Annotated in this window: 205 protein-coding genes, 2 tRNA genes, 2 other RNA genes, 2 pseudogenes and 1 riboswitch (2 of these 212 cut by a window edge); of the genes and pseudogenes, 89 read left to right on the top strand and 122 right to left on the bottom strand. The window is 55.6% G+C overall.

Annotated features, from left to right (window positions below):
* The 4 genes from prfB to xerD form a co-directional block, all read right to left on the bottom strand.
* Positions 1 to 293, bottom strand: a protein-coding gene (gene prfB, locus NR201_RS13625; RefSeq protein ID WP_099257461.1) for a peptide chain release factor 2 whose coding sequence is annotated in 2 segments (ribosomal slippage) — positions 1 to 217 and positions 219 to 293 — 1,098 coding nt in all (it extends 806 nt beyond the left edge of the window). Because the reading frame shifts where the segments join, the coding sequence is not laid out codon by codon here.
* Positions 294 to 524: 231 nt separating this feature from the next.
* Entirely contained in the window at positions 525 to 2,258 is a 1,734-nt protein-coding gene (gene recJ, locus NR201_RS13620) for a single-stranded-DNA-specific exonuclease RecJ (RefSeq protein WP_256849854.1), read from the bottom strand.
* A 3-nt stretch (positions 2,259 to 2,261) separates the two neighbouring features.
* Entirely contained in the window at positions 2,262 to 2,975 is a 714-nt protein-coding gene (dsbC, locus tag NR201_RS13615) for a bifunctional protein-disulfide isomerase/oxidoreductase DsbC (protein WP_010671049.1), read from the bottom strand.
* Positions 2,976 to 2,996: 21 nt separating this feature from the next.
* Positions 2,997 to 3,890, bottom strand: coding sequence for a site-specific tyrosine recombinase XerD (gene xerD / locus NR201_RS13610; RefSeq protein WP_010248689.1), 894 nt, complete (start codon positions 3,888 to 3,890; stop codon positions 2,997 to 2,999).
* A gap of 102 nt (positions 3,891 to 3,992) precedes the next feature.
* Between xerD and fldB the strand changes: the two genes are divergently transcribed.
* On the top strand, positions 3,993 to 4,511 hold the full coding sequence (gene fldB, locus NR201_RS13605) for a flavodoxin FldB (RefSeq protein ID WP_010248777.1): 519 nt from the start codon (positions 3,993 to 3,995) through the stop codon (positions 4,509 to 4,511).
* A gap of 128 nt (positions 4,512 to 4,639) precedes the next feature.
* Here the strand turns inward: fldB and NR201_RS13600 are convergent, their stop codons facing one another.
* Positions 4,640 to 5,050, bottom strand: coding sequence for a protein YgfX (locus NR201_RS13600; RefSeq protein ID WP_256849853.1), 411 nt, complete (start codon positions 5,048 to 5,050; stop codon positions 4,640 to 4,642).
* Positions 5,025 to 5,291, bottom strand: a complete 267-nt coding sequence (sdhE, locus tag NR201_RS13595) for an FAD assembly factor SdhE (protein WP_010248781.1) — start codon at positions 5,289 to 5,291, stop codon at positions 5,025 to 5,027. The genes NR201_RS13600 and sdhE overlap by 26 nt, the downstream gene beginning before the upstream one ends.
* Before the next feature lie 226 nt (positions 5,292 to 5,517).
* Here sdhE and ygfZ point away from each other — a divergent pair, with 226 nt between their 5' ends.
* Positions 5,518 to 6,504, top strand: a complete 987-nt coding sequence (gene ygfZ / locus NR201_RS13590; protein ID WP_033758720.1) for a tRNA-modifying protein YgfZ — start codon at positions 5,518 to 5,520, stop codon at positions 6,502 to 6,504.
* 61 nt (positions 6,505 to 6,565) lie between these two features.
* On the opposite strand, the gene NR201_RS13585 is transcribed toward ygfZ, so the two are convergent.
* Entirely contained in the window at positions 6,566 to 7,231 is a 666-nt protein-coding gene (locus NR201_RS13585; protein ID WP_132499420.1) for a hemolysin III family protein, read from the bottom strand.
* 169 nt (positions 7,232 to 7,400) lie between these two features.
* On the opposite strand from NR201_RS13585, the gene NR201_RS13580 reads away from it, so the two are divergent.
* Together NR201_RS13580 and NR201_RS13575 are read left to right on the top strand one after the other, a co-directional pair.
* Positions 7,401 to 8,120, top strand: coding sequence for a MurR/RpiR family transcriptional regulator (locus tag NR201_RS13580; RefSeq protein WP_122889646.1), 720 nt, complete (start codon positions 7,401 to 7,403; stop codon positions 8,118 to 8,120).
* Positions 8,121 to 8,235: 115 nt separating this feature from the next.
* The gene (locus tag NR201_RS13575) at positions 8,236 to 9,675 is read left to right on the top strand and encodes a 6-phospho-beta-glucosidase (RefSeq protein WP_029519408.1); all 1,440 of its coding nucleotides are present in this window, start codon (positions 8,236 to 8,238) and stop codon (positions 9,673 to 9,675) included.
* Between the two features lie 30 nt (positions 9,676 to 9,705).
* Here the strand turns inward: NR201_RS13575 and NR201_RS13570 are convergent, their stop codons facing one another.
* From NR201_RS13570 to NR201_RS13535, 8 genes are all read right to left on the bottom strand, one after another.
* The gene (locus NR201_RS13570) at positions 9,706 to 10,449 is read right to left on the bottom strand and encodes an SDR family oxidoreductase (protein ID WP_061902050.1); all 744 of its coding nucleotides are present in this window, start codon (positions 10,447 to 10,449) and stop codon (positions 9,706 to 9,708) included.
* A gap of 66 nt (positions 10,450 to 10,515) precedes the next feature.
* Positions 10,516 to 13,389 (bottom strand): aminomethyl-transferring glycine dehydrogenase, encoded by a 2,874-nt coding sequence (gene gcvP / locus NR201_RS13565; protein ID WP_256849852.1) that lies wholly within the window; start codon positions 13,387 to 13,389, stop codon positions 10,516 to 10,518.
* Positions 13,390 to 13,469: 80 nt separating this feature from the next.
* Positions 13,470 to 13,856: a glycine cleavage system protein GcvH gene (gene gcvH / locus NR201_RS13560; RefSeq protein ID WP_010248802.1), complete on the bottom strand. Its 387-nt coding sequence runs from the start codon at positions 13,854 to 13,856 to the stop codon at positions 13,470 to 13,472.
* A 23-nt stretch (positions 13,857 to 13,879) separates the two neighbouring features.
* A complete protein-coding gene (gene gcvT / locus NR201_RS13555; protein ID WP_010248804.1) occupies positions 13,880 to 14,977 on the bottom strand; it encodes a glycine cleavage system aminomethyltransferase GcvT in 1,098 nt (365 codons plus the stop codon).
* 433 nt (positions 14,978 to 15,410) lie between these two features.
* On the bottom strand, positions 15,411 to 16,613 hold the full coding sequence (gene ubiI, locus NR201_RS13550) for an FAD-dependent 2-octaprenylphenol hydroxylase (RefSeq protein ID WP_010671056.1): 1,203 nt from the start codon (positions 16,611 to 16,613) through the stop codon (positions 15,411 to 15,413).
* Positions 16,614 to 16,626: 13 nt separating this feature from the next.
* On the bottom strand, positions 16,627 to 17,805 hold the full coding sequence (gene ubiH / locus NR201_RS13545) for a 2-octaprenyl-6-methoxyphenyl hydroxylase (RefSeq protein ID WP_256849851.1): 1,179 nt from the start codon (positions 17,803 to 17,805) through the stop codon (positions 16,627 to 16,629).
* Positions 17,802 to 19,124: a Xaa-Pro aminopeptidase gene (gene pepP / locus NR201_RS13540; RefSeq protein WP_256849850.1), complete on the bottom strand. Its 1,323-nt coding sequence runs from the start codon at positions 19,122 to 19,124 to the stop codon at positions 17,802 to 17,804. Before pepP ends, ubiH begins: the two co-directional genes overlap by 4 nt.
* A 46-nt stretch (positions 19,125 to 19,170) precedes the next feature.
* On the bottom strand, positions 19,171 to 19,749 hold the full coding sequence (locus NR201_RS13535) for a YecA family protein (RefSeq protein WP_022623836.1): 579 nt from the start codon (positions 19,747 to 19,749) through the stop codon (positions 19,171 to 19,173).
* Between the two features lie 170 nt (positions 19,750 to 19,919).
* Between NR201_RS13535 and zapA the strand changes: the two genes are divergently transcribed.
* The 3 genes from zapA (at position 19,920) to NR201_RS13520 (ending at position 21,157) form a co-directional block, all read left to right on the top strand.
* Entirely contained in the window at positions 19,920 to 20,249 is a 330-nt protein-coding gene (zapA, locus tag NR201_RS13530; protein ID WP_008925677.1) for a cell division protein ZapA, read from the top strand.
* Between the two features lie 39 nt (positions 20,250 to 20,288).
* Positions 20,289 to 20,471, top strand: a non-coding RNA gene (gene ssrS / locus NR201_RS13525) — 6S RNA.
* Between the two features lie 92 nt (positions 20,472 to 20,563).
* Complete coding sequence (locus tag NR201_RS13520; RefSeq protein ID WP_010671060.1) at positions 20,564 to 21,157, top strand: 5-formyltetrahydrofolate cyclo-ligase; 594 nt, start codon at positions 20,564 to 20,566, stop codon at positions 21,155 to 21,157.
* Between the two features lie 344 nt (positions 21,158 to 21,501).
* Here the strand turns inward: NR201_RS13520 and serA are convergent, their stop codons facing one another.
* Both serA and rpiA read right to left on the bottom strand, forming a co-directional pair.
* Positions 21,502 to 22,740 (bottom strand): phosphoglycerate dehydrogenase, encoded by a 1,239-nt coding sequence (gene serA, locus NR201_RS13515; protein WP_033780721.1) that lies wholly within the window; start codon positions 22,738 to 22,740, stop codon positions 21,502 to 21,504.
* A gap of 279 nt (positions 22,741 to 23,019) precedes the next feature.
* The gene (rpiA, locus tag NR201_RS13510) at positions 23,020 to 23,679 is read right to left on the bottom strand and encodes a ribose-5-phosphate isomerase RpiA (protein WP_010248819.1); all 660 of its coding nucleotides are present in this window, start codon (positions 23,677 to 23,679) and stop codon (positions 23,020 to 23,022) included.
* 182 nt (positions 23,680 to 23,861) lie between these two features.
* On the opposite strand from rpiA, the gene NR201_RS13505 reads away from it, so the two are divergent.
* Positions 23,862 to 24,767 carry a LysR family transcriptional regulator ArgP gene (locus NR201_RS13505; protein WP_010248822.1) on the top strand — a complete coding sequence of 302 codons (906 nt, stop codon included), beginning with the start codon at positions 23,862 to 23,864 and terminating at the stop codon, positions 24,765 to 24,767.
* Between the two features lie 256 nt (positions 24,768 to 25,023).
* Here the strand turns inward: NR201_RS13505 and NR201_RS13500 are convergent, their stop codons facing one another.
* The 7 genes from NR201_RS13500 to tkt all read right to left on the bottom strand — a co-directional run bounded on the left by NR201_RS13500 (position 25,024) and on the right by tkt (position 33,438).
* Positions 25,024 to 25,746: an oxidative stress defense protein gene (locus tag NR201_RS13500; protein WP_010248826.1), complete on the bottom strand. Its 723-nt coding sequence runs from the start codon at positions 25,744 to 25,746 to the stop codon at positions 25,024 to 25,026.
* A 143-nt stretch (positions 25,747 to 25,889) separates the two neighbouring features.
* Positions 25,890 to 26,513: an arginine exporter ArgO gene (gene argO, locus NR201_RS13495; protein WP_010671062.1), complete on the bottom strand. Its 624-nt coding sequence runs from the start codon at positions 26,511 to 26,513 to the stop codon at positions 25,890 to 25,892.
* 124 nt (positions 26,514 to 26,637) lie between these two features.
* Complete coding sequence (gene mscS / locus NR201_RS13490; RefSeq protein WP_167430399.1) at positions 26,638 to 27,519, bottom strand: small-conductance mechanosensitive channel MscS; 882 nt, start codon at positions 27,517 to 27,519, stop codon at positions 26,638 to 26,640.
* A gap of 190 nt (positions 27,520 to 27,709) precedes the next feature.
* A complete protein-coding gene (gene fbaA / locus NR201_RS13485; protein WP_010248835.1) occupies positions 27,710 to 28,789 on the bottom strand; it encodes a class II fructose-bisphosphate aldolase in 1,080 nt (359 codons plus the stop codon).
* Between the two features lie 105 nt (positions 28,790 to 28,894).
* Positions 28,895 to 30,058: a phosphoglycerate kinase gene (gene pgk / locus NR201_RS13480; RefSeq protein WP_010248837.1), complete on the bottom strand. Its 1,164-nt coding sequence runs from the start codon at positions 30,056 to 30,058 to the stop codon at positions 28,895 to 28,897.
* Between the two features lie 51 nt (positions 30,059 to 30,109).
* The gene (epd, locus tag NR201_RS13475; protein ID WP_256849849.1) at positions 30,110 to 31,129 is read right to left on the bottom strand and encodes an erythrose-4-phosphate dehydrogenase; all 1,020 of its coding nucleotides are present in this window, start codon (positions 31,127 to 31,129) and stop codon (positions 30,110 to 30,112) included.
* A 314-nt stretch (positions 31,130 to 31,443) separates the two neighbouring features.
* Positions 31,444 to 33,438: a transketolase gene (gene tkt, locus NR201_RS13470; protein WP_010248841.1), complete on the bottom strand. Its 1,995-nt coding sequence runs from the start codon at positions 33,436 to 33,438 to the stop codon at positions 31,444 to 31,446.
* Between the two features lie 271 nt (positions 33,439 to 33,709).
* Here tkt and NR201_RS13465 point away from each other — a divergent pair, with 271 nt between their 5' ends.
* Positions 33,710 to 34,465: a M48 family metallopeptidase gene (locus NR201_RS13465; protein ID WP_010671064.1), complete on the top strand. Its 756-nt coding sequence runs from the start codon at positions 33,710 to 33,712 to the stop codon at positions 34,463 to 34,465.
* 55 nt (positions 34,466 to 34,520) lie between these two features.
* On the opposite strand, the gene NR201_RS13460 is transcribed toward NR201_RS13465, so the two are convergent.
* From NR201_RS13460 to speA, 3 genes are all read right to left on the bottom strand, one after another.
* Complete coding sequence (locus tag NR201_RS13460; protein WP_256849848.1) at positions 34,521 to 34,931, bottom strand: YidB family protein; 411 nt, start codon at positions 34,929 to 34,931, stop codon at positions 34,521 to 34,523.
* A 197-nt stretch (positions 34,932 to 35,128) separates the two neighbouring features.
* Positions 35,129 to 36,049 (bottom strand): agmatinase, encoded by a 921-nt coding sequence (gene speB / locus NR201_RS13455; protein ID WP_010248847.1) that lies wholly within the window; start codon positions 36,047 to 36,049, stop codon positions 35,129 to 35,131.
* 169 nt (positions 36,050 to 36,218) lie between these two features.
* Positions 36,219 to 38,195, bottom strand: a complete 1,977-nt coding sequence (gene speA, locus NR201_RS13450; RefSeq protein ID WP_010248849.1) for a biosynthetic arginine decarboxylase — start codon at positions 38,193 to 38,195, stop codon at positions 36,219 to 36,221.
* Positions 38,196 to 39,038: 843 nt separating this feature from the next.
* Here speA and metK point away from each other — a divergent pair.
* Positions 39,039 to 40,190 (top strand): methionine adenosyltransferase, encoded by a 1,152-nt coding sequence (metK, locus tag NR201_RS13445; protein ID WP_010248851.1) that lies wholly within the window; start codon positions 39,039 to 39,041, stop codon positions 40,188 to 40,190.
* A 534-nt stretch (positions 40,191 to 40,724) separates the two neighbouring features.
* The gene (locus NR201_RS13440; protein WP_010248855.1) at positions 40,725 to 42,122 is read left to right on the top strand and encodes a sugar porter family MFS transporter; all 1,398 of its coding nucleotides are present in this window, start codon (positions 40,725 to 40,727) and stop codon (positions 42,120 to 42,122) included.
* An 81-nt stretch (positions 42,123 to 42,203) separates the two neighbouring features.
* Here NR201_RS13440 and NR201_RS13435 read toward each other — a convergent pair whose 3' ends face one another.
* Together NR201_RS13435 and NR201_RS13430 are read right to left on the bottom strand one after the other, a co-directional pair.
* The gene (locus NR201_RS13435; protein ID WP_256849847.1) at positions 42,204 to 43,436 is read right to left on the bottom strand and encodes an O-antigen ligase; all 1,233 of its coding nucleotides are present in this window, start codon (positions 43,434 to 43,436) and stop codon (positions 42,204 to 42,206) included.
* A gap of 25 nt (positions 43,437 to 43,461) precedes the next feature.
* Positions 43,462 to 44,610: a glycosyltransferase gene (locus NR201_RS13430; protein WP_256849862.1), complete on the bottom strand. Its 1,149-nt coding sequence runs from the start codon at positions 44,608 to 44,610 to the stop codon at positions 43,462 to 43,464.
* Positions 44,611 to 44,750: 140 nt separating this feature from the next.
* Between NR201_RS13430 and NR201_RS13425 the strand changes: the two genes are divergently transcribed.
* The 6 genes from NR201_RS13425 (at position 44,751) to ruvX (ending at position 48,967) form a co-directional block, all read left to right on the top strand.
* Positions 44,751 to 45,263 (top strand): SprT family zinc-dependent metalloprotease, encoded by a 513-nt coding sequence (locus NR201_RS13425; RefSeq protein ID WP_010671067.1) that lies wholly within the window; start codon positions 44,751 to 44,753, stop codon positions 45,261 to 45,263.
* 76 nt (positions 45,264 to 45,339) lie between these two features.
* Complete coding sequence (endA, locus tag NR201_RS13420) at positions 45,340 to 46,044, top strand: deoxyribonuclease I (RefSeq protein ID WP_010671068.1); 705 nt, start codon at positions 45,340 to 45,342, stop codon at positions 46,042 to 46,044.
* A gap of 70 nt (positions 46,045 to 46,114) precedes the next feature.
* Positions 46,115 to 46,846, top strand: a complete 732-nt coding sequence (gene rsmE / locus NR201_RS13415) for a 16S rRNA (uracil(1498)-N(3))-methyltransferase (protein ID WP_010248866.1) — start codon at positions 46,115 to 46,117, stop codon at positions 46,844 to 46,846.
* Positions 46,847 to 46,952: 106 nt separating this feature from the next.
* Complete coding sequence (gene gshB / locus NR201_RS13410; RefSeq protein ID WP_010248868.1) at positions 46,953 to 47,897, top strand: glutathione synthase; 945 nt, start codon at positions 46,953 to 46,955, stop codon at positions 47,895 to 47,897.
* Between the two features lie 87 nt (positions 47,898 to 47,984).
* A complete protein-coding gene (locus NR201_RS13405; RefSeq protein ID WP_010248870.1) occupies positions 47,985 to 48,548 on the top strand; it encodes a YqgE/AlgH family protein in 564 nt (187 codons plus the stop codon).
* Positions 48,548 to 48,967 (top strand): Holliday junction resolvase RuvX, encoded by a 420-nt coding sequence (gene ruvX, locus NR201_RS13400; protein ID WP_003853387.1) that lies wholly within the window; start codon positions 48,548 to 48,550, stop codon positions 48,965 to 48,967. Before NR201_RS13405 ends, ruvX begins: the two co-directional genes overlap by 1 nt.
* A gap of 5 nt (positions 48,968 to 48,972) precedes the next feature.
* Here ruvX and NR201_RS13395 read toward each other — a convergent pair whose 3' ends face one another.
* On the bottom strand, positions 48,973 to 49,968 hold the full coding sequence (locus NR201_RS13395) for a type IV pilus twitching motility protein PilT (protein WP_191918858.1): 996 nt from the start codon (positions 49,966 to 49,968) through the stop codon (positions 48,973 to 48,975).
* Between the two features lie 14 nt (positions 49,969 to 49,982).
* On the opposite strand from NR201_RS13395, the gene NR201_RS13390 reads away from it, so the two are divergent.
* From NR201_RS13390 to hemW, 4 genes are read left to right on the top strand one after another with little or no spacing between them, the layout of a single operon-like run.
* On the top strand, positions 49,983 to 50,690 hold the full coding sequence (locus NR201_RS13390) for a YggS family pyridoxal phosphate-dependent enzyme (RefSeq protein ID WP_256849846.1): 708 nt from the start codon (positions 49,983 to 49,985) through the stop codon (positions 50,688 to 50,690).
* 12 nt (positions 50,691 to 50,702) lie between these two features.
* A complete protein-coding gene (locus NR201_RS13385; RefSeq protein ID WP_010248879.1) occupies positions 50,703 to 51,257 on the top strand; it encodes a YggT family protein in 555 nt (184 codons plus the stop codon).
* A gap of 21 nt (positions 51,258 to 51,278) precedes the next feature.
* Positions 51,279 to 51,872: an XTP/dITP diphosphatase gene (locus NR201_RS13380; RefSeq protein ID WP_010671072.1), complete on the top strand. Its 594-nt coding sequence runs from the start codon at positions 51,279 to 51,281 to the stop codon at positions 51,870 to 51,872.
* A complete protein-coding gene (hemW, locus tag NR201_RS13375) occupies positions 51,865 to 53,004 on the top strand; it encodes a radical SAM family heme chaperone HemW (protein WP_010248883.1) in 1,140 nt (379 codons plus the stop codon). The genes NR201_RS13380 and hemW overlap by 8 nt, the downstream gene beginning before the upstream one ends.
* Before the next feature lie 36 nt (positions 53,005 to 53,040).
* Here the strand turns inward: hemW and NR201_RS13370 are convergent, their stop codons facing one another.
* The 3 genes from NR201_RS13370 to trmB form a co-directional block, all read right to left on the bottom strand.
* A complete protein-coding gene (locus tag NR201_RS13370) occupies positions 53,041 to 53,757 on the bottom strand; it encodes a DUF2884 domain-containing protein (RefSeq protein ID WP_010248885.1) in 717 nt (238 codons plus the stop codon).
* A gap of 65 nt (positions 53,758 to 53,822) precedes the next feature.
* Positions 53,823 to 54,149: a YggL family protein gene (locus tag NR201_RS13365; protein WP_003853403.1), complete on the bottom strand. Its 327-nt coding sequence runs from the start codon at positions 54,147 to 54,149 to the stop codon at positions 53,823 to 53,825.
* Positions 54,149 to 54,868: a tRNA (guanosine(46)-N7)-methyltransferase TrmB gene (trmB, locus tag NR201_RS13360; RefSeq protein WP_010248887.1), complete on the bottom strand. Its 720-nt coding sequence runs from the start codon at positions 54,866 to 54,868 to the stop codon at positions 54,149 to 54,151. Before trmB ends, NR201_RS13365 begins: the two co-directional genes overlap by 1 nt.
* Positions 54,869 to 55,022: 154 nt before the next feature.
* Here trmB and mutY point away from each other — a divergent pair, with 154 nt between their 5' ends.
* From mutY to mltC, 3 genes are read left to right on the top strand one after another with little or no spacing between them, the layout of a single operon-like run.
* Positions 55,023 to 56,108 (top strand): A/G-specific adenine glycosylase, encoded by a 1,086-nt coding sequence (gene mutY / locus NR201_RS13355; protein WP_033780716.1) that lies wholly within the window; start codon positions 55,023 to 55,025, stop codon positions 56,106 to 56,108.
* Positions 56,108 to 56,380, top strand: a complete 273-nt coding sequence (locus tag NR201_RS13350) for an oxidative damage protection protein (protein WP_003853409.1) — start codon at positions 56,108 to 56,110, stop codon at positions 56,378 to 56,380. The genes mutY and NR201_RS13350 overlap by 1 nt, the downstream gene beginning before the upstream one ends.
* 54 nt (positions 56,381 to 56,434) lie before the next feature.
* A complete protein-coding gene (mltC, locus tag NR201_RS13345) occupies positions 56,435 to 57,514 on the top strand; it encodes a membrane-bound lytic murein transglycosylase MltC (protein ID WP_010248892.1) in 1,080 nt (359 codons plus the stop codon).
* A gap of 1,056 nt (positions 57,515 to 58,570) precedes the next feature.
* On the opposite strand, the gene NR201_RS13340 is transcribed toward mltC, so the two are convergent.
* Positions 58,571 to 60,724, bottom strand: coding sequence for an ornithine decarboxylase (locus NR201_RS13340; RefSeq protein WP_022623848.1), 2,154 nt, complete (start codon positions 60,722 to 60,724; stop codon positions 58,571 to 58,573).
* A 565-nt stretch (positions 60,725 to 61,289) separates the two neighbouring features.
* Here NR201_RS13340 and NR201_RS13335 point away from each other — a divergent pair.
* Positions 61,290 to 62,273 (top strand): MDR family oxidoreductase, encoded by a 984-nt coding sequence (locus NR201_RS13335; protein ID WP_256849845.1) that lies wholly within the window; start codon positions 61,290 to 61,292, stop codon positions 62,271 to 62,273.
* Between the two features lie 27 nt (positions 62,274 to 62,300).
* Here NR201_RS13335 and NR201_RS13330 read toward each other — a convergent pair whose 3' ends face one another.
* The 6 genes from NR201_RS13330 to NR201_RS13305 all read right to left on the bottom strand — a co-directional run bounded on the left by NR201_RS13330 (position 62,301) and on the right by NR201_RS13305 (position 68,928).
* A complete protein-coding gene (locus tag NR201_RS13330) occupies positions 62,301 to 62,798 on the bottom strand; it encodes a CinA family protein (RefSeq protein WP_010671076.1) in 498 nt (165 codons plus the stop codon).
* Between the two features lie 91 nt (positions 62,799 to 62,889).
* Positions 62,890 to 63,666, bottom strand: a complete 777-nt coding sequence (locus tag NR201_RS13325) for a heme ABC transporter ATP-binding protein (RefSeq protein ID WP_081113819.1) — start codon at positions 63,664 to 63,666, stop codon at positions 62,890 to 62,892.
* Positions 63,666 to 64,664 carry an iron ABC transporter permease gene (locus NR201_RS13320; RefSeq protein ID WP_039388212.1) on the bottom strand — a complete coding sequence of 333 codons (999 nt, stop codon included), beginning with the start codon at positions 64,662 to 64,664 and terminating at the stop codon, positions 63,666 to 63,668. The genes NR201_RS13325 and NR201_RS13320 overlap by 1 nt, the downstream gene beginning before the upstream one ends.
* Positions 64,657 to 65,478: a hemin ABC transporter substrate-binding protein gene (locus tag NR201_RS13315; RefSeq protein ID WP_111534617.1), complete on the bottom strand. Its 822-nt coding sequence runs from the start codon at positions 65,476 to 65,478 to the stop codon at positions 64,657 to 64,659. Before NR201_RS13315 ends, NR201_RS13320 begins: the two co-directional genes overlap by 8 nt.
* A complete protein-coding gene (locus tag NR201_RS13310) occupies positions 65,475 to 66,506 on the bottom strand; it encodes a hemin-degrading factor (RefSeq protein ID WP_256849844.1) in 1,032 nt (343 codons plus the stop codon). Before NR201_RS13310 ends, NR201_RS13315 begins: the two co-directional genes overlap by 4 nt.
* Before the next feature lie 49 nt (positions 66,507 to 66,555).
* Positions 66,556 to 68,928, bottom strand: a complete 2,373-nt coding sequence (locus NR201_RS13305; protein WP_256849843.1) for a TonB-dependent receptor domain-containing protein — start codon at positions 68,926 to 68,928, stop codon at positions 66,556 to 66,558.
* Positions 68,929 to 69,167: 239 nt separating this feature from the next.
* Between NR201_RS13305 and NR201_RS13300 the strand changes: the two genes are divergently transcribed.
* Positions 69,168 to 69,464, top strand: coding sequence for a SelT/SelW/SelH family protein (locus tag NR201_RS13300; protein ID WP_010248912.1), 297 nt, complete (start codon positions 69,168 to 69,170; stop codon positions 69,462 to 69,464).
* An 8-nt stretch (positions 69,465 to 69,472) separates the two neighbouring features.
* Here the strand turns inward: NR201_RS13300 and NR201_RS13295 are convergent, their stop codons facing one another.
* The 8 genes from NR201_RS13295 to NR201_RS13260 all read right to left on the bottom strand — a co-directional run bounded on the left by NR201_RS13295 (position 69,473) and on the right by NR201_RS13260 (position 76,457).
* Positions 69,473 to 70,012 carry a PadR family transcriptional regulator gene (locus tag NR201_RS13295; RefSeq protein ID WP_256849842.1) on the bottom strand — a complete coding sequence of 180 codons (540 nt, stop codon included), beginning with the start codon at positions 70,010 to 70,012 and terminating at the stop codon, positions 69,473 to 69,475.
* A gap of 73 nt (positions 70,013 to 70,085) precedes the next feature.
* Positions 70,086 to 70,868 carry a siderophore-interacting protein gene (locus tag NR201_RS13290; protein ID WP_306281384.1) on the bottom strand — a complete coding sequence of 261 codons (783 nt, stop codon included), beginning with the start codon at positions 70,866 to 70,868 and terminating at the stop codon, positions 70,086 to 70,088.
* Positions 70,869 to 71,199: 331 nt separating this feature from the next.
* Positions 71,200 to 71,394, bottom strand: coding sequence for a hypothetical protein (locus NR201_RS13285; protein WP_010671084.1), 195 nt, complete (start codon positions 71,392 to 71,394; stop codon positions 71,200 to 71,202).
* A gap of 218 nt (positions 71,395 to 71,612) precedes the next feature.
* On the bottom strand, positions 71,613 to 72,482 hold the full coding sequence (locus NR201_RS13280; protein WP_172608891.1) for a helix-turn-helix domain-containing protein: 870 nt from the start codon (positions 72,480 to 72,482) through the stop codon (positions 71,613 to 71,615).
* A 218-nt stretch (positions 72,483 to 72,700) separates the two neighbouring features.
* Positions 72,701 to 72,874, bottom strand: coding sequence for a DUF2474 domain-containing protein (locus NR201_RS13275; protein ID WP_010671086.1), 174 nt, complete (start codon positions 72,872 to 72,874; stop codon positions 72,701 to 72,703).
* 1 nt (position 72,875) lies between these two features.
* Positions 72,876 to 73,880, bottom strand: coding sequence for a cytochrome d ubiquinol oxidase subunit II (gene cydB, locus NR201_RS13270; protein WP_010248926.1), 1,005 nt, complete (start codon positions 73,878 to 73,880; stop codon positions 72,876 to 72,878).
* 1 nt (position 73,881) lies between these two features.
* Positions 73,882 to 75,294 (bottom strand): cytochrome ubiquinol oxidase subunit I, encoded by a 1,413-nt coding sequence (locus tag NR201_RS13265; protein ID WP_010671087.1) that lies wholly within the window; start codon positions 75,292 to 75,294, stop codon positions 73,882 to 73,884.
* A 782-nt stretch (positions 75,295 to 76,076) separates the two neighbouring features.
* On the bottom strand, positions 76,077 to 76,457 hold the full coding sequence (locus tag NR201_RS13260) for a helix-turn-helix domain-containing protein (protein WP_010248931.1): 381 nt from the start codon (positions 76,455 to 76,457) through the stop codon (positions 76,077 to 76,079).
* A gap of 98 nt (positions 76,458 to 76,555) precedes the next feature.
* Between NR201_RS13260 and NR201_RS13255 the strand changes: the two genes are divergently transcribed.
* Positions 76,556 to 77,413 (top strand): SDR family oxidoreductase, encoded by an 858-nt coding sequence (locus tag NR201_RS13255; RefSeq protein WP_010671088.1) that lies wholly within the window; start codon positions 76,556 to 76,558, stop codon positions 77,411 to 77,413.
* A gap of 351 nt (positions 77,414 to 77,764) precedes the next feature.
* Positions 77,765 to 79,423, top strand: coding sequence for an alpha,alpha-trehalase TreF (gene treF, locus NR201_RS13250; protein WP_045139632.1), 1,659 nt, complete (start codon positions 77,765 to 77,767; stop codon positions 79,421 to 79,423).
* 80 nt (positions 79,424 to 79,503) lie between these two features.
* On the opposite strand, the gene NR201_RS13245 is transcribed toward treF, so the two are convergent.
* The 5 genes from NR201_RS13245 to NR201_RS13225 form a co-directional block, all read right to left on the bottom strand.
* Positions 79,504 to 80,010, bottom strand: a complete 507-nt coding sequence (locus NR201_RS13245; protein WP_010248938.1) for a ferritin-like domain-containing protein — start codon at positions 80,008 to 80,010, stop codon at positions 79,504 to 79,506.
* A 10-nt stretch (positions 80,011 to 80,020) separates the two neighbouring features.
* Positions 80,021 to 80,503, bottom strand: coding sequence for a ferritin-like domain-containing protein (locus NR201_RS13240; protein ID WP_010248940.1), 483 nt, complete (start codon positions 80,501 to 80,503; stop codon positions 80,021 to 80,023).
* Between the two features lie 503 nt (positions 80,504 to 81,006).
* On the bottom strand, positions 81,007 to 81,171 hold the full coding sequence (locus tag NR201_RS13235; RefSeq protein WP_004571242.1) for a general stress protein: 165 nt from the start codon (positions 81,169 to 81,171) through the stop codon (positions 81,007 to 81,009).
* Between the two features lie 745 nt (positions 81,172 to 81,916).
* Positions 81,917 to 82,882: a sensor domain-containing diguanylate cyclase gene (locus tag NR201_RS13230; protein ID WP_033780705.1), complete on the bottom strand. Its 966-nt coding sequence runs from the start codon at positions 82,880 to 82,882 to the stop codon at positions 81,917 to 81,919.
* Between the two features lie 476 nt (positions 82,883 to 83,358).
* Positions 83,359 to 83,434: transfer RNA gene (locus NR201_RS13225), tRNA-Phe, on the bottom strand.
* A 223-nt stretch (positions 83,435 to 83,657) separates the two neighbouring features.
* Here NR201_RS13225 and NR201_RS13220 point away from each other — a divergent pair.
* The gene (locus tag NR201_RS13220) at positions 83,658 to 84,977 is read left to right on the top strand and encodes a PAS domain-containing methyl-accepting chemotaxis protein (protein ID WP_111534624.1); all 1,320 of its coding nucleotides are present in this window, start codon (positions 83,658 to 83,660) and stop codon (positions 84,975 to 84,977) included.
* A gap of 26 nt (positions 84,978 to 85,003) precedes the next feature.
* Here the strand turns inward: NR201_RS13220 and mrdA are convergent, their stop codons facing one another.
* The 13 genes from mrdA to NR201_RS13155 form a co-directional block, all read right to left on the bottom strand.
* On the bottom strand, positions 85,004 to 86,875 hold the full coding sequence (gene mrdA / locus NR201_RS13215; protein ID WP_172608893.1) for a penicillin-binding protein 2: 1,872 nt from the start codon (positions 86,873 to 86,875) through the stop codon (positions 85,004 to 85,006).
* A gap of 219 nt (positions 86,876 to 87,094) precedes the next feature.
* A complete protein-coding gene (deoD, locus tag NR201_RS13210; protein WP_010248951.1) occupies positions 87,095 to 87,808 on the bottom strand; it encodes a purine-nucleoside phosphorylase in 714 nt (237 codons plus the stop codon).
* Positions 87,809 to 87,834: 26 nt separating this feature from the next.
* Positions 87,835 to 89,058, bottom strand: a complete 1,224-nt coding sequence (deoB, locus tag NR201_RS13205; protein ID WP_010671093.1) for a phosphopentomutase — start codon at positions 89,056 to 89,058, stop codon at positions 87,835 to 87,837.
* Between the two features lie 95 nt (positions 89,059 to 89,153).
* Positions 89,154 to 90,482, bottom strand: a complete 1,329-nt coding sequence (gene deoA, locus NR201_RS13200; protein WP_060681058.1) for a thymidine phosphorylase — start codon at positions 90,480 to 90,482, stop codon at positions 89,154 to 89,156.
* A 62-nt stretch (positions 90,483 to 90,544) separates the two neighbouring features.
* On the bottom strand, positions 90,545 to 91,324 hold the full coding sequence (deoC, locus tag NR201_RS13195; protein WP_010248957.1) for a deoxyribose-phosphate aldolase: 780 nt from the start codon (positions 91,322 to 91,324) through the stop codon (positions 90,545 to 90,547).
* 248 nt (positions 91,325 to 91,572) lie between these two features.
* Positions 91,573 to 92,370: a TatD family hydrolase gene (locus NR201_RS13190; protein WP_010671095.1), complete on the bottom strand. Its 798-nt coding sequence runs from the start codon at positions 92,368 to 92,370 to the stop codon at positions 91,573 to 91,575.
* On the bottom strand, positions 92,367 to 93,419 hold the full coding sequence (locus NR201_RS13185) for a patatin family protein (RefSeq protein WP_010248962.1): 1,053 nt from the start codon (positions 93,417 to 93,419) through the stop codon (positions 92,367 to 92,369). Before NR201_RS13185 ends, NR201_RS13190 begins: the two co-directional genes overlap by 4 nt.
* A 220-nt stretch (positions 93,420 to 93,639) precedes the next feature.
* On the bottom strand, positions 93,640 to 93,801 hold the full coding sequence (locus NR201_RS13180) for a DUF1328 domain-containing protein (RefSeq protein ID WP_003848537.1): 162 nt from the start codon (positions 93,799 to 93,801) through the stop codon (positions 93,640 to 93,642).
* Positions 93,802 to 93,913: 112 nt separating this feature from the next.
* Complete coding sequence (gene osmY / locus NR201_RS13175) at positions 93,914 to 94,528, bottom strand: molecular chaperone OsmY (protein WP_010671097.1); 615 nt, start codon at positions 94,526 to 94,528, stop codon at positions 93,914 to 93,916.
* A gap of 258 nt (positions 94,529 to 94,786) precedes the next feature.
* On the bottom strand, positions 94,787 to 96,373 hold the full coding sequence (gene prfC / locus NR201_RS13170) for a peptide chain release factor 3 (protein WP_010671098.1): 1,587 nt from the start codon (positions 96,371 to 96,373) through the stop codon (positions 94,787 to 94,789).
* A 293-nt stretch (positions 96,374 to 96,666) separates the two neighbouring features.
* The gene (locus NR201_RS13165) at positions 96,667 to 97,770 is read right to left on the bottom strand and encodes a M20 peptidase aminoacylase family protein (RefSeq protein WP_010248978.1); all 1,104 of its coding nucleotides are present in this window, start codon (positions 97,768 to 97,770) and stop codon (positions 96,667 to 96,669) included.
* A gap of 4 nt (positions 97,771 to 97,774) precedes the next feature.
* On the bottom strand, positions 97,775 to 98,248 hold the full coding sequence (locus NR201_RS13160) for a YjiG family protein (RefSeq protein ID WP_010248980.1): 474 nt from the start codon (positions 98,246 to 98,248) through the stop codon (positions 97,775 to 97,777).
* The gene (locus NR201_RS13155; protein WP_010671100.1) at positions 98,238 to 98,906 is read right to left on the bottom strand and encodes a nucleoside recognition domain-containing protein; all 669 of its coding nucleotides are present in this window, start codon (positions 98,904 to 98,906) and stop codon (positions 98,238 to 98,240) included. The genes NR201_RS13160 and NR201_RS13155 overlap by 11 nt, the downstream gene beginning before the upstream one ends.
* A gap of 489 nt (positions 98,907 to 99,395) precedes the next feature.
* Between NR201_RS13155 and ftnA the strand changes: the two genes are divergently transcribed.
* Positions 99,396 to 99,902: a non-heme ferritin gene (gene ftnA, locus NR201_RS13150; protein WP_010248984.1), complete on the top strand. Its 507-nt coding sequence runs from the start codon at positions 99,396 to 99,398 to the stop codon at positions 99,900 to 99,902.
* Between the two features lie 60 nt (positions 99,903 to 99,962).
* Here the strand turns inward: ftnA and NR201_RS13145 are convergent, their stop codons facing one another.
* Both NR201_RS13145 and NR201_RS13140 read right to left on the bottom strand, forming a co-directional pair.
* The gene (locus NR201_RS13145) at positions 99,963 to 102,326 is read right to left on the bottom strand and encodes a TIM-barrel domain-containing protein (RefSeq protein WP_192033509.1); all 2,364 of its coding nucleotides are present in this window, start codon (positions 102,324 to 102,326) and stop codon (positions 99,963 to 99,965) included.
* 10 nt (positions 102,327 to 102,336) lie between these two features.
* Positions 102,337 to 103,647: an MFS transporter gene (locus NR201_RS13140; protein WP_010248988.1), complete on the bottom strand. Its 1,311-nt coding sequence runs from the start codon at positions 103,645 to 103,647 to the stop codon at positions 102,337 to 102,339.
* On the opposite strand from NR201_RS13140, the gene NR201_RS13135 reads away from it, so the two are divergent.
* Complete coding sequence (locus NR201_RS13135; RefSeq protein WP_132499402.1) at positions 103,619 to 103,873, top strand: hypothetical protein; 255 nt, start codon at positions 103,619 to 103,621, stop codon at positions 103,871 to 103,873. The genes NR201_RS13140 and NR201_RS13135 overlap by 29 nt on opposite strands.
* The gene (locus NR201_RS13130; protein ID WP_010248992.1) at positions 103,870 to 104,934 is read left to right on the top strand and encodes a LacI family DNA-binding transcriptional regulator; all 1,065 of its coding nucleotides are present in this window, start codon (positions 103,870 to 103,872) and stop codon (positions 104,932 to 104,934) included. The genes NR201_RS13135 and NR201_RS13130 overlap by 4 nt, the downstream gene beginning before the upstream one ends.
* A gap of 41 nt (positions 104,935 to 104,975) precedes the next feature.
* On the opposite strand, the gene NR201_RS13125 is transcribed toward NR201_RS13130, so the two are convergent.
* From NR201_RS13125 to NR201_RS13100, 6 genes are all read right to left on the bottom strand, one after another.
* Positions 104,976 to 107,825: a bifunctional diguanylate cyclase/phosphodiesterase gene (locus tag NR201_RS13125; RefSeq protein ID WP_033772588.1), complete on the bottom strand. Its 2,850-nt coding sequence runs from the start codon at positions 107,823 to 107,825 to the stop codon at positions 104,976 to 104,978.
* 178 nt (positions 107,826 to 108,003) lie between these two features.
* Entirely contained in the window at positions 108,004 to 109,092 is a 1,089-nt protein-coding gene (locus tag NR201_RS13120) for an MBL fold metallo-hydrolase (protein ID WP_172608895.1), read from the bottom strand.
* On the bottom strand, positions 109,080 to 110,819 hold the full coding sequence (locus NR201_RS13115) for an iron ABC transporter permease (protein WP_132499399.1): 1,740 nt from the start codon (positions 110,817 to 110,819) through the stop codon (positions 109,080 to 109,082). Before NR201_RS13115 ends, NR201_RS13120 begins: the two co-directional genes overlap by 13 nt.
* A 2-nt stretch (positions 110,820 to 110,821) precedes the next feature.
* Entirely contained in the window at positions 110,822 to 111,823 is a 1,002-nt protein-coding gene (locus NR201_RS13110; protein ID WP_061703100.1) for an ABC transporter substrate-binding protein, read from the bottom strand.
* A gap of 15 nt (positions 111,824 to 111,838) precedes the next feature.
* Positions 111,839 to 112,906, bottom strand: a complete 1,068-nt coding sequence (locus NR201_RS13105; protein WP_256849840.1) for an ABC transporter ATP-binding protein — start codon at positions 112,904 to 112,906, stop codon at positions 111,839 to 111,841.
* A 133-nt stretch (positions 112,907 to 113,039) separates the two neighbouring features.
* Positions 113,040 to 113,639 (bottom strand): cupin domain-containing protein, encoded by a 600-nt coding sequence (locus tag NR201_RS13100; protein WP_010671108.1) that lies wholly within the window; start codon positions 113,637 to 113,639, stop codon positions 113,040 to 113,042.
* 330 nt (positions 113,640 to 113,969) lie between these two features.
* Between NR201_RS13100 and NR201_RS13095 the strand changes: the two genes are divergently transcribed.
* Positions 113,970 to 114,452, top strand: coding sequence for a YlaC family protein (locus NR201_RS13095; RefSeq protein ID WP_010249002.1), 483 nt, complete (start codon positions 113,970 to 113,972; stop codon positions 114,450 to 114,452).
* Here the strand turns inward: NR201_RS13095 and NR201_RS13090 are convergent.
* The 3 genes from NR201_RS13090 to NR201_RS13080 form a co-directional block, all read right to left on the bottom strand.
* The gene (locus tag NR201_RS13090; RefSeq protein WP_010249003.1) at positions 114,449 to 115,852 is read right to left on the bottom strand and encodes a PLP-dependent aminotransferase family protein; all 1,404 of its coding nucleotides are present in this window, start codon (positions 115,850 to 115,852) and stop codon (positions 114,449 to 114,451) included. The two genes, NR201_RS13095 and NR201_RS13090, sit on opposite strands and share 4 nt — an antisense overlap.
* 125 nt (positions 115,853 to 115,977) lie before the next feature.
* A complete protein-coding gene (locus tag NR201_RS13085) occupies positions 115,978 to 118,140 on the bottom strand; it encodes a bifunctional diguanylate cyclase/phosphodiesterase (protein WP_052271476.1) in 2,163 nt (720 codons plus the stop codon).
* Between the two features lie 153 nt (positions 118,141 to 118,293).
* Complete coding sequence (locus tag NR201_RS13080) at positions 118,294 to 120,375, bottom strand: bifunctional diguanylate cyclase/phosphodiesterase (protein WP_172608896.1); 2,082 nt, start codon at positions 120,373 to 120,375, stop codon at positions 118,294 to 118,296.
* A gap of 543 nt (positions 120,376 to 120,918) precedes the next feature.
* Here NR201_RS13080 and NR201_RS13075 point away from each other — a divergent pair.
* From NR201_RS13075 to NR201_RS13055, 5 genes are read left to right on the top strand one after another with little or no spacing between them, the layout of a single operon-like run.
* Positions 120,919 to 121,488, top strand: coding sequence for a spore coat protein U domain-containing protein (locus NR201_RS13075; protein WP_033758818.1), 570 nt, complete (start codon positions 120,919 to 120,921; stop codon positions 121,486 to 121,488).
* Between the two features lie 22 nt (positions 121,489 to 121,510).
* On the top strand, positions 121,511 to 122,026 hold the full coding sequence (locus NR201_RS13070; RefSeq protein ID WP_039388136.1) for a spore coat U domain-containing protein: 516 nt from the start codon (positions 121,511 to 121,513) through the stop codon (positions 122,024 to 122,026).
* A gap of 25 nt (positions 122,027 to 122,051) precedes the next feature.
* The gene (locus NR201_RS13065) at positions 122,052 to 122,750 is read left to right on the top strand and encodes a molecular chaperone (RefSeq protein WP_010671112.1); all 699 of its coding nucleotides are present in this window, start codon (positions 122,052 to 122,054) and stop codon (positions 122,748 to 122,750) included.
* Between the two features lie 7 nt (positions 122,751 to 122,757).
* On the top strand, positions 122,758 to 125,205 hold the full coding sequence (locus NR201_RS13060; protein WP_187511326.1) for a fimbria/pilus outer membrane usher protein: 2,448 nt from the start codon (positions 122,758 to 122,760) through the stop codon (positions 125,203 to 125,205).
* Positions 125,202 to 126,179: a spore coat U domain-containing protein gene (locus tag NR201_RS13055; protein WP_010249011.1), complete on the top strand. Its 978-nt coding sequence runs from the start codon at positions 125,202 to 125,204 to the stop codon at positions 126,177 to 126,179. Before NR201_RS13060 ends, NR201_RS13055 begins: the two co-directional genes overlap by 4 nt.
* On the opposite strand, the gene NR201_RS13050 is transcribed toward NR201_RS13055, so the two are convergent.
* The 3 genes from NR201_RS13050 to exbB all read right to left on the bottom strand — a co-directional run bounded on the left by NR201_RS13050 (position 126,176) and on the right by exbB (position 128,884).
* Positions 126,176 to 127,498 (bottom strand): MFS transporter, encoded by a 1,323-nt coding sequence (locus NR201_RS13050; RefSeq protein ID WP_010671115.1) that lies wholly within the window; start codon positions 127,496 to 127,498, stop codon positions 126,176 to 126,178. The genes NR201_RS13055 and NR201_RS13050 overlap by 4 nt on opposite strands.
* Positions 127,499 to 127,732: 234 nt before the next feature.
* A complete protein-coding gene (gene exbD / locus NR201_RS13045) occupies positions 127,733 to 128,155 on the bottom strand; it encodes a TonB system transport protein ExbD (protein ID WP_256849839.1) in 423 nt (140 codons plus the stop codon).
* A 6-nt stretch (positions 128,156 to 128,161) separates the two neighbouring features.
* Positions 128,162 to 128,884: a tol-pal system-associated acyl-CoA thioesterase gene (gene exbB / locus NR201_RS13040; RefSeq protein ID WP_256849838.1), complete on the bottom strand. Its 723-nt coding sequence runs from the start codon at positions 128,882 to 128,884 to the stop codon at positions 128,162 to 128,164.
* A gap of 352 nt (positions 128,885 to 129,236) precedes the next feature.
* Between exbB and NR201_RS13035 the strand changes: the two genes are divergently transcribed.
* The 5 genes from NR201_RS13035 (at position 129,237) to NR201_RS13015 (ending at position 134,263) form a co-directional block, all read left to right on the top strand.
* Positions 129,237 to 130,208, top strand: coding sequence for a TRAP transporter substrate-binding protein (locus tag NR201_RS13035; RefSeq protein WP_010249015.1), 972 nt, complete (start codon positions 129,237 to 129,239; stop codon positions 130,206 to 130,208).
* A 48-nt stretch (positions 130,209 to 130,256) separates the two neighbouring features.
* Positions 130,257 to 130,763: a TRAP transporter small permease gene (locus tag NR201_RS13030; RefSeq protein WP_010671117.1), complete on the top strand. Its 507-nt coding sequence runs from the start codon at positions 130,257 to 130,259 to the stop codon at positions 130,761 to 130,763.
* A 14-nt stretch (positions 130,764 to 130,777) separates the two neighbouring features.
* Positions 130,778 to 132,064, top strand: a complete 1,287-nt coding sequence (locus tag NR201_RS13025) for a TRAP transporter large permease (protein WP_010671118.1) — start codon at positions 130,778 to 130,780, stop codon at positions 132,062 to 132,064.
* A gap of 135 nt (positions 132,065 to 132,199) precedes the next feature.
* Positions 132,200 to 133,390, top strand: a complete 1,191-nt coding sequence (gene metC, locus NR201_RS13020; RefSeq protein WP_010671119.1) for a cystathionine beta-lyase — start codon at positions 132,200 to 132,202, stop codon at positions 133,388 to 133,390.
* A 210-nt stretch (positions 133,391 to 133,600) separates the two neighbouring features.
* The gene (locus NR201_RS13015) at positions 133,601 to 134,263 is read left to right on the top strand and encodes a DedA family protein (RefSeq protein ID WP_010249020.1); all 663 of its coding nucleotides are present in this window, start codon (positions 133,601 to 133,603) and stop codon (positions 134,261 to 134,263) included.
* Positions 134,264 to 134,295: 32 nt separating this feature from the next.
* Here the strand turns inward: NR201_RS13015 and NR201_RS13010 are convergent, their stop codons facing one another.
* Positions 134,296 to 135,204 carry an AraC family transcriptional regulator gene (locus tag NR201_RS13010; RefSeq protein ID WP_010249021.1) on the bottom strand — a complete coding sequence of 303 codons (909 nt, stop codon included), beginning with the start codon at positions 135,202 to 135,204 and terminating at the stop codon, positions 134,296 to 134,298.
* A gap of 203 nt (positions 135,205 to 135,407) precedes the next feature.
* Between NR201_RS13010 and dkgA the strand changes: the two genes are divergently transcribed.
* A complete protein-coding gene (gene dkgA, locus NR201_RS13005; protein ID WP_010249022.1) occupies positions 135,408 to 136,232 on the top strand; it encodes a 2,5-didehydrogluconate reductase DkgA in 825 nt (274 codons plus the stop codon).
* A 98-nt stretch (positions 136,233 to 136,330) separates the two neighbouring features.
* Here the strand turns inward: dkgA and ftsP are convergent, their stop codons facing one another.
* From ftsP to NR201_RS12985, 4 genes are all read right to left on the bottom strand, one after another.
* Positions 136,331 to 137,761, bottom strand: coding sequence for a cell division protein FtsP (ftsP, locus tag NR201_RS13000; RefSeq protein ID WP_010249023.1), 1,431 nt, complete (start codon positions 137,759 to 137,761; stop codon positions 136,331 to 136,333).
* A gap of 141 nt (positions 137,762 to 137,902) precedes the next feature.
* Positions 137,903 to 138,640, bottom strand: coding sequence for a 1-acylglycerol-3-phosphate O-acyltransferase (locus NR201_RS12995; protein ID WP_010671121.1), 738 nt, complete (start codon positions 138,638 to 138,640; stop codon positions 137,903 to 137,905).
* A 45-nt stretch (positions 138,641 to 138,685) separates the two neighbouring features.
* The gene (parC, locus tag NR201_RS12990) at positions 138,686 to 140,959 is read right to left on the bottom strand and encodes a DNA topoisomerase IV subunit A (protein ID WP_010671122.1); all 2,274 of its coding nucleotides are present in this window, start codon (positions 140,957 to 140,959) and stop codon (positions 138,686 to 138,688) included.
* 192 nt (positions 140,960 to 141,151) lie between these two features.
* The gene (locus tag NR201_RS12985) at positions 141,152 to 141,970 is read right to left on the bottom strand and encodes a transporter substrate-binding domain-containing protein (RefSeq protein WP_029519639.1); all 819 of its coding nucleotides are present in this window, start codon (positions 141,968 to 141,970) and stop codon (positions 141,152 to 141,154) included.
* Positions 141,971 to 142,084: 114 nt separating this feature from the next.
* On the opposite strand from NR201_RS12985, the gene NR201_RS12980 reads away from it, so the two are divergent.
* Together NR201_RS12980 and NR201_RS12975 are read left to right on the top strand one after the other, a co-directional pair.
* Positions 142,085 to 142,666, top strand: coding sequence for an NAD(P)H-dependent oxidoreductase (locus NR201_RS12980; RefSeq protein WP_010249028.1), 582 nt, complete (start codon positions 142,085 to 142,087; stop codon positions 142,664 to 142,666).
* Positions 142,667 to 142,714: 48 nt separating this feature from the next.
* Positions 142,715 to 143,023 carry a putative quinol monooxygenase gene (locus NR201_RS12975; RefSeq protein WP_010249029.1) on the top strand — a complete coding sequence of 103 codons (309 nt, stop codon included), beginning with the start codon at positions 142,715 to 142,717 and terminating at the stop codon, positions 143,021 to 143,023.
* 295 nt (positions 143,024 to 143,318) lie between these two features.
* Here the strand turns inward: NR201_RS12975 and NR201_RS12970 are convergent, their stop codons facing one another.
* The 6 genes from NR201_RS12970 to nudF all read right to left on the bottom strand — a co-directional run bounded on the left by NR201_RS12970 (position 143,319) and on the right by nudF (position 148,770).
* Positions 143,319 to 144,218 (bottom strand): LysR substrate-binding domain-containing protein, encoded by a 900-nt coding sequence (locus NR201_RS12970; RefSeq protein ID WP_256849837.1) that lies wholly within the window; start codon positions 144,216 to 144,218, stop codon positions 143,319 to 143,321.
* A 94-nt stretch (positions 144,219 to 144,312) separates the two neighbouring features.
* Complete coding sequence (parE, locus tag NR201_RS12965; protein ID WP_010249031.1) at positions 144,313 to 146,208, bottom strand: DNA topoisomerase IV subunit B; 1,896 nt, start codon at positions 146,206 to 146,208, stop codon at positions 144,313 to 144,315.
* 49 nt (positions 146,209 to 146,257) lie between these two features.
* Positions 146,258 to 146,839 carry an esterase YqiA gene (gene yqiA / locus NR201_RS12960; protein WP_010249032.1) on the bottom strand — a complete coding sequence of 194 codons (582 nt, stop codon included), beginning with the start codon at positions 146,837 to 146,839 and terminating at the stop codon, positions 146,258 to 146,260.
* Positions 146,840 to 146,842: 3 nt separating this feature from the next.
* A complete protein-coding gene (gene cpdA, locus NR201_RS12955; RefSeq protein WP_010671125.1) occupies positions 146,843 to 147,670 on the bottom strand; it encodes a 3',5'-cyclic-AMP phosphodiesterase in 828 nt (275 codons plus the stop codon).
* A 42-nt stretch (positions 147,671 to 147,712) separates the two neighbouring features.
* Positions 147,713 to 148,138: a DUF1249 family protein gene (locus tag NR201_RS12950; RefSeq protein WP_008925735.1), complete on the bottom strand. Its 426-nt coding sequence runs from the start codon at positions 148,136 to 148,138 to the stop codon at positions 147,713 to 147,715.
* Positions 148,135 to 148,770, bottom strand: coding sequence for an ADP-ribose diphosphatase (gene nudF, locus NR201_RS12945; protein ID WP_256849861.1), 636 nt, complete (start codon positions 148,768 to 148,770; stop codon positions 148,135 to 148,137). The genes NR201_RS12950 and nudF overlap by 4 nt, the downstream gene beginning before the upstream one ends.
* A 213-nt stretch (positions 148,771 to 148,983) precedes the next feature.
* Between nudF and tolC the strand changes: the two genes are divergently transcribed.
* The 3 genes from tolC (at position 148,984) to NR201_RS12930 (ending at position 152,432) form a co-directional block, all read left to right on the top strand.
* Positions 148,984 to 150,450, top strand: coding sequence for an outer membrane channel protein TolC (gene tolC / locus NR201_RS12940; protein ID WP_010249035.1), 1,467 nt, complete (start codon positions 148,984 to 148,986; stop codon positions 150,448 to 150,450).
* Positions 150,451 to 150,592: 142 nt separating this feature from the next.
* Positions 150,593 to 151,264: a DUF1190 family protein gene (locus tag NR201_RS12935; protein ID WP_010249037.1), complete on the top strand. Its 672-nt coding sequence runs from the start codon at positions 150,593 to 150,595 to the stop codon at positions 151,262 to 151,264.
* 7 nt (positions 151,265 to 151,271) lie between these two features.
* Positions 151,272 to 152,432 (top strand): glutathionylspermidine synthase family protein, encoded by a 1,161-nt coding sequence (locus NR201_RS12930; protein WP_033769850.1) that lies wholly within the window; start codon positions 151,272 to 151,274, stop codon positions 152,430 to 152,432.
* A 51-nt stretch (positions 152,433 to 152,483) separates the two neighbouring features.
* On the opposite strand, the gene ygiD is transcribed toward NR201_RS12930, so the two are convergent.
* Positions 152,484 to 153,269, bottom strand: a complete 786-nt coding sequence (gene ygiD, locus NR201_RS12925; RefSeq protein ID WP_256849836.1) for a 4,5-DOPA dioxygenase extradiol — start codon at positions 153,267 to 153,269, stop codon at positions 152,484 to 152,486.
* Between the two features lie 235 nt (positions 153,270 to 153,504).
* Positions 153,505 to 154,161: a 3,4-dihydroxy-2-butanone-4-phosphate synthase gene (gene ribB / locus NR201_RS12920; protein WP_031590879.1), complete on the bottom strand. Its 657-nt coding sequence runs from the start codon at positions 154,159 to 154,161 to the stop codon at positions 153,505 to 153,507.
* A gap of 110 nt (positions 154,162 to 154,271) precedes the next feature.
* Positions 154,272 to 154,429, bottom strand: a riboswitch (FMN riboswitch).
* Positions 154,430 to 154,600: 171 nt separating this feature from the next.
* Here ribB and NR201_RS12915 point away from each other — a divergent pair.
* Positions 154,601 to 154,990 (top strand): accessory factor UbiK family protein, encoded by a 390-nt coding sequence (locus NR201_RS12915; RefSeq protein ID WP_010249045.1) that lies wholly within the window; start codon positions 154,601 to 154,603, stop codon positions 154,988 to 154,990.
* A 39-nt stretch (positions 154,991 to 155,029) separates the two neighbouring features.
* Here the strand turns inward: NR201_RS12915 and hldE are convergent, their stop codons facing one another.
* The 3 genes from hldE to NR201_RS12900 form a co-directional block, all read right to left on the bottom strand.
* Complete coding sequence (gene hldE, locus NR201_RS12910; protein ID WP_031590883.1) at positions 155,030 to 156,454, bottom strand: bifunctional D-glycero-beta-D-manno-heptose-7-phosphate kinase/D-glycero-beta-D-manno-heptose 1-phosphate adenylyltransferase HldE; 1,425 nt, start codon at positions 156,452 to 156,454, stop codon at positions 155,030 to 155,032.
* A 70-nt stretch (positions 156,455 to 156,524) separates the two neighbouring features.
* Positions 156,525 to 159,377, bottom strand: a complete 2,853-nt coding sequence (gene glnE / locus NR201_RS12905; protein ID WP_256849835.1) for a bifunctional [glutamate--ammonia ligase]-adenylyl-L-tyrosine phosphorylase/[glutamate--ammonia-ligase] adenylyltransferase — start codon at positions 159,375 to 159,377, stop codon at positions 156,525 to 156,527.
* Between the two features lie 33 nt (positions 159,378 to 159,410).
* The gene (locus NR201_RS12900; RefSeq protein ID WP_250863204.1) at positions 159,411 to 160,721 is read right to left on the bottom strand and encodes an inorganic triphosphatase; all 1,311 of its coding nucleotides are present in this window, start codon (positions 160,719 to 160,721) and stop codon (positions 159,411 to 159,413) included.
* Positions 160,722 to 160,993: 272 nt separating this feature from the next.
* Here NR201_RS12900 and NR201_RS12895 point away from each other — a divergent pair, with 272 nt between their 5' ends.
* Positions 160,994 to 161,614: a TIGR04211 family SH3 domain-containing protein gene (locus tag NR201_RS12895; protein ID WP_010671133.1), complete on the top strand. Its 621-nt coding sequence runs from the start codon at positions 160,994 to 160,996 to the stop codon at positions 161,612 to 161,614.
* Positions 161,615 to 161,772: 158 nt separating this feature from the next.
* Complete coding sequence (locus tag NR201_RS12890) at positions 161,773 to 163,005, top strand: multifunctional CCA addition/repair protein (protein WP_256849834.1); 1,233 nt, start codon at positions 161,773 to 161,775, stop codon at positions 163,003 to 163,005.
* Positions 163,006 to 163,020: 15 nt separating this feature from the next.
* Here NR201_RS12890 and bacA read toward each other — a convergent pair whose 3' ends face one another.
* On the bottom strand, positions 163,021 to 163,839 hold the full coding sequence (gene bacA, locus NR201_RS12885) for an undecaprenyl-diphosphate phosphatase (RefSeq protein WP_010671134.1): 819 nt from the start codon (positions 163,837 to 163,839) through the stop codon (positions 163,021 to 163,023).
* Between the two features lie 191 nt (positions 163,840 to 164,030).
* Positions 164,031 to 164,390 (bottom strand): bifunctional dihydroneopterin aldolase/7,8-dihydroneopterin epimerase, encoded by a 360-nt coding sequence (folB, locus tag NR201_RS12880; RefSeq protein ID WP_010249061.1) that lies wholly within the window; start codon positions 164,388 to 164,390, stop codon positions 164,031 to 164,033.
* 108 nt (positions 164,391 to 164,498) lie between these two features.
* Here folB and plsY point away from each other — a divergent pair, with 108 nt between their 5' ends.
* Positions 164,499 to 165,104: a glycerol-3-phosphate 1-O-acyltransferase PlsY gene (gene plsY / locus NR201_RS12875; RefSeq protein WP_010249063.1), complete on the top strand. Its 606-nt coding sequence runs from the start codon at positions 164,499 to 164,501 to the stop codon at positions 165,102 to 165,104.
* Positions 165,105 to 165,330: 226 nt separating this feature from the next.
* On the opposite strand, the gene tsaD is transcribed toward plsY, so the two are convergent.
* Positions 165,331 to 166,344, bottom strand: coding sequence for a tRNA (adenosine(37)-N6)-threonylcarbamoyltransferase complex transferase subunit TsaD (gene tsaD / locus NR201_RS12870; protein ID WP_022623892.1), 1,014 nt, complete (start codon positions 166,342 to 166,344; stop codon positions 165,331 to 165,333).
* A gap of 278 nt (positions 166,345 to 166,622) precedes the next feature.
* On the opposite strand from tsaD, the gene rpsU reads away from it, so the two are divergent.
* The 3 genes from rpsU to rpoD all read left to right on the top strand — a co-directional run bounded on the left by rpsU (position 166,623) and on the right by rpoD (position 170,987).
* Entirely contained in the window at positions 166,623 to 166,838 is a 216-nt protein-coding gene (rpsU, locus tag NR201_RS12865) for a 30S ribosomal protein S21 (protein WP_001144069.1), read from the top strand.
* 118 nt (positions 166,839 to 166,956) lie between these two features.
* Entirely contained in the window at positions 166,957 to 168,702 is a 1,746-nt protein-coding gene (gene dnaG / locus NR201_RS12860; RefSeq protein ID WP_010678530.1) for a DNA primase, read from the top strand.
* Positions 168,703 to 169,145: 443 nt separating this feature from the next.
* Positions 169,146 to 170,987 carry an RNA polymerase sigma factor RpoD gene (gene rpoD, locus NR201_RS12855; RefSeq protein WP_010678531.1) on the top strand — a complete coding sequence of 614 codons (1,842 nt, stop codon included), beginning with the start codon at positions 169,146 to 169,148 and terminating at the stop codon, positions 170,985 to 170,987.
* Positions 170,988 to 171,061: 74 nt separating this feature from the next.
* Here the strand turns inward: rpoD and mug are convergent, their stop codons facing one another.
* Both mug and NR201_RS12845 read right to left on the bottom strand, forming a co-directional pair.
* Positions 171,062 to 171,580: a G/U mismatch-specific DNA glycosylase gene (gene mug, locus NR201_RS12850; protein WP_115758050.1), complete on the bottom strand. Its 519-nt coding sequence runs from the start codon at positions 171,578 to 171,580 to the stop codon at positions 171,062 to 171,064.
* Positions 171,577 to 172,161 carry a TetR/AcrR family transcriptional regulator gene (locus tag NR201_RS12845; RefSeq protein WP_172608904.1) on the bottom strand — a complete coding sequence of 195 codons (585 nt, stop codon included), beginning with the start codon at positions 172,159 to 172,161 and terminating at the stop codon, positions 171,577 to 171,579. The genes mug and NR201_RS12845 overlap by 4 nt, the downstream gene beginning before the upstream one ends.
* 138 nt (positions 172,162 to 172,299) lie before the next feature.
* Here NR201_RS12845 and NR201_RS12840 point away from each other — a divergent pair, with 138 nt between their 5' ends.
* The 4 genes from NR201_RS12840 to NR201_RS12825 all read left to right on the top strand — a co-directional run bounded on the left by NR201_RS12840 (position 172,300) and on the right by NR201_RS12825 (position 175,250).
* Complete coding sequence (locus tag NR201_RS12840; protein ID WP_064690003.1) at positions 172,300 to 173,091, top strand: SDR family oxidoreductase; 792 nt, start codon at positions 172,300 to 172,302, stop codon at positions 173,089 to 173,091.
* Between the two features lie 202 nt (positions 173,092 to 173,293).
* Positions 173,294 to 173,369, top strand: a tRNA-Ile gene (locus tag NR201_RS12835).
* A 491-nt stretch (positions 173,370 to 173,860) separates the two neighbouring features.
* Positions 173,861 to 174,178, top strand: a complete 318-nt coding sequence (locus NR201_RS12830; protein ID WP_256849833.1) for a hypothetical protein — start codon at positions 173,861 to 173,863, stop codon at positions 174,176 to 174,178.
* On the top strand, positions 174,159 to 175,250 hold the full coding sequence (locus tag NR201_RS12825; RefSeq protein WP_256849832.1) for a HEPN domain-containing protein: 1,092 nt from the start codon (positions 174,159 to 174,161) through the stop codon (positions 175,248 to 175,250). The genes NR201_RS12830 and NR201_RS12825 overlap by 20 nt, the downstream gene beginning before the upstream one ends.
* A gap of 333 nt (positions 175,251 to 175,583) precedes the next feature.
* On the opposite strand, the gene NR201_RS12820 is transcribed toward NR201_RS12825, so the two are convergent.
* Both NR201_RS12820 and NR201_RS12815 read right to left on the bottom strand, forming a co-directional pair.
* Positions 175,584 to 175,907, bottom strand: coding sequence for a DUF1493 family protein (locus NR201_RS12820; protein ID WP_245115961.1), 324 nt, complete (start codon positions 175,905 to 175,907; stop codon positions 175,584 to 175,586).
* Entirely contained in the window at positions 175,904 to 176,359 is a 456-nt protein-coding gene (locus NR201_RS12815) for an STM2901 family protein (RefSeq protein ID WP_245115959.1), read from the bottom strand. The genes NR201_RS12820 and NR201_RS12815 overlap by 4 nt, the downstream gene beginning before the upstream one ends.
* Before the next feature lie 136 nt (positions 176,360 to 176,495).
* On the opposite strand from NR201_RS12815, the gene NR201_RS22685 reads away from it, so the two are divergent.
* From NR201_RS22685 to NR201_RS12790, 5 genes are all read left to right on the top strand, one after another.
* Complete coding sequence (locus NR201_RS22685) at positions 176,496 to 176,651, top strand: helix-turn-helix domain-containing protein (RefSeq protein WP_306281388.1); 156 nt, start codon at positions 176,496 to 176,498, stop codon at positions 176,649 to 176,651.
* 23 nt (positions 176,652 to 176,674) lie between these two features.
* Positions 176,675 to 177,022 carry a hypothetical protein gene (locus NR201_RS12805; RefSeq protein ID WP_342394759.1) on the top strand — a complete coding sequence of 116 codons (348 nt, stop codon included), beginning with the start codon at positions 176,675 to 176,677 and terminating at the stop codon, positions 177,020 to 177,022.
* 9 nt (positions 177,023 to 177,031) lie between these two features.
* Positions 177,032 to 178,048: a tyrosine-type recombinase/integrase gene (locus NR201_RS12800; protein ID WP_245115957.1), complete on the top strand. Its 1,017-nt coding sequence runs from the start codon at positions 177,032 to 177,034 to the stop codon at positions 178,046 to 178,048.
* Positions 178,049 to 178,156: 108 nt separating this feature from the next.
* On the top strand, positions 178,157 to 179,353 hold the full coding sequence (locus tag NR201_RS12795) for a hypothetical protein (RefSeq protein ID WP_245115955.1): 1,197 nt from the start codon (positions 178,157 to 178,159) through the stop codon (positions 179,351 to 179,353).
* A 224-nt stretch (positions 179,354 to 179,577) separates the two neighbouring features.
* Complete coding sequence (locus NR201_RS12790; RefSeq protein WP_245115953.1) at positions 179,578 to 180,714, top strand: reverse transcriptase family protein; 1,137 nt, start codon at positions 179,578 to 179,580, stop codon at positions 180,712 to 180,714.
* A 1,469-nt stretch (positions 180,715 to 182,183) separates the two neighbouring features.
* Here NR201_RS12790 and NR201_RS12785 read toward each other — a convergent pair.
* From NR201_RS12785 to NR201_RS12770, 4 genes and pseudogenes are all read right to left on the bottom strand, one after another.
* A complete protein-coding gene (locus tag NR201_RS12785; protein ID WP_250488782.1) occupies positions 182,184 to 182,495 on the bottom strand; it encodes a DUF1493 family protein in 312 nt (103 codons plus the stop codon).
* A gap of 8 nt (positions 182,496 to 182,503) precedes the next feature.
* Positions 182,504 to 182,946: pseudogene (locus tag NR201_RS12780) on the bottom strand (STM2901 family protein).
* A 440-nt stretch (positions 182,947 to 183,386) separates the two neighbouring features.
* Entirely contained in the window at positions 183,387 to 183,608 is a 222-nt protein-coding gene (locus NR201_RS12775) for a hypothetical protein (protein WP_245115949.1), read from the bottom strand.
* Between the two features lie 476 nt (positions 183,609 to 184,084).
* Positions 184,085 to 184,171: pseudogene (locus NR201_RS12770) on the bottom strand (tail fiber assembly protein); the annotation flags it as partial.
* A gap of 369 nt (positions 184,172 to 184,540) precedes the next feature.
* Here NR201_RS12770 and NR201_RS12765 point away from each other — a divergent pair.
* Positions 184,541 to 184,813, top strand: a complete 273-nt coding sequence (locus NR201_RS12765; RefSeq protein ID WP_227024345.1) for a hypothetical protein — start codon at positions 184,541 to 184,543, stop codon at positions 184,811 to 184,813.
* A gap of 118 nt (positions 184,814 to 184,931) precedes the next feature.
* On the opposite strand, the gene NR201_RS12760 is transcribed toward NR201_RS12765, so the two are convergent.
* On the bottom strand, positions 184,932 to 185,087 hold the full coding sequence (locus NR201_RS12760) for a YnfU family zinc-binding protein (protein WP_216844881.1): 156 nt from the start codon (positions 185,085 to 185,087) through the stop codon (positions 184,932 to 184,934).
* A 308-nt stretch (positions 185,088 to 185,395) separates the two neighbouring features.
* Here NR201_RS12760 and NR201_RS12755 point away from each other — a divergent pair, with 308 nt between their 5' ends.
* Positions 185,396 to 193,981: a GH36-type glycosyl hydrolase domain-containing protein gene (locus tag NR201_RS12755; protein WP_256849831.1), complete on the top strand. Its 8,586-nt coding sequence runs from the start codon at positions 185,396 to 185,398 to the stop codon at positions 193,979 to 193,981.
* 225 nt (positions 193,982 to 194,206) lie between these two features.
* Positions 194,207 to 195,304, top strand: coding sequence for a D-alanine--D-alanine ligase (gene ddlA, locus NR201_RS12750; RefSeq protein ID WP_187500583.1), 1,098 nt, complete (start codon positions 194,207 to 194,209; stop codon positions 195,302 to 195,304).
* Between the two features lie 20 nt (positions 195,305 to 195,324).
* Here the strand turns inward: ddlA and NR201_RS12745 are convergent, their stop codons facing one another.
* From NR201_RS12745 to NR201_RS12730, 4 genes are all read right to left on the bottom strand, one after another.
* Positions 195,325 to 196,746 carry a GGDEF domain-containing protein gene (locus NR201_RS12745; protein ID WP_010256586.1) on the bottom strand — a complete coding sequence of 474 codons (1,422 nt, stop codon included), beginning with the start codon at positions 196,744 to 196,746 and terminating at the stop codon, positions 195,325 to 195,327.
* 269 nt (positions 196,747 to 197,015) lie between these two features.
* Positions 197,016 to 198,491 (bottom strand): SulP family inorganic anion transporter, encoded by a 1,476-nt coding sequence (locus NR201_RS12740; protein ID WP_201499846.1) that lies wholly within the window; start codon positions 198,489 to 198,491, stop codon positions 197,016 to 197,018.
* Complete coding sequence (locus NR201_RS12735) at positions 198,488 to 199,123, bottom strand: carbonic anhydrase (protein ID WP_029519418.1); 636 nt, start codon at positions 199,121 to 199,123, stop codon at positions 198,488 to 198,490. The genes NR201_RS12740 and NR201_RS12735 overlap by 4 nt, the downstream gene beginning before the upstream one ends.
* 580 nt (positions 199,124 to 199,703) lie before the next feature.
* Entirely contained in the window at positions 199,704 to 200,513 is an 810-nt protein-coding gene (locus NR201_RS12730; RefSeq protein WP_256849860.1) for a 5'-nucleotidase, lipoprotein e(P4) family, read from the bottom strand.
* Positions 200,514 to 200,619: 106 nt separating this feature from the next.
* Here NR201_RS12730 and NR201_RS12725 point away from each other — a divergent pair, with 106 nt between their 5' ends.
* Positions 200,620 to 201,327: a polyphenol oxidase family protein gene (locus tag NR201_RS12725; RefSeq protein WP_182505026.1), complete on the top strand. Its 708-nt coding sequence runs from the start codon at positions 200,620 to 200,622 to the stop codon at positions 201,325 to 201,327.
* Positions 201,328 to 201,594: 267 nt separating this feature from the next.
* Positions 201,595 to 203,613: an NADPH-dependent 2,4-dienoyl-CoA reductase gene (locus tag NR201_RS12720; RefSeq protein WP_256849830.1), complete on the top strand. Its 2,019-nt coding sequence runs from the start codon at positions 201,595 to 201,597 to the stop codon at positions 203,611 to 203,613.
* On the opposite strand, the gene rlmG is transcribed toward NR201_RS12720, so the two are convergent.
* Positions 203,614 to 204,732: a 23S rRNA (guanine(1835)-N(2))-methyltransferase RlmG gene (gene rlmG / locus NR201_RS12715; RefSeq protein ID WP_191921520.1), complete on the bottom strand. Its 1,119-nt coding sequence runs from the start codon at positions 204,730 to 204,732 to the stop codon at positions 203,614 to 203,616.
* An 83-nt stretch (positions 204,733 to 204,815) separates the two neighbouring features.
* On the opposite strand from rlmG, the gene NR201_RS12710 reads away from it, so the two are divergent.
* The gene (locus NR201_RS12710; RefSeq protein WP_010256568.1) at positions 204,816 to 205,319 is read left to right on the top strand and encodes a M48 family metallopeptidase; all 504 of its coding nucleotides are present in this window, start codon (positions 204,816 to 204,818) and stop codon (positions 205,317 to 205,319) included.
* Here the strand turns inward: NR201_RS12710 and NR201_RS12705 are convergent.
* The gene (locus NR201_RS12705; protein WP_022623916.1) at positions 205,316 to 207,004 is read right to left on the bottom strand and encodes a chloride channel protein; all 1,689 of its coding nucleotides are present in this window, start codon (positions 207,002 to 207,004) and stop codon (positions 205,316 to 205,318) included. The genes NR201_RS12710 and NR201_RS12705 overlap by 4 nt on opposite strands.
* Positions 207,005 to 207,150: 146 nt before the next feature.
* Here NR201_RS12705 and NR201_RS12700 point away from each other — a divergent pair, with 146 nt between their 5' ends.
* From NR201_RS12700 to sstT, 3 genes are all read left to right on the top strand, one after another.
* A complete protein-coding gene (locus tag NR201_RS12700; protein WP_089414889.1) occupies positions 207,151 to 208,137 on the top strand; it encodes a Gfo/Idh/MocA family protein in 987 nt (328 codons plus the stop codon).
* A 257-nt stretch (positions 208,138 to 208,394) separates the two neighbouring features.
* Positions 208,395 to 209,363 carry a TerC family protein gene (locus NR201_RS12695; protein WP_010699777.1) on the top strand — a complete coding sequence of 323 codons (969 nt, stop codon included), beginning with the start codon at positions 208,395 to 208,397 and terminating at the stop codon, positions 209,361 to 209,363.
* Between the two features lie 235 nt (positions 209,364 to 209,598).
* Positions 209,599 to 210,831, top strand: coding sequence for a serine/threonine transporter SstT (sstT, locus tag NR201_RS12690; protein ID WP_010256557.1), 1,233 nt, complete (start codon positions 209,599 to 209,601; stop codon positions 210,829 to 210,831).
* A 220-nt stretch (positions 210,832 to 211,051) separates the two neighbouring features.
* Here sstT and NR201_RS12685 read toward each other — a convergent pair whose 3' ends face one another.
* Genes NR201_RS12685 through uxaC form a run of 3 tightly spaced genes read right to left on the bottom strand, consistent with a single transcriptional unit; the run spans position 211,052 to position 215,413 of the window.
* Complete coding sequence (locus NR201_RS12685; protein ID WP_010256556.1) at positions 211,052 to 212,542, bottom strand: UxaA family hydrolase; 1,491 nt, start codon at positions 212,540 to 212,542, stop codon at positions 211,052 to 211,054.
* Between the two features lie 4 nt (positions 212,543 to 212,546).
* On the bottom strand, positions 212,547 to 213,995 hold the full coding sequence (locus NR201_RS12680; protein ID WP_122889569.1) for a tagaturonate reductase: 1,449 nt from the start codon (positions 213,993 to 213,995) through the stop codon (positions 212,547 to 212,549).
* 2 nt (positions 213,996 to 213,997) lie between these two features.
* Positions 213,998 to 215,413, bottom strand: a complete 1,416-nt coding sequence (uxaC, locus tag NR201_RS12675; RefSeq protein ID WP_010256553.1) for a glucuronate isomerase — start codon at positions 215,411 to 215,413, stop codon at positions 213,998 to 214,000.
* Between the two features lie 399 nt (positions 215,414 to 215,812).
* Here uxaC and NR201_RS12670 point away from each other — a divergent pair, with 399 nt between their 5' ends.
* The 10 genes from NR201_RS12670 to NR201_RS12625 all read left to right on the top strand — a co-directional run bounded on the left by NR201_RS12670 (position 215,813) and on the right by NR201_RS12625 (position 222,585).
* Positions 215,813 to 217,117: an MFS transporter gene (locus NR201_RS12670; RefSeq protein WP_010699779.1), complete on the top strand. Its 1,305-nt coding sequence runs from the start codon at positions 215,813 to 215,815 to the stop codon at positions 217,115 to 217,117.
* A gap of 86 nt (positions 217,118 to 217,203) precedes the next feature.
* Positions 217,204 to 217,980: a transcriptional regulator ExuR gene (exuR, locus tag NR201_RS12665; protein ID WP_022623920.1), complete on the top strand. Its 777-nt coding sequence runs from the start codon at positions 217,204 to 217,206 to the stop codon at positions 217,978 to 217,980.
* Positions 217,981 to 218,304: 324 nt separating this feature from the next.
* Positions 218,305 to 218,979: a DedA family protein gene (locus NR201_RS12660; protein ID WP_010699781.1), complete on the top strand. Its 675-nt coding sequence runs from the start codon at positions 218,305 to 218,307 to the stop codon at positions 218,977 to 218,979.
* Entirely contained in the window at positions 218,979 to 219,326 is a 348-nt protein-coding gene (gene mzrA, locus NR201_RS12655) for an EnvZ/OmpR regulon moderator MzrA (protein WP_010256540.1), read from the top strand. Before NR201_RS12660 ends, mzrA begins: the two co-directional genes overlap by 1 nt.
* Positions 219,327 to 219,520: 194 nt before the next feature.
* Positions 219,521 to 219,895: a DUF1090 domain-containing protein gene (locus NR201_RS12650; protein ID WP_010256536.1), complete on the top strand. Its 375-nt coding sequence runs from the start codon at positions 219,521 to 219,523 to the stop codon at positions 219,893 to 219,895.
* A 35-nt stretch (positions 219,896 to 219,930) separates the two neighbouring features.
* Positions 219,931 to 220,236 carry a YqjD family protein gene (locus tag NR201_RS12645; RefSeq protein WP_010256532.1) on the top strand — a complete coding sequence of 102 codons (306 nt, stop codon included), beginning with the start codon at positions 219,931 to 219,933 and terminating at the stop codon, positions 220,234 to 220,236.
* 2 nt (positions 220,237 to 220,238) lie between these two features.
* Positions 220,239 to 220,634 carry a phage holin family protein gene (locus NR201_RS12640; RefSeq protein ID WP_010256529.1) on the top strand — a complete coding sequence of 132 codons (396 nt, stop codon included), beginning with the start codon at positions 220,239 to 220,241 and terminating at the stop codon, positions 220,632 to 220,634.
* Positions 220,634 to 220,918, top strand: coding sequence for a YqjK-like family protein (locus NR201_RS12635; protein ID WP_010256526.1), 285 nt, complete (start codon positions 220,634 to 220,636; stop codon positions 220,916 to 220,918). Before NR201_RS12640 ends, NR201_RS12635 begins: the two co-directional genes overlap by 1 nt.
* 202 nt (positions 220,919 to 221,120) lie before the next feature.
* Positions 221,121 to 221,534: a DoxX family protein gene (locus NR201_RS12630; protein WP_010256522.1), complete on the top strand. Its 414-nt coding sequence runs from the start codon at positions 221,121 to 221,123 to the stop codon at positions 221,532 to 221,534.
* A gap of 76 nt (positions 221,535 to 221,610) precedes the next feature.
* Positions 221,611 to 222,585: a glutathione S-transferase family protein gene (locus NR201_RS12625; protein WP_010256519.1), complete on the top strand. Its 975-nt coding sequence runs from the start codon at positions 221,611 to 221,613 to the stop codon at positions 222,583 to 222,585.
* 357 nt (positions 222,586 to 222,942) lie between these two features.
* On the opposite strand, the gene NR201_RS12620 is transcribed toward NR201_RS12625, so the two are convergent.
* From NR201_RS12620 to rsmI, 4 genes are all read right to left on the bottom strand, one after another.
* Positions 222,943 to 223,356, bottom strand: a complete 414-nt coding sequence (locus NR201_RS12620) for a hypothetical protein (RefSeq protein ID WP_232526493.1) — start codon at positions 223,354 to 223,356, stop codon at positions 222,943 to 222,945.
* A gap of 13 nt (positions 223,357 to 223,369) precedes the next feature.
* On the bottom strand, positions 223,370 to 224,062 hold the full coding sequence (locus NR201_RS12615; RefSeq protein ID WP_010699784.1) for a hypothetical protein: 693 nt from the start codon (positions 224,060 to 224,062) through the stop codon (positions 223,370 to 223,372).
* A 726-nt stretch (positions 224,063 to 224,788) separates the two neighbouring features.
* Positions 224,789 to 225,167, bottom strand: an RNA gene (rnpB, locus tag NR201_RS12610) — RNase P RNA component class A.
* A gap of 33 nt (positions 225,168 to 225,200) precedes the next feature.
* The gene (gene rsmI / locus NR201_RS12605; protein WP_045139595.1) at positions 225,201 to 226,067 is read right to left on the bottom strand and encodes a 16S rRNA (cytidine(1402)-2'-O)-methyltransferase; all 867 of its coding nucleotides are present in this window, start codon (positions 226,065 to 226,067) and stop codon (positions 225,201 to 225,203) included.
* Between the two features lie 62 nt (positions 226,068 to 226,129).
* Between rsmI and NR201_RS12600 the strand changes: the two genes are divergently transcribed.
* Genes NR201_RS12600 through dolP form a run of 4 tightly spaced genes read left to right on the top strand, consistent with a single transcriptional unit; the run spans position 226,130 to position 229,696 of the window.
* A complete protein-coding gene (locus NR201_RS12600) occupies positions 226,130 to 228,154 on the top strand; it encodes a penicillin-binding protein activator (protein ID WP_256849829.1) in 2,025 nt (674 codons plus the stop codon).
* On the top strand, positions 228,112 to 228,507 hold the full coding sequence (locus NR201_RS12595) for a YraN family protein (protein WP_256849828.1): 396 nt from the start codon (positions 228,112 to 228,114) through the stop codon (positions 228,505 to 228,507). Before NR201_RS12600 ends, NR201_RS12595 begins: the two co-directional genes overlap by 43 nt.
* A gap of 14 nt (positions 228,508 to 228,521) precedes the next feature.
* Positions 228,522 to 229,109: a DnaA initiator-associating protein DiaA gene (diaA, locus tag NR201_RS12590; RefSeq protein ID WP_010256507.1), complete on the top strand. Its 588-nt coding sequence runs from the start codon at positions 228,522 to 228,524 to the stop codon at positions 229,107 to 229,109.
* A 14-nt stretch (positions 229,110 to 229,123) separates the two neighbouring features.
* Positions 229,124 to 229,696 (top strand): division/outer membrane stress-associated lipid-binding lipoprotein, encoded by a 573-nt coding sequence (gene dolP, locus NR201_RS12585; RefSeq protein ID WP_022623923.1) that lies wholly within the window; start codon positions 229,124 to 229,126, stop codon positions 229,694 to 229,696.
* A gap of 52 nt (positions 229,697 to 229,748) precedes the next feature.
* Here dolP and NR201_RS12580 read toward each other — a convergent pair whose 3' ends face one another.
* Entirely contained in the window at positions 229,749 to 230,453 is a 705-nt protein-coding gene (locus NR201_RS12580) for a pirin family protein (protein ID WP_010256500.1), read from the bottom strand.
* Positions 230,454 to 230,582: 129 nt separating this feature from the next.
* Between NR201_RS12580 and NR201_RS12575 the strand changes: the two genes are divergently transcribed.
* On the top strand, positions 230,583 to 230,686 hold the start of the coding sequence (locus tag NR201_RS12575; protein ID WP_010256496.1) for a LysR family transcriptional regulator. Its footprint extends 796 nt past the window's final position; 104 of the gene's 900 nt are visible here — the first part of the coding sequence; it begins with the start codon at positions 230,583 to 230,585; its stop codon lies beyond the right edge, outside the window.

Below are 230,686 nucleotides of genomic sequence, written 5' to 3'. Positions count from 1 at the left end.
CGTCGAAAGTCTCTTCGTCTTCCGCTTCTACCGCCAGTTCAAGCAGACCCTGCACATCTTCCAGGCCCTGCGACATCTGATCCAGCGTCTGCACGATCGCTTCCAGCGAGGAGCGCTCTTTGCCCAGCGCCTGAGCACGCTCAGGTTCGTTCCAGACATCGGGCTGTTCCAGCTCGGCGTTTACTTCTTCGAGGCGTTCTTTCTTGGCATCGTAGTCAAAGATACCCCCGAAGAACGTCGCTGCGCTCACTGAGGTCCTGAATACGGTTTTTGACCGGGTTGATTTCAAACATGGCTTTAGCGTCTTTCTTATGTTCGATGGGACAGGAAATTTAACGCACAAGTTTACCCGAAACTGGCGGCAGTTTGTAGCGCTGAGACAGCGGGCTGATGCCGGGGCGGCGTGACGCGTTGCATTTGCTTATCGGGCTGCGACGACAACCGCTCGCACCGCAGGTTAACGCAGGGAAAAAACAGGCTGACGCGCCTCTGCCGTGACCGGAGACGCGCGCGCCTTAGAAAAATCAAAGCGGCCAGATATGGTCAATGATCAGCTGTACCGAGCGGTTACCACGATACTCATTGATATCCAGCTTATAGGCCAGTTCGACCTGGCGAATGCTGCTGTCGGGCCACAGGGTGGTATCGACATTAAAGGCGATCCCGTCGATCAGCGGACCGCCATCCAGCGGTTCGACCATCACTTTCAGATGTCGCTCGCCCACCAGCCGCTGTTGCAGCAGCTTAAATTTGCCGTCAAAAGCGGGTTCCGGGAACGCCTGGCCCCAGGGCCCCGCTTCGCGCAGCATCTCAGCGGTCTGCAGCGAAAACTCCTGCGGCTGCAACGCGCCATCTGACCAGATGATGCCCTGCAGAGATTCGCCATCCAGCCACTCACCGACCAGCTCGGCAAAGCGCTGACGAAACTCCTCGTAGCGTACGGTTTCCAGTGATAAGCCTGCCGCCATGGCATGACCGCCAAACTTCAGCATCAGGCCGGGATTCAGCGTATCCAGACGCTCCAGCGCGTCGCGCAGATGCAGACCGGCAATTGAGCGGCCAGAGCCTTTCAGCGTGCCGTCGCCCGCCGGAGCAAAGGCAATCACCGGACGATGGAAACGCTCTTTCAGACGGGAGGCGAGGATCCCCACCACCCCCTGATGCCATTCGGGATGATAAAAAGCCAGCCCCAGCGGCAGATCGCGCTGCTCACGTTCCAGCGCCTGACACAGCGCCAGCGCTTCGCTCTGCATGCCCTGCTCTATCTCTTTGCGCGTCTGGTTCAGCGCGTCCAGCTCACTGGCTAACATCCGTGCCTGACTGAGATCCTCAGTCATTAACAGCGCCACGCCCACCGACATATCGTCGAGCCGGCCTGCGGCATTGAGCCGTGGCCCCAGCGCAAAGCCGAGATCGCTGGCCGCCATCTGACGCGCATCGCGATTAGCAATCTCCAGCAGCGCCCGGATGCCTGGCCGGCATTTTCCAGCCCGGATGCGGCTGAGTCCCTGCCACACCAGAATGCGGTTGTTGACGTCGAGCGGCACCACGTCGGCAACCGTGCCGAGCGCCACCAGATCCAGCATCTCTGCAAGATTGGGTTCAGTGCGGGTGGCACCAAACCAGCCCTGGGTGCGCAGATGGGCGCGCAGCGCCAGCATCAGATAGAACGCAACGCCCACGCCCGCCAGTGCACGTGAGGGAAAGTTGCAGTCCGGCAGATTGGGATTAACGATCGCCTCAGCGGCCGGTAAGGTCTCGCCCGGCAGGTGGTGGTCGGTAATCAGTACCGGAATCCCGTGCTGATGGGCACATTCAACGCCGGCGTGGGAGGAGATGCCGTTGTCGACGGTCAGGATCATCGCCGCGCCGCGCGCCCGCGCCTGCTCAACCACTTCAGGGCTGAGGCCATAACCATCTTCAAAGCGGTTAGGCACCAGATACTGCACGTTGCCGCCGCCCATGCTGCGCAGCGCCATGACCGTCAGCGCGGTACTGGTCGCGCCATCGGCATCAAAGTCGCCCACCACCATAATGCGACGCCCATCCAGCAGCGCCTGATGCAGCAGTTCCACTGCGCTCTCAATCCCGCTTAAGGACTGGTACGGCAGCAGGTTTTTCGCCCCGCGCTCCAGCTCTGCCGCGTCGCGCACGCCGCGTTGCAGATAGAGTCGTTTCAGCAGCGGCGGCAGCGTCGCCGGAAGCGCATCGTCAACCGTCACCTCACGGCGACGGAGTTCCACATCCTGTTTTACCACCGATTAACCACCACGCTTCTGATTGTCCAGCACCTGCTTCAGCTCCTGCGGCGACTGATAACCTGGGATCATCATGCCGCTGTCAGTCAGCATCGCGGGCGTGCCCTGAATGCCGAACAGCACGCCAAGTTTATAGTGCTGGGCAATATCGATTTTGCAGCTGTCTGGTGCGGCCATCTTCGGCGCATTGCCTTTCATCGCCTCATCAAACGCTTTATTGCGGTCGGCGCTGCACCAGATCGCTTTCATCGCTGGCTCAATCTGACCATTCAGCCCTTCACGCGGAAACGCCAGGTAGCGCACGGTGATGCCCAGCGCATTGTAGTCCGCCATCTGCTCGTGCAGCTTGTGACAGTAGCCACAGGTGATGTCGGTGAAGACCGTGATCACGTGCTGCTCTTTAGGCGCTTTGTAGACGATCATCTCCGGCACCAGCGCCTCGACTTTTTTGTCCAGCAGCTGGTTGGTGACGTTGACCGGCTGTTTGCCGCTGACGTCATAGAGCGGGCCCTGGATCATATGTTTGCCGTCGTCGGTCACGTAAAGCACGCCGCTTTCTGACAGCACGGTTTTAAAACCCGGCAGCGGTGACGGGCTGATCTCCGTCTGGTTCAGACCGAGCTTTTTAAGTGATTGCTGAATGGCGCTGTCATCGGCCTGTGCGAGACCGGAAAAGGCGCTGGCTAAAAGAGCCAGCATGGCAAAATGCTTGTTCATTTTTGTCCTTATCGCCGCGGTTCAGGCCCGCGGATGGTGTTGTTGATGCAACTGACGCAGGCGCTCAGTGGCGACGTGCGTATAAATTTGGGTGGTGGAGAGATCGCTGTGTCCCAGCAGCATCTGTACGACACGCAGATCGGCACCGTGGTTCAGCAGATGGGTCGCAAAGGCATGGCGCATCACATGCGGTGATAACTTTTCGCTGTCGATCCCCGCCAGCGTGGCGTAATGCTTGATGCGATGCCAGAAGGTCTGGCGCGTCATCTGCTGCGCCCGATTACTGGGAAACATCACGTCCAGCGTCTGACCGTTGAGCAGCCACGGACGACCATGTTCCATATATTGCTCCAGCCAGTAAACCGCTTCTTCACCTAAAGGCACCAGCCGCTCTTTATCCCCTTTACCGATAACCCGGACAACGCCCTGGCGCAGGCTGATGTCGCTGAGCGTCAGGCCAATCAGTTCGGAGACGCGCAGGCCCGTGGCGTAGAGCAGCTCCAGCATCGCTTTGTCGCGCAGCTCCAGCGGGATATCGATATTCGGCGCCTGCAACAGTCGCTCGACCTGCGCCTCACTAAGATCTTTCGGTAAACGCTGCGGCAGTTTTGGTGCTGACAACAGCGCGCTGGGATCGTCCGGGCGCAGCTTTTCGCGGTAAAGATACTGGAACAGGCGACGCATGGCGCTGAGCAGCCGCGCTGAGCTGGTCGCCTTGTAGCCTCCCTCCAGCCGTTCAGCCAGAAACTGCTGCAGATCCAGCGGCGCCACGCTAAGCAGCGTCAGCTGATGATGCGCCAGCCATCCGGTCAGCGTCTGGAGGTCCTGGCGATAAGAGGAGAGAGTGTTCTGCGCCAGATTGCGTTCAATCCAGAGCGCATCAAGAAACTGTTCTGTCAGATCGCTGTCCTGCACGTTATCTCCGCCGTCTGGTGTAAAATCATGCTCATTATGCCTGATTCAGCAGCGCTTCTGGTACAATTGCGCCAAAGTCAGTATTTACAGAGTGTTATCTGCATGAAAATCGGTCTTTTTTACGGTTCTAGTACCTGTTACACCGAAATCGTAGCGGAGAAAATTCGCGATTTTATTGGCGAAGAGTTAGTGACGCTACATAACGTGAAAGATGACGACCCGCGCCTGATGGAGCAGTACGATTTGCTGATCATGGGCATCCCGACCTGGGATTTCGGTGAGTTGCAGGAGGACTGGGAGGCGATCTGGCCGCAGTTGCCCGCGCTGAATCTGCAAAACAAGATTGTCGCACTGTATGGCATGGGCGATCAGATTGGCTATGGCGAGTGGTTTTTAGATGCGCTCGGCATGCTGCACGATTTGCTGCAGCCGATGGGAGTACGTTTTGTTGGCTACTGGCCGCTTGAAGGCTATGAGTTCACCAGCCCGAAACCGCTGAGTGCAGATGGCTCGCAGTTTGTGGGTCTGGCGCTTGATGATGTGAATCAGTTCGAGGTCACCGATGAGCGCGTTGAGCAGTGGTGCGAGCAGGTGTTAACCGAAACCGCAGGACTGCTCTGACGGCCCTTCTGCCGGTGTCGAACCGTAGCCTGAACAGGTAAGCGGCTTTAATCGCTCTTGCCTGTCATTATCGAACCGCAGTGCAGGCAGATGAACGGCTTCAGACGCTCTTGCCTGCACTGCTGCCATTAATGCCGCGCCGGGCTGAAGCAACAGGCGCGTAACGCCCGCCATTCGCCAGGCTGCATATTGTCCTGCATCAGCCACCAGCGCAGCGTGGCACCTTGTTCGCTCTTCGCCACCAGCAGCACGCCAACGGGTAACCAGCGAAGTGGCTGAGTTGGCCGCCAGCGTTTTCCCTGCCAGATCCAGCAATGGACGCTTTCCCGCTGTAACGTACCGTGCCGTTGAATCAATCGCCAAACGCTGCGCCAGCCCTCAGCCAGCAACAGCAGAATAATCGGCGCTTTAACCAGCCAGCCGCCTGCAGGCAGCGTCATCAGCACCACGCCAGTCAAGGCTGCTATCAGCCAGGCGCAGACTAAACCGCACGCCAGGCGAGAGGGCCGTAGCTTACATTGCCACCGGGCCGCGAGCATGGTTACGCTGCTGGATCAGGTTCACCATCCGCTTAAGCTCCGGATCCTTTGGCTCACCGTGATTCATCAGCCAGTTAAACAGATCGGGATCGTCACTCTTTAGCAAATCCACAAAGACCTGCTTATCGGTGTCGCTCAGCGTCTCATACTCAAATTTGAAGAACGGCATAATAGCCACATCCAGTTCCAGCATGCCGCGACGGCAGGCCCACTGAATGCGTGATTTATCATTAATATCCATGCATCAATTTCCACAATTCACAACGTGGCGCCTAGTGTAACCTGGTTTAATGCGGCTCGCAGGCGCAGCGTCGCATGCTGTGCAACCTGCCACATTTCAGGCTGGATCTTTTCAGGGTTATCGCGCCTTTTGTGCGCCGTTTTCCGTAAACAGGTTGCATTGCCAGTCGGCTCTTTTAACATTGAAGATATTATTCCGGATGAACCTTCTTATACAGGATATCTCCATGCCCACATTTACTTTACCGCCGCGCCAGCCTGCCGCGTCGTCTCGTCTGCCGTTAACCCTGATGTCACTGGATAGCTGGGCGCTGGTTTCTATTACTGGTGCCGACAGCACCTCTTACCTGCAGGGTCAGTTAACGCTGGATGTCGCCGCGCTGGATGCCGACCACCATTCGCTCGCCGCACACTGCGATGCTAAAGGCAAAATGTGGAGCAATATGCGCCTGTTCCATCGCGGTGAAGGCTATGCTTATCTGATCCGTCGTGAGCTGCGCGACACCCAGCTGCCCGAGTTAAAGAAATACGCCGTGTTTTCGAAAGTGTCGATGGTGGCTGATGATGAGTCAGTATTGCTGGGCGTGGCCGGTTTCCAGGCGCGCGCCGCGCTGGAAAATCTGTTTGATAGCCTGCCCGACAGCGAAAAACCGGTGGTGCAGCAGGGAGAAACCACGCTGCTGTGGTTTGCCCATCCGGCCGAACGTTTTCTGATTGTCACTTCGCTGGCCCAGGCAGAAGCGCTGAAGCAGAAGCTCAATGACGATGCACAGTTCAATGACAGTCAGCAGTGGCTGGCGCTGGATATTGAAGCGGGCATTCCGGTGATCGATCCCGCCACCAGCGTGCAGTTTATTCCGCAGGCCACCAACCTGCAGGCGCTGGATGCTATCAGCTTTAAAAAAGGGTGTTATGCCGGTCAGGAGATGGTGGCCCGGGCGAAATATCGTGGCGCCAATAAACGCGCGCTCTACTGGCTGGCGGGTCAGGCAAGTCATCTGCCCGAAGCCAATGCCCCGCTGGAGTTGCAGATGGGTGAACGCTGGCGTCGAACCGGCAGCGTGCTGGCTGCGGTGCAATTAGATGACGGGATTAGCTGGATTCAGGTCGTGATGAATAACGATCTGGAGCCGGACAGCGTGCTGCGGGTGGAAGGCGATGAAGGCGGACATCTGACCATTCAGCCACTGCCCTACTCGCTGGATGAAAGCTGATTGAGCGTATGGCCCTTCCGCTAAGGGAAGGGCCAGTGCCACAATTCAGAGCAGGCTCAATTTAGCGCACATAAAAGTAGATAGCGCAGAAGTGACAGAGACTGCCGCCCAGCACGAACAGATGCCAGATGGCGTGATTAAACGGAATGCGGCGCGCCACATAGAAAATCACCCCCAGCGAATAGATAATCCCGCCTGCGGCAAGCAGCCAGATGCAGCCCGGCGGCAGGATCATCGCCAGCTGATAAACCACAATCAGCGACAGCCACCCCATACAGAGATAGGTCACCAGCGACAGCGCTTTAAAGCGATGCGCAATCGTGAGCTTGAACAGGATACCGGCCAGCGCCAGCCCCCAGATCACCGCCATTAATCCATACGCCAGCGGCGTCCTCAGCGCGACCAGCAGAAACGGCGTATAGGTGCCGGCAATCAGCAGATAGATGGCGCAATGATCGAACTTTTTCAGCCAGGGTCTGGCCGGGCCAGCCGGAATAGCGTGATAGAGCGTCGAGGCCAGAAACAGCAGGATCATGCTGCCACCATAGAGGCTGTAACTGATAAAAGTGATGGTGTCGGCCTGCCTCTCCGTTGCCTGATTGAGCATCAGTATCAGTCCGACGATGCCGAACAGGCAGCCAAGACCGTGACTGATACTGTTGGCAATTTCCTCGACAAACGAATAGCCCGCAGCGTGTTGATGTTTGTGAGAGAGTGTGGGGGTCATAACAGATTCCTGATCAGCTCCATAGCAGTGATATCGTTATCCAGCGTAGCCAACAATTTTTTCAGTGTACACTTGTACGCTAAAATTATCCTGGTGAAATTCACTATCCCTTAAACCGGGTGATGAATCTGGTAAACTGGCCGCCAGTCAACTGTTCAATGAGTCATTCATGTTTTCGCATAGCGATCTCGCCCACCTTAACGATCTGGAAATGCAGGTCTATCAGTTCATCATTAAGCACCGCGAAGGCGTCAGCTACATGACGATCCGCGAGCTGGCTGAGCAGGCTGGTGTCTCCACCACCACCGTGCTGCGTTTCTGTCGCAAGATGGGCTGTGAAGGCTGGTCGGAATTCCGCATCCGCCTGCGTTTAAACGAACAGCAGAGTGCGCCAATGCTCAACACGGCGGGCGTCAGTGAAATGCTGAGCTTTTTTAAGAGCATCAATAATCCGGAGTTTGAACAGCTCATCGCTGAGGCCGCGCAGAAGATTAATCAGGCTGAGCGGGTCTTCTTTATTGGCGTCGGCACCTCCGGCAGCCTGGCAAAATATGGCGCACGCTTTTTCTCTAACCTCGGTAAATTCAGCCACGCGATTGACGATCCCTATTATCCGGTTAGTCCCGATCTCTATGAAAACGCCATTGCCATTATTTTATCGGTCTCCGGTGAAACGGAAGAGATCCTGCGCATTGCCAGCCAGTTCAGCCTGAATAAGTGTAAAATCATTGCGATAACCAACACGGAGAGCTGCTCACTGGCGAAGATCGGTGATTTCAACCTCTGCTACCATGTGCCCATCATCCGTATGGCGGACAATTCCGACATTACGACTCAGGTGCCAGTGACCTATATTATTGAAGCAATCGGCCGCCAGCTGGGGAAATAAAACAGCCTGTTTTTTGGATGTAACAAACGCAATTATTGCCGCGCTGTTATATCGTGACTTTCATTATTGCCTTGCTACACTCAGCTCAATTTCAATATCCGTAATGGGGTGAAGCATGAGTGCAGAATTGCAGTTACCAAAAGGCTTTCTTTGGGGCGGAGCGGTGGCAGCGCATCAGGTTGAAGGCGGCTGGGATCAGGGCGGCAAAGGCGTCAGCATTGCTGATGTGATGACCGGCGGTTCACATGGCGTTGACCGGGTGATCACCGACGGCGTGCAGCCGGGTCATTTCTACCCGAACCACAAGGGTGTGGAGTTTTACTCCCACTACAAACAGGATGTCGCGCTGTTTGCCGAGATGGGCTTCAAATGTTTCCGCACCTCGATTGCCTGGACCCGTATCTTCCCTAACGGTGACGAGCAACAGCCCAACGAAGCGGGCCTGCAATTCTATGACGACCTGTTTGATGAACTGCTGAAGTATGGCATTGAACCGGTCATCACCCTTTCGCACTTCGAAATGCCTTATCACCTGGTCAAAGAGTATGGCGGCTGGCACAACCGCAAAGTGGTCGACTTCTTTGTGCGCTTCAGCGAAGTGGTGCTGAACCGTTATAAAAGCAAAGTGAAATACTGGATGACCTTCAATGAGATCAACAACCAGCGTAACTGGCAGTATCCGCTGTTTGGTTACTGCTGTTCAGGCGTGATCTTTACCGAACATGAGAAACCTGAACAGGCGATGTATCAGGTGATGCACCACCAGTTTGTTGCCAGTGCAAAAGTGGTGAAACTCGGCCACGACATCAATCCTGATTTTCAGATTGGCTGCATGATCGCCATGGTGCCAGTCTATCCCTTCTCCTGCCACCCGGACGATGTGGTGCTGGCGCAGGAATCGATGCATCAGCGCTATGTGTTCAGTGACGTGCAGATGCGCGGCTACTATCCGGCCTACACCCTGAAAGAGTGGGCGCGCAAGGGTTACGACATTCAGATGGAAGCGGATGATGCCGAGACGCTGCGCCAGGGCTGTGCAGACTATGTCGGTTTCAGTTACTACATGAGCAACGCAGTGAAGACCGATGCCAGCGGCGTTGACGATCCGATCACCGGCTTTGAAGGTGTGGTGAAAAACCCGCATGTGAAAGCGTCAGACTGGGGCTGGCAGATCGATCCGGTTGGTCTGCGCTACGCCATGAACGAGCTGTATGAGCGTTACCAGAAGCCGCTGTTTATTGTTGAAAACGGCTTTGGTGCTATCGATAAGCCAAACGCCAATGGCGTGATTGAAGATGATTACCGCATCGACTATCTGCGTGCGCATATCGAAGAGATGAAGAAAGCCGTGGCGTACGATGGTGTTGAATTAATGGGCTATACGCCGTGGGGCTGCCTCGATTGCGTCTCGTTTACCACCGGCCAGTACGACAAACGTTACGGCTTTATTCATGTGAATAAAAACGATGATGGCAGCGGCGATTTTTCTCGTGGGAAGAAAAAGAGTTTCAGCTGGTATCAGCAGGTTATCGCCAGTAACGGCGAAAACCTGTAAGTCATCACGCCGCATCAGCGGCGAAGTGAGTTAACGCCCACCGGCAGCGTCAATGATGCTGCCGGTGACGTAAGAGGCCGCGTCGCTGGCCAGCCAGACGATCGCTTCCGCCACCTCTTCTGCTTCACCGCCGCGTCCCATCGGGATCACGCTGGCAAGCCTGTCTACTCTGCCTGGCTCTCCGCCATCGGCATGCATCTCTGTATAGATGAATCCCGGACGCACGCCGTTGACCCGAATCCCCTGCTGCGCCACTTCCAGCGACAATCCTCTGGTCAGCGTGTCCATCGCCCCTTTTGAAGCGGCGTAATCGACATATTCGCCAGGCGCACCGGTACGCGACGCTGCTGATGAGACGTTGACGATGGAGCCGCCCTGACCGCCGTGATGTGTGCCCATCCGCTTAACCGCCTCACGACAGCAGAGAAAAGACCCAATCACGTTGGTGGCAAAGACCTTATGCAGGCGTGCCGCATCCAGCTGCTCGGTGCGACACTGCTGAAACAAAATCCCGGCGTTGTTCACCAGCAACGCCAGCGGTTCGGACTGCTGGTCGAGCTGCGCAAACATCGCCATCACCTGGGCTTCATCACTGATATCTGCCTGAACAGCAAAGGCTTCACCGCCCTGCTGCCGGATCTGTGCCACCACCTGTTGAGCTTCCGCTTCGCGCTGACGGTAGTTCACCGCAACCCGATAACCCCGGGCGGCCAGTAACAGCGCCGTGGCCCGCCCGATACCGCGGCTGCCCCCCGTAACCAGTGCCAGTTTCATGCTGATTCTCCAGTACAAAGGGCCGACGAATCGGCCCTTTATGATTAACGTTTGCCTGCGGGGAAATTACTGATAGTCGCTCATCGGCACGCAGGAGCAGAAGAGATTACGGTCGCCAAACACATCATCCAGACGTTTTACCGTCGGCCAGTATTTGTTGTGGCTGCCCGCCGGGAAGACTGCGAGTTCGCGGCTATAAGGATGTGACCACTCACTGACGATTTCCAGCTGAGTATGCGGCGCATTAACCAGTGGATTGTTATCCAGCGGCCATTCACCTGACGTCACCCGATCAATCTCCATGCGGATCGCCAGCATCGCGTCGATAAAGCGATCCAGTTCGATTTTGCTTTCCGATTCGGTCGGCTCAACCATCAGGGTGCCCGCCACCGGGAAGGACATCGTTGGTGCGTGGAATCCATAATCGATCAGGCGCTTAGCAATATCCAGCTCACTGATGCCGGTCTGCTCTTTCAGCGGACGGATGTCGAGAATACATTCGTGCGCCACGCGACCGTCACGGCCAGTGTAGAGCACCGGATAGGCCGACTGCAGGCGGCGGGCAATGTAGTTGGCATTCAGAATCGCAACCGAGCTGGCCTGTTTCAGCCCTTCCGCGCCCATCATGCGAATGTACATCCAGCTGATTGGCAGAATGGATGCACTGCCAAACGGCGCTGCGGATACGGCGCCCTGCTGCGTCAGCACACCGTCAATCTGCACCACGCTGTGTCCTGGCACAAACGGGGCCAGGTGCGCTTTGACGCCAATCGGTCCCATACCCGGACCACCGCCGCCGTGCGGAATGCAGAAGGTTTTATGCAGATTCAGGTGCGAGACATCCGCGCCGATATAGCCAGGCGTGGTGATGCCGACCTGCGCATTCATGTTCGCGCCATCCAGATAGACCTGACCGCCATACTGATGCACGATCTGGCACACTTCGCGAATGGTCTCTTCATAAACGCCATGAGTTGACGGGTAAGTCACCATGATGCAGGAGAGCCTGTCGCCCGCCTGAGCCGCTTTCTCACGCAGATCGCCAAGGTCGATGTTGCCCTGTTTATCGCAGGCCACGACCACCACGTCCATGCCCGCCATCTGGGCTGAGGCCGGGTTAGTCCCATGCGCCGAGCTCGGGATCAGGCAGAGATGACGATCGCCCTCGCCACGGCTTTCGTGATAGCGGCGGATCGCCAGCAGTCCGGCATATTCACCCTGCGCGCCGGAGTTTGGCTGCATACAGAGTGCATCATAGCCGGTGAGCTGCACCAGCCACTGTGAAAGCTGGCCGATCATCTGCAGATAGCCGGTAGCCTGTTCAGCCGGGCAGAATGGATGCAGCTCCGCAAATTCCGGCCAGGTGATCGGGATCATCTCTGCCGCGGCATTGAGCTTCATGGTGCAGGAGCCCAGCGGGATCATCGCCTGATTCAGCGCCAGATCCTTTTTCTCCAGGCTGTGCATGTAGCGCATCATCTCGGTTTCGCTGTGATGACGGTTGAACACCGGATGGGTCAGGATCTCGCTGTGGCGTTGCAGGCCAGCAGGAATCGCGTGGCTCTCGCTGGCCACTTCGCTGTCGAGCTTTTCCAGGTCCTGACCGTGTTCATCACCCAGCAGAATGGCAAACAGCGCCAGAATATCTTCGCGGCAGGTGGTTTCATCCAGCGTGATGCCCACGGCGTTATGGATGTCGCTACGCAGGTTAACGCCAAAGCTCAGGGCGCGGTTCAGCACGGCGGCTTTATCCGCCACCTCCACCGTCAGCGTATCGAACCAGTGCTGATGGCGCAGCTTCAGGCCGCCCTGTTGCAGTCCCGCCGCCAGAATGTTGGTGAAGCGATGAATGCGTGAGGCAATGCGTTTCAGGCCCGCCGGGCCGTGGAACACCGCATAGAGACCGGCGATGTTTGCCAGCAGCACCTGCGACGTACAGATGTTGGAGTTGGCCTTTTCACGGCGGATATGTTGTTCGCGGGTCTGCATCGCCATACGCAGCGCCGTGTTGCCCGCTGCATCACGTGAAACACCAATGATACGGCCTGGCATAGAGCGTTTATGCTCGTCGCGGCTGGCGAAAAAGGCCGCGTGAGGGCCGCCGTAGCCCATTGGCACGCCGAAGCGCTGAGCTGAACCAAAGACAATGTCTGCACCCTGTTTGCCTGGCGCTTCCAGTAACACCAGCGACATAAAGTCCGCCGCTACGCTGACCACTACTTTGCGGGCTTTCAGTCCGGCAATCAGCGCGCTGTAATCGTGCGCTTCGCCGGTAGTGCCCACCTGTTGCAGCAGCACACCAAACAGGTCGTCATGATCGGGCGCTTTGTCCGCGCTATCAATAATCAGTTCGAAACCGAACGTCTCCGCACGGGTGCGGACCACATCCAGCGTCTGCGGATGGATATCATCGGCAATGAAGAATTTATTGGCATTTTTGAGTTTACTGACGCGTTTTGCCATCGCCATCGCTTCAGCGGCAGCGGTCGCTTCGTCCAGCAGTGAGGCAGACGCGATATCCATGCCGGTAAGATCCAGCGTCAGTTGCTGGAAGTTGAGCAGCGCTTCCAGACGGCCCTGGGAGACCTCGGGCTGATACGGGGTATAGGCGGTATACCAGCCCGGATTCTCCAGCATATTACGCAGGATGACCGGCGGGGTGATCACCGCGCTGTATCCCATACCGATCCAGGATTTGTAACGCAGATTCTGGCTGGCAATCGCTTTCAGTTCGGCCAGAGCCTGCTGTTCAGTGGCGGCTTCGCCAACCGCTGGCGGGCCTGGCAGCTGAATGTCTGCCGGCACAATCGTGCTGATTAACGCTTCCAGCGAACGGGCACCAATAGCGTCAAGCATCTGCGCCTGCTGCTCAGGTGAAGGACCGATATGGCGCTCAATGAATGCACCGTTGTGTTCAAGCTGGCTGAGAGTCTGAGTCATTAGCAGTAAATCCTGAATCGGGCTGGGGGAACCGGAGAGCAAACATAAATCTGCGGCCTCTGTGTGAGGCCGCCTGACGACTACTCGTCGATGGAGGCTTTGTAAGCATCCGCATCCAGCAGCGTGTCGATTTCAGACGCGTCGCTGGCTTTAATTTTGAATAACCAGCCGCCTTCATAAGGCTCGCTGTTGACCTGCTCCGGTGAGTCAGTCAGTGCTTCGTTGACCGCCACAATCTCACCGCTGATCGGCGCATAGATATCTGAAGCCGCTTTAACGGATTCCGCGACCGCGCACTCTTCACCAGCGGCAAACGTCGCGCCCACTTCCGGCAGATCGACAAACACCATGTCGCCCAGTAGCTCCTGCGCGTGTTCAGTGATACCCACGGTGTAGCTGCCATCTTCTTCTTTGCGCACCCACTCGTGGCTGTCGCGGTACTTCAACGTATTCGGCACATTGCTCATTGGCCATTTCTCCTGAATAAAATTTACTGAGCGACCGGTTTACCGGCGCGGACAAAAACGGGACGGGTAACCTGGACCGGCATCTGGCGGTTACGGATCTCAACGATGGCGGTGCTGCCGACTGAGGCCGGTACGCGCGCCAGGGCGATGCTGCAACCCAGCGTCGGTGAGAAAGAGCCACTGGTGATGATCCCCTCCTGCGGCTGCCCCTGGTCATCGGTGAAACGCACCGGCAAGCCGTTACGCAGCACCCCTTTTTCTGTGAGGATCAGCCCCACCAGCTTTTCGGTACCGCGTTCACGCTGCAGTTCCAGCGCTTCCCGGCCGATGAAATCGCGGTCAGCAGGTTCCCAGCAGACCGTCCAGCCCATGTTGGCAGCCAGCGGTGAAACGCCTTCATCCATCTCCTGACCATACAGATTCATACCCGCTTCCAGACGCAGCGTGTCACGTGCGCCCAGTCCGGCAGGTTTAACGCCAGCAGCCAGCAGACGCTGCCAGAAATCGGCCGCCTCCTCTGCGGGCATAGCAATCTCATATCCCGCTTCGCCGGTATAGCCGGTGGTGGCGATAAACAGGTCACCTGACTGCACGCCGAAAAATGGCTTCATGCCGGCAACAGCCTGACGCTGCTCCTCGCTGAACAGCGTCTGTGCCTTCTGCTGCGCCTGCGGACCCTGCACGGCAATCAGCGCCAGGTCGTCGCGTTCCGTCAGCGTAATGCCATAGCCCTGCGCGTGTTGCGTGATCCAGGCGAGATCGTTTTCACGGGTGGCAGAGTTCACCACCAGGCGGAAGAACTCTTCGCTCATAAAGTAAACAATCAAATCGTCAATGACGCCACCCGAGGCATTCAGCATCCCGGTGTAGAGCGCTTTGCCTGGCTGGGTCAGTTTTGCCACATCATTTGCCAGCAGGTAGCGCAGGAATTCACGGGTACGCGGGCCTGTCAGGTCGACGATGGTCATGTGAGAGACATCAAACATACCGGCGTCGGTGCGCACCACATGATGTTCATCCATCTGGGAGCCATAGTGCAGCGGCATCATCCAGCCATGAAAATCCACCATGCGGGCACCGCAGGCCTGATGCTGTTCAAACAGAGGTGTTTGCTGAGTCATAACCATCCTGTGCAGAAGCGAGTAAGTGCAAAAGTGCGCCGGAATTCAGTGCCGACGCAAACGTTCTCTTAGGGCTGACGTTACCACCGAATCTGACGATTAACCATAAGCAAACCGGGGTCGAAAGCAGAGGCACAGCCTAACCAGGAACGGCTGCTAACAGGATATAAAACTGCAATTTTGTGATTAATCGCGCAATAAATGCAGGGAATTTAAATATACGCAGCAAATTTATGCGGGATGGCATTCAGGATGTTAAAAAAAATCCCGCGCCCAGCGGACAGAATAATGAGAAAAAGTAATGCGAATTCGCCCGCAAAATTAGAATAAATCAAACGAAGACCTCTGCTGGTGCAGCGTTGCCTTTTTGTGGTGCAGAGCGGTGTCAGGCATAAAAAAAGCCAGCAGAAGCTGGCTTATCAGAAGGGCGAATTTAGCGTAGCCAGGCGGGCAGATCATTCAGGCCCATCGCCTGCTTCAGCATCATGGGTTTAACACCCGGCAGGCGGTCAGCCAGTTTCAGACCCACGTCGCGCAGCAATTTTTTCGCCGGATTATTGCCTGCGAACATTTCACGGAAGCCCTGCATTCCCGCCAGCATCATCGCTGCGCTGTGCTTACGGCTGCGCTCATAGCGTCGCAGATAGAGGTGCTGACCAATATCTTTGCCCTGCTGATGCAGACGGCGAATCTCACCGATCAGCTCGGCGGCATCCATAAACCCAAGGTTAACGCCCTGACCCGCCAGCGGATGAATGGTGTGAGCCGCATCGCCCACCAGCGCCAGACGGTGTGCCGCGAAGTTGCGGGCATAGCGCGCCACCAGCGGAAACGATTTGCGCTCGCTTTCCAGCTGGCACAGGCCGAGCCGCATATCAAACGCCACCGAGAGCTGCTGATTGAACAGCGCTTCCGGCATGGTTTCCAGACGGCTCGCTTCCTGCGGCGAGAGCGACCAGACGATGGAACTGAGATGGGGATCCTGCATCGGCAGGAAAGCCAGAATGCCGTCGCCGTGGAACACCTGGCGCGCTACCGCGTCGTGCGGCTTCTCAGTGCGGACGTTTGCCACTAACGCATGGTGATCGTAATCCCAGAAGGTCAGCGGGATATCGGCTTTGTTGCGCAGCCAGGAGTTAGCGCCGTCAGCGGCAATCATTAATCGCGCACTTAGCATGCTGCCATCCTGCAGGGTAACAAAGGCTTCGTTGTCACCAAACGCGACCTGCTGTAACTGCGAGGGTGCCATAATCGTCACGTCGCTGCAGGCGCTGGCACGTTGCCAGAGCGCATTGTGGATCACCGGGTTTTCGATGATATGGCCCAGATGCGACAGGCCCTGCTGCTCATCATCAAAGGCGATGGAGCCGAAACTGTCCTTATCCCACACTTCCATGCCGTGATAAGCGCTGGCGCGCAGCGAGAGAATGGTCGACCAGACATCCAGCTTCTGCAGCAGCCGTTCGCTGGCGGCATTGATTGCCGACACGCGAACTGACGGTGACGCACTCAGCGCCAGCGGTGGCTCCGGTGATTTTTCCAGTACGGCGATGCGCAGTCCGCTGCCCTGCAAGCCGCAGGCCACCGCCAGTCCCACCATACCGCCACCGGCAATCACCACATCAAAAGTTTGCATCTGAGCCTCTTTATTAACGCTTAACCCAGCCAAGCGTGCGCTCAGCCAGTTGATTTCTTAACCACGGCAGATGATCCATCGCCAGCAGGCCCAGGTTACGTCCTGCCACCAGCGGGCCATAGCGATTCGCAAAGACGCGAACCAGTCCGTCGGTGATACCGATGGTGGCGGCGCGATCGGCCTGACGACGCTGCTGGTAATGATGCAGCACCGCATAGCTGCCGGGGTCCTGCTGCTGCCGATGGGCGGCTGCCAGCGTTTCAGCCAGCGACATCACATCGCGCAGGCCCAGGTTGAAGCCCTGCCCGGCAATCGGATGCAGCGTCTGCGCCGCATTGCCCACCACCGCCACGCGATGCGTCACTGGCGACATCGCCCGGTGCAGCGCCAGCGGGTAATACTCACGCTGGCCGGTGTGGGTGAATTTACCCAGCCGCCAGCCAAAGGCACGCTGCAGCTGGCTGAGGAATTCAGCCTCGCTCCACTGCTCAATGCGTTCACGCTGTGAAACCGGATGACACCAGACCAGCGACAGGCGATTGCCGGACATCGGCAACAGCGCCAGCGGGCCATGTTCGGTAAAACGTTCAAATGCCCGGCCCTGATGGGGCAGCGCGGTGGAGACATTGGCAATCACGGCAAGCTGTTGATAGTCTTCTCTTTGCCACTGAATGCCGCACGAAGCCGCCAGCGCAGAGCGCGTGCCATCCGCCGCCACCAGCAGTTTGCCGCTGAGTTGTTCGCCACTGTCCAGCGTCACCTTAACCTGCTGCTCATGGCGGTTAGCCTGGATGACACGAGCCGGACAGCGCAGCGTTACGCCGGGTGCTTTTTTCAGTTCCGCAAACAGACGCTGACCGACGTCAAACAGCTCGACAACCTGTCCCAGCGCCGGAATAGCGTAGTCAGCCGCCGCCAGCGACACAAAACCAGCGTGACCGCGATCGGAGACATGAATGTCGGTAATCGGCGTGGCACAACGGGCGATGTGCTGCCACAGATTGATGTCCGCAAGCTGCTGGCAGGTACCGGCAGAGAGCGCAATAGCGCGGCCATCGAAACCGGGATGCGCCCGACTGCCAGGCTCGCTGCTTTCAATCAGCGTTACCGGCAGTGTGCCCTGGGTCAGATGGGAGATCGCCAGCGCCAGCGTCGCCCCGGTCATGCCGCCACCGGCAATCAGAATCGTCATGCCTGTTTTGCCGCCGCCATCAGTGCTTCAATCTCATCCGCCTCTTTCACGACGCTGTCGGTGAGATTTTCAATGCCATCTTCAGTGATCACAATGTCATCTTCGATTCGGATACCAATGCCGCGATACTGCGCGGGCACGTCGGCATCCGGTGCGATATAAAGACCCGGCTCGACGGTTAACACCATGCCCGGTTCCAGTACGCGGTCGCGGCTCGGGGTGCCGTAGTGGCCGACATCATGCACATTCAGCCCCAGCCAGTGGCCCAGGCCATGCATATAGAACTGACGATGGACTTCCTCGGCGATCAATGTATCGACGTCGCCCTCCAGGATGCCCAGCTCCACCAGCCCGGTGACCATGATACGCACCACTTCATCATTCACTTCACGAATGCTGATGCCCGGCCGGAACAGTTCAAGCGAGCGGTTGAGGCAAGCCAGCACGATGTCATAAATCGCGCGCTGCGCCGGGCTGAATTTGCCGTTAACCGGGAAGGTGCGGGTGATATCGCCTGCATAGCCGTGGAACTCACAGCCTGCATCGATCAGCACCAGATCGCCGTCGCGCATTTCGCTTTCGTTTTCGGTGTAGTGCAGAATGCAGCCGTTAACTCCGGCACCCACAATGGTGTTATAGGAGGGAAAACGCGCGCCGTGACGGTTAAATTCGTGCTGAATTTCCCCTTCGAGCTGATACTCGAACAGGCCTGGCCGACAGGCTTGCATGGCGCGGGTATGCGCCAGTGCACTGATTTTCCCGGCGCGACGTAACAGTTCAATCTCATCCGCATCTTTAAACAGGCGCATCTCATGCACCCAGGGACGCCAGTCAGTGAGGGTATCGGGCGCACTGAGATGCTGGCGGAAGCCGCGACGTAGCTTATCCAGCGCGCTGAACACCAGTGTGTCCGCGTGGGCATATTCGCCCTGCGCATGGTAAACCACATCCAGGCCATTCAGCAGCAGGTGTAGCTGGTCACCAATATCATTCCAGGGTAAAGCACGATCGACGCCCAGTTTGTCGGGTGCGGCCTCCTGACCCAGGCGACGGCCAGACCAGGTTTCCGCCGCAGGATCGCGCACGCGATTAAACAACACGCTGTGGTTATGATTCTCATCGCTTTTGATCAGCACCAGCAACGCCTGCGGCTCGTTAAAACCGGTGAAATACCAGAAGTCGCTGCTCTGGCGGAACGGATATTCGGTGTCATTACTGCGCATCACTTCTGGCGCAGCAAAGATTAACGCTGCGCTGCCAGGCACCATCTTCGCCAGCAGCGCCTGACGACGCTGCAGGAATCGTTCCAGTGAAATCATCTCTGCACTCCCTGTAAACTGACCGGTTAAACTCGTTGACCTGAAATTAGTGTAGCGTCGGTTTTTGCACTTCTGGCGCGGTTGGCTGCGGGCGGGTGAACGTATCGTGGCACAGCAGCGCGGCGACACGTACATACTCAATCACCTCCTCCAGCGACTGCTCCAGCTCCTCCTGGTCTTCATCTTCTTCGTAACCGAGCTGTGCGATAGTGCGCAGATCATCGATTGCTTCGCCGGTTTCGCCGGTCACTTTATCCAGTTTAGGCTGTGTTACGCCCAGGCCGAGCAGAAAATGGTTAACCCAGCCCGCCAGCGCGTCGGCACGGTCAAAGACGGTGATGTCGTCGTCAGCAGGCAGCAGCAGCTGAAACAGGAAGCCTTCATCTTCCAGCGTAGTCGCCGTATGCTCGTGTAGCTCCGCCAGCGGCACGGCAAGAGTGTGTGAAAACGCCATGCCTTCGTTAGCCAGATCGTGTACCAGCGTCTTCCAGCTGGTGTCCTGGTTCCCACCGCAGAGGATCCCGCTCAGCAGGCCGTGCATTTCTGCGGGCGTCATTCCTACGCCCTGCTGTGAGAGCACCGCCGCGAGCGCGTTGTAATCGGGGGTTGCGTTCTGTAAGGACATAAGTTTTCATCGTCGTTGGCAGAATAAGTTCGTGTTATGCTACCACTAGCTGCCTCAAGGTTTCCAGAAAAGGGGTTGTATCTTATTTCGTGGGTCTATATAGTTGCCCGCCTCCCAAGCCATTGACTGCTAAGGGAGTTGCGAGCGAAGTAATCAGTCAGGAAGGTGGCATGTCTGCACAACCGGTAGATTTACAAATTTTTGGTCGTTCGTTGAGAGTAAATTGTCCGCCAGAGCAGCAAGATGCGCTCAATAGCGCGGCTGAAGATCTCAATCAACGGTTGCAAGATCTAAAAGTTCGCACTAGAGTCACCAATACAGAACAACTGGTGTTCATCGCCGCGTTAAACGTCTGCCACGAGCTGGCGCAAGAGAAAGTGAAAACGCGCGATTATGCTGCTAATATGGAACAGCGTATCCGTATGTTGCAGCAGACGATTGAACAGGCATTAGTTGAGCAGGGTCGCATCTCTGAGCGTGAGGGTGCGAAGTTCGAATAAAACTTCATGGTTGCTATACTTAAGTAACGGTGAGGTAAATTTTCTCTGAGATGTTTGCATGTGGGCCAGTCCCCTGAGCCGATATTTCGAAAAAACAGAATGTGACGCTCGTAACCTGTGTGCATGCTCGGTTCGTCCGAGAAGCCTGATGGTTATGACGGCATGTTCACCTTGAACCAAGGGTTCAAGGGTTACAGCCTACGGCGGCATCTCGGAGATCTCTCTTCCTGTAGTCCTGCTTTTTTCCCCTGACTGACATGTTATAGTCGCTCAACAGCGACTTATCCGGCGGGGAAATCATGTCTGAACCTTCCATGTCTGAACCTTCAATGACCCAGCGTCAGGCGATTCGCCAGCATGTGCGACATCTGCGACGGGCACTTACCGATGAGCAGCAAACGCAGGCCGCTGAGCAGCTCGCTGAACATGCGCTCAACTACGCCCCGGTGACTGAAGCGCGCAATATCGCCCTGTTTCTGTCGGTGGATGGCGAACTGAATACCCGCCCGCTGATTGCCCGCCTCTGGCATTTGAAGAAAACGGTCTGTCTGCCGGTTTTACACCCCTTCTCCCCCGGTAATTTGTTGTTTCTGCGCTACTCGCCCGATACTCCATTGCTCAAAAATAAGCTGCGCATTCCTGAACCGCCGCTGGATATCCGGCAGGTGATCACGCTTGATCAACTGGATCTGATGATGGTGCCGCTGGTGGCATTTGATCAGCATGGACAGCGTCTGGGGATGGGCGGCGGCTTCTACGATCGCACCCTGCAGAACTGGCGGCAGCACGGTTTTTTGCCGGTGGGCCTGGCACACGATTGTCAGCAGGTCGATAGCCTGCCGGTGGCAGAATGGGATGTGCCTTTGCCGGCGGTAATGACGCCATCAAAACTCTGGCAGTGGGAGTAGAAGAGTCGCTTTTGCAGACAAGTGAAAACCCATACCTGGGCGCATCTGGCAGCAATGAAATAGCTTAACGCGCAGGGAACATGGTCAGAAGAGGAAAGCGTCCCGCCGCCCGGATAAAAACGCCGGGAGCGTTTTTAAACAACGCAACGCGTTGGCCCGGTTACGGGCGCACCTCAGGGATGAGGTGCGTAATCGCGCGGGCCGGGCATGCCATGGATGGCGGCTTTTGCATCTTTCCGATCTGACCGTGTTCCCTTCGCAGTCTCGGTCTTACAGCAAATGGGGACAGCCTGTATTAACTACCTGAAGAGACGCGACTAAGCGCCTGTTCAGGTTGGTAGCGCTTAGTAAAGCAGACGGGCGCGGATGGTACCCGGAATCGCCTTCATCAGTTGCAGCGCGTTCTCAGCCACTTCCGGCTCTGCATCAATGTCGATCACCACATAGCCCATAAACGGCGAGGTTTGCAGATACTGGGCGGCGATGTTGATGCCCTGCTCGGCAAAAATCTGGTTGATGGCCGTCAGCACGCCAGGGCGGTTCTCATGGATATGCAGCAGACGACTGGCGCTGATACCGTGAATCGGCAGTGACACTTCAGGGAAGTTAACAGCCGAGAGAGTCGAGCCGTTATCGGAGTATTTCGCCAGCTTGCCCGCCACTTCAATGCCGATGTTCTCCTGCGCTTCTTCCGTCGAGCCGCCAATGTGCGGCGTCAGGATCACGTTGTCGAACTCACTCAGTGGAGAGATAAACGGCTCGCTGTTGGTAGCTGGCTCGCTCGGGAAGACGTCGATGGCTGCGCCACCCACCTGCTTGCTGGCCAGCGCATCGCACAGCGCCGGGATATCCACCACCGTGCCGCGTGAGGCGTTAATCAGCAGCGCGCCAGGCTTCATCTGCGCCAGCTGCTCTGCACCAATCATATCCTGTGTAGAGACGGTTTCCGGCACGTGCAGGCTGACCACATCGCTCATGTTGAGGAGATCGGCCAGATGGCGTACCTGCGTGGCATTACCCAGCGGCAGCTTGTTTTCAATGTCGTAAAAGAAAACATGCATACCCAGGCTTTCTGCCAGCACGCCCAGCTGCATTCCGATGTGGCCGTAACCGATAATACCCAGTTTTTTGCCACGCGCTTCAAATGAGCCTTTGGCAATCTTATTCCAGATGCCACGGTGTGCTTTCGCATTCGCTTCCGGGATGCCACGCAGCATCAGCAGCATCTCACCAATCACCAGCTCCGCAACCGAGCGGGTATTTGAGAACGGCGCATTGAACACGGGAATACCCCGGCTGGCAGCCGCCTGCAGATCAACCTGGTTGGTGCCGATACAGAAACAGCCAACGGCGACCAGCTTTTCAGCCGCCGCAAAAATCTCTTCAGTGAGCTGGGAGCGGGAACGGATACCAATAAAGTGTGCATCACGGATCGATGCTTTTAACGCGTCGGAGTCCAGTGCGCCCTTATGGAATTCGATGTTGGTATAGCCTGCAGCCCGCAGGTTCTCCAGCGCGCTCTGATGGACACCTTCCACCAGCAGGAACTTAATCTTATCTTTTTCCAGTGATACCTTTGCCATTTCCCGATCCTATTCAGCATTCAATGAGGACTACCATAAGCCAGCCTTCTGTCAAAATATCAAAAAAATCGCGTCGGGCAATACAAACGATTGCCCGGCCGCCAGCACGGCAGCGGCTGACGGCAGCACATTGCCGGACAAAATAAGGAGGTCGGACTGGAAGAGAGAACGAACCCGCTGCCGATGACGGTTATGTGACATAAGTCACCAAATTTCACCGCAGCGAGAAAAGATGATTTGCAGGCAGAAATAACCGACGCCGCATCGACGCCGGACAGATCATTTTTTGATGGTTTTCACGCCATCAGGCCCGCCAATCAGTGCAATATCGGCACCACGCGCGGCAAAAAGGCCCACGGTAACGACGCCAGGCAAGGCGTTGATGGTTTTTTCCAGCTCAATGGGATCGAGAATGCGCAAATTATGCACATCGAGAATAATGTTGCCGTTATCGGTGACCACGTTCTGACGATACTCAGGCAAGCCGCCCATTTTCACCAGCTGACGCGCCACATAACTGCGCGCCATCGGGATCACCTCGACCGGCAGCGGGAAACGGCCCAGCACATCGACCTCTTTTGAAGCGTCAGCGATACAGATAAAGGTTTCAGCCACGGCGGCCACGATCTTTTCGCGCGTCAGCGCCGCGCCGCCGCCTTTGATCATCTGCATCTGTGGGTTGATCTCATCCGCGCCATCTACGTACACCGACAGCAGGTCAATCTCGTTCAGGTCGAACACCTGAATACCCAGGCTCTTCAGCTTCTGGGTTGAGGCATCCGAGCTGGAGACGGCACCTTCAATCTGATGCCTGACCGTGGCAAGCGCATCGATAAAGTGGGCAGCGGTGGATCCGGTGCCCACACCAACAACGGTGCCCGGCTGCACGTACTCAAGTGCAGCCCAGCCAACGGCTTTTTTCAGTTCATCCTGGGTCATGGTATGTTTAAAACCTGTGCGACAACGAAGTGCGCGTAGTATAAAACAAGGCTTGCTGAAAATGCTCGGCTGACCGACGTGGATTTATCGCTTTGGAAGCCAGCCCACAAAAAACAAGAGAGCCATCACAGGTGATACTTTTGTGGCATAGTGACATCCATCCTGAAGGAGAGAGAAGAATAATGAAACGCCCGGATTATCGAACGCTTCAGGCGCTGGATTCAGTGATCCGCGAACGCGGATTTGAGCGTGCCGCTCAAAAATTATGTATCACCCAGTCAGCGGTTTCACAGCGTATCAAGCAGCTGGAGAATCTGTTTGGTCAGCCGCTGCTGGTGCGAACCGTGCCACCACGTCCGACCGAACAGGGTCAGAAACTGCTGGCGTTGCTGCACCAGGTGGAACTGCTGGAAGAGGAGTGGCTGGGCGATGAGAACAGTGGCACCACGCCACTGCTGCTGTCGCTGGCGGTCAATGCCGACAGTCTGGCGACCTGGCTGCTGCCTGCGCTGAAAGATGTGCTGGCAGATTCCCCTGTACGCCTGAATCTGCAGGTCGAAGATGAAACCCGCACCCAGGAGCGTCTGCGTCGTGGTGAAGTGGTGGGTGCGGTGAGTATTCAGCCGCAGCCGCTGCCCAGTTGCCTGGTGGATCAGCTCGGTGCGCTCGACTACCTGTTTGTAGCGTCGCGCGACTTTGCCGATCGCTTCTTCCCCAACGGCGTCACCCGCTCTGCCCTGCTGAAAGCGCCTGCGGTGGCGTTTGACCATCTTGATGATATGCATCAGGCCTTCCTGCAACAGAACTTTGATCTCTCACCTGGCAGTGTGCCCTGCCACATCGTGAACTCCTCTGAAGCCTTCGTGCAGATGGCGCGACAGGGTTCAACCTGCTGTATGATCCCGCATCTGCAGATTGAGCGTGAGCTGGCGAGCGGTGAGTTAATAGATCTGACGCCAGGCTTGTGTCAGCGCCGGATGCTCTACTGGCATCGTTTTGCGCCGGAAAGCCGGTTAATGCGTCGGGTGACCGATGCGCTGATTGCGCATGGACATCGGGTGCTGCGTCAGGATGACGTCGCAGCCTGAAAACAAAAACGGGGCGAAAGCCCCGTTTTGACTGCTGACAAATTATGCCCCGAACGGCTGTAAGGATGGATTGGCTCAGGGAACAAGGTCAGATCGGAAAGGCGCTTAAGCCAATCCCTGGCCGCTCGGCCCGCGCCGTCCATGGCGCGGGACGCTTTCCTCCTCTGACCATGTTCCCTTCGCTTTGAATTTATTCATTGCGGTCAGATCCTGAGATTCATCGGCAGTCTTAACGGGGCATCATCCCCGTTTTGCACTATGGCGTATTGGGCTTGATCTCAAACACCACATCAACCTGATCGTCAAAGTTGATGCTCTGCTGATCGTAGGTCTCCTGCGCCGAGGTATCTGCCGCTGCAGCCGCTTTATACATACGGTTCATCGGCATCGGCTGATAGTTAGCGACCTGATAACGAATGCTGTAGATCGAACCCAGCTTGGCGTTAAAGCCTTCAGCCAACTGTGATGCCTGCTGCGTCGCATTTTTAATCGCTGCTTTACGCGCCTGCTCTTTGTAACTCTCCGGATTTGCCACGCCTAACTCGACGCTACGCACCTCATTCAGACCGGACTTCAGCGCCCCGTCCAGCAGATCATTCAGCTTGTCCAGCTGACGCAGGGTTACCTGCACCTGACGCACCGCACGGTAACCTTTCAGGACGGATTTACCCTCTTTGGTGTAATCGTACTCAGGCTGGGTGCTCAGGTTTGCCGCATCAATATCTTTCTTCTCAATGCCGTTTTTCTGCAGAAAATCGAAATATTGTGCAACCCGGCTATCCGCCTGCTTTTTCGCATCTGCGGCATCTTTTGACGACACGTTCACAACGATAGAGAGCGTGGCGATATCGGGACGGGCATCGACCGTTGCCTTGCCTGAGGTCACCACGTGTGGCCCGTTCGGTAACTCATCAGCGTGTACGCCAGGCAATGCCCCGGCGCTCATGATTGCGGCCAGAGCCAATGCTTTCAGTTTCATGAAAGTCCTCCTTGAAAAGGTACTATGACGGCTTCCAACCGGCGAAGCCCAACAGCGCATCGGTATGCGCCATGCTTTGAGTGGTCATTATGGCAAAAGTTCGGCCTCCGCGCGGCAATAACCGCACCGGATCGACGTTGGGATCAAAATCCGGCAATGCCCTGGCGCGCCAGTTGCAGGGCGATAAACCACATCACCGCGCCTACCAGCAGGTTAATGATGCGCTGGGCTTTGGCGGTGCGCAGGCGTGGTGACAGCCAGGCGGCCAGCAGCGCCAGACCGAAGAACCACAGGATCGACGCACTGATGGTGCCCAGCGCAAACCACTGACGCGCGGTGGTGGTCGGCAACTGACCGCCAAGACTGCCCAGCACCACAAAGGTATCGAGATAGACGTGCGGATTGAGCCAGGTCACTGCCAGCAGCGTCGCGATAATGCGTCCCCTGCTCTGCTTTAATGGCTCACCATCCGCCAGATCGGCGTCGCCGCGAAAAGCGCTACGCAGTGCGCCCCAGCCATACCACAACAGAAAGGCTACGCCCGCCCAGGTGATCACCATCAGCAGCAGTGGAGACTGGCTCAGCAAGGCACTGCCGCCAAAGATCCCACCGCAGATCAGCAGAATATCACTCAGCGAGCAGAGGGCCGCCGTCATCAGATGATACTGACGCTTCACGCCCTGATTCATCACAAAAGCGTTCTGCGGTCCCAGCGGCAGAATCAGCGCGGCGCCCAGGGCAAGCCCCTGAAAATAGAGAGATAACACAGGATTATTTCCTCACATCGTTAGAGGAGGAGAAGTATAAAGAGAGAGGATGATTAGCGGAAATTGAAAGAATTAATCTGCGATTAGCAAAATGAATGGGCGACAGACGCCGCCCACTGAAAGATTACTGTGGCTGAGTCTCTGGCGTAGTTGCGTCCGACTGTCTGACACGGTGCAGATGCACATCCATCTGCGGATAAGGAATACCAATCCCTTTTCCATCCAGCGCACGCTTAAAGTTCTTCAGCAGATCCCAGTAAACGTCCTGCAGGTCGCCGCTGTTGCTCCAGCAACGCACCACAAAGTTCATTGAGGAGGCTGCCAGTTCGTTAAGACCGATCTGGATACCTTTATCTTTCAGCACGCGGCTATCCGCTTCTACAACCTGTTGCAGTAAGGCGATCACTTCATCCACATCCGCCTCGTAAGCCACGCCAATGATAAATTCATTACGGCGAACCGGTTCACGCGAGAAGTTGACGATGTTCCCGCTGATGATCTTGCCGTTTGGCACCACCACGATTTTGCCGTCTGCCGTTCTCAGCGTGGTGGAGAAAATCTGCACATGCAGCACGGTTCCCATAACGCCGCCCAGATCGACGAACTCGCCGGTGCGAAACGGACGGAAGGTGACCAGCAGAACACCTGCAGCAAGGTTAGAGAGTGACCCCTGCAGCGCCAGACCCACGGCCAGACCCGCAGCACCCAGCACGGCAATCACCGAGGCGGTCTGCACACCGATGCGTCCCAGCGCTGCGATAACGGTGAAGGCGATAACCCCATAGCGCACCAGTGCGGAGAGGAAGTCCGCCACGGTAGCGTCTATGTGACGGGCGCGCAGCAGGCGATTTACGGCATTAGAAATGATACGGGCGATAATCATCCCGATAATAATGATGGCAATAGCTGCAACGATATTTACGGCATAGCTGATGATCAGCGCCTGATTGCGAACCAGCCAGTTACCTGCGTTGTTTAAGCCGTCGACGACGTGTAACTCTTCCATTAATAAGCCCTGTTGTTAGATTCCCACCGGGAATGAAAAAACTGCCAGATGACATCCGACACCCTGCCATCAAGGGTAATCAATTATCTCCTTAAGCGCCAAACCGACCGGCGTTTAACCCTGTTTTTCCAGAAATTGTGCATAAAAAAAGGCCCTTTCGGGCCTTTTTTGTACGGTAACGACTCTTCAGTTACAGCACGTCGACAGCGTTAAGCTCTTTGAAAGCCTGCTCCAGACGCACCACCATAGAGGCCTGGGCTGAACGCAGCCAGACGCGTGGGTCGTAGTATTTTTTGTTTGGCTTGTCAGCGCCTTCCGGGTTACCCAGCTGCGACTGCAGATAGCCTTCGTTCTTTTTGTAGTACTGCAGGATGCCGTCCCAGGTTGCCCATTGGGTATCGGTATCGATGTTCATCTTGATCACGCCGTAGCTGATAGACTCTTCGATTTCTGCAGCAGAAGAACCTGAACCGCCGTGGAAAACGAAGTCCAGCGCGTTGTGCGGCAGGCCATGTTTTTCACACACATATTTCTGCGAATCGCGCAGAATGGTTGGGGTCAGTTTCACGTTACCTGGCTTGTAAACGCCGTGAACGTTACCGAATGATGCCGCAATGGTGAAGCGCGGGCTGATAGCATTCAGTTTTTCGTACGCGTAGTTCACATCTTCTGGCTGGGTGTACAGTGCAGATGCGTCCATGTGGCTGTTATCAACGCCATCTTCTTCACCACCGGTGCAGCCCAGTTCGATTTCCAGCGTCATGTCGAGTTTCGCCATGCGCGCCAGATATTTGCTGCTGATCTCGATGTTCTCTTCCAGTGACTCTTCTGACAGGTCGATCATGTGAGAAGAGAAGAGTGGCTTACCGTTTTTCTGGAAGTACTCTTCACCTGCGTCCAGCAGACCGTCGATCCATGGCAGCAGTTTCTTGGCACAGTGGTCAGTGTGCAGGATAACCGGCACGCCATACTGCTCAGCCATCAGGTGGACATGGTGCGCACCCGCGATAGCGCCGAAAATTGCCGCGCCCTGTGGTTTGTCAGTTTTGAAGCCTTTACCCGCGATAAATGCAGCACCGCCGTTAGAGAACTGGATGATGATTGGCGCTTTAACTTTCGCCGCTGCTTCCAGTGCCGCATTGATGGAGTCGGTGCCGACGCAGTTTACGGCTGGCAGTGCGAATTTGTTCTCTTTCGCAACTTTGAAGATCTTCTGTACGTCATCACCAGTGACAACGCCGGGTTTTACGAAATCAAAAATTTTAGACATGATTGTGTCCTGTTTCGTGACCGTTGTTCCCCTTGAGGAACGTCGATTTAAACGCCCAGACGGGCAAGACTTCAGGCGATGCCGCCAGGCATCGCCCCCAAAGGATTACTGCTTCGCACGCTCTTCCAGCATGGCAACTGCAGGCAGTTTTTTGCCTTCCACGAACTCAAGGAACGCGCCGCCGCCGGTAGAGATGTAGGAAATTTTGTCTTCGATGCCGAACAGGTCGATAGCCGCTAAGGTATCGCCGCCGCCTGCAACAGAGAAGGCATCGCTGTCTGCAATGGCGTTAGCCACGATCTCGGTGCCTTTACGGAAATTAGGGAACTCAAACACGCCCACCGGGCCGTTCCACAGGATGGTTTTAGCATCCTTCAGGATGGCAGCCATCGCCTGTGCGGTTTCATCACCAAAGTCCATAATCTCTTCGTTATCCGCAACTTCCGAAACCTTTTTCACGGTAGCGGTCGCAGTTTCAGAGAATTCTGTGCCGACGCGTGAATCAGTTGGAACCGGAATGCCGTGCTGATCGCGCAGGCCTTTAGCCGCTTCAACGAAGTCTGGCTCATACAGGGATTTGCCGACGTTGTTGTCGATAGCGACGAAGGTGTTGGCAATGCCGCCGCCCACAATCACGGTGTCCGCGATTTTGACCAGAGATTGCAGCACGTCAAATTTGGTAGAGACTTTAGAGCCCCCTACCACAGCCACCAGCGGACGCTCCGGGTTGCTCATGACTTTACCCAGCGCTTCCAGTTCTGCAGAGAGCAGAGGGCCAGCACAGGCGATAGGGGCAAATTTGCCGACGCCGTGGGTAGAAGCCTGTGCGCGGTGCGCGGTACCAAAGGCGTCCATCACAAATACGTCGCACAGAGCAGCATATTTTTTAGACAGCGCTTCGTCATCTTTCTTTTCGCCTTTGTTAAAGCGAACGTTTTCCAGCACAACCAGTTCGCCAGCGCCGACTTCAACGCCATCGAGGTAATCTTTTGCCAGGGTCACGGTGGTGCCGCTAAGCTTGTCTTTCAGGTAGTTAACTACCGGCAGCAGCGAGAACTCTTCATTGTATTCACCTTCGGTCGGACGACCCAGGTGAGAGGTAACCATTACTTTCGCGCCCTGTTTCAACGCCGCTTCAATGGTTGGCAGAGAAGCACGGATACGTGCATCAGACGTCACTTTACCTTCTTTAACCGGTACGTTCAGATCGGCACGGATCAGAACGCGTTTACCAGCCAGATCCAGATCGGTCATCTTAATTACAGACATGGTGAATCCTCTCGTTGATTCTCATAAGTTTTGCCAGACGCATACCGCGTCTTACCTGAAACCGCTTGCGGCCATCGCTAACGTCGTGTCGAGCATTCGGTTAGCAAAGCCCCATTCGTTGTCACACCAGACCAGGGTCTTGATAAGGTGTTGACCGCTGACCCGCGTTTGTGTTCCGTCCACAATGGCACTGTGCGGATCATGGTTAAAATCTACTGAGACTAACGGTAATTCCGTATAGTCAACTATACCACGAAATGTCCCTTCTGCCGCGCTTCGCAACAGGGTGTTAACTTCACACGCCGTCACCGCCTGATGCACAGAAACGCTGAGATCAATGGCCGTCACGTTAATCGTCGGAACGCGAACGGCTATCGCCTCGAAGCGATCGTTGAATTTCGGAAAAATACGGGTAATGCCTGCCGCCAGGCGAGTGTCCACCGGGATGATCGACTGACTGGCTGCACGCGTACGGCGCAGATCGCTGTGATAGGCGTCGATCACCTGCTGATCGTGCATCGCCGAGTGGATCGTGGTGACGGTGCCGGATTCGATACCAAACGCATCATCCAGCAGTTTAATCACCGGGATAATGCAGTTAGTGGTACAGGAAGCGTTGGAGACGATGCGGTCACTGGCGGTGAGTAACTGCTGGTTAACGCCATACACCACTGTGGCGTCGAGATCGTTTCCGCCGGGATGAGAGAACAGCACTTTTTTGGCGCCAGCCTGAAGATGCGCTTCGCCATCAGCGCGTGAGCCATAGATGCCGGTGCAGTCCAGCACCACATCCACGTCGAGTTCACGCCACGGCAGATCGGCAATGGCTGCACGGTGCAAAATGCGCAGGGTATCGCCACCCACCCACATTACATCGCGCTCCTGGCGGACATCGAAAGCAAAACGGCCATGGCTGGTATCGTATTTCAGCAGATGCGCCATACCGGTGGCTTCTGCCAGCTCGTTAATCGCGACCACGGTGATCTCTGCACGTCGGCCCGTTTCATACAGCGCGCGCAGGACGTTGCGTCCAATCCGGCCAAAACCATTTATCGCTATCCGTACCGTCATTTCTCTCCTGCCACGTCAGACTGAAAAAAACGTGCCGTTAGCCTGAGCGTTTCACTGCATTTTGTACAGGAGATTCTTACCCGGCATTGTCCGAAACCAGGGCGATTTGCCTGGCGACTGAAACGGTTCAGCTACAATAATAGAAGGAAGGAATAACAGGAATGATTGTGATCAATCTGGCTGCTTAAATTTGGATCTGCGTCACAAATTAAGGCAAGAGGCGGTTATTACTGCAGGAATAAAAAATAAAAGGGGACGAAAATTTCGTCCCTCTTTTTTTACAGTCGGGCGGGAACAGGCCCGCCTGACCGGTTTTACGCCAGCAGCGCTTTCGCTTTCGCGACGACGTTGTCGACGGTAAAGCCAAACAGTTCGAACAGCTGATCGGCAGGTGCAGATTCGCCGAAGCTGGTCATGCCCACGATAGCGCCGTTCAGGCCGGTGTATTTGAACCAGTAATCAGCGATGCCCGCTTCGATTGCGACGCGTGCGCTGACCGCTTTTGGCAGCACGGATTCACGGTACTCATCACTCTGCTTGTCGAAGGCATCCGTTGATGGCATAGAGACCACGCGCACTTTGCGGCCTTCGCTGGTGAGTTTGTCCCAGGCACCGACAGCCAGTTCAACTTCGGAACCGGTGGCGATCAGGATCAGCTCAGGCGTGCCATCGCAATCTTTCAGCACGTAACCGCCGCGCGCTACGTTAGCCAGCTGTGCCGTGTCACGATCCTGCTGCGCCAGGTTCTGACGGGAGAAGATCAGCGCAGTCGGGCCATCTTTACGCTCAATGGCATATTTCCACGCCACCGCGGATTCAACCTGGTCACATGGACGCCACAGGCTCATGTTTGGCGTGGTGCGCAGGCTCGCCATCTGTTCAACCGGCTGGTGCGTCGGGCCATCTTCGCCCAGACCGATAGAGTCGTGGGTGTAGACCATGATCTGACGGATCTTCATCAGTGCCGCCATACGCGCTGCGTTACGCGCATATTCAACAAACATCAGGAAGGTCGCGGTGTAAGGCAGGAAGCCGCCATGCAGCGCCAGGCCATTGGCGATTGCGGTCATACCGAACTCACGCACGCCGTAGTGGATGTAGTTACCCGCAGCATCTTCGTTAATCGGCTTAGAGCCAGACCAGATTGTCAGGTTGCTGGGTGCCAGATCGGCTGAGCCGCCCAGGTATTCCGGCAGAATTTTACCGAAAGCTTCAATAGCATTCTGTGAGGCTTTACGGCTGGCGATCTTCGCCGGGTTCGCCTGCAGCTGCTCAACGAACTTCTGCGACTCTTCCTGCCAGTTAGCTGGCAGTTCGTTGCTGACGCGGCGTTTAAACTCGGCAGCCAGTTCAGGATGAGCCTGTGCGTAAGCGGCGAATTTCTCATTCCATGCAGACTCTTTCGCCTGGCCCGCTTCTTTCGCGTCCCACTCAGCGTAGATATCAGAAGGAATTACGAACGGCGCGTGGGTCCAGCCCAGCTGTTTGCGGGTCAGTGCCACTTCATCATCACCCAGCGGTGCGCCGTGTGAATCATGGGTACCGGCTTTGTTCGGTGAACCAAAACCGATAACGGTTTTGCACATCAGCAGTGAAGGCTTGTCGCTGACGCTTTTCGCTTCCTCGATCGCTTTCGCAATCGCATCCGCATCGTGACCATCGACGCCGCGCACCACGTGCCAGCCATAAGCTTCAAAGCGCTTAGCGGTGTCGTCGGTGAACCAGCCATCAATGTGACCATCGATAGAGATACCGTTGTCATCATAAAACGCCACCAGTTTGCCCAGCTTCAGGGTACCGGCCAGTGAGCAGACTTCGTGCGAGATACCTTCCATCATGCAGCCATCACCCATGAAGACATAGGTGTTGTGGTCTACGATGTCATGACCCGGACGGTTGAACTGTGCTGCCAGCGTGCGCTCAGCAATGGCAAAACCGACTGCGTTAGCGATGCCCTGCCCCAGCGGACCGGTAGTGGTTTCAACGCCCACGGTGTAGCCATATTCCGGGTGACCTGGAGTTTTTGAGTGCAGCTGACGGAAGTTTTCCAGTTCGCTCAGGGGCAGATCGTAGCCGGTCAGGTGCAACAGGCTATAGATCAGCATTGAGCCGTGACCGTTAGAGAGCACGAAACGGTCGCGGTCCGCCCACAGCGGGTTGGTTGGGTTGTGGTTCAGGTAGCCGCGCCAGAGTACTTCAGCGATGTCCGCCATGCCCATTGGGGCACCCGGATGTCCCGATTTCGCTTTCTGTACTGCATCCATACTTAACGCACGAATGGCGTTGGCAAGCTCTTTACGAGAGGGCATTTTCTACTCCAGGTCGGATTAATGCTTCGCACCTTAACTTATTGTTATTAATGAGTTACCGGGCAAAACAAGGAAAAAGTTGCCCATCAATGTACATGAGAAACGGGGCAAAAGTACATGCTGTAAAACGCTAAATGCAGCCGCTTCGTATGGCTTTTCCAGCCATATCTGCTAGCAAAGTGCAGACTGGCACGCTATAACCAAATCGTTTATTCACCTGTCTGAGTTTCAGGTGTTTGTTTTTCTTACCTTGTTATGAATGGGATACAGCATGAAAATCAAAAAAATGGTGTTAGCGCTTGGACTGACCACGCTGCTCAGTGGCTGTCAGGGTTTAGACAACAATGCGCTGATGCAGTCGGGCGCGCAGGCGTATCAGGCTTATACCCTCAGCGACGATCAGGTAAAGCAGCTGAGCGATAAATCCTGTGAGCAGATGGACAAAGATAATCAGATTGCGCCTGCTAACAGTGATTATCAGCAGCGTCTGAACAAGATCGCCGCGGCGCTGGGCGATAACATCAACGGCGTACCGGCTAACTACAAGGTTTATCAGACCAAAGATGTCAACGCCTGGGCGATGGCAAACGGCTGTATTCGTGTTTACAGCGGTCTGATGGATATGATGACTGACAATGAAGTGGAAGGCGTACTGGGTCATGAGATGGGCCACGTCGCGTTAGGTCATACGCGCAAGGCGATGCAACTGGCATATGCCACAACCGCGGCCCGCACTGCAGCCGCCTCGGTTGGCGGCGTGATTGGTTCACTGTCGCAGTCGCAGCTGGGTGAAATGGGTGAAAAACTGGTGAATGCGCAGTTCTCCCAGACGCAGGAATCACAGGCGGATGACTACTCCTACGACCTGATGAAGAAGCGCAATATCGATCCAATGGGCCTGGCCACCAGCTTTGAAAAGCTGGCGAAGATGGAACAGGGACGTCAGAGTTCGATGTTTGACTCGCATCCCGCCTCTGAAGCGCGCGCCGCGCATATTCGTGAGCGAATTGCTGCCGACGGCAAGTAATCCCGCCGCTGAGCGCGCATGCACCCGGCATGCGCGCTTAGCCGTGCGAAGTCCGCTAGCGCTTAAATATCTGATCCACCATCGAGCCCAGATCCAGCTTATTGTCATGCAGCGCCTGTTCATCCATGTGTCCCTGCGGCGACATTTTATCAATCAGCTGCGGCAATAGCGCGGCCAGCGTACCCGATGCTCCTTTCACATCGGTGCCGAGTTTGTCGGCCAGTGACTGCAGTTGATCCTGACCAAAAGCAGACTGAATCTCACTGTGGCCAACCGGATGGTTATCGCCGGTGCCGATCCAGGAACCAAACACCTCACCCAGCCCGCCCTGCTGGAATTTTTGCAGCAGCACTTCAATACCGCCCTGCTCCTGCACCCAATGCCAGACAGCCTGTAACTGTCCCGGCGGATGCCCTTCACTCTGGTTGCCATCCAGTGCGCCAGCCAGTTCATCAAGAAAGCCCATGATTATCTCCACTACGTCATTTTTACGCTGTAAGTTTAGTTGCAGATAGGGGTTCGCGCCTGACGGTTACCCGTCGGGGTCAGAAGGGAATCGATCGGATCATGGCAAAGAGAGGAAGATCACAGCAGCGGCGTCCGCCCGATGGACAGGACGCCGCGTTCAGCGCCTGCCGGACTGAAGCCGGCAGGCAGCAGGCATCAGCCTTTGTTTACAGCCTGAACATGCAGCATATCCAGCGCCAGCGTAGCCGCTGCCAGTGCCGTCAGATCAGCATGATCGTAACCCGGTGCGACTTCCACCAGATCCATGCCGACAATGTTCATGCCCTGCAGGCCACGGATCAGCTTGGTCGCTTTATCGGTGGTCAGGCCGCCAATCACCGGCGTGCCGGTGCCAGGCGCATGCGCCGGATCCAGACAGTCAATATCGAAGGTCAGATAGACCGGCAGATCGCCGACGGTGCGTTTTACTTCGGCGAGAATATCGTCAACGCTGCGGTCATTGACCTGCGCCGCATCCAGCACGTTGAAGCCCAGGCTCTTGTCGAATTCGGTACGGATACCAATCTGCACTGAGTGCTGCGGATCGATCAGACCCTCTTTCGGCGCGGTAAAGAACATGGTGCCGTGGTCAAAGGTCGGGCCGTTGGAGTAGGTGTCGGTATGCGCATCAAAGTGCACCAGCGCCATCTTGCCGAAGTGTTTTGCATGGGCACGCAGCAGTGGCAGTGTGACGTAGTGGTCGCCGCCAAAGGTCATCATGCGCTTGCCATTGGCCAGCAGTTTTTCAGCATGGGCCTGCAATTTGTCGGAGAGATCCTGCGAATCACCGAAGGCGTAAACCAGATCGCCGCAATCGACGACGTTCAGACGCTGACGCAGATCGAAATCCCACGGCCAGCGGCAGCCTTCCCAGGCCAGATTGGTGGAGATCTGGCGAATCGCACCAGGACCCAGGCGGCTGCCCGGACGACCCGAGGTCGCGGCATCAAACGGCACGCCGGTGATAACCCACTCGGCGTCGCTGTCGTAAGGCTGAAAATTCAGCGGAAAACGCATGAAACCAAAGGCGTTAGAAACCAGGGAGTTGTCGTACTGATTGCCAAGCGTGTTATACATAATTGCTCTCTCTATGTGCGTAAGTCGGGCCAGCCCGCAAACCATTAAGGTTGAGATGAAAAAAATCCCCTCCGCGTCGTTAGGCCCGACGAGGAAGGGATTGAGTAAGTCAGATTATCGACATAGTTAACGGCAACTGCAATATGCGATTACCGGTCGCCAGGATCGATTATTCATCTTCTAAATAGGTATAGCCGTAGAGGCCGCTCTCGAACTCTTCCAGGAACTGCGCGCGCAGCTCTTCGTCGAGATCGGATGCCTGAACCTGATTGCGGAACAGCGCCATCAGCTCGTTAGGATCAAGCTGCACGTAACGCAGCATGTCCGCCACGGTGTCGCCTTCATCGGAGAGCTGCACTTCCACATCGCCATTTTCGCGTGCGTAGACATCCACCGCTTCGGTGTCACCAAACAGGTTATGCATGTTGCCCAGAATTTCCTGATAAGCGCCCACCATAAAGAAGCCTAGCATTGGCGGGTTATCAAGGTCATATTCCGGCATCGGCATGGTCGTCGCGATACCGTCGCCATCCACGTAGTGATCGATGGTGCCATCGGAGTCACAGGTGATGTCGAGCAGCACGGCACGGCGCTCCGGCTTCTTGTTCAGCCCTTCCAGCGGCAGTACCGGGAACAGCTGATCGATACCCCACGCATCCGGCATTGACTGGAACAGCGAGAAGTTAACGTAAATCTTATCCGCCATCCGCTCCTGCAGTTCGTCGATGATTGGACGGTGTGCACGGTTGCTCGGATCGAGATGCTGCTGAATATAGTGGCAGATGCTCAGATAGAGCTGCTCAGCCCATGAACGCTGCTTGAGATCGTAGGTGCCTGACGAGTAGCCGGTATGGATATCAAACAGATCCATCTGGCTGTCATGCAGCCATTCACGCAGCGAACGGCGGGTACTTGGCTCGTGCATCTCCTGCCAGGTTTCCCACATGCTGAGGATCGGGCGCGGCGCATCCGCATCCGGCGTTTCAGGTTCGCTGAACTCGTTGCGCTCCACCCCAATGATGTTGGAGACCAGCACCGTGTGGTGCGCGGTTACCGCACGGCCCGACTCGGTGATCACCGTCGGATGCTCCAGACCGTGCTCATCACAGGCAGCACCAATCGCCCAGATCACGTTGTTGGCGTACTCATTCAGGCCGTAGTTGACCGAGCAGTCAGACTGCGAGCGCGTTCCTTCGTAATCGACGCCCAGACCGCCGCCGACGTCGAAACACTTGATGTTGACGCCCAGCTTGGCCAGTTCGACATAGAAGCGCGCCGACTCACGCACGCCGGTAGCGATGTCGCGGATGTTGGACATCTGCGAGCCCAGATGGAAATGCAGCAGCTGCAGGCTGTCGATGCGACCCGCTTCACGCATGATCTCAACCAGTTTCAGCACCTGGGTGGCTGACAGGCCAAACTTCGACTTTTCGCCGCCGCTCGACTGCCATTTACCGGAGCCCTGCGAAGCCAGACGCGCACGGATACCAAGACGCGGCACCACATTCAGACGCTCTGCTTCTTCCAGCACCAGCCGCACTTCGGTCATCTTCTCCAGCACCAGATAGACCTTATGGCCCATCTTCTCGCCGATCAGTGCCAGACGAATATATTCGCGATCTTTATAGCCGTTACAGACGATCACCGAACGGGTCTGACCGGCGTGCGCCAGCACCGCCATCAGCTCGGCTTTTGAGCCCGCTTCCAGTCCCAGCGGTTCGCCGGAGTGGATCAGTGACTCAATCACGCGTTTGTGCTGGTTAACTTTGATCGGGTAAACCAGGAAGTAGTCGCCTTTGTAACCGTAGGATTCACGCGCACGTTTAAAGGCGGCGTTAATGGAACGCAGACGGTGTTGCAGGATCTGCGGGAAGCAGAATAAAGCAGGCAGACGCTGGCCCTGCGCTTCGCGCTCTTTGACCAGACGAGCTAAATCGACGCGCACGTCAGGACGATCCGGATCGGGGCAGACACTGATGTGGCCCAGTTCGTTAACGTCGTAATAGTTGTTGCCCCACCAGGCGATGTTGTACGTACGCAACATTTTGCTCGCATCCTGATCGTTCATTGCCACCTCCTGCATGGAGCGGAGTGTACCCTGTTCGCCAGCTGACGAACCTTTGATATTCTTCATGTCGTCAGACATCGCGAACCTCAATTTTCCGTTGAAAGATGAAACTGTTAACCGGCTTTATGGCCGCTAATCTGAAAACCTGTTGCCACATTAAACGCAATGTCCTGTTCACCTGACGTTGCCGTCAGCGCGATTCACGCATGAGAGTTAAGTGTAAAACACCCGGGCCATCTCCGTTTAAACAGAGAACATTTAACTGATCTGTATTGACCATGGATAACCTGCGTCGTTCCGCTGCGCGAGCGCAGAGAAGAAACAAAACCGATCGAGCAGAGATAAAGATTAGCCTGCGCCTGTGTCGGTAAAATTACCGCATCGGACATCGCGTCGACAGGAAAGAGAAACAGATGGGAGGCAGGAGAGAGCCAGCGCAGCGCCGCAGCGCAGAGAACCGGAAGAAGAAAAAGCGTGGTTCATTACTTGTATCACCTCCGCATATGCCAGGGGCACATGGAAAACAACCTGGGTGAAAGCCAGACCAGAGTCTGACAGGCGCGACGCAAACAGTGGCGTCATCCTTGCTGCTGCTATCAAAGCAGCGGCGTTTTATACAGTTTACCGCCCTAAAATGCAAAAATATTATCGGGGAATTGCGTGTAGCGTCAGCAAATTATGCCGATAACAGAGACAGGTTAAAGGCTGAAACAGAAAAAGGGCTGGTAATTGGTTTACCCTCTATCCTAAAATAGCCGTCCAGATGGTTTTCCATCTAAACAGGTTACTATCCAGGCGGTGTTGGCCTGCTGTGCTGACACAACCTCACTGCTCGCGGCTTTGCCTGAAGGGGCGTCAGGTCAGACCACCTCACTGGCGCTATGCAGTCGTACTCAAACCATATTTAAGGTAAAGAACAGAATGGCTAAACACCTTTTTACGTCCGAGTCTGTATCAGAAGGACATCCCGATAAAATCGCCGACCAGATCTCCGATGCTGTGCTGGATGCGATCCTTGAACAGGATCCTAAAGCGCGCGTGGCCTGCGAAACCTACGTTAAAACCGGTATGGTGCTGGTTGGCGGTGAAATCACCACCAGCGCCTGGGTTGATATCGAAGAGATCACCCGTAAAACCGTACGTGAAATCGGCTATGTCCATTCCGATATGGGCTTTGACGCCAACTCCTGCGCGGTATTAAGCGCGATTGGTAAACAGTCTCAGGATATCAATCAGGGCGTTGACCGTACCGATCCGCTGGAACAGGGCGCGGGCGACCAGGGCCTGATGTTCGGCTATGCCACTAACGAAACAGACGTGCTGATGCCTGCGCCGGTGACCTATGCGCACCGTCTGGTACAGCGTCAGGCTGAAGTGCGTAAAAACGGCACCCTGCCGTGGCTGCGCCCGGATGCCAAGAGCCAGGTCACTTTCCAGTATGACGATGGCAAAATCGTGGGCATCGATGCAGTTGTGCTCTCTACTCAGCACGCTGAATCTATCAGCCAGAAAGATCTGCAGGAAGCGGTGATGGAAGAGATCATCAAGCCGGTTCTGCCTGCAGAGTGGCTGAGCGCCTCGACCAAATATCACATCAACCCAACCGGTCGCTTTGTGATCGGCGGCCCGATGGGCGATTGCGGTCTGACCGGTCGTAAAATCATCGTAGACACCTACGGCGGCATGGCGCGTCATGGTGGCGGTGCGTTCTCGGGTAAAGATCCATCTAAAGTTGACCGCTCTGCAGCCTATGCGGCACGTTACGTGGCGAAAAACATCGTAGCGGCCGGTCTGGCTGACCGTTGTGAAATCCAGGTCTCCTACGCTATCGGCGTGGCTGAACCCACTTCTATCATGGTGGAAACCTTCGGCACAGAGAAAATCTCTACCGAACAGCTGACGCTGCTGGTGCGCGAGTTCTTCGACCTGCGTCCATATGGTCTGATCCAGATGCTGGATCTGCTGCACCCAATCTATAAAGAGACCGCAGCTTACGGCCACTTTGGTCGTGAACATTTCCCATGGGAAAAAACCGACAAAGCTGCCCTGCTGCGTGAAGCGGCTGGCCTGTAAGGTTACCGGCTGCTGATAAAAACCCTGCCACTGCGGCAGGGTTTTTTATTGCCTTTTCAGCCCCATTGCTAACCGGAGCAATTTTGCTCCCGCTACCCTTCTGAACGAACAGGCCAGCGCAATTTCTGGTGAGCGCGTGACGACAAAAAAACGCATCTGCCCGACATCTTCTTCTCTCTACAGCAAATTTTCAGTTCTCAGCTACACTTCTTTTCGCTTTTTCTGACGACTAAATGTTAACGATTACAAATTGAAATGCTTTGTTTATCCGATATTTAAGAATTAACGCACGTAGTTATTCTGCTGAAAATGCGTTATTTTCAGCGTCGTCTGATAGCCAGTAAATAGAGCATTGTCAGAAACTTAATGAGTGCTATACCTCACTGGTTAATTAATCTTTCCGGGAAAAATATGCTGAATTTCAGGGTTTCAGCGTGTGTAAGCGATTACACTGATGTGATCAGGCTCACTTTTTTCCCGCAAAAGGTTTTTTAACATTGATAAAAACAATGATGGATAAACCTGGAGGCTAAAATGCCTGGCAATACACACAAAAGCAGAACTTCAAATAAGGCGATGACCTTATTTGTCTGCTTTCTGGCGGCCCTTGCGGGTCTGCTGTTCGGTCTGGATATCGGCGTTATCGCCGGTGCTCTGCCGTTTATCGCAAAGGACTTTAACGTCACCCCTCATCAGCAGGAGTGGATCGTCAGTTCCATGATGTTTGGTGCGGCGGTCGGTGCTATCGGCAGCGGCTGGATGTCATCCCGCCTGGGCCGTAAAAAAAGCCTGATGGCCGGTGCGATTCTGTTCGTTATCGGTTCACTCTGGTCGGCGATGTCGCCAAACCCGGAAATGCTGATCAGCGCCCGCGTTCTGCTGGGCCTGGCAGTCGGTATCGCCTCTTATACTGCCCCGCTTTATCTTTCTGAGATCGCTCCGGAAAAAATTCGCGGCAGTATGATTTCGCTTTATCAGCTGATGATCACCATCGGTATTCTTGGCGCTTACCTGTCCGATACGGCGTTTAGCTTTACCGGCAACTGGCGCTGGATGCTGGGCATCATCACTATTCCGGCACTGTTGCTGCTGGTCGGCGTTTTCTTCCTGCCAAACAGCCCACGCTGGCTGGCGGCGCGAGGCAACTTCCGCGATGCACAACGCGTACTGGATCGTCTGCGTGACACCAGCGAGCAGGCAAAACGTGAGCTGGAAGAGATCCGTGAAAGCCTGAAGATCAAACAGTCTGGCTGGGGTCTGTTCACCAGCAGCAGCCACTTCCGTCGTGCGGTCTATCTCGGCATCCTGCTGCAGGTGATGCAGCAGTTTACCGGCATGAACGTCATCATGTACTACGCGCCAAAAATCTTTGAAATCGCGGGCTTCACCAACACCACCCAGCAGATGTGGGGCACGGTGATTGTGGGTCTGGTTAACGTACTGGCGACCTTTATTGCCATTGGCCTGGTGGATCGCTGGGGTCGTAAACCTACCCTGATTCTGGGCTTTATGGTGATGGCAGCCGGTATGGGCGTTCTGGGTACGATGCTGCACTTCGGCATTCACTCGCCGGGCGCGCAGTACTTTGCGGTAGGTATGCTGCTGATGTTCATCATCGGTTTTGCGATGTCAGCCGGTCCGTTGATCTGGGTACTCTGTTCCGAAATTCAGCCGCTGAAAGGCCGCGATTTCGGTATCACTGTCTCCACCACCACCAACTGGATCGCGAACATGATCGTGGGTGCGACCTTCCTGACGATGCTGAATACGCTGGGCAATGCGAACACCTTCTGGGTCTACGCACTGCTTAACCTGTTCTTCATTCTGCTGACGGTGATGCTGATCCCTGAGACCAAAAACGTCTCGCTGGAACACATCGAACGTAACCTGATGGCAGGTAAAAAACTGCGCGACATCGGTTCACGCGACTAACTTTACCCGGTAAAAAACGCGGTAAAAAAAACGGCGGGGTTTCTCTGGAAACCCCGCCGTTTTTATTTGTTCAACGCCCCACTACGCTGTGGTTACCCGCATTACCGGCAGGGGCCGCCGTATGCAGCAGAGCGCCAGCGCCATAATGAAAATGGTCGCGGTCTGATTATAGGGCAGCACCGAATCGGTCAGTCCGGTGGTAAACAGTGCCACCATCGGCAGCGCCACGCCGCGCAGGTCACACTTCTTCAGCCAGCCCGCCAGCACAGTCAGATAGAGCAGCGCCAGCGACGCCGTACCCAGCCAGCCCTGCAATGACGTCACCTCGAGGAACTCGTTGTGCATGTTGTATTTAACGTTGGTGAAGCCTTCAACATTGAGAGGATAGTGCGCAGTGATGAACTGACGCGCCTCAGTGGTGCGCGCATCCGGCGTCGCAAAACCGCCATGGTGCTCAATAAAGTTGACCGCCCCGCCCCAGATGGCGACACGTGCGCCCAGCGAGGTCGAACTGTTTGAACCAAAGTTCTCAATATCCTGCACTCCCTCTACCCAGCGGTTGCTGGTCATCAGAATCAGCACCGCCATTACGCCCACCAGCAGAGCGCTAATCCGCCAGTTGGTCAGCAGCGACAGCCGGTAGGTCTGCACCAGGAACAGTAGCCCCACGGCAATCAGCGCAATCAGGGTCACACGGGTGCCGCACAGGTAGAGCAAGGCAAAGGTCACTGCCAGCACAGTGATATCGGCCACCTTCCAGTAAGCGTGCGTCTCATAGCGGCTAAGCCACAGCCAGGCACAGTAGATAAACAGAATCATGTAAGAAGACATGGAGGCGGCTTCGGTGGTGAGCTTGATGCGGATATTCTCAGTGTAGAGATGCTCGTGGATACCAAAGCCCAGCGTAATCAGCAGGCCAAGAAGGATGAGCCCTTTTCCGACGCGTAGCGTAGTCAGGGAGACACGATCCCCATAAACAGCCAGACTGAGCAGCACAAAGGCACCCATCAACAGCCGCTTCGCGCCCAGCAGATAGTTGCCCATATTAGTGATGGCATCGCCTGAGGGCGCGGTTTCGATCCCCTTCACGTGAATCGCCCAGAACAGTCGAATCAGGGCAAAGATAATCAGCACAGCAAACAGGGCGATATAAAAACCGTTCTCTTTAAAGTCCACCCGCCTGCGCACCAGGCCATACAGCACGGACGCGATAGAGAGATAAGAGACCAGATAAAATATTTTTTGCGGCAGGCCGGTAACAAACATATTCAGTGACAGCGCCAGGCAGAGCGCAATAACTGAAAAATTAACCATTAACGTTAATCCATTGCGACTGATTTTATTCGTCATGCTTAACCTCAGTAAGGCGGTTAAACACACTCATCAGGTGCTTCATATAATTTTCCTCATAAAAACCGGTGATGCTCGCTTTAATAGCCTGATGATCGGGGAAGTGGAAATCCCCGCTCATAGCGTTGAGAATCGCGGCCAGCGCCATGCTGTCATGGGTGGGATAGAGCTGACCATTAATACCGTTCTGAATAATTTCCGCCGGGCCGCTGATGCAGTCGGATGAAACACAGTAGACGCCGCGCGACATCGCCTCCAGCAGGATCAGCGGGAAGCCTTCGAAGTTAGAGGTCATGACCAGGCAGGTGACCTGTCTGATATGGCGGATGACATACTCCCAGGCATTCTCCTGCCAGCCATGCCAGGTGATGCGATCCTGGATGCCGAGTTGCGTCACGTAGTGCTGACATTGCGTCAGATCTTCCCCGTCACCCACTATCTCCAGCGTCCAGGGCGCATCCAGCTGCTGCAGGGCATCAAACAGATCTTTAAGCTGTTTCTGCCGCTGATAATGGACGCGACCAATATAGAGAAACTTCAGCGCCTGGGGTCTGCCGATTACCGTGTCATTGCGTTTGATCGGGTTATAGATCACGTCAACGTCAGTGGCGCGTGCGCCCAGTTCCACCAGCTGCTCTTTAATCTGATTACTGATCGCAAAATGGTGATCGGCCCGCAACAGATAATGGGGACGATAACGTTCACGCGGAGGCAGGTGCATCCAGCTCGACAATACGATTTTACGTCCTGAAAGCGTGATTGCCCGGCGCGTCATCAGGCAGGGAATGGTGTTGAGGGTCAGGACATGATCGGGCTGATAACGACGAAAGAAGGCGGCCATTCTCAGCGTATGAATAAGATTTTTTATTTTCTTATTCCGCAGCGTGCAGACGCTCTCAGCCAGAACAGCATTGGCGGTCCAGGCGCGGGAGTGGCTCTCCTCTCCGCTGTTGATAATAAACAGCCCTGCTTCGGTACCGGGTTCCGCATTCAGGGCCGTGATCAACTGAGCGGTCACATTTTCCATCCCACCACGACCGGCCATCAGATCCGTCACCAGCACAATCCGTTGTTTCCTGACGTTATCATTATTTTTCATTGGTTTATCCATGCCCTGTGCCGTTCGCTTTTCATCCATCCACTCTGCGGTGAATCTCATTAATAGAATATTCTAAAAAAGCCCATAACAATATTTAAACCAGAAATTTTCCCCAGCCAGAACCACACTTGTCGCTGGCGACGTTGAGTTCCTGCGCGGCGGCGATTATTCTGAGCGCCATGAAAACGCCTCGTCTCCCCATTGCCCTGCAGCAGGCCGTAATGCGCTCGCTGCGCCAGTCGCTTGAACGTGCGAATCAGGCGCTGAAAACCCGTTATCCGGAACCGAAGCTGCTCTACCAGCAGCGTGGTACGGCGGCGGGCACCGCCTGGCTGGCGTCCTGGGAAATTCGCATCAATCCTGTGCTGCTGCTGGAAAACCAGCAGGCATTTATCGATGAAGTAGTGCCGCATGAGCTGGCGCATCTGCTGGTCTGGAAGCAATTTGGTCGCGTTGCGCCGCACGGCAAAGAGTGGAAGTGGATGATGGAGCAGGTGCTGGGCGTTCCGGCACGGCGTACTCACCAGTTTGAGATCGCATCCGTGCGCAGCAACACCTTTGCTTACCGCTGTCAGTGCCAGCAGCATCAGCTGACCGTGCGCCGCCACAATCGTATACTGCGCAAAGAGAGTGAATATCGCTGCGTGCACTGTGGCAGCCTGCTGATCGCGGGTGAATTTGTCGCGTCCTGAGAAGAATCCCCATTCCGCCCTATTCCACATTCTGTTACCCTGCCGCCCTTTTTCGTACTGAGTAGAAATCTGGAATATGTCTCGCATACTAAGTCTGGCGGTTGCGCTGCTGTTTGCGCCCGCCGCTGACGCCCTTAACCTGAATAACTATCATCAAAATAACTTTCAGCAGGCCAAAACCTTTGCGGCGGCGATCAACGCCGATGCGCCGGGTTCTTTTTACTGTGGCTGTAAGATTCAGTGGCAGGGAAAAAAGGGGATTCCCGATCTCAACAGCTGTGGCTATCAGGTGCGCAAAAACGCCAATCGCGCCGCACGCATTGAGTGGGAACATGTGATGCCGGCCTGGGAGTTTGGTCATCAGCGCCAGTGCTGGCAGGATGGCGGTCGTAAAAACTGCAGCAAAGATCCCGACTACCGCCGCATCGAAACCGACCTGCACAACCTGCAGCCTGCGGTGGGTGAAGTGAATGGCGACCGTGGCAACTTCGCCTACAGTCAATGGAACGGCAGCGAGCAGCAGTACGGCCAGTGTGAGATGAAGATCGACTTTAAACTCAAACAGGCGGAGCCACCTGCGCGGGCGCGTGGTGCCATTGCCCGCACCTATTTCTATATGCGCGACCAGTATCATCTGCGTATTTCGCGCCAGCAGACGCAGCTGTTTACCGCCTGGAACAAGCTCTATCCCGTGACAAAATGGGAGTGCGAACGCGACCAGCGCATTGCAAAGGTTCAGGGCAATCACAATCCTTATGTGCAGCAGGCTTGCCAGCGCTAAAATCCCTGCCCTACACTAGCTCTTTTTCCAATGACGCCGCTGCAGCGCGGCGTCCGGTCTCAGGAACCTTATGCGTATACCTCGCATCTATCACGCCGGGCCATTAAGCATCGGCAGTGAAATTACCCTGGATGAAGATGCATCCAATCATGTGGGCCGGGTGCTCCGGATGACGGCAGGTCAGCGTCTGGAACTCTTTGATGGCACTAATCTGACTTTTGCAGCAGAGATCACGCATGTAGATAAAAAGCGTGTAAAAGTATCGGTCACAGAGAGCCAGCCGGACGATCGCGAGTCACCATTACATCTGCATTTAGGTCAGGTGATGTCGCGCGGTGAAAAAATGGAATTCACTATCCAGAAATCGATCGAACTGGGCGTGAATGTCATTACACCCTTGTTTTCCGAGCGCTGTGGCGTAAAGCTTGATGCTGAGCGTCTGGCGAAGAAGATCCAGCAGTGGCAGAAAATTGCTATTGCCGCCTGCGAGCAGTGCGGCCGTAATCGCGTGCCGGAGATTCGTGAAGCGATGACGCTGGAAGCCTGGTGTGCAGAAGCAGATAGCGGACTGAAGCTTAATCTGCATCCGCGCGCCAGCCACAGCATCAACACGCTGCCCCAGCCTGTTGAGCGGGTAAGGTTGCTGATTGGCCCTGAAGGCGGTTTGTCTGCGGACGAGATTGCGATGACGGCGCAGCACGATTTTACTGACATTCTGCTTGGCCCACGGGTATTGCGTACCGAAACTACCGCGCTGACGGCCATTACGGCACTTCAGGTGAGGTTTGGCGACCTGGGTTAAGCGATACTTTCAGCGGAAAGAGAGCAGGCATGATGTCCTGACCGATCGGCCCACTGCAGACCGAACCAGACGAGGCGGTAAATGCCGCCTCACCGAGGAGATAATAATGATTAAACTTGGCATCGTGATGGACCCTATTTCGTCCATCAATATTAAAAAAGACTCCAGCTTCGCTATGCTGCTGGAAGCACAGCGCCGTGGTTATGAAATTCACTACATGGAGATGCACGATCTCTCACTGCGCGGTGGCGTGGCCTCGGCCCGCACCCGCCTGCTGACCGTCGAGCAGAACCCTGAGAACTGGTATCAGTTCGGCAGCGAGCAGGTGATCCCGCTGGCTGACCTGAATGTGGTGCTGATGCGCAAAGATCCGCCATTCGATACCGAGTTCATCTATGCGACCTACATTCTGGAGCGCGCTGAAGAGCTGGGTACGCTGATCGTGAACAAACCGCAGAGCCTGCGTGACTGTAACGAAAAGCTCTACACTGCCTGGTTTGCCGAGTTTACGCCTGACACTCTGGTGACCCGCAGCAAAGCGCAACTGCGCGCTTTCTGGCAGGAGCATGGCGACATCATCATGAAGCCGCTGGATGGCATGGGTGGTGCGTCGATTTTCCGCGTGAAGAAAGATGATCCTAACTTTGGCGTGATTACCGAAACGCTGACCGAGCATGAGAGCCGTTTCTGCATGGCGCAGAACTACATAGCGGCGATCACCGAAGGCGACAAACGCGTGCTGGTCGTCGATGGCGAGCCGGTGCCTTACTGCCTGGCGCGTATTCCGCAGGGCGGTGAAACGCGTGGCAACCTCGCCGCCGGTGGTCGCGGTGAAGCGCGTCCGCTGAGTGAAAGCGACTGGGAAATCGCGCGCCGTGTTGGTCCGACGCTGAAAGCAAAAGGGCTGATTTTTGTCGGTCTGGACATCATCGGTGATAAACTGACTGAAGTTAACGTGACCAGCCCAACCTGCATTCGTGAAATTGAGGCTGCGTTCCCGATCTCCATCACCGGCATGTTGATGGATGCCATTGAGAAGCGCCTGGGCTGAGCATGACGCCGGGGCGAAGCTCCGTGATCAACCCAATACCGGTGCGGCCGTCGCGTGCCGGTTATTTTTTTGGTACATCGTGTGAGAATGAATTTACAACATCACTTTTTGATTGCCATGCCTTCATTGCAGGATCCTTTCTTCAAACGTTCCGTAGTCTATCTCTGCGAACATAACGAAGAGGGTGCAATGGGACTGATCATCAATAAACCCATGGAAAACCTGACGGTTGAAGGCATTCTGAAGAAGCTTAAAATCTCTGCTGACGATCGCGATCCGGCGATCAAGCTGGATAAACCGGTGTTTACCGGCGGTCCGCTGGCGGAAGATCGTGGCTTTATCCTGCACTCCGCGCAACGCACCTTTACCTCCAGTATTCGTGTTTCCGATAACACAATTATCACCACGTCCCGTGACGTGCTGGAGTCGATCGGTACGGCGTCTCAGCCCACTAACGTGCTGGTAGCGCTGGGTTACTGCGCCTGGGAAAAAGATCAGCTGGAGAATGAGCTGATGGAAAATGCCTGGCTGACCACGCCCGCTAACAGCAACATCCTGTTCCAGACGCCGATTTCAGAGCGCTGGCGCGAAGCGGCGCGCAGTATTGGCGTCGATATTCACAACATGGCCAGCGACGCCGGACACGCCTGATGTCAACTCAAACTCTGTTAGGATTCGACTTCGGCACCAAAAGTATTGGTGTCGCTGTAGGTCAGCAACTCACTGGCAGCGCCCGTCCGCTGACCGCCCTGAAAGCGCAGGATGGCATCCCGGACTGGCTGGTAATTGAAAAACTGCTGAAAGAGTGGCAGCCCGATTTTGTGGTGGTGGGATTACCGCTGAATATGGATGGCACCGAGCAGCCGCTGACCGATCGCGCACGTAAATTTGCCAACCGCCTGCACGGGCGCTTTGGCATCCGCGTGGAGCTGCAGGATGAACGACTCAGCACGGTAGAAGCGCGTGCTGGCCTGTTTGAACGCGGCGGCTATCGTGCGCTCAATAAAGGATCGGTCGACTCACAGTCTGCTGCCATCATTTTGCAGGACTGGTTCGAAAACCATTACTGACATCCTCACTCAATCAGTCCGGCAGCCTGACGCGCCAGCCTGCTCTGCTCAAACGTCTGCATACCGGCCTGTGCGCCGGTTTGTAACAGCGCAGGGATCTGGTGCATCTTGCCTTCTCTGATCAGATTGGTGATGCCCGGTGTGGCGATCAGTACCTCAAACAGTCCGATGCGCGAACCGGCAACTGATGGCACCAGCCGCTGTGCAATTACCGCTTTCAGGCTGCCCGCCAGCTGAGTACGCACCAGCTGTTTCTCCTCTGCCGGAAAGACATCAACCAGCCGATCCACCGCCTGCGCTGCGCCACGGGTGTGCAGCGTCGCCAGCACCAGATGGCCGGTCTCCGCAGCAGTCAGCGCCTGACGAATAGTGTCGCTGTCGCGCAGTTCGCCCAGCAGGATGACGTCGGGATCTTCACGCAGTGCTGCCTTTACTCCCAGCGAGAACGAACCGCAGTGCGGGCCGATTTCACGCTGCTGTATCAGCGACTGCTGGCTGTGATGGATAAATTCAATCGGATCTTCCAGCGTGATGATATGCCGCGCCTGCTGGCGGTTCAGCGCATCGACCAGCGCCGCCAGCGTGGTTGATTTACCGCTGCCGGTCGCACCCGTCACCAGAATCAGCCCATCCTGCTGCTCCAGCAGCGTCGGGACAATGGCGGGCAGTTGCAGGCTCGCAAGCGTCGGGCATGCCGTGGCGATGATGCGCAGTGCCAGTGACAGGCCGTTGCGCTGCATAAAGAGATTGGCGCGCAGACGCTGACCATCGGCCAGGCTCAGGGCGAAATCGAGCTGCCCTGCGCGCTCCAGCTCCTGACGCTGCGGGTCACTTAGCCAGCGGGCCATAAACTGCGCCATCCATGCACCAGAAAGCGGGCACTGCTGCGGCATCACCTCCAGCCTTCCCTGCTGCCGCCAGTAGGGCAAATGTCCGCTGCAAAGGTGCAGATCGGCGGCATTATGCTTTACACTAAGCCCCACCATTTCATCCAGATTCATAATTTCTCCTGACTATGACCTCAATCCAGCAGAACCTACAGCAAGTGCGGCAGCGAATCGCTGCTGCTGCCGCGAGTTGCGGCCGCGCACCAGAAGAAATTACCCTGCTTGCAGTCAGTAAAACCAAACCTGCGAGCGCGGTCGAAGAAGCCTTTGCCGCTGGCCAGATTGCCTTTGGTGAAAATTACGTTCAGGAAGGGGTTGAAAAGGTCCAGGCACTGGCCGCACATCCTGAGCTGGAGTGGCACTTCATCGGCCCGCTGCAGTCCAATAAAAGCCGTCTGGTGGCGGAACATTTCGCCTGGTGTCACACCATTGACCGCCAGCGCATCGCGCAGCGGCTCAACGATCAGCGGCCTGCTTCGCTGCCACCGCTGAATGTGTTAATTCAGGTAAATATCAGTGACGAGAACAGCAAATCTGGCATCATGCTGGAGGCCGTTTCCGGGCTGGCGGAGCAGATCGCTGCCCTGCCGCAACTGCGGCTGCGCGGATTAATGGCGATTCCGGCAGCAGAGAGTGATTACGCGCGGCAGCTGACGGTGTGTCAGCAGATGGCGGAAGCCTTCCGGCAGCTGCAACAGCACTATCCGCATGCAGACACGCTTTCGCTGGGAATGAGCGATGACATGGAGGCGGCAATCGCCGCAGGCAGTACGATGGTGCGTATCGGCACCGCCATTTTTGGCGCACGAGATTATGCGCACAACTCACAACAATAACAGAGGAACTTCATGTTAACACTGACGTTTTTAGTAAAAACGCTGATCGATCTCTACGTCATGGTGCTGCTGTTACGCATCTGGATGCAGTGGTCCCGCTGCGATTTTTACAATCCAGTGGCGCAGTTTGTCGTAAAAGTGACACAGCCGATTGTTAAGCCGCTGCGCCGTATACTGCCGGCACTGGGACCGATAGATACCGCCTCGCTGCTGCTGGCATTTGTGCTGACTACGCTGAAATACCCGATTTTATTGCTGATTCAGGTGGGCGTCTTCTCAGTCGACCCAACCAATCTGCTGGTCGGCCTGCTGTCGCTGGTTAAATCCGCCGGCTATCTGGTCTTCTGGGTGATTATTATTCGCTCCCTGATGAGCTGGATCAGCCAGGGCCGGGGTCCTGTCGACTATCTGCTGGTGCAGTTAACCGAGCCGATGATGGCACCTGTTCGCCGTATTCTGCCTGCGATGGGCGGCATCGACTTCTCAGCGATGATCGTCATCCTGGTGCTGTATGCCCTGAACTTTCTCGGCATGGACCTGTTCCCGGGTCTCTGGTATCTGCTGTAAATGAATCAAACTGGAACTGTTATGCAAAAAGTTGTCCTCGCAACCGGCAATCCCGGCAAAGTGCGTGAGCTGGCGGAGTTACTCTCCGCCTTTGGTCTGGATATCGTCGCACAGACCGACCTTGGGGTTGAATCGGCGGAAGAGACCGGCCTGACCTTTATTGAGAACGCGATTCTCAAGGCGCGTCACGCGGCACAGATCACCGGATTACCGGCTATTGCCGATGATTCCGGCCTGGCCGTAGATGCGCTGGGCGGCGCGCCCGGCATCTACTCGGCGCGCTACGCCGGTGAAGAGGCCAGCGATCAACAGAACCTGGAGAAGCTGCTGCAGGCGCTGGAAAACGTGCCGGACGGTCAGCGCCAGGCACAATTTCACTGCGTGCTGGTCTATCTGCGTCATGCGGAAGATCCGACCCCGCTGGTGTTCCATGGCAGCTGGCAGGGTGAGATCACCCGCGCCGCCGCTGGTGCCGGTGGTTTTGGTTACGACCCGATTTTCTTTGTCCCGGCACTGGGTAAAACCGCGGCCGAACTAAGTAAAGCGGAGAAAGGTGCAGTTTCTCACCGGGGTAAAGCATTGACGCTGTTGCTGGAAGCGATGCGTAATGCCTAATCTGCCGCCGTTAAGTCTCTATATCCACATTCCGTGGTGCGTACAGAAATGTCCCTACTGTGATTTTAATTCCCACGCGCTGAAAGATGAGGTGCCGCACGTTGAATACGTGCAGCACCTGTTGCGCGATCTGGAGATCGATTTACCGCTGATCAATGGCCGGGAAGTGCGCACGATCTTCATCGGTGGCGGCACGCCCAGCCTGCTGAGCAGCAGCGCGATGCAGATGCTGATGGATGGTGTGCGGGAGCGTCTGACGCTCTCGCCCGATGCGGAAGTGACCATGGAAGCCAATCCGGGCACCGTGGAAGCGGACCGGTTCAGCGCCTATCAGCGCGCCGGTATCAACCGTATTTCGATTGGCGTACAGAGTTTCAGTCCGCAAAAGCTGCAGCGCCTTGGCCGCATTCACGGCCCGGAAGAGGCGGTCCGCGCCGCTGAACTGGCCGAGTCGCTCTCGCTGCGCAGTTTTAACCTTGACCTGATGCATGGCCTGCCCGATCAGTCGCTGGAAGAGGCGCTCGATGATTTACGTCAGGCGATTGCGCTTAATCCACCGCATCTCTCCTGGTATCAGCTCACGATTGAACCCAACACCCTTTTTGGCTCACGCCCGCCGGTGCTGCCGGATGATGATGCGCTATGGGATATTTTCGAACAGGGCGATCAGCTGTTGCAGGCTGCCGGTTATCAGCAGTATGAGACCTCTGCCTACGCGAAGCCGGGTTATCGCTGTGAGCACAACCTCAACTACTGGCGCTTTGGCGACTATCTGGGGATTGGGTGTGGCGCACACGGTAAGCTGACGCAACCGGATGGCCGCATAGTCCGCACGGTGAAAACCCGTCATCCGCGTGGATTTATGCAGGGGAACTACCGCGAAAAGCAGTATGACGTTGCCGATAGCGACAAGCCGTTTGAATATTTCATGAACCGCTTTCGCCTGCTGGAAGCCGCGCCGCGTGACGAGTTCAGCCGCTATACCGGTTTATCAGAGCAGGTGATCCGTCCGCAGATGGATGCCGCGATTGCCGCTGGTTACGTGACTGAAACCGCGGAGCAGTGGCAGATTACGGAGAAAGGGAAGCTGTTCCTGAATTCGCTGCTGGAGCTGTTCTTAGCGGAAGAGTAACAAAAGCGCCTCAGCCCGACAGGCTGAGGCGTTGACCTATTTTTTCAGTGCGCCGGTAAGCTGTTTACGCTGATCTTCCAGCGAAATAACGCGATTACACACCTCGTGACCGAAGTTCTGGAAATCCTGCTCCTGCTTGCTCCACTCAGCCTGAATCGACTGCTGCAAACCGCCCAGATTACCCATAATCGCCTGCAGCGGATTACTGCCGCCGCTGCCCTGCTTACTGCCCATCTCGTTCAGGCTATCCTGCATCACGCCGCCCAGTGTCGACTGCACCAGCCTTTCACCTTCGGCGCGAACCTGATCAATCGCCTGATGGTGGAACGTCAGCCCATCTTCACGGTGTTCAATGATGCGGTTCATCTGCTGTTTCAGCTGACCATTCAGCGTGGTCAGGCGATTACGCACGTTGCTGTCGGTGCCCAGTTTTTCAACAATGACCTGATCCAGTGCCGCACGCCCTTTCTCCAGACGTGATGTCGCCCCGCTGTCGATCCACGGCAGATCGCGACGCAGCGCGTTCTGATAGTCGATCGCTTTCTGGCGTCCGGCCGTATCGAGCGTGACCTTCTGTCCATTGAACTGCACGTCGCCCTGCGGCGAGATTTCCATATTGCCGTTGGCACCGACCACCTGCACGCTCTGCGGCTTAATCACCACATCGTCCTGCGGCTTAACGCTGCATTCATAGGCTGCCTGAGCCTGGGTTGCTGCCACCAGCAGCACAGCAAGAAGCGCTTTACGCATCATATCTACTCCCTAAGATCGGGTCTGAAACCCTTTGATCGGGCCTCAGCCCGACACTGTGTGACGACTTAGTCCCACCAGACGTCAAAGAGTTCAGTCATCTGAACGTCCTGCAGCTTGCGATCTTCCAGCCATTTACGAACCAGAGCACGATGCTCATCGGTGCATTTGCCGGTTTTCTGCAGGCAAACCAGACCTTCCCACACCAGGTAACCGCTGCCATCGAAGGCCAGGCCGTTAGGGTCGATCGCTTCATTGATGAACTGGTTCAGCGTCTCATCAATTTCGCTTTCGCTGGTGCCTTCCGGGAAGCGCCAGGCAACCGAGAAGCCCAGTTCCTGAAACTCATCAATGTGCAGTTTTTTACGTAAACGGCGGCTGCGTTGTGTGGCCATTATTTCACCCTCTCAAACATTAAATCCCATACGCCGTGGCCTAAACGCTGCCCGCGCTGCTCAAACTTGGTCAGTGGACGCGTCTCAGGACGCGGCACATAATTCTGTTGTTCTGACTGGTTGCGGTAACCATCGATGCTGTTCATCACTTCCAGCATATGCTCCGCGTAGGCTTCCCAGTCGGTTGCCATGTGGAAAACGCCGCCCAGCTTCAGTTTACGCATCACCAGCTCGGCAAAAGGCACCTGGACGATACGGCGTTTATTGTGACGCGCTTTATGCCACGGATCGGGGAAGAAGAGCTGAACCATGCGCAGCGAGTTATCCGGAATCATCTTCTCCAGCACTTCCACCGCGTCATGGCACATCACCCGAAGGTTCTGCACATCGGCTTCTTTGGCGGCGGCCAGACAGGCACCCACGCCCGGCGCATGCACTTCAATACCCAGGAAGTTCTGATGCGGCGTGTTTTGCGCCATCGTTACCAGCGAAGCACCCATACCAAAGCCAATTTCCAGCGTCACCGGGGCTTCGCGACCAAACAGCGCGGGCAGATCGACAGGCTCCGGCTGATATTCCACCCCCATGACCGGCCACAGGGTGTCCAGCGCCTGCTGCTGGCCTTTGGTTAAGCGGCCCTGGCGGCGCACAAAGCTGCGGATCCGGCGTAATGGCCGCCCGTTCTCATCAAATTCTGGGGTGATGACGTCATTAATCATGTAAAAGCCTGCTGGTTAGCCTGTTCCGGGAAACGGGCATTATGCAAAGTTCATAAGCAGAAGCAAGCCTTTGCAATCTTCCGGTTTACACCCAGGTGCGCATGTGCTGGAATTCCTGCCTGAGTGTAGAGTAAACACGGAAAATTTCCTTCTTATGATGCAAGCGCCGCAGTTCGCGCAACAGGTGCTGGACTGGTATCAGCGCTTTGGTCGCAAAACCCTGCCGTGGCAGTTGGAGAAAACGCCTTACAAGGTGTGGCTCTCCGAAGTGATGCTACAGCAAACCCAGGTTGCCACGGTTATTCCCTATTTTGAACGCTTTATGGCGCGCTTCCCCACGGTCACCGATCTGGCTGCGGCTCCGCTGGATGAGGTGTTACATCTCTGGACCGGCCTCGGCTACTACGCCCGTGCGCGTAATCTGCATAAAGCCGCAAAGCAGATTGTCGAGGTTCATCAGGGCGAGTTCCCGCGTAATTTCGATGATGTCTCTGCCCTGCCCGGCGTAGGCCGCTCCACGGCGGGCGCGATCCTGTCGCTGTCACTGGGGCAGCATTTCCCGATTCTGGATGGTAACGTCAAGCGCGTGCTGGCCCGTTGCTATGCCGTCAGCGGCTGGCCGGGTAAGAAAGAGGTCGAAAAGCGGCTCTGGCAGATCAGCGAAGAGGTCACACCCGCCGAGGGCGTCAGCCAGTTTAATCAGGCGATGATGGATCTGGGTGCTATCGTGTGTACCCGATCAAAGCCGAAGTGCGAAATCTGCCCGCTGAACAGCGGTTGTGAGGCGTATGCCAGCAGCAGCTGGGCGAGCTATCCCGGTAAGAAGCCTAAGCAGGTGCTGCCAGAGCGCAGCGGCTGGTTCCTGATGATGCAGGATGGTGATGATGTCTGGCTGGAGCAGCGCCCGCCTGTGGGCTTGTGGGGCGGCCTGTTCTGCTTCCCGCAGTTCACAACGGAAGCGGCGATGACCGACTGGCTGGCGGCCCGCGGCATCCATGCAAAACCGCAGCAGCTTACTGCGTTCCGTCACACCTTCAGCCATTTCCATCTCGATATCGTGCCAATGTGGCTGACGTGGCCTTCTGTCGGGGCGGCGATGGATGAAGCAGGCGGTCTCTGGTATAACTTAGCGCTGCCACCATCTGTGGGATTAGCCGCACCCGTTGAGCGCCTGTTACACGAGCTGCGCCATCCCCGACAACTGGCTTTGAACAGTTGTGAGATTAATGAGGAAGAATAATGAGCCGCACTATTTTTTGTACTTTTTTACAGCGCGACGCGGAAGGACAGGATTTTCAGCTCTACCCGGGCGATCTGGGTAAGCGCATTTACAACGACATTTCTAAAGAAGCCTGGCAGAAGTGGATGGCGAAACAGACCATGTTGATCAACGAGAAGAAGCTCAACATGATGAATCCCGAAGATCGTAAAGTGCTGGAGAAGGAGATGATCAATTTCCTGTTCGAAGGTAAAGACGTTCATATCGAAGGCTATACACCGCCAGAAGCGTAAACATTCCGGGCCTCATCGCTGAGGCCGGTTATCCAGGTCAGGCTTGCATTCCCAATGAATAAAAAATTAATCGCCCTGCTGGTGATAGCACCACTTTTGGTTTCCTGTTCCGGGTCAAAGAAACAGCAGTCCCACGAGGAGTGGGTAAAAGATACCAACGCCTTTGATATTCTGATGGGGCAGTTTGCTCATAATATTGAGAATATCTGGGGTATCAATGAGGTCCTGATCGCCGGACCCAAAGATTACGTCAAATATAGCGACAACTATTACACCCGCAGCCACATTAACTTTGAAAGCGGTAAGCTGACCATCGAGACGATTTCTGGCACCGATCCTATGGCCAGCCTGCGTCAGGCAATCGTGACCACCCTGTTGATTGGCGAAGATCCGGGTAATGTCGATCTCTACTCTGACGCCAACGATATTGAAATCAGTAAAGAGCCGCTGCTGTATGGGCAGGTGCTGGATAATACCGGTCAGCCGATTCGCTGGCAGGGTCGCGCGGAAGCCTTTGCTGACTATCTGATTCAGAATAAATTGCAGCGCCGCACCTCGGGTCTGCATGTGATTTACACCATTTCGATTCCGATGGTGCCGAACCACCTGGATAAGCGTGCGCACAAATACCTGCCGATGGTGCGTAAAGCCGCCGATCAGTATGGTGTTGATGCCTCGTTGATTCTGGCGATTATGCAGACCGAGTCGAGCTTTAACCCCTACGCCGTGAGCCATTCTGATGCGCTGGGTCTGATGCAGGTGGTGCAGCATACTGCCGGTGTTGACGTGTTCCGCATGAAGGGTAAATGGGGCAAGCCGAGCCGCAGCTACCTGCTGGATCCAGAGAACAATATTGATGCGGGTACCGCTTATCTGTCGCTGTTGCAGCGTAGCTATCTGGGCGGCATTCAGGATCCGGTGTCACGTCGTTATGCGGTGATCACCGCCTATAACGGCGGCGCAGGCAGCGTGCTGCGCGTCTTCTCCAGCGATAAAGATCGAGCGTTTTCGATGATTAACGGCATGTCACCGAGCAAGGTTTATTCGACCCTGGCGAACCAGCATCCGTCGGCGGAGTCGCGTCGTTATCTTTATAAGGTGAGTACCGCGCAGAAGAGTTATCGGGGATTCTGATTGGCTCAGCGCTAAAGCCGGGGGGAGTGTTCGCTGCGCGAACGGGCTTGGGTGCAGCGCCTGAAGCTGGGATTGTTCGCTGCGCGAACAGGCTATGAGAAGGTTTCGTTCGCTTAGCAGCGGGTATGCACTGAGCGGGTTCCGCCCGCCAGGCGATCAGGAGTGCAGCGCCTGAAGCTGGGATTGTTCGCTGCGCGAACAGGCTATGAGAAGGTTTCGTTCGCTTAGCCGCGGGTATGCACTGAGCGGGTTCCGCCCGCCAGGCGGTCAGGAGTTTCAGATCGCCCGAGCAGGCGGACGTATTAAGGGGCGGACGCCCGCCCCTTAATAATCCCGGCGTCCGGCTGCCTGCGCGCCCCGCTGTGCGGGGTACCTTCGTCACGCCCTGCAGCCGACGGACCGTCCGGACTCGCCATCCCTGGCTCGTGCCGTCCTTTCGCCGACGTCCTGTCGGCTCATCCTGGCCTCCGGTTGTTCCTCAGCGCTTCGGACGCCTCTCCCAAACCCCCGCCTGTAATTATCTTTTCATTTCGCTGTTGCCGTGCTGTCTGATGGTCTGATAGCGAAGACCATCCCGGAAACTTACAGCGACAGCGAACCTGCCATAAAAAAGCAGAGATAACAGCGAGGGGGTGGGGAGGCCGTCAGAACCGCTGAGCGGATGAGGGATTTCAGGACGAGCGACAGGGATGTCGCGAAGAGGCGGGTTCGCGCCATGGATGGCGCGTCCCGCCGGTCCGTGAGAAATCCTGAAGTAGCGAAGGGACCGCGAAGCGGCGGTGAAGCAGGCCGGAGCCCGGGGTCAAGGGGGCGCGGCGACTGGCGCCCCCTTGTCGGTCGCCTGCAGAGGCGAATCTGAAACTGCCCGGCTTACCAGGCGAACGAAAACCTCTCACAGCCCGTTCGCGCAGCGAACCCAGGGCCTGCCGGGCAAAACCTGCTCAGTGCATACCCGCTGCAAAGCGTACACCGCCGCCAGGCGAAACCTTCTCAGCCCCGTTCGCGCAGCGAACAAAAAGGCAGGCGGGCCGCTACCCGCCTCTGCCCACGCTCAGATCAGCGCCCCACTATCATATTCGCCACCAGATACTTCCGTCCCTGGTCATCCTCTTCGGTGTAAACGCCCTGCAGCTCTGGTGAGAAGCCAGGCAGCAGATTAAGCCCCTCTTCCAGCGCCAGGAAGTAACGCTGCACCGCACCGCCCCAGACTTCCCCAGGGACTACGCACAGCACACCCGGTGGATAAGGCAGTGCACCTTCTGCGGCAACCCGGCCTTGTGCTTCGGCTATCGGCACCAGCTCCACTTCGCCGCGAATATAAGCCTGATGCGCATCCTGCGGATTCACCCTGACCGGCGGGAACTCCGCGGCGCGGAACATCAGGCGCTGCAGATCCTTGACGTTGTGACTGACGTAAAGGTCGTGCATCTCCTGGCAGAGGCGACGCAGGGTATACCCGGCATAGCGTTCGGCATTTTTGCGGTAAATGGTCGGCAGCACTTCGGCCAGCGGCGCATCCTCTTTGACGTGCTGTTCGAACTGCGCCAGCATCGCCACCAGATTCGCCATCTTCTCCGGACTCTCTGCCGGGGTCAGCAGGAACAGGATTGAGTTGAGATCGCACTTCTCCGGCACAATGCCGTTTTCGCGCAGATAGTTCGCCAGAATGGTCGCCGGAATCCCGAAATCACTATACTCACCGCTGGCCGCATCAATCCCCGGCGTGGTCAGCAACAGCTTGCAGGGATCCACCCGATACTGATCGCGCGCATAACCCGCGAAACCGTGCCACTTCGCCTGCGGTTCAAAGCTGAAGTAGCGCAGATCGCGGGCGATCGTCTCAGTGGGCGCATCCTGCCAGCGCTGACCATCCACCGTCTCCGGTACAAACGGCAGGATCATCTCACAGCGATCCAGGATCGCTTTACGCGCCTCAATACCCAGCGTGACGCACTCATCCCACATGCGACGCCCCGCTTCGCCCTGATGCATTCTGGCGTTGATATCCAGCGCGGCAAACAGCGGATAAAACGGACTGGTTGATGCGTGCAGCATAAAGGCGTTATTCAGTCGCTTATGCGGGCAGAAGCGGCGCTGTCCGCGAATATGATTATCTTTTTTATGGATCTGCGAAGTCTGCGAAAAACCTGCCAGCTGCTTATGCACTGACTGCGTGACAAAAATGCCGGGATCGTTCTCATTCAGTTGCAGGGTCAGCGGCGAACAGCCTTCCATCAGTGGAATGAACTGCTCATAGCCCAGCCACGCGGAATCAAACAGGATGTAATCACACAGATGGCCGATGCGATCCACCACCTGACGCGCGTTGTAGACCGTGCCGTCGTAGGTGCCCAGCTGGATGATCGCCAGACGGAAAGGCCGTTCTTCAGCCGCGCGCTGCGGAGCCACGGCCGCGATCTGCTCGCGCAGATAAGCCTCATCAAAACAGTGCGCGTCAATGCCGCCAATAAAGCCGAAAGGATTGCGCGTCGCTTCAAGATAAACCGGGGTCGCGCCCGCCTGAATCAGCGCGCCATGATGGTTCGACTTGTGATTGTTGCGGTCGAACAGCACCAGATCGCCACGCGTCAGCAGCGCATTGGTCACCACTTTGTTGGCACTTGAGGTGCCGTTGAGCACAAAGTAGGTTTTATCGGCGTTGAACACCTTTGCCGCATACTTCTGCGCATCTTTGGCCGAGCCTTCGTGGATCAGCAGATCGCCCAGTTTGACGTCGGCATTGCACATATCAGAGCGGAAAACATTCTCGCCGTAGAAGTCATAAAACTGTTTGCCCGCCGGATGCTTTTTAAAGAAAGCACCGCCCTGATGTCCGGGACAGGCAAAGGTGCTGTTCTGCATATCGACATAGCGGGTCAGCGTCTCGAAGAAAGGGGGCAGCAGCGCCGCTTCATACGCCTGCGCAGCCGCTTCCAGCGCGATCCACTCCTGCGGATCGCCATTCAGCTCACCGCTGACGCCGGGCAGGTGCATCACCTCTTCTTCAAACGCGTTAGCGACAAACACTGGCAGATTAAAGCCGGTATGACGCAGCAGCGCCAGCACGCCGCTACGGGTATCCGCCAGCGAGACGACAACCGCCGCCACATCGGTGAAATCGGTGTTATCCAGCGTCACCACGTCTCGCGCAGTGTTCAGGGTCAGACTGGGCGCCACAGCGGCGCTGGCAGCAATTTTCAGTGGAGTCATAACAGAATCCCTAACGTCAGGGAGGAAGTGCCAGAGGCACAATTATGGGGACAGTGCCCCGGCGAATACTTAACAGTCAGAAGGCGTTACGCAGCCCGTGGAGAGCAGATCCATAGCCGCTGCCCGGCAGGCCTCACCGCATGGTGAATAACGGAGATATCGGAAAAGAGGAAAACCCGGTGAGCGCCGGAAAAAGCGAACGGTAATCCGGGCGGATGCGCGGTGAACCGGACATGGCGACGTCCTCTGTGGCAAAGAAGCAGGGTCAAAAAGTGGCGGTCATAATGTCATCTTTTTCAGGCATGGACAACCCGAACCAGGTAATTATTCAGTCACATCCTTAGCATGTAACAATATGATTTTTATAGTCTATTTATCATGAAAAATTCATAATGCGACTAATTATCTGAATTATATGCAGATTTATGCACTTAACTCACTGCCGCTGTCAGCGTGCTTTTCCGCTCGTGTTGTCTCCATTGCCTGCAGACGCGACCATTGCCCTACCGCATTGCATCTGCCAGGCGTAAACTGATCTTCTCTTTCCCACTCTGCCGGAGGCTGCATGTTCAAGGCACTGGTCATTGAAAATGACGAACAAGGTTACCGTTCCCTGCTGAAAGATCTCCCCGAATCTCAACTGCCCGACCACGATGTCACGCTCGACGTCAGCTACTCATCCCTGAACTACAAAGATGCCCTGGCTATCTGTAACAAAGGCCCGATTGTGCGCCATTTCCCGATGGTGCCAGGTATCGATTTTGTTGGCCGGGTGACGGCCAGCCGCCATTCCGACTGGAAAGAGGATGATGTGGCACTGCTGACGGGCTGGGGCGTGGGCGAAAAACAGTGGGGCGGCCTGGCACAGAAAGCCAGCGTCAGTGGCGACTGGCTGGTGCGCCCGCCCGCCACGCTGAGTCCGCTGCAAACCATGGCAATCGGTACGGCGGGACTGACCGCAATGCTCTGCGTGATGGCGCTGGAAAAACAGGGCATCACACCTGAACAGGGGCCGGTACTGGTAACCGGTGCCAGTGGCGGCGTCGGCAGCTATAGCGTCAGCCTGCTGGCGCGTCTGGGTTATCAGGTGATCGCTTCCAGCGGGCGCACCAGCGACCATGCCTATCTGATTGATACGCTGGGCGCGGCATCGGTCATTGACCGTGAAGAACTCTCCCAACCCGGCAAGCCACTGGCAAAAGAGCGCTGGGCCGCCGCGATAGACAGCGTCGGCAGTCACACCCTGGCGAATGTGCTGGCCGCCACCCAGCGGGACGGCGCGGTTGCCGCCTGTGGTATGGCGCAGGGACTCGACCTGCCAGCCAGCGTCGCACCCTTTATTTTGCGTGGCGTTACGCTGGCCGGTGTCGATAGCGTGATGTGTCCGAAGCCGCTTCGTCAGCAGGCGTGGCAACGACTCGGTGAGCTGATGGATAGCGAACGGCTCAGTAAGCTGAGCCGGGTGATCCCGCTAAGTGAAGCCAGAGAAGGTGCGCAGGCATTGCTGGATGGCAAAGTGCAGGGACGTCTGATTGTCGACTGCCGCTAAGCCTGTTTAAAGGCGCGTTTCGCGCCTTTAACGATCGGCTCGCTGCAGCCGTTTTATGAGTCCTTCCAGCGCGAACTGTGTCCCCTGCTCCATCACCGATTTCGGATCGCCGCTGAACTGATGGCACTCCGCTTCGTCTCTGCCGTCGGGCAATACCCAGCCAAACCAGATGGTGCCCGCCGGTGTACCATCTTCGCCGCCATCCGGTCCGGCATAGCCGGTAATGGATAATCCCACCGGCTCGCCGGAGCGGGCGCAGGCGCCCTGCACCATCTCCCGCGCCGTCTGTTCGCTCACCGCCGTATGCTGTTTCAGCGTGTCAGGGCGCACCCCCAGCAGACGGATTTTGGCATTTTCGCTGTAGGTCACAAAGCCGCTGGTATAAAAGTCTCCGCTGTTTTCCACCGCGGCCAGCGTCATGCTGATCAGCCCGGCGGTACAGGATTCGGCGGTCGCCAGATGAAGTCCGGAAGAGAGTAAAATATTCCCCAGTTGCTCAGCGGTCTGATCTAATGATTTTGCCATTATGGTCTCCTTGAATCTGTCCGGAACTCCAGGTATAGCGCAAAATCAGCGAATAAAACCGCGCAAGGCGATGTTTTTAAAGCGAAACGGTCTAAATACGCAGCTGGATATGCGGCTGTCCACTCCCGGTATGCGCCACTACCTGCAGATCGGCCTGGTACCAGCGCGTCAGCGTCGCTTCCGTCATCACCGTCTGCGGCGAGCCTTGTGCCACCAGTCGGCCTGCGTGCAGCAGCAGTATGCGATCGGCCCACAATGAGGCCTGATTAAGGTCATGTAACACGGTACAGACGGTGAGATCTCCGGCGCGCGTCAGCTGGCGTAATAAACGCAGGGTTTGCTGCTGCCAGAAGAGATCCAGCGCCGAAGTCGGCTCATCCAGAAACAGCCAGCCGCGTGGTCTTCCCTCATGCCAGAGCTGTGCCAGCACCCGCGCCAGCTGCACCCGTTGTTGTTCACCGCCGGAGAGCTGGCGGTAATCGCGCTGCGCCAGCCCTTCACAACCTGTCAGCCGCATAACCTCAGCCACAATCTGCGACGTCTGCGCCTCCGGCCAGGGCGCACGGCCCATCGCCACGACCGACTGCGCAGACTGTGAAAACGTCAGGTTGTTCTGCTGGCGCATCACTGCCCGGCGTCGTGCCAGCTGCTCACGCGGCCATGCCGTCAGCCGTCGATCGCCCAGCCAGCACTCGCCCCGATCGGGCGACAGAAATCCCGTCAGCATCCGCAATAGCGTCGACTTACCTGCGCCGTTGGGGCCAATCAGCGCCACCAGCTCGCCACCTGACAGCGTAACATCGAGATTATCGATAACAGTTTTGCCGCCGCGCGCGAGACACAACCCCCTGGCCTGTAAAATGTCCATCACTCCAGCCCTCGCTGTTGACGCAGAATCAGCCAGAGAAACCACGGACCACCAATCAGGCTGGTCAGCAACCCCACCGGCATCTCGGCCGGAACCACCAGAGTGCGCGCCAGCGTATCGGCCAGCAGCAGCAGAATCGCCCCCGCCAGCGCTGAGCCGGGCAGCAGCCAGCGATGATCGCCGCCAAGGCAAAAACGCATCACGTGTGGCACCACCAGTCCGACGAAGCCGATCACGCCGCTGACCGAGACCGCCGTACCGACCAGCAACGCACTGAGGATCAGCAGCTGATGCTGAGTACGCTTCACATCAACGCCCATGTAGTGCGCATCCTCTTCGCCCGCCTGCAGCAGGTTAAGGTGGCGGGCGCGAGTCTGTAACAGCAGCAAGGCTGGCAGAATCAGCAGCAGGCAGATCAGCAGTGCGGGCCACTGTGCCTGGCTGAGGCTTCCCATGCCCCATAGCGACAGCTGGCGCAGCTGCTGGTCGTTGCTCAGCCATGACAGCACGCCTACCGCTGCCCCGCACAACGCATTAATCGCAATGCCGACCAGCAACAGCCGCGAAAGATTGCCGCGCGCCAGCCGACTGAAACTGAAGATCAGCAGTGTAACCAGCAGGCTGCCGATAAACGCGGCGATCATCGGTAGCCACAATGCCAGCGGTGCTGGCAACGTCAGCGGAATAATGATTGCCAGCGCCACCGCCAGTCCCGCCCCGCTGCTGATCCCCAGCAGACCGGGATCGGCCAGTGGGTTACGAAAAACACCCTGCATCACTGCGCCAGAGACTGCCAGCGCCATGCCCATCACCACCGCCAGCAGCACGCGCGGCAGGCGAATATCCAGCCAGATCTGCCAGATAAGATCGCTGAGCGGTGCCTGCCACAGCGCCCGCACTGAAAGCGACATCGCCCCCAGATTTGCCGCCAGCATCATCGCCACCAGCAGGAAGATCAGCATCAGCATCAGGCCACGCAGCGCATTATCCTTAATCATGGTTTAGCGATTCCGCCGCCTGGCGCAATTTCACGATTGCCCGTGGCGTATCAAGGCCAAACCCCAGCAGTGCCATGGTGTCGATCACCAGCAGACGATGCTGCTGCCCGGCAGGCGTCAGCGCCAGACCCGGTAACTGCCACAGTTGCGCTTCGCCGCCCAGGGTTTTCAGGCCATCCTCGCCTATTACCACCAGATCCGGCGCGGCGGCGATCACCCCTTCCTGCGACAGTGCCTGATAGTGCGGCACCGGGCCCATAGCATTCTCCAGCCCGGCGCTGCGAATGGCGCCATCGGCCGCAGTCTGATTTCCAGCCGCCATCGACTTCATGCCGCTGTTCGCCATGATGTAGAGCACTTTTACCGGCAGCGGTTGCTGCGGCAACTGGCGAATCTGCTGCGTCATTTGCTGCGCCAGTGCCTGAGCTTCGCTTTCACGCTGCAGCGCCTGGCCCACAGTGATAATTTTCTGCGGAATTGCCTGCAGGCTGCTGTCGCCGCTGACCGTGACCACCCTGACGCCCGCGCGGGCAATCTGTTGCAGCACCAGCGACGGTTGCGCCTGCGCGCTGGCGATCACCAGTGTCGGTTTCAGTGCCAGAATGCCTTCGGCGTTGAGCTGACGCATATAACCCACGTCCGGCAGTCGGGCGGCCTGCGCCGGACGCAGACTGGTGCTGTCGCGCGCCACCAGCTGTGACTGGGCATCCAGCGCATAGATAATCTGAGTAACGTCACCGCCAATCGACACCACCCGCTCCGCCGCCAGTGATGGCAGCGTCATCAGCAGCCATAACAGCATCGCTCTTTTCATGCCGCCGCTCCCGGCGTGCGGAGTGCGCCAATCTGCTCGCGCCAGCGTGACTGCTCTGGCGTACCTTCCGTGCGCTGACCGTAGAGCTGGGCGATCTGCGTGCCGTCGGCGGCGAACAGTTCCAGGCTGGTAACAAAGCCATCGCCCGTTGGCTTGCGTGTTACCCAGCTTTCGCAGATCTGATCAGCCATCAGATGCAGGGTGAACTTCGGATTGAAGATGTTGAGCCAGTTTTCCACTGGCTGCAGCTTCTCTACCCTGCCGGTGAAAATCTGAGTACAGCCACGGTTGCCGACAAAAATCATAATTTCATTGCCCGCCTGCTGTGCCATCTGTAGCAGGCGCTCAAGCGCGTCGTTGCCGGTCTGCCAGGCGAGATCCTCACCCACCGCGCGAAACGCCTGCGGCCGTGACACCTGGTGGCGCTTCAGCAACGCGAAAAACTGATGAACATCGGTCATGGCGCGCCATTCACGGTCGATGGCGGTGGCATCAATCGCCTCCGTCAGGGGAGCAGCGGCAACCGGCTCAACCACGAGCGGCGTCGCCGCGGCGTCGGTAAAGTCGGCGATCAGCGTCTGCCACACTGCCATGTTGGTCTGCTCCGTGGCGTAAACTTTCAGCACCGCATCGCCATGACGATCAAAAATCTGAATGCTGTGACGAACGCCCTGCCCGGTCGGCTCCTGCAGAGCAAAGGCGCTGCACCACTGACCGACGAACAGGCGCAGATCGAGCGCACGGGGATTAAGCACCAGGCCACCATGTGCGCCAATCTGCACATTGTGGTATTCACCCAGATGTTCATGTACCGCATAAGCGTTACGGGTAATGTTTTTGGTTTCGCCGGCTGCGCCCAGTGCCTTCAGCAACGCCGGAAAATCGCGTTTCAGCGCCACGGCATCAACGCCGATGCGCGCTTCACACAATTCCGCTTCGCTGATGCCGATCAGCGCGGCCAGGTCGCGGGCATATTTCTTCGGTTGTTCACCTTTAAGGACAAGATAGTGCTGATAAATCAGGTTCATGACTCAGGCTCTCTTAGTAGTGCACTGCATCAGCGCAGGGCGACGGCTATCAAAAATCGACGTTAACACCTAACTGGAAAGTACGGCCCGGCATCACGGCCAGTGCCTGATCGTTGCGCTCCTGCTGAGTGGCGCTGGTCAGTTCACGGCTGCTGAGGTAATCCCGGTATTTGCGATCGGTTATGTTGTAAAGCCCGCCACTCAGCCTGACGTTGTGCGCGACACGCCAGTAAGCGGTCATATCCACCATGCCATAACCCGGCACCCGCATGTAATCGGTGCTGGAGTCGGCCAGGCTGCTGCCGTTGTTAGCGAAGCTTTCGCGGTTAGTCGCACTGGCTTGCTTACCTTTGACAAAGGTAGCGGTAACGGCGGCACCGTAGCCGCGCGCCACATCATCCCAGGCGAGTCCGACGATCGCTTTCATCGGGGCAACACTCTCAAGGTCGATGTAGCGGTCACCAAGGTAGCTCGACTTTGCCGCGCCCTGCGTGTAACCAAACGCCAGATTGGCGCTCAGACCCTCGACCTCGCTGAACCAGCTACCGAAGTTCACTTTACTGCTGATTTCAGCCCCGTAGATGTAGGCTTTATCGCGGTTCTCCGCCTGATAGGTGGTGTAAATGTTGGCAGGCACATTGACGAACTGACCCGGATTAGCCGCCCGGCTGTAGCGGGTAAAGGCAATAAAGTTTTTATAGTCGTTATAAAAAGCGGCAGCGTTAAGCGTGACGCCTTTTGCCACCTCTCCTTTTACACCCCACTCGTAGTTGTTGCTGGTTTCGGTTTTCAGATCTGCATTACCAATCAGCGCATACTGCGCGGTGCCGGCATAGCTGGAGCCAAGGTTCCATGAACCATAAAGCTGGGTATCGTTGGGGAACTGCGCGCCACGGGTATATTGCAGATAAGTCATCAGCTTCGGTGTCAGATCGTACTGGAAGGCGATCGACGGCAATATCTGGGTGTCGCTGTTTGGCGATCCATAGAGCGCTGAAACTTCGCTGGCGTCGAGCACGCTACTGTTCGTGGTCAGCGTCGCCACATCACGCGGTCGGGTGTTCTGATAGGCCACGCGCGCGCCCGGCACGATGGCCGCCCGATGTCCGTCAGCATCGAAGCTGATGGTATCCTGCAGATAACCACCCACGGTGTAGCTGCGACTGTTAGCCTGCGGCTGCATGATCGCAGTAAAAGCACTGGCTGGCGGTGACTGACGGAAAGGTCGCTCAGTATCCACCAGGCGCGCATTCAGCCCGGCACTCAGTTCATGTCGCCCGACGCTTTTGAGCGCGCGGGTGTCAAAACCGTAGCTGTCGCTGTTGTAGTCGGAATAGACGGTTTGCCTGGCGGTGGCACTCGACGGCATCCGGGTGTTGTCATGCGCCTGGGTCTGCTGCCAGTAAATGCGGGTCGTCAGGCTGTCGATCAGGTCATTGTAAGGGGTGTACTCATCCGCCAGGCTGATGCCCCAGCGGCGGGTATCACTCTGCTGCTGTGCCGTCCCCCAGACTGTATTGCCTGAAGTGCTCCAGCTGTCGTAATGGCTGTGGTGGGTTTTGTGATAGTAATCGACCGTCGCGCTGAGCTTGTGAGCATCATTGGGCTGCCAGATGCCGGAGGTCATAAAGGCGTCGGAGTGCCAGTTAGCGGGATACGCATCCAGCGTATCGCTGTTGTTACGGGTCTGCTGTCCGTCACGGCGGCTGTAAACAAAGATGCCGCGCAGCTCATCGTCACCGGCAGCGGCGGTGATGCCGTTATGCCAGCTGCGACTGGATGAGTCATAGTCGCTCTGATAACTGAACGCGGTCGCTTTTCCGGGATGCAGGTAATCGTCGGGAGACTTATTACGGAACGAGACGTTGCCGCCAATCGAGGTGTTCGGCTGTTCCACTGCTGTGGCGCCCTTCTCAATCTCAATACGGCCAAACATATAAGGATCGATGTAATCGCGGCCAATGCCAAAGCTGTCGAGACCTGCGCGTCCTACATAGCTGCGGCCAGTGGCCTGCGGCAACGGAATACCGTCCACATCCAGACCGACGCGGTTGCTTTCGAGGCCACGAATGTTGTAGCCGGTATAACCGGCCCGATCAAAACCGCTCTTACCGGCTGATGAACCGCCACGGGTACCGGTAGCACTGATCAAAGGTTCATAGCGCATGATCGATCCAAAGTCAGTGGCACCACGCTGTTGCAGATCGCTGGCAGAGAGCGAGGTTTTACTGCCTGCCGTTTTTTTAATTTCCGGTGCCGTCACCGTCATTACCGGTTCGGCACTGCTGCCATAGCGGTCAGAAAGGGTTAGCGTGGCAGATTCACTGCCCGCAGCATAAGTGCAGGTGGTATTGATGAAGGTGGCGAGCAACGCCAGTTGAGTCAGACGCGGTTGCGTCAATCTCCGAAAACGTGGTGACATAGGCGCGAATTACCTGATTAATTGTTAGTATTCGCTCACTTGCTTGCTGGCAACAGTAAAACGGCTCCGCATAAAAGCCGTGAAAAGTCAGAACATCATGCTGGTGTAGTAATTATCGCCCGGAATTTAATGCAACTGATAATCATTATCAATCTTATTTACATTTAGATATAAACCACAGCGCACAAATTGTTAACCCGAATGCATTGGCATTTATCAACACATAAAGGAATAGAGTTATGGCGCAAAAACCTGTGGTTGTTATTCACTACTGTATGCAATGCAACTGGCTGATGCGGTCAGCGTGGATGGCACAGGAACTTCTGCATACGTTCGCTGAGGATCTGGCGGAGGTAACGCTGAAACCGGGCACCGGCGGTATCTTTGAGATTACGCTGGATGAGCATCTGCTGTGGGAACGTAAGCGTGATGGTGGCTTCCCGGATGCGACCACGCTGAAACAGCGTGTACGGGACATCTGCTTCCCGGATCGTACGCTGGGCCATATCGACAAACACAAAACTGAAGTCAGCTAACTCCGCGATTAGCTGAGGGTGATTTTTTCTGCCGCGTCGTGCAGCGCTTTAATCAGCGTCTGCAGCGCGGCTTCTGAGATATCTTCCTGCGCAAGCCGCCGGTTCAGCGCGACCTTCAGCCCATGAATCGCCTGCTCAACAGCAGGAATGCTGCGGTTATTGACCAGAATCGCCAGCGTAGAGAGACGTGTAATCAGGCTGCTGACCGTTTCACGGTTCTCTGCCAGATGCGCCTCTCCCGCTGCCGTCAGGCGGTAGGCTTTACGCGTTGCCTGCGCATCCACCACCTGAATCGCCTCCATCTCTTCCAGCAGCGTCAGGTTGGGGTAAATGATCCCCGGACTGGGCGAATACTCTCCCTTTGACAGCTCCTCGACAGACTTGATCAGCTCATAGCCGTGCGCGGCATTCTGCGCCAGGAAATGGAGCATCAGCAGGCGAATCTCGCTCGCTTCCAGCATCTTTTCACGTCGCTTGCGCCGTCCGCTGCAACTGCCTGCGCGCGCAGTCTGATCCTCAGTTGAAGTGGAAGTCGGATGCTGTTTCATGGCCTGCCCTGCTGCGAAAAAAGTGGGATTGATGGTAGTGCGCTGCCTGGCAAAACTCAATTGCCTTAGTGACTTACTTCTGGTGCCAGTAGGCCACCGCCCGCACGAAGTCACTGTTGAGGCCGCGCTGCACCGTAAAGTAGTCACACAGCGCTTTAACAAACTCACCTTCGCCGGTCAGCCAGACAAAGTAATCTTCCGTCGGGATAGTGATCTGATCCAGCCGGGCAATCAGCTGGCTGAGCTGCGCTTTCTGCATCTGGCCGCTGCCGAGCCAGTTTGTCGTCACATCAGCCGTATCAGATAAATAGTCGCGGCCCGTCGCTTCATCGGTAAAGGCATAGAGATGCAGCGCCTGCGCCCGGGCGTCACGCTGACGGCGCACAAAAGCCGGCAGCCCGGTTTCATCACAGACATAGAGCTGGAATGCGTAATCGGTCGGCACCACCAGCGAGCCGCGTGGCCCGCCGACAATCAACCGATCGCCAGGCTGCGCCTGAGTTGCCCAGTCACTGGCTACGCCCTGCTCATGAATATAGAAATCGAGGGTCAGTGAAGATTCACCATCGAATTCCAGCGGTGTGTAATCACGCGCCTGCGGACGCAGCCCTTCGGGCCAGACAATCCCCGCATCGGTGATTTGTGGCAGAGCCAGTGTGGCTCCTTCAGCGGAAGGGAAGAAAACCTTAATGTGGTCATCAAAGCCTGGCGACGTAAAGCCCGCCAGATCGCTACCGCTGAACCGGATGCGCCAGAATTTACCGGCAATGTTAGTTTTACTCGCGACCTGAATATGACGGAAACGCAATTCATTACGGACGCGCTGTGGTACACGCTGATCGGCTGATACAGGCAAAATTTCTCTCCTGAAACGGGATGGATGCCCGTGACTCAAAGGCATGCTGATAATAATGGAATAACAATCATTCTCACCTGAAGTGCCAAGATTAGCTATGATATATCTTCACTGCAAGAACGAAAAATGCGATCCAGCGGCTTAAGATATATTTTATGCCTGTACGGGTGTGCGTAGTGCAGACGAAGAGCGGCCCTGATAAGAGCGTGCAGTGAGAGGTAAGCAGCAGGTGCGGGGGTGTTTACGGGGCAGGCAGAGAAGGCGGAAACTGTCCGGCTCCTGACGAGCCGGGCATGATGTTGCGCCGCACATTCTGGCAGCGCGTGACCAGTTACAGTGTGTCGTTGAATCCTGAGAGGGAAGGATTGCTGCTGGTGTGTTCCGGCAGCTCACCATCACCCAGAATTTCATGCTGGGTGGCCTGAGAGTGCGGATGCAGTCCGGCAGGAGGTGAAAAAGGTTCAGCCTGTTGTGCCATCGCCATGACAGGCAATGCCAGGATCAGTGAAATCATTAAGCGTCGCATAGTTGTCTTCGTTTGTTTTTTTGACCAGAAAAGGCCTGAAATGCAGGTAAATATTCCAGCCCTGGCACAGATGCACGATGATTCAGGCATGGCAGGGTTTCGGGAGAGGATTTTACGCTAGAACGGCGAGTTATTTTATAAAATCGTGCGGTTTGTCACGGTTTACCGCACGAATTATGCATTAACAGGGTCGGGAGCCACACACCCTGCCCTGCTGGCTACGCCTGCATCACCGGAATAGAAAAAACGCCGCTCAGCCAGTCGGGCTTACAGTGCGCAAAATCGAGACGCAGCAGATCTTTACCCGGACGACGTGACACACCCAGTGCTGGCAGATGCTGATAGTAGATATCCTCGATAAAGCGTGTCAGCTGCTCCGGGCTGCCGCTCCAGCGGATCGACGCATAGAGTCCACGAACCTCGCTCCAGCTGGCGGTGTTGTCACCCAGCAGCCCGGCATGTTGCGGCTCCAGCGCCTGAAACAGGCTGATATTTTGCTGATCAGCAGAGCTATGGCCCGGGCCATACTGAAAGCCTAACCAGCCATGCGACACGCGGCCGCCCGCCAGCGCCACCAGTTGCCGCGCCTGTTCAGCCACCCGGTGATCGCGATCGGCAATGTAATCGCCAAACTTACACTCCCACTCCAGCGTTTCTCCGCACAGATGCAGCTCTTCCTCACGCTCCACCAGCGTTGCACGCTCTGCCAGCGATCGCACCAGAATGCGGCCATGGAAGTTTTTAACCGGCAAATGGGGAATACGGCGAAACACGCCAGGCGTCAGCGAAAAGTGACCTTTGAATACCCGGGTAAAATTTTGCTGGTTATCAAAACCAAAACGTACGGCGATATCGATCAGCGTCATGCGGGTCAGACGCAGCGCCATAGCGGCCATCGTCAGACGCCGTTTACGGGTGTAAGCCGCCAGGGTCTGTCCGGTCATCTCCTTAAACATGCGCTGCATGTGCCATTTGGAATAACCTGACTTGAGGGTAATCTGATCGATATTAAGATCGTCGGTGAGATTGGCTTCAATCCACTCGACCAGATCGTTGATGTGCTGTTTTTTAATGGCCTGACTGAGCATGATGGCGATTTACGACGCGGGTTAGGACTGGGATTTCAGTTACAAAAGGATAACAAAAATCGCAAATCGGTGTAAGGAAAGGGTAAGCATTGCGCGCCCGTTCAGGGCGTTTCCGCATTAATTGCTTAGGTTACTAACTAAAAAAGGCTGACTTACGTCAGCCTTCTGATTATTGATAAAAACTGCGCCGGATAGCTGTAAGACGGAGCCTGCGACAACTAATGACTGCGCATTCCGGCCGCTGTCATCATCATGCGGAACAGCGAGGCGACAACGCCCAGCGCCAGTACGCTGGCGGCATAGATAAATACCAGCCACATCACACGCTTCCACCATGGCGCTTTCGTTTCTTCATTGTGATTGTGGTCTTTCATGCTGCTGAGGCTTTTCATATCAATGATATCCTGCGTCTGCTTTGATTTTTCCACGGAACACGTAGTAGCTCCAGAAGGTGTAGCCCAGGATCATCGGGATAATCAGCAGGCTACCCACCAGCATAAAGGCCTGGCTCTGCGGCGGTGAGGCGGCAGCCCAGATGGTCACTGATGGCGGAATAATGTTTGGCCAGATACTGATGCCCAGCCCGGAGAAGCCCAGGAAGATCAGCGCCAGCGTCAGCAGGAACGGTGAATAGTGCGCCTCGCGTTTAATGGCGCGCACAATGCCCCACGAACAGAGCAGCACCAATACCGGAACCGGCAGGAACAGGAACAGGTTGGGTTTGCTGAACCAGCGATGCGCGATATCAGCATGCGCAAACGGTGTCCACAGGCTGATGATGCCGATAATCACTAACAGCGCAATCACCAGCGGCGTAGCCAGCGCAGACATTTTACGGTGCAGTTCGTTCTCGGTCTTCATGATAAGCCAGGTGCAGCCCAGCAACGCGTAGGCAACAACCAGACCCACGCCGCAGAACAGCGGGAACGGTGCCAGCCAGTCCATTGCGGAACCGGCAAAACGGCGTCCCTCAACCGGAATACCATCCAGCAACGCACCCACGGCCACACCCTGACTGAAGGTGGCGATGACTGAACCGGCAATAAACGACTTGTCCCAGAAGGCCCGATGGCCTTCTACCGCCTTGAAACGGAACTCAAAGGCGACACCACGGAAAATCAGGCCAATCAGCATAGCGGTCAGCGGAATCGACAGCGCATCGGCAATTACCGCATAGGCCAGCGGGAACGCGCCGAACAGGCCAGCGCCACCCAGAACCAGCCAGGTTTCATTTCCGTCCCAGACCGGCGCGACGGTGTTAACCATCATGTCGCGCTCGCCAGCATCTTTATTGAACGGGAACAGCAGACCAATACCCAGGTCGAAGCCATCCATCACGATATACATCAGGGTTGCGAAAACGATAATCGCAAACCAGATAACGGAATAATCGATCATCTTAGTGGTCTCCATCCTTAAAGGTGGCAGCGGAAAGCGGACGCGCCGGGGTTTTCTTCTGACCAGGACCACCCTCTTCGGTGATATGGCCTTCGCCGGTAACCGGTCCCTGCTTAATCAGACGCATCATGTAGTGATACCCCACGCCGAACACCGAGCTGTAGACCAGAATAAAGGCCAGCAGGCTGATGCTCATGTGCATATCCCCATGTGCCGAGACCGCATCAATCGTGCGCTGCACGCCATAGACCACCCACGGCTGACGACCGATTTCAGTGGTAAACCAGCCTGCCAGAATCGCAATCAGACCCGAGGGCCCCATCAACAGCGCAAACCACAGGAAAGGACGCGACTCATAGAGACGCCCTTTGAAACGCAGCCACAGGCTGACCACGCCCAGCGTAATCATCAGCAGGCCCAGCGCCACCATCACGCGGAAGGACCAGAAGATGACCGTTGAATTAGGCCGGTCCTCTTTCGGGAAGGACTTCAGCGCCGGGACCTGCTTGTCCAGGCTATGCGTCAGAATCAGGCTGCCAAGATAAGGCACCTCCAGCGCATACTTGGTACGTTCCTGCTCCATGTCGGGGATCCCGAACAGGATCAGCGGTGTGGCTTCCCCCGGTGGGTTTTCCCAGTGCCCTTCAATCGCCGCGATTTTGGCAGGCTGATGTTCCAGCGTATTCAGACCATGAGCATCACCAATCATCGCCTGAATCGGCGCGACAATCAGCGCCATCCACAACGCCATTGAGAACATCTTGCGGATTGCGGGATTGTTATTCCCCTTCAGCAGATGCCAGGCCGCCGACGATCCCACAAAGAAAGCACTCGCCAGGAACGCCGCTACAGACATATGGAACAGGCGATAAGGGAATGAGGGGTTAAAGACGATTTTGAACCAGTCCTGCGGAACCACGATGCCATTCTGAATGATGTAGCCCTGAGGCGTATGCATCCAGCTGTTAGAGGCCAGGATCCAGAAGGTGGAAATCAGCGTACCGAGGGCGACCATACAGGTGGCAAAGAAGTGCAGCCCGGGACCCACGCGATTCCAGCCAAACAGCATCACGCCCAGGAAGCCCGCTTCCAGGAAGAACGCCGTCAGTACTTCATAGGTCAGCAGCGGACCGGTAATACTGCCAGCAAACTCCGAGAAGCCGCTCCAGTTCGTCCCGAACTGATAAGCCATGACCAGTCCTGATACCACACCCATGCCGAAGTTAACGGCAAAGATTTTCGACCAGAAATGGTAGAGATCGCGATAGGTATGATCGCGGGTTTTGAGCCACATACCTTCGAGCACGGCCAGAAAACTGGCGAGACCGATGGTGATGGCGGGAAAGATAATATGGAAGGAAACAGTAAATGCGAACTGAATCCTGGCCAGATGAAAGGCATCTAATCCGAACATTGCTTACCTCTTTGCCACATAGAACACCATGTATTTACTTATAATTAACAACTTAAGCCTGATGCGCCTGGTTCTCTGCGCTTATTAAAATTCCCGCCGCAAATTTAAAACTATTCGCGGCGAGGAAATAGAAACAGTGGGGTTAATGAAAACTATAACAGTCTTTATTGATTCTGATCATTGTTTTTGACGGGAATTATTTATTTAAAAATAAGGCCTAAAGGTTAATCAGAGCGTGTTTATGTGTCGTTAATGTTACGGTAATTTGTACTTTAAAAATCGATCGCGCTAAAGCGAACCTTGTCTGAAAAATGCCTTCAACAGGCTGTTTTCAGACACTATTTTGTTATAAACCCTGATTGAGAAAAGGTCAAATTTAAGAGACTCCAAATTAAATACCCTTATTTTTTAACAGGTTAAAAGAGTAAATAGTTACCTCTGCCGCTTTGTTTGCTTTTTTGCTTTTTCCTGGCTAATGCAGCTATAACTTCTGACAGAAAATACGCAGAACGGCGCTTTTAAGCGCCATCAGATATGTTAATAAAATGAGTCAAAAAGGAGGTATGAATTAACAGCGCGCTGCGGGCAGTCGATTATTCCGGGCCTGAGGTTCATAAAACGATTTAATAACCAGCAACCGTGCGAAAAGATCGACTGGATTATTTGCGCTGCCGTTACGTTATCGCGCTTTCAGGAAGTGAGATAACAGACAAATGGGGGTCAGAAATTTTGCAGCGAGTATACCCATGCCGTCACGTTATGACGGCTGATACAGGGTGATTTTACTCTGCCGCAGATTTTTCGCGCTGTGCCAGAATCCGGCTCAGGTTCAGCTCCAGCCAGTCAGCCAGCCCCACAACCTGTTCACCGACTTCGCGTCCAAGCGGGGTTAAGCGATATTCAACGTGCGGTGGCACCACATCGTAGGCGATACGCTGCACGAAGCCATCTTCTTCCAGGTAGCGCAGATTCTGCGCCAGCATCCGCTCGCTGACGCCACCGACCGTCCGGCGCAACGCGCTGAAGCGCAGCGTCTGGTCCTGCAGGGCCAGCAGAATTAATACGCTCCAGCGGCTGGTTACGCGTTTCAGCACGTCACGTGACGGGCAGTTGACGTTGAGCAATTCACCGCGGATAAATTTTTCACTCATTTTTTCAGACATTTAACTTATCCACCTCTAACTAACAATTCTGTAAGTACTTACTAAAAATTAGTTTATACACTAGTCTGAATTTCACCAACAGCCACAGGAGTATTAACATGATTGCAGTTACAGGTGCCACCGGCCAGCTGGGCCGTTTCGTGATTGATGCATTACTGAAAAAAGTCCCGGCGGGAGAAATTGTTGCCGCCGTCCGTACGCCTGCCAAAGCGGCCGATCTCGCAGCGCTGGGCGTCATTGTCCGTCAGGCCGATTATGGTCAGCCAGAGACGCTGGAGGCCGCTTTTGCAGGCGTGGATAAGCTGCTACTGATCTCCGGTAGTGAAGTGGGCCAGCGTGAAGCGCAGCATAAAGCCGTCATTGAGGCTGCTCGGGCGGCGGGCGTGGGCTTTATCGCTTACACCAGCCTGCTGCATGCGGATACCTCGCCGCTGGGCCTGGGCGTTGAACACCGTGCAACAGAAGCGCTGCTGAAAGCCTCTGGCATCCCGTTCGCCCTGCTGCGTAACGGCTGGTACAGCGAGAACTACGCAGCCAGCATCCCACCGGCGCTGGCGCATCATGCGTTTATTGGCGCAGCAGGCGAAGGTCGTATCGCCTCGGCAGCGCGTCAGGATTACGCCGAAGCGGCGGCAGAAGTAATGACCCGTGAGGATCAGGCGGGCAAAGTGTATGAACTGGCAGGTGATGACAGCTACACGCTGGCGCAGTTTGCTGCGGAGATTGCCGCACAGAGCGGTGAAAAGGTTGATTACGTCAATCTCTCTCAAAGTGAGTTTGCGGCGGCGCTGAAAAACGCAGGCCTGCCAGAAGGTCTGGCGGAAATGCTGGCGGATTCTGATGCCGGTGCAGAGAAAGGCGGTTTGTTCGATGACTCCCGTCAGCTAAGCCAGCTCATCGGTCGCCCCACCACCACCTGGCAGGCAGTCATTCGCGCGGCACTGGCAAATCGTTAATTCTGTCGTTCATGAGCGGACAATCGGGTCCGCTCACCTCACCTTCCTGCCCGAATTCCCGTTGGGTATGCCACTTTCTGCACTCTTTGCGGCTGCTGTTTCTTTTACAAAATGTGAATAAACGCCAGTTTTCTTCAGGTTAAATTTTTTTATTCAGGTCGCTAAGAGATTCATCTGAAATGCGTTTTTTGTGAACAGCGTTATATTTGGTTGAATTGTCTGGAATTTATCCAAAAACCTCGATTAATCGACAATATTTATTACGTTCATAGATATTCTGCATTGTTGTTCCGGGGGAGGAGAGGTCTATAATTTGTCCTTTGTGCAACCACGACCGCTCAGGAGGCCGTTATTAATACCCATCGCCAGCAACAAAATGCACTTGAAGAGGTTCGTGCCGGGGCGGAAGTTGAGTATCAATACGATCCCCATGAACTGAAGCTGGATCGCATGCAGGATTCTGAACCGGAGCCGGAGCTGATTGAAGGCTTGCCGGCGCCGGATGCGCTGACCCCTGCCGATCGTTATCTGGAACTGTTTGAACATGTTCAGATGTCGCGGATTTTCGAGGACAGCAAAACCTTCCCCGACTGTTCGCCAAAGTACGATCCGCTGGATGTGCTGATGCGCTATCGTCGACAGAAACGCAGCAGTGATTTCGACCTGTCGCGTTTTGTCGCCGATCACTTTTATCTGCCTGGCGTAAACGAAAGCTTTTATGTCTCCAACCCGGATAAAACGCTCAATGAGCATATCGACGACCTGTGGCCGGTTCTGACCAAAATGCCGCAGCAGCATATGCCGCACTCATCGCTGCTGCCATTACCCAAACCCTATGTGGTGCCGGGCGGACGTTTTGGCGAAACCTACTACTGGGATTCTTACTTCACCATGCTCGGCCTGGCAGAATCGGGCCGCGACGATCTGCTGCGTCACATGGCGGATAACTTTGCCTGGCTGATCGATAACTACGGTCATGTGCCAAACGGCAACCGTACCTATTACCTCAGCCGCTCGCAGCCACCGGTGTTTGCCCTGATGGTTGAGCTGTTCGAAGAAGATGGCGTGCGCGGTGCTAAGCGCTATCAGGAACAGCTGATGAAGGAATACCAGTTCTGGATGGACGGTGCCGGTTCACTGATGCCGAACCAGGCTTATCGTCACGTGGTGCGAATGCCAAACGGCTCACTGCTGAACCGCTACTGGGATGACCGCGATACGCCGCGTGATGAGTCGTGGATAGAAGATGTGGAAACCGCCCGCGAATCGAAACGTCCGGCCAGCGAAGTGTATCGTGACCTGCGTGCCGGAGCGGAATCGGGCTGGGATTACTCCTCGCGCTGGCTGCGTAACCCGAAACGGCTGTCGAGCATCCGTACCACGCAGTTTATTCCTATCGATCTGAACTCGTTCCTGTACAAGCTGGAGCTGATGATCGCCACCCTGTCGCACGCGAAAGGGGAAGAGCTGACCGCGCTGGCCTGGCAGAAAAAAGCGGAAGCGCGCAAGCGTGCGATTACCCGTTATCTCTGGGACAGCACCGCCGGTGTGTTCCGTGACTACGACTGGCGTCGGGAGCGTTTCGGTGCCTTTACCGTCGCTTCCGTGGTGCCGCTGTTTGTCGGTCTTGCGACGCCGCACCAGGCGCACCTGCAATCGATCTCGCTGCGCCATCTGCTATTGAGCAACGGCGGCCTGCTGACCTCAATGGTGGAAAGCGGTGAGCAGTGGGATCGACCCAACGGCTGGGCACCGATGCAGTGGATGGCGGTTGTTGGCCTGAATAATTACGGTGAAGAGACGCTGGCGACTGAAGTGGCAGTGAACTGGCTAAACACGGTCAACAACTTCTATCAGTTGCACCATAAGCTGGTAGAGAAGTATGACATCAGCGGCGAGCGCGCCCGCCCAGGCGGTGGTGGTGAGTATCCGTTACAGGATGGATTCGGCTGGACTAACGGCGTCACACGTAAGCTGATGACGATGTATGGGCATTTAATGGCTGACTGAGTAGCGCAGCCGGTAAACCTTTAAAATGCAAAAAGCCGGGCTATCCCGGCTTTTTCATGTTTCATGCAGGCTATTCAGCGCTACTTCTTCGCTTCAGTGCCTGGTTGTGACGCACGTTGCAGGAACTGCTGTGTCACTTCAGGCAGGTGCTGCAGCAGCCACTCCGCCATCGCCACTTCCTGATCGCGGATCTCATTCAGTATGCGTACGCCCTGCGCATCACCAACCTGCTCAGCCGCAGCGATCAGGCTGGTGTAGCTGGCGATCTCGGCATTCTCGAATACATAGCCACTGATGGCGCCCTTCACCACTTCATCTGAGTTAAACATGCCGCCCACAGCCTGGCCGGTGGCTGCCATTTTGCCTATCGCATCTTTCATTACAGAGTGATCGATACCGTGGCTGTCGAGCAGCTGTTCCAGCAGAGTCAGCTGATGTTTGGTCTCTTCAAGATGTTGCGCCAGACGCTGTTCCAGCGCCGGATAGTGTTCAAGACGACCTGACATCTTGCTCAGCATGCTTTCTGCTTGTTTTTCCATCGCATGCGCATCGCGCAGCCAGTCGTGATAATGTTCAATCGCAGTCATGTGTTGCTCCTTAAGAGACGGTAATAGAGTCGGCTACCGAGGTGAGCTTCTCATCCGTTTGCTTCTCTTCATTCAGGGTTTCTTCCAGCAGCTGTGCGGCTTTGGTGTAACCCAGCTTCAGCGCCAGCGCATGCAGGGTACCGTAGGTGGCAATCTCATAATGCTCAACTTTCTGCGCCGCACCGATCAGTCCATGATCGCGAATCTCGCCCTTCTCGACCGAGTCGATAATTTCCTGCGCTTCTTCAACCAGACCTTCCAGCGCATGACATTTCATTCGTTTGATTTTGACTTCAGGTGTCACTTCCACCAGTTCGTCGAGTCGTTCAATCTGAGCACGGGTCTCTTCCAGATGCTGATTAAACGCAGCGATAAGATTTTCGTCACTGGCTGCACGCGCCATTTTAGGCAATGCACGGGTTATCTGCTTCTCAGCGCTGTATACATCGGATAAGTCATGGATGAACAGATCGTTTAACGTTTTCACTGTCATAAGATAGCCTCATTGATTAAAAAGCTGCGTCTGTAATAACGCAGCGCCAGTCATATCGTTGACACCTGAAAAGTCTAGTGGAGATTCTTAATATCGCACGCAGCATCAGTATGAATTTAAGACAAAAGTGGCATATAAAATGCATTTTCCTTTTTACAGCAAAGATTTAGCTGAATAATGTTTTTATCGTTGCCGCTTCGTTAGCTGCGCTGGATTTTGTACAAAGTAATAAATCGTTGTATACATTTTTTAAGATTAACTGCATAAAAAAGTACCAGTCAAAAACTTACCTGTACAAAGTTGTATTTAACCGTATAGCTTTAATCGATCGGAAATAAAAAACCGGAAGGGTAAACCCTTCCGGTTCAATTAACAGCTCCCGCCATTGCCAATGATGGAGCAATGACATAATTCAAGGTGTAATTATCTTCACGAGGAACTAAACAGATTCAAAATGCCCGGCTAACAGAGTAACCCTGCCGTCACAGCAGTGTTAAAGACGTTCAGCTCCGGCGGCTAACCTTACCTCCCTTGCGCCCCGCTTCAATGGCACGTTCAGGATCGTTCTTGAAGTTACCGCCGCTTTTCTGGCCTCCTTTGCGTCCTGCTTCAGCAGCACGCTCTTTGTCGGCCGCAAAATTCCCGGCCCCACCGCGATATTGAGTCATATGCGTCCTCTTTGAATTTTAAAAATTGGAATTTGCACAGTTAACGCTTCATCAGGCCGATTCAGCAACATAAATGTAGACAGAAAATCGGACCGATCAAGTGAGATAAATAAAAAACCCGTCACAGTTCTGGCTTAATGATCGTACTACCCTCAACCGAAATGATAACGGATTCCAACCATCGCTCTTTTCAATTCATAAAAGAGCCGCGGCATGAAAAATCTTTATAACGAAAATCGCCGCGCCCTATTAATCGATCTTTTTCAAAAAAAGTCCAATTGAAAAAATATAAGCGAAGCGGTAAATAGATAGATTAATCAACATCAGATAGTGAAGATGATCAACAAACGATCAATTTCCCCAAGCGAAGCGCTAAATAGAAATCTGAAACCCTGCTTTTACGTCAAAAATAAGCGAAGCGTGACGCATCGATGGCACCAGTTAAAAATAGCCGGAATCGATCAATAAACGATCAATTCTGCTGATTTAATGAAAATTTTTATTAAAAAGAGAGGTCAGATTTAGCGATGAAATTTGAATCTAAGCGAAGCGGATGAATTTCTGCTTCCTGAGGGCAAAAAACAGGTTTTCGGAATAGTACTAAAAAGCATTTTCTGCGGGGATACGCATAAATTTTGCATGCCTGCGAAAAGGGGAATTCAACGTTATGAATGAGATGGCGCAAAGCCATGAGGGGGAGATTGTGCGTTAATGGCAGGCAAAACATATGCCCTGTTCAGCAGAGTCAGAGGGAGTCGGGAAAAGTGGAATCAAAAGCGACACCGCGCTTGCCATTTTTCTTGATGCGGTACATCGCTTCATCAGCACGCTGCAGTGCAGTATCAAAGTCATCTTTGTCCTGCGCCTGAGACACACCGACAGACGCCCCAATGAGGGCATGCCCGTTTGCCATATCAAAAGGTGTCATTACCGCGTCAAGACAGGCGTGCGCCAGTTTCTTTACCCGCGGATGGTTCAGCGCCCAGGGTATTAACAATACAAACTCGTCGCCGCCCAGTCGGCCAATGATCACTTCTGCCGGAGAGAGTTCCGTAAACCGCTGACTTAACTGGATGAGGACTTCATCTCCGCTACGGTGCCCCAGGGTGTCGTTGACGTGTTTGAAGTTATCCAGGTCAATAAAGACCACGCAGAGCGGTCCCTGAGCTTTCATTTCACAGAAATAATTCTGCAGAGCATGACGATTGTTGAGCAGCGTAAGGGGATCGTGCAGCGCCAGCAGGGCGAGCTGCTCCTCATATTGCTTCTCTTTGGTCATATCGATGTGAGTGCCGATCACTTTAACCGGCTCTCCGTGCGCATTCCATTCGCTGACCCGGCCCCGATCCAGCACCCACGTAATGCTGCCATTTTTGGCGATCATGCGGTGCAGAGCCTCGTAATAAGGCGCTTTCCCGGCGATGTGGTCGTTGAATGCCTGTAGAACGTCGGCGGCATCATCGGGATGCAGGCTCTCTTTCCAGGATTCAAAGTTGGCGTCGGTCTCTTTCGGCTGGAAGCCCAGCATCGCCCCCCAGCGCCGGTTGAAGATCACCAGTTTGCCGCTGGGAATATCCAGCTGCCACAGGAACAACCCGGTACCATCCAGCGCCGCATTGAGTTTTGTGCGGGCGTCATGCGCTATACGCTTCAGACGCGCATTGTGCTTTTTCAGGTTCTGTATCTGCAGACGCAGCGCTTCTTCTGACATAACCGTGTGAGAGGAGGAAAAAGGGGTATTGTGCCTGTCAGACTGATTCTGTAAAGGGTGGCTTATAAAACACGATTAGCCGCGGTCAATTGCAGGCTGGACAGGATATCAGGCGGTGCCAGTCTGGCAATGCAGCACAGAGGCGAAGCGGCAAATTGGTTTCGCCATGAAATCTGTTTGTGTTGCTACAGGGTTGAGAAGTGGAATGGGCGCGGGAGAGGCGAAATTCGGAATGTTCGGGAATGGCGGGAGTCTGTCGAACCTTCGATAACGGGTTCGCCCCATAAACGCAAAAACCCGCCAGAGGCGGGTTCTTTAAAGATGGTGCCCGAACCCGAAAATGCCGGGCGCATTTTTGCATCGCGTGCCAGCGCGACCCAGAGGGCGAGCCACAGGGATGTGGCGAGTGAATCGAACCTTCGATAACGGGTTCGCTCCAGAATGCAAAAACCCGCCAGAGGCGGGTTCTTTAAAGATGGTGCCCGAACCCGGAATCGAACCAGGGACACGGGGATTTTCAATCCCCTGCTCTACCGACTGAGCTATTCGGGCAACGGGGCGCATTAAACCAAAGCGGCCCGGCAGCGTCAAACGCTTTTCACCAAAATCAAATCGACTGACCGCTTTTCCATCAACCCAAAGAGTGGGTCTGACCTGCCGCCATAAACCTCTCTGTTGGCCGGATATATTTTAGTCAGAAAGCAGGCAGAGTCTGCATTGTGACGCGAAATTGCCGATATAGCATGCGAGACCAACACTAATAATAAGGATCGCCATGTTTTCCACCATTACATCAGGTATCGCTTCCCGTCACAGCTGGCAGAAGCGTTCACACTCAGCGGCAACGCTGAGCTCTCTCAATGGCTCCATCGCCATGATTGAATTCTCCCCCGATGGCACCATTCTCAGCGCGAATGCGCTGTTTCTGGCGCGCATGGGCTACACGCTGGCGGAGATCGAAGACCAGCACCACAGCCTGTTTTGTACCGCAGAGCAGCTTGAGGCGCGGGACTACCAGGATTTCTGGCTGCGACTGAACCGGGGCGAAAGCTTCAGCGATAAGTTTCTGCGCGTGGCGAAAAACGGCCGACCGGTATGGCTCGAAGCCAACTATGTGCCGGTGCAGAACCGCCATGGCCGGGTGATTAAAATCGTCAAACTGGCAACCGACATCACCGATCATATCAACGATGCGCAGGAGCAGCGCGCCATCACCACCGCCATAGAACGGTCGATGGCGGTGATCGCTTTTAACCTCAAAGGTGAAGTGCTGAAAGCCAATGACAACTTCCTGAAAACCATGGGCTACCGTCGTGAGGAGGTCGAAGGTGTCCACCACCGTCGCTTCTGCTCGCAGGCGCTGCGCGACAGCCGCGAATATAGCGAGTTCTGGCAGCAGCTGAACCGCGGCGAATTTGTCTCAGGCCAGTTTCCCCGGGTCAATAAACGGGGTGAGACTATCTGGCTGCGCGCCACCTATAATCCGGTGTTTGACGAACAGGGCAGGCTCTACAAAATCGTGAAATTCGCCACTGATGTGACCGCGCAGGTGGAAAAGAATCAGCAGGAACATGATGCGGCACAGCGGGCTTATCACACCGCGCTGCAAACGGATGAAAGCACAAAGCTGGGTGCCGATGTTATCGCCAGCAGCGTGCAGACCATGAACGCCCTGGCGGGTGAACTGCAGGGGATCTCCGGTGATATTACCGGCCTGAGTGAATCCTCAGAGCGTATCGGCGCGATTGTGGAGGGCATCCGCCGGATAGCCGATCAGACTAACCTGCTGGCGTTGAATGCCGCTATCGAAGCGGCACGGGCCGGAACCCATGGCCGCAGCTTTGCGGTAGTGGCTAATGAAGTCCGCACGCTGGCAGCAAACATCAACCGCGCCACCACCGATATCGAAAATCGGATACAGCAAAACCATCAGCTGGCGAGCCGGGCACTGAAAGGGATTGAATCCAACCTGAAGCGCGCCGATCAGGGCGTACAGCTGGCCCAGGAGGCGGGCGGCGTGATTGCGGAAATCCGTGAAGGCGCAACCGATGTAGTACGCGCCATCGGCCAGGTGACCAAAACGCTTAAAGTCTGACGCTCTGCGGGGGCAACCGCCCCCTTTTAAGGTGTTGCCTGAACCGGCGCTTCTGGCACCGGCGGGATAAAGATATGATCCAGAATCGCCCGCATTACGGGTGCCGCAGTAATCCCTTCGTTGCCACCATTCTCCAGAATTAACGCTACCGCCACTTTCGGGTCATTAAAGGGCGCAAAGGCGGTGTAGAAGATATGGTCACGTAACCGTACCGGTATCATCTTCGCGTTATAGGTCTGGTTCTGGCGCAGGCTGAACACCTGCGACGTCCCGCTTTTCGCAGCGATGCCATAGGGTGCCGTGTGGAAATATTTATAACCGGTGCCGTTGGGTGCGTTAGCCATGCCAAACATTGCGTGGCGTACCAGCGACCAGTAAGGTGAATGAGGATCGCCAATCTGCGCTTCATGCTGCTGCGGATGATAGTTCTCCACCAGCGTGCCGCGCTGGGTTTTCTCCAGCAGATGGGGGGCAATGACCCGACCGTTATTAATCAGCGCCACCATCGCTTTCACCATCTGAATGGGTGTTGCAATCCAGTAACCCTGTCCGATACCGACTGAAACCGTATCGCCCTGATACCAGGACTTTTTATGCACCTTCTGCTTCCACTCCCGGCTCGGCAGTAAGCCGCTGTACTCCTCATTCAGATCGATACCGGTCGATTTACCATAGCCAAACTGGCTGAGCATGGTGTGAATGCGATCGATGCCCATCATAAACGCCACCTGATAGAAGAAGGTATCGGCGGACTCTTCGATTGCCCGCGTCACATCCAGCATGCCGTGCCCGGTTTTTTTCCAGTCGCGATAGCGCCGGTCCGTGCCTGGCAGCGTCCAGGTGGGTGCGCCAAAGAATTGCGACTGCGGCGTAATCACATGAGTCAGCAGCGCCGACATCGCCATGTAAGGCTTCACCGTGGAGGCGGGCGGATAGAGTCCTTGCGTGACGCGGTTAATCAGCGGCAGGTCTTTATCCTGTAGCAGCTTTTTATAGGCCTGATAGCTGATGCCTTTCACAAACGGATTGGGATCGTAGCTGGGGCTGGAGACCATCGCCAGCACGGAGCCGTCGTGCGGATCTTCAATCAGCAGCGCCGCACGCTGCCCCGCCAGCAGGCTTTCCACATACTGTTGCAGGTGCAGATCCAGCGTCAGCGTCAGGTTTTTACCCGCGACCGGCGGTACCTCTTTCAGCACCCGCACAATGCGGCCATGATTATCCACTTCCACTTCCTGATAACCCGGCTTACCGTGCAGCAGCGCTTCGTAATAACCCTCAATCCCCTGCTTACCAATGTTATGGTCAGCCGCATAGTTTTCGGCGATGCCTTCCGCATTTAGCCGTTTATAGTCGTTATCGTTGATTTTCGACACATAGCCGATCACATGCGCCAGATCCGCGCCATAGGGATATTCACGATCCTGGTAGGTCTCAATGCTGGCGCCGGTGAAGTGAAACTGATTGACCGCAAAGCGGGCGACCTGCTCTTCAGTCAGCTCCTCTTTCAGCACCACCGGCTTGTAACGGCTGGTCTGCTTCAGCGCATGGCGGAAGGTGTCGATTTCGTCCGGCGTCAGATTAACGATCGGCGTGAGTGCCCGCAGCGTGGCGTCCATGTCGCTGATTTTGTAAGGCGTCAGCGTAATGGCGTACCAGCTGACGTTTCGCACCAGCGGAATGCCGTTGCGGTCATAAATCAGCCCGCGCGTCGGGGCGATGGGGATCATTTTGATGTCGTTCTGGTTAGAGCGCGTCTGGTAATAGCCATGATCACGCACCTGTAAGCGAAAAAGGTTTACGCCAAGAATGGTGAAACAGAGACAGACCAGAGCAAAGGCTATTGCAGCGCGGCGGGCAAACAGCTTCTCTTCAGCTTGGAAGTTACGAAAGTTCATCAGGGGGCATTATCAGGCGATTAATTATTATCTGTTATTGCGCACCATGATAAAGCGCGATCGCGGGCGTGCCAGCGCGAAGATGCACAAGCCTGACCAAAAGTGTGTCATTTGATGTGAATGTTACCGGGACGGCGAGGCGGGAAAATGCAGATCCCCCGGTTAAGGGGGATCTGCGCAAGGGGATCGGGCAGCAGGCGTCAATGCCTGCCACGCTGATTAATCACCCAGCAGAACAGACTCCAGCGCAATCTTGATCATGTCGTTGAAGGTGGTCTGACGCTCAGCAGCGGTGGTCTGCTCGTGCGTACGGATGTGGTCTGATACGGTGCAGATGGTCAGCGCTTTAGCACCGAACTCTGCGGCCACACCGTAGATACCTGCAGCTTCCATCTCAACACCGAGGATGCCATATTTTTCCATCACGTCGAACATCTGCGGATCCGGGGTGTAGAAGAGATCGGCAGAGAAGATGTTACCCACGCGCGCTTCAACACCCAGGTTTTTCGCCGCATCAACCGCGTTACGCACCATGTCGAAGTCAGCAATCGCAGCAAAATCGTGATCTTTGAAACGCATACGGTTCACTTTGGAATCGGTGCAGGCACCCATACCAATCACGATGTCACGCAGTTTTACATCGGCACGCACGGCACCACAGGAGCCCACACGGATGATCTTTTTCACGCCGAAGTCGGTGATCAGCTCTTTGGTGTAGATGGAGCAGGAAGGAATACCCATTCCGTGGCCCATTACAGAGACTTTGCGGCCCTTATAGGTGCCGGTGTAGCCCAGCATCCCGCGCACGTTGTTCACTTCTACCGGATTTTCCAGGAAGGTTTCAGCAATGTGCTTTGCACGCAGCGGATCGCCAGGCATCAGCACGACGTCTGCGAAATCGCCCATTTCAGCATTAATATGAGGGGTTGCCATTGTTTAATCCTTATTAAATTGCTGATTTACAGCATGTTCTTGCCATAGTCCATCTCGGACAGGCCAAAATAGTGTGCAATTGTCTGACCAATATCGGCGAAAGTTTCGCGGTAACCGAGTGAACCCGGCTCGACTTTCGGTCCGTAGATAAGAATCGGAATGTGCTCACGCGTGTGTTCAGTACCTTCCCACGTCGGGTCACAGCCGTGGTCAGCGGTCAGGATCAGAATGTCATCTTCTCCGACTAACTCCATCAGCTCAGGCAGACGACGGTCAAACAGCTCCAGCCCGCCCGCATAACCGGCAACATCACGACGATGTCCCCAGGTTGAGTCGAAATCAACGAAGTTAGTGAAAACAATCGCCTGATCCGGCGCGGTTTTCATCTCCTGAATCGTCGCGTCAAACAGCGCATCCAGACCGGTCGCTTTGACCTTTTTGGTAATGCCCTGCTCAGCATAGATATCGGCGATTTTACCCACGGAGATCACGTGACCGCCCTTCTCATCCACCAGCTTTTTCAGCATGGTGGCGGATGGTGGCTCAACTGCCAGGTCGTGACGATTGCCGGTGCGCTCGAACTGACCCGCTTTGTCGCCCACAAACGGACGGGCGATAACCCGGCCAATGTTGTAGCCACCCTCGGTCAGCTCTTCACGGGCGATTTCGCACAGCGCATAGAGTCGATCCAGACCAAAGGTCTCTTCGTGACAGGCGATCTGGAACACCGAGTCCGCAGAGGTATAGAAAATCGGCTTGCCGGTTTTCATATGCTCTTCGCCCAGCTGGTCGAGGATCACCGTACCTGAAGAGTGGCAGTTCCCGAGATAGCCCGGCAGATCTGCGCGCTCGACCAGTTTGTCCAGCAACTCCTGTGGGAAGCTGTTCTCTTTGTCGCTGAAGTAGCCCCAGTCAAACAGCACCGGCACACCGGCGATCTCCCAGTGGCCTGACGGCGTATCTTTACCTGACGAAAGCTCGCTGGCGTAAGCATACGCGCCGGTGATTTTCGCCTCAGGATCAAGACCTGCCGGGAAGCGGCCGGTCGACAGCTCTGCGGCTTTGCCCAGACCCAGCGCGGTAAGATTAGGCAGATGCAATGGGCCTTTACGTCCCTTGTCTGCTTCACCCCTGAAACAGGCTTCGGCGATGTGACCTAACGTATCCGAACCTGCGTCGCCGAATTTATCGGCATCTTTACTGGAGCCAATTCCAAAGGAATCGAGAACCATAATAAAAGCACGTTTCATGCAAGTCTCCTGCGCATTGGCGCGTGACAAGTCAAAAAAAAGCGATCAGATCAGTATACCCGAATGCATCGCGGCTGGCACCGGTTACCGGTCAGTTAGCTGATATCGCTCACACGGCGATAGACAACCGGCGTCTCAGCCGGGGCGGAATCACCGAGCACCAGCGCGGCTTTGACCGCCGCGGCGGCCTGCTGCCATTTGTCTTCGCTGCTGGCGTGAATGATCGCCAGTGGACGCTGCGCATCGGCACGTTCGCCCAGGGTGATCATGTCGCTTAAGCCGACGCTGTAATCAATGCTGTCGCTGGCACGCTGACGTCCGCCGCCCATTGCCACCACCGCCAGACCCAGCGCACGGGTATCCATGCTGCTGACGATGCCTGGCTGGTCGGCATACACCGGCTTGCTCAGCATCGCCTGCGGCAGATAAGCGTCGTAGCGTTCAACAAAATCGGCAGGTCCCTGCTGGGCAGCGACCATACGACCAAATACCTCGGCTGCTTTGCCGTTATCCAGCACCGTCATCAGTTTCTGACGCGCTTCGGTGTCGCTGGCGGCCAGTTTGCCGGAGACCAGCATTTCGCTGCAGAGCGCCAGCGTCACTTCCAGCAGGCGCGGATTCCGCTCTTCGCCGGTCAGGAAGCGAACCGCTTCACGCACTTCCAGCGCGTTACCGGCTGAGGAGGCGAGAACCTGGTTCATATCCGTCAGCAGTGCGGTGGTCTGGCAGCCTGCGCCATTGGCGACGCCAACAATCGACTGCGCCAGACTTTCTGACGCCTCATAGGTTGGCATAAACGCGCCGGAACCCACTTTGACATCCATCACCAGTGCATCCAGCCCTTCTGCCAGCTTCTTCGCCAGAATCGAGGCGGTAATCAGCGGGATCGAATCGACGGTGGCGGTGATGTCACGCGTGGCGTAGAAACGCTTATCCGCCGGTGCCAGCGAGCTGGTCTGGCCGATAATCGCCACACCCACCTGCTTGATGATCTCGCGGAAGCGGTCATCGCTCGGGAAGATATCGAAGCCCGGGATCGCTTCCAGTTTATCCAGCGTGCCACCGGTATGGCCAAGGCCACGACCCGAGATCATCGGGACATATCCGCCGCAGGCCGCGACCATCGGCCCTAACATCAGCGACGTCACATCGCCGACGCCGCCGGTCGAGTGCTTATCCACCACCGGCCCATTGAGGTTAAGTGATTTCCAGTTAAGTACCGTACCGGAATCACGCATCGCCATGGTCAGCGCGACCCGCTCAGGCAGCGTCATATCGTGGAAATAGATGGTCATCGCCAGCGCGGCGATCTGACCTTCCGAGACGGTGTTATCACGCACGCCATTGATGAAGAAGCGAATCTCCTCTTCAGTCAGCGCATGGCCGTCACGTTTTTTGCGAATAATTTCTTGTGGCAGGAACAAGGTAACCCCCTGGTTCAGGGAAATCAGGATGGGGAACAGGCGGTCAGCGACCGCCTGAAGGATCAGTAACCCGCTTTGCTGGTGTCGCTGTCATGACCCAGGGTGTTGAGCAGGCTCGCCAGCAGGCTTGATGCACCAAAGCGGAAATGACGCGCATCGGCCCAGTCGGCACCCAGCGTCTCTTCCGCCATTTTCAGATAGATCGCGGCATCTTCAGCGGTGCGCACGCCACCAGCGGGCTTAAAGCCAACCTGCTGGCTGACGCCTTTATCGCGGATCACGTTCATCATGATCTGCGCCACTTCAGGCGTGGCGTTAACCGGCACTTTACCGGTAGAGGTTTTGATGAAATCGGCACCGGCATCAATGGCAATCTCAGAGGCCTGACGGATCAGCGCTTCCTGCTTCAGTTCACCGGTTTCGATGATCACTTTCAGCAGCACATCTGCTTCGGCACAGGCGGTTTTACAGGCTTTTACCAGATCGAAACCGACCTGACTGTTACCGGCGATCAGCGCACGATACGGGAACACCACATCCACTTCATCAGCACCGTAGGCGATAGCGGCGCGGGTTTCTGCCAGCGCAATATCAATGTCGTCATTGCCGTGCGGGAAGTTAGTCACCGTAGCGATGCGGATCTCCGGGGTACCCTGCTCGCGCAGCGTTTTACGGGCAATCGGAATAAAACGCGGATAGATACAGATTGCGGCGGTGTTGCCTGCCGGGGATTTGGCCTGATGACACAGGGCGATCACTTTTGCGTCGGTGTCGTCGTCATTCAGGGTGGTTAAATCCATCAGTTTCAGGGCGCGCAGGGCAAGGTCTTTGATATCGGTCATGAGGCTCTCCAAAGGATCGGGGTGCAACCCACCGGCTCGCCGGCGGAATGTTATAATAATAACACTCTGATGCGGCCTGATATGTGCCAGGAGTCACATAGGAATAAGAAATTAATGCAACATTGCCACGTTTACTGTGACTAACATTACAGATAACGGTACCTGATGGTCATTATACGCCAGCGGGTGCAATGTTACTATTATCACATTTAAGCGCAAAGGCTGCAGGTCGGGTGAGACGCGGGGGGTCAGTTGCGCAGCGCCGGGAAAGCGGGGTCGAGCTGAAATAGCTGCTGACTGTTGTGCCACAGCGCATCGGCAATCTCCTCAGGTGACTCTTCACGCAGGCTGCAGAGCACCTCCCACACCTGACGCGCCCGCTCCGGACGATTAGGCTGGCCCTGAAAGCCCTGCAGCGGCATATCGGGTGCATCGGTTTCCAGCAGCAGCGAAGAGAGCGGCAGCTGCGCCACGGTCTGACGGGTTTTGCTGGCGCGTTCATAGGTAATGGTCCCGCCGATGCCAATCGCATAACCCAGCTTAATAAAGGCCTGCGCCTGCTGCAGACTGCCCGCAAAACCATGCACCACGCCACGGCGCGGCAGATCGTAACGACGCAGAATCTGCGCCAGTTTGTCATGAGTGCGGCGCGAATGCAGGATCACCGGCAGCTGATACGCTTTCGCCAGCTTAAGCTGCGCCTCAAGAAAGCGTTGCTGCTTATCAAACTGCGGATCGTCGCGATAGAGATCCAGCCCGATCTCGCCGATCGCCACCAGCTTACGCGGCCGCTGTTGCAGTAAGGTTTCCAGCTGGTCGAGATGGGCCTCCTGATGATTTTCGATGACGATTGGATGCAGGCCCAGCGCGGCATAGAGCGCCGGTTGCGCCGCGGCTAACGCGCAGACCCGCTCAAAGCGGCTGGCATCGATCGCCGGAACGATAATCTTTTCCACGCCAGCTTCTGCAGCACGTGCCAGGCTGCCAGAGATATCCCCTTCAAACGGCGGGAAATCGAAGTGGCAGTGCGTATCGATAAACTTCATGCCAGCGATCCTTTGTCGTAATCAGCATCATTATCCGCCAGCGGCGGTGTGATGATGAGGCGGGTATCGGGTGCATTGGCTACCGGAGCAGGCGGCGTTACGATACGCGCCGTGGTCATCGGTTCCGCATCACTCAGCCACTGGCCCAGCGTGGCGAGGAAATAGCGACCACAACGCCGTCCCAGATGATAATCCTGATTCAGTGAAGCGATGCGGCTCCCCAGCGCACTGCTGGCCAGCGCATGTGGCGGAAAGATTTCGATAATGCGCAAATCATCGGGCGGATTCTCAATGAACTGCTGAATTTCCCGATAGCTCTGTTCATGCTTATTCAGCACGTTGATCATCGGCTGCAGTGCGCCGGTGCTGAGCCAGCGTTCCATCCGCTTAAACCATTTCGGGGTATAGAACATCTGCGAGGGCACGGTGCGGATCACCACAATGGTATCAGCGCCACGGCGGGCGGCTTCACGCACCGGAATCGCATCGCTGATGCCGCCATCGAGATAGCTGATCCCTTCCAGACTGACCCCCAGCCGGTAAAAACCGGGAATGGCACTGGAGGCTTTGATCAGATCCAGCCAGTTATCGGCGGTCGGGTTGAAGTAGCCGGGCGTGTAGTCGTCACTGCGGCAGGCGCACATATAAAACTCGCGGCCGCTGGAGAACAGCTGCTCCGCGCTGCTCATCGCCAGCGGAAATTCACTGCGGGTGATATCTATCAGCCAGTCGAGGTCGATCAGATTGCCACCACGCACAAAGCGCAGCGGATCAAAAAAGAGTTTACTGGTGGTATAGCGGGTAATCACACGTCGGGCATAGCCGGGCTGACCACAGACAAAGGCAGAAAGGTTTTGTGCACCGGCAGAGGTGCCGAGCATCAGCTGAAAGGGGTTGAATCGGGCACGCTGAAATTCATCTAACACGCCTGCGGTGAAAATGCCGCGTTGACCGCCGCCTTCACAAACCAGCGCAATTTTCTGAGATTTAAACGGAGTCAGGGCCAGAGGTTCAATGGCGCCGAGCGTGACAGGAATGCGTATACCCACTGTGCGAACCTCAAAAAGCGGTTCCGGGTCTGCTGGAGGATCGATCCGTTAAAGACGGCAGCATTCCGGAGAACCAGTCATATGTTCCTTTAACCGGCAGGCCAGCTGGGCTGGCTTACCTTGCAGCGATGTGAAGGTGTCCCTCTCTTCACGTCAGTCGCTACAGATGACTGGTCTCCGCTCTATGCTTTGCGTTGCATTACACTGCAGGACTCATCGGCTAAAGCTTTTTACGGCCGGTAAACAGGCTGATGAGGAACAGGATAATACCAACGACGAAGACAACTTTAGCTGCCCATGCTGCTGTGCCCGCTAAACCGCCAAAACCTAACGCTGCAGCGATCAGTGCGATCACCAGAAAAATAATGCCCCAACGAAACATAAGCCTCTCCTTACCCTATTTAAAAATCGAATATTTTAAAATCGATCTGCTTATTTCATCCCCGGATGGGTATCTTTTATTCGTACGGCCACAGAAGTGGCCGTACGCAAGCTTAAGATTTAACCGTCAGGTCATTCTTAACGCTTTTCACGCCTTCAATGGCTTTAGCAATGCTTTCTGCACGATCTGACTGTGCCTGATTAGCAACCTGCCCTGAAAGCTGAACAACGCCGTCGGTGGTCTCAACTTTTACGTTGCGCGACGGAACAATGTCATCCGCTAATAGCTTAGCTTTAATTTCGCTGGTCGTGGCGGTATCGCCCGCATAACCTTTCATTGATGATGCTTTGCTGTCTCTGACGTGTAGTTTGTCGCTGACGGATTTAACACCTTCGATTTTCTGCACCACAGCCACAGCCTTCTCAGCCTGATCCTGTGAGGTGACGAAACCGCTTAAGGTCACGACGCCGCTATGCGTTTTTACCGAGATATCCGTGCTTTTAATTGCGTCATCATCTACCAGCGCCGCTTTGGCTTTGGCGGTGATGCCGCTGTCATCCATATAACCATCGACTTTTTTCATAGAACTATCGATTTTTGAACCCGCGCTGTCGGCTGTCTGTGACGCTTTCTGCGACATTGATTCGTCAGCCAGTGCGCTGCCGCTGATCAGTGCTGAGCCAATCATGGCGGCCATCAGGGTTTTAGCAATCTTAGTCTTGTTCATCGATATCTTCCTTCTATCAGTTAACTCACCCAAAAACTGTGGGCGCAACAGAGGCACAGGTGCCGCTGCGTTACAGGACGTAAGGACAAGAGAAGTCTCTTCCGCCGTCCGATAGAGTAATCATAGACGGCATTTTGCAATTTGCCTGGCTAACTGGTTGATCACACGTCAAAACAGAAGAAAAACGGGGTTTTTAGGAGGAGTCTGGAAGGAGGAAAACAGGGCCACTCCCAGCTGGAATGGCCCGGAAACAGGCGATTAGTGCTCGCGCGTTTTGCGGAAACGGACGTCGGGGTAACGTTCCTGCGTAATATTAAGATTAACCATGGTTGGCGCGATATAAGTCAAATTATTGCCGCCATCGAGCGCCAGGTTAACTTCGTTTTTACGCTGGAAGTCCTCAAACTTTTTCGCGTCGCTGCATTCAACCCAGCGCGCCGTAGAGACGTTGATCGCTTCGTAGATCGCTTCGACGTTATATTCGCTTTTCAGACGGGCAACCACCACATCGAACTGCAGCACCCCGACCGCGCCCACGATCAGATCGTTGTTATGCACCGGACGGAACACCTGTACCGCACCCTCTTCCGACAGCTGAACCAGCCCTTTCAGCAGCTGTTTCTGCTTCAGCGGATCGCGCAGACGAATACGGCGGAACAGCTCTGGCGCGAAGTTCGGAATACCGGTGAACTTCATGTTTTCACCCTGAGTAAAGGTGTCGCCAATCTGAATGGTGCCGTGGTTATGCAGGCCGATGATATCGCCAGGATACGCTTCTTCAACGTGCGAACGGTCGCCCGCCATAAAGGTCAGGGCGTCGGAGATCACCACATCTTTGCCGGTGCGCACCTGACGCAGCTTCATCCCTTTTTCATATTTACCGGACACCACACGCATAAAGGCCACGCGGTCGCGGTGTTTCGGGTCCATGTTGGCCTGGATCTTAAACACGAAGCCGGTGAACTTCTCTTCTTTCGCTTCAACCGTACGGGTGTCGGTGTCACGCGGCATCGGACGCGGTGCCCATGCCACCAGGCCATCCAGCATATGGTCAACGCCAAAGTTACCCAGTGCGGTGCCGAAGAAGACCGGCGAAAGTTTGCCGCTCAGGAAGGCTTCCTGCTCAAACTCGTGCGATGCACCCTGTACCAGCTCCAGCTCTTCACGCAGCTGTGCCGCCAGATCGTCACCGACTGCGGTGTCGAGGTCCGGGTTGTTCAGCCCCTTCACGATGCGGACATCCTGAATGGTGTGGCCTTTACCGGTCTGGTAGAGATAGGTCTCATCTTTGTAGAGGTGATAAACCCCTTTGAACAGCTTGCCGCAGCCGATAGGCCAGGTGATCGGTGCGCAGGCAATTTTCAGCTCGCTTTCCACCTCATCCAGCACTTCCATCGGGTCGCGGATGTCACGGTCAAGTTTGTTCATAAAGGTCAGGATCGGCGTATCGCGCAGACGGGTAACTTCCATCAGCTTGCGGGTACGATCCTCGACGCCTTTAGCGGCATCAATCACCATCAGACAGCAGTCAACCGCGGTCAGCGTACGGTAGGTATCTTCCGAGAAATCTTCGTGGCCCGGGGTATCCAGCAGGTTCACCAGGCTATCGCGATAGGGGAACTGCATCACCGAGGTGGTAATGGAGATACCACGCTGTTTCTCCATCTCCATCCAGTCCGACTTAGCGTGCTGGTTAGAGCCACGGCCTTTTACCGTACCGGCGGTCTGGATAGCCTGTCCGAACAGCAACACTTTTTCGGTAATGGTGGTTTTACCGGCATCCGGGTGCGAAATGATCGCGAAGGTGCGGCGGCGTGCCACCTCTTCTAAAAAGGGATTAGACATGGAATTCTTCTCAATAGGCAGCGCAACTTACTGGCGCTGCTGATAAATCACGGTGGCCGGCAGAACCTTACCGGCGGGTAAACGGTGCCAAAAACGATCTTTCATCGTTGGCGGGTCAGCGCGAAGTTACATTGGCGTGAATTCCGGTTACCTGGTCAGCTTTAAGGCGGCATAGCATACAATATTTTGCGCGCGCGGCCTACAGGGAGAGGGGCAGGATTTCAGGGGCGGGGAATCGGGGAACGGTGGATGCCACAACAAAGCGGGACGGGTCTGCACCCGCCCCGCCTCCGTTATCCCAGCACCTTTCTGACGCAGGCTTTGAAGATCTGCACACCAATCTCCAGCGAGTCGAGATCAAAATGCATGTCGGGATGATGCAATCCTGGCGTCAGGTTGGTGCCCAGTCCCCAGAAGCCCGCTTTTACACCCGGACGCTTCACCGGATAGTAGAAAAAGTCCTCGCTGCCTGGCGTGGTCCGGGTTGACAGCGCGCCCTCTTCGCCCAGCACCTCGACGATCGCGGCGCGGATCACCGCCGTCGCCTCATCATCAATCTCGGCGGCGGGCATCTCTTTCAATACGCGGACCTCGGCGCTGGCACCCAGTGCCGCCACGCTGTGAGTAATGGCGCGCGTGACCTGCTCTTTCAGCAGCGTCATCGGCCCGTTCTCCTGCGAACGCAGATCCCAGACTACGCGGGCTTCATCCGGCACCGAGTTGGTGACACCGGCGTCGCACAGGAAGCGGGTCGCTTTGACGCTCCAGGTCAGGCCGGGCGAGAGGTGGATGGCGTTGACCGCCTGAACCGCCTGTACGGCAGCATCCAGCGCATTCACCCCCAGGTGCGGACGCGCCGCATGGGCGGGCTGGCCTTTGATGGTCGCTTCCAGCGTGCTGCAGGCTGAGTAGAGCACCGCAGGCACCGCCTGGCCGACCACGCACTCCTCCAGCGGACGCAGATGGAACCCCAGAATCATCTCCACATCATCCAGTGCGCCACCTTCGATCATTGAGAGCGCACCGGCGCCCAGCTCCTCGGCGGGCTGGAACAGGATCTTCAGCCGGCCACGTTTCACCGCGCCCTCCTGCAGCAGAGCCGTCGCCGCCGTCAGCACGACCGAAGAGTGACCGTCGTGACCGCAGGTGTGGCGCGCGCACGGCACGCCATCAATGATGTGCCCCAGCGCATCCATATCCGCGCGCAGTGCCAGCACCGGACCCGGCACACCGCTGTCGATCTCGGCCACAATGCCGGTGGTGTTATTGATATTGCGCGTCACCTTCAGGCCCGCTTTCTCCAGCTGATCGGCGATGTAGGCCGAGGTTTTCACCTCCTGAAAGCCCAGCTCCGGAATTTCGTGCAAATAGTGGTAATGCTCTAATACCTCAGACACAGCGTTACTCCTGAATAAACAGACGCATAACAGACATTGCGATCAGCGCGTTGATGATGCTCACCAGCATCAGCAGCGGCCAGTATTTTTTTGGCACATCGGCCACGCCCAGCAGCCGTCCCATATATTGCAGCTGCGATCCCATCAGGAAAATCGCCGGGGCCAGAATCGTGATATCCGCGCCGGTCAGCAGCCCTTTGGTCAGCAGACTCACCGCTACGCCGGTACCCGCAGACGATGAGAGCCAGGCGGTGAGCAGCACCGTAATTGCCTCACCCGGCAGGCCGAACAGCCCCATCACTGGCGCAAAAACGTGCCCGAGAAACTGCATGATGCCGAGCAGATTGAGCACTTCTGCCAGCACATAGGCCATCACCACATTTGGCATCAGGTTGTGAATGGCAATGTGAAAGCCTTTACGCGCGCCGGTCACAAACACATCAAAGGGATTACTGCTGGTCGTGATTTTATTTTCCATCGGCGAAATCCTTCTTATAAACACTGTTTAACACAGCGCGCGTTATCGCCGCACCGACAAATTTCAGCACGAACATTAATAACAGCGGAATAATAATCGGCAGCGTCATTGAGGCGAATAGCGCGGAGCCGATGGCGAAATAATTATTGATTAAGCCGGCACCGGAATATTGCCAGGCACTCATCACCACCACCTCTTTTTTACCGATCTGATTCTGGTCGGCCATCTCTTTGGTTAATGCCGCGCCCGCGTCGGTACTTTGCAGGTCGGTGATTAACGCCAGACCGCAATGGCCCGGCAGCCCCATCAGCGGCTTAAGCAGCGGCGTCAGCAACCGATGCGCCGCGCGAATCGCGCCGTAGTGGGTGAAGATTTCCAGCACGCCCAGCGCCAGCATCACCGTGGGCGTCAGCGACAGCGCAAACAGGAAACCCGCTTTGGCACTGAGTCCGCCTGCGCCAAGAAAGGTGTTGCTGGCGGGATCTTTCATGGTGCCAAAGCTGCCGCCCAGCGTGGTGAAGTCAAAGGCGCCCAGCCATGAAAGACCCTCGACGTTATAAAACAGCCCTGAGAAAAACAGGATGGCAAAAATTAACGCGACATAACTGCCTTTGGTCGCCGTCATTTTTACCGGACTTACCACACTTTCATCTGACATTATTTTCTCCTGATAACCTGGCTTGCCGCCTGTTCCCTGCCATGGCAAGTTTCAATATATGGAACTGAGTTCTAAGCATGATTTATGCCAGAGCCGATTGGCGCGCGATGATTAATGGCCCTGCTGTCACCTCTGGGCGTTTAATCCACGCCATGCCTGTTCTGGCTCTGCGAAATATCTTTTTCTGACGGCAACGTGATATTTCCGGCGCGTCATCAGATGACCGCTATTTCTCCAGCTTCAGCGGCGATTGCACCAGCAGGATAGCGACCGGGCGCACTATCATGGTGCTGAAACCCTGATTTTGTTGCCCGATAAGGAGTGATGCAGAATGAGAATCGCTCGTATTCAATTTGTGAAATAATTCTATTTAAATCAATCAGATAAATTAGCTGTTTTTGCGGAAAAGCCTTCGCTTTACTAACATATTTGATGCATAATTCACCGACTATACCTGTTTATTTAACATCTTCTTAAAAGGACTCGGCCATGCTGACTGCTGAAATGACTGGGCGTTTAAACGACCAGCTGAACCTGGAATTTTTCTCTGCCAATCTTTATCTGCAAATGAGTGCCTGGTGCAGCGACAAAGGCTTTGAGGGTGCCGCTTCCTTCCTGAAGATGCATTCACGCGAAGAGATGCAGCATATGCAGCGTCTGTTTGATTACCTGAGCGATACCGGCGGCATGCCGGTGCTGGGTACCATCGCAGCGCCGCCAGTTTCTTTCACCTCGCTGAATGAAATTCTGCAGCAGGCGCTGGAGCATGAGCAGCTGATCACCAGCAAAATCAATGAACTGGCCCATGCTGCCATGACCTCACAGGATTACTCTACTTTCAACTTCCTGCAGTGGTATGTTGCCGAGCAGCATGAAGAAGAGAAGCTGTTCAAAACCGTGCTGGATAAACTGGCGCTGGTCAGCAACAGCGGCAACGGTCTGTTCCTGGTCGATAAAGATCTGGGCCGCATGAGCACCGAGAACCACGCAGAATAATGTTTATCGGCCCCTTTTCGGGGCCGATCTTATTGCCGTCTTGCTGACACCACTGCACCGCTATTCCAGCCGGTAACTCGCGGCTTTCCCGCCATTCACCCACAGTTCACGGCTTTCACCCGCAGGCAGTAACAGCGCGATCTCCCGCCAGGCTGGCTGGTAATCTCCACGTTTTTCCACCGTCAGCTCGATACGCGTGGCGCTGCTGCAGAGCGTCCAGCGAAGCCATAGCGCATTACCCTGCTGCCAGCCGTGGCTCTCGCCATCGTCATCAAACATTTCGCCTTGTGTCTGCACGCCTTCGGGGGCAGGCCATAGCTGCCATTGCCGCACCGTATCACGCCGCGCATCGGTGGTGCTTTCGCACTCGCCCAGCGGGATCACCGCACCGGCCCTTACCAGCAGCGGCAACCGATCCAGCGGCGCATCCAGCGTGATGGTCTCACCGCCCGCAAACGCCTTGCCGCTGTGCCAGTCATACCAGCCGCCGCGGTTACGGGGCAGATAGACTTCACGACTGCGCGCGCCCTGCTCTACTACGCTGGCGACCAGCAGATCGCGCCCCAGCATAAAGTCATCACACTCCTGATAGGTCAGCGGATCCTGCTCGTGATCGAGGAAGGTCGGGCGCAGCATCGGCTCATCTTCCACACTGGCCTGCCACGCCAGGTTATAGAGGTAGGGCATCAGGCGATAGCGCAGCCGGATCGCCTCGCGGATCATCGGCGTGACCTCCGGGTACATCCAGGGCTCGTTCACCGTGTGATCGTCATTCCAGGAGTGGATAGTAAAGCGCGGGTGCATAACGCCATTCTGAACCCAGCGCACAAACAGCTCGGCATCCGGCTTATCGCCCGAGAAGCCGCCGACATCGTGCCCGACGTTAAACAGCCCTGAAAGGCTCATCCCCAGTCCCATGCGGATGTTGTAGCGCAGGGTTTGCCAGCTGGTGCGGTTATCGCCGCTCCAGGTCTGTACATAGCGCTGCATCCCGGCGCAGCCGGAACGGGAGATCAGATAAGGGCGTTTGTCCGGTGCAAACTGCTGCTGGGCTTCCATTGAGGCGCGCATCATCAGCAACGGCATTACCGGCCGGATATGCTTGATGGCGATCGGCTGACCAAAACCGTGACAGCGCGCTTCGCCATCCCACACCTCATATTCGTTGTTGTCATTCCAGGTGGAATCGATGCCCTTTTCCAGCAGCTGCCGGGTGACATTATCCTGCCACCAGCGCACCGCCTGCGGATGAGTGAAGTCGAGGTGCGAGCCTTCATCGTCCCAGAACACCGAACGCTCAGGACGATCCTGCTCAGAGTCACGAATAAACAGCCCCTGCGCAGCCACTTCCTGATAGCGCGGATGATCCTGCAGCAGGCAGGGTTTGATGTTGGCCGCCAGCTTCATTCCGGCAGTATGAAACGCGTCGCTCAGCGCATTGGGATTCGGGACTTTGTCATAGTTCCAGTTGAAGACGTAGCGCTTGTTGTTAATCGAGGTGTAACCCGATGAGAGCTGGAACGAGTCGCAGGGAATTTCATGCTCGCGACACAGACGGATAAAGGATTGCAGCTGCTGTTGTGCGTCGGGCGCGTCGGTGTAGTGCATGGTGGACCCGCTGTAGCCCAGGCTCCACTTCGGCTGAAACAGGGTGCGACCGGTCAGACGCACAAAGGCTTTGGTGACGTCGAGCAGCGTCGGGCCCAGCATCATGTAGTAATCGAGATCGCCCGCCTCGGCGCGGTAGCGACGATAAGGGAGATGGTAGTTATCCAGCTCATTCCCCAGATCGAGCCAGCTGCTGCTCAGGTTGTCATAGAACAGGCCAAAACTGACGCCATCGCGCTGCGTCAGGGTAAACGGAATATGTTTATAGAGCGGATCGGTGCTGGCGGCGTTGTAGCCCATGGCGTCCAGATTACGCATCTCAAAACGCCGGTTAACGCGGTTCAGGTCGCCGCTCTTCTCGCCCAGGCCATAAACCCGATCCTGCGGCTGGCGACGCTGATAGTGCTCGACTCCATCACCGTGCGCATTGAGCAGATAGGCACCGGTGTGACGGTCGGCGGCCAGCGGCTGCCAGCTCTCACCATCAAACTGCTCCCAGCTCAGGCAGAGCGGCTGATGCACCGTGACACGCAGCCGTTGCGTGCTGATGCGCAACTGCTGCGCATCGTGTTCAACCTTAAATGCCGGCAGCGTAAAGCCATCCAGCGCCTCACGATCCCGCCCCTGCCAGGGCACGTCGCTGACAGGCGCAATGCTCCAGGTGCGGTTCAGCGCCAGCTCACCGTCGCGCTTCAGCAGCACGCGCATCAGCTTATCCTCCAGCACGTAAAGCCGCAGGAAGTGACGATCTTCGACCTTGAGTTCAACAAAGTGATCGGCCTGCTGATGCAGCGTCCAGTTCTTCAGGGTTTTCATCACGATATCCTTATGGGTTAGCAGGGCGCTGGCGGCGTTCGGCGACCAGCATCACCAGGAAAACGGCACCAATCAGGTCAAAGAAGCCCATCGCCACAAACAGCGGATTGAAGCCGATGGTATCGGCGGTGACACCGATAATCAGCGAGAAGATAAAGCTGGCGATCCAGGCGCAGGAGCCGCGCATGCCGTTGACCGTGGCCATCTGGCGGCGATCAAAACGCTCCACCACTAGCGCGCTCAGCATGCAGGAGATCACCTGATGGCCGAAGCCACCGACGGAGATCAGGGCGATCGCCAGCCAGGGATCTTTTACCAGCGTCATCAGCGCCAGGGAGACCATCAGCAGTGCGCCGGTCACCGAACTGGCGACAATCGAATTGACGCGGGTGAGACCAAACCAGCGCACATAGATTTTGGTCAGATAGCCGCTGGCGACGCTGCCGAGGTCGGCGGCCAGAAACGGCAACCAGGCGAACATCACGATCTGTTTGAGATCCATGCCGCGCTCATTGGCCAGATAGAGCGGTACCCAGAAGCTCAGTACCGCCCAGGCTGGTTCGGCCAGAAAAGCCGGGATGGCGATGCCGTAGAATTTCTTCTCTTTACCAATCACTTTCAGCGCGGTGAAGAACGGCAGTTTTTCCCCGATCGCTTCGTTGTCCTGATTAATAAAGGCCCGCTCCTCATCAGAGAGACGAGGATGGCTCTCGGGCGAGTGATATCCCCACCACCAGAGTGCAACCCACAGCAGGCCCAGCCCGCCGGTCAGCAGAAAGGCGCCCTGCCAGCCAAACGTTATGTGCGCGACATAAATAATCGGTGGCGCCAGCATGGCACCAATCGAAAAGCCGACGCCCGCCCAGCCCGCCGCGACCGGGCGCTCCTTTTTCGGAAACCAGTCACCGATCGCTTTGGCGTTAGCGGGCGTTGCCGCCGCCTCAGAGGCGCCCATGACAAAGCGCAGCAATGCCAGATGCAGCCAGCTTCCCGCACCGGCGTGCAGCAGACAGGTCACCGACCAGATCAGCGCGCAGATCAGGAAGCCCATCTTCAGTCCGATCACATCGATCAGCCAGCCGCAGATTGGCTGAAACAGGGTATAGGCCAGCTGAAACGCCGCCACCACCCAGGAGTACTGTTCGGTCGTCATGTGCAGACTGTTTTTAAGTTCCGGTGCCAGAATGCCGAGCGAGTTGCGGGTGATGTAGTTGACGGTTACACCCAGCAGGAACATTCCCAGCATCCACCAGCGTAAATTTTTAATCACGCGCACCGTGCGGGATGCACTGATGGGTTTGGTTGTTGATTCGAGGCTCATTGTGCCACTCCTGATTGCCATTGATGACGCACACCGCCTGCTGGCGTACCGCGTGTCCTGTAACGAACTTAGAAAAGTGCGAAACGTGGGTACAGACACTTTTTTGCAACACTTTTCATGGCAGGCTGAATCCCGGCAGAAAATGGCACTGAAACGCTTATCTGACGCGATTCAGCAGGTTATGAAAAATTTTTCATCAGCAGATTTGAAGGCGATCACAGAATGAAACAAAGGCTGAAAGTAAGCGAGATTGCGGCACTCAGCGGCGTCTCCATCAGTACGGTGTCGCGGGTGCTGGCGGGTAAAGCCAATACCCGGCCCGCCACCCGTGACAAAGTGCTGGCCGTGGCGCAGCAACAGGGCGTGCTAAACAACCTGCACAGTGGTCGCCTGCTGCTGAATAACCTGATGGTTTTTGCCCCGCCGCGCGCCTTTGATGTACGCAGTGACATCTTCTACTACAAAGTGATTCAGGGGATCAGCCAGGCGGTGGAGCCGCATGAGGTGCGGCTGCGCTACTGCCCGCTGGAGGAGGTGGAAAGTGATGCGGCGCTGTTTATTGATAAGATGCAGCAGACCGAAGCGGCACTGCTGATCGGCATTGATGATGAGCATATTCATCAGCTGGCGGCGGAGATGAACAAACCCTGCGTGCTGATTAACGCCCGCGATCGCCGAATGCGCCTGCCTTCGGTCTCGCCCCATCATCAGCTGATTGGTGAATTCTCAGCGCGCTACCTGTTTGAGCAGGGACACCGGCAGATCCTGTCGCTGCATTGCTTACGCCGCTACACCATGGAGCAGCGATTGCAGGGGGTGCGCGACGCCTGGCATGCCATGAACCTGCGGTTTGACAGCCGCCAGCATCTGCTGACCCTGAACAGCTTCAGCAGCAATGAAGCGGCGGAGCGGCTGAGTGAATATCTGCGCCACTGCCCTGATGCGCTGCGCCCGACCGCGATTCTCGCCAGCGGTGATTATATTGCGGCGGGCGCCGTCACTGCGCTGGAGCAGGCCGGTCTGCGGGTGCCGCAGGATATTTCGGTGATGAGTATGGATGGCTTTAACCTGGCCGCTATCCACGATATTCCGCTGACCTCGGTGCAGGTGCCGCGTGATGAGCTGGGCGCAGCGGCAGTGAGAATGTTGCAGGAGATGCGACTGAATCCCGGCACGCCCACCGGCAGCCTGCTGCTGAATGGCAGGCTGGTGGTGCGCGAGTCGGTGCGGCGCATTCGCGATAATCTCAGCCATGCGCCGGTCCAGCAGCATGGCCTCTATGATTAACACGGTATGGATTAACACGGTATGGATTAACCCGGCGCGGGTTAACCCAGCGTTTTCAGCCGCAGTTCCGACGGCTGAGGCCGTCCGAACAGGAAGCCCTGGAACAGGGTACAGCCCTCATCGCGCAGCTTAGCGAACTGCTCATCGCTCTCCACCCCTTCGGCAGTAATCTGGATATCCAGACTGCGACTCATGCCGGTGATGGCGCGGATAATCGCCAGCGCCTCGCGGCTGTCACCCATATCATTGATAAAGGATTTGTCGATTTTGATTTTGTCGAACGGGAAAGATCGCAGATAGCTCAGCGACGAATAGCCGGTGCCGAAATCATCCAGCGCAATCTGCACGCCCAGCGCCTTGAGATTTTGCAGGGTACGGATATTACCCAGCGAATCATCCAGCAGCACCGATTCGGTGATCTCAACCTCCAGCCGCGCCGGATCGAGACCCGACTCTTTCAGCGCACCTTCCACCACCGGCACCAGCGAGCTGTTTTTAAACTGCAGCGGTGAGAGGTTGACCGAGACCGACTGCTCCCCTTCCCAGCTCGCCGCTTCGCGACAGGCTTCGTAGAGTGCAAACGCCCCCAGCATATGAATCAGGCCGGTCTCTTCAGCGATCGGGATGAAGTCGTTGGGCATGATCAGCCCACGAACCGGATGATGCCAGCGCATCAGCGCCTCATAGCCAATGATGGTACGGTTATCACCGTTGGTGATGGGCTGATAGTAGAGCCGCAGATGCCCGCCGCTAATCGCATCGCGCAGATCGTTTTCAATCAGGCGTCGACTGCGCGCCACATCGTCCATCTCCAGCGTGAAATGCTCATAACGGTTGCGACCGTTGCGTTTGGCTTCATACAGCGCCATGTCCGCACAGCGCAGCAGCTGCTCCGGCGTATTAGTGATGGTGGTGCTGAGCGCAATACCCACGCTGAGCCCGACCGACAGATTATGGCCTTCAACGTTGACCGGCGGGCGAATCGCCTCAATCAGGCGCTGCGCCACAATGCTCGCCTCTTCATTACTGGCCACCGAAGGCAGCACGATGGCGAACTCATCGCCTCCGATACGCGCCAGAGTATCCTGGTCACGCAGCGCGTTACGCAGACGCTTAGCCACACTGCGCAGCAACTCGTCGCCAATCTGGTGGCCCAGCGCATCGTTCACATTTTTAAAGTTATCGAGATCAAGGCAGAGCGCGGCAGTCTGACGCTGTATCTGACCGGCAGTGCGCAAGGCTTCACTCAGACGCTGGCGGAACAGAATGCGGTTCGGCAGGCTGGTGAGATTGTCGTGGTGCGCCATATGGTGAATACGGGCATCAGCAGCGCGCTGGTCAGTGACATCTTCCACCAGCAGCATCAGGTAGTTACGTCGCGCATCCTGACCGTTAATCGCGGTGGCGCGGGTATGCAGAATGCGTTCGCCGCTGGCGGTCATCAGCAACTGCTCACGTTCATGCATGCCCTCACTGCGCAGCGCAACATCCGCCAGATTATTAAAGTAATCGCTGAGTTCGGGCGACATGCATTCGTGCGGGCGCTTGTTGACGATCAGCGATTTCGACAGGCCAAACAGCTGCTGAGTGCGGTCGTTAACCAGCAGGATCTCGCGGGTGATCGCATCTTCCACAATCACGCAGGAGGGAATGTTGGCGATGATATTATCCAGGAATTTAGAGAGCGCGGTTTTCTGGGTGCTCTGGGCTTCAGCCAGATCCCGGGCGCGCAGCACCTGCTGCTCCTGCTCACGGCGTTCCGTGCGGTCGCGGGTGATCTTAGCGAAGCCGACCAGCTTACCGTCATCATCGTGGATTGCGTCGATGACCACATGCGCCCAGAAGGCGCTGCCATCTTTGCGGTAGCGCCAGCCCTCATCTTCAAAACGGCCGGTCTTAAGCGCGATACCGAGATTCGCTTCCGGGATGCGGTTCAGCCGCTCCTGGGAACTGTAAAACAGCGAGAAGTGCTGACCCACCACTTCATCCGCTTTGTACCCTTTGGCACGCTGCGCACCGGCATTCCAGTTCACCACCACGCCGTCGACATCGAGCATATAGATGGCGTAATCGGTGACCCCTTCTACCAGCAGACGGAAACGCTGCTCCTGCTCCCGTTGCTGGCTGCGGACGCGCTGCTGTTCGGTGCAGTCGCGGGTGATTTTAGCGTAGCCCAGCAGCTTACCCTGATCGTCGCGGATCGTGTCGATCACCACATGCGCCCAGAAGGCGCTGCCATCTTTGCGGTAGCGCCAGCCCTCATCTTCAAAGCGGCCGGTGCGATAAGCGGTTTGCAGGTTCTGCTCCGGGACACGGTTCAGGCGATCCTGGGCGCTGTAGAAGCGGGAAAAATGCTGGCCGACAATCTCTTCCGCCACATAGCCTTTGGCGCGCTGTGCCCCGGCATTCCAGTTCACCACGTTGCCGTCATGATCGAGCATATAGATAGCGTAATCGGTAACGCCCTCCACCAGCAGGCGGAAGCGCATCTCCTGCTCCCGCTCTTTGCGCTGCTGCTCCTGCTGCTGAGTACAGTCGCGGGTTATACAGGCGTATCCCACCAGCAGACCGGCGTCATTGCGTATCGGGTCGATCGTCTCGTGTGCCCAGAAAGCACTGCCATCTTTGCGATAGCGCCAGCCTTCGCTTTCATGGTGTCCGGCAGTCGCAGCCATATCCAGCCCACGCTGCGGCAGGCCCCGGCGGCGATCTTCTTCGCTATACAACAGGGCAAAGCTACAGCCAATCATCTCGTCTGGCGTATAGCCTATCGTGCGCTGAGCACCCTGATTCCAGCTGCCGATGATACCGTCAGGTTTTAGCATAGTGATGGCGTAATCATTCACGCTTTGTACCAGCATGCGATAGATGACCTCAGAGTTATTATCCATTGTGATTAGCCTGCTGCTCTGTAGCCGGATGACGGCTTAGGAATATTCTTAATAGCGTGCGCAGACTACAGCCGAAAAGAGCTGAGATGACAAGCGCATTAAGAAGATTAATCAGTGTTTATAAGGGGTTTATCGGCAGCGGCGAGTAAATGTTCAATGACTCCGTGGCGGCGGCGCGTCAGGCGACCCGCTGCCAGCGCGAGGAGAGCGAATAACGGTGCTGCCAGCAGAGCATTGCCGGACTTTGGCTCATCAGCTGCTGGCACTCTTGCGGCGCGACAAACGCCGGGATCACTTTCTGGGCCGCCGTCTGTCTGATCAGCGCCAGCTGATCGTCGAGCGGCGGATGCACATTCCACGGCAGCCAGCGTGCCATGCCGGATTGCAGCATCTCAAAGGCACGGGTGCCGCTGGAAACGTGACTGCTGAAGATCAGACGAAAGTCGGGCTGATGGCTGAGCTGCGCCGCCAGCCCGCTGTCAGCCACCGCATCCGCCGCGACAATAACCGTATCCGGTCGCCAGCGGTCGGGTGTTGCGACGCGCAATAACCGGGCCAGCGCCAGCATCGCCGCGGCGGGCAGGCTGTTGAGCGCCAGCAACTGCGCCACCTCTTCGCGCACCTGGGGACACATCACCACCGGCAGCCCGCGAGCGCTGAGCTGCAGCGCCATCTCAGGGCCGCGCCCGTGCAGCGGCGCGGTGACCACGGCGCCCCCTTGTGCCGCCAGGGCCAGCGCGTCGATCTGCTGCGCCAGTCGCTGATTGCGGTCGCCATAGGAACCATCGGTAATCAACAGCCGTGCGCGTGGCGGGCAATCAAACGGCAACAGCAGCGATTCGCGACTCCAGTCGCCCATATAGGTGATGCCACCTGCAATCGGCAGATGAAACCAGATCGATCCTGGCGAATGCCCGCTGCGACCGGTAAAGAGATTCAGCGGCCCCAGCGCGCACTGGCCGCGCAATGGCAGGATGCGTCGCGCCTGAGCCGGCACGCCAGCCTCGCCCAACTGCTGCCAGGTGATCTCACTGGCATAGACCGGCGGTGAACCGATGTCGGCCCAGCTATCCAGCGCCGCCGCGTGATCCACATGGGAATGGGTCAGGCAGAGCGCATCGACCTGGCCGATGGCGTCCACTGCGGGCCGGACGCCCGGCTCCGGCCCGGCACCTAAATCCCATAACAGACGGTATCCCTCTATCTCCAGCAGGAAAGCGGCCGGCAGTTTTCCGCCGACGCCGCTGATCACCGTCAGGCTTGCCATGGCAGGACTCCCTGCGGCAGACGGCGCGTCAGTCGTGAGGCCAGTAGCATTAAGCCCAGCACGATCCCAATCATCAGGCATCCGACCGCCGCCGCCAGCGGCGCCGATCCGCCTTCGTCCAGGAAAATAATGGTCGGGCCAAGCGTCTGGGTTTGCGCGGTAACCAGCAGCACTGAAACCTGTATTTCATTCAGCGCGGTGAGGAACACCAGCAGCGCACCGGCCAGCACAGAAGGTGCCGCCAGCGGCAGCAGGATGTCAGTCATCCGCCGCATCAGACCCGCGCCGCATAAGCGCGCCGCCTCATCCAGTGACGGTTCGATTTGCGCGAACCCGGCCAGCGTCGGCCTTAACACCAGCGCCAGGAAATTGGCCAGATAGGCCGCGAGAATAATCCACACCGTTCCGTAAAGAGAAAATCCCAGCAGCGGCAGTGGCCGCAGGAAAAACAGCATCGCCGCCACGCCGGTGACAATGCCGGGCAGCGCATAGGTCAGCTCGCTGGCGAATCCCAGCCCCCGCACCAGCCGGGTACGATGCCAGCTGAGAAAGAAAGCGAGGAACAGTGCCATGACGCTGAGCAGCATCGCCGTCAGGCCGGTGAGCCACAGGCTGGTAAAGAACGCCTGCCGTATCGCCGGATAGCCCCACAGCGCCTGCTGAAAATTCTCCAGCGTCAGGGTTTGCCAGTTCAGAGCCTGACCGAAACCGCGGGTTAAGGCGGTGGTCAGCAAGGCGCTGAGCGGCAGCAGCAAGGTGATCACCATCCACAGCCAGGCGATGATTTCGCCCGGCAGTCGCGCGCGCCCCAGCGGCCGGTGCCAGGGTCGTGGCGATCCGCTGACCCGGACATCGCGCCGTCCACCCAGCCAGCCGCTAATCAGCATTCCGGCGAGGGTGATCAGCGCAATCAGCATCGAGTAGACGGCGGTATTGGGCAGCGCACCGGGGCCGAGGGTATTGAGCTGCTGATAAACCAGCGTAATCAGCGTCGGCACCCGCGCCGGAATACCCAGCATCGCCTGGATACCGAAATTCCCGACCGCAGCGACAAACGCCAGCGCCGCCCCGGCGAAGATCGCGGGGCGCGCCAGCGGCAGGATCACCGTGAACAGAATCTGCCGGGGTGATGCGCCGCTGATACGGGCCGCCTCCACCAGTTCGGCGGGGAGTCGACGCAGGCCAGCCCGCACCGTGAGGAACACCAGCGGCGCATTGTGCAGACCCAGCAGCAGTACCATGCCGGTCGCGGTATAGAGCGGTTGCTGACCGGGTGCCAGCCACGTCCCGCCCAGCGCATTCACCGCTGTGGCCAGCAGACTGCCCGGTGCCAGCGCCTGTATCCAGGCCAGCGCAGTCACCTGAGGCGGGATCATCAGCGGCAGGATAAAGGCGAATACCCAGGCCGCTTTGGCACGCAAATCGGTGAGCGCCACCAGCCAGGCGGCCACCGTTCCCAGCAGCAGCGACAGCAACGTCGCGCTGATGCCGATCGCCAGGGTATTCAGTGTGGCACTGAGCACCCGCCGGCTGGTCAGCAATCTCAGCAGGCGATCGCTATCCAGTATGCCATCCGGTGCCAGCGCGGTTCCCATCAGCCGGGCAAAGGGTGCCACCGACAGCAGGCCGATCACCAGCACCAGTATGCCCAGCACCAGCGGTTCCGCCCGCCATCTGCGATGCCTGGCGGCCTGGCCTCTTCGCCATTCGTTGCCCAGCACGCTCACGATCAGCCGCCAAACAGTTCAGTAAAGGTTTCGCGGACCTGAGCATCCTCGGCCACCGCTTTTGCCACATCCGGCGTCAGCAGCGTGATTTGCTCAATCGGCGCAAAGCCACTGGGTGCCGCCACGCGGGCATCGACCGGCCGGTTTCCCTGCTTCGCCACCAGCTGCTGTCCTGCTTCCGACAGCATGAAATCAACAAAGGCTTTGGCGGCCGGCAGATTATGCGCCGACTTCATGATCGCCACCGGCTCGGTCACATAGGAGACGCCCTCCTGCGGATAGACCAGATCGATGGGCGATCCCTGCTTTTTGGCGCGGATAATATCGGCATCCGTGATCACGCCATACTTATCCATGCCGCTGGCAACCGCTTTCAGCGCCGGTCCATTGCCGCCCTGTGGCGCAATGCCGATAGCGGCCAGTTGCTGATAGAACGCCCAGCCAATCGACGGGGTATGGATATCGGTATGCAGCTTATAGAGCGCCGCACCGGAATAGAGGGGACTGGGGACCGCAATCTGGCCTCTGTTTTCTTCTACTGCCAGCGCTTTCCAGCTGCTGACCGGCTTCGCACGCTGGGTGTTATAGGCGATCACCGTGGCGATAATTTTGGTGCCGAAAAAGGTTTTATCCGCATCGTAATAGGCAGGCTTCAGGTGGCTGACCGGGGCGGCCGGATATGAATAGAGCTGCCCCTCTTTCTTGAGTGCGCCCAGATTGATCGCGTCGGCCACCAGCAGCACATCGGGTTTGACCTGGCCGCTCATCATCTCCGTGCGCAGCACGTTCATCAGTTGAGTGGTGCCGTTGCGGGTCCACTCCACCTCCACCGCCGGATACGCGGCCTTAAACGCATCGATGGTCTGTTGCGCAATTTCAGGTGCCTGCGACGTGTAAACCACCAGCTTGCCGCCGGGCGCGTCGGCCGCCTGCAACAGGGTTGAGGCCGCCAGGCCCGACAGCAACAACAGCGCGTGAAGCGGAGTACGAAAAGCCGTTTTCATGGTTTCTGAAACCCTTTATGCAGGAAGAATCCAGCCGTCATCGACGGCGACGCCGACGGTGTCATCCACCGCCAGTAATGCAGCATCATTAAGCGTCAGCGACAGGCTGACATCCGGTTGATTAAGCGGTCGAAGGTTGATCTGATTGTAGCCACCGCGAAAGATAATGCGCTCAACGCGGGCGGCAAACTGCCGCTCTCCCTCAGTGGCGAGGTGAAAACTGACGCTGTGGAAGCTGGCTTTGCCGTGTGGCAGCGGGCGCTGGTGAGGCGAGCAGCGCAGCAAAACCCGCAGCCCGCAGAGCGTGGCGGTTGCCTGACCCGGATCGAGCGGCTCAATGTCGCTGACCGGCAGCACCCGCCCCTCATCAATAAAGGTCGCCACCATCTCATTAGCCGGTTCGCGCCACAGGGTCTGCGGGCTGGCGAACTGCATCACTCTGCCGTGTTCGAGCACCACGATGCGGTCGGCCAGTGCCATCGCTTCGCGTTGATCGTGGGTGATATAGAGTAAGGTGGCGCCACTGTGGCGATGGAAGCGGCGGAACTCCTCTTCCATGGTGGCGCGCAGATGGACATCGAGGTTAGCCAGCGGCTCATCCAGCAGCACCAGCGTCGGCCGTGCCACCAGGCAGCGTGCCAGTGCCACGCGCTGGCGCTGACCGCCGGAGAGATCGGCGGGTCGGCGGTCGGCGAAGCGATCCAGCCCGACCAGCGTCAGGGCCTGGGTGGTGCGCAGTTCGCGTTCTGCGCGCGCCACACCGTTCACCTTCAGGCTGTAGCCGACGTTCTCCGCGACCGTCATATGCGGCCACAAAGCGTAGTTCTGGAACACCACGCCGAGCTCGCGGGCTTCCGGCGGCAGGTGCAGCCCGTCTGCGGCAACCTGACGTTCACCGATGCGGATTTCACCGCTGTCGAGCGTTTCAAAGCCGGCCAGCAGGCGCAGCAGGGTGGTTTTGCCGCAGCCAGAAGGCCCAAGAACGGCGACAAACTCGCCCTGGTTAATCTGTAACGAAACCGCGTCCAGTACCGGCTGCGCGCCGAACGCTTTGCTCAGTCCGGTTAAGGATATTGCCGCCATCTTACTCTGCCTTTGCCGTTGACATGCTGGGCAAAACGCTACGACAGTTTGATGACAGCCCGGTGACAGCCAGGCTTACGGGACGCGAAAGCCGGGCTGGCGGAGCGGCATCGGGGCGTGCTCGCCCCATGGCTTACTGCTGGGCGGTGAGCGCGGCAATCGGCTGCCAGATCTCGGTTAATGCGCCCTCTTTGCCGGTAAAGGGATCCTGCGTCGGTAACGGCACTTTTTTCACCTGCTCCTGGGCCATTTTCAGCTTCGCGGGCTCATCGCGCAGTGTCTCCGGTGACATCCCATGCGGATAGGCGCCAATCACCATAAAATCTTCGCTGGCGCTGACCTGCCGATGGCCGACACCCGCCGGAATCAGGACCGCATCGCCTGCGCGCAGGGTCACCATCCGGCCACTGTCGCCGCCAAACAGCACTTCCGCCCAGCCTTCAGCGACGCCCAGCAGTTCATGGGTATTAGGATGATAATGGGTATACGGGAAGATCGGATAGCGCCAGGCGGGTGGCCAGCCGTTCTCCTCGAAAGTTTTTTCAAACCACGTGGCGATCTCCTCCTCTTCCGGCACCACGCGCGGCCAGATAATCAGAGGTAACGGGTTATTGGGTACACCGCCCGACGGGCTGGCAAGCATCAGATGCTGAGGATTGTCAGAGGCCCCGGCCGAGAAGGTGCCAGCGGCAAAGGACATCATTAATAGCAGACTGGAGGATGAGGCACGCATACAGGTTCTCCGATGTTTTTCTAAGTGTGGCAAACACGCAGCACAATGCAATGTGCGCCAGACGACACAATTGAGATAATTGACTGATATTGCTGACTAAAGCCAAATGTGTCGTTAACTATAGGGTCGGAGTGTGCCTGCGCGACAGAGGGTAGCGGTTCTTACTGCGGCAAAGTGTTGCAAAATGTCAGGCGGGAAGTCTAAAGGCGCAGCAGCCCGACGCCCCGGGCACTGTTGTATAAACTGTTATATAAAAAAAGCACAGATCTGTTTCTGATATGCTTGACTGTTATCTGTTGTAATAGCTAACAGATGACAGTGAGGTAACAAATGGACGCTATTAAACAAATCCTGATTGACGAGATCGCCCTGCTTAACCGCGAAGAACGTCGCGACAATTTGCCGCGTTTCAGCCTCTCGTTTCTGAAGAACCACCCTGGTCTCTGGGCAGTAATGTACCTCTGCTACGGCCTGTGCGTGGCGCTGATTTTCACCACCGAGATGCTCGGCTGGCCCGCCTTCTGGTTTGCCACCGTGTTTGTGCTGGTGATGAGTGTGCTGATGCTGCTGGATATCAACCCGAAATATCGCTTTGAAGATATCGATGCCCTCGATCTGCGTGTTTGCTACAACGGCGAGTGGTATTACATTCAGCCGGTGCGCGAACAGGCAATCTCACGCATTCTGTCGCTGCCTGAGACACCAGAACGCGTGAAGAGCGGTATCCAGCGTCTGCTGACGCAAAAAGGGGAAGTGGACTTCTATGATGTCTACTACCTGACCTGGGGCCATCAGGAAGCGGCGCGGGTTTAATCCGCCTGCCCTTCCGCCATCAGCTGACCCAGCTTCACGATTGCCGCCTCGGCCCGACTATCCCACGGCCAGGCGGTATTTAACCTGAAGCAGTGCCTGAACTGCTCACCTGCCGAAAATAGCTGCCCCGGTGCAATACTGATCCCCTGAGCCAGCGCCCGCTGATAGAGCCGGGTCGTATTGATGCTTTCTGGCAGCGTCACCCAGAGAAAATAGCCGCCGCGCGCTTCGCTGACCGTGGCCTGCGGCGGCAGCACCTTCATTAACGCCTGGCGCACCATCTGCTGTCGCTTCGCCAGAATCTGTCGCAGCCGCTTCAGATGGGTGTCGTAACGCCGCGTGGCAAGAAAATCGGCCAGCGCCAGCTGCATCGGCGCACTGGTAGAGAGCGTGCTCATCAGTTGCAGCCGCTGAATACGCTGCGCATGCTGCCCCGCCGCGACCCAGCCGACCCGAAATCCTGCCACCAGCGACTTTGAAAATGAGCCACAGTGCAGCACGTTCCCCTGGCGATCCCAGGCTTTCGCCGGCAGCGGCGGCGCATCACCCGCCCAGAGTTCGGCATAGACATCATCTTCAATCATCGGCACCTGATAACGCGCCAGCAGTGCGACCAGCTGCTGTTTGCGTTCTGGCGTTAAAGTTACGCTCAGCGGATTCTGCAGGGTGGTCATCAGCCAGCAGGCTTTCACCGGCCAGCGCTGCAGTGCCTCCTCCAGCTGGACGAGGTCGATGCCATTTCTGGCGTCGACCGGAATCGCCAGCGCCTTGAGCTTAAGCCGCTCTATCGCCTGCAGCGCGCCATAAAAACTCGGCTGTTCAATCACCACATAATCGCCCGGCTCGGTCAGGGATTGCAGACTAAGGTTCAGCGCCTCCAGCGCCCCGCTGGTGATGACAATTTCATCCGGCGACAGGGTGATGCCCTGACGCGCATAGCGCTGCGCCAGCAGCTGTCGCAGCGTGGCGTTGCCGGGCGGCAGATTGTGCAGCGCATCGGTTGGGGTCAGATGATGAGAGACGTTAGCCAGCGAGCGCATCAGCTGGCGCTGCGGAAAGAGTGCGGGATCGGGAAAGGCGGAGCCAAACGGCACGATGGCCGGATCGCGCGTGGCCTGCAGCACATCAAACACAAAGTCGTTGATATCGACCTGTTCACTGATCGCCACGCTCAGCGGCGCGGGTGCTAAGGCACGCGGTGCAACGTAGTAACCCGACTGTGGACGGGAGACGATCCAGCCCTGACTCTCCAGCAACTCATAGGCATGCAGCACCGTCATCAGGCTGACGCCCTGCTGCGCGACCTGCTGACGCAATGACGGCAGACGGGTGCCCGGCAGCCAGATGCCGGCCTCAATCTGCTGCTGAATCTCATCCATCAATCGCTGGTATTTCGCCACGGGTGACCTCTCCTTGTTTGACCGTGAATAGTCTGACCGCGAGACTTTACCACGCACGGCGGCCAATGACAGGCGGCGCGAATCGCTTTATCCGATTGCGCTGATTCTTCACGGCTTCAGGCAGGTCAGATCACAGCGACCTGCGGCGTCAGCGGCTGCCCGGCTTCGGCTTCGGCTTCGGCTTCGGCATTAAGACTCACTTCCGCAATTGCCTCTTCAATTTCTGCCACCACATAATCAGCCAGCTCCGGCACCCGCTCCGGGGGAACCGGCTTGCCCAGCAGATAGCCCTGCAGCGTATTACAGCCCAGGCTGGTCAGGAAGGCCTGCTGCTCAGCGGTTTCAACGCCTTCGGCCACCACTTTCAATTGCAGCGACTGCGCCAGCGCCACTATCGCCGACACGATGGTGGCATCTTCTGTGTGATGCTGCAGCTCGTTCACAAAGGCCCGGTCAATCTTGAGTTCACTGGCCGGTAGCCGTTTCAGATAGAGCAGGCTGGAGTAGCCAGTGCCAAAGTCATCAATTGAAGCTTTCACCCCGAGCTGGGTCAGCTCAGTCAGAATACGCACGCTCTCATCGGGATCGCGCATCGCGGTGGTTTCCGTCACCTCCAGCGTCAGCAGTTCGGCCGGAATCTGATGTTTTTCCAGCGCATCCACTACCGTCTTCACCAGATTCGATTGCTCAAACTGCAACGCCGACAGGTTCACCGCCACCGACCAGTGCGGATGGCCCTGCAGATGCCACTGGCGCAGCTGGCGACAGGCTTCATGGATTACCCAGTTGCCGATATTGACAATCATTCCGGTCTTTTCTGCCATTGGCAGAAATTTATCGGGCGACAGCAGGCCGCGCTGCGGATGCTGCCAGCGCAGCAGCGCCTCAAAACCGAGAATCGGACCGCTCGGCGCGCAATATTTTGGCTGATAGAACAGGCGCAGTTCATCATGATCCAGCGCCTGCCAGAGATCGTTATTCAGCTGAAGCTGGCTCTGGGCCTGAATGTTCATAGAAGGCTGAAAGAAGGTGTAGCCGTTGCGGCCATTATTTTTAGTGTGGTACATCGCCGCATCGGCGTTGAACATCAGTTCGCGCTCATCCACGCCATCGCCGGGATAGACCGCGATGCCAAGACTCAGCGATACCACCAGCTCATAGCGTGAGATATCAAACGGACGATCCACCGCTTTGACCAGCTTATCGGCGATGGCCGCCGCATCATTGGGATCGTCGATCTCCACCAGCAGCACAAACTCATCACCGCCAAGCCGCGCCAGCGTGAAGTAGCCGGTCATCTGCTCGCTCATGCGCTCGGTCACGCCGACCAGCAGACTGTCGCCAATGTGGTGCCCGAACGCGTCGTTGACCGCCTTAAACCCATCGAGGTCCATAAACATCAGGGCAAACTGCCTCTGCTCACGGTTCGCTTTGTTGATCGCCTGCTCCAGCCGATCCTCCAGCAGGATGCGGTTAGGCAGCCGCGTCAGGTTGTCGTGCAACGCCAGCTGTGCCAGCTCGCGATTGGCTTCAGCCAGCGAACTGGCGAGAATCGAGGTACGCGCCTGCATCCGCGCATCCAGCATCGACACCAGCAAGGTAATGCCCAGAATCGAAATAGTGACCACCGTGACCAGAATCGCCAGCCAGTTGCTGTTGACGCCCTGCCCGACCGGATGACTGTGGACGGGAAACTCTGCCGCCATCATGCCGGTGTAGTGCATGCCGGCAATCGCACAGCCCATCACCACCGATGCGCCAATGCGCAGCAGGGTGACCCGACTGGTCTGTCCTTCCCGCAGGTTAAACGCCAGCCACAGCGCTGTGCCAGAGGCGGCCAGGGCGATCGCTACCGACAGCGCCACCCAACCCCATTTCCAGACGATACCGGGGGAGAACATCAGCGCCGCCATGCCGGTGTAGTGCATCGCGACTACGCCGCTGCCGAGGATCAGCGCGCCGCCCGCCAGGCGCGGCAAAGGCAGATCGCCATTGCAGACCAGCCACAGCGCAAATATCGACGCACAAACCGCGATGGCCGCAGAAAAGGCGGTGAGCCCGGCGTTGTAGCTCATGACCATCTCCATGTTCATCGACAGCATGCCGATAAAGTGCATCGCCCAGATGCCGATGCCCATGGAAAAACCGCCGCCGAACAGCCAGACCAGCGCAACTTTGCCGGTTGAATGCACCACCCGTCCCGCCATATCTAAGGCGGTGAACGAAGCCAGCATCGCGACAAGAACGGAGACGATGACAATAAAAGAGTCGTATGAGGTCGCTAACATAGTGCATTCCCGCGAAAGCAGAGCTTGTGGTTGGGCAGAGGGTTTTAAAATTATTCTCTTAGTTATCGGCACAGCCCGGCGGTTAATGAGCCGCGAACCCTGCATCCTTCCACTCATTCTGAGTGATGAAATCTATCGTTGCTATCAACACAGTCAGCCGGACAGTGACGCCACCGGCTGTCGCAGTGAGGGAAAACTCAGCGCCTCAACCCGGTCCGCTGGCGTCGGCTTGCCCAGCAGATAGCCCTGCAACGCATCAAAGCCTAAGCTGGTGAGCAAATGCTGCTGCTCTTCAGTCTCCACCCCTTCCGCCACCATGCGCAGATTGAGGCTCTGCGCCAGGGTCAGCATGGCGCTGACTACGGTCGCATCTTCACTGCCGGGCCGCAGGCAGTTGATAAAGCTGCGATCAATTTTGAGTTCACTGGCATCCAGATCTTTGAGATGCAGCAGGTTGGCATAGCCGATGCCGAAGTTATCAATCGCGACGCTGACACCCGCCTGCTGCAATTCACGAATGCGCTGCTGGCTGAAAGCGGGATCGCGCATGGCAATCGCTTCAGTGATCTCCAGCATCAGCGCGCTGCCTGGCAGCTGGTAACGCGCCAGGGTCTGCGTCAGGATAGTCAGCAAATCACGCTGGTGAAACTGCAACGCGGAGAGATTCACCGATACCGTCCAGTCACTGTGGCCCTGGCTGTGCCATATCCTGAGCTGACGGCAGGCCTCCCCGATCACCCAGTTACCCAGCGCAATAATCTGACCGGTTTTTTCGGCGCGCGGCAGAAACAGCTCAGGCGTCAGTAAACCGCGCTGCGGATGCTGCCAGCGCAACAACGCTTCGAATCCCATTAACCTGGTGCCGCCGGAACAGAATTTGGGCTGATAGAACAGCCGCATCTGCTCGCGCTCTATCGCCTCCCACAGATCGTTCGCCAGCTCCAGCTGATGCTGCGTCGCGGCGCTCATGGCTGGTTCAAACAGGCACCAGCCGTTTCGTCCGCTGTGTTTGGTGTGATACATCGCCGCATCAGCATTAAACAATAGCTCCTGCCGGTTGCGACCGTGCAGCGGAAAGATCGCAATGCCCGCGCTGAGTGAAACGTGCAGCACATAGCGGTCAAGTTCAAACGGCGAACTGATAACTTTAACCAGTTTTTGCGCCAGCTGGCGGGCTGCGCTGATATCGCACTCAGCCATCAGCACAAATTCATCGCCTCCCAGACGCACCAGCAGCATCGTGTTGCTGAGCTGGCTACACAGCCGTTCCGCCACTGCCACCAGCAACCGGTCACCGACGTGATGTCCCCATGTGTCATTGACCGCTTTAAAGCCATCGAGATCCATATAGATCACGGCAAAGCGATGCTCATTAAGCATCGCCTGTTTAATGGCGAGATCGAGCTGCTGCTCCAGCATTACACGATTGGGCAGCGTGGTCAGGTTGTCATGCATCGCCAGCTGACGCAATTCCTGGTTAGCGCGATTGAGGCGGGTCGCCAGACGCGCGGCGCGCAGCTGCGCATCCAGCATCGAACTCAGCAGAGTGACACCCAGAATAGTCAAAGTAATCAGCGTCACCCACACCGCCAGGCCCGCATTACTGACGCCGTGCGGCTGCATCATACTGCTGTGGCTGAACTCTGCTGCCGCCATACCCACATAGTGCATACCGGCGATGGCGATGCCCATGACCAGAGAGGCCAGCCCGCGCATCAGCATCAGATGATGATCGCCCTGGCGCAGATGAAAGGCCAGCCACAGCGCCAGGCCAGAGGCCGCAAACGCAATCAGCACAGAGAGCGCCACCAGCAGCGCATTCCACTCCGGTTGCGGTTCAATCAGCAGGGCATACATACCAAGATAGTGCATGACCACCACACCCGCGCCCAGGATCAGCGTGCCGCGCAGCAGCCGCTGGCGGGTGAGATGCAGGCCACCCACCGTCTGGCCAAAAGCCAGCACAGACGCCAGGATCGCCACCAGCAGCGAGAGGATCGTCAGTCGCGTGTCATAGCGCATCATCATCGGCATCATCATCGCCAGCATCCCGATAAAGTGCATTGCCCAGACGCCAATCCCCATTGCGATGCCGCCCACCAACAGCCAGAACCGGGCGCTCCAGCCACGGGATACCGCTACCCGTCCGGCAGTATCCAGGGCTGTAAAAGAGGCAATGAACACCACGATCAGCGAAACGCAGATCAGGACGCTATCCCAGGTGACAGGCAACATGTGCAACTCCTCACCACCCGCGGAGAAACGGGTGCTGTGTACAGTCTGATAAGTGATCTGAAAACACCCGATGGGTGAAAGTGATTAAATTTCGGTATTTTCTGGTCCTGAAGGTCAGGCAAAACGCGCCCGCCGACGCTGGCCATTTATAACCTGCATCTTATTAGCCGCCCGCAGAGCAAGCCGGTAAACCGTTATTATGTCTGATTGGTACAGGAACATATCACCGAAGCAGAAAGCATGCCAGATACCGAAAAAACAAAGAATTTTGTTTTATCGCCTCGTCTTCGCGCCTTGCTGTTACTGGGTTATCGGCCGGAGTGACGTTTTGATTAATCAAAAATAAATAGCAAGGCTTCGCGTAACGCTTTAACTGTTCTATAGTAAGTAAAACTGATATAAATCAGCACTCTTAAGTCTAAGATTTTTCTTAAGATAGCGGCACTGCCTCCCTTGTTATTTTATTTCCTTTATTTTGGGTTGAATCGTTAATAAACACCGGGTGAAAAAGCACTGACTCTGGATAATCCGTAAGGAAATATTATGAAACTCAAGCTTTTTCTGTTTGCCGCTGCAGGATTAACTGTCGCTATTCCGTCATTAACCCAGGCGGCGACGACCTCGGGAACCATCAATGCCACGTTAACCCTGACCACCGGTTGTCTGGTGAACGGCCAGTCGGCTACGGCGGGCGTTAACTTCGGTACCCTGAACTTTGGTAGCAGCGCAGCCACGTTCGATACCCTGAACGCCACACTGGTCGGTGCGGCTGGTAACGGTATTTTTGTGCGCTGCACCACCGGTCAGGATTACAACGTGGTGGTCACCAGCAGCAATGCTGCGCCAGCGACCATCTACGGCACCGCCTCTGCATCGCCGCGTTATCTGGTGCTGGGATCGGATAATGCGCAGGGCATCGCCTATACCCTCTACAGTGACGCCTCCTTTACCACGGCGATCGCCAACAATACGCCTATCGCCGCCAGCGGTACCACCGATCCGACGCTGGGGACCAACTACGCCATCTATGGCCGGGTGGTCGGCGGCGGCTTTAACCCCCTGATCCCTGCCGGAACCTATACCGACACGATTAACGTTGCCGTGAACTATTAACTGCTGTCGCAGGTAAATACGGGTGGTTCTCTGGCGATCCTGCCTGACGATCGCATGCGGTCTGCCCCTGCTGACAGGGAGTATCAGCGCCTGGAGTCTGCCAACCAGCACCTTCCAGGTTACCGCGTCGATTGTGGCAGGCTGCGTGATATCCGGTACCAATACCGGCGTCTTTGGCACGCTTAATTTCGGTACGCAGTCTGGCGTGGCGGCGAATACCGTCAACGCCAGCTTTCTGCAGAGCACCTCGATTAATCTCGCCTGTACACCGGGCACCACGCTGAGCATGAGCATTAATCAGGGCAACAATTTCACCACGACCCGTAACCTGAAGCTGCCCAATTTCAGCAACACCGTTCCCTACACGCTCTTTAGCAACGCCAGCCGCACCACGGTGATCCCGGTCAATCAGGCGGTGCCGCTGAGTTATAGCAATGCCAATAACATTACGCTGCCGATCTACGGTCAGCTACAACTGCCCGGCACTGCGCGCGCCGGCGTTTATACCGACACGCTGACCGTCACCCTGAGCTGGTGAGGTGATAGAAAACAAGGATATGATCATGAAGCCACTGCGCGCCCTGTTGCTGCTGCTAAGTTCCACCCTGCTCTCCCCGGCCTTCGCCGCGAATTCGGTCATGATCTGGCCCATCGATCCCGCCATTAATCCTGAAGAGAAAGCCAGCGAACTCTGGCTGGAGAATCGCGGTAACAGCACCACCATGATGCAGATCCGCGTCTTCAGCTGGCAGCAGAACAATGGCCAGGAGCAGTATCAGACTCAGCAGCAGGTAGTCGCCAGCCCGCCGATGGTGCGGATGGAGCCAGGCCAGAAACAGCTGGTCAGGCTGATTAAACAGACGCCGCCTGCGGCCGGTAAAGAGCTGGCCTATCGGGTGGTGCTGGATGAGATCCCGACCCCGCGTAATCCCGGCGAGAATCAGGCCGGGCTGACCTTCCAGATGCGCTATTCGGTGCCGCTGTTTGTTTATGGTACCGGGCTGAACACAGACAGCGCTCGCCCGGCTCTGCGCTGGCAACAGGTCAGCGAGGGCGGCAGGCGCTGGCTCCAGTTAACCAACAGCGGCAGCGGTCACGCCCGGTTGAGCAATGTGGCGATTGGCGGTCGCAAACTGGGCGAAGGCTTATACGGCTATGTGCTGGCTGACAGCTATCACCGCTGGCCGCTCACCTCGCCGGTGAGCGGCGAACTCACCGCAGAGGTTAACAAGAGCCAGTGGCGCAGCGCTGCCCAGAAGTAAGCGCTGAATGAGACCGTTTTCCCTGCATCCCTGCGCGCTGGCCGTGGCCAGCGTCATTTACGCTGTTACGCCGGATCCTGTGCTGGCGGAGACTTACTCATCCCTGCCCCCGCCACCCAGCCTGCAGACCAGCAGCAACGGTCAGCAATATATGCTGGAGCTGGTGATTAACCAGCAGGAGAACGGCAATATTGTGCCGGCAGAGCAGCGCGACGGTCATTTCTGGATTCGCAGTGGCGATTTGCAGCGTGCCGGCCTGCCAGCGGATAAGCTGGGCCAGCAGCCGCAGGTCGATGTCAGCAGCCTGCAACCCATCAAAGTGGAGTATGACGCTGCGCGACAGCGTCTGCTGCTGACCGTACCGCCTGAGTGGCTGCCCGGTCAGGTGATTGGCGAGGCGAAGAACGGACCGCGCTATCCGGGCCGTACCAGCAGCGGCGCGCTGATTAATTATGATCTTTACGCCAGCCGCACGGATAACAGTGGCTCCCGCCTGTCCGCCTGGAACGAACTGCGGCTGTTTGGTGATGCCGGTCATTTCTCCACTAATGGCGTCTGGCAACAGCAGCTGGAAGGCAGTACGACTTATCAGGATGATGGCTATATCCGCTACGACACCTGGTGGAGCAATGAAGATGAGAATGCGGCAGTAAGCTGGCGGGTCGGCGATCTGGTCACCGACTCGCTGGCCTGGAGCAGCAGCGTGCGGCTCGGTGGCATCCGCGTCGGTCGCGACTTCAGCGTCCGTCCCGATCTGGTGACCTATCCGCTGCCCGCTTTTTCCGGTCAGGCCGCCGTCCCTTCCACCGTCGATCTGTTTATTAATGGCTATCGCTCCAGCCAGGCGAACGTGCAGCCTGGCCCCTGGTCGATGACCAATGTGCCATTCGTTAACGGCGCAGGTGATGCCGTGATCACTACCACCGATGCGGTTGGCCGCCGTGTCACCACCACCATGCCGTTTTACGTCTCCAGTAACCTGCTGAAATCGGGGCTGTCGGATTACGCCTTCTCTGCCGGGGCAATCCGCGAAAACTATGGCATAAAGAACTTCGATTATGGTGAGGCAGCGGCCAGCGGCTCTTATCGTTACGGTATGACCGACTGGCTGACGCTGGAGAGCCACGCCGAAGGCAGCGAAACGCTGGCGATGGGCGGGCTGGGTGGTCAGCTGCGCGTCGGCAGCTGGGGCGTGGTCAACGGCGCGGTGGCGCAAAGTCAGCTCGATGGCGAGAGCGGCAGGCAATATAGCTGGGGATATCAGTACAACAACCGCTGGTTCAACATCGGCACTCAACAGACCCAGCGCAGCAGCGACTTCGGCAATCTGGCGCTGGTCGGCAGCCGTGCCGGTAGCCAGGCGGATAGCCGCTACGCACTCTCACGCCGCAGTGCTCAGTACAGCGCCAGCGTCTCGCTGAACCGCTTTGGCAGCGTCGGTGCCGCTTTCATCGACATCACCGACGGTCAGGGCGATCGCACCCGGCTGTGGAACCTCTCATGGAGTAAAAATCTGTGGGGTAACAGCAGTCTGTATGTCTCGGCCAGCCGCGATCAGCAGGAGAAAAGCTGGACCGGGGCGATTTCGCTGGTGATCCCGTTTGGCGAACAGGGCAGCGTGGCCCTCAGCAACGAACGCGACCAGCGTGGCCGCGACAGTCAGCGCGTTTATGCCTCACGCGCCATGCCCAGCGACGGCGGGTTCGCCTGGGATGCCTCCTGGGCGAATCAGAGCGGAGACAGCGGCGATTATCGTCAGGGCAGTCTGCGCTATCGCAACAACCAGATTGATACCTCGGCGGGCTTCTATGGCGATGATGACAACCTCACCCAGTGGGCCGATCTCTCGGGTGCGCTGGTGTTAATGGACAACAGCGTCTTTGCCGCTAACGAGATCAACGACGCCTTTGTGCTGGTGAAGACCAACTATCCCGACGTTAACGTGCGCTACGAGAATCAGTCGATGGGACGCACCAATCAACAGGGTTATCTGCTGGTGCCCGCCATCAGCAGCTACTACCCGGCCAAATATGATATCGACACCCTCGACCTGCCGGCAGATATGACCACGCCACGGGTTGAGCAGCGCTTTGCGGTGAAACGCCAGAGCGGCTATCTGCTCAACTTCCCGGTGGAGAAACTGCGCTCAGCCAGCGTAATCCTGGTCGATGCGCAGGGCCAGCCGCTGCCGGTATCAAGCCTGGTGCAGCGTCCCGATCATCCCACAGAGTATGTCGGCTGGGATGGCATCGTCTGGATGGAAGATCTCGCCGCCAGTAACCCGATGCAGGTGGTGACGCCCGATGGCCGCCAGTGCGAAACCGAACTGCGCATCGCCAGCGGTCAGCCGCAGGCGCTGAAAACTTACGGCCCCCTGACCTGTGCGCTGCCCGCCCCTGCCGCAGGCAGCGCCCCCTCTCCCGCTGAATCATTTACGTCCGGAAACCGACCATGATGAAATCTGTAATACTGGCTGGCCTGCTGCTGTTACTGCCGTCGCTGGGCTACGCCGCCTGCGCCCTGCCCGCATCGACCGCCAGTTTCGGTTCAGTCACAACCTTTGTGGCTAACACCACCGTCAGTTCCACCACCACGAATGCCAACGTCAACTGTGGCGCGGGTGCCGGGCTGTCGCTGCTGGGCAATAACCAGATCACCTTTCAGCTGACGGGCGCGACCAATAGCAACGGCACGCGCGGCACACTGAAACGCAGCGGTGATACCGGCAGCGATAATGTGCCGGTGCGGCTCTGCACCGACACGGCCTGCGCTACCGAACTGACGATTGGCGGCACGCCATTTGTCTATGGTTCGCAGACCCTGATCAACCTGGCGGGGTTGCTGGGCAGCCTTAACTTCGCCATCCCGGTCTATCTGCGCACCGTTCCCGGTCAGGTGGTCGCCGCCGGGACCTACCAGCTGACGCTGAATATGGCCGTGACTTATCGCATCTGCACCAGCGTTGCGATTGGCAATATCTGTTTAAGCGAGCAGAACGGCAGCGGTGTCATCCCGATTAATATCACCGCCATTCTTACCAATGACTGCACCACCATCACCGCGCCGAATATAAGCTTTGGCAGCGCGCCGCTGGTCGGCAGCTTCTCCGCCGTATCACAGACCATCAACGTGTTGTGCAGCAAAGGCAGCACCTATACCGTCGGGCTGAGCAACGGCAGTTATCCGGTGGGCAGCGTCAGGAATATGGCGAGCGGCGCGAATCGGCTGAGCTATGAAATTTATAAAAGCACCACCAGCAATCGCTGGGGATCGGCAGGCACTGAACGCTGGAGCAGTACCACCTCGACGGCGGTATCCACGGATGGACTGACGCGCGGTTTTAACTACACCGCGCGCATCCTGACCACGCAGAACACGCCGCCAGCCGGAAACTACAGCGACAGCGTGGTGGTCGATTTGTCGTTTTAGAGTGAAGCACTGACCGGCGTGCCGCTGTGACGGGTCTGATACTGCTTCACCATCCGGCCAATCAGCAACGTGCCGATTAACCCACAGACTGCGGCAAAGGTCAGCCAGACGCCCGGCATCGCTTTGTCACCGGTGGCATGGATCAGGTAGCTGGAGATGGCAGGCGTAAAGCCGCCAAACAGCGCCGTCGCCAGGCTGTAAGCCATGGAGAAACCGGCAGCGCGCACTTCAGCAGGCATGATCTCCGCCAGATAGACCACCATCGCACCGTTATAGCTGGCATAGAGAAACGACAGCCACAGTTCCGCTTCCAGCAGGTGAGCGAAGCTGGCCGATCCCACCAGCCAGTGCAGCACCGGCCAGGTGGTGACAATCATCAGCAGGGTAAAAATGATCAGCAGCGGACGGCGACCGACGCGGTCCGACAACGCCCCCATCAGCGGCAGCCAGATGAGGTTTGAGACACCGACACAGAGCGTCACCAGGAACGCCTGCTTGTCACTCATCATCAACACCGTTTTACCAAAGGTCGGGGTAAAGGCGGTGATCATGTAGAACATCACCGTGGTGGTGACCACCATCAGCATCCCCGCCAGCACCAGCGCCCAGTTGCTGGCGACAGACCGCATGATTTCCGTCATGCTCGGATGATGTTTACGTTTGCTGAACGCCTCGGTCTCTTCCAGCATCCGGCGGATATAGAACAGGAACGGCACAATCAGACAGCCGATCACAAACGGGATACGCCAGCCCCACTCCGTCACCGCCTCTTTCGCCAGCAGATGATTCAGCATCAGGCCCAGCAGAGCAGCAAAGATCACCGCAATCTGCTGGCTGCCCGACTGCCAGCTGACGAAAAAGCCTTTGCGTCCTTTGGGCGCGACTTCGGCCAGATAGACCGACACGCCACCCAGCTCCACGCCCGCCGAGAAGCCCTGCAACAGCCGTCCCAGCAGGATCAGAATCGGCGCTGCCACGCCCAGGGTGGCATAGCCCGGCACCAGCGCGATAGTCAGGGTGCCCATCGCCATTAAGCCCAGCGTCAGCAACAGCCCTTTACGACGACCATGATGGTCGATGTAGGCACCGAGGATGATCGCCCCCAACGGGCGCATCAGGAAGCCGGCACCGAAAGTCATCAGGGTCAGCATCAGGGAGGCAAACGGGTCATCGCCGGGAAAGAAGGTTTTTGAAATGGCAGTGGCGTAGTAGCCAAATACCATAAAATCGTACATCTCCAGGAAGTTACCACTGGTGACGGTGAAGATGGTTCGGGCGGCACTTTTCGGCGGCTTTTGTAAAGAGGGGGTGTGACTCATAACGGCTTCCTGTTGTTTTTTAGCCGTTTTAGCCTGCCTGATGCGGGATTAATGTGACCTGGCTCACCATTGCACTTTACAAATCTATGTACATAAGTAACAACCAATTAACAATTCAGCTCAGGCAGCATAAGTGATTACCCTGGCCCTGATTTGCCTGATTTTATAGGGCTGGAGAGCAGCCATAAAAAAGGCGACCTGAACAGTCGCCTTTTTCCTGAGCCGGATAACCCGCTATTTCTTCACGGTTTCCATGCCCATCAGACCAATTTTCAGATAGCCCGCCGTGCGTAGCTTATCCATCACGCTCATCAGCGTTTCATAATCGACTGACTTATCCGCCTGGAAGAAAATGGTGGTCTCTTTATTGCCCTGGGTCTGGTTAGTCAGCACGTTAACCAGCGACGCCGGCGTGACCTGATCGTTACCGACGTAAAGCTGCTTATCCGCTTTAATCGACAGGTAAACCGGCTTTTCCGGGCGCGGCTGCGGCGCGCTGGTTGAGGCGGGCAGATTGACGCGTACGTCGACCGTGGCCAGCGGCGCGGCCACCATAAAGATGATCAGCAGAACCAGCATGACGTCGATAAACGGCGTCACGTTGATCTCATGCATTTCACCATCCGTTTCCAGATCGTCGTTTAATCGCATTGCCATAAGAACTTACCCTAAGCGCAGTTTCTGAGCCGTCGCAGGACGCGGAACATCAGTGGCGACGGTGCCCAGATCGATATCACGACTCTGCAGCAGCATCACCTGAGCGGCGACATCACCCAGCGAGGCTTTGTAGTTGGCGATCATGCGGGCAAAGACGTTGTAGATCACCACCGCCGGAATCGCAGCGATCAGGCCAATCGCGGTTGCCAGCAGCGCTTCGGCGATACCCGGTGCAACAATCGCCAGGTTCGTCGTCTGGGTTTTAGCGATGCCGATAAAGCTGTTCATGATGCCCCATACGGTGCCGAACAGGCCGATAAACGGCGCAACCGAACCGATGGTCGCCAGGAAGCCATTGCCCCGGCCTGCATGGCGGCTGAACGCAGCGACGCGGCGCTCAAGGCGGAAACTGGTGCGATCTTTAATCCCGTTGGTATCTTCCACGCCAGCCGACAGTTCAAGCTCATTCTGCGCATCATTCAGCAGCACCACACTGTGGCTGTGACCGGTAAACGACTGGGCAATGCGGGCGGCGTCATTCAGATTGCGGGCTTCGCTCAGCGCCAGATGCTCGCGCTTCAGGCGGCGCTTAGCGGCGCTGAGTTCGGCGTATTTGCCGAAGAAGATCGCCCAGGTCACCACTGAGGCCAATAACAGGCCAATCATGACCACCTTTACCACGATATCGGCATGTTGATACATGCCCCAAACGGAGAGGTCCGTTTGCATCAAATCACTGGCTACCACGCTGCTTCTCCAACTTCTGATTCAGGGATGCGAGACAAGCGCGAATAATAGCAAAACGACGGCGAATTGATAGTAGTTCTCATTAGTATTTACAAAGCTGATCTACGCCATTTACCCGCAATTGACCAGGTTTAAACACTTTTGACAAGGATGTTTCGAAAATGTGAAGTTGCATGAAAATTTATTAAAACATCGTTTCAAAATGTGATGGCATTCATTCAATCAGCATTGCCGCATTTTACTGGCGCGCGTTTTCACTATGCTGGCTCCACACGGTTCTCTCCGGTTAGCCCCCGACGCCGGACGCCGTCCTACCTCAGCGGGAGACAAAATAATGAGAATGACGAAAACATGCCTGGCCAGTGCCCTGGCGGCGATGATGATGAGCGCCACCGCCACGGCACAGGTGATCAAAGTGGCTGAAGTCCAGCCTGCCGGTTATCCGACCGTCGTCGCCCTGCAGCACATGGGCGACAAACTCAAACAGGCCACCGATGGACGGCTGGAGATGAAGCTCTTCGCCGGTGGCGTGCTGGGGGACGAAGATCAGACGCTGCAACAGGTGCAGCTGGGCGCAATCGACATGATCCGTGTGTCGCTGGCGCCAGTCACCTCGATCGCCCCGGAAACCAGCGTGCTGACCCTGCCCTACATTTTCCGCGACATTGACCACATGCACAAAGTGCTGGATGGCGAGATAGGCCGCGAGATTGCCGACAAATTCGATAAAGATCCCAACGCCCGCATGGTGTTCCTGGGCTGGACCGATGCCGGTGAGCGCAACATGATCACCAAGAAGCCGCTGGCAAAACCGGAAGATCTGAAAGGCATGAAGATCCGGGTGCAGAACAGCGCCATCTCGCTGGCGACGCTGAAAGCGATGGGCGCGAATCCGGTGGCGATGGGCGTCAGTGAAGTGTTCAGTGCGATGCAGACCGGCGTGGTCGATGGCACCGAGAACAATCCACCGACCTTTGTCGCCCATAACTATATGCCGGTGGCGAAGTACTACACCCTCAGCGGCCACTTTATCCAGCCAGAGATGATCCTGTTTTCAAAACGCGCCTGGGATCGCCTGAAACCTGAGGATCAGGCGCTGCTGAAGAAGCTCGGCAAAGAGGCGCAGGATGAGGAGCGCCAGCTCTGGGCGACCTATACCGAGGAGTCGATCGCCAAAATGAAGGCGGGTGGCGTCACCTTCCAGCAGACCGACCGTGACTACTTCGTCAAAGCGACCCAGCCGGTGCGCGATCAGTTTGGCGGCAAATATCAGGATCTGATGACCCGGATCGCTGAGGTGAAATAACCCTTCCGCGCCACACTGCCGTGTGGCGTGCTTAATCAGGTATCAATTATGGCTGCTTATACACGTCTGATGGATGGGCTCTATCTGCTGTGCATGCTGATTGCCGCCGTGGCACTGATGATTATGGTGACGGTGATCCCGATCGGGATCTTCGCCCGCTACGTGATGAACGGCGCGCTCTCCTGGCCGGAACCGGTGGCCATTATCTGCATGATCATTTTTACGTTTATTGGCGCACCGGTCGGACTGCGGGCCGGAACGCATATCTGCGTTTCCATGGTTACCGATCGCCTGTCACCCGCCCGACAGCGCCTGATGCTGCGCGTCAGCGATCTGCTGATGATCATCACCTGTCTGGTGATCTTTCAGGCCAGTTACAGCCTGTGCGAAGCGATGTGGGTGCAGACGCTCGCTTCATTACCGGCAGTAACTTACGGCGAGATGTATCTGCCGATTCCGATTGGCGCGATCTTCACCCTGCTGTTTGTTGTTGAGCGATTGCTGACCGGCGATCAGAGCCAGCGGCCGATTGTCACGCTGGGCGGCACCCACTAACGCGGAGCAGAAAAATGGATGCATTGATCTTGATAGGCAGTTTGCTGGTGTTGCTGATGGTGGGTTTTCCGGTCGCCTTTGCGGTGGGGCTGAGCGCCTTTATTGGCGCCTGGTGGATCGATCTGCCGCTGGAAGCGGTGGTGATTCAGGTGACCAACGGCATTAACAAATTTTCGCTGCTGACTATCCCGTTCTTTATTCTCGCGGGTGCGATTATGGCGGAGGGTGGGATTGCCCGGCGGCTGGTCAACTTCGCCTATATCTTTGTCGGCTTTATCCGCGGTGGCCTGTCGCTGGTGAACATTGTCGCTTCCACCTTCTTTGGCGCGATTTCCGGCTCATCGGTGGCGGATACCGCCTCGATAGGCTCGGTGATGATTCCGCAGATGGAGGAGAAAGGCTATCCGCGTGATTTCGCCGCCGCCGTCACCGCCAGCGGCTCAGTGCAGGCGGTGCTGACGCCACCCAGCCACAACTCGGTGATTTACTCGCTGGCGACCGGCGGCATGGTGACCATCTCCTCGCTGTTTGTTGCCGGTATCTTTCCCGGCCTGCTGCTGGGTGGCTGCCTGATGATAATGTGCCTGGGTTTTGCCCATAAACGCGGCTATCCCAAAGGAGAACGTATTCCGTTTCGTCAGGCGCTGAAAATCTTCTTCGACGCGTTCTGGGGCCTGTTTACCGTGGTGATCATCATGGGTGGCATTCTCTCCGGTATCTTTACCGCCTCGGAGTCCGCCGCGATCGCCTGTATCTGGGCCTTTTTCGTCACCATGTTTATTTATCGCGACTTTAAATGGAACCAGCTGCATATCCTGCTGTTCCGCACCATTAAGACTGTCACCATCGTGATGGTGCTGATCGCCTTTGCCGCCGGATTTGGCGCGGTGATGACCTTCATGCAACTGCCGACGATTATCACCGAGGCGTTCACCAGCCTTTCCGATAACAAATATGTGATCCTGATGTGTATCAACATCCTGCTGCTGGTGGTGGGGACGCTGATGGATATGGCACCGCTGATCCTGATCCTGACGCCGGTGCTGTTGCCGGTCGCCACCGCGCTTGGCGTCGATCCGGTTCACTTTGGCATGATCATGCTGACCAACCTCGGGATCGGCCTGATCACCCCGCCGGTCGGTACGGTACTGTTTGTCGCCAGTGCGGTCAGTAAGCAGAAAATCGAGCAGGTGGTCAGAGCCATGCTGCCGTTTTACGGCATGCTGTTTATCGTGCTGATGCTGATTACCTATATTCCCGCCATCTCCCTCTGGTTACCGCGCCTGATGGGCGTGATGTAGCGTCGGCAAAATCGGGTCCGGTGGCGGACCCGATTTTCATCCTGCGAAGCACTCTGATAATCACCATTGAGTCTCAACCCTGCTGGTCGTTTCGTGGTAACGTGAGGGCTTAGTCAGAAGCGGCAAAGGCGACTCATGACCACCAGAAAAATTGATACCACGCTCGTCAGTGCAGGACGCAGCAAGCGTTATACCCAGGGCTCGGTGAACAGTGTGATTCAACGGGCCTCCTCGCTGGTTTTTGATACGGTCGCGGAGAAGAAACGCGCCACCGCCGGTCGGGCAAAAGGCGAACTCTTTTATGGCCGTCGTGGCACCCTGACGCACTTTGCGCTGCAGGATGCGATGACGGAGCTGGAAGGCGGCGCAGGCTGTGTGCTCTACCCCTGCGGCGCGGCTGCCGTGGCGAACGCGATTCTGGCGTTTGTCGAGGCGGGCGACCACGTGCTGATGAGTGGCGCAGTCTATGAACCGACCCAGGATTTCTGTACTAAAATCCTGACTAAGCTGCAGGTTTCAACGGGCTGGTTCGATCACTGCATCGGCAGTGAAATCGGTGAGCTGGTGCAGCCCAATACCCGGGTCGTTTTCCTGGAATCACCGGCCTCTATCACGATGGAAGTTCAGGATATTCCGGCGATTGTGGCGGCGGTTCGCGCTAAAGCGCCCGAGGCGATCATCATGATCGACAACACCTGGGCGGCCGGTATCTTATTTGATGCGCTGGCGCACGGCATCGATATTTCGATTCAGGCGGGCACCAAATATCTGATTGGGCACAGCGATGCGATGATCGGCACGGCGGTCGCCAATGCGCGCTGTATCGATCAGCTGCGCGAGAACTCCTATCTGATGGGTCAGATGGTCGATGCCGATACCGCCTACATGGCGAGTCGGGGTCTCCGCACGCTGGGCACCCGTCTGCGTCAGCATGAAGAGAGCGCGATTCAGGTGGCAGAATGGCTGGCCGCGCGTCCCGAAGTGGCGCGGGTTAATCACCCGGCGCTGGCGCAGAGCAAAGGTCATCAATTCTGGCAGCGTGATTTTAACGGCAGCAGCGGCCTGTTCTCTTTTATCCTGCAGGAAAAACTCAGCGCGCCCCAGCTGGCGGAATATCTCGATCACTTCCATCATTTCAGCATGGCCTACTCCTGGGGCGGCTATGAATCGCTGATCCTGGCGAATCAGCCGGAAGAGCTGGCCGCGATTCGTCCGGCGGGTGGAGTCGATTTCACCGGTACGCTGGTGCGACTGCATATTGGTCTGGAGCACGTTGACGATCTGCTGGCCGACCTGGACGCCGGTTTTGCGCGCCTGACGCGTTAATAAACTCAGGTAAAAGATAAACAGAGGCTAAACAGAAGATGAACCGGGTAGCGGCCACCCGCAGAGTTTGCCGGGCTGCTGCTCATTTATTGTTAAAATTTATCCCAGACCGTTCAGGTCATCAGTGAGGTCGCTGCATTTATTGCGCAGCGCCGCGACCGATTGCCTGAATGCAGACGGATAGTTCCTTGTGACGTGATGGAATAGCAAATGGGTGTTTTACACGAGATTGTCCACGCGCTCTGGCATCAGGATTTTGCCGCGCTGGCAAATCCGGATGTGGTGTGGGTGGTGTACGGCGTGATGTTCCTGACGCTGTTTCTGGAAAATGGGCTGTTACCCGCCTCTTTCCTGCCGGGCGACAGCCTGCTGCTGCTGGCGGGTGCGATGGTGGCAAAAGGGGTAATGGATTTTGTGCCGACGATGGTGATCCTCACCACCGCCGCCAGCCTGGGCTGCTGGCTGAGCTATCTGCAGGGTCGCTGGCTGGGGAATACCCGGCTGGTGAAGAGCTGGCTGATGCATCTTCCGGCGCAGTATCACCAGCGCGCCTGGAATATGTTTAACCGTCACGGCCTGATGGCGCTGCTGGTCGGCCGTTTTCTGGCTTTCATCCGGACGATCCTGCCGACCATGGCGGGCATTGCGGGCTTACAGAATGGTCGCTTTCAGCTCTTCAACTGGCTCAGCGGCGTGCTGTGGGTTGGCATCGTCGTGACGTTTGGCTATGGCATCAGCCAGGTGCCGTTCATCAAGCGTCATGAAGATCAGGTGATGGCGATCCTGATGATACTGCCGATGGTGTTGCTGTTTCTCGGACTGTTCGGCAGCATTCTGGTTATCTGGAAAAAGCGTCGGCAGAAACAGGCCTGACGTCAGCGCATAGCATCAGGATCCGCCGCCACTCAGGCGGACGGATCCGCTACTGTCTGCCGCACACGATTCACCTCTTCCCCTGGCGTCACGCCAAAATAGCGCTTAAATTCCCGCGAAAACTGTGAGGGACTTTCATAGCCAACCCGCACCGCCGCCGCACTCGCTTTCAGCCCATCGTGCAGCATCAGCAATCGCGCCTGATGCAGGCGATATCGCTTGAGATACTGCAGGGGCGACGTCTGCGTGACCGCTTTAAAGTTATGATGAAAGGCTGAAACGCTCATGTTCACTTCCGCCGCCAGCGCATCGACGCTGAGGTTTTCCGCATAGTGATTCTCAATCCGTCGCAGGGCACGCGCGATCAGGCTGAATTGCGTCTGTCGGCTCACCAGTGAGAGCAGCGCACCACCAATCGGGCCAGTCAGCACGTAGTAGATAATCTCCCGCACGATGTGCGGCCCCAGCACCCGCGCATCGCGCGGCTGGGTCATCACATCAAGCAGCCGCTCAGCGGCACACAGCATCGGTTCCGTCAGCCACGCCGAGTGGATCCCCGAGGTCTGCGGCTGCGGCTGGAACTGATCGTCATCGCCGATTTCAATCAGCAGATCCTGCAGGCTGGCGGTATCGACATTAAGGCACAGCCCGGCAATCGGCACCTCTGGCGAGGCCCAGGTTTCGCACTCCACCGGCAGCGGCACGGTGAGCATCAGGTACTTGCTGGCGTCATACTGAAACACCGTGCTGCCGAGATAGCCGGTTTTGCTGCCCTGAAACAGGATCACAATGCCGGGCTGATACATCATCGGCGTACGGGGACGATATTGATTAGCGTAAATCAGCGACACATTTTCGACCGGGCAAAGACGGTCGTGACCATGGGTCATTAATGTGACGACCTGCTGCGCCAGCCGGTGACACAGGGCATCATGCGCCATAGGGACTCCTTTTACGGGCAAAAAACCAGTGTGCCGTGCGAATGCCTGAATCACCAGCAGCCTGGAGAATCAGGCAAGAAATTTACCGGATCGGGCATGCGGCAGAACCGCTGTTTTTGCCTCAGCTAAGCAGGCTGAGAATTGTTGGCTAGACTTAAGCACAGTGAAATCTCACGGATTAACCGCAACGGAAAGGAGCAACTATGGCAGACCAACCCATTATCAAACTGCGCGATGGCAATATGATGCCGCAACTCGGACTCGGTGTGTGGCAGGCCAGCATTGAAGATGCACGTCATGCGGTGCTGAAAGCGCTGGAGGTCGGCTATCGCTCAATCGATACCGCCGCCGCCTATAAGAATGAAGAGGCGATTGGCCAGGCACTGCAGGAAACTGACGTGCCGCGTGAAGAGATTTTCGTGACCACCAAACTCTGGAACGACGATCAGCAGAACGTTCAGCAGGCGATGGAAACCAGCCTGGAGAAACTGAAACTGGAGCAGGTTGATCTCTATCTGATGCACTGGCCGTGCCCGGAAAAAGACAATTATGTCGATGCCTGGAAGAAGATGATTGAACTGCAGCAGCAGGGGCTGACTAAAAGTATCGGCGTCTGTAACTTCCATGAGGCGCATCTGAAGCGACTGCTGGATGAAACCGGTGTCACGCCGGTGGTGAACCAGATTGAGCTGCACCCGATGCTACAGCAGCGCACGCTGCATGCGTGGAACGCACTGCATCAGATCCAGACCGAATCCTGGAGTCCGCTGGCGCAGGGCGGCAAAGGGGTCTTCGATCAGGAGATCATCAAGTCGCTGGCGAAGAAATATGGCAAGACGCCGGCACAGATCGTGATCCGCTGGCATCTGGATAGCGGCCTGGTGGTGATTCCGAAGTCGGTGACACCAGCCCGCATTGAAGAAAACTTTAAGGTGTTCGACTTCCGTCTGGACAAGCATGAAGTGAGCGATATTGCCAAGCTGGACAGCGGCAATCGTCTGGGGCCGGATCCGGAAACCTTTAACTAAGGCTGGGCGTCACCGGGTGAGCTCACCTTATCTGCCCTGCGGCTGGGGCAGCTAACGATTAACGCGGTCAGGCGGGCTCTCCCTGCCTGACCGCGCTGTTATGCGCTGGGCTGCACCACCAGCTGACCGGCAGTACCGCGGTCGGCCAGTTCCAGCGTCTGACTGTAATAGACGAACGGGAAGTGATCTGACGAACTTTGCGGGAAAGTGACCATCAGTTCCACGCTGCCATCGACCCACACCGTATCTTTCCAGCCACGATCTTCGCCCATCGGCTGTGCACCATTCACACTTTTAATCAGGAACATCACGCCCTGGATATGCAGCGACTGTGGCCGGTCAGCATGCAGGATCCAGCGCTCAAAGGTGCCCTGCTGTGCCGTGGTGTCAATGCGGCTCATATCCCAGATCGCGCCGTTAATGCCCGGCATGCTGTCACCGATGCGGAATTCACGGGTGCGAACCGCCACGCCATCCAGAATCTGATCGGCCAGCAGCCGCATCGGCAGATTATCCGTCACCAGCGGCAGCAAGCCGGTTGGCCGCAGCGTCAGGATCAGGGTTGACGTCAGAATGGAGGATGGCTCAAAGAAGCCGCGCAGCCGATCCATAATGCCCGCCGCCGTACCTGCGGTAATCGACACTTCATCGCCCTGCGACATATCCACCAGCACTTCGCGGCGTTCGCCTGGCGCCAGTGACAGGCGCTGCACCGCCACCGGCGCAGGCAGATAGCCCTGATCGCTGGCGATGACCATAAACGGGCGATTGTCGCTGAGCACCATCTCATAACGGCGCGCATTCGACGCGTTCAGCAGACGCAGACGCACCCAGCCGCGTGATACCTCCACAAACGGATTGCGTACGCCATTCACCAGCAGCGTGTCGCCCAGGAAACCACCATCCTGCGGCGGGTCATAGACCGGCGTGGCAAAGTTATCGAGCCGCTTGTCCTGAATGATAATCGGGAAGTCATCGACGCCGTAATGCTTCGGCAACGGCAGCTGCCTGCCAATATCATCTTCCACCAGCCACATCCCGGCCAGTCCGTTATAGATGTGCGGAGCCATGCGGTTCGGCGTGTTGGCGTGATACCAGCAGGTTGAGGCCGCCTGACGAATCGGCAGCACCGGCGACCAGTCGACACCGGCTGACATCATACGCGGCGCGCCACCCATCAGCGCACCCGGCAACTGCAGGCCGCTGATAGTCATGGAGACCGGCTCGTTCAGACGATTGCTGTAGATCAGCTTAACGTCATCGCCGCTGTAAACCCGGACGGTCGGGCCAAGATAGAGGCCATTAATGCCCCACACCGGCACTTTGTTGTTGTCGCCATTAAAAGACCAGTGGCTGCGCTGCATTGTCAGGAACAGCGGCTGGCCGCGACGGGATTCCAGCAACGGCGGAACCGGAAGTGGCGTGTCGCCATTAGCTGAAGAAGCGGCACGCGCCGCATGAGGTAGTACACTGGCGCTAAGCGCCGCTCCGGCAGAAAGCTGGATGAACTGACGTCTGCTGAAAGACATAAAACTTCTGACCCTTTACGCGTGGCGCTAAGCGCCGACCCTGTTTTTATTGATCTGTTTTTGCTGTGCTGCGTTCACGGTGGGCGGACGTGCCCCGCCGTGCGGCATCCCTGCAGGATAGTTCGGCGAATGGTTCGCCGGTCAGATATTTCCGTTTTTTTCGCGTTCTGCGACTTCGGCGTTCAGCTCTTCCAGCTTTGCCGCCATCAGTTCGCGACAGTGGGTCGCCAGCTTACGCACCGACGACGACTCGAAAGCCTTTACATCAATCGGGGGCAGCATCTCAACGATCACCAGCCCGTTTTTCCAGCGATTGAGGTTGATCTTGCCATGCGTATTGGAGACCACAATCGGAATGATCGGCACACCCGCCGCCACAGCGGCGTGAAAGGCACCGGTTTTAAACGGTAGCAGGCCACGGCCACGGCTGCGCGTCCCTTCCGGGAACATCCAGATAGAGATGCGCTTACTGTTAAACTCATCTACCAGCTGACCGATCGTGCCGCGTGCTTTTGCACGGTCATCGCGATCGATCAACAGGTTACCGGTCAGCCAGTAGAGCAGGCCAAAAAATGGCACCCACAACAGGCTCTTCTTGCCCACCGTCACCGTACAGGGCTGCACCATTTTAGCCGCGGTGACCATGTCGTAGTTGTTCTGATGGTTCGCGATGTAGATCGCATTACCATAATTCTCAGCACCTTCCGGTCTGCGCAGTTCTACTTTAAGGCCAAACACCGTCGACAGTTTGCCGAACAGATGGCCAAATGTGGCGACATGACGCGGATTGCGCGGTGAAAACAGACACCAGATACAGCCAGATATACAGACTAAGATCGAATAGATGACCACAATAATGGCACGCAGAATCAGTAACATAGTTCCCTCATTGAGCCACGGCTGACGCGGTGTCAGCCGGGTAGTTTACGCTTCGCTATCCGGGCTCGCCGGACGCGCAGGCGCATCCAGTTCAACACGATCAATTTTTTGCAGGCCGCGCGGTAACAGCGTGCCGCGACGTCCGCGATCGGCGCGGAATTTTTGTAGCTCTTCACTGCGCAGCAGCATTTTACGCTTGCCCACGTGCAGCGTGATAGCGCTGCCCGGCGGCAAAATCATCAGCCAGGCCAGTTTGTCCTGACCGGCGGCCGCTTCCGCGGATGGAATCGAGATGATTTTGTTGCCCTTGCCTTTCGACATCTGCGGCAGCTCCCCGACCGGGAACATCAGCATCCGTCCCGCCTGGGTGATCGCCAGCAGCATGTCATCTTCATGATGGACGGCCATCGGCGTCATCACGCGAGCGTTTTCCGGCAGCGTCAGCAGCGCTTTACCGGCGCGGTTGCGCGACACCAGATCGCTGAAGGTACAGATAAAGCCGTAACCCGCATCAGAGGCCATCAGCAGGCGCTGATCATCCGGCTCCATCAGCACCTGTTCAACTACCGCACCCGGCGGTGGCGTCAGCTTGCCGGTCAGCGGCTCGCCCTGCCCGCGCGCGGAAGGCAGCGACGTCGGATCCAGGGTGTAGCTGCGGCCGGTGGAGTCGATAAAAGCCACCGGCTGATTGCTCTTGCCGCGTGCCGCAGCCAGATAGCTGTCGCCGGCTTTGTAGCTGAGTCCGGCTGGATCGATATCGTGGCCTTTGGCGCTACGCACCCAGCCCATCTGCGACAGCACAATGGTCACCGGTTCAGACGGCACCAGCTCGGTTTCGCTCAGGGCTTTGGCTTCTTCACGCTCACGCAGCGGCGAACGACGATCGTCGCCGTAACTGGCGCTGTCAGCCTGTAACTCTTTTTTCAGCAGGGTATTCATCTTGCGTTCAGAGGCCAGCGTGGCCTGCAGCTGATCGCGCTCTTTTTCCAGCTCCGCCTGCTCGCCACGGATCTTCATCTCTTCCAGTTTTGCCAGGTGGCGCAACTTCAGTTCGAGGATCGATTCGGCCTGGGTTTCGCTGATGCCAAAGCGTGACATCAGGACCGGCTTAGGCTCATCCTCAGTACGGATGATCTCGATCACTTCATCGATGTTCAGGAACGCAACCAGCAAACCTTCCAGGATATGCAGGCGGCGCAGCACGCGATCCAGGCGGTGATTCAGACGACGTTTGACCGTATCGCGGCGGAACACCAGCCATTCGGTCAGGATCTCATGCAGATTTTTCACCGCCGGGCGGTTATCCAGCCCGATCATGTTGAGGTTAACGCGGTAGCTCTTTTCCAGATCGGTGGTGGCGAACAGATGGTTCATCACCTGATCGAGATCGACGCGGTTGGAGCGCGGAACGATCACCAGGCGGGTCGGGTTTTCGTGATCCGATTCATCACGCAGATCCTCCACCATCGGCAGCTTTTTATTGCGCATCTGGTTCGCAATCTGCTCCAGCACGCGCGCGCCCGACACCTGATGCGGCAGCGCGGTAATCACCGCCTCGCCCTCTTCCTTCTTCCAGACTGCACGCTGGCGAATTGAGCCGCGACCGGTCTGATAGATTTTGCGGATCTCGTCACGCGGCGTGATGATCTCCGCCTCTGTAGGATAATCAGGCCCCTGGACAATATCCAGCAGCTGTTCCAGCGTGGTTTTCGGCGAGTCGATCAGCGCGATGGCGGCCTGAGCCACTTCGCGCAGGTTATGCGGCGGAATATCGGTCGCCATACCCACGGCAATCCCGGTGGTGCCGTTCAGCAGAATATTGGGCAGGCGCGCCGGTAACATCTTCGGCTCCTGCAGCGTGCCATCAAAGTTCGGCTGATAATCGACCGTCCCCTGACCCAGCTCACCCAGCAGCAGCTCGGCATATTTTGACAGGCGGGATTCGGTGTAACGCATCGCCGCGAACGACTTGGGATCATCCGGTGCACCCCAGTTACCCTGGCCATCGACCAGCGGATAACGGTAGGAGAACGGCTGCGCCATCAGCACCATCGCTTCATAGCAGGCGCTGTCGCCGTGCGGATGGTATTTACCCAGCACGTCACCTACGGTACGCGCCGATTTTTTGAATTTTGCGCTGGCGCTCAGTCCCAGTTCGGACATGGCGTAGACGATACGTCGCTGAACCGGCTTTAATCCGTCGCCAATGTAAGGCAGGGCGCGGTCCATGATGACGTACATCGAATAGTTTAAGTACGCATTCTCGGTGAATGTGTGCAGGGCAAGACGCTCTGCACCATCCTGAGTCAGTTCACTCATTAATTTCTCATCCTCACATCGTGGCCCACAACGGCGGGACACCCGGCGGTGGTTTGGCGAGGATAGTACCTTATTCGCTGGTGTTAGTCACAGGGGAAGCGCGGGAGAGCAGGCGTCCCGCCGCACGATTTTATGTGCCGGAGGCACGCCGGATTCAGACCGGCAAGTGTCTGACCTCTCTGTGGAAGTGGATCAGGGCTTTGCCCCCATCCACTGGCGGGCAATGTCACGATATTCGCCGGTGGCGGTGCTGAGATGCAGCCACTGATCGACATAGAGCTTCCAGCTGATATCGTCACGCGGAATCATGTAAGCCTTCTCGCCATACTGCAGCGGTTTGTCGGGATTGATCGCGCAGAGTGTCGGGTAATGTTGCTGCTGAAAACGCGCTTCAGAGGCATCGGTGATCATCACATCCGCCTTGTTGTCCACCAGTTGCCGGAAGATGGTGACGTTATCGTGGAACAGCGTCAGTGAGGCCTTTGGCAGATGGCTGTGCACAAAGGCTTCGTTGGTGCCGCCTGCCGGTTCAATCAGTCGCACGTCAGGCCGGTTAAGCTGTTCGATGGTCTGGAAGCGATCTTTATCGCTGCAGCGCACCAGTGGGATTTTGCCATCCACATCCAGCGGCCGGGCGAACCAGGCGGTCTGCTGGCGTTTCAGCGTGACGGAGACGCCGCCGACGGCGATATCACACTGCTTTGCCAGAAAATCGGGCATCAGGTTTTTCCAGCTGGTTGGCACCCACTCCACTTTCGCGCCGAGCGAGGTAGCCAGCGCGTTCGCCATGCTGATATCCAGCCCTTCATACTGACCATCGGGTCGCAGGTAGCTGTAAGGCTTGTAATCACCGGTGGTGCAGACCTTAAGCGTTTTAGAACTGAGGATGGTGTCGAGATGAGATTGTGCCTGGACAGCATTGCTGGCCAGCAGCAAAGCGAAGACTATTTTTTTCATTTTGCGTTTTTCTTTAATTGTTTTCATGGTGAGTTTGCCTGCCGATGGTGCCATAAACCGGCGCATTGTTGCTTCCACAGCAAAAGTGTTGTGATCAACCTCCCATTTTTCTGCGACCCTAGCGCGCGTAAGCTAAGCGCCATATTCAGGAAATGAGGCAAACAATTCATGAGCAAGATTTTAATTATCGATGGCGGCAAAACCTTTGCCCACTCTAAAGGCGAACTGAACCACACGCTGACCGACGTTGCGGCCAGCCAGTTGCGTGACATGGGGCATGAGGTGTCTGTAACCCTGGCTGACAGCGACTACGTGGTCGCCGATGAAGTGCAGAAATATGTCGATAGCGATGTGGTGATTTATCAGATGCCAGGCTGGTGGATGGGCGAGCCGTGGACTGTGAAGCGTTATATCGATGAAGTCTTTACCGAAGGCCACGGCTCGCTCTACGCCAGCGATGGCCGTACCCGTTCTGATGCGGCGAAGAAATATGGTTCCGGCGGTCTGCTGCAGGGCAAAAAATATATGCTGTCGCTGACATGGAATGCGCCGCTGCAGGCCTTTACCGACCCGGAGCAGTTCTTTGAAGGTGTCGGCGTTGACGGTCTTTATCTGCACTTCCACAAAGCCAACCAGTTCCTGGGCATGGAAGCGCTGCCGACCTTTATCTGCAACGATGTGATTAAAGCGCCGGACGTGCCACGCGATATTGCCGCTTATCGGACCCATCTTAGTCGCGTTTTTGCGTAAGATGGCTGGGGGATACCCCCTATTTTCCCACGAAAGAGGAGTTCGCGAATGTTAACAGTCGTTGCTGAAATTTGTGTCAAACCCGGTCGTCGTCAGGCCGTGCTGGATGCGGTGAAAAAACTGATCCCGCTGGTTTTAGAAGAAGAAGGCTGCCATCAGTATGACGCGCTGCTGGACCATCAGGCGCAGGTGCCGTGGAAACAGAACTCGCCGGACTCCATTTTTATGCTGGAACAGTGGGAAACGCTGCGTCATCTGGAGCAGCATCAGCAGATGCCGCACATGGATGCGCATCGCGCCATCATTAAAGATGATGTGGTGGATGTGAAGATTCTGGTGCTGGAACCCAGCGCCTGATTCGTGCTGAAGGCTTAACCCCTTTTCGGTAAACGGGATCAGGCTGCTGACAACCTCAAACCTGAGTGCCTCTGGCAGCAATGAATTAGCTCAACGCGAAGGGAACACGGTCACAAGAGGAAAGCGTCCCGCGCCAGGGATGGCGCGGGTAGAGCGACCAGGGACTGGCTTGAGCGTCTTTCCGATCTGACCGTGTTCCCTGTGCAAGCACAATCTCAAAGCGAATCCGGCCAGACTTGCCAGCATCTCCAAACCCCTGCCCTATGACAGGGGTTTTTTATTATGCCAGGAGAGATCACAGCAGCTGACGCCGATCAATCTCGGTGCGGAGAAAATCCAGAAAGCAGCCGATGCGCGAAGAGAGCGTGGTGTTACGGTAATAGACCGCATGCACCGGCAACCGCAGCTCGCGGGTTTCAGCGGGGAGAACCGGCACCAGCCGGCCTGCCGCGCAATCTTCCCGGCTGACAAAGTCGGAGAGGCGTGCGATCCCCTGTCCTGCCAGCGCCAGCTGCCGGATGGTTTCGCCGCTGGAGGCAGAGATTGTGGGCTTAATGCGCATGAAATCGCCATCAGGCTGCCAGATCGGCCAGACGTTGTGCGCCTCAAGATGGCTGAAGCCGATGATTTGATGCTGCGCGAGATCGGCAACGCTCTGCGGGGTGCCCGCTTTCGCCAGATAGGCCGGACTGGCCATCAGCCGGATCGCACTGCTGCCAAGCATCCGGGCGCGCAGCGTAGAGTCGCGCAGTTCGCCGATGCGAATGGCAATGTCCGTTTGCTGCTCCAGCAGATCGATCAGGATATCGTCGGTATTCAGTTCAAGCTGGATCAGGGGATAGTGGGCGCGGAAATCGTCCACCAGCGGCACAATCACATGCAGCATAAAAGGGGTGGCGGCGTTTACCCGCAGCCGCCCTGACGGCATCTCGCGCCGCAGGGCTATCTGCTCTTCGGCCTGCTCAACCGAGGCCAGGATCTGTCGCGCATGCTCCAGAAAAACCTGTCCCTCTTCGGTCAGCGCCAGCCGTCGGGTGGTGCGATGCAGCAGGGTGGTCTGCAGCTTACTCTCCAGCCGGGACAACGCCCGGCTGATGCCCGAACTGGTCTGCGCCAGCTGGGATGCCGCCGCGGTAATGGAACCGCTGTCCACCACCGCCACCCAGGCGCGTAACTCTTCCAGGGTAATTTTCACAAGGATTACTGTCTCTGCTCTGAATCTGCCGGGTTCTCCGGGGATGTGCTGGCTGAAGCACAAAGAGAACAGGACGCTTTCGCGTCCTGTTCTTTTACACTTCGATATCGGCCTTGTCGCCTTTTTCCTGCAACCAGTTACGCCGGTCTTCGGAGCGTTTCTTCGCCAGCAGCATATCCATCATGCGCAGCGTCTGGTCGATATCCTCTTCACTGATGGTCAGCTGTACCAGACGGCGAGTATTCGGATCCAGCGTCGTTTCACGCAGCTGCAAAGGGTTCATCTCACCCAGCCCTTTAAAGCGCTGAACGTTAGGTTTGCCCTTTTTGCGTTTCAGCTGCTCCAGCACGCCCTCTTTCTCATCTTCATCCAGCGCGTAGTAGACCTCTTTTCCGAGATCGATACGGTAGAGCGGCGGCATGGCAACGTAGACGTGTCCGTTTCTGACCAGTGAACGGAAATGTTTCACGAACAGGGCACACAGCAGCGTGGCGATGTGCAGACCATCCGAGTCCGCATCCGCCAGAATACAGATCTTGCCGTAGCGCAGCTGTGAAAGATCTTCGCTGTCGGGATCGATGCCGATCGCCACGGAAATATCATGCACTTCCTGCGACGCCAGCACCTCATCGGAAGAGACTTCCCAGGTGTTAAGGATCTTGCCCTTAAGCGGCATGATCGCCTGATATTCACGATCGCGCGCCTGCTTGGCCGAGCCGCCTGCCGAGTCCCCTTCGACCAGGAACAGTTCTGTTTTATTCAGATCCTGCGCGGTGCAGTCCGCCAGTTTGCCCGGCAGAGCCGGACCGCTGGTGAGCTTTTTACGCACCACTTTTTTGGCTGCCCGCATACGTCGCTGGGCGCTGGAGATCGCCAGCTCAGCCAGTTGCTCTGCGATCTGGATATTCTGGTTCAGCCACAGGCTGAAGGCATCTTTTACCACGCCAGACACAAAGGCTGCGCACTGACGTGAAGAGAGGCGCTCTTTGGTCTGCCCGGCGAACTGCGGATCCTGCATCTTCACCGACAGCACATAGGCGCAGCGATCCCAGATATCTTCAGCGGAGAGCTTCACGCCACGCGGCAGAATGTTGCGGTATTCGCAGAACTCGCGCATCGCATCCAGCAGCCCCTGACGCAGGCCGTTGACGTGAGTCCCGCCCTGCATGGTCGGGATCAGGTTAACGTAGCTTTCAGTTAACAGCTCGCCGCCTTCCGGCAGCCACAACAGCGCCCAGTCAACCGCTTCCACATCGCCAGCAAAGCTGCCGACAAACGGTTTTTCCGGCAGCGTCGGTAAGCCATTCACCGCTTCGCACAGGTAGTCCGTCAGGCCATCTTCGTAGCACCAGGTCTGTTCGGTATTGTTCAGCTTGTCTTTAAAGACAATCTCAACGCCAGGACAGAGCACCGCTTTGGCTTTCAGCAGATGTGATAAGCGTGACACCGAAAAACGTGGGCTGTCGAAAAAGCTTTCATCGGGCCAGAAATGGACGCGCGTGCCGGTGTTGCGTTTAGCCACCGTGCCGGTGACCGTGAGATCCTGGACTTTGTCGCCATTCTCAAACGCCATGTCATAGATTTCACCATTACGGCGCACCGTGACTTCGACGCGTTTTGACAGGGCGTTCACCACCGAGATGCCAACGCCGTGCAGGCCGCCCGAGAACTGATAGTTTTTATTGGAGAACTTGCCGCCCGCGTGCAGACGACACAGGATCAGCTCGACGGCAGGCACGCCCTCTTCCGGGTGAATATCCACCGGCATGCCGCGACCATCATCAATAACTTCAAGCGACTGGTCAGCGTGCAGAATCACTTCAACCCGCTTCGCGTGGCCGCCCAGCGCCTCATCGACGCTGTTATCAATCACTTCCTGACCCAAATGGTTGGGCCGCGTCGTATCGGTGTACATCCCCGGGCGACGGCGAACAGGCTCAAGGCCAGTCAGGACCTCAATGGCATCCGCGTTATAGTTAGATTGACTCATCGTAAATGTCTGATTAGAAGGGTGAAATGGGGTGCGATTTCCGCATTACTCAGGGATGATTCAGACCGAGAAAGTCCAGAATCTGCGGGAAATGGCGCTCGAATCCAGTAAATGCATGATTTCCGCCCTCTTCTACCGTGTGACGGCACGCGCTGTAATAGTCGAGCGCCTGACGGTAATCGAGAACTTCATCGCCGGTCTGTTGCAGCAGCCAGAGTAAATCGGGCGCTTCCAGCGGTTCAATCTGCATTACTTTCAGATCGTAAATGTGGCGTGACTCTAACACATATTGCTGGCCGGTGTAGGGATTCTGATTTTCGCCCAGGAAATCCGCCAGCAGCTCAAAAGGCCGCACCGCGGGATTGACGACCACAGCAGGCAGCATAAAGCATTGCGACAGCCAGGTGGCGTAATAACCGCCCAGCGACGAGCCCACCAGCCCCAGCGTTTCGCCGCTGCGGCTCAGTACCAGATCTTCCAGCATTGCGGCGGCATCGGCCGGAAACGTCGGCAGCTGGGGCACGATCATTTCGATCTCCGGATGCTGCGCCTCTAACCATTGCCGGAACTGCGTCGCCTTAGCCGACTGCGGCGAGCTGTTAAAACCGTGCAGATAGAGTAATGCCGCCACGCGTCAGTATCCTTCTGAGTCTAAATCGGGACGAAAAGCGTCGGTGTCGAGCCGGTTAACCTCGGTCTCAAGGCCGCCATCCGGATACAGCGTGAACCAGCGCCAGCCTGGTGCCACGGTATCGATCGTAAAGCTGGTGCAGTGCGGTTTGAACTGAACGCAGGTTGAAGGGGTGGCCAGCACACGACGACCGTGCCACTCAACATCCAGCTCCTGGTGAATATGACCACAGACCAGCGTCCGGGCTAACGGGTAATGCTGTAACACCGCATCAAGCTGATGTGAGTTGCGCAGGCTGTGCTGATCGAGCCAGGTACAGCCAGAGGCCAGCGGATGGTGGTGCAGCAGGACCAGCGTATGACGTTGCGGATAGCGGGCCAGCGCGTTATCGAGCCACTCCAGCTGATAATCGCTCAGCATCCCGTGCGGCACACCCGAGACCTGGCTGTCCAGCAACACAATCTGCCACTGCTCACCCACCAGCACCTGCTTGTGGGCATTGATATGAGCGGCTGCCAGCGTGTCGAACATCGCGGGCTGAAAATCGTGATTACCGGGCAGCCAGACGCAGGGCCGCGGCAAACGTGAGATGCCCTCAGCAAAATGCTGATAGGCTTCGATAGAGTGATCCTGGGCGAGATCGCCGGTGGCGATAATCAGGTCGTAGTCGCGATGTTGCGCAATAATCGCATCCAGCACCGCTTTATAGCTCGACCAGGTGTTCACCCCAAGCAGCGATTCATGTTTTCCCGCGAACAGGTGGGTATCCGTGATTTGCAAAATCCTGATTTCGGAACCGTTCGCTGCAGGAAGAGTTAGCAGGCTATCCAAAGCGTTTCCTTCGTCTCCACGCCATTTACTGCATTATACGCATCAGCAGACCGGAACTGCCATCGCACCATGTGCCAGGCAGTAGCGCAGCCAGTCTGCGAGAAACTGGTTTATCTGATGTTTTTCATCGCGCTGATGCAATTTTTTATTAGGATAATCATAGCGCGCTTTGAAACGATAGATCTGTTGAGTTGAACACACTTCGGCGACCATCGCATCGTGATAGAGCCTTACCGACATCGAGGGCAGACTCCAGTAACTCACGGCAGGCGCGACCTGGCGGATCTCCACCAGCGTGGTGTAGCGTGTGGACTCCTGGATCGTCAGCTGATAACGGGCGCCACTCACCTGATAGATCACCGATTCTCCCGCCTCATCGTTACGCGGCAGCAGGCGGCGTAACTGGGCGAAATTGGTTTCGCAGAGCCGCATCATTTCGGGAAAGTCAGGGGTATAGCGCTGTTTCATTTTTGTATCCACTCTTCGCGTAGTTTCTCATGGTGCAACGCCAGCCATTGCAGGGCGATGACAGACGCCGCATTGTCAATTATCCCCTCTTCCACCCAGCGGTAAGCCTGTTCGCGGCTCACCAAATGGACAAGAATATCCTCATTCTCTTCCTCCAGACCATGGCATCCCTCTGCCTGGCTGGCATCCACTTCCCCAATCAGCACCGACAGACGTTCGCTGGTGCCGCCAGGGCTGGCCAGATAGTTAAGCATGGGCTTAATCCGGCCGACCTCTAATCCTGCTTCTTCAACGGCTTCACGGCGCACGACCTGCTCGACAGATTCACCGGGCTCAATAATGCCGGCGACCATCTCCAGCAGCCAGGGCGAAGCACTGCTGTCATAAGCCGGGATGCGGATCTGTTCAATCAGCACCACTTCATCGCGTAAGGGATCATAAGGTAGCAGCACGGCGGCATGTCCGCGCTCAAAAACTTCGCGCTGTACTTCCCCACTCATTTCGCCGTTAAACTGGCGGTGGCGGAAGCGATAACGTACGACGGAAAAAAAACCATCATAGACGGTTTCGCGTGCAATAATTTCTACATCGTTTTTTGTGAAAGTCACAGGGGATTTTTTTTCTTCCGGCATCATCGGGTTCCTTATGCAGATTGAGGTGGAGCGAAAAAAGCCTGTAACCGTGCTCCATGTAAGTGGTTCTTTCTGAATTATTTACGTAAATTAGGGGGAGAAGGCACGTTCAGCCAACTTATCTCACAGTTGCCCTCTGCTAGAATCGGCGATAATTTTTTGGCTTACCCGGCAGCGCACCCACTGCAATTTGCTGCAACAAAAGGAATGCAAATGAAAAAACTGCTCCCATTTTTTATTGGGCTGAGCCTGGGCGGTTTCAGCTTCGCCAGCCAGGCCGAAGACCTGCTTCAGGTTTATCAACAAGCACGTCTGAGCAACCCGGATCTGCGCAGCGCCGCTGCCGATCGCGATTCTGCCTTTGAGAAAATCAACGAAGCGCGTAGCCCATTATTACCCCAGCTCGGCCTGGGTGCAGACTACACCTATAACAACGGCTATCGCGACAGTAGCGGTCTCCATTCCAACACGACCAGCGGCTCGCTGCAATTAACCCAGACTATTTTCGACATGTCGAAATGGCGCGCACTGACCCTGCAGGAAAAAGCTGCCGGTATCCAGGATGTGACCTATCAGGTGGCGCAGCAGGATCTGATTCTGAACACCGCGACCGCCTACTTCAACGTGCTGAAAGCGATTGATACCCTTTCTTACACCGAAGCGCAGAAACAGTCGATCTATCGCGAGCTGGATCAAACCACCCAGCGCTTTAACGTTGGCCTGGTTGCCATTACTGACGTACAGAACGCCCGTGCGCAATATGACAGCGTGCTGGCTAACGAAGTGACCGCGCGTAATAACCTCGATAACAACGTGGAAACGCTGCGTCAGATCACCGGCATGGACTACATGTCGCTGGCGTCGCTGAGCATTGATCGCTTCAGAACCGATAAGCCCGAACCGGTCAGCGCGCTGCTTAAGCAGGCGGAAAGCCGTAATCTGTCGCTGCTCTCTGCGCGTCTGAACCAGGATTTAGCCCGTGAGCAGATCCGCTCCGCTGAAGCTGGTCACATGCCGACGCTGGGTCTGACGGCCTCTACCGGCATGTCGAACAGCAAATATGGCGGCAGCCGTGCGAACCAGAGCCAGGGGTCTACTGACTCCATTACCGGTTCTAACCAGGTGGGTCTGAGCTTCTCACTGCCACTCTATAGCGGCGGCAGCGTCACCTCTCAGGTGAAACAGGCACAGTACAGCTTCGTCAGCGCCAGTGAATCGCTGGAAAGCGCGCACCGCTCTGCGGTTCAGACAGTCCGCTCATCGTTTAACAACGTGAATGCTTCTATCAGCAGCATCAACGCTTATAAACAGGCCGTGGTCTCTGCGCAAAGCTCTCTGGATGCGTCAGAAGCGGGCTATCAGGTTGGTACGCGTACTATCGTTGATGTGCTGGATGCAACCACCGTGCTCTACAACGCTAAGCAGCAGCTCTCTGATGCGCGCTATAGCTATCTGATTAACCAGCTGAATATCAGCTATGCGCTGGGTACGCTCAATGAGCAGAGCCTGCAGAAACTGAACAGCCAGCTGGGTAAAGAGATCCCGACCTCACCGGAAACGGTAGCACCGGAAAATGCACAGCAGACCGCGCGCGTGGATAGCGGTCCGGCGGCAACCGGCTCTTCTGAGGCAGCGCGTCCTGCGGCTCGCCACAGCAGCGGTAATCCTTTCGGTAATTAATGAGCGGACGGGCTGCTTTGCGGCCCGTCTCTCTGTTGAACGTATAACTAAGTAAAGATCCCTGTTGTATCAGGCCTCCAGCTTCAATTTTACCCCCCCATCCCCTATTCTATGCGCTACCTTTGGGCACAGGATAATCATAATGAAACGCACAAAATCTATTCGCTATGCCGCTTTTCGCAAAAGCTGGCAGGCACGCCATTTAACGCCCGTTGCTATCGCCGTTTCGGCGGTATTTATGCTGGCTGGTTGTGAACAGAACGACGAAACAGTTTCGATGTACCAGAATGCCGATGACTGTTCAAAAGCCAATCCGGGCCAGAGTGCGCAATGTACTACCGCATTCAATGAAGCCAAAAAAGAGGCGGAACGCACCGCGCCTAAATATGCCACGCGTGAAGATTGTGTCGCTGAATTTGGTGAAAACCAGTGTCAGCAGACACCGGCTCAGGCGGGCGTGGGCACCACTAATGCCGAATCGCAGCAGAGTGGCGGCAGCTTCTGGATGCCACTGATGGCAGGTTACATGATGGGTCGCATGATGGGCGGTGGTTCGGGCTTTGCACAGCAACCGCTCTTCTCACCGAAAAATGCCCGCAGCCCGGCCAATGGTCAGTTTGTTGATGCATCAGGCCGTAATTATGGTGCAGCAACATCCGGCAAAAGCATGACCGTGCCGAAAACGGCGCTGGCACCAAAACCGGCTACCACCTCCACCATTACCCGTGGTGGCTTTGGTGAAACCGTCGCGAAGCAGAACAGCATGCAGCGTAGCAGCGCCAGCGGCACTTCCAGCCGCTCAATGGGAGGCTAACGCCCCGATGGAACGCATTGCCATTTCAGAGCGCCCAGGCTGGCGCGAAAAAGCCACCGAGTTCGGTTTTCGTTTTCACACCATGCATGGTGAACCCTACTGGTGTGAAGATGCTTATTATCAGTTCACGCTGGCGCAAATCGAGCATCTGGAAGATGTGACCGCTGAATTACATCAAATGTGCCTGCAGGTGGTGGAAAAAGTGGTTAACAGCGAAGCGCTGCTGGCTAAATTCCGCATTCCTAAACACACCTGGGACTTCGTGCGCGATTCATGGCATCAGCGTCAGCCTTCGCTTTACTCTCGTCTGGATCTCGCCTGGGATGGCAAAGGCGATGTAAAGCTGCTGGAGAACAATGCCGATACGCCGACCTCGCTGTATGAAGCGGCATTTTTCCAGTGGCTGTGGCTGGAGGACCAGCTTAACGCCGGTCAGCTCCCCGCAGGCAGCGATCAGTTTAATAGCCTGCAGGAAAAGCTGATTGAACGCTTCGCCGCGTTACATCAGCAGCACGGCTTCAACTGGCTGCACTTCGCCTGCTGCCGTGATACTGACGAAGATCGCGGCACCGTGCAATATCTTCAGGATTGCGCCACCGAAGCGGGATTGCCGAGTGAGTTTCTCTACATGGATGAAATTGGACTGGGCGAAAAAGGGGAATTTACCGACGCCCAGGATCAGGTGATTAGCAACCTGTTCAAGCTCTATCCGTGGGAATTCATGCTGCGTGAGATGTTCTCCACCAAGCTGGGCGATGCTGGCGTGCGCTGGCTGGAACCGGCCTGGAAAAGCATTATCTCGAATAAAGCCTTGCTGCCGCTGCTGTGGGAGATGTTCCCGAATCACCCTAATCTGCTGCCCGCCTGGTTCGCGGAAGATGACGTGCCGCACATGGACAAATATGTGGTGAAGCCGCTGTTTTCACGTGAAGGTGCCAACATTCGCATCGTGGAAAATGGTCAGGAGATCGCCCGCGTCGATGGGCCGTATGGCGAAGAGGGAATGATCGTCCAGCAGTTCCATCCGCTGCCTAAGTTTGGCGACAGCTATACGCTGATCGGCAGCTGGCTGATTGACGATCAACCGGCCGGTATCGGCCTGCGGGAAGATCGCGACCTGATCACGCAGGATCTTTCCCGTTTCTATCCGCACGCTTTTATCGGTTAATGCACCGCGATAATAACAGGCCAGCTTCTGGCCTGTTTTCTTCTGGCTTCCCTAACCTACCTGAACCGACAACATGCTGATCGCACCCATATCCATGCCATCAACCGGAATGCTGATGGCGTCATCCGGCTGACGTGCGCCAAGTACATAGAGCAGCGGCAGATAGTGCTCAGGTGTTGGATTAGAAAGCGCCGCACCAGGATGATCCATAAAGTTAACCAGCGGATGAGAAGCAGCATCGCTCTGCACCGCCAGGTTATCGCGGACAAACTGTTCAAAACTGCTGGCCCATGGATAAACTTCGCTGTTGCCATCCCAGCGCACTTTACGCAGGTTATGTACCACGTTGCCGCTGGCGACAATCATCACACCCTGATCGCGCAGTGCAGCCAGTTTCTGACCCATCTCAAAGTGCCATGCCGCAGGTTTGGTGCCATCAATGCTTAGCTGGACCACCGGAATATCGGCCTCCGGATACATCTTGATCAGCACACCCCAGGAACCATGATCCAGTCCCCACTCGTGATCCAGCGTCACCGCAACGGGCGCTAACTGCTCCACCAGCTGCTGCGCCAGTTCAGGCGATCCCGGTGCCGGATAGCGCGTATCAAACAGCGCCTGCGGAAAGCCCCCAAAATCATGAATGGTCTCAGGCTGTGCCATTGCCGTCACGGCGGTGCCGCGCGTATACCAGTGCGCCGAAACCGCAATAATCGCGCGTGGACGTGGCAGAGTATCGCCCAGGTGACGCCACGCGGCGGTATAGCGATTCTCTTCAAGGGCATTCATCGGGCTGCCGTGACCCAAAAACAGCGCTGGCATTCGTAACTGGCTCATTCGTGATCCCCGGGATCGAGTATTTGATAGCCATTACGATACGCGCATCCGCTGCTTTATCACGCGGATAACCATGATGGTGATCATCAGGAAATTTGAATGAAATCTAACGTGGCAGGTTTAACAGGGTTTTCGGCATGAAGGAGAGAGGAGAAGTCAGCGGTCAGGCCGCGCCATTCCGGGTGTCAGGACGATAAACAGGCCCGGGAGGGGCCTGTTTATCGCAGCAGCCAGATTAGCTGGCGTGGCGTGTTTCGTGCGCGCGACGCCAGGCGATCAGATCTTCAATGGTCACCACCGGCATGTTGTGCTGACGGGCGAACGCAATCGCTTCTGGCGCATGAGCCATGGTGCCATCGTCGTTGGTCAGTTCGCACAGCACACCTGCGGGCTTAAAGCCGGCCAGGGTGACTAAATCAATAGTCGCTTCGGTATGCCCGCCACGGGTTAATACGCCGCCTTCGCTGGCACGCAGCGGGAAGACATGACCAGGGCGATGCAGATCGGTGGGTCTGGCATTGTCGGCAATGGCGGCGCGGATGGTGGTGATACGATCCTGCGCGGAGACGCCCGTGGTGACGCCTTCTGCGGCCTCAATGGTCACGGTGAAGCCAGTGCCGAAAGAGCTGGTGTTGTTTTCCACCATCATTGGCAGATCGAGCTGCTGGCGACGCGCTTCGGTCAGGCAAAGGCAGACGATGCCGCTGCCGTGACGGATAGTCAGTGCCATCTGTTCAACGGTCATGGTTTCTGCGGCGAAGATCATGTCGCCTTCGTTTTCGCGATTTTCATCGTCGAGTACCATCACACCGCGTCCCTCACGCAGGGCGGCGATAGCACGTTCTACACGCTGTTCAGGCGTGCCAAATTCAGAAAGTAGCGTCTGATTCATGGTAATAAAAACCTTAAAATGTATGGGTTACCAGAATCAGGGCGTGCTTAGGAGTGACGTCAAAAAGACGTGGCAATAACGTGAAGCAGACACAATTGTCCGACAGATGTCGTTACCCTCTCCCATCCGGACTGTAACCGTCGGCCCCGGAATTACACCGGATCTGCTGACCTTTACCTCTCTTTTCATCAAGATAAAGCGCTCGCGGGCTTTCAGCCGAAGCTGATTTACCGCCGGTGGGGAATTGCGCCCCGCCCTGAGAATAAGCACTTTAACTATAACGCCGATCGTTTGAGGCGGCAATCATCAATAGCGCAATTGCTTTTGCATTTCCTGCGTTACCGATTTGAGGTTTATCCTTTTCATTTCTGGCATTACACTTAACACTTATTACGTTGGTAAACACGCTGACACAGCTCCCCGTAACCAGGAAATCATCATGATCGACACGAAAAAAATTGAACAACTTGCCCGTCAGGTTCACGAAGCGATGCCTAAAGGTGTTCGTGAGTTTGGTGATGATGTCGAAAAGAAAATTCGTCAGGTTCTTCAGGCGCAGCTGACCCGGATGGATCTGGTCAACCGTGAGGAGTTTGATGTGCAGACGCAGGTATTACTGCGTACACGTGAGAAGCTGGCGGCGCTGGAGCAGCGTCTGGCGCAGCTGGAAAGTCAGGGTTCATCAGCCGGTACGCCGCCGACGGCAACCGCACCAGTAACACCTGCTGCGGCGACCACACCATCAGCCGCCGTAGCGACCTCACCTGCAGCCTCGCCGTCACCGGTTGCGGACGTGGTGAAGCCTGTTGCGGACAACAAGCCAGAATAAGCCCTTAAGCGGGAGCGCGGCTCCCGCTTACGCCGCGCTTTAGCTGCCGCGGATGGTTTTGATAATGTTAGTAGTAGAGATACCATCTTCGAAGTTCAGCACCTGAACGTCGCCGCCATTTGCCCACACTTCTTTGCTGCCCGCGATATCTTCCGGCTTGTAATCTCCCCCTTTGACCAGCAGGTCAGGGAGAATGCCCGCAATCAGCCGCTGCGGCGTATCCTCTTCAAATACCACCACCCAGTCGACCGCTTCCAGCGCGCCCAGCACGATCATCCGGTTTTCCTGCGGATTCACCGGACGGCTTTCGCCTTTCAGACGTTTAGTTGACGCATCGCTGTTCACCGCGACAATCAGTCGATCGCCGAGCTTGCGGGCATTTGCCAGGTAGGAGACATGACCGGCATGCAGAATGTCGAACACGCCGTTGGTCATTACCACTTTTTCGCCACGGCGGCGGGCCATCTCCACGGCGGCTTTTAACTGCGCTTCGGTCATGATGCCGAAACCCTGTTCCGGGCGGGCATGAATCGCATTTTCCAGCTCAACGGTGCTGACGGTGGACGTACCCAGTTTCCCCACCACCACACCCGCAGCCGCGTTGGCAAGGAAACAGGCTTCTTCCAGCGAGTCGCCAGCCGCCAGCGCCGCCGCCAGCACGCCAATCACTGTATCGCCCGCACCGGTCACGTCATAGACTTCCTGTGCCTGGGTGGGCAGATGCAGAGGCGCTTTGCCCGGCTGCAGCAGCGTCATGCCATTTTCTGAACGGGTCACCAGCAGCGCGGAGAGGTCAAAATCGGCGATCAGCTGGGTGCCGCGCGCCACGATCTCCTCTTCGTTTTTACATTTGCCGACCACGGCTTCAAACTCAGAGAGGTTCGGCGTCAGCAGCGTCGCGCCACGGTAGCGCGCAAAATCGGTGCCTTTCGGGTCGATTAATACCGGTACGCCCGCTTCGCGCGCCAGAGTAATCATGGTCTGCACGCTGGAGAGCGCGCCTTTGGCGTAATCGGACAGCACCAGCGCACCCGCGGCGGCCAGTGACTCACGCATTTTCTGGTGAATCGGCTCCGGATCGACCTGATCAAAGCCCTCTTCAAAATCGAGGCGGATCAGCTGCTGATTACGGGAAAGCACGCGCAGTTTGGTAATGGTCGGATGGCTTTTGACCGCCACGAAGTCACAATGCACGTTGACGTCTTTCAGCGTGTTACTCAACACACGCGCCGCATCATCTTCGCCAGTCAGGCCAATCAGGCGCGACGCGGCACCGAGTGCTGCAATGTTCATCGCCACGTTTGCCGCGCCGCCAGGGCGCTCTTCAACCGTGTCCACTTTCACCACCGGAACCGGCGCTTCAGGGGAGATACGGCTGGTTGGGCCATACCAGTAACGATCCAACATTACATCGCCAACAACCAGCACTGAGGCTTGGCCGAACGCGGGCAGAGTCACTTTCATTCCAGACACTCCAGACTGCATTAAAAATAGTGCGCGGATGATAGCACAGTTGCGATTTGTGCTATCAGCATCACGTCAGGATAGACGCAGGCGTTATCAGCCAGCGCTGCCAGCTGCTCAGAACCGTCTGCCGTTCCGCTGCATAGGCCTCTGGCTCAACGTGGCCGGGCTGTTCCTGCAGGGCGCGATGGTGCAATGCGTCGCGCAGCGTCACATAAGCCTGCGTCAGCGCCTGTGCTTCATCGGCGGGCATTTTATGGTACTTCGCCATCAGCTCGAAAATGCGCACATTGTCAGACCAGCGCGTCAGTTCAGGCTGCTCAGCGGCGTAGCGTAAGACAAGATATTGGGCGATGAATTCAATATCGGTGATGCCGCCCGCGTCGGCTTTGATATCCCAGCGACCTTTATGTTTGTTGCTGAGGTGAGCGCGCATCTTTTCACGCATCTCACGCACTTCCGTTTGCAGCGCTTCGGCGGCACGTGGCAGCGACAGAATCGCCTGACGAATTACGCTGAAACGTTCGCCCAGTGCCGCCTCGCCAAAGACGACGCGAGCCCGGACCAGCGCCTGATGCTCCCAGGTCCAGGCTTCACTGCGCTGATACTCTTCAAAGGCCTCAAAGGTACTGACCAGCATGCCCGCCGCGCCCGAAGGACGCAGGCGCGCATCCACTTCGTAGAGAATGCCGGAGGAGGTGCGGGTACTGAAAAGATGCATGATGCGCTGGGCGAGGCGCAGATAGAACTGACGGCCATCGATGCTGCGCTCCCCTTCTGTCACCGCGTCTGCCGGGCAGTCATGCAGGAACACCAAATCGAGGTCAGAACTGTAACCCAGCTCCCAGCCCCCCAGTTTGCCGTAGCCCAGCACGGCAAAACCGCGTTCATGTTCATTACTCAGATGCGAAGGACGGCCGTAACGCTGCACCATCATATTCCACGCCTGGCGCACCACAGATTCGATAATCGCTTCTGCCAGCCAGGTGAGATGATCGCTGACTTTCATCACCGGCAGCGTTCCGGCGATGTCGGCGGCAGCAATACGCAGATGCTGTGCCTGCTTAAACTGCCGCACCGCTTCCAGCTGCTGCTCTTCGTCCTCGGTAGGGATGCGCAGCAGATACTGACGCAGCTCATCGCGATAGGCATCGGTGGCGGTTGGCTGATAGAGCGTGGCGGGATCGAGCAGTTCATCCAGCAATAAGGGATGACGCGCCAGCTGGCTGGCCACCATCGGTGAGGCGGCGCACAGGCGAATTAAGTGGCGCAGCGCACCGTGATATTCGGTCAGCAGCTCCAGATAGGTGCTGCGGGTCAGTACGCCGAGCAGCAGCGGCGTCAGGCGGCCGAGCGTCACCGCCGCATCTTCACGTGGGCAGACTTCGCTCAGCAGACGCGGCATCAGCTGGTCCAGCGCCTGACGGCCACGCGGGCCGATGGTGCGCCGGTTGATATCCTGACGAAACGCCTCCAGCGTCTGGTGCAGCGTAAGCCGCTGCTCGTCACTGAGCTGCGGCACCAACGGCGCCAGTTCGCTATCCTCCAGCTGGTCCTGCCACAGCACCTGAAACTCTGCCAGCTCACGCTGATCGCCAATCTCAGGGGTATCTTCGCCAATCAGCTCATCGAAGATAGCGCGCACCGCCGCCATCTGGCCGTCGAGCCGGGTCATCAGAGCAGGCCAGTCGGCACAATCCATCGCCCACGCCAGCCGGGCACGATGCAGTTCATCCTCTGGCAGGGTCTGGGTCTGCTCGTCGCCCAGGCTTTGCAGCAGATTCTCCAGCCGCCGCAGGAACAGGTAGGCAACACGCAACGCATCGACCTGTTCCGCGGGCAGCAGGGCCAGGGTTTTGATCGCCTCCAGCGTCGGCAGCAGTGAGCGCAGCTGTAACGAGCGCTCACGCCCGCCGCGAATCAGCTGGAATACCTGCACGATAAATTCGGTTTCACGGATGCCGCCCGCACCCAGTTTGATATTGTTTTTCAGCCCGCGTCGCCGCACTTCGCGGCTAATCATCCCTTTCATGTTACGCAGCGACTGGATCACGCTGAAGTCGATGTAGCGGCGGTAAACGAATGGCCGCAGCATCTGCTGCAGCTCCAGGCTCCAGCGATCGTGGTCATCGCCCATCAGCCGCGCCTTGACCATGGCGTAACGCTCCCAGTCGCGTCCCTGCTCCTGGTAATAATCTTCCAGCGCGGCAAAGCTCATCACCAGCGGGCCGCTGTCGCCAAACGGGCGCAGACGCATATCCACCCGATAGACAAAACCATCCATGGTGGGTTGATCCAGCACTTTAATCAGCCGCTGTCCCATGCGGGTAAAGAACTGAGCGTTGTCGAGTTCACGCCGTCCGCCACGCGTTGTGCCGTTTTCCGGCCAGGCAAAAATCAGGTCAATATCAGAAGAAAAATTGAGTTCGCCGCCGCCCAGCTTGCCCATGCCCAGAATCAGCATCGGCTGCGCGTCGCCGTCCGCATTACAGGGCGTACCAAAATCACGACAGCAATCCTGATAAACCCAGTCACGCGCCCGGCTGATCAGCACTTCGGCTAATGCGCTGAGCTGTTGCAGGCTCTGTTCGGTTGTAGCGTGCTGCAGAGACTGCATCCAGGCGATGCGTACCAGCATACGGCGACGAAACAGCCGCAGTTCGCGCATCAGGCTCGCTTCACTGTCGATGCCGCTAAGCGCCTGATTGAGCCACGCAGAGTAGTGTTGCCACTCATCAGGCTGCGGCGGCTGGTCGAGCATCGCCTGCCACCAATCGGGATGTTGTTGCAGGTTTTCCAGCACAAAATCGCTGAAAGCCAGTCCGGCAGCCTGCTCCGGGCTTAACGAAGCCACCGGAACCCCAATCTGTCGGGCGGCCTCTTCGGCCTGGTCGCGTAGCAACGCGGGAAGTGCTGACAACATAACTCCCTCCTTGATGGCGTGACGGAATGCCCGTTAGCGGCCAGCGCCGCTGGTGAGCCAGAACGGAGGCTGTTTCAGCGCCTGCATCGCCAGCCAGGCTAACCCGGACGTCTGTTTTTCATGAATTGCCGACAGCAGCTGTTGCCACGGGTCGAGCCAGCTCACGACCGCCTCAGACGGATAGAATCCCGCCAGCAGGTGGACGGTAAGCAATTGACGCGCCAGACGGGTAGCTTTGTCCTGATACTCGTTGGGTTGTTTTACCGTGATGAACGTTTCTCTCAGATCGGCATTGACGCGGCTCAGCATAATGTCGCTGAAGCGTTTATAGGACCCCTGCAGCTTGGCTTCCCCTTTGGCATCGATCCACTGACGCCACTGAGATTCAGCCAGCCAGTGTGTCAGCGCCAGCTGCGTCTCAACCGAGAGGGAAGATAAGCAGAAATTGGCAGCATCCTGCTCTTCATTCACCAGCGTCTCTTCCAGCGTGGTCAGCTGCTGACGCAGCGCACTGCTGGCTTTACGCGGCACCAGCGCACCAAACAGGCTGAACGCCTGACGCAGCAGATCCAGCGCTTCGCGCACCGCATCCTGGGCCGCCGCATTGCCGCGCAGCCAGACTTCTTCATGATATTGCCAGTGATGAAGTCCTGCCGACATCGCGGCCACCATGCCCTGCTCTACGGTGGCTTTGGCGCCCGCTTTCAGCAGCGGGAAAGGCTGTATCTGGCGCGGCGGATTACCCTGCGCCAGCTGATAGCCGCGGGCGGCTTTGCTCAGGCTGCCCATACGCAGACCGCCCAGCGCCACCAGCTGCTGTGCGAAGGCCAGCAGATCCTGGCGTTCGCCACGTTTCAGCTCCAGCTCGATCTCGCACAGCGGTTCGCTGAGATCACCTGCCGTGACCTCGCCCTGATCAAACGCCACTTCAATTTCACTGTTGCCTGTGGTGATCAGCCAGATCTCGCGCTGGAAATGGGTGGTGAACAGGGGCTGCAAGCGCGGCTGCAACGCCGCGACATCGGTGCCCTGCGGCCAGATCTCTGCCGGCAGGCGTGCAATGTCCAGAACCGGTTCGCTGAGCTCAACGTTGTATTCCGGACGCTGATGCAGTCCGCCGAGCGTCTGCCCCGCCGCTTTCAGCGTCATTTCATAACGCTGGTCTACGCCGCGGATACGCAATCCCATATCCCAGCGTCGTAGCTGGTTGTCGTCGGTTTCAAAGTAGATGTTGGTCAGCTCGCGAGCAGCCTGATGCTGATGCGGCAGAGTGGAGAGCAGTTCAGCCAGTTTCCCGGCCGCCTGTGGAGTTGCAATGAACTTTAGTTCGATTTCGATGGTCATAATTTTTTATTCACTACGCCGCTGGCACTTAAGAGGGTGTTTCCTGCATATTTCAGGCGATTATCAGCAGGTTACTCAAGCTGTCGCCTGGAGGGCAAGGGGTTATCAGGCGAAGATTAATGCACAGAAGCCGCGCTGTCTCTGCTTTCTTTGCTCTTTCGCAGACCTTTTCGCACTCTCATGAGACCAGGATAGTTCTCATTCAGATTTATGCGAGGCCTCTCCAGACTGTGCCGGTAAATTTTTAGTCAGACTAAGCCAAACGAAATCGAATGAAAAAAATTACTCTCGCTGGACTCACTTTGCTTGCCCTTAGCACCCTTGCACCTGCCCATGCTGAAGAAAAACGCTATGTTTCTGATGAACTTTCTACCTGGGTTCGCAGCGGACCGGGCGATCAGTTTCGCCTGCTCGGTAAGCTGAACGCCGGGGAAGAGGTGCAGCTGTTACAGACCAACAATGACACGCATTATGGCCAGATCCGTGATTCGGAAGGCCGTACCACCTGGATTCCCCTGTCGCAGCTCAGTGCTAATCCGAGCCTGCGCACCCGGGTGCCTCAGCTTGAGCAGCAGGTGAAAGATCTGACCGCCAAACTGGATAACATCGACAACAGCTGGAACCAGCGCACGGCTGAGATGCAGAACAAAGTCGCCAGCAGCGACGGCGTTATCAACGGGCTGAAAGGCGAGAATCAGAAGCTGAAAAATGAGCTGATCGTCGCGCAGAAGAAAGTCAGCGCCGCTAACGTTCAGCTGGATGATAAGCAGCGCACCATCATCATGCAGTGGTTTATGTATGGCGGCGGCGTGCTGGGCGTCGGCCTGCTGCTGGGCCTGTTACTGCCGCACATGCTGCCGCGCCGTAAGAAAAGCGATCGCTGGATGAACTGACACCATTTAGCCGGATTTGAGCAGGGGATCGCAGGATCCCCCTTTTGGCATGTCTGCAATCCGGGGAATCTGTGCAACAATAAAATGAGATGCACCGCTGATTTCAGGCGCGGGACGCGCCCGGCGTGCAGGTCATTTCTTTTTCTCTGGAGTTTTGCGTGAAGACGTTTCTTGTTGGCGGTGCGGTGCGTGATGCGCTGCTGAATCTGCCGGTTACAGACAAAGATTGGGTGGTGACAGGTTCCACGCCTGAAGCCATGCTTGAGCAGGGCTATCACCAGGTCGGTCGCGATTTTCCCGTTTTCCTGCATCCCGTCAGTCGCGAAGAATATGCGCTGGCACGTACCGAGCGGAAAAACGGGAAAGGCTACACCGGTTTTGTCACCTGGTCCGCGCCCGACGTGACGCTGGAGCAGGACTTACAGCGCCGCGATCTGACCATCAATGCGATTGCGCAGGATGAAAACGGTGAGCTGGTCGATCCTTATAATGGCCAGCGTGATATTGCCCTGCGCCTGCTGCGTCACGTCTCTGACGCCTTCAGTGAAGATCCGCTGCGGGTACTGCGCGTTGCGCGCTTTGCGGCGCGTTTTGCCCATCTCAACTTTCGTATTGCCCCCGAAACCCAGCTGCTGATGCAGCAGATGGCCGAAAGCGGCGAGCTGTCGAATCTCACTGCTGAGCGGGTGTGGAAAGAGACGGAAAAGGCGCTGAGTTCCCGTAATCCGCAGGTCTATTTTCAGGTCCTGCGCGACTGCGGTGCATTGCAGGTGCTGTTTCCTGAGCTGGATAATCTGTTTGGTATTCCTGCGCCGATTAAGTGGCACCCGGAGATCGACACTGGCGTCCATACGCTGATGACACTGGCGATGGCCGCCGCCCTCTCCAGTGAGATCGAGGTGCGCTTCGCCACGCTGTTCCATGACGTCGGCAAGGCGCTGACGCCGCCTGAGTTGTGGCCCAGCCACCACGGTCATGGTCTGGCGGGCGTTCCGCTGGTCGAGGCGCTGTGCCAGCGACTGCGGGTGCCAAACGCGATTCGCGATCTGGCGCTGATTGTGACCGAATTTCACGACGTGGTGCACACCATTGAACGGCAATCTGCCGCGTCGCTGGTAGCACTGTTTGACCGAATCGATGCCTGGCGTAAGCCGCAGCGCATTGAGCAGATGGCGCTGACCAGCGAAGCGGATGCGCGCGGGCGAGCCGGACTGGAGAGCATGGCTTATCCGCAGGGTGACTATCTGCGTCGTGCTTTTGCGCTGGCGCAGGCGGTGCCGACCAAAGCGGTGGTCGAGGCGGGATTTAAAGGTGCAGAAGTGCGGGAAGAGTTGACGCGACGACGGATTGACGCCGTCGCGCAGGGTCTGGCGATTACGCAGCCTGACTAGCAGGCTGCGTGGGCTTTACATGAAGACCATGTAAACCGCGGCTGCCACAATAAAGCGGTAGATCGCGAACGAGACAAATGAGATGCGTTTGATCAGCTGAAGGAAGGCTTTAATCGCAATCAGCGCCACGATAAACGCCGTGACAAAGCCCACCGCGAACATCGGGAAATCCGCCATCGTCAGGAAGCCGATGCTCTTGTACAAATCCAGTACGGTTGCACCCATCATCATTGGCACTGCCAGGATGAAGGAGAACTCCGACGCGGCATAGCGGCTCACGCCCATCAGCATGCCACCGGAGATGGTTGCACCGGAACGTGAGAAGCCCGGCCACAGCGCTAAGCACTGGAAACAGCCAATCATCAACGCCTGACGATAGGTAATATCATCGACGCCCACCGCTTTCGGCTGTTTTGGCTTAAGGTACTCAGCTGCCAGCAGCAGCACACCACCTACCACCAGGGCGTACATCACGTTGATCGGATTAAACAGCGTTTTGATCTGATCGTGCAGCACCAGACCCACGACCACCGCCGGTACCATACCCAGCAGGATATGGATCAGCGACAGACGGCCAGTGCCGACGCCTTCATGTTTGACTTCGCCAAAGTGGATGCCGATCAGGCCAAACAGACGGCGCCAGAACATCACTACTACAGCCAGAATCGATCCTAACTGGATCACAACTTCAAAGGTCTCGGCTTTTTCACCCTCAAAGCCCAGCAGGTGACCCACTATAATCATGTGCCCTGTGGAAGAGACCGGTAAAAATTCGGTCAGCCCTTCCACAACGCCCAGGATTGCAGCTACCCAAAGCTGATGAATATCTGCCATCAAATGTTTCCTCTATCCGTTTCAAAACCATTAAAAAGGCGGTAGCGCGTGGCTATCGCCTGAAATCATGCCGCTATCAGCCTGAATTAAACCTTAAGGTCTACACCATTTCGCCTGCTGTAACGAAACGGTACACGCTATGACAGACAGTAATTTGGTTTGGTTTCATTGTGATGGCAATCACATCGTATTTATTTAGGAATAGTCCCGCGCTCAATTCGCACGCCAACCTGTGCTGCCTGGGCTACAGCCCCCGGTTTGCTTACCTTTATGCGGACGCCAGGCGAATTGAAACGGTTCATCAACAGATCCGCGATTTCTTCAGCAACCCGTTCAACCAGCGCAAAACGACTGCCGGTAAGATGCGTCAGAATCGCCGAGGAGACATCCGCATAGCTGAGACAATCTTTCACATCGTCGCTACTGGCCGCCAGACGGTTATCCCAGGCCATTTCGACATCGAGCACCAGCTTCTGCTGTATGCCCTGTTCCCAGTCGTAAACGCCAATAGTGGTGAAGACCGTGAGTTGTTCTATAAATACGATATCCATGATGAGAGTCTCTGTTTTTGGCTAAGCCGGATACCACTTCCGGCTGATTATGCGTATTATCCACGGTTAAAGAGATCAAAACGACCCTAAAGGGAACGGTACGGTGTTATGAGTGCTTTCGCGCTTGGTATGATTATTTTCGCGTATCTTTGCGGTTCGATTTCCAGTGCGATTCTGGTTTGCAAACTCGCTGGCCTGCCCGATCCGCGCACACACGGTTCCGGCAATCCGGGTGCCACCAACGTCCTGCGTCTGGGCGGTAAAACCGCAGCAGCCAGCGTATTAGTGTTTGATGTGCTGAAAGGGATGGTGCCGGTCTGGCTGGCCTATCTGATGCACGTGACTCCGCTCTATCTCGGCCTGACCGCCATTGCCGCCTGTCTGGGTCATATCTATCCGGTGTTCTTTCACTTTCGCGGTGGCAAGGGTGTGGCGACGGCATTTGGCGCGATTGCGCCGATTGGCTGGGACTTAACCGGGCTGGTCACCGGCACCTGGCTGTTAACGGTCTTACTCAGCGGCTATTCCTCGCTGGGTGCCATCGTCAGTGCGCTGATCGCGCCTTTTTATGTCTGGTGGTTCAAACCGCAGTTCACCTTCCCGGTTTCCATGCTCTCCTGTCTGATCCTGCTGCGTCATCACGACAATATTCAGCGGCTGTGGCGGGGTCAGGAAGGCAAGATCTGGAAGCGCAAAAAGAAATCTCAGCCATAAAAAAAGCTGGCCTGAAGGTGTCGACAAAGTCTGGCTTTATGTCCGCGACTGCGCAGGAAACAGGGTCAGATCGGAAAGACGCAAAAGCCGTCATCCCTGACCGCTCGGCCCGCGCCATCCATGGCGCGTGACGCTTTCCTCCTCTGACCCTGTTCCCTGCGCGTTGAGCTTATCCGTTACGGCCAGATTCCCCCAGATGCAGGCTTGTGAGCCGGCTTTTTTCACATCAGATGGCGGGCAGTTCCGACAGCGGCCAGCGCGGTCGCACGCTGACGCTTAACTCTCCCCGCGTTCCGCCTTTTAACCGCACCATGCCCGCATACGCGATCATCGCACCGTTATCGGTACAGAACTCCGGGCGGGCGTAGAACACTTCGCCGCCGCGCTTTTGCATCATGATCGCCATCTGCTCGCGCAGTGTGCGGTTAGCGCTGACGCCACCGGCAATCACCAGACGCTTAAAGCCGGTCTGATCCAGCGCACGCTTACATTTTATCGACAGCGTATCCACCACCGCGTCTTCAAAGGCGCGGGCGATGTCAGCACGGGTCTGAGCATCATCATCATTGGCGCGGATGGTATTAGCGGCAAAGGTTTTCAGGCCGGAGAAGCTGAAATCCAGGCCCGGACGATCGGTCATCGGACGCGGGAAGGTAAAACGTCCCGCCGTGCCCTGCTGCGCCATCTTCGACAGCATTGGTCCGCCCGGATAATCCAGCCCAAGCAGCTTGGCCGTTTTGTCGAACGCTTCACCCGCCGCATCATCGATCGATTCACCCAGCAGCGCATATTCACCAATGCCGGTGACGCTAATCAGCTGCGTATGTCCGCCCGACACCAGGAGTGCAACAAACGGAAATTCCGGCGGATTCTCTTCCAGCATCGGCGCCAGCAGGTGGCCTTCCATATGGTGGACCGGCACGGCGGGGACTTTCCAGGCAAACGCCAGGGCGCGGCCAATGGTGGCACCAACCAGCAGCGCACCGACCAGTCCAGGGCCTGCTGTGTAAGCCACCGCGTCGATCTGCTGCGGCTCCAGACCGGCCTCTTTCAGCGCAGCCTGAATCAACGGCACGGTTTTACGCACGTGATCACGTGAGGCCAGTTCCGGCACCACACCGCCATAATCGGCGTGCAGTTTTACCTGGCTGTAGAGTTGGTTAGCCAGTAATCCGGCCTCGTCATCATAGATTGCGATGCCGGTTTCATCGCACGACGTTTCAATACCCAGAATTCGCATTGCATCACCTCATTCTTGCGGCGCGCAGTTTATCACAGCAATTGGATGTGCAGCGCGGGCATCCACCGTAAAAAGTCATTTTCTGTCGGCTAAAGAGTGCGCTATACTCCCGCCCCTGGAAAAACCGGCAGCCGCACAGGCAAACGCTCCTGTTGGTTTCAAATTATCCATGGTGCTTTACAAACCAACTTGAGTTGGAGTAAAATGCTGCACCATTTTGAAATGTGCTGGCGCCGCAGTCAGCAGCAAAAACCGAATTTTATCGAGGTGAGAGTTACATGCCGGTAATTAAAGTACGTGAAAACGAGCCATTTGACGTAGCACTGCGTCGCTTCAAGCGTTCATGCGAGAAAGCAGGCGTTCTGGCTGAAGTTCGTCGTCGTGAGTTCTATGAAAAACCGACTACCGAACGTAAGCGCGCTAAAGCGTCAGCAGTTAAGCGTCACGCCAAGAAACTGGCTCGCGAAAACGCACGCCGCACTCGTCTGTACTAAGTCGTTCCGGAGGTCCGCCTCCACCGCGTGATTCACGCAGACAGAGTCAAGTAAAAGGCCGTGCTTTCCGAAAGGAAGCGCGGCTTGTTGCCGTTTATGAGCTGAAAATCTGGGGCGTATGGCTGGACGAATTCCACGCGTATTTATCAACGATTTACTTGCCCGCACGGATATCGTGGATCTTATCGATGCCCGCGTTAAGCTGAAAAAGCAGGGTAAGAATTTCCATGCGTGCTGTCCTTTCCATAATGAAAAAACGCCCTCTTTCACCGTAAACGGCGAAAAGCAGTTCTATCACTGTTTCGGCTGTGGTGCACACGGCAACGCTATCGACTTTTTAATGAACTTTGATCGTCTGGAGTTTGTGGAAAGTATTGAAGAGTTAGCCACCTCCCACGGTTTAGACGTGCCTTATGAAGCAGGCAGCGGGCCCAGCCAGATGGAACGCCATCAGCGCCAGAGCCTGTATCAGCTGATGGAGAACCTGAACGGTTTTTATCAGCAGGGTCTGCAGCAATCCAGTGCGCAGCCAGCACGCGACTATCTTGATCGTCGCGGTCTGAGCGCCGAAATCATCAATCACTTCGCCATAGGTTACGCGCCAGCCGGCTGGGATAACGTTCTCAAGCGTTTTGGTAAGCAATCGGAAGATCGCGAGTCATTGATGGAAGCGGGCATGCTGGTCAGCAATGACAAAGGCCGTACTTATGACCGGTTTCGCGACCGCGTCATGTTTCCGATTCGCGATAAGCGTGGACGCGTCATAGGTTTTGGCGGACGCGTGCTGGGTAACGATACGCCGAAGTATCTGAACTCGCCGGAAACACCTATTTTTCATAAAGGCCGCCAGCTCTATGGCCTTTATGAAGCTGTTAAGAACCATCCTGAACCCGCCCGCCTGTTAGTGGTTGAGGGATACATGGACGTGGTTGCACTGGCGCAGTACGGGATAGATTATGCCGTCGCGTCATTAGGCACCTCCACCACTGCTGAACACATTCAGTTGCTGTTTCGCAGTACCGACACCGTGATCTGCTGTTACGACGGCGACAGGGCGGGTCGTGAAGCGGCATGGCGTGCGCTTGAAACCGCATTGCCTTACATGAATGATGGTCGTCAGCTACGCTTTATGTTTTTACCCGATGGTGAAGACCCGGATACGCTGGTACGCAAAGAGGGTAAAAACGCCTTCGAAGCGAGGATGGAGCAGGCAATGCCGCTCTCTTCGTTTTTATTTGATAGCCTGCTGCCGCAGGTGGATCTGAGCTCACGCGACGGAAAGGCGCGCCTGAGCACGCTGGCTTTACCGCTGATTACGCAGATCCCTGGTGAGACCTTACGTATTTATATGCGTCAGGAACTGGGGAATAAACTGGGTATTCTTGACGACAATCAGCTTGAAAAGCTGATGCCGAAGCTGGCCGCAAGCGGAACGACGCCGGTAGCACCACCGCTGAAGCGTACCACTATGCGCGTGCTGATCGCGTTGCTGATTCAGAGTCCGCAGCTGGCCACCCTGGTGCCTTCGCTTGATGGGCTGTCTGAGTCAAAAATGCCGGGTTTACCGCTATTTATTGAATTAGTGGGCCGTTGTAATGAGAATCCTGGATTGACCACCGGTCAGCTACTAGAGTTATATCGCGGAACAAATTTTAGTCAGACGCTTGAAACACTGGCGATCTGGAACCACATGATAGTAGATGAGGAAGCCGAAGCGGTGTTTCAGGATTCGCTGGCCAGCATCTACGACTCTGCTCTTGAAGAGCGCCTGGAGTTTTTGATTGCGCGTGAACGCACCCAGGGACTGAGCGCCGATGAGCGCCGGGAACTCTGGACTCTCAGTCAGGCGTTTGCCAGAAAGTAACTGTTTTCAGCACGCTGCCCGTTCTGACAGATGAAAGGGCAGATTGCCTGTTTTAGTGCAGCGGACACCCGTTTCGCTACCGTGAGTGATGCCGGTACCGAAATAGTCCGCAGTACCAGGTTTAAAGGCCTCTGGCGTAGAGCCGGGTCCTTAGCACACATTTTAAAGGCCGCAGGCGTCGAAGCCAGTCTGGTCACCGCCAGCGCACAGCTTCCGGAGCGTACTGAAGTACGTGAGGAAAGCGAGCACTGCCGGGGAGCAGAATGGCAAGTAAGCCAGGCCATTAGCACAGAGTTTATACAAGCGGCTTAAGTGCCGATTACTGATGGGCAAAGCCCACGCCGCGACGAAGGCAGCGGCAAGAATTAAATGCCTTTACTGCTATTGTTGGCTCGCTGCCGACCGACACCAATCTAATTTAACAGAAGTGTGGATACCGTCTTATGGAGCAAAACCCGCAGTCACAGCTCAAGCTTCTTGTCACCCGTGGTAAGGAGCAAGGCTATCTGACCTATGCTGAGGTCAATGACCATCTGCCGGAAGATATCGTCGACTCAGATCAGATCGAAGACATCATCCAGATGATTAACGACATGGGTATTCAGGTGGTTGAAGAAGCCCCGGATGCCGACGATCTGATGCTGAACGAAAACAGCTCCGATACTGACGAAGATGCCGCGGAAGCTGCCGCTCAGGTGTTATCCAGCGTTGAATCTGAAATCGGGCGTACCACTGACCCGGTCCGCATGTATATGCGTGAAATGGGTACCGTTGAACTGCTGACGCGCGAAGGCGAAATTGACATCGCTAAGCGTATTGAAGACGGTATCAACCAGGTTCAGTGTTCTGTAGCCGAATACCCTGAAGCGATTACGTATCTTCTGGATCAGTACGACAAAGTTGAAGCAGGCGAATCACGCCTCTCCGATCTGATCACCGGTTTCGTCGATCCTAACGCAGAAGAAGATATCGCCCCAACGGCAACGCACGTGGGCTCTGAACTTTCTGATGCCGATCGTAAGGACGATGAAGAAGAAGATGAGGAGGATGATGACAGCTCCGACGACGATAACTCAATCGATCCGGAACTGGCACGCGAGAAGTTTTCTGACCTGCGTAAGCAATATGAAACTACCCGCGCAGTGATTAAAAGCAAAGGTCGCAGTCATGCTGCCGCCGTTGCTGAAATCCAGAACCTCTCTGATGTCTTCAAGCAGTTCCGCCTGGTACCGAAGCAGTTCGATTACCTGGTAGGCAGCATGCGCACCATGATGGAACGCGTCCGTACGCAGGAACGTCTGATCATGAAGCTCTGTATTGAGCTGTGCAAAATGCCGAAGAAAAATTTCATCACGCTGTTTACCGGCAACGAAACCAATGAAACCTGGTTCAAAGCTGCTCTGGCCATGAACAAGCCGTGGTCTGAAAAACTGCTGGAAGTGCAGGACGACGTGACACGTTCCCTGCAGAAACTGGCGCAGGTTGAAGAAGAGACCGGTCTGACCATTGAACAGGTCAAAGACATTAACCGTCGCATGTCGATCGGTGAAGCCAAAGCACGTCGCGCCAAGAAAGAGATGGTGGAAGCTAACCTGCGTCTGGTTATTTCGATTGCCAAGAAATATACCAACCGCGGTCTGCAGTTCCTTGACCTGATTCAGGAAGGTAATATCGGCCTGATGAAAGCGGTAGATAAGTTTGAATATCGCCGTGGTTACAAGTTCTCGACCTATGCGACCTGGTGGATCCGTCAGGCTATCACCCGCTCTATCGCCGACCAGGCGCGTACCATCCGTATTCCGGTGCATATGATTGAGACCATCAACAAGCTCAACCGTATTTCACGCCAGATGCTGCAGGAGATGGGCCGCGAACCCACGCCGGAAGAGCTGGCTGAACGTATGCTGATGCCAGAAGATAAAATCCGCAAAGTGCTGAAAATCGCTAAAGAGCCGATCTCCATGGAGACGCCGATTGGTGATGATGAAGATTCACATCTGGGCGATTTTATCGAAGACACTACGCTGGAGCTACCGCTGGATTCTGCTACCTCAGAGAGCCTGCGTTCTGCGACCCATGACGTGCTGGCTGGCCTGACCGCGCGCGAAGCGAAAGTGCTGCGCATGCGTTTCGGTATCGATATGAACACTGACCATACGCTGGAAGAAGTGGGCAAACAGTTCGACGTTACGCGTGAGCGTATTCGTCAGATCGAAGCCAAAGCTCTGCGTAAACTGCGCCATCCGAGCCGTTCGGAAGTGCTGCGCAGCTTCCTCGACGATTAAGTCAGACAAAAACCCCGGTTCGCCGGGGTTTTTTATGCCTGCCTGTTACTGCCTCTCCCCTGCCCTGCGCAGATTCATTCGTTCCCCGCATGCAGTTCCACATAGAGCTGACGATACGCCTCTACCATCTCGTCCAGCGATGCGCGATTAAGGCCGCTGGGATTCGGCAACACCCACACCTGCGTTTTCCCCATACATATCGGCTGTTTGCCCCATTCGACTTTGCTCTGTTTAAAAGCACGACGGAACGCATCCTTACCCAGAATCGCCAGCGCAGCCGGCTGGTAATCCAGCACCTTTTCCATCAGCCTTTTGCCGCCGTCCCGCAGCTCATCAGGCGCTAACTCACTCGCCTGCACCGTAGGCCGCTCAACCAGCATGGTGATGCCGCAGCCGGTCTCCGTTAAGCGCTGCTCCTCTTCCGGTTTCAGCTGCTGTTGGGTGAATCCCGCCAGATGGATGACTTTCCAGAACCGGTTGCCGGGATGCGCAAAGTGAAACCCCTGATGGGCGGTTGACTGACCCGGGTTAATGCCACAGAACAACACATCAAGATCGGAGGTGATGATGTCGCGGATCGCGTGTTCACTCATGCCGCCACCTCCAGCGTGCGCTGCTTCAGCGCATCGCGGCTGCGTTGCAGCATCTGGCTGGCCTGCTCAGCATCCGGACAGGCGCGCGCCAGCGCCAGCGCACCAACCATCTCTGCCAGCATGCTGGAGGCCAGTGCTTCCGCATCCGGCAACTTCAACTCACGTAATATCTGCGTCAGACTGCCGTGCATCGCATTAAAGCCCTGTGCGAAGATCTGCTGTGTCGGCTGTGGAAGATGAGCCACTTCACTCACCAGAGCGGCTAATGGACAGCCCTGCGCTGGTGCATTGCGATGCGCCTCGGAAAGATAGCTATCAATAAAATCTGCCAGCTGCTGCGCTGGCTGGGTCACGGACTCCGCGGGCTTTAAGGTATCGGCTTCAGCAAACATATGCTTCAGCACCTCCTCAACCAGCTCCTCGCGTGAGGTAAAATGCGCATAAAAACCGCCGTGTGTCAGCCCGACCCGCTTCATCAGCGCCGCTACACCAATTCCTTCGGTGCCGGTTTCACGCATCACGCGCGCCGCCTCATCAAGGATACGCCACCGCGTATGCGCTTTGCTGCTCTGCTTCTCCATCTCATCTCCTGCGGTGTCTGCTACGTAGCGTCTGGCTATTATAGTAATTATTACGGTCATCATATTCCAGCTTGACGACAGATATGATGATCGTCATATTGATGGCTATTATGACGACCATCATACGAGGAAAAAGAGATGTCACAATCAGGCACAGCTTTAATCACCGGCGCATCCAGCGGTATCGGTGCGACCTATGCAAAACGACTGGCAGCACGCGGCTATGATTTGATTCTGGTCGCACGCGATCAGGGGCGGCTCACCACCCTGGCTGACACACTGGCAAAGCAGCACGATATTCGGGTGACGGTTATGGCGGCTGACTTAACGCATGAGCAGGATCTGCAACGCGTGGAGTCGGAGCTCGCGAACAACGCACAGATTACGCTGCTGCTGAACAACGCGGGCATGGGTGTTGAGGGAGAGTTTCTTGAGGCGGACATCACACGCATTAACAGTATGCTGGCGTTGAATATTCTGGCACCCACCCGTCTGGCACAGGCGGCTGGCCGGGCTTTCAAAGCACGCGGAAATGGCATCATTATCAATATCGCGTCGGTGCTGTCGCTGGTGCACGAGATGTTCAACGGCGCTTATAACGCCACTAAGTCTTACGTACTGACTCTGACGCGTGCGATGCAGCGTGAACTCGCAGAGAGCGGCGTGCAGGTACAGGCGGTGTTGCCCGGTGCGACCCGTACGGAGATTTTCGACCGCGCAGGCCAGTCTATTAATGACATTCCGGCTGAAATGCTGATGGACGTTGATGAGATGGTGGACGCCGCGCTTGCCGGACTCGACAGCAAGGAGACGGTAACCATTCCGTCGCTGGAAGATCTGCAGATGTGGCACGACTACGATCAGGCTCGTGGCACGATGGTTCCTCATCTTTCGCGGAATCAATCAGCATCCCGTTATCGTCAGCGCTGAGTCAGCTATCAGCCATAACGACTGAAGTCCGGTTTCACTAAAGGCGCGGAGAAGCATTATCCGTGCCTGTTTGCGACTTCGGGATCGCGGCTCGCCAGATTTGTTATATAAATCAGCAGGTAAATCACTGCTGCTTATTTCAGCAACCGGTGGCTGAGTGCTGGATTGCCCTGAAGAGATACTTTATAATCCCCGCTCCGCTGGCCCCTTAGCTCAGTGGTTAGAGCAGGCGACTCATAATCGCTTGGTCGCTGGTTCAAGCCCAGCAGGGGCCACCAAATTTTAGTGATGTAAATCATGCTTTTAAGCCACCTCTCATGGTGGTTTTTTTGTTTGTACAATCTATCATTGGCAGCAAAATGGCAGAAGAAATTTTTTCGTCAACTTTTACAACTATCGAAGGCCATTCAAAACTATGATTGCAGCCCATTTAAAACAATCCTAAAAATTTATACTTAAAATACTGTGAATTCGTCGGGCTAAGCCAAAACATATTCCATAAGAATAGCCAGACTGAGTTAAGGTACTGCATTGGACAGGTACCCCATTAGAGACTTGAATAGTAGCCATTATCATTTAGCCCAACCACCTTTTATTGAAACAGTGATTTGGTTTCGTCTAAAAAGATGCTTTATGAGATGCAAGTCAACAAAGTTATAGAATTTCTTGCTCCTGCTAAATTAGGAGTTAAAATATAAATACTGTAAATTAAAGACGTTATATTAATCTTAAACCCGAAAATTTAAATTTTATAAAAAAGGGAGGCTTCATGAGAATTGAAAATGAATATAATAAAACTGGTTATTTTTGGCTACCCGGTGGAGAAGATAAAAAAGTACCAGGAGTCCTTTCAATTGAGGATGGAGGGAGGATAGAGTTAGAAACACTTGGTCTTTTAGAAGATAGCCCAAACGATAAAGGTGATGATGATATAATAGAAAGGATAATTGGATTTGTTGAAAAAGATGGGTTAGTTACTCTTGATAACTGCTTTTATATTACCAAAAGTTTATCTTTTGGCGACATTTCCAAATCAAAAATATTAGTCAACAGAGCCTTTACCGGAATTGCATGCGATAAAAAATGAAGCACTAAATTTTAATACATTTTCGTTTGAGGTTGATTGTCTGGATGAATGGGTAGGAATAAGTGGCATAAGAGTGGAACATGACTGGGAAAATAAGACTGCAGTGATTAATTATGACCCTCCGAAAAAAATCAATATCATACTTGATAATGGTATGAGCCTAGAAATTTGTTTCGCTTATACACTTCCCGGATTCCCAAATTTAAAAGAAGCAAAATTTACTCAAAGAGCTTTTTTTCGTCTTGTATCAAAAGAGTTGCGTGATTTAAATGAGTTCACAACCGTTGCCTACAAAATAAACAATCTCATGTGTTTTGCCATGGACGAGGTTGTGGTTATCAAAAATGTATCTGCAACGTCTGAAAAAATGCAACGTAGCGGAGGAAACAACAAAGAGTATCCTATTAAAATAAAAATATATTATCAAAGCAACATGTATTCTGAAAAATTACCTAACCGTAATCTGCACAACATCCTATTCAATTACAATATGATAAAAGATAATTTCCAGCAAGTTTTTAATAGCTGGATAAATGCTTATGAGTATCTATCACCTGCATTTAGCCTTTATTTCTCAACCAAAATTGGCGCTCAAAAATATCTTGACGGTAAATTTTTGGCGTTAGCACAAGGCTTAGAAACTTATCATAGAAGAACTAGTGATGAAAAAATAATGGATCCGGAAGCATTTGAAAAGCTTGTATCTTCCATTATTGATTATTGCCCTGAAGAGAATATTGAATGGCTTAGAGGCAGATTAATGCATGGAAATGAAATCAATCTCGGAAAAAGGTTGAAAAGTATTATTGAACCATTTAAAGAACACCTTGGATCAAGTAGAGAAAGAAATAAACTTTTAAGAAAAATTGTCGACACGAGAAATTATTTAACTCATTATAGTAATGATTTAGAGGATGAATCGGCCAAAGGCAGAGATCTCTGGGTCATTTGTATGAAAATGGAAGCCATTTTTGTTTTGCACTTTTTGAATGTCGTCGGATTCACCCAAGAAGAGATAAAAAAAGTAATCAATAATTGCTATCCGATGCAACAAAAATTAAATCCATGCTGATAGTAAAATCATAACCTTAAAAAGAGACAAGTCATTTAGTGATTAGGCAATGTCTCTTTATATTTTAGCTCCCTCGAACTAGCATATTTATTCTCATGCGCCACTCAATATGTTAAATTTCTCAATCATTAAAAATTGGCTATGAGGTAAATTTAATTCCTATCGTAATAAAGCAAAATTACTCGTGCGACACATGCAATTCAATGCAGTGACATGTGGCGGTTCTCCTGTGAAGGGGTTCCGCGATGGTCAGATTTTAAGGAAGGGAAATCATGCTGTTGTCATTGTGTGGCAGCTGACACAACGGGCAAACCTGCTGCCCGCTGACAGTGACTAAAAGAGCCAGCGACCGGCAACGGCTGACTCAATAAACATGCGTATAGTCAGGGGGGCTTTATCCTGCTTTACTGGCGCGCGGTTGAAAAAAGAACGGGTTTTCCAGGGGAAATAAGTGGCGAGCGTAAAACCTGCTGGCTGTACGTTAAAATCACGAAAAAATTTCCCCGATACCTCTGCAATATCTTCTGCTTCAAAAAGTTCCTGCAAAACATCATCGTCACCGATTTCAATCTTTTTTAAAAGAAGCGTTGTTACCAGCGGCAGTTCGCGCAGGATATATTTGCGCACCAGGTCAGGAGTAGTCGTCATATCATTCACCAGATTTTATCCTCCGGCCTCACAATCATGTTATAGCGATGTACGGTGCGAAAACTGATTTGCGCAACATCATTTGCCAGGATAACCCACCCTACAACCGGCACGGCCCTGCCCACAAAGGCTCCCAGATTATTCACCCAGAAAATTTTCAGCCCGCGCAGGCTGAAGGATTTTAAGGTCAGAGTCGGGAGAATGCGCCGCCGGAATTTATAGGACATATGCCTGCGGAAAAAGAGTGACACAACCGACGTGCCTGGCGTTGACGTGAGCGGTTTCCCCGGCACGTCAATATTATTGTTACCGAGAATGATGTTTGCAACGGCTACAATATCCTGCAAGCCCAACTGTTTCTGGGTTTCATCAAGCAGCACCCAGAATAATAATTCCTGCGGTGTCAGGTTCGTCACGCCGTGGTAAAAATAGGTTCCGTTCAGTTGCTCAGTCGTATCCATCGCCTCAGATCCCTCTCATTGGATGGTCAACAAATTTTAACTCTAACATCTGCGTGACAGCTTGTTAATCCATTACCGCTTTGCCCGTCAGACGGACTTTTCCGGCCAACTGATAAAAGGCGCGCCCGACACGTCGATGGCCTGTACCACCTTACTGCACTTCATCCAGACACTGTGCCGCCATTTGAACGTGTCTCAAAGCACTATGGCTACCTGCATAATGTATGAGAACTTTCCTGCTGATTGGGTTTTGATTTGCTCTATGGAACCGGTACTTCGCTGGAGTGGCTAACGTACGGCCGTGGTGATTAAAACATCACAAAACAAGATGAGAAACCCAACAAGATCGAACTCAAAAAAATCACAAATGGGAATTTCTCTTCCTCGGATTGGGTTGAATATGACATTCAGCTCTTGCCAAGCGATGTTGAGGCTCCTCTGTTAGTACATTTCGAGAAACAGAATTACCTGGTAGATATGACTGCCGCAGAGATCACCGATGGGCTATGGCTCATCGAGATTGATAAGCTCATAAGCGTTAAAGAGCTTTACCGTTTTCCTGGCGGGCGCATTCGTGTTGAGAATGGAAAAGCCTCATTCGAGTGCAAAGCGGATGACATCAAGGTTTTGGGCAAAGTCCTTGCCCGTACTGAGTATCTTTAAAGGCAAAGCATGGCGATTAGCAAATTACCCAACGGAAAATGGCAAGCTCAGGTGTTCCCGAACGGCCGAGACGGCAAAAGGATTCGCCGCCAGTTTGCGACGAAGGGCGAAGCACAATCCTATGAAAAGTTCGTAAAAGAACAGGCTCATGATAAACCTTGGCTGGGAGAGAAGGCAGACAAGCGGCGGTTAATTGAGCTTGTTGAATTGTGGTTCAACACGCACGGCATCACGTTAGCAGATGGTGAAAAGCGGCGAACCACAATGGCGTTCGCTTGCGAAGCAATGGGAAACCCACTTGCAACCGAATTTAACGCAAAAATCTTTGCGTCTTATCGCGAGCAGCGATTAAGCGGAAAAATCATCCGCTCCGCTCGAGTGAAGACAGTTACGCCTCGCACGGTAAATTTGGAGCTGGCGTATTTCAGGGCGATGTTTAACGAGCTGCGGCGGTTGGATGAATGGACCGCACCTAATCCTTTAGAGAACGTGCGCGAGTTTAAAATCAGTGAGTCGGAAATGGCGTATCTCACTATTGAGGAAGTCAAAACTCTCCTCTCCGAATGTGCGAACAGCCGATCCAAGGACCTGACAACCATTGTGAAAATCTGCTTGGCAACAGGAGCACGATGGAGTGAGGCCGAAGGGTTGAAGGGAAACCAAATCCGCGCCGGTCAGATCATCTTTGTGAAAACTAAGGGCAAGAAAAACCGAGCAGTGCCGATAAGTGAAAAATTACAGGCTGACCTGCCATCGATCAGGAAACCGCAGTTGCTCTTTAAACCATGCTATTCAGCCTTTAGAAAGGCCATGCAACGCGCTGGCATCGAGACACCTGCTGGGCAGCTGACGCACGTTTTGCGGCACACCTTTGCATCTCATTTCATGATGAACGGTGGAAATATACTTGTGCTTCAGAGAATTTTAGGGCATACGGATATTAAAGTCACGATGCGGTACGCGCACTTTTCGCCTGATCATCTCTCCGACGCTGTTCTACTTAACCCATTGAATAGAATGGAGTGATAAGCGAAGCCGAGGCCTAGGTTTAACATGTTAAGTTTTATTAGTTTGGTTAAAAAGAAATTTTTTCACACCGTCAAGTCCCTCTCAACTTTTAAAATGGATTGAAAAATGAAATTAGAGGATTTGGAGATAATTAAAGATTGGACATCTCAGTTCGATGTACCTGATGTTTATGTTGTTGAGCAGATTTTAAGTAATATGCGTTTTGTTAGCTTTGAAGAAGTAGAGACTTGGCTGCAGAACTCAATAACTCAGTTGCTGGCAGAGATTCAATCGAAAGATGGAAGATCGAATGTTGCAATATTCCCTGTAAACAAACCTTTCATTCATAAATTTAATAAAGATAAAGAGGTCAAACGACCTAATGATAGCTCTGGACGTATCGCTCATTCACTTAAAAACTTAGAGAGGAACTTACCTACCTATGTTGAATTGACGCCGCGTTTGACATCAATGAGAGACAAAAAAGTAAGGAACATAATTTTTGTTGATGATTTTGTTGGGACTGGAGATCGTTTTATCAAATCATGGAGAGAAACTGTTGATCCTACTGTCAAATCCTGGTGCTCGAGGGGATGGTGCAAAGTATGGTTCGTTACCTTTGCTGCACATGAATCAGGTTTACAAAAGATATCACACAACATTCGAAGCATACCTCGACAAAACGTCAGAGTTAATTTACCCATTAAAAATTCATTTATGTTCCAAAATGGTAGTATGAAGGCCGTACTTAAAAAATATGGAGCTAACTTAGGAACGCCTAAACAAACGTTCGGCTATGGTGGATTAGCTAGCCCAGTAGTTTTTCAATACGGATGCCCAAATAATGTTCCATTAATTTTCTGGGTTCGTTCTGGAAAAAAAAGCAGTAATCACTTAAAGCCACTGTTTCCAAATAGAAGCATTCCTACTGACGCTTACGGCCTTTTCAATAAAAACCTGAAGAGTAATGCTTCCGCACAAAATTTTTGGGATAAGAAAAGATACGATTTAGCATTGAACTTTTTAGAAGACATTAATAGATACGATAACAGACATTACCAGCTAATTATGGCACTCACATTATTAGCAGATAATAATGACAAAACTAAAATCAACAGTATTATGCTCTTATCATCAACTGATCTCGATGAAATTCTAACCGAACTGAAAGATGGGGGAGTGATTGATGCAGCTTACAAACCTACTCGTTTTGGTCATGACATCATTAAGCGTATTGCAAAAAAACGCAAAGTTAGTAAGATTCAGAAAGAAGAAGGCAACTTTTATCCTTCTACCTTTTTGGGGTTCCGCCGTGAAACTTAGCTGTAGTGGGTACATTTTTAATGTACCAACTTCCAATGACTATCCTAAAAACCGTTTTTACGGTATGACTGGACGTCTACGAGCCCGGATTCCGTCGCTCGCTGTAAAAGCTTTCGCCAGAGTGAGTAATGATGCGCACTTTTGCGCTCGTTCTTTTGCTTTGGGGCAACGAAGCCTGTGCGCAAAAGTGCACATCACGACCTCACTTGCGTGAGGTAAAGTAAGTGACACAGTGGAACCCCAATCTTTTCCGAAAGGAAGGCAAGTCCAAAGGTTTCAACCCCGAATACTTAACCGCGTTGGTTCAGCAGGGTGAAAAAACAGATGGTTTAGGTTTTCCCGTTGTTTTTTCATTGGCACATTTAGCAAACCTATCTCGTACACTCTATTCTGACCTACATAGCTTAGTAAGCCGCAATGAACTAGAACGGAAAGATTTTCCATATAAAAATTTCCCAATTTCAAAAAGAACCGGTGGTAAACGCTGGATTTCGGTTCCTGTTCCTGCGTTAATGGCTGTACAAAGCTGGATAAATCATAACATTCTTAGTCGTACAAAGCCCCACGCTGCCGCATATGCTTATGTACCTAAAAAGAAAATAATTCAACATGCGCAGCGTCACTGTGGTGCAGATTGGCTCGTAAAAATAGATATAAAAGATTTTTTTGGAAGTATAAGCGAACGCCAAGTATATAACGTCTTTTTAGGATTAGGCTATCCGAAATTATTATCATTCGAGATGGCAAGGTTATGTACCAGAGCCACCCCTAAACGACAGGGAAAAAAATGGCGGAACGAAATTAGCACGTATTCGATATCGAGCTATAATTCGGAATTCGTTGGTAGCTTACCCCAAGGAGCTCCAACCAGCCCTGCTTTATCTAATTTAGTTTGTTTTGAATTGGATGTAGCCCTAACCTCTCTGGCAACTTCACTTGATGCCACATATAGTCGCTATTCGGATGATTTATGCTTTTCCTTATCTGAAGGGAATCGAAAATCTGCATTAAACATCAAGAGACAGGCCTCTAAAATCCTTCGAGAACATGGATTTTCTGACAATAGTAGTAAAACGCGAATAGTACCGCCTGGCGCAAGAAAAATGCTTACAGGTCTAAATGTCAACAATGCTTCGCCAAAAATTCCTAAAGAAGTTAGGGATTCAGTACGGATGCATCTTTATTATTCAAAAAAACTTGGAATCCCTCAACATTGTAAAAACCGTGGTTTCCGCTCCATTATTGGATTTAAAAATCATTTATCAGGGGTAATTGGATATATTTACTCCATAGACAAAGACTTGGGTAATAAATATAAGATTGAATTTGATTCGTTACCTTGGATTGATTTTGGAATATAAACACCCCTTCTTTTAATTAAAAATTTTTATTAATTTACATTATTTATGTAAATATTTTTGCTCTGCATATGCAGGTTATTTTCCGCGTAAACTTCTAGCTAAATGTATGGACATTTTAATATTCGTGCAGATTTGATTGGCAGCAAAGTGGCAGCCGAGCGGAACGCTATGCGCCACTTTCCATCACTATTCGGCCTAAAGAAAACATCAAAATCAGTAAGTTACTGATTTCACTCGTTTCGAATTGGGACTCATAATCGCTTGGTCGCTGGTTCAAGCCCAGCAGGGGCCACCAAATTTAGTCATAAAATACATATATTTAAGCCGCTCATTGAAGCGGTTTTTTTGTATCTGAATTTCTGAGTGGCGGTAAAGTGGCGGTGCATTTTCCTCAACAGCCTTATCATGCCGCTGCTGATTGCTTTAAGCAGGTGGAACAAAACTACTAAACAAAGCAAAAAACCTCAGAAGTATGTAAAGTAACTCGCTTATCAATAGGGAGAAGCTCTGATAGTTTTTTCCAGCCAAATAAAATTACCGTCTGTATCGTAAATCTGCCACAATCCCGGTGTTTGAAATGGTGAATAGTCGATACTCATACCTGTTTACCATCAACGATAGGCTTTATGCCATTTGTATAAATTGTTGGCAGCTTTCAAAGAATTAATCGTATGTTCATAATGGCTGATAAGTGTAGTAGCGATCCGATTCTTCACTTGCTACCAATCTTGTAACAGGGAGCACGTCACTGTAATTCAAGATAATGAATAATATTATCAGGCTAATATAGGTAGGATTCATAAACTGTATAAAATAGAGGGAAAAGTAAATGCATCACATTCTTGAAATACTCTCAAATTTGCTTACCAATTGGCCTGTAACAGCAGGGAGGCGAGAGAAAAAGCCAAGAAAAGACAGAAAGAAGATATCAACTCTTCACTACAAACCTATATGCAAGATCACGACTGATCAAAAAAGTAACGATATACCGCAGAAAGATGAGGCCAACTAAGAAAAACATTTATATTTACAAAATCAGTCTTATTACTTGTAAAAGATTTCAGTGGATATGATTAAGATCATAATAACAGCATCTGCTGCTGACCTCTGCCTGGAAATGACGAGACGTCTTTAGCATTACCAGGCAATGTGATAATTTTGACATCGCCTTATAGAATTTAAAAGTGTAGATATAAAAGGTTTAAAAATGAAAGTTCTGTGGAATACTCCTTCTCATTCAAGTACCTAATGAACACCGGACGAAGATATCAAGCCATTAATGAGTAGTAAGCTCCCAGCAATGCTGCGTAAACTCATTGCCATATCGAGCTATTAGTAGCGCTCATATCGATAGCAACCTCTGTATACTCAGGAGTTTCAACTATTTTCCATTTCCCTCTTTTAATTTTTATCTAACCTTTTTTATTTTTTATAAAAAAATGAACACTTTTTTTCTACTACATCGCATTTTAGAAAAGCCACTTCCCCGCCTCAGCGGAATCAATCAGCATCTGAACAGTTAAAGGCTCAGGCTGATGATGATCGGTGCGCAGATATTTTGGCAAAATAGCGTTCGGCAAAAAGGGGATTCCTGTAGACGGAAAATAGAGACGAAAATCAAATCGCTTCATATCAATACTAAATAGTTCAGCATATTCTTCAAAAAAATCAAAAGCCTCTTCAGGCAAAACGCAATTTTTACCTGTACTCAGGGATGCATCATCTGGCATTTCCCAAAAGTATTTCTTTATCAGACGATGAACATCTTCAACTTTACTCATAACCAGCCTTATCCTTTTTCACCTGTAATCAGCATATATCGATGAACAACATTGCGGGTAATAATCGAAAGATCATATGCAGTTAACACAGCGCCAATCCAGGGCACCCAACGTCCAACATATGCCCCGACACTTGTTGTATATGCCCATTCACCGCGCAGCATTTTTTTCCATGTAATAGTACGACGTTTTTTCTGAAAACGCTGGCGAATAAGCATTCGGCTTGCGAGAGAAAGCGGGCTGGTTCCACGTGTGGTTTTTTGGGCATCCAGCTTACCTCTGACTGGAATCACAGGGAAGCTTGCCAGCATTGACGCGACTGCAACCATATCAGCTATTCCACTAAAGTTTTTTTGAACTCATCAAGTATAAGCCAAAACAGAAGCTCATCACCATCAACACTCATTCCATCAAAGAAGTATCTTCCATTTATTTGCTCTGTCGTATCCATACCGTTTCCCTGACACAAATGAAGATAAATATCTTAATGCCTCTGTTTAGCTTGGTCCATACTGAATCATTTAACTGAGAAGATTAACTTAAACATACAAAAATGCTGTAAGCCATTATGGAACTATTGTCTCACCATTCTACATCAGGCTTCTGTAGAGGATACTTTTGTGTTTAACGTCCGTACGACCTATACATACTTTTTCTATTACGTAAGCGACGATCTTAACCGAAGCAGTAATTAATCCTGGCAGCGGCTGCGACCTCCGCGACCCGTACATAATTCGTTAATAAACATCCCGCTCATGATATGCATCAGCCTGGCTTTGATAGTCAGCTTTATAGTTTCATTGGTATCTTTGGCCACCACAAAGGAGGCCACAATCAGTGTCACAGCCTTGTTGTTTGATAGCTTAAATTACGGATCACACTCCATACCGTTCATGCTTCTCCTTTTAGCTTATCCATCAGGTAAGCAACAAAGTAGGCAAGCATGAAGAACCCGAAGAAACCAACAATTTTCCACAGCCAGCCGTCAAGTAAGAACAAACAGAAAAATGCGGCAAATGAGAAAATCCCTGTTGAGATGGCTTCAAAAATATTTGCAGTTTGTATACCAATGAACTTACCGAATTTTAGAAGAAATGATTTTGCAGAGCTCATTTTGCATCCTTTCACATATTAATCACTGTCTCTTGATATGAATCAAATAGGATTTGAATGGCCACTCTACGAGGAAATAGACCATATCCAGATTCATTCGAAAATCCTTTGAAGAGTCCATCAGAAATCTACTTTGCATCCGCCTTGATGAGACTTAAGTCCCTTCAGTCTATCCTTGCACGATGAGAACCTTCAACAATAGCGAAGAACCAACTCTGACTTACCGCTTAACATCCTCAACTGTAACGACACGAGTGAATATTTTTTTAGCGATAAATTGGGTCAGGATAAATTGTGAACCCAATCCTTCCCCAGTCTGCCAGCACCCTATCCCGGTTTACAATCGATAGCTTGTTTTCCTTCAGTATCGAACTTTGGGTAAAAACCGTTAATCACAACAGTAATCAGTTGCCGGATGGATTCATGTCTGTCTGCAGTGGCTTTCATTGATGGGTAATAAAAAACCCGCTGCAATGTTAGTTCCACTCAGCCAGACGTGCGATCTCGTCATCAGCTGCAATGCTGATATCAACCGCATCCAGCAGCGGCGTGGTGGTCCGGTTTGCCTCATCGGTTGCGGCGACGAGTCAGTTGATAGCTTTCAGCACTGCATTTTCAGCTTCCGGTACCTGCACTAAGGTTTCACCACTCCCTTTCCCCGATTAACCTCACACTCTTTTACCCACTATTTTCCCTGTAAAAAACGCCACTCATCCTCACTCTGATAGCCCGACTGATACCCCGGAGTCACTTTTTAACCCTGCAGAGGGTGTATCAGATTATTTTCATAAACCCGCTATATTTACGGATATGAACAAATGCAGTCAAAACGGGCCAATTGAAATCTGCACAACGTGTGCGCTGAGGTCAGATTCACAATTTTGCAGATTAATTTATTGAACAGAAGAGTATGAATAGATTAGAGGTTTATCATGAAAAGTTCATCGAGTGCTGAACTCTGCTGCCGGGTAATTCATGGAAGAACCATCATGCCGCTGAAGAACGTTGCGTTGTATCAGGTCGAATTTGAAAATGGCAGATTTGCTGTGTTACGCATTAATAACCTTCTGACGCTTCAGGAAGGCGATATTATTTCAAGAGTTAATGAAGTGTGGTCTGCAGGACCAGATATTATTCAACTTTCACCATTCGAATTTCTCGACCAGGGTGAATCACAGCGTTATTTCACCGAGTACGAAAGATAATGCAGAATTATCAGCACATTGAAATACATGTTACGAAGATATTGTCTCAATGAGGGATAAGGTTAAACAGTATGACTTGCTGCTGCCTGTTGATCGCAACATAAAAAGGCGACGGACTTTATATAACATACAATGACTTACAGTGAGGGCATAAGACTGCCTGTCCTTTATTCTTTTTAGCTACAGACTGTCTGGAAAACTTTTTACACACCGGACACTGTGTATTGGTTTCGCTGCTGTGTAGCGCGTCGAAGAGAAAGCTCAACCAGGTCATGTCGTTATCCTCTGAAATGTTGCCATTAGCGTAACACAGTGCAGGTAAATTAATTTTTTTATCTGCCGGCTCTGATGTTAAACAGGGCTAAGGTGAGGAGAAGGCAGCTGTTTATTTTTTTTAACTTTATTTTATCGCCATAAAGGAACGCCAGCCGGTTAATCAGGATAGCTACGAATAACGGAAACAGGACTATAATCAATATCATCTACACCTGTTTATCACCTCCAGCCCTTCTTTTGGCTCCTTTTTTGTCATCCTTTCTTTTTTTCCGGATCCAGCTGCTGCGTAAGCGCAAGGAAATGAGTGTGAAAATAAAACTGACGACGTGGTTCAGCCGGGAAAGTGAATTACCCGATGAGCATTTTCCTTTGTTCCCGACAGAAGGTATTTATCAGGCCCATCGGCCAGATATTTTTTCGGCTGAACAAATGGATAACTACGGCGAAAAATTAGCGAAAACGCATAATCTGTCGGGTGGAAAATGGTCCTACCGACTGTTGCAGCAGCTGGCAGATAATGAACTGTCATTGACGCGCAGCGCAGAGATCCTGAGTGAAGGCGATAAGCGCAGCCAGACACCGGCGGCCGTCTGGATACTGGATAATTTTTACATCATTGAAGAGCAGATCCGCCTGGTCCGGCACCTGTTACCGGCCAAATTTGGTAAAGGACTGCCCATGCTGGAGGAGTCGGCTCATTACCTGCGCATCCAGGCTATCGCCGAGGAGATGATTAAGCACAGTGATGGCCGACTGGAAACCAGCGTCCTGCATCCTTTTATCGCTGCCTACCAGCGCGTTACGCCCCTGCTGCTCGGCGAACTGTGGGCCCTGCCTGCCATGTTACGGTTTGCGCTTATCAACAATCTGGCCCGGATTGCGGCTGACGTCGCCAGGGTACATCAGGAACGTAATAAAGCGGAGCAGTGGATCAGCGATATTCTCTCCACTGCCGCCGAAGATGCGTCAAAAGTTATTCTGGTCATCGCTGATATGGCTCGCCAGAATCCGCAGGTTTCCGGCGCTTTCGTCGCTGAACTCGAACGGCGATTAAGTGGCCAGAACAATACTCTGGCGTTAACCTGGGTCGAACAACAGCTGGAAAATACCGGCCGGAAAACCTCGGAAGTCATTGAGCAGTTCAACCGGCAGCTGGCCCTGAGTCAGCTCTCTGTCAGCAATAGTATTACCGGCCTGCGGCAACTCGGCGAAATTGACTGGCAGGCCTTTGTCGAATCCGTCAGCCTGGTTGAGAAAGTCCTGCAGCAGGATCCCACCGGAACATACCCGCTGATGCATTTTGACAGTCGCGATGACTACCGCCACGTGATTGAACGTCTGGCACGGCACAGTCGGTTTGATGAACGTGAAGTCGCCCAGGCTGTGCTGACGCTGGCCAGCCAGCCTGATCTTCCCCTGCGTCAGCAGCATGTCGGCTATTACCTGCTGGATAAAGGATTTCAGCAACTGGAACAGCAGCTTGACGTTAAGGTCACGTGGCTGAACAGGAGCCGGCAGCATCTGAGCCAGACTCCTTTACTCTCCTGGTTAGGCAGCCTTTTACTGCTGACAACCGCGTTTACCGCCGAGATGCTCTACAGCACCCATCAGGCGGGCATGGCGTCTTTACTCTGGTTGCTGGTGCTGCCCGCCATCATTGTCAGCAGCCAGCTAGCCTTGCAGTTGCTGAGCGAGTTAACCACCCGTAGCCGCCATCCCCTTCCCCTGCCCCGACTCGATTATTCTCTGGCGGTACCGGAGCATGACCGCACACTGGTGGTTATTCCCTGTTTACTCAGCAGCAATGAGGGAACAGACGCCCTGTTGCGCTCTCTGGAAATCTGCTATCTCGGTAACGCCTTAACGAATATCAGTTTTGCGTTGCTGACCGACTTTACCGATAGCGCCGAACAGGACCATCATCATGACGCCGCGCTTATCCGTTACGCCGTGCTGAAAACGGAAGCGCTGAATCGGCGCTACAGCGGGGGTAAATCGGACATTGCGCTCTTCTCCCTGTTACACCGTGACCGCACCCATAATATTTCTCAGGGCGTCTGGATGGGGTATGAACGCAAGCGCGGTAAGATCCATGCCCTGAATCGCTGGCTTCAGGGTGAAGAAAACGCCTTCAGCGTCACGGTAGGTGCCACACAGGCTCAGCTGCACAGCGTTAAATATGTGATTACTCTCGACAGCGACACAATACTGCCGCGTGAGACTGCGCATAAGCTGATTGGCGTCATGGCCCACCCGCTCAACGCGCCGGTGTTCGATGATGTCAAAAATCGGGTGGTTGAAGGCTATGCCATCCTGCAGCCTCGTCTGGCTGAAGAGATACCGGTTAACGGTCAGAGCCGCTATGCCCGGCTGTGCAGCAGCATTCCGGGGAATGATGCTTACTCCTCACTCTCATCCGATATTTATCAGGATCTGTTTGGTGAAGGCTCATTTGTCGGCAAGGGTATTTACGATGTCGCTGCCTTTAGCCGGGCGATACGCAATACCTGTCCGGAAAATCTGGTGCTGAGCCATGACCTGCTTGAGGGGTGCTATGCCCGCTCCGGTGTGGTCAGTAACGTCGTCCTGTATGAACAATATCCGGATAGTTATCTGAGCGATGTTGCCCGACGATTTCGCTGGGTGCGGGGCGACTGGCAGCTCCTTAACTGGCTACGGTTGCAGGTGCGGCAGGAAGATTGCAGTCGTCAAAAGAACCCGCTCAGTGCGCTTTCCCGCTGGAAATTAACAGACAACCTGCGCCGCAGCCTGGTGGCGCCTGCCCTGCTGATGCTGGTGTTTATGCTGTGTACGATAGTACCGAACCCGATATTCTGGGTCGGGTGCATCATGCTCTTTCTGCTGCTTCCGGGACTGCCAGCGTTGGTGATCGATGGGGTGACGAAAAGTAAAACGCGTGCCTGGCGGCAGCATCTATCCATGCTGGTCACCGATGCCTTTAACCGCCTCTCCCGCGCTGGCCTGGCGCTGGCCATCCTGCCTCACGAGAGTTACTGGTCGCTGAAGGCGATTATCGTGACCTTATGGCGCCTGACTATCAGCCATCGCTACCTGAACGAGTGGAAGAGCGCTTCATCACTGAAACCTGTCGAGCCTGATGTGCGCCATTTCTACCGCCGCATGTGGATTAATCCGGTAGCAGGCGCGGCTCTGGTATTCCTGACCAGCCTGAGCATGCCGTCGATGACGCATGTCGCACTGGCGCTCGCTTTATTGTGGGCGGTCGCCCCCGCGTTACTGAGCCGCATGAGCCAGCCCAAACGCGCTCAGCCAGGCAGCCTTTCAGCGGAACAGCGCATCTTTTTGCGTCGCACCGCGCGTAGAACCTGGGCCTGGTTTAACGAATTTGCCAGCAGTGATAACAACCATTTGCCGCCGGATAATCTGCAGGAGATTCCGGAGTCGCGGGTGGCCAACCGGACCTCACCGACCAACATTGGCCTGTCGCTGCTGGCAAACCTGACGGCCTGGGATTTTGGTTATATCAGCCAGAATCGGGTCATCAGCCGTACTCTCGACACCCTCGATACCCTTGATCGAATGGAGCATTTCAGAGGACATCTTTATAACTGGTATGACACCCAGACGTTAAAACCACTGAACCCACGCTACGTCTCAACCGTAGACAGCGGTAATATGGCGGCTCACCTTGTGACCCTTCAGGCTGGCCTGGCGCAGTGGAAATACCAGCCGGTGATGTCTCTCCCCTGTATCCTGGAAGGTCTCTCCGATACCTTCTCACTGCTTAAAGACCAACTGAGCGACACCCGCAGCGACATTGTGGAGCAAATCGATGCGCAGTTAAGCCTGATGCAGCGCGCTTCGCCCGTCGATTTTCACGCCGGGATGCAGGCTCTGCTGGCATTAAGCGTATTGGCAGAACAGGCTTATCTTCCGACAACGCGGGTAAACTGGCCGGCGCTTTTCCAGCAGCAGCTGGTCGATTTTACTCAGGAGTGGTCCCTCCTTTTCAGCTGGGTTAGCCCGGATGCGCCACTGCCTGCCGACATTCCGTCATTGCTGTGGCTCGCTGAGTTGAACCTGAACCGCCCCGGACTCCCGGAAAAACAGGCAGAGACTGCAATATGGGCCGCCCGCGAACGGATGGCTGCCCTGCTGGAGCTGGACAGCCGCCTCAGCGATCACGCCAGTATGGACTTCCGCTTTCTCTATTATCCGGCCACATCTTTACTCAGCGTGGGCTATAACATGGACAGCGGTCTGCTGGACGCCAGCAAATATGACCTTTTCCCTTCAGAAGTCCGCCTGACGCACTACTTTGCTATCTCCACCAGCCAGCTTCCGGCCAAGAGCTGGTTTGTACTGGGTCGCTTATTTACTCAGCTGAATAACCAGCCCGCCGTGATGTCATGGAGCGGCTCAATGTTTGAATACCTGATGCCGCACCTGGTCATGCCGGTTTACCCCGACACGCTACTGGAAAAGATGGCGTTATCGGCGGTCAGGCAACAGATTGCCTCGGGTAACAGCACCGATACGCCCTGGGGCGTTTCGGAATCGGGTTACGCTGCGTTTGACGTTAATCATAACTACCAGTATCGGGCATTTGGTACGCCGGAACTGGGGCTGAAACGCGGCCTGAATGACAATCATGTTGTTGCGCCCTATGCGACGCTGCTGGCGCTGATGGTGCTGCCGCAGGAGGCGACAGCTAATCTGATAAGACTTAAAAAAATGGGTGCCAGCGGTGACTACGGTTATTACGAAGCGCTGGATTTCACCGCGGACCGACTGGCTCCCGGTCAGCCATTTTCGATCGTCAAATCGTATATGGCCCATCACCAGGCAATGGGATTGCTAGCACTCTCTCACCAGCTGCTGGATGCGCCCATGGTCGCGCGCTTTATGTCCAGCGCACTGTTTCAGTCTTCGCGTTTGCTGCTGCAGGAAAAAGTGCCTGATGATATTGAGCTCTATACCCCACGTCGCAGTTTTGTCGAAAACAGTGACCCTAAACAGCAGCGCAGCATTCCCGACCAGCGTGAATTCAGTGGTTCAGATCCGCGCCAGCCACAACTGCAGCTGCTTTCCAATGCAGATTATCATCTGATGGTGACGCACGCGGGGACAGGCTACAGCCAGTGGAAGGGGCTGGCACTCACCCGCTGGCGTGCGGATAGCACCAGCAACAACTACGGAACGTTCTGTTACGTTACCGATCAGCAATCCGCCGAAGTGATTGCTCACAGCTATCAGCCGACCTGCTGCGAGCGTCCGCATTATAAAACCCGTTTCAATGATGCCGGGATTGAGTTTGACGCTTCAGGCACCACCTTCAGCATTCACACGCATATCGTGGTCTCCCCGGAAGATGATGTGGAGATCAGACGCATCACGGTCACTAACCGTTCCCGTCAGACCCGCCCGTTTGATATCACCAGCTACACCGAAGTGGTACTGGCACCAGCAGCCAGCGATATGGCCCACCCTGCGTTCAGTAATCTGTTCGTCCAGACTGAGATCGTTGACAGGCTGGAAGCGATTCTGGCTCACCGTCGGCCACGTGAAGAGAAAGAAGTGACGGCATGGATGTTTCACGCGATGGCGATACATGGCAATACCGGCCGCCAGACCTCTTTTGAAACCGACCGGGCTCGTTTTCTCGGGCGCGGCAGGACGCCAGCCGATGCTCAGGCGCTGATGCCGGGCAGTGAATTAACGGGTCAGCAGGGAGCGGTGTTAGATCCCGTGTTATCAATTCGCCAGTCAGTGACGTTAAAAGCGGGAGAGGCCGTCACCATCGATATGCTTTACGGTGTGACACTTCAGCGTGACACCACTATTGCGCTGATTGAGAAGTACCGTAACCACATCAGCGCCGATCGGGTGTTTGAACTGGCGTGGTCCCACAGTCAGGTCGCATTACGTCAGTTGAATATCCGCACCGAAGATACCAGTCTGTTCAATCAGCTGGCCAGTGCCGTGCTGTTTTCCAGCGCCGAAATGCGTGGCGAATCAGACGCGCTGATGCAGAACCGGCTGGGCCAGGAGTCATTGTGGCGTCATGCGATTTCGGGTGATCTGCCGATTCTTCTGGTTCGGATAGAAAACATTAATCAGCTCGACCTGGTCACCACCCTCATTCAGGCGCACCAGTACTGGCGACAAAAAGGGCTGACGGTCGATCTGCTCATCCTGAACAGCGACCAGGGCGGGTACCAGCAGAACCTGTTCAATCAGCTCACGACCCTGATCCCTGCCGGAGATGAACGGCAGCAGGCGGACAAACCTGGCGGCATATTTATCCGCAAAAGCGAAAGTTTTTCCGCTGACGATCTGCAACTGTTGCTGAGCGTCGCGGCGGTCGTGCTGGAAGGCCGGAACGGCAGCCTCGCCGATCAGCTCAGCACGCTGTTAAAACCGGTGCGCACCCCGCCGGCTTTTGCGTTTCCATCGGTCAGTAAGACGCCGCCGCCTGCAGCCGTCACCTTTTCGCCGGAGCGGTTGCAGTTTTTTAATGGCACCGGTGGCTTCAACGAGGACGGCAGCGAATATCACATCATTCTTTCCGGCCAGCAGCAGACGCCTGCGCCGTGGTGCAATGTGCTGGCCAACAGCCAGCTTGGTACCGTCATTTCCGAGAGTGGCCAGGGCTATAGCTGGTATGAAAACGCGCATGAATATCGTCTGACGCCCTGGCACAATGACCCCGTCAGTGACAGCTCTGGCGAAGCGCTTTATCTGCGTGATGAAGAGACGGGTGATGTCTGGTCGCCCACGCCGCTTCCGGTTCGCGGCAAGGGGGATTATCTGACCCGTCATGGCTTCGGTTACAGCACGTTTGAACACACGGAGTATGGCATCAGCAGCACGTTAACGGTGTTCGTGGCAGAGGAGGCGCCGGTCAGACTTTCCCTGCTGACGCTGAGTAACCTCTCTGGCAAAACGCGTAATCTGTCGATTACCGGATACGTCGAATGGGTTCTGGGTGAGCTGGCGAGCCGCTCCGCAAGGCATGTGGTGACCTCCCCTGCCGCTATCGCCACAGGCAGCGCGGTTCTGGCCAGAAACTTTTATAACAGCACGGGCTCTGCACGGACCGCTTTTTTTGCCGTCACAGGTACCCGGATTGCGTACAGCGGCAACCGGCTTGAGTGTCTGGATCGCAACGGCACCACACGGCAGCCCGCGATGATGAATGTTCGTGGTCTGTCGGGTAACACCGGGGCAGGAATGGATCCCTGCGCCGCGCTGCAGACGCTGACGACACTGATTGACGGCGACAGCCGCAGCTTTGTTTTTGCTCTCGGCGTCGGGGAAGATGAGGGTGCAGTGACCGCGCTGATGCAGCAGTTCCTCTCCACCGGGGAGGCTCAGAACGAGCTGACCAAAGTTAAACAGCACTGGCACCAGCTACTGACTAAAGTGCAAATCCAGACACCGGCAACGGAGGTCGATTTACTGGCAAACGGCTGGCTGCTGTACCAGACGCTGGCCAGCCGTTTGCTGGCGCGCAGCGGATATTACCAATCCGGTGGTGCCTTTGGTTTCCGCGATCAGTTGCAGGATACGCTGGCGCTGACTCACGCGGCCCCGCAGCGGCTGCGCGATCAGCTGTTGTTGTGTGCATCCCGCCAGTTTATCGAGGGAGATGTACAGCACTGGTGGCATCCGCCTGCTGGCCGTGGCGTCAGAACCCGCTGCTCCGACGACTACCTGTGGTTGCCCTATGCGCTGTGCCGCTATGTGCAGGCAACCGATGATATTGCGCTGCTGTCACAGCCTGTCAGCTACCTTGAAGGTCGCCTGCTGGCAGAGGACGAAGAGTCTGTCTATGAGCTTCCGGGCGTCAGTAAGATTAATGAACCGCTATGGCAGCACTGCGTTCGCGCGGTTAACCACGCCCTTAATTTCGGCCAGCACGGCCTCCCGCTGATGGGCTCCGGGGACTGGAACGATGGCATGAGTACCGTCGGGATTGCCGGCAAGGGTGAAAGCGTCTGGCTCGGCTTCTTCCTCTATACGGTTCTGGACCGCTTTGCCGCGCTGGCTGTGCGGTTCGGCGATACCGATACCGCCCGCCACTGTCAGGACAATGCGCAGGCGCTCAAAACCGCGCTTAACCATGCGGCCTGGGATGGCGAATGGTATCTGCGCGGCTTTTTTGACAGTGGCCAGACGCTCGGTTCACATGCTGACAGTGAGTGCCGGATAGACGCCATTGCCCAGAGCTGGTCGGTACTCTCTGGCGCAGGCGAGGACGCCAGATGCCGGTCAGCAATGGAGGCGCTTTATCAGCATCTGGTTGATAAGGATAACCAGCTGATTAAATTGCTCACTCCGCCTTTCGATGGTGCAGGGCCAAATCCGGGCTACATTCGCGGTTATTTACCGGGCGTCAGGGAAAATGGCGGTCAGTACACTCATGGGGCTCTGTGGGCGATTATGGCCTTTGCGGCGATGGGTGAAACAGAGCGCGCCTGGTCCCTGCTCTCTATGATTAATCCGGTTAATCATAGTGGCAATCAACAGGATATGGCGATCTACAAAGCAGAGCCTTATGTGATGGCTGCGGATGTGTATGCGGCCGAAGGCCACAGCGGGCGCGGCGGCTGGACCTGGTATACCGGCTCATCAGGCTGGGCCTATCAGCTTATCAGTGAGAGTCTGCTTGGGATAAGCCGGCGCGGCAACGCGCTGTCTGTCCGGCCACAGCTTCCCGCTGACTGGTCAGAGATAAAAATTGTCTACCGTGAGGGGGAAGGGATCTACAACATCCGGGTCACTCGCGGTGACAGCATTTATCAGCTGTGGCTGGATGGCAAACGGTGTGACGGTGACGAAATAGCGCTGGAAAGCCATCGCCAGGAACATCAGGTTGAAGTCTGGCTGGGCTCTGCGTCAGATTAAGTTAAACCTGACAACCCGCCTGCATCAGGTTAAAGAGGAGATTCAGTGACCTTTGCGAGCGGGCCGTTGAGCTGCCACCCGCGTCAGCATGGGCAGCTCAACGGCAGCGTTCTGGTGAGTGGCTAGGGTTAATCGCCTGCCCACAATTATCTGTCGCCCTGCCCTGTTTTCCCTCGCGAAGCCCATGCTATCTTGTGGTTTTGATTTTTTCAGTGGGCAAAATTGATGACAAAGTTGCGGGTAGGGATCGTGTTTGGCGGGAAATCGGCTGAGCATGAGGTGTCGTTACAGTCGGCCAAAAATATCCTTGAGGCGATCGACAAAACCAGGTTTGACGTGGTGCTGCTGGGCATTGATAAGCAGGGACACTGGCGTCTTAACGATGCTTCAAACTTCTTACTTAACGCTGAAAATCCGGCGCTGATCGCGCTGAATCACGCCGCTGAAGATGTGGCGCTGGTGCCCGGCACGACTCAGCAGCAGATCATCACCCGTCATAACGCCCATCCGCTGTCGCAGATCGACGTTATTTTCCCTATCGTGCACGGTACGCTGGGTGAAGATGGCTCCCTGCAGGGCTTGCTGCGTATGGCCTCGTTACCCTTCGTCGGTTCCGACGTGCTGGGCTCTGCGGTCAGCATGGATAAAGATTTTACCAAACGCCTGCTGCGCGACGCCGGCCTCAAAGTCGCGCCGTGGGTGAGCGTCACCCAGGCCCAGCGTGCACAACTGGACGCCAGCGCAGTGATTGCCCGCTTTGGCCTGCCGCTGTTTATCAAACCCGCCAACCAGGGTTCATCGGTGGGCGTCAGCAAAGTGGACAGCATTGAAGAATTTGATGCCGCGCTGGCGCTGGCCTTCTCCTTTGACCGCAAGGTGCTGATTGAGCAGGGTATCAAAGGTCGCGAGATCGAGTGTGCGGTGCTGGGCAACGATGCCCCTGAAGCCAGCCCCTGCGGTGAAGTGGTGGTGCATGACGCCTTCTACTCGTATGACACCAAATATATCTCTGAGAGCGGTGCGCAGACGGTGGTCCCGGCAGCCATTTCATCGGAAACCAGCGATGCGATACGTGAGGTTGCCATCAAGGCCTTTACCGCGCTGGAGTGCTTTGGCATGGCGCGCGTCGATGTGTTTTTAACTGACGATGGCGAAATTATCGTCAACGAAGTGAATACCCTGCCCGGCTTCACCAATATCAGCATGTATCCGAAACTGTGGCAGGCAGCCGGACTCAGCTATCAGGATCTGATCAGTCGTCTGATCGACCTGGCGATTGAACGCCACCAGCAGGCCAGTACCCTGAAAAGCAGCGTCAGCTGACAGAACCCGGCGGCGTGGCCTTATGCCACGTCGCTGGTGATGGCACGGTAGTTAACCGGTGAGGTCTGATTGCGGCCATTGCGTTTCGACAGATAGAGATTTTTATCGGCTGCGGAGATCAGCCGGTTGATCACGCGGTGCCACTCCGTCGCCTCACCGGCACTGCCATGCGCCAGCCCCAGACTGACGGTTACCGTGGCCGTACTGCCCTGCAGCCAGAACTTCTCTTTAGCCATCTTCTGCCGGATGCTCTCAGCAAGAAAATAGAGCTTTTCCGGATTCTGGTCGAACAGCACCACCGCAAACTCTTCGCCGCCAAAACGGCAGATGCGCCCCTCTTTACCCACAACGCGCTGCATACGGCGGGCGATCTCTTCCAGCACGCTGTCACCCGCATCATGACCAAAATTGTCGTTAATCGCTTTAAAGTAGTCGACATCCAGCAGGATCACGCCCGCCCGGCGGTCCGGGAAGATCGGCTCAGCACGCAGACTTTCATAGAGGCCGGACCGCGACAGCAGCCGGGTCAGGAAGTCATAGTTGGCGCGCAACGCCAGACGCTGGTTGAGCTGGCGAATCGCATCCATGCTCACCGCCACAATCAGCGGGCTGATCGCAATGGTCGCCACGCCCAGCCGTGCCGAAGTCAGATGGGTGATCGGCAGCATATTGTCATCGCCCTGGATATTCATCACACCGTGCGAAACCAGAATGATTTCGCTAATGCCGGTGAGCAAAATCACCAGGCTGGTGAGCGGCATCGGCAGCACGATGGCGCACCAGACCAGCGCCGGAACCGGGAACGTCAGGCTGCCTGCGCCGCCCATCATCGCGCCAATCATCAGCGAAAAAATCACGGCGACAACCGGTGCCAGCTTGCGCATCTGCATAAACTGCCGGGGCGACAGCGACGCCCAGTCGCGCGTCAGCAAAAAGGGCAGCAGCATCAGCCCGGTTGAGAACTGTTCGCTGAACCATTCGCCCCAGGCCGTCACCAGCCCGCTGTTAAAATCGGCCTGCTGCGCCAGCGCCCCCCAGCTGGCGCAGGCCAGTCCGGCCAGCAGACAGGCCGGAAAAATGCGCAGCACGCTGGTTATACGCTCGCTGCCGGAGTCGTGCTGAAGATGTTTTACCAGCAGCGTCACCGCCACCAGCACAAACAGAAGATTCGCCATGTTGAGGGTAAAAGCAGAGAGCGCCCAGCCTGAAAAAACGATGTCGTTTAACACCATCGCAGCAAAGGTGGCCAGGTAATAGCGGGTCTGATGCAGAAAAGGATTCCGGACGATCACGCCAGTGACGATCGCGTTGACCGGCCAGAACAGCGACAGCTCCTGTGGAAAGCGCAGGTGTCCGCCGATAAAGCAAAACAGCAACGTGATTAAAAACAGTGAAAATGCGTTCTTCTTAACGTTGTGCTCTTCAAACAGCTGTATGCGCATACATCCGGACCTTGTCACAGAGAGGCTGGCTGTCCACGCCAGCCTGGACAGGCGCGTGGTGTCAGAATGATTAAATCCTGAATATCCTCAATGTCATCCGGCGATAAAACCTCGTTTCATGGGCTAACTCAGAAAAGTTACCGTTTTGAGGCTAAACCCATCAGATGACAGCAAAAACTGGGGCTCTATTATGCATCGCAAATAAAAAAATCGGATATCCGAGATATCCGATTTTTGCTGTTCTGACGACTTTACCGTTGCGCTAAACGCTATTTTACGGCAACCGGCCACTGACTCAGGCGAATGCCGCGTTTGTCGGCGTTATCGCCAAAATCTTTCAGCACCGCTTTGACGTCGGGATCGATATATTCCGCATTGTCGTTATCGACGATGACTACGCTGTTCTCCGGGATCTCATCCAGCAATCCCTGCAGCTTTGGATTGTGCATAAAGGTCAGGTTCTGCTGAAAGCGCAGCACGTAGTGGTCGTCATAGCGGGTAAGCTGCAGCGCGTTGCGATGGCTCTTATAGATGCTATAGAGGATCTGCGTGGCGATGCCGATACCAATCCCGACCAGCATGCCCAGCGTGATAATACCGACGATGGTGGCCAGAAACGGCACGTACTGCTGGGCGCCCATCCGGAACTGCTCAATAAACAGTTTGGGTGTCGCCAGCTTGTAGCCGGTATAGAGCAGCACGGCAGCGAGGCTGGCCAGCGGAATGGCGTTCAGCATCTCACTGAACCACATACCGCAAATCAGCAGCAGCACACCGTGAATGAAGATCGACAGTTTGGTCTGCGCGCCCGCACTGACGTTAACCGAACTGCGCACGATCACCGCCGTTATCGGCATCGCGCCAAGAAAACCGGCCGCCAGGTTACCGATGCCCTGCGCGAACATCTCTTTGTTGGGCGACGGCGCGGGCGTCTGAGGACGCAGTTTTTTCAGCGCCTCCTGACTCAGCAGCGTTTCCAGACTGGCGACCAGGGCTAAGGTTACCGCAACAACCCAGACCTGCGGATTCTGCCAGGCCATCCAGTCGGGCGTTTCCAGCTCTGCTACCAGCGCGGAAATGCTGTCAAAAGCGGGCAACGAAATGCGCGCCAGACCGCTGGTCATTTCCGGGAACAGCCGTCCACCCACGATGGTAGCAACGCAGCCTATCAGCACGGCAATCAGCGGCCCAGGGATCCAGGCCAGCGCTTTGATCCGCTTCACCGGTGCGGTGGTCCAGAGACATAAAATGGCCAGGCCGACACCCGCTACCGCTACCGCAGGCAGCGAGAAGGTCATCTCACCGGTCACCAGTGAAACCAGCTCCGCATCGCCCGCGGCTCCCAGCGCCACCGGGATCTGCTGCATGATCAGCAGCAAACCGATCGCCGCCAGCATCCCTTTGATGACGCTGCCCGGCACCAGCGAAATAAACCGTCCGGCACGCAGCAGGCCAAACAGACATTGCAGTGCTCCGGCGATAATCAGCGCGGTGAGAAAGGCGGAAAAACTGCCCAGAGACGCCATTGAGGCGACGACGATGGTGACAAGGCCTGCCGCCGGGCCGCTGACGGCAAACCGGGACGGACTCAGTGATGTGACCACCAGGCCGCCAATCACACCGGTCAGCAGACCGGCAAACGGCGGTAATCCGCTGGCCTGTGCGATGCCAAGACAGAGCGGTAAGGCGACCAGAAACACCACCAGACCCGCAGGAATATCACGACGCAGGGTATCGAGGTTCATAATGAAGGTTCCTCTGCAGATTGATGAATCAGCTCTTTAAGATGGCCGGAGCGCAGGTCATAAACACAACCAAACACCTCCAGTTCCTGGCCCGATTGCCAGATTTGCCGGACCGGTTCAGATTTCACCAGTCTGGCGAATTGCGCCTTAACGTTGGCTTCAACCAGCCGATCGAGCTGTTCACCCGGCTCCGCGTCTGAAGGGGGGCTTTCCGCCAGGCCATGCTGAATATCATGACGCAACGTCTGAATACGTCTCGCCAGCGCGCTCTCCTGCCCGTCCAGCACGCTACCCGGCAGATTCTGCGCGGCTTCCACCCCACCGCAGCCATAGTGGCCGCTTAATACAATGCGTTTTACACCGAGAAAAAAGAGCGCGTATTGCAGCACGCTCAGTAAATTGTCATCGTCCTCAATCACCATGTTGGCGATATTACGATGCACAAAGAGTTCGCCAGGATGGGAGCCGGTTAAGACTTCTGCCGGAACGCGACTATCAGAACAACCTATCCAGAGTGAGTGCGGCTTTTGCTGATGAAGGAATTTTTTAAAGTAGTCTGGATTACGCTGGCGGCGCTGTAATGCCCAACTGCGATTTTTCGCTAATAAGGGTTTAAGTGTCGTCACAATCATCTTCTCTCTACTACCGGGATGTCGCATCCTGGCTAACCACAAAGTGTATCGGCTCACAAATAAAGCGTGAGCCGCCAGGCAAATAAGAACTGAGTCACAGAAAAAGGTTATAGCCGCTAACCATTACCAATGCACGAGCAATATTTCACAGCACTTTAACATCATGCTATTTGTCAATCCGGCGTCAGTAAGAGTCAGGGTTAAGTAAATTTAATTAAGCAGAAGAGAAGTGGAATAATTAGCGGTAATCATTTTAAAAGCAATAGTATCAATACGTTAAAATATAAAAGATAATAAACTAAAGTTACTGCTGACAAAAAAATACAATCATTAATCAAGGGGATATTCACTGCCATACCAACCGGCCTGATTTTTACCAGGAATACTCTTAATTAAAAAATTAACCATTAGCACGATCAACCGGCTTAATTGCTGATAGCCAGTCAGATATGCCTGATTTCAGATAAGAATGAAGCAAGAGATAATTAATTTAATTTGCAGCAAAATAGTGACGGGAGAAAGTAAATCAGGACCATGTTTTAACAGAGCCTGACACGGTCAGGCTCTTTTTCTTGACGAATTATTTACCGTTCCAGTTTTGCAGGCGCGATTCCCGCACAGACAGCTGCTGTTCCGGTGTCAGTTTATTGTAGTTTTCCGCCATTCCGCTCTCCCAGTCGCCGTAGAGCGGATTCGGCAGCACGATGAACTGCGTTCCAAACTGCTGATGGTTAAGATTCACAAAATCACGACGCGTCTGATTACCCTGATGCCAGGTCGCGCCACCAAAATCGTTGAGGTTATCGCCAACGTAGAGCACCACGTTATAGCCGGCATTTTTAATGGCATCGAAACGCGCCTGCTTATTGGAGCTGTCAGTATTCAGACGTACCGTTTTATCGCTGACGTTGGGGAAGCCAAGCTGCTGCATGTTAGCGACCGTGGCCGCGTAATCTTTCTGATCGCGGTTCGACACATAGAACAGCGTGCCGCCATTCTGTGTGACATGACGCGCAAACTCTATCGCGCCCGGCACCGCTTTCGCCTGCCGCGCCTGTGTCCAGGCTGACCAGGTTTTGCTGCTGAACGGCTGGCCGTTCTTCGCCTGCCACGCGCTGTAGGCGCTGTTATCCAGCATCGTCTCATCCAGATCGACAATCACCGCTTTGGGTTTGCCGGTCAGCGAGGGGGCCTGATCAAACGCCATACGCGCGGTATTAAATGCCTGCCAGGTCAGCGCCTGATATTCACCAGACTGCTGGAACCAGTTTACCGCCAGCACCGATTGCTGGCCGAGTTGCTGCTGCGCGGTCTGATGTGTCGACGAGGCGCAGCCGGTAAGCAGCAGCGCGACCAGTCCGGATGCAGCCAGTTTTGCGGAGGTTTTCATCATTTCATCCTTAAGGTGAGAAAGGTCTGAGGAGAAGCTTCAAAAATGTAGCAGTTAACGTAAGCTGTGGGCAGCCCAACGCACGCTGTTATAACAGGAGATTCCTATGGCCGTGATCCCGCGCTCGCCATTGCTCGATTCGCTGGAGTGGCTCGAATATGCGTTTCAGCCAGCCGGAGAGCCACCACCCGCTGATGCCGCCTATGGACATCAGCGCCACAGCGCGACCGTGGTCACCGATATCGAGAACATCCCACCCAAAAGCTGCGAGTCTGATGGCGTGATTAGCAGCGGGACGCGCCCGGTGGCGGTCTACACCGCCGACTGCCTGCCAGTGCTGTTCGCCGATCGCCAGCAGCGGATCGTGGCCGCGGTTCATGCCGGACTCAAAGGTACGCTGGCGGGTGTGCTGACCCGCGCGGTTGAAAAACTGTGCGAGCAGGGCTGCGAGCCGCAGAACCTGATGGTGGCGATCGGTCCGGCGATGGGCCCCTGCTGTTATGAACTGGCCGAACCGCAGCTGGCGGAGATTGCGCAGAACCCGGCATTGGCCAGCGGGCTGCGCTGGCACCAGAACCAGCCGGTTAATCCTCTGGCGCAACGTCCACAGGCCGCTGCCCGCCAGCAGGGTGTCTGGTTCGATCTGCCTGCGCTGGCAACGCAGTTGCTGATAAACGCGGGTGTGCCAGCTGCGCAGATCGATAACGTCAATGTCTGCACCTACTGCATGGCCGAAAGCGGTTCAAGCTACCGCTTCAATACCCACCACGGCAGCGGCTATCACTCCCGCTATTCGTGGATCCGTCGACGTTAATGGGTTTTCTGGCACCGCGCTGACAGCAGTTAGCGTGATCTTAACAGCGACGGGCGCTGACGCCTGTCGCAAAGCTACGCGGGCCACGGATGGCGGTCTTCACCTCTTTGCGCAAGGCACGGGCTAGCTCCGCCCACTCTTTGTTACTCACCTCACTCCCCTGCCGTTGTTTATGATTTCACTCACACCCTGACATTCTTTCACTTTTTTTTAACGCAGAAATGGCTAGAGTGAACTCATCCGACCACTTCACCGTGAGTGACTATCATGTCCGTCAATCCTGACTATCCTGCGCTGTTTACGCCGCTGGACCTTGGCTTTACCCGACTGAAAAACCGCTTTCTGATGGGGTCAATGCACACCGGACTGGAAGAACACCCGGATGGCGCAGCCCGGCTGGCGGCTTTCTACGGCGAGCGGGCGCGTGAAGGTGTCGCGCTGATCGTCACCGGCGGCATCGCCCCCAATGCTCAGGGTGTCACCACCGCGCATGGCGCGATGCTCACCGACGAGACGCAATGTGACTGGCACCGGCAGATCACGGAGGCGGTACATCAGCATCAGGGCAAAATCGCCCTGCAGATCCTGCATACCGGCCGTTACAGCTATCAGCCCGATCTGGTTGCGCCCTCGGCACGCCAGGCGCCCATTAACCCGTTTACGCCACAGGCGATGAGCGAGGCGGCGATTGAACAGACCATTGATGACTTTGCCCGCTGCGCCCGCCTGGCACAGCAGGCGGGCTACGATGGCGTGGAGATCATGGGTTCCGAAGGCTATCTGATTAATCAGTTTCTGGTGAAGCACACCAATCAGCGCACCGACCGCTGGGGTGGCGACTTCCGGCAGCGGATGCAGTTTGCGCTGGCGATTACCCGCGCCGTTCGCGCCGCGACCGGCGATGCCTTTATCATCATCTTCCGGTTGTCGATGCTCGACCTGATCGAAGAGGGCAGCACGCTGGAGGAGACGCTGTTGCTGGCGGGCGAGCTGGAGCAGTGCGGCGTCACGCTGTTCAATACCGGTATTGGCTGGCATGAGGCGCGCATCCCGACCATCGCCACCTGCGTGCCGCGTGCGGCCTTTGCGTGGGTGACGCAGCGCCTGCGTGAACAGGTGAAGGTGCCGGTCATCGCTACCAATCGCATCAACCATCCCGCCGTCGCCGAGCAGCTGTTGCAGTCGGGCTGCGCCGATATGGTGTCGATGGCGCGCCCTTTTCTCGCCGATCCCGCCTTTGTCACTAAAGCCCAGCGCGGTGAACCGGACAGCATCAATACCTGCATTGCCTGTAATCAGGCCTGCCTCGATCAGGTGTTCGCCGGTAAAATCACCTCCTGCCTGGTCAATCCGCGCGCCTGCCATGAGTCGCTGATGCCGGTCATCGCCAGCCCCGCCCCGCGCAGGCTGGCCGTTGTGGGCGCCGGTCCGGCCGGCATGGCGTTTGCGCTACAGGCGGCGCAGCGCGGCCATCAGGTAACACTCTATGAGGCCGCGCCGGAGATAGGCGGCCAGTTCAATATTGCCCGGCTGATCCCTGGCAAATCGGAATTCAGCGAAACGCTGCGCTATTTCCGGCATGAGCTGGCGGCCGCAGGCGTGACGGTTCAGACAGGCTGTCGGGTGACGGCGGATCAGCTGAGTGACGCCGATGAAGTGGTGCTGGCGACCGGCATTCAGCCGCGTACGCCCGATATTCCGGGCATCGACCACCCCAGCGTGCTGAGCTATCTGGAGGTGCTGCGCGATAAGCGCCCGGTGGGGAAACGGGTGGCGATTATCGGCGCAGGCGGTATTGGCTTTGATGTGGCGGAGTATCTGTCACAGCCATCCCATGACGAAGATCTGGCGGCGTTTTATGCCGAATGGGGCATCGACCACAGCCTGACGCAGCGTGGCGGCGTGATGAAACCCGAGCCGCCTGCCGCGTTACGGCAAATCTGGCTGCTGCAACGCCGCTCGGGAAAACCGGGTGCCGGGCTGGCAAAAACCACCGGCTGGATCCATCGCGCCAGTCTGCAGGCGCAGGGCGTTGAGATGTGGGGCGGCGTTGAGTATCTGGCGATTGATGACAGCGGCCTGCATCTGCGGCGCAACGGCGAAACGCTGTTGCTGGAGGTCGATAATGTGATTATCTGTGCCGGACAGGAGCCGCAGCGTGAACTGGAAGCCGCGCTGCGTGCAAAAGGACAGAGGGTGACAGTCATCGGCGGTGCAGATGTGGCGCAGGAGCTGGATGCGCGCCGTGCGATTGCGCAGGCGACGCAGCTGGCATTAACCGTCTGACTAGCGCATTTTCACCGCGCGCAGCACCACGAACTTCTGGTTAGAGGCGATCAGCGTACAGTTACCAAACAGCTTCTTCAGCTTGTGGTGATAATCGAGGTGGCGGTTGCCGACAATACGCAACTCGCCGCCATACTGAAGGCAGCGTTTGGCATCGCGGAACATCTGCCATGCCAGGTGATCGGTCACCGCGTGCTGCTGATGGAACGGCGGGTTGCACAGCACCGCGTGCAGCCGATCTGACGGATAGCCGCTCAGCACGTTGTTCACCAGGAACTGACAGCGTGACAGATCCTCAGGACGGTTCACTTCCACATTAAGCTTGCTGGAGGCGACCGCCATGTAAGACTCATCTAGGAAATGCACCTCGGCCTGCGGGTTCTGCTCCAGCGCCATCAGTCCCACCACGCCGTTACCACAGCCGAGATCGACAATCTCGCCCTCAATGTTTTCCGGCAGATGCTGCACAAAGAGCCGTGCGCCGATATCCAGCGAAGCGCGCGAGAAGACGTTGGCGTAGTTGTGAATCTGATAAGGGGTACCATCCAGCGGCCAGACCAGCGTCGGCGTGGCCTCGCGCAGTGCAGGCTTGCTGAACTGGCTGTAGATCAGACGCGCTTTTTTCCACGCCAGTGAGGTTTTGGTTTCACCAATGATCTGTTCGAACAGCTGCAGGGTAGAGTTATGGATCTCTTTGGCGCGCGCCGCCGCCAGAATCACCGTATCAGGCGTGACAACTTCGCGAATGGCGCGCAGCTGGTGCTCCAGCAGCGCCAGGGTTTTAGGCACCTTGATCAGCACAGCCGCAGGTGAAGCAGGCAGGTCAGCCAGGCTATCAACAAAGTGAACGTCGCTGTCATCCAGCCCATTAAAGGTCAGATTCTGACGGGCGGCCTGCTGGCTCAGCCAGGAGTCGCTGACGTGCCAGACGGTACGCGAATTCAGGGCGCAGGTTAAGGCCCCGAAACTGTCGTTGAAGACCAGCACCGGCCCCTCTGGCAGCGTCTGCTGTAACAGATATTCATCAGCCGCATCCCAGGCTTGTAATGGACTTTCGTCACGCATCTGCGGGAAGCGATGCAGGATCAGTGTGCGATCGTTCAGTTCAAGTTGGCTCATGAATTCTCCGGCGTGGTACACTTTGGTTGATTTTCGCCCCAAAATCGGGGGCGCAGTATACTGTCTTTCGCCTGGAATCCCTAATGTCCTCACTGATCTACCTTCAGGGTTATCCTGCCCCCCTTCTTGAGCAGGTTCAGTCGCTGATCGCCCATCAGCGCTTAGGTGCGTTCCTGCAGGAACGTTATCCTGACACTCATGACGTGATGAGTGATAAAGCGCTGTATGACTACACGCAGGCGCTGAAAAATCGCTATATGCGCAATGCGCCGCCGATCAGCAAAGTGATGTGGGATAACAAGATTAAGGTGATGAAGCATGCACTCGGGCTGCACACAGCCATCTCGCGGATTCAGGGCGGTAAGCTTAAGGCGAAAGCAGAAATCCGTATCTCGACCTTTTTCCGCCTCGCGCCAGAGCCGTTTCTGCGGATGATCGTGGTGCATGAGCTGGCACACCTTAAAGAGAAAGATCACGATAAGGCGTTCTACCAGCTCTGCTGCCATATGGAGCCGGATTATCACCAGCTCGAATTTGATGCGCGACTGTGGATGACGGACCAGGCGATGCGCGGCAACGCGGCTTAAAGAAACTCCTGCGCTTTCTGAATCAGGCTGGTTTTGGTCAGCGCGCCCAGAAAGCGCCGTTCCTGCGGATTGTTGAGCACCGGCAACCGCTCCAGCGTCACCGCCGCAAAGGCTTCCCATCCCTCACGCATACTCTGATTCTGATAAACCACCGGGAAATCCTGATCCATCACGCACTGCACCGGTGAGTCGAGGGTGATCTCCTGGGCCAGCACCCGGCGCGAAATTTCATGAATCGAGACCACACCGAGGAAAGCGCCCGCGGCGTTGATCACATAAACATAGCGTTCGCGCTTCAGGGAGCTGACCGCCAGCGCCTGCCCCACCGACTCCTCCGGCTGCAACGCCGCACCCGCAATAATCAGCTCGGCAATGCGCATGTTATCGAAATCATATTTCGCTTCTGAACGGCTGAAGTGATGACTCACGACCGGATAAGTACTGGCGGATTGCAGGCGATAGACCACCATCGACGCCAGCACCGTGGCGATCATCAGCGGAAACAGCAGGCTGCTGTTGAGTGTCATCTCCAGCACCATCAGCATCGCCATCAACGGCGCCTGACTGACCGCCGCCAGCACCGCCGCCATACCAATCGCGGCATAGAGCAGCACATTGCCGAGCGGCAGATGCAGCGCCGCCCCCACCGTCGCGATGATCACCCCCAGCAGCGCGCCAATCAGCAGCGAAGGGGTAAAGAGTCCGCCGACGGCGTTCGACCCTACCGACAGGCTGGTAGCGAGGGTTTTCAGCACCAGCAACAGCAGCAGACCCGGCAGCAGGTAGTGCCCTGCCATCACTTTGACGATCACCTCGTAGCCGTTGCCGAGGATATCAGTGGAGATCAGCGCCAGTAAGCCGACCGCAAAGCCGCCCGCTCCGAGGCGCAGCGGCAGGGAGGCGACCCGGCTGAACAGCACTTTGCTGCGGGCGATGCATTTAATCACGATCCAGCCCGCCAGACCGGCGCACAGACCAATCACCACCGTCATCAGCAGGCTGCTGAGATCCATGGCGAAGTTCGCGTCTGCCAGCGGATAGAGCGCGCTGCGAAAACCCAGCGTCCACATGGTCATCACCGCCGTGGCGGCAGCGATGATCAGGGGGATCAGCCGCTGCAACGCAGAAATGCCGAAGGCGATTTCCGCCACAAAAATCGCCGACGCCAGCGGCGCATGGTAAACCGACGCGAGGCCCGCCGCCGCCGCCATCGCCACCACGTCACTGTTTTTCAGGTTAAGTGAGGCCGGTAACAGGCGACCAATCGCACTGCCGCACAGTGCCGAGAGCTGCACCATCGGCCCCTCTTTACCTATCGACGCGCCGCTGCCGATACTGGCAATCGACGATAAGGCACGGAACAGTGAGGTCCGGGTCGGCACCGCATCGAGCCGGGCGTTGATCACTTCAAGGTAATCCGTTTTCACCGTCTGCTGCTGCTCAATGGCAACGGCATAACGCAGAAAATAGCCCGCCAGAACGCCGCCCGCCCCCACCAGCAGCGGCCAGAAGATCCACGGCCAGAGATGCAGGGATTCGGTTATTTCGCCACTGCGGGCAAACAGCAGATGGTTGATCAGTTCAATCACGCCGCGGAAAGCCAGCGTCACCAGCGACGCCGCACACCCGACCGGAATGGCGATCAGAAGTGTGGTCCAGTTTAATGCGTGCTTACTTGCTTTCACCTGCGCTCCCTGGTTGGTACATAAACATCATCGCTTCCGCATATTATTGGAATGCGGATCGCAGGATCAATCCCTGCCCGCCCGGCACCATTGCACAGCGTGGGTGAGATGTTACTCTGCCGCTTTACAGCTGCCGGAGAGATGACGTGATTCGTTTTGCCATTGTGGGAACAAACTGGATTACACGCCAGTTTATTGATGCCGCTCATGAAACCGGAGCGATGAAACTCTGTGCGGTCTATTCACGCAGTCAGCAGCAGGCTGAGGCCTTTATCGCCGATTATCCCTGCAAACAGACCTTTACCTCACTGGAAGCGCTGGCCGCCAGTCCGGAGATCGATGCGGTCTATCTGGCCAGCCCCAACGCACTGCACTGTCAGCAGGCGCTGCTGTTTATGTCGCACGGCAAGCATGTGATTTGCGAAAAACCGCTGGCCTCTAATCTGGCAGAAGTGGAACAGATGATCGCCTGCGCCCGTGAGCATCAGGTGGTGCTGTTTGAGGCGTTTAAAACTGCCAGCCTGCCTAATTTCCTGCGGCTGCAGCAGGCACTGCCTGACGTGGGTAAACTGCGAAAAGCGCTGCTGAATTACTGCCAGTACTCCTCACGTTACCCACGCTATCTCAACGGTGAGAACCCCAATACCTTTGATCCGCGCTGGTCGAATGGCTCAATTATGGATATCGGTTATTACTGTCTGGCCTCGGCGGTGACGCTGTGGGGCGAGCCAGATCGCGTGCAGGCCAGGGCGACTTTGCTTGCGAGCGGCGTGGACGCGCACGGCGTGGTGGTGCTGAGTTACGGTGATTTCGATGTGACGATTCTGCATTCGAAGGTGAGTGATTCCAGCCTCCCCAGCGAGATTCAGGGTGAAGCGGGCGCGCTGGTGATAGAGAAGTTATCGGAGTGCCAGCAGCTGACTTTTGTGCCGCGGGGCGCGGAAAAGCAGACGCTGAGCCAGCCGCAGCATATCAACACCATGCTGTATGAAGCCGCCGCTTTTGCCCGGCTGGTTGAGCAGCGCCAGGTGGACCACCCTTCGCTTGAGGTTTCGCGGATTACTGCATCGCTGCTGACTGAGATACGCCGCCAGACCGGCGTGATCTTCCCGGCCGACCAGGCTGCTATGTAAATATTTCTAAATATGTCTGAGAGGTGTTGCTTCCTGTGCGGCTAAACCGTAACTTACCCTCCTGCAAAGGGGAGTAACTTGTAAGCTGATTGATCGTCATTACGATGCGAAAGCATCCGGTCATCAGGCAACCCGGAATCAATTTCTGTGTTGTAAGTGAGACCTTGCCGGAAGGCGAGGTTTGCTTACACAAAAATAAGCGGCTGACGTCTTCTGACTTCAGCCGTTTTTTTTTATTTTTCGGACAGGATACGAATATGCAAACTGTGGGTACGCCTTTACTGTGGGGCAGCTTTGCGGTTGTGGTGCTTATCATGCTGGCTATCGACCTGCTGTTGCAGGGACGCCGTGGCGCGCAGACCATGTCTTTCAAACAGGCGGCCGTCTGGTCGCTGATCTGGGTTTCAGTCTCACTGCTGTTCAGCGCCGCCTTCTGGTGGTATCTGGAGGGCAGCGCGGGACGTGAAGTCGCTAACACGCAGACGCTCGCCTTCCTGACCGGTTACGTGCTGGAAAAAGCGCTGGCGGTGGATAACGTCTTCGTCTGGCTGATGCTGTTCAGTTACTTCTCTATTCCGGCCAATCTGCAGCGCCGGGTGCTGATCTATGGGGTATTAGGCGCTATCGTGCTGCGTACCATCATGATCTTCGCCGGTAGCTGGCTGGTCACGCAGTTCAGCTGGATCCTCTATGTGTTCGGTGCCTTCCTGCTGTTCACCGGTGTGAAAATGGCGCTGGCGAAAGAGGATGACAGCGCGGTGGGCGAAAAACCTGTGGTGCGCTGGCTGCGTAAGCATCTGCGCATGACTGACGATCTCGACGGCGAGAAGTTCTTCACCCGCAAAAACGGCGTGCTGTTTGCGACGCCACTGCTGCTGGTGCTGATCATGGTAGAAATCAGCGACGTGATCTTTGCGGTCGACAGTATCCCGGCGATCTTCGCCGTGACCACTGACCCGTTTATCGTACTGACCTCAAACCTGTTCGCTATCCTGGGTTTGCGTGCCATGTACTTCCTGCTGGCAAACGTGGCGGAACGGTTCTCGATGCTGAAGTATGGCCTGGCGATTGTGCTGGTGTTCATCGGCTTTAAGATGCTGATTGTCGACCTCTACCATATCCCGGTCGGTATCTCGCTGGGTGTGGTCGGTGCCATTCTGGCATCAACCCTGCTGATTAATGCCTGGGTTAACCGCAAAAGAGACCAGAAAAAGCTCGCACCATAATTACCTGCAGGGGCAGCCGATGCCCCTGTTTTATTTTGTGGCAGCCTGTCACGCCATTTCATCCCTCTGTCACACTTCCACTATCCAGCATAATAAAAATCTGACCTGCTCCACAGTGACAGAACTTTCTCTTTTCTCGTCCGATCTTTTCCTTATACTCCGCCGGGCAAACCGTTTTAGCCGATGCAAAACATCGCGTCTGAAACTACATCCGCGACAAAATATAGAAAATATTATGCAGAAAACTCTCTCCGCACGTCTGGGCACGCTGCTCGCCGGAAGCCTGGTGAAGCAAATCATGATTGGGCTGATCGCCGGTGTGGCGCTCGCCTGGATTTCACACGATGCCGCTATCGCGGTCGGTCTGCTGGGTGAACTGTTTGTCAGTGCGCTGAAAGCAGTCGCGCCATTGCTGGTACTGATGCTGGTGATCGCCTCGATTGCCAACCACCAGCAGGGCCAGAAGAGCAATATCCGGCCGATTATTATGCTTTATCTGCTGAGCACCTTTTTCGCGGCGGTGGTCGCGGTGGTCTTCAGCCATCTGATCCCGCAGACGCTGACGCTGGCGGTGGGCACCACGGAAATCACACCACCATCCGGCATTACCGAAGTGCTACGCGGACTGCTGATGAGCATGGTGTCGAATCCAATCACGGCCCTGATGAACGCCAACTACATCGGCATTCTGGTGTGGGCAATTGGTCTCGGGCTGGCGTTCCGTCACAGCAGTGACACTACCCGCGCCTTTCTCAATGATGCCTCTCATGCGGTGACGTGGCTGGTACGCTGCGTGATTCGCTGCGCGCCGATTGGTATTTTCGGTCTGGTGGCCTCGATCCTCGCGTCTACCGGCTTTGGCGCGCTGTGGCAATATGCGCATCTGCTGGCGCTACTGATCGGCTGTATGCTGCTGATGGCGCTGGTGGTGAACCCGCTGCTGGTGTTCTATAAAATCCGTCGCAACCCCTATCCACTGGTCTTCACCTGCCTGCGTGAAAGCGGCGTGACCGCCTTCTTTACCCGCAGTTCTGCCGCCAACATTCCGGTGAATATGGCGCTGGCGAAACGTCTGGATCTGGATGAGGATACCTATTCGGTGTCGATTCCACTGGGCGCAACCATCAGTATGGCGGGGGCGTCGATTACCATTACCGTGCTGACGCTGGCGGCGGTGCATACGCTGGGGATCAGCATTGATGTGCCGACGGCGATTCTGCTGAGTCTGGTGGCATCACTCTGTGCCTGTGGTGCATCTGGCGTGGCGGGCGGTTCGCTGCTGCTGATCCCGGTGGCCTGTAACATGTTCGGCATTCCGAATGATCTGGCAATGCAGGTGGTGGCGGTCGGCTTTATTATCGGCGTCCTGCAGGATTCGGCGGAAACCGCACTGAACTCCTCAACCGATATTCTGTTTACCGCCGCCGTCTGTCAGGCAGAAGCGGAGCGCGAAACCAGCCGGGCTTAACCTTTCAGATAGCTCAAAAGCTCAAAGAGTGGGTGGCAGAGTCCGAAAAGCAAAGCGTCCCGCGCCAGGGAAGGCGCGGGACGAGCGAGCAGGGAAGGCGCGGGACGAGCGAGCAGGGATGCTTTAAGCGACTTTGCGATCGGACTCTGCCACCCACGAAGGGCACAGGATTAACCGACGGTAATAACAACATCAGGATCGCCATTGTTTGCCTGACAAACTATAGCGTCACACCGCTTTTGAAAATCGCCAGCTCGCGGAAATCGTTCTTCTCGTTGTTGGTCGGCTGACCGCTGGCAATCGCCACAATGCTGTCGACAAAGTCTTCCAGCATCGCATCCATACTCATTCCCTCGATCAACCGTCCGGCATTAAAGTCGATCCAGTGCGGTTTCTTCTCCGCCAGCGGCGTATTGGTGGCCAGCTTCACCGTCGGCACAAAACCGCCATAAGGTGTGCCGCGTCCGGTACTGAACAACACCATGTGGCAACCGGCGCCTGCCAGCGCACTGGTGGCGACCGCATCATTACCCGGCGCACTCAGCAGATTCAGCCCCGGCGTTTTTAACCGTTCGCCATACTTCAGCACATCGACCACCTGGCTCTGCCCCGCTTTCTGAGTACAGCCCAGCGACTTCTCCTCCAGCGTGGTGATACCGCCCGCTTTGTTGCCTGGCGACGGGTTTTCGTAGATCGGCTGCTGGTGATCGATAAAATACTGTTTGAAATCGTTGATCATCGCTACCGTTTTGCTGAAGGTCTCCTCGTCGCGACAGCGACTCATCAGAATCCGCTCTGCGCCAAACATTTCCGGCACTTCGGTCAGAACGGTCGTGCCGCCATTGGCGATCATCTGGTCCGAGAAACGTCCCAGCAACGGATTGGCGGTGATGCCAGACAAACCATCCGAACCGCCGCACTCCAGACCAAACTTCAGCTCGCTGAGTTTGCCCGGCTCGCGCTGGTCATGACGCATTTTTTCATACAATGCGTGCAGTCGCTCCAGCCCGGCTTCCACCTCATCGTCATGCTGCTGGCACACCATAAACTCGACCCGGTCGCTTTCAAACGCGCCGAGGGTGTCACGGAAGGCATCAACCTGATTGTTTTCGCAGCCGAGACCAATCACCAGCACCGCGCCAGCATTAGGATGGCGCACCATGTTCTGCAGCATGGTGCGGGTGTTTTCGTGATCCTGCCCCAGCTGCGAACAACCGAAGGTATGGCTGAACAGGAACGCGCCATCGATATCTTCTGCCTCCTGCGTCTCTTTCAGGAAACGCTGCAGGATCTGACGCGCAATGCCGTTGACGCAGCCGACGGTCGGCAGGATCCACAGCTCATTGCGGATGCCGACCTCGCCGTTAGCACGACGGTAGATCTGCACCTCACGGTCACCCGGCTGCGGCGGCAGCGTCACAAACTCGGGCTGATACGCATATTGATCCAGATCGCTGAGATTGGTGCGGGCGTTCTGCGAATGGATTAACTCACCGGCGGCCACAGGCTGCGTGGCATGGGCAATCGGCAGCCCATATTTGATCACCAGCTCATCCTGCGCGATAGGCTGCAGGGCAAATTTATGCCCGCGTCCGACCGCCTGTTGCACCGCCACACTCAGTGGCGGCAGCTCTATCATGGCGCCCGCGTCTAAATCACGTAACGCCACGGCGACATTGTCGCGGGGATCAATTTTAATTGCGTCTTGCATAGCGTTATCTCAGTTGGCTCAGCGCCTCACGCATTCCGTGGGCGATGATATTTTGCAGGTGTTGGGTGACAGCCGCAGCCAGTCCGGGCTGACGGGTTAAATCTTCACCCCAGTGTTGCGCGTCGCTGAGTACGCCGTTCACCAGCTGTTGCGGTGACAGCTGATCCGCATCAAGTGCTTTCCAGGCGTCGGCGTAGCGCTGTAACCACTGCGGCTCGTCCTGCAATGGCCAGCTTTTGCCGGCTGACTCGCCGCGATAAAAAGCGATCAGCGCGGCCAGCGCAAAGGTGATGTGTGTCGGCCACTCGCCGGTTTGCTGATGCGCGGCAAGGAGTGGGGTCAGCAGACGGGTGCGGAATTTGGTCATGCCATTAAGGGCAATCGACAGCAGCGCGTGGCGAATAAACGGATTGCGGAAACGACGCTGTACCGCATCGGCAAACGCGTGCAGTTCATCGGCAGGCAGATCCAGCGTCGGGATCACTTCGTGACGCAGCAGGTTATCCACAAATCCGGCGATAGCCGGATCGGCCATCGCCTCTCCCACACTCTCAATACCGGCCAGAAACGCGACCGGTACCATTGCAGTGTGCGCGCCATTGAGAATGGCCACTTTTTGCGCTTTATAGGGCGCAATGTCATCCACATGCCGAACCTGCGGCGACAGCGCCGCCAGCTTCAGTTCATTAAACAGCGCCGACGGCCCCTGAATCACAAACTGATAGTAGACTTCGCCCGCCACCAGATAGCGATCTTCATAACCCAGCTCGCGTTGTAGCTGCTCGCTTTCCGCCGGGAAGCCGGTGACGATGCGGTCGACCAGGGTGTTATAGAACGCGCAGTGCTGATGAACCCAGGTTTTAAATTCGGAGGGCAGATGCCACTGATCGGCGTAGCGCAGCACCAGATCGCGCAGCGTGTCGCCGTTATGGTCAATCAGCTCGCACGGCACCACCAGCCAGCCCCGGTCGCTGGCGCCGTTGAAGAAGGAATAGCGCGCCCACAGCAGCTGCGTCAGTTTGCCGGGGAAACTGCTGGCGGGCTGATCGGTGAGCTGATCCGTGCCGACAAAGGCGATGCCCGCTTCGGTGGTATTGGAGAAGACCATGCGCAGATCAGGATTACGGGCCAGCGCCATAAATTCGCCGAACTGCTGCCAGGGCTGGATTTCACGGTTGAGGCTGCGGATCAGCCGGGTTTCGCTGACCTGCTCGCCCTGATCGTTCAGCCCGCGGATCAGTGTGGTATAGAGTCCATCCTGCTGATTCAGGCTGTCGCTGACTTCACGGTTGCGCGGCCGCACCACCACGATCCCGGCATCGGTGCCCTGATGTTCATTGAGCCAGTCGATCTGCCAGTCAATAAAGGCGCGCAGGAAGTTGCCTTCGCCGAACTGGATCACCCGGTCGCGATAGACTGCGCCCGGAAAGTCGTGACGGTTTAGCCTTTTCATTATCAGGCTCCCAGCTCGATGCCGAAGTAATCGCGGGCATTGTTGAAGCAGATGTTCTGTACCATCTGACCTAACAGCGCTTCATCGGCTGGCGCTTCACCCTGCTCCACCCAGCGGCCTATCATCTGGCACAGTAGCCGGCGGAAATATTCGTGGCGGGTGTAGGAGAGGAAGCTGCGGCTATCGGTCAGCATGCCGACGAAACGGCTCAGCAGACCAATCTGCGCCAGCTGCGTCATCTGACGCTGCATACCATCCAGCTGATCGTTGAACCACCAGGCTGAACCGAACTGCATTTTGCCCGCCTGACCTTCGCCCTGGAAGTTGCCCGCCATGGTGGCCAGCACTTCGTTGTCGCGCGGGTTCAGGCAGTAGAGAATGGTTTTAGGCAGCGCATTATTGAGATTCTGCGCGCCCAGCAGGCGTGCCAGCGGTTCGGCCAGCGGCTGGTCGTTGATCGAATCGAAGCCGACATCAGGCCCCAGCAGCTGGTACTGGCGCGGATTGGTGTTGCGCAGTGCGCCAATGTGATACTGCTGCACCCAGCCACGGCGGGCATATTCGCTGCCCAGCCAGACCAGCACCGCCGTTTTAAACTGTGCCGTTTCCTGCGGGTTGGGCGCGGCACCGCTGCGACGACGCGCCAGAATCGCATCCAGCGTGGCGTCATCCGCCTCGGCGTAGCAGACCACATCCAGCGCGTGATCGGAGACTTTACAGCCGTGCGCCGCGAAGTGATCCAGCCGCTGATGCAGTGCGCTGCGCAGATCGTCAAAACGCTGCACGCTGATATCCGTCAGCTGCTCCAGCGTCTCGATCCACGGCAGGAAGGTTTCCGCTTCGATATTAAACGCTTTGTCCGGACGCCAGCTCGGCAGCACTTTAACGCTGAAACTGGCATCGTCTGCCAGCGCGCGGTGATGGCGCAGGTCATCCAGCGGATCGTCAGTGGTGCCCACCATCTTCACCTTCATCTGCTGCATGATGCCGCGCGTGGTAAAGCTATCCTGCGCCAGCAGTTCATTGCAGCGATGCCAGATGCTGTCAGCCGTTTTCTCAGAAAGCAGCGTATCGGTAATACCGAAAGGCCGGCGTAACTCCAGGTGGGTCCAGTGATAGAGCGGGTTGCCGATGGTGTGCGGTACGGTGCGCGCCCAGGCGTCAAATTTTTCACGATCGCTGGCGTTACCGGTACAGAACGCCTCAGCCACACCGTTGGCGCGCATGGCCCGCCACTTATAGTGATCGCCCTTCAGCCAGATGTCATAAAGGTTGGCGAAGCGATAATTTTCGGCAATCTGCTGCGGCGGCAAGTGGCAGTGATAGTCGAAAATCGGCTGATCCTTTGCATAGTCGTGATAGAGACGACGGGCGAATTCGGTATCCAGCAAAAAATCTTCGGTCATGAAACGTGACATACATGCTTCCTCATCGACTGAACCACTGATGGCCCAAAGTTATCATACCAATTTTAGTCCGTTACGGATTTATTTGCGATCCTGCTCACATAAACGGCGGTAGCTGGCTGCCGTTATGGACGTTTTTGTCGCCCGTATCGCGCTAAATGGCTGTCATTACGCAGGTTTCCAGTATCCCACAGTGCAGAAAGGGTTTTTGTGATGGCTCTCAACTTTTAAAGTTGTATAACAAGTTAGGCTCTCGCCCCATCGTGAGGTCGTTAGCGACTCACAAATGGCAAGGTCATAACAGGGTTGCTCATACAGAACCTGCGGGCGTGAGCAGAGCTGCATCACGTGCTGTCCCGCTCCAGATAACAACAGCGGCAAGACCGCATACAGAACTGGAAGAGGTAGAGGATGCGTAAGATCAAAGGGTTACGCTGGTACATGATTGGACTGGTGACGCTCGGTACGGTGTTGGGGTATCTGACCCGTAACACCATTGCCGTGGCGGCCCCGACATTAATGTCAGAGCTGCATATCACCACGCAGCAGTACTCCTACATAATTGCGGCCTATTCAGCCTGCTACACGCTGATGCAACCGGTGGCAGGTTATGTACTGGATCTGCTCGGCACCAAAGTCGGCTACGCGGTGTTTGCTATTATGTGGGCGATTTTCTGTGCCGCTACGGCGATGGCGGGCAGCTGGGGCGGACTGGCGCTGGCACGTGGCGCAGTCGGTGCGGCTGAAGCGGCGATGATCCCGGCCGGACTGAAAGCGAGCAGCGAATGGTTCCCGGCTAAAGAGCGTTCGGTCGCCGTGGGCTACTTTAACGTGGGTTCGTCTATCGGTGCGATGCTGGCTCCGCCGCTGGTGGTCTGGGCGATCGTGGCGCACAGCTGGCAGATGGCATTTATCATGACCGGTGTGCTGAGCATGGCCTGGGCACTCAGCTGGCTGGTGTTTTACAAACACCCGAAACAGCAGAAGAAGCTGAGCGATGAAGAGCGCGACTATATTATCTCCGGCCAGGAAGCGCAGCATCAGACCGGCAACACCCGCAAAATGTCAGCACTGGAGATTATCCGTAACCGCCAGTTCTGGGGTATTGCCCTGCCGCGTTTTCTGGCAGAACCGGCCTGGGGAACGTTCAACGCCTGGATTCCGCTGTTTATGTTTAAGGTTTACGGCTTCAATCTGAAAGAGATTGCGATGTTCGCCTGGATGCCGATGCTGTTCGCGGACTTCGGCTGCATACTCGGTGGCTATCTGCCGCCGCTGTTTCAGCGCTGGTTCGGCGTTAACCTGATCGTCTCCCGCAAGATGGTCGTGACGATGGGTGCGGTATTAATGATTGCGCCGGGCACCATCGGCCTGTTCACCAGCCCCTACGTCGCCATTGGTCTGCTGTGCATCGGCGGGTTTGCGCATCAGGCCCTCTCTGGCGCGCTGATCACCCTCTCCTCAGACGTTTTCGGCCGCAATGAAGTTGCCACGGCTAACGGCCTGACCGGCATGGCAGCCTGGACCGCCAGCACCATGTTTGCGCTGGTGGTCGGTGCACTGGCCGATACGCTGGGCTTCAGCCCGCTGTTTGCCGCGCTGGCGGTGTTTGATCTGCTGGGCGCCGTCGTTATCTGGACGGTTCTGAAAAATAAACCCATTTCAGAGCTGAATGCCGAAGCCGTTATTCCGCAGGCCAGCGCCGTTCGCAGTTAATCTGCCGGGCTGGCGCAAGCCAGCCCATTTCCTCGCACCTCCTGAAGTGGTATAACAACTTATCTGTCTGCTACCAGGATTGTGCTATGGACTTCACTGAATCCCGTCGACTTTATCAACAGCTGGCCAGCGAGCTGAAAAGCCGCATTGAAACCGGGATCTATCCGGTGGGTGACAAACTGCCTGCTGAGCGCCTGATTGCCGAAGAGATGGAAGTGAGCCGCACCGTCGTACGTGAAGCGATCATCATGCTGGAAGTTGAAGGCTATGTTGAGGTCCGCAAAGGCTCGGGCATCCACGTCATTGCCAGCCAGCAGCAGAACCGCATCGCTTCCACCAGCAGTCAGCTGGAGTTCGCCACGTTTGGCCCCTTCGAACTGCTTCAGGCTCGTCAGCTGATTGAGAGTAATGTTGCCGAGTTCGCTGCGACGCAGGTAACGCGTCAGGACATTATCGACCTGATGGCGATTCAGGAAAAAGCCCGCCAGGAGGATCACTTCCGCGACTCCGAGTGGGATATGCAGTTTCATGTACGTATCGCGCAATCCACCCAGAACAGTGCCTTAGCCGCCATCGTTGAAAAAATGTGGCTGCATCGCCTGCACAATCCCTACTGGCTCAAACTTCACGAACACATCGACCAGCGCAGCATTCTCAGCTGGTGCGACGACCACGATCAGATTCTTAAAGCTCTGATGCGCAAAGATCCCGCCGCCAGCAAACTGGCGATGTGGCAACATCTGGAAAATACTAAACAGATGCTGTTTAACGCGACGGCGGATGATTTTGAATTTAACGTGGATCGATACATGTTTGGTGAGAATCCGGTCATCCTGCCTGATGGGTCCAATAACGCCCGCTAAAAGTGCCTGAAAATGCCCTGAGACGGTCAGTTAATCTGCAATAGTGTCAGGTCATGTAAAGCTCCTTTTTACACGCCGTTTCACAAGGTAAAACTCCTGTTCGCAAGAGAGTTTTCCTGTCTCAGACAGGCGATTTTTGTTACAGTTATCGCCCTTTTATTACCCTTTGCGACTGGGGGTTATAAAGTCGCTGATTTAACAATCAATTCTGGAAGGATCCGGAAAATCCCGCCCAGGCTGCGCTCCTAAAATTTATAACGAAATGCCGGTCTGCGTTTAAGTCCCTGTGGGACATGTTTAACAATGATGTTCAGGAATGAATTGATGGATATTTTGCAATCGTTGCTGCATGCCCTCTGGCAGCAGGACTACGAAACCCTCTCCGATCCCACGCTGGTATGGGCCATTTACGGCGTGCTGTTTATGATTTTGTTTTTAGAAAATGGCCTTCTTCCCGCTGCATTTCTGCCGGGTGACAGTCTGCTGATTCTGGTCGGCGTACTGATTGCCAAAGGCACCATGAGCTTCCCCCTGACGATTCTGGTGTTAACGACCGGTGCCAGTCTTGGCTGCTGGGTGAGCTACTTACAGGGCCGCTGGCTGGGTAACACGCCCACGGTACAGAAATGGCTCTCCCATCTTCCTGCCCAGTATCATCTGCGCGCGCACAGCATGTTCCATCGTCACGGCTTATCTGCCCTGCTGATTGGTCGCTTTATCGCGTTTGTGCGTACTCTGCTGCCTACCATCGCCGGATTGTCAGGCCTCAGTAATGCCCGCTTTCAGTTCTTCAACTGGGTAAGTGCGTTCCTGTGGGTGGTGATTCTGACCGTTATCGGCTTCGCGCTGGGTAAAACCCCGATTTTCCGTCGTTATGAAGATGAGATGATGTTCTTCCTGATGATGCTGCCGCTGGCGCTGCTGGTGTTTGGTCTGGTGGGATCGCTGGTGGTGATATGGCGTAAACGTCAGGCGAATCAGAACGGGAAAGCCGAGTAATGAAACTGCTGCAGGCTATTCCTAAACGGTGGTTACCGTGGTTGATCGCTGGCGTCTTTGCGCTGGTCGCGCTTTGTGTGGTCCCCGGTCTGATGAAGCACGAGACGGTGGTGCAGATTCGGGTTTCCCATGCTGGCGCCACCCTGCCCGATGGTTTTTATCTCTACCAGCAATTAAGTGCGCAGGGTATTCGTATCAAAAGCATTACGCCTGCGGGTGATGCACTGATCATCCATTTTGATAGCGAAGAGCAGAGCCTGGCGGCCCAGAAGGTGTTACGCCGTCTGCTGCCACAGGGCTTTATTGTGGCGCAGCACGATCACTCTCAGCACCTCTCACTGGCGTAATCTCCCGACTCCCCTCTCCTTTTCAGACCGTCGCGCCATCGCTCGGCGGTCTGAAAGGCGCTCTATCTCCCGGTCTTCTTTGAACTTTTTACTATGGGTGTCTATGCTTAAGCGAGAGTCGATTCTTAGCACCCGCAGCCATATGATTACGCGGGTGATGATGGATCAGGTCGCAATGGAAGGGTCCAGGACCAATGAAATATCAAGTATTACTGGGAGTCGCGCTGTTTTCGCTGTCGGGTTCGCTGCTGGCGGCAGAATCGCTGTGTGAGCAGAAAGAGCAGGATATTCAGCGTGAAATCGGGATGGCGCAGAAGCATAACAACCAGCGCCGGGTTAACGGTCTGGAGCGCGCGCTGACAGAAGTCCGGGCCGATTGCAGCGACAAAAAGCTCGAGGCCGCCCATCTGGAAAGAATTAACGCTCAGAAGCAGAAAGTTGCTGAGCGTGAGCACGCACTCAGGGAAGAGCGTGAAGAGGGCCATGACAAGGAGAAGATTGCTAAGCGACAACAAAAACTGGATGAAGCGCGCCGGGAGCTGAAAAAGTTACAGGCGGAGCCCTATTAATCGGAACTAACCAACTGATGTTAAAGGAGTATTTTATGTCTAAAGACACATCATCGGAACATTTGCGTGCTGAACTGAAAAACCTGGCCGATACCCTGGAAGAGGTGCTGAGCAGCAGCACTGAAAAATCCAAAGGCGAGCTGGATAAACTTCGCAATAAAGCGCGTGTGGCGCTGGATAGCTCACGTGAACGTCTGGGCGAATCAAGCGAGCGCATTGCTGCGACCACCCGCGAAGCGGCGCAAAAAGCCGAAGGCTACGTGCGTGAAAATCCATGGCATGGTGTGGGTATCGGTGCAGCGATTGGCGTCGCACTGGGCATGCTCATTTCGCGTCGATAATTATGGCTGACTCACAGCATAACCACGGCCCGGCTAAAGGGGTCATTAACATCGGCCAGCGCATTGTTACCACGCTGGTTGGCATGGTCGAGACACGCGTTCGTCTGGCAGTGGTGGAACTGGAGCACGAGAAAGCTAACCTGATTCAGCTGCTGTTGATGGTTGGCCTGACAATGCTGTTCACTGCATTTGGTCTGATGAGCCTGATGGTTCTGATTATCTGGGCAGTGGATGCGCAGTACCGTCTGATGGCCATTGGCATCACGACCGGCACGCTGCTACTGCTGGCGGTTATTCTGGGGCTCTGGACGCTTCACAAATCACGTCAGTCCACGCTGTTGCGCCACACGCGCAAGGAGCTGGAAACAGACCGGGATTTACTTGAGGACCAGCGCTGATGAGCCGCCGCGAGCGTGAAGAACGCATCCATGAACTGCTTAAGCATGTGCAGCAGCAGCGGCTGGATTTAAGCGCTGCGCGGCGTGACTGGCTGGAAGGCACCGCCCATTACGATCGCGGCTGGTTCACCTTCCTCAGCTTACGCCGCTACCTGGCCATTGGCAGCAGTGCGCTGGCTATCTACTCCGTTCGCAGTCCCAACATGCTGTTACGCTGGGTAAAACGGGGATTCGGCGCCTGGAGTACCTGGCGCATGATCAAGTCCGCTCTGCCACCGCGTTAATTTTGCTAAAAGCCGGTCCTGAAAAGGCCGGCTTTTCTTCATCAGAATTTCTGAAAAACACTGACAGTATATCTCGCTTACAACCTTTCCACTCCGCGACTATCATCTCCAGCTATCAACCCAATGAACGCAATACTGCTTTCAGCGGGCATAAACCTTGCGGGCAGCTTGCCCTGCATCCCTGATAGCGCTGGAGTAAATGATGAAAAAATTCGAAGACGTTGGTTTGTTACTGGCTCGCATCCTGATGCCAATCCTGTTCATTACGGCTGGCTGGGGCAAAATCACCGGTTATGCAGGTACTCAGCAATATATGGAAGCAATGGGCGTCCCGGGCTTTATGCTGCCGCTGGTTATCCTGCTGGAGTTTGGCGGCGGTCTGGCTATCCTGTTTGGTTTCCTGACCCGTTTCACTGCCCTGTTTACTGCAGGCTTCACCATCCTGACCGCGTTTCTGTTCCACAGTAACTTTGCCGAAGGCGTGAACCAGCTGATGTTCATGAAGAACCTCTCTATCGCCGGTGGTTTCCTGGTGTTAGGTCTGGTGGGTCCTGGTGCATACAGCATTGATCGCCTGATCAGCAAAAGAAAAACACAGCCAGCGATTGCGCGCTAATCTCACATAAAGCGTAATGCCACATATACTTAGCAGGGCGGGGACATTTCCCCGCCCTGTTTGCATTGGAGCCATTATGGGACAGTTAATTGACGGTGTCTGGCATGACACCTGGTACGACACCAAATCTACCGGCGGACGCTTCAAGCGTTCAGAGTCGGCTTTCCGCAACTGGGTTACCGCGGATGGCAGTGCTGGCCCGGTGGGTAAAGCGGGATTTGTCGCCGAACGCGACCGCTATCATCTTTATGTCTCGCTGGCCTGCCCCTGGGCGCACCGCACGCTGCTGATGCGTCAGCTGAAGGGCCTTGATAGCATGATCGATGTCTCCGTAGTGCATCCGCTGATGCTGGAGAATGGCTGGACGTTCGATGATAGTTTTCAGGATGCGACCGGCGATAAGCTCTACCAGAATGAGTTCCTCTATCAGCTCTATCTGCACGCCGATCCGCAATACAGTGGCCGCGTAACCGTGCCGGTATTGTGGGACAAGCAGCAGAACACCATCGTCAGCAATGAGTCTGCCGATATCATCCGCATGTTCAACAGTGCGTTTGATGCTGTCGGTGCCCGTGCCGGGGATTATTATCCTGTTGCACTGCACGAAAAGATTGATGAACTGAATAGCTGGATCTACGACACCGTGAACAACGGCGTTTACAAAGCAGGCTTTGCCACTTCTCAGTCCGCTTACGACGAGGCAGTCACTGCGCTGTTCCATTCGCTGTCGCGGCTGGAGCAGATTTTAGGCCAGCATCGCTATCTCACCGGCGATCAACTGACCGAAGCGGATCTGCGGTTATGGACCACGCTGGTGCGATTTGATCCGGTCTATGTGACCCACTTTAAATGCGATCGCCATCGCATTAGTGACTACAGAAACCTGAGTGGTTTCCTGCGTGATATCTATCAGATGCCTGGTATCGCAGAGACGGTTAATCTGCCGCATATTCGTCATCACTACTATTGCAGCCATAAGACCATCAACCCGAACGGCGTCATTTCACTGGGCCCGGCGTTTGACTGGGACGAGCCGCACGGCCGCGGTTAAGCTGCCTGCATATCGCGCAGGGAGCAGATACAATCTGACCGCAATGACAATCTAAACGCGAAGGGAACAGGGTCAGAAGAGGAAAGCGTCCCGCGCCAGGGATGGCGCGGGCCGAGCATGTCAGGGATGACGGATTTTGCGACTTTCCGATCTGACCCTGTTTCCTTTGCAGGCGCGATCTCACCGCTGACCTTCAAACCACCGCGCGTCACAAAGCAAAAACCCCGCCGAAGCGGGGTTTTTGATAAAAAGTCGAAGCTGACCGTTCAGGCAGATTGCTTAAACCACACGTCGCGTATCTGGTTTTGGGGGGAAGAGTCGCTTGATTAGTGCTGGAGATTGGGTCACTGAAGATTGTCAGCGAAAATCTACCTTACTTAGCGTTAGCGAATGTGATTTGCTGTCATGAGATATATAGAAGTAAGGCGTAACATTACCTTCCTTTTCCCATTTTTCAGACCATCCATTATGCTCCACCGCCCTGTAACCTAAGGACGCCAGATAATTTTTAACCTCAACTAAAGGAGCATCCGTGCTGTAAACAATACTACTTTCCTGCGGTTGACTACCATCCTGCGCGGTAAACGTAAAATGATATGATTCAGATGCACGTGGGGCCCTCCTGATATCCCTGTCAGTGTATAGATAATATGCCCATAGATTTGACTGAGTGTAACCTTCATCCCGTTCAGCCACCTTCTGCATACTAAAATCAATCAGCAGGAAAATAATGATAATGACAGCGCCGATTGCAGCGATCCTTTTTAACATTTTCACTCTCTGTTTACTGAAATGCGTTAATGATTCCGGCTTTATCATTAGACCGTCGCACTATGTCATCATTCGGAGTAAATTTATATGGCATAACCTGTTTCATAAATCGCGGAAGCTGACCTTTATAAGGGCGTGGGCAGGTGAATTTTTCTATAGGATCAGGAAATAACAAGGGTAAAAAACCCGTGTTCTTATAACGACTAATCGGTCCATAATGGTCCCATCGGCGTAGGGCTGATTCTTTGCTGGCAATCTTAAGTTCTCCCCAATATACGCGGGGATAATTAACTTTATAGAAACCAAATAAGTCCGATACAAGATCCTCGCCACTGAAACCGCTATCAGTATACCAACTGAACCAGGGCATTGACTGCCAATTTTCAAAAGCGACAGCAGTACTCATCATCATCACCAATGCAATACTCTGCCTTTCTGTGAGAGTTCTCCCTTTTTTTATCTCCCAGACATTAAAGCGACCAGTAGCAAACCGGCTGATCCCCATAGTTTGTTCATAACGCACCCGGTAATAAGAATCGCTGCCAGCTTCACCAGTGGAGAACTGTGCCATAAGTTTACGAACATCATCTCCGCGAGCGTGACCCATATCAAGCCAGCCAAGCACTCCTGAATAAAGAAGCCCATGCCTAATCCCGTTTTCTGAACCAAATCGGGATGAATCCAGGATTTCTCCACGATTGCTCAAATTGGGTACCTCACAAATCCACGAGTCATAATTCCCTCTATTTAATTTCCATTTACCCTGTGAGGAATATTACAAAATTTAACCTCAATAATAATAAGCACAAACCACAGGAAAAGCTCTATTTAGTGAATGCCAGGTGTACGGTAACCTGCGAAAAATGATGCACCGGTATTAGCTGTACCTGTACTCAGTATCGAATATTTTGCTATATAGGCAATGCTTCGACTTTGTGATGTATATGAAGCTGTAATTGCTGTTGATGTAAATGCAAAAAGTTTTTCATTCTCTGTAGTCGTCTGCCCAGGGACGCTGAGCATGATGCACCAAACTTCGACATTGATCGCTGCATGCTTATACCCTGCAAAGCAAAAACCCCGCCGAAGCGGGGTTTTTGACTGATGACAAACTCATATCAGAGTGAATCTGGCTGATACGATACACTCAAGGCTCAGGGAGCTGGGTTAGTCTGACCGCAATGACAATCTAAACGCGAAGGGAACAGGGTCAGAAGAGGAAAGCGTCCCGCGCCAGGGATGGCGCGGGCCGAGCATGTCAGGGATGACGGATTTTGCGACTTTCCGATCTGACCCTGTTTCCTGCGCAGGCGCGATCTCCCAGCCAATCATTAACCGCACTCTTTCAGGAATAAGCGTCGTGGGCAGTCATTCATCCTGTCACCGCGCAACACAAAGCAAAAACCCCGCCGAAGCGGGGTTTTTGATAAAAAGTCGAAGCTGACCGTTAAGCCGGGTTCTGTCGTGGACAGTCATTCATCTAGGCCAGCAATCGCTCACTGGCTCAAGCAGCCTACCCGGGTTCAGTACGGGCCGTACCTTGTGAACCCCTATTTGGCCTTGCTCCGGGTGGAGTTTACCGTGCCACGAACTGTTGCCAGTCGCGCGGTGCGCTCTTACCGCACCCTTTCACCCTTACCTGATCCCATTTCTGGGCCATCGGCGGTTTGCTCTCTGTTGCACTGGTCGTAGGCTTGCGCCTCCCAGGCGTTACCTGGCACCCTGCCCTATGGAGCCCGGACTTTCCTCCCCTCTGCCCGTCTCCCCACAAGTGAGGACGACGACAAAGCGGCGACTGTCTGGTCAGCTTCGGCGCGGGATAATAGGACATTCGCCGGCATTTGTCACGCCTCTTGCTGCTCCAGCGCATACTTATAAAGCGCATTTTTCTTCACGCTGTGGATCTCAGCGGTCAGCGCAGCCGCGCGTTTCAACGGCAGCTCTTTTTGCAGCAGCGCCAGCGTACGCAGTGCATCGGCTGGTAACGCATCTTCATCATCGACTTTGTACCCTTCGACAATCAGCACCATCTCGCCTTTGCGACGATTCTCATCTTCTTTTACCCACGCCAGCAGCTCGCCGACCGGTGCACCGTAGATCGACTCCCAGGTTTTGGTCAGCTCGCGCGCCAGCACCACGTAGCGTTCGGCACCCAGCTCACTCACCATATCCTGCAGGCTGTCGATCAGACGGTGGGTCGACTCATAGAAAATCAGCGTGCGCGGCTCCTGCACCAGCGCCCGCAGGGCGTCGCAACGGCCTTTGGTTTTGGCGGGCAGAAACCCTTCGTAACAGAAACGATCGGATGGCAGCCCTGCAGCACTTAATGCAGCAATGGCAGCACAGGCGCCCGGCAGCGGCACCACACGAATGCCCGCTTCACGGCAGCGACGCACCAGATGGTAGCCCGGATCGTTGATCAGCGGCGTGCCAGCATCAGAAACTAAGGCTATGCTTTGACCCTCCTGCAGCTTCGTCAGCAGCAGTTCAGCCTTGTGCTGCTCGTTGTGGTCATGAAGTGAGAAGAGTCGCGCATTGATGGCGAAATGTTGTAGCAACAGTCCGGTATGACGTGTATCTTCCGCAGCGACCAGATCGACGCTCGAAAGCACCGTCAGCGCCCGCTGGGTGATATCACCCAAATTACCAATCGGGGTTGGAACGATGTAGAGCGTGCTGGCAGAAATCTCTGCCCGATCGAGTTGTTTCATTGTTTCATCCGAATTGCCGATTTAATATTGAGCATCTTGAAAAAAACATCACTGGATACAGTATGCTTCCTTCAAAAGTCGTTCGTCATAAAGCAGGACGCTTTCTGCCTGTCATTCTTGCTGGGCTGATTTTAGCCGCATGTAGCGGTCAGGGGCCGCAAACCTCAACCGTCAATATTCAGGGGCCCGTCACAGCCAGCTCCGCTTACTATCTGCAGCAAGCGCAGCAAAGCAGCGATGATAGCAAGACCGACTGGCAATTACTTGCAATCCGCGCCCTGTTGAAGGAAGGAAAGTATCCTGAGGCGACTCAGCAACTGAGCCAGTTGCCGCAGCAGCTCTCTGAGACGCAGCAACAGGAATCCCTGCTGCTGAAAGCGCAATTGCTGATTGCACAGCAGAAGATCAAAGACGCCGAACCGCTGTTAGCGGCAGTGAAAACCGGCGCACTGTCGCAGGATCAGCTGGCGCGTTACTACAGCCTGCAGATCGCCAGCGCACAGGGTCGCCCTTCACTCTCGCTGCTGCGCAACTATATTGCCCAGGAGCCGCTGCTGAAAGGCACCGATCATCAGGGCAATATCGACGCCACCTGGCAGACACTGACCCAGATGTCGCCGCAGGAAGTCAGCAACCTGGTCATCAATGCCGATGAAAATGTGCTGCAGGGCTGGCTGGATCTGCTCGCGGTCTGGCGCGCCAACACGCAGGATGCCGAGATGCTCAAGTCAGGCATCAAAGACTGGCAGACCCGCTATCCGCAGAACCCGGCGGCCAAAACGCTGCCGACGCAGCTGAGCCAGATGCAGAACTACACCAAAGCTTCAACCAGCATCATCGCGCTGCTGCTGCCGCTGAATGGCCAGGCACAGGTGTTCGCCAACGCGATTCAGAAAGGCTTTAATGATGCGAAGAATGGCATCTCCGCGCCGGTCGCTCAGCCTGCGGCAGCTCAGCCCGCCGCTGCTGATGCAACAGCCAGCACGCAACCCGCAGCTGCTGCTGGTTCTTCCACCGATCCAATCAGCGCGCCGCAGCAGCAACAGCCTGCCGACACGACGCCACAGCCTCAATCACAGCCTGCTGCCGCAGAACCGGCCAGCAACGCACAGATCAAGGTCTATGACACCAGCAGCCAGCCGATTGAGCAGGTGATGCAGCAGGCACAGCAGGATGGTGCCACCATCGTGGTCGGCCCGCTGCTGAAGAGCAACGTTGAGAAGGTCGCCAACAGCCAGACGCCACTGAATGTGCTGGCGCTCAACGAGCCGGAAAAGATCCAGAACCATCCGAATATCTGCTACTTTGCGCTTTCTCCTGAAGACGAAGCGCGCGATGCGGCGCACCATATCTGGGATCAGGGCAAACGCCAGCCGCTGTTGCTGGTTCCGCGTAGTGGACTGGGCGATCGCGTCACCAACGCCTTTGCTCAGGAGTGGCAGACGCTGGGTGGCAGCACGGTGATGCAGCAGCGCTTTGGTTCGACCTCAGAGCTGAAGCAGGGCATTAACAGCGGCGCGGGCATCAGCTTATCCGGTACGCCAGTGAACGCTGCACCTGCCGAGCCGCAGGGTGTTACGATTGCGGGCCTGACTATCCCGGCACCGCAGCAGAACACGCCAGATGTGGTCAGCACCAGCAGCGGCGGCGGCGTCGATGCGGTCTATATCGTTTCAACGCAGGACGAACTGCAGCTGATCAAACCGATGATTACCATGCGCACCGGCAGTCGTAGCAATATCTCGCTCTACGCCAGTTCGCGCAGCGCGCAAGCCGGTGCCGGCCCGGACTTCCGTCTGGAAATGGATGGCCTGCAGTTCAGCGATATTCCGCTGCTCTCCGGCAGCAATCCTGGCCTGATGCAGCAGACATCAAAGTCATTCAATAATGACTATTCGCTGGTGCGCCTCTATGCCATGGGAATGGATGCCTGGACGCTGGCGAATCACTTTAACCAGATGCGTCAGTCACCTGGTTTTACGCTGGACGGCAATACCGGCAAGCTCAGCGCCGACACGGATTGTGTGATCAACAGGAAGTTGACATGGAAACAGTATCGTCGGGGCGAAATCGCACCGGCCAACTAAATCGGCGTCAGACTGGCGCCAGGCATGAAGAAGATGCCCGGCGCTATCTGGAGCAGGCTGGCCTGATATGGGTCGCCAGTAATGTTCACTTTCGCAATGGTGAACTTGACCTGATAATGCGTGACGGGCACTGTTGGGTGTTTGTTGAAGTTCGCTACCGACGCGATGCGCGTTATGGTGGCGCGCTCGCCAGCGTAACCCGGAATAAACAACAAAAGCTGCTGCGCGCTGCCGCTCTCTGGCTGGCGCAACGCGGCGGCAGTTTTGAAACAGTGAATTGCCGTTTCGACATCATCGCCATTACCGGCACGGCGCTCGAGTGGCTGCCGAATGCCTTTAATGCAGACGTTTAGAACCAGGTGGTCGTGTGCAGGACAGAATTAAAGCGTGTTTTACCGAAAGTATTCAAACTCAGATTGCCGCAGCCGAAGCGTTGCCCGATGCCATCTCCCGCGCCGCTATGACGCTGGTGCAGTCGTTACTGAATGGCAATAAAATCCTGAGCTGTGGCAACGGTGCCTCATCCGCCAATGCACAGCACTTCGCCGCCAGCATGATCAACCGTTTCGAGACCGAACGCCCAAGCTTACCGGCGCTGGCGTTGAGCGCCGACAACGTGATGCTGACCGCGATTGGTAATGACCGCCTGCACGATGAGATCTATGCCAAGCAGGTGCGCGCTCTGGGACACGCAGGCGATGTGTTACTGGCTATCTCAACCCGTGGCAACACTCGTGACATCGTTAAGGCCGTAGAAGCGGCGGTAACACGCGATATGACTATCGTTGCGCTTACCGGGTATGATGGCGGAGAGCTCGCCGGACTGCTGGGTCCGCAGGATGTGGAGATCCGCATTCCGTCGCATCGCAGCGCCCGTATTCAGGAGATGCATATGCTCACCGTTAATTGCTTATGCGATCTGATCGATAACACTCTCTTTCCCCATCAGGAATGACCGAAGGAGCACGAATGAAAGCATTGAATGCTATAGCTATTCTGTTAACCGCCATGCTGCTGCAGGGCTGCGTTGCGGTTGTGGCGGGTGGCGCAGCGGTTGCCACTAAAACGGCCACCGATCCACGCTCGGTGGGTACGCAGGTTGATGACAGCACGCTGGAGCTACGCGTGACTAACGCGCTGGCTAAAGATCAGCAGATTAAAACCGATGCCCGCATTATCGCCACGGCCTATCAGGGCAAAGTGTTGCTGACCGGTCAGGCGCCTTCGCAGGAGATCGCCAATCGTGCCAAACAGATCACCATGGGCGTTGATGGCGCAACCGAGGTCTATAACGAGATCCGTATCGGCCAGAAAGTGACGCTGGGCACCACGTCGTCAGACACCTGGATTACCACCAAAATCCGCTCGCAGCTGCTGGGCAGCGATCAGGTGAAATCCTCCAACGTGAAGGTGACGACGGAGAATGGCGAAGTGTTCCTGCTGGGTCTGGTGACACCGCAGGAAGCGCAGGCAGCAGCTGATGTCGCCAGCCGCGTCAGTGGCGTGAAGCACGTCACCACGGCCTTCACCATGCTGAAGTAGTACGCAAAACGCAAAAAAGGCGGCCATGGCCGCCTTTTTTATTGCCCGATGTTCAGACCGGAATGTCGATGACCAGTGCGCGGGTCGCGGTTTTCGCCGTCAGTTGCAACAGCTTCTCTTCCTGCAAAAAGGCACCATCGCCACAGCCCAGCTTCTCCTGATGATCCGTGCCGGACATCGCTTCCAGCGAACCGTGAATCGACTGCAGATAGGCACGCGGCCCCTGTAACCGCAGCGAATGCTTTTCGCCTGGTGCCAGCTCGACCTGATGAATCCACACCTGCTGACGCAGTTGCAGACTGTCGTCCATGCCATCCGGCGAGGCGATCAGCTGGGACAACCGGCCATCCGTCAGGGCAATTTTCTGCATCCGCGGATTTTCGCGCTCCGGACAGGCGGCCAGCCAGAGCTGCATGCGTGTCAGCGGTCGATCTTTGCTCAGGTTCATTTCGGTGTAACTCACACCCGGCTGGGCAGAGAGCAGCAGCGCCTCCCCTTCTCGCACGCTGATGGTGTTGCCTTCGCTGTCGCGGTATTCAGCTTCACCCTGCAGCACGATGTTCAGGACATCAACCTGTGGATAGGTGCGCGGCTGAAAAGCGGCACCCGGCGCCAGCACTTCCTGGTTCAGTACGCGCAGCGACGCGTACCCCATCAGTTTGGGATCAAAATAGTGGCCAAAAGAGAAACTGTAGCGCGCCTGTAACCAGCCGAAATCGGCCTGACCACATGCGGACGCACTGCGTGTCGTTATCATTGTTTACCTCCAGCATCCGGTGACGAGGATCGGCCACGGACTATATGCTCCCATGGTAAAAGTCTGGACGCCGGATTGTTAGCCAGTTAATCTGCCGGGCATGTTCAAATTTCCTGACAGAGAACCGGGATGGCTAAAGAGCGTGCGTTAACCCTTGAATCTTTACGCGTTATGGATGCGATTGATCGGCGTGGCAGTTTTGCCGCGGCGGCGGATGAACTGGGGCGCGTCCC

The organism is Pantoea sp. Fr-CA_6, from assembly GCF_024520895.1.
Taxonomy (GTDB): domain Bacteria; phylum Pseudomonadota; class Gammaproteobacteria; order Enterobacterales; family Enterobacteriaceae; genus Pantoea; species Pantoea agglomerans.
The sequence above is the reverse complement of the archived record's forward strand: the minus strand, read 5'-3'. Positions and strand labels throughout refer to the sequence as shown.

Coding starts and splice junctions, on each gene's coding strand:
- dsbC (WP_010671049.1), bottom strand. CDS start 2,975: ATGAACAAGCATTTTGCCATGCTGGCTCTTTTAGCCAGCGCCTTTTCC.
- fldB (WP_010248777.1), top strand. CDS start 3,993: ATGAAAATCGGTCTTTTTTACGGTTCTAGTACCTGTTACACCGAAATC.
- NR201_RS13600 (WP_256849853.1), bottom strand. CDS start 5,050: ATGCTCGCGGCCCGGTGGCAATGTAAGCTACGGCCCTCTCGCCTGGCG.
- sdhE (WP_010248781.1), bottom strand. CDS start 5,291: ATGGATATTAATGATAAATCACGCATTCAGTGGGCCTGCCGTCGCGGC.
- ygfZ (WP_033758720.1), top strand. CDS start 5,518: ATGCCCACATTTACTTTACCGCCGCGCCAGCCTGCCGCGTCGTCTCGT.
- NR201_RS13585 (WP_132499420.1), bottom strand. CDS start 7,231: ATGACCCCCACACTCTCTCACAAACATCAACACGCTGCGGGCTATTCG.
- NR201_RS13580 (WP_122889646.1), top strand. CDS start 7,401: ATGTTTTCGCATAGCGATCTCGCCCACCTTAACGATCTGGAAATGCAG.
- NR201_RS13575 (WP_029519408.1), top strand. CDS start 8,236: ATGAGTGCAGAATTGCAGTTACCAAAAGGCTTTCTTTGGGGCGGAGCG.
- NR201_RS13570 (WP_061902050.1), bottom strand. CDS start 10,449: ATGAAACTGGCACTGGTTACGGGGGGCAGCCGCGGTATCGGGCGGGCC.
- gcvP (WP_256849852.1), bottom strand. CDS start 13,389: ATGACTCAGACTCTCAGCCAGCTTGAACACAACGGTGCATTCATTGAG.
- gcvH (WP_010248802.1), bottom strand. CDS start 13,856: ATGAGCAATGTGCCGAATACGTTGAAGTACCGCGACAGCCACGAGTGG.
- gcvT (WP_010248804.1), bottom strand. CDS start 14,977: ATGACTCAGCAAACACCTCTGTTTGAACAGCATCAGGCCTGCGGTGCC.
- ubiI (WP_010671056.1), bottom strand. CDS start 16,613: ATGCAAACTTTTGATGTGGTGATTGCCGGTGGCGGTATGGTGGGACTG.
- ubiH (WP_256849851.1), bottom strand. CDS start 17,805: ATGACGATTCTGATTGCCGGTGGCGGCATGACCGGGGCGACGCTGGCG.
- pepP (WP_256849850.1), bottom strand. CDS start 19,124: ATGATTTCACTGGAACGATTCCTGCAGCGTCGTCAGGCGCTGCTGGCG.
- NR201_RS13535 (WP_022623836.1), bottom strand. CDS start 19,749: ATGTCCTTACAGAACGCAACCCCCGATTACAACGCGCTCGCGGCGGTG.
- zapA (WP_008925677.1), top strand. CDS start 19,920: ATGTCTGCACAACCGGTAGATTTACAAATTTTTGGTCGTTCGTTGAGA.
- NR201_RS13520 (WP_010671060.1), top strand. CDS start 20,564: ATGTCTGAACCTTCAATGACCCAGCGTCAGGCGATTCGCCAGCATGTG.
- serA (WP_033780721.1), bottom strand. CDS start 22,740: ATGGCAAAGGTATCACTGGAAAAAGATAAGATTAAGTTCCTGCTGGTG.
- rpiA (WP_010248819.1), bottom strand. CDS start 23,679: ATGACCCAGGATGAACTGAAAAAAGCCGTTGGCTGGGCTGCACTTGAG.
- NR201_RS13505 (WP_010248822.1), top strand. CDS start 23,862: ATGAAACGCCCGGATTATCGAACGCTTCAGGCGCTGGATTCAGTGATC.
- NR201_RS13500 (WP_010248826.1), bottom strand. CDS start 25,746: ATGAAACTGAAAGCATTGGCTCTGGCCGCAATCATGAGCGCCGGGGCA.
- mscS (WP_167430399.1), bottom strand. CDS start 27,519: ATGGAAGAGTTACACGTCGTCGACGGCTTAAACAACGCAGGTAACTGG.
- fbaA (WP_010248835.1), bottom strand. CDS start 28,789: ATGTCTAAAATTTTTGATTTCGTAAAACCCGGCGTTGTCACTGGTGAT.
- pgk (WP_010248837.1), bottom strand. CDS start 30,058: ATGTCTGTAATTAAGATGACCGATCTGGATCTGGCTGGTAAACGCGTT.
- epd (WP_256849849.1), bottom strand. CDS start 31,129: ATGACGGTACGGATAGCGATAAATGGTTTTGGCCGGATTGGACGCAAC.
- tkt (WP_010248841.1), bottom strand. CDS start 33,438: ATGCCCTCTCGTAAAGAGCTTGCCAACGCCATTCGTGCGTTAAGTATG.
- NR201_RS13465 (WP_010671064.1), top strand. CDS start 33,710: ATGAAAATCAAAAAAATGGTGTTAGCGCTTGGACTGACCACGCTGCTC.
- NR201_RS13460 (WP_256849848.1), bottom strand. CDS start 34,931: ATGGGCTTTCTTGATGAACTGGCTGGCGCACTGGATGGCAACCAGAGT.
- speB (WP_010248847.1), bottom strand. CDS start 36,049: ATGTATAACACGCTTGGCAATCAGTACGACAACTCCCTGGTTTCTAAC.
- speA (WP_010248849.1), bottom strand. CDS start 38,195: ATGTCTGACGACATGAAGAATATCAAAGGTTCGTCAGCTGGCGAACAG.
- metK (WP_010248851.1), top strand. CDS start 39,039: ATGGCTAAACACCTTTTTACGTCCGAGTCTGTATCAGAAGGACATCCC.
- NR201_RS13440 (WP_010248855.1), top strand. CDS start 40,725: ATGCCTGGCAATACACACAAAAGCAGAACTTCAAATAAGGCGATGACC.
- NR201_RS13435 (WP_256849847.1), bottom strand. CDS start 43,436: ATGGTTAATTTTTCAGTTATTGCGCTCTGCCTGGCGCTGTCACTGAAT.
- NR201_RS13430 (WP_256849862.1), bottom strand. CDS start 44,610: ATGGATGAAAAGCGAACGGCACAGGGCATGGATAAACCAATGAAAAAT.
- NR201_RS13425 (WP_010671067.1), top strand. CDS start 44,751: ATGAAAACGCCTCGTCTCCCCATTGCCCTGCAGCAGGCCGTAATGCGC.
- endA (WP_010671068.1), top strand. CDS start 45,340: ATGTCTCGCATACTAAGTCTGGCGGTTGCGCTGCTGTTTGCGCCCGCC.
- rsmE (WP_010248866.1), top strand. CDS start 46,115: ATGCGTATACCTCGCATCTATCACGCCGGGCCATTAAGCATCGGCAGT.
- gshB (WP_010248868.1), top strand. CDS start 46,953: ATGATTAAACTTGGCATCGTGATGGACCCTATTTCGTCCATCAATATT.
- NR201_RS13405 (WP_010248870.1), top strand. CDS start 47,985: ATGAATTTACAACATCACTTTTTGATTGCCATGCCTTCATTGCAGGAT.
- ruvX (WP_003853387.1), top strand. CDS start 48,548: ATGTCAACTCAAACTCTGTTAGGATTCGACTTCGGCACCAAAAGTATT.
- NR201_RS13395 (WP_191918858.1), bottom strand. CDS start 49,968: ATGAATCTGGATGAAATGGTGGGGCTTAGTGTAAAGCATAATGCCGCC.
- NR201_RS13390 (WP_256849846.1), top strand. CDS start 49,983: ATGACCTCAATCCAGCAGAACCTACAGCAAGTGCGGCAGCGAATCGCT.
- NR201_RS13385 (WP_010248879.1), top strand. CDS start 50,703: ATGTTAACACTGACGTTTTTAGTAAAAACGCTGATCGATCTCTACGTC.
- NR201_RS13380 (WP_010671072.1), top strand. CDS start 51,279: ATGCAAAAAGTTGTCCTCGCAACCGGCAATCCCGGCAAAGTGCGTGAG.
- hemW (WP_010248883.1), top strand. CDS start 51,865: ATGCCTAATCTGCCGCCGTTAAGTCTCTATATCCACATTCCGTGGTGC.
- NR201_RS13370 (WP_010248885.1), bottom strand. CDS start 53,757: ATGATGCGTAAAGCGCTTCTTGCTGTGCTGCTGGTGGCAGCAACCCAG.
- NR201_RS13365 (WP_003853403.1), bottom strand. CDS start 54,149: ATGGCCACACAACGCAGCCGCCGTTTACGTAAAAAACTGCACATTGAT.
- trmB (WP_010248887.1), bottom strand. CDS start 54,868: ATGATTAATGACGTCATCACCCCAGAATTTGATGAGAACGGGCGGCCA.
- mutY (WP_033780716.1), top strand. CDS start 55,023: ATGATGCAAGCGCCGCAGTTCGCGCAACAGGTGCTGGACTGGTATCAG.
- NR201_RS13350 (WP_003853409.1), top strand. CDS start 56,108: ATGAGCCGCACTATTTTTTGTACTTTTTTACAGCGCGACGCGGAAGGA.
- mltC (WP_010248892.1), top strand. CDS start 56,435: ATGAATAAAAAATTAATCGCCCTGCTGGTGATAGCACCACTTTTGGTT.
- NR201_RS13340 (WP_022623848.1), bottom strand. CDS start 60,724: ATGACTCCACTGAAAATTGCTGCCAGCGCCGCTGTGGCGCCCAGTCTG.
- NR201_RS13335 (WP_256849845.1), top strand. CDS start 61,290: ATGTTCAAGGCACTGGTCATTGAAAATGACGAACAAGGTTACCGTTCC.
- NR201_RS13330 (WP_010671076.1), bottom strand. CDS start 62,798: ATGGCAAAATCATTAGATCAGACCGCTGAGCAACTGGGGAATATTTTA.
- NR201_RS13325 (WP_081113819.1), bottom strand. CDS start 63,666: ATGGACATTTTACAGGCCAGGGGGTTGTGTCTCGCGCGCGGCGGCAAA.
- NR201_RS13320 (WP_039388212.1), bottom strand. CDS start 64,664: ATGATTAAGGATAATGCGCTGCGTGGCCTGATGCTGATGCTGATCTTC.
- NR201_RS13315 (WP_111534617.1), bottom strand. CDS start 65,478: ATGAAAAGAGCGATGCTGTTATGGCTGCTGATGACGCTGCCATCACTG.
- NR201_RS13310 (WP_256849844.1), bottom strand. CDS start 66,506: ATGAACCTGATTTATCAGCACTATCTTGTCCTTAAAGGTGAACAACCG.
- NR201_RS13305 (WP_256849843.1), bottom strand. CDS start 68,928: ATGTCACCACGTTTTCGGAGATTGACGCAACCGCGTCTGACTCAACTG.
- NR201_RS13300 (WP_010248912.1), top strand. CDS start 69,168: ATGGCGCAAAAACCTGTGGTTGTTATTCACTACTGTATGCAATGCAAC.
- NR201_RS13295 (WP_256849842.1), bottom strand. CDS start 70,012: ATGAAACAGCATCCGACTTCCACTTCAACTGAGGATCAGACTGCGCGC.
- NR201_RS13285 (WP_010671084.1), bottom strand. CDS start 71,394: ATGCGACGCTTAATGATTTCACTGATCCTGGCATTGCCTGTCATGGCG.
- NR201_RS13280 (WP_172608891.1), bottom strand. CDS start 72,482: ATGCTCAGTCAGGCCATTAAAAAACAGCACATCAACGATCTGGTCGAG.
- NR201_RS13275 (WP_010671086.1), bottom strand. CDS start 72,874: ATGAAAAGCCTCAGCAGCATGAAAGACCACAATCACAATGAAGAAACG.
- cydB (WP_010248926.1), bottom strand. CDS start 73,880: ATGATCGATTATTCCGTTATCTGGTTTGCGATTATCGTTTTCGCAACC.
- NR201_RS13265 (WP_010671087.1), bottom strand. CDS start 75,294: ATGTTCGGATTAGATGCCTTTCATCTGGCCAGGATTCAGTTCGCATTT.
- NR201_RS13260 (WP_010248931.1), bottom strand. CDS start 76,457: ATGTCTGAAAAAATGAGTGAAAAATTTATCCGCGGTGAATTGCTCAAC.
- NR201_RS13255 (WP_010671088.1), top strand. CDS start 76,556: ATGATTGCAGTTACAGGTGCCACCGGCCAGCTGGGCCGTTTCGTGATT.
- NR201_RS13245 (WP_010248938.1), bottom strand. CDS start 80,010: ATGACTGCGATTGAACATTATCACGACTGGCTGCGCGATGCGCATGCG.
- NR201_RS13240 (WP_010248940.1), bottom strand. CDS start 80,503: ATGACAGTGAAAACGTTAAACGATCTGTTCATCCATGACTTATCCGAT.
- NR201_RS13235 (WP_004571242.1), bottom strand. CDS start 81,171: ATGACTCAATATCGCGGTGGGGCCGGGAATTTTGCGGCCGACAAAGAG.
- NR201_RS13230 (WP_033780705.1), bottom strand. CDS start 82,882: ATGTCAGAAGAAGCGCTGCGTCTGCAGATACAGAACCTGAAAAAGCAC.
- NR201_RS13220 (WP_111534624.1), top strand. CDS start 83,658: ATGTTTTCCACCATTACATCAGGTATCGCTTCCCGTCACAGCTGGCAG.
- mrdA (WP_172608893.1), bottom strand. CDS start 86,875: ATGAACTTTCGTAACTTCCAAGCTGAAGAGAAGCTGTTTGCCCGCCGC.
- deoD (WP_010248951.1), bottom strand. CDS start 87,808: ATGGCAACCCCTCATATTAATGCTGAAATGGGCGATTTCGCAGACGTC.
- deoB (WP_010671093.1), bottom strand. CDS start 89,058: ATGAAACGTGCTTTTATTATGGTTCTCGATTCCTTTGGAATTGGCTCC.
- deoC (WP_010248957.1), bottom strand. CDS start 91,324: ATGACCGATATCAAAGACCTTGCCCTGCGCGCCCTGAAACTGATGGAT.
- NR201_RS13190 (WP_010671095.1), bottom strand. CDS start 92,370: ATGAAGTTTATCGATACGCACTGCCACTTCGATTTCCCGCCGTTTGAA.
- NR201_RS13180 (WP_003848537.1), bottom strand. CDS start 93,801: ATGTTTCGTTGGGGCATTATTTTTCTGGTGATCGCACTGATCGCTGCA.
- osmY (WP_010671097.1), bottom strand. CDS start 94,528: ATGAACAAGACTAAGATTGCTAAAACCCTGATGGCCGCCATGATTGGC.
- prfC (WP_010671098.1), bottom strand. CDS start 96,373: ATGTCTAATCCCTTTTTAGAAGAGGTGGCACGCCGCCGCACCTTCGCG.
- NR201_RS13160 (WP_010248980.1), bottom strand. CDS start 98,248: ATGGAAAATAAAATCACGACCAGCAGTAATCCCTTTGATGTGTTTGTG.
- NR201_RS13155 (WP_010671100.1), bottom strand. CDS start 98,906: ATGTCAGATGAAAGTGTGGTAAGTCCGGTAAAAATGACGGCGACCAAA.
- ftnA (WP_010248984.1), top strand. CDS start 99,396: ATGCTGACTGCTGAAATGACTGGGCGTTTAAACGACCAGCTGAACCTG.
- NR201_RS13145 (WP_192033509.1), bottom strand. CDS start 102,326: ATGAAAACCCTGAAGAACTGGACGCTGCATCAGCAGGCCGATCACTTT.
- NR201_RS13135 (WP_132499402.1), top strand. CDS start 103,619: ATGGGTTTGGTTGTTGATTCGAGGCTCATTGTGCCACTCCTGATTGCC.
- NR201_RS13140 (WP_010248988.1), bottom strand. CDS start 103,647: ATGAGCCTCGAATCAACAACCAAACCCATCAGTGCATCCCGCACGGTG.
- NR201_RS13130 (WP_010248992.1), top strand. CDS start 103,870: ATGAAACAAAGGCTGAAAGTAAGCGAGATTGCGGCACTCAGCGGCGTC.
- NR201_RS13125 (WP_033772588.1), bottom strand. CDS start 107,825: ATGGATAATAACTCTGAGGTCATCTATCGCATGCTGGTACAAAGCGTG.
- NR201_RS13120 (WP_172608895.1), bottom strand. CDS start 109,092: ATGGCAAGCCTGACGGTGATCAGCGGCGTCGGCGGAAAACTGCCGGCC.
- NR201_RS13110 (WP_061703100.1), bottom strand. CDS start 111,823: ATGAAAACGGCTTTTCGTACTCCGCTTCACGCGCTGTTGTTGCTGTCG.
- NR201_RS13105 (WP_256849840.1), bottom strand. CDS start 112,906: ATGGCGGCAATATCCTTAACCGGACTGAGCAAAGCGTTCGGCGCGCAG.
- NR201_RS13100 (WP_010671108.1), bottom strand. CDS start 113,639: ATGCGTGCCTCATCCTCCAGTCTGCTATTAATGATGTCCTTTGCCGCT.
- NR201_RS13095 (WP_010249002.1), top strand. CDS start 113,970: ATGGACGCTATTAAACAAATCCTGATTGACGAGATCGCCCTGCTTAAC.
- NR201_RS13085 (WP_052271476.1), bottom strand. CDS start 118,140: ATGTTAGCGACCTCATACGACTCTTTTATTGTCATCGTCTCCGTTCTT.
- NR201_RS13080 (WP_172608896.1), bottom strand. CDS start 120,375: ATGTTGCCTGTCACCTGGGATAGCGTCCTGATCTGCGTTTCGCTGATC.
- NR201_RS13075 (WP_033758818.1), top strand. CDS start 120,919: ATGAAACTCAAGCTTTTTCTGTTTGCCGCTGCAGGATTAACTGTCGCT.
- NR201_RS13065 (WP_010671112.1), top strand. CDS start 122,052: ATGAAGCCACTGCGCGCCCTGTTGCTGCTGCTAAGTTCCACCCTGCTC.
- NR201_RS13060 (WP_187511326.1), top strand. CDS start 122,758: ATGAGACCGTTTTCCCTGCATCCCTGCGCGCTGGCCGTGGCCAGCGTC.
- NR201_RS13055 (WP_010249011.1), top strand. CDS start 125,202: ATGATGAAATCTGTAATACTGGCTGGCCTGCTGCTGTTACTGCCGTCG.
- NR201_RS13050 (WP_010671115.1), bottom strand. CDS start 127,498: ATGAGTCACACCCCCTCTTTACAAAAGCCGCCGAAAAGTGCCGCCCGA.
- exbD (WP_256849839.1), bottom strand. CDS start 128,155: ATGGCAATGCGATTAAACGACGATCTGGAAACGGATGGTGAAATGCAT.
- exbB (WP_256849838.1), bottom strand. CDS start 128,884: ATGCAAACGGACCTCTCCGTTTGGGGCATGTATCAACATGCCGATATC.
- NR201_RS13035 (WP_010249015.1), top strand. CDS start 129,237: ATGAGAATGACGAAAACATGCCTGGCCAGTGCCCTGGCGGCGATGATG.
- NR201_RS13030 (WP_010671117.1), top strand. CDS start 130,257: ATGGCTGCTTATACACGTCTGATGGATGGGCTCTATCTGCTGTGCATG.
- NR201_RS13025 (WP_010671118.1), top strand. CDS start 130,778: ATGGATGCATTGATCTTGATAGGCAGTTTGCTGGTGTTGCTGATGGTG.
- metC (WP_010671119.1), top strand. CDS start 132,200: ATGACCACCAGAAAAATTGATACCACGCTCGTCAGTGCAGGACGCAGC.
- NR201_RS13015 (WP_010249020.1), top strand. CDS start 133,601: ATGGGTGTTTTACACGAGATTGTCCACGCGCTCTGGCATCAGGATTTT.
- NR201_RS13010 (WP_010249021.1), bottom strand. CDS start 135,204: ATGGCGCATGATGCCCTGTGTCACCGGCTGGCGCAGCAGGTCGTCACA.
- dkgA (WP_010249022.1), top strand. CDS start 135,408: ATGGCAGACCAACCCATTATCAAACTGCGCGATGGCAATATGATGCCG.
- ftsP (WP_010249023.1), bottom strand. CDS start 137,761: ATGTCTTTCAGCAGACGTCAGTTCATCCAGCTTTCTGCCGGAGCGGCG.
- NR201_RS12995 (WP_010671121.1), bottom strand. CDS start 138,640: ATGTTACTGATTCTGCGTGCCATTATTGTGGTCATCTATTCGATCTTA.
- parC (WP_010671122.1), bottom strand. CDS start 140,959: ATGAGTGAACTGACTCAGGATGGTGCAGAGCGTCTTGCCCTGCACACA.
- NR201_RS12985 (WP_029519639.1), bottom strand. CDS start 141,970: ATGGCACCATCGGCAGGCAAACTCACCATGAAAACAATTAAAGAAAAA.
- NR201_RS12980 (WP_010249028.1), top strand. CDS start 142,085: ATGAGCAAGATTTTAATTATCGATGGCGGCAAAACCTTTGCCCACTCT.
- NR201_RS12975 (WP_010249029.1), top strand. CDS start 142,715: ATGTTAACAGTCGTTGCTGAAATTTGTGTCAAACCCGGTCGTCGTCAG.
- parE (WP_010249031.1), bottom strand. CDS start 146,208: ATGAGTCAATCTAACTATAACGCGGATGCCATTGAGGTCCTGACTGGC.
- NR201_RS12950 (WP_008925735.1), bottom strand. CDS start 148,138: ATGAAACAGCGCTATACCCCTGACTTTCCCGAAATGATGCGGCTCTGC.
- nudF (WP_256849861.1), bottom strand. CDS start 148,770: ATGCCGGAAGAAAAAAAATCCCCTGTGACTTTCACAAAAAACGATGTA.
- tolC (WP_010249035.1), top strand. CDS start 148,984: ATGAAAAAACTGCTCCCATTTTTTATTGGGCTGAGCCTGGGCGGTTTC.
- NR201_RS12935 (WP_010249037.1), top strand. CDS start 150,593: ATGAAACGCACAAAATCTATTCGCTATGCCGCTTTTCGCAAAAGCTGG.
- NR201_RS12930 (WP_033769850.1), top strand. CDS start 151,272: ATGGAACGCATTGCCATTTCAGAGCGCCCAGGCTGGCGCGAAAAAGCC.
- ygiD (WP_256849836.1), bottom strand. CDS start 153,269: ATGAGCCAGTTACGAATGCCAGCGCTGTTTTTGGGTCACGGCAGCCCG.
- ribB (WP_031590879.1), bottom strand. CDS start 154,161: ATGAATCAGACGCTACTTTCTGAATTTGGCACGCCTGAACAGCGTGTA.
- NR201_RS12915 (WP_010249045.1), top strand. CDS start 154,601: ATGATCGACACGAAAAAAATTGAACAACTTGCCCGTCAGGTTCACGAA.
- hldE (WP_031590883.1), bottom strand. CDS start 156,454: ATGAAAGTGACTCTGCCCGCGTTCGGCCAAGCCTCAGTGCTGGTTGTT.
- glnE (WP_256849835.1), bottom strand. CDS start 159,377: ATGTTGTCAGCACTTCCCGCGTTGCTACGCGACCAGGCCGAAGAGGCC.
- NR201_RS12900 (WP_250863204.1), bottom strand. CDS start 160,721: ATGACCATCGAAATCGAACTAAAGTTCATTGCAACTCCACAGGCGGCC.
- NR201_RS12895 (WP_010671133.1), top strand. CDS start 160,994: ATGAAAAAAATTACTCTCGCTGGACTCACTTTGCTTGCCCTTAGCACC.
- bacA (WP_010671134.1), bottom strand. CDS start 163,839: ATGGCAGATATTCATCAGCTTTGGGTAGCTGCAATCCTGGGCGTTGTG.
- folB (WP_010249061.1), bottom strand. CDS start 164,390: ATGGATATCGTATTTATAGAACAACTCACGGTCTTCACCACTATTGGC.
- plsY (WP_010249063.1), top strand. CDS start 164,499: ATGAGTGCTTTCGCGCTTGGTATGATTATTTTCGCGTATCTTTGCGGT.
- tsaD (WP_022623892.1), bottom strand. CDS start 166,344: ATGCGAATTCTGGGTATTGAAACGTCGTGCGATGAAACCGGCATCGCA.
- rpsU (WP_001144069.1), top strand. CDS start 166,623: ATGCCGGTAATTAAAGTACGTGAAAACGAGCCATTTGACGTAGCACTG.
- dnaG (WP_010678530.1), top strand. CDS start 166,957: ATGGCTGGACGAATTCCACGCGTATTTATCAACGATTTACTTGCCCGC.
- rpoD (WP_010678531.1), top strand. CDS start 169,146: ATGGAGCAAAACCCGCAGTCACAGCTCAAGCTTCTTGTCACCCGTGGT.
- mug (WP_115758050.1), bottom strand. CDS start 171,580: ATGAGTGAACACGCGATCCGCGACATCATCACCTCCGATCTTGATGTG.
- NR201_RS12845 (WP_172608904.1), bottom strand. CDS start 172,161: ATGGAGAAGCAGAGCAGCAAAGCGCATACGCGGTGGCGTATCCTTGAT.
- NR201_RS12840 (WP_064690003.1), top strand. CDS start 172,300: ATGTCACAATCAGGCACAGCTTTAATCACCGGCGCATCCAGCGGTATC.
- NR201_RS12830 (WP_256849833.1), top strand. CDS start 173,861: ATGAGAATTGAAAATGAATATAATAAAACTGGTTATTTTTGGCTACCC.
- NR201_RS12815 (WP_245115959.1), bottom strand. CDS start 176,359: ATGGATACGACTGAGCAACTGAACGGAACCTATTTTTACCACGGCGTG.
- NR201_RS22685 (WP_306281388.1), top strand. CDS start 176,496: ATGGCCTGTACCACCTTACTGCACTTCATCCAGACACTGTGCCGCCAT.
- NR201_RS12800 (WP_245115957.1), top strand. CDS start 177,032: ATGGCGATTAGCAAATTACCCAACGGAAAATGGCAAGCTCAGGTGTTC.
- NR201_RS12795 (WP_245115955.1), top strand. CDS start 178,157: ATGAAATTAGAGGATTTGGAGATAATTAAAGATTGGACATCTCAGTTC.
- NR201_RS12785 (WP_250488782.1), bottom strand. CDS start 182,495: ATGAGTAAAGTTGAAGATGTTCATCGTCTGATAAAGAAATACTTTTGG.
- NR201_RS12775 (WP_245115949.1), bottom strand. CDS start 183,608: ATGAGCTCTGCAAAATCATTTCTTCTAAAATTCGGTAAGTTCATTGGT.
- NR201_RS12765 (WP_227024345.1), top strand. CDS start 184,541: ATGAAAAGTTCATCGAGTGCTGAACTCTGCTGCCGGGTAATTCATGGA.
- NR201_RS12760 (WP_216844881.1), bottom strand. CDS start 185,087: ATGACCTGGTTGAGCTTTCTCTTCGACGCGCTACACAGCAGCGAAACC.
- ddlA (WP_187500583.1), top strand. CDS start 194,207: ATGACAAAGTTGCGGGTAGGGATCGTGTTTGGCGGGAAATCGGCTGAG.
- NR201_RS12745 (WP_010256586.1), bottom strand. CDS start 196,746: ATGCGCATACAGCTGTTTGAAGAGCACAACGTTAAGAAGAACGCATTT.
- NR201_RS12740 (WP_201499846.1), bottom strand. CDS start 198,491: ATGAACCTCGATACCCTGCGTCGTGATATTCCTGCGGGTCTGGTGGTG.
- NR201_RS12735 (WP_029519418.1), bottom strand. CDS start 199,123: ATGATTGTGACGACACTTAAACCCTTATTAGCGAAAAATCGCAGTTGG.
- NR201_RS12730 (WP_256849860.1), bottom strand. CDS start 200,513: ATGAAAACCTCCGCAAAACTGGCTGCATCCGGACTGGTCGCGCTGCTG.
- NR201_RS12725 (WP_182505026.1), top strand. CDS start 200,620: ATGGCCGTGATCCCGCGCTCGCCATTGCTCGATTCGCTGGAGTGGCTC.
- NR201_RS12720 (WP_256849830.1), top strand. CDS start 201,595: ATGTCCGTCAATCCTGACTATCCTGCGCTGTTTACGCCGCTGGACCTT.
- rlmG (WP_191921520.1), bottom strand. CDS start 204,732: ATGAGCCAACTTGAACTGAACGATCGCACACTGATCCTGCATCGCTTC.
- NR201_RS12710 (WP_010256568.1), top strand. CDS start 204,816: ATGTCCTCACTGATCTACCTTCAGGGTTATCCTGCCCCCCTTCTTGAG.
- NR201_RS12695 (WP_010699777.1), top strand. CDS start 208,395: ATGCAAACTGTGGGTACGCCTTTACTGTGGGGCAGCTTTGCGGTTGTG.
- sstT (WP_010256557.1), top strand. CDS start 209,599: ATGCAGAAAACTCTCTCCGCACGTCTGGGCACGCTGCTCGCCGGAAGC.
- NR201_RS12685 (WP_010256556.1), bottom strand. CDS start 212,542: ATGCAAGACGCAATTAAAATTGATCCCCGCGACAATGTCGCCGTGGCG.
- NR201_RS12680 (WP_122889569.1), bottom strand. CDS start 213,995: ATGAAAAGGCTAAACCGTCACGACTTTCCGGGCGCAGTCTATCGCGAC.
- uxaC (WP_010256553.1), bottom strand. CDS start 215,413: ATGTCACGTTTCATGACCGAAGATTTTTTGCTGGATACCGAATTCGCC.
- NR201_RS12670 (WP_010699779.1), top strand. CDS start 215,813: ATGCGTAAGATCAAAGGGTTACGCTGGTACATGATTGGACTGGTGACG.
- exuR (WP_022623920.1), top strand. CDS start 217,204: ATGGACTTCACTGAATCCCGTCGACTTTATCAACAGCTGGCCAGCGAG.
- NR201_RS12660 (WP_010699781.1), top strand. CDS start 218,305: ATGGATATTTTGCAATCGTTGCTGCATGCCCTCTGGCAGCAGGACTAC.
- mzrA (WP_010256540.1), top strand. CDS start 218,979: ATGAAACTGCTGCAGGCTATTCCTAAACGGTGGTTACCGTGGTTGATC.
- NR201_RS12650 (WP_010256536.1), top strand. CDS start 219,521: ATGAAATATCAAGTATTACTGGGAGTCGCGCTGTTTTCGCTGTCGGGT.
- NR201_RS12645 (WP_010256532.1), top strand. CDS start 219,931: ATGTCTAAAGACACATCATCGGAACATTTGCGTGCTGAACTGAAAAAC.
- NR201_RS12640 (WP_010256529.1), top strand. CDS start 220,239: ATGGCTGACTCACAGCATAACCACGGCCCGGCTAAAGGGGTCATTAAC.
- NR201_RS12635 (WP_010256526.1), top strand. CDS start 220,634: ATGAGCCGCCGCGAGCGTGAAGAACGCATCCATGAACTGCTTAAGCAT.
- NR201_RS12630 (WP_010256522.1), top strand. CDS start 221,121: ATGAAAAAATTCGAAGACGTTGGTTTGTTACTGGCTCGCATCCTGATG.
- NR201_RS12625 (WP_010256519.1), top strand. CDS start 221,611: ATGGGACAGTTAATTGACGGTGTCTGGCATGACACCTGGTACGACACC.
- NR201_RS12620 (WP_232526493.1), bottom strand. CDS start 223,356: ATGTTAAAAAGGATCGCTGCAATCGGCGCTGTCATTATCATTATTTTC.
- rsmI (WP_045139595.1), bottom strand. CDS start 226,067: ATGAAACAACTCGATCGGGCAGAGATTTCTGCCAGCACGCTCTACATC.
- NR201_RS12600 (WP_256849829.1), top strand. CDS start 226,130: ATGCTTCCTTCAAAAGTCGTTCGTCATAAAGCAGGACGCTTTCTGCCT.
- NR201_RS12595 (WP_256849828.1), top strand. CDS start 228,112: ATGGAAACAGTATCGTCGGGGCGAAATCGCACCGGCCAACTAAATCGG.
- dolP (WP_022623923.1), top strand. CDS start 229,124: ATGAAAGCATTGAATGCTATAGCTATTCTGTTAACCGCCATGCTGCTG.
- NR201_RS12580 (WP_010256500.1), bottom strand. CDS start 230,453: ATGATAACGACACGCAGTGCGTCCGCATGTGGTCAGGCCGATTTCGGC.